The following is a 193,912-nucleotide window of genomic DNA, read 5'->3' as shown; positions in this document are numbered from 1 at the left end:
CAGTCAACCCGCTGAGGATGTGTGAGGTCTCTTCTCCTGCAGCCACGTCCAACCTTCCTTTAGGCGCATGCATCGGCGCCTCAGGTCTGGCAGGGTAACTGCCCGTCGTGAACGCGTCGTGTGCGACATTTCGGTTTCAACAGCCCGGTCGGATGCGCCGGGCAGGTCTTGTGAGCGCTTGGCTGCCCAGTAGAATTCTGCGGGGCGATCGCCCTGCAGCCAGAGCGCTCATGGCCACTCTAGCTTTCACTGCGCTGGGATGCGTAGCCGTGGGCCCTGAGGGGCGTTGTATGTCACACCCCGCCGGCCTGCGTGACGGAAAGCACGTGACAGTCGCAGCCCCGAAACACCCCGGGGAATGCGGAATGTGGCCCGTGGCAGGGACAATGGCTTGAAGCACACGCCCAAAGGGTGTTGGCTGTTAGTAATGGAAGTCACTTCAAAAGGAGGAAACGTGAGCGAGGCCGACGCCGCCACATCGGTAAATGTGGCGGAACGAATGGGTTTCAAAGATGGGGATCTGATTCAGGAGCGCGGCTACGACGACGACGTCGACTTCGACTTGCGTGATGACGTTGAAGATGTGACGGGCTCTGAGCTGCTGGATGAAGACGACCACGACGTAGTCGATGCCGTTGTCTTCTGGTGGCGGGATGGCGACGGTGATCTTGTAGATGCCCTCATGGATTCGCTCACCACGCTGAAGGAAGGCGGAGTTGTCTGGGTGCTGACCCCTAAGTCCGGCCGGGACAACTATGTTTCTCCGGCTGATATCCAGGATGCGGCTCCCACATCCGGGTTGCACCTCACCACCTCTGCCGGGGTTTCGAAAGACTGGAGCGCCACCCGACTGGTGCCGAAGAAGAACAAGTGACCGATGTCCGACTGGCGCCGGCTCCTGCGGTCGTTCCGCAGCCGGGCCAACCTGCGCCGGACTTTGAGCTCGTAAACCAGTTTGGCGAGCCTGTCCGCCTGTCGGATTACCGGGGCCGCAACGTAGTTGTGGTGTTCTACCCGTTCGCGTTCTCCGGGATCTGCACCGGTGAACTCTGTGAGATTCGCGACAATATTGCGGCGTTCGAGGATTCGAACGCGGTGGTACTTGCGGTCTCCGTGGACAGTAAATTCACTCTGCGCGCCTACGCGCAACAGGAAAGCTATGGCTTTGACCTGCTGGCCGATTTTTGGCCCCACGGTGCGGTAGCCAGGTCGTACGGGGTTTTCGACGACGTCAGCGGTATGGCTCTGCGGGGAACGTTCATCATCGACGCCGCGGGGATCATCCGGTTTGTCGTCGTCAATCCGCGTGGACAAGCGAGGGACTTGGCTGAATACCGCCTCGCGCTCACGGCGCTGGGTCAGCAGCCAGCATGAGTGACGGCCGGCCCGGCGTGGGCATGACTGGTTTTGCCAGCATGGCTCCTGCGCCGGCGGCGCAGCTTGATCCTGAGGAGCTTTTTTCCGTCAGGCAGGCTGTAGAGGCCATAGGTGAAAAGCGTCTGGCTGTGCTGACGGGCGCCGGGCTCAGCACCGATTCCGGTATTCCGGATTATCGAGGGCCAGGTTCTGCACCACGGAATCCGATGACCTTTCAGGAGTTCATCGGCAGCGAGGGCAACCGCAGGCGCTATTGGGCCCGGAACCATCTTGGGTGGTCCCACTTGAGGCATGCCGACCCCAACGCCGGACACGCCGCGGTCGCGCTGATGGAGCGCCGGGGCCTCCTGTCAGGCCTCATCACCCAGAACGTAGACAGGCTCCACGAGGACGCCGGCAGCGTCAACGTGGTGGATTTGCATGGGCGCTTTGACCAGGTGGTCTGCCTGGAGAACGGCCACACTTTCAGCAGGCGGCTCATTGCAGCGATCCTTGAGGAGATCAATCCGGGATTCCTTGAAGCCGCTTTGGAGTCCGGGCTGGTGGAAATGGCTCCGGATGCTGATGCAACGGTTGAGGATCCGGAGCTCATCACTTCATTCGTCATGGCTGTTTGTCCCAGGTGCGGAGGGACACTTAAGCCCGACTTCGTCTATTTCGGCGAGAACGTTCCTAAAGATCGCGTCGAGCGAGCCTACGCCATGGTTGATCAAGCGGAGGCACTGCTTGTAGCAGGCTCGTCGCTGACGGTGCAGAGCGGGCTGCGCTTCGTGCGCCACGCTGCCAAGGCTGAAAAGCCGGTAGTCATTATCAATCGGGGAACTACCCGGGGTGACACCTTTGCCACCCTGAAACTCGAGCTCGGAGTGAGCGGGGCCTTGGACTATTTGGCCCGGAACCTGCCGGATCTTCCGGGTGCGAAACCGCCGATTGGTGTTTCTCCCAATTGATCATGTAGAGTCATTGTTCGTTGGTTGAAGCGCTGAGGCACTGAAACTGCACCATGGGTCTTTAGCTCAGCTGGTAGAGCGCCACGTTTACACCGTGGATGTCATCGGTTCGATCCCGGTAGGACCCACCAAGTGAAACCCCGTCACTCCAAGCCTGTTGGCTGGCAGTGGCGGGGTTTTTTCGTGCAATGCCGCATGTTCTCCACAACCCTTTAATGTCAGGGTCCGCTCCTAGGGTTTCTTCCCATGGAGCACGTATATATCCGCAGCAGCACGCAGGGCACACCAGCGGTGGTCGTGAGGGGCAACCGGGAATGGCGGATGGTCGTAGAGCCTGTGCGTTGGTTTGAGCGCGTCCCATGGTGGGAGCAGTCACGGCGAATGCCGAGGGGGCAGGGCCGTGTGGATGTGGAGGTCTGGCAGGTCCAGGTTCGCTTGGGAAGCAATGCACGGTCCGGCATTGCTACATGGGAGCTAGTACGGGACGGGGCCGGAGGGGGATGGTGCCTCAGGGGCGAAGAAGTGGCCGCGGCTTAGGTTTTGCCGGGAAATGGATGAGCTCTCCACCGCGACTATTGGGGGATGCCGCGGTGGAGAGCTCGAAGATGAATATACAGCGAACTTTTGGGTTTGGAAAGCGGAGCCTGCCAAGCGGCCGGTACGTGTCGCAGGTCCAGTAGGCCCACGCCTCCGGGTGGCAGCAACGTGCCACTATGATGGGTAGTGTTCAGCTGAATGAACGCGATGGCAGTTCTGACGAAGGAGAATCATGGCCGATTCCCGCACCACCCGTTCCGAGGGGCTGGGCGCTTCGTCGCCTGCGCCTGCCGTGACCCGCGCAGCTGCGGTTCTTGAGGCACTGGCAGGATCTCCGTCGGGGCGGCTGACGCTCAGTGATCTTTCCCGCGAACTTGGCATCCCCAAATCGTCCACGTCCAATCTCTTGCTGGCGCTCGAGGAAGCGCGCCTTATTACCAGGCAGGGCGCGGACTTTGCCTTGGGGCGGAAGTTGGTGGAACTCGGTGCCGCCTACCTCAGCCGCCTCGACGAGGTGCAGGAGTTTTATAAGTATTGCGAGCAGGCGCCTACCCTCTCAGGCGAGACGGTGCGCATCGCCATGCTCGACGGCGACCACGTCATCTATCTGGCCCGCTATGAGGGTCATCCCGCGGTGAGGCTGACGTCCAATATCGGTGACAAGATGCCGGTCTCCCTTTGCAGTGTTGGCAAAGCCCTGCTGGCGCAGCTGCATGATCACGACATTGAGGCAATGTTCCCTGATGGCACGGAACTTCCGGTCATGACTGCCAACTCACTGCGCACGGCTGAGGAACTCAAGTCCCAGGTAGCTGCCATTCGGCAGCAGGGGTTCGCCTTTGAAGATGAGGAGTCAACGGTGGGTGTTGTCTGCCTCGCCGTGCCCGTACCTACCCATGGAGCCCACGGCCCCAGTTTGGGACTGTCGGTGACAGCACTGAAGGCCACCTACTCCGAGGAACAGGGCGCCTTGATGGTCAAGGAGCTCAAGGAGTTGGCGCGATCCCTCGGGAATCCCATGGGTTAGTCCCGTATTCCTCCGGAATGTTCTAAATAAATCTGATTACAACCTTGGCAGTGGGTTCAACAAGCTGTACGCTGTTCATCATAGTGATCTTGGCGGTGATGCCATCACTATCTCGCCGGGCCAACGGGGGCCTGGGGTGATTTTGAGGGAGTGCTTGTGATAACTCGTACTAATGCACGGCTCGCAGCTGATGCTGACGATGCTGTTGTTGAGCCGGAACAGCTGCGCAGGGCTACCTTGGCCAGCTCCGTCGGCTCAGCCTTGGAGTACTACGATTTCTACATCTATGGGTTGGCTTCCGCGCTGATCTTTGGCCCATTGTTCTTTTCGCCCCTTGGCCCTGAAGGCGCTCTGATCGCCTCCTTTGCCACGTATGGCGTTGGATTTGCGGCGCGCCCCTTTGGTGGGCTGATCTTCGGCTACATCGGCGACAGGTTTGGCCGCAAGATGGTCCTGATCCTGACCATTGCTTTGATGGGGACAGCAAGCTTCGCCATTGGGTTGCTTCCGACCTTCGAACAGGCCGGAATGCTCGGTGCGGTCCTGCTGGTGACCCTGCGGATCATCCAGGGCCTCGGCGCCGGCGCAGAGCAGGCCGGCGCTACCACGCTGATCTCCGAAGTAGCTCCGCGCCGTCGTCGTGGTTTCTTCGCATCATTGCCTTTCGTGGGCATCCAACTGGGTACCCTCCTCGGCGCGGGAACCTTTGCCTTGATAGCCATGGCTGACAAGGCCGTCCTGCAGGGCTGGCTGTGGCGTGTTCCGTTCCTGGCCAGCTTCATCCTGATCGCGGTGGCCATCTTCATTCGCCTCAAACTCAAGGAAACGCCTGCGTTCCAGGAGTTGGAGAAGCACAAGAATGTGGTCAAGAACCCGATCAGTGCGCTGTGGAAGCACTCCAAGAAGAATGTGCTCCTTGGCATCGGACTCCGGATGGGCGAAAACGGCAACTCGTCCATCTACTCGGCCCTGCTGGTGTCATTTATGAGCATGCCGGCAGGCGTGTTTGCCGGCAACAATTCGATAGGCCCCGTGGGCTTGCTGATCGCCGCAGGTTTCGCCGCGGTCTTGGTGGTGACGTTCGGCGCGCTGTCCGATAGGTTCGGCCGCGTTCCGGTGTACCGCTACGGCGCCTTGTTCCAAGCCATCATTGCGGTTCCTGCCTTCTACCTGGTCACCTTGGGCAACGTCACTCTGGTGTGGGTCGTCATGTCCGTGGGCATCGCCATCGGCGTCCAGTCGATGCTTGGCCCCCAGTGCCCGCTGCTGCCGGAACTGTTCGGCTCCCAGTACCGCTTTACCGGTGTGGCCATGAGCCGGGAAATCTCAGCCGTCCTGGCCGGCGGACTCGCGCCCCTGCTGGGTGCGCTCATGCTGGCGGCCACCAACCACTCGTGGTTGGTGCTGGCCATCTACTCCCTGGTCTTGGCGCTCATCTCCTTCGTAACCACCTTCTTCACCCCGGAGACGGCGGGCCGCGACCTCGTCAGCACCGAGGACGCCAAGTAGCATCCCGGCACCACAAGACCAGCGTGGCACCCTCCGAACGGAGGGTGCCACGCTGTTTTTGTGTAGGGAACCGGCGTTTGCCGCGCTATTCCTGTTCTGACCGGGTCGGCCTGAACACCCTGCCCGAAAGGGGAGAGGTGGCGAACCATCCCGTACCTTCACTGGGTGGGCAGGCTGCAAGGGCGCGGGTGATTCTGTCCTTTTCTGCGTTTGCCGCAGCAATAAGGGCACCGAACGCCGCAACTGCCTGCTGGTTAGGGGCTTTGGTGCCGCAAAACCGGTGCGGCCGGGCGTTTTCTTCGAAGGGCTTGAACTCGACTTCATAACCGTCGCCGAGTTCGTCCGCGACTCGCTGGGCCAGGCGATGACCTTCAGAGGTGTACCTGGCAGCCCTTTCCGCTGACTTCCAGGTGAAATCGCGTGTCAGGGACTCGTAGTAGAACTGTTCCCAGTCCCGGAGCTCATGCACCAGGCCTTGGGGCAACCCCGTGAGCGAGTAGTCGATGGGACCGTCAAGCCAGATCGCCGTATCCGCGTAGTCGGGGAACAGTCGTACGATAATGCGTTGCGGGCCTTCCGAAGCATTCATGTGGCGATGCTACTTCAAGGCAATGTCAAAGCAAGGGGCGCGGCCAGGGACAGTCCCTGGCCGCGCCCCTGCGAAGGCCAAGCGTTGAGAAGACGGCCTAGTAGAAGTGGACGGGGTCCACCAGGTGGGGCAGTTCGCCGCCGGCCAGGAAGGTGCGAAGGTTGCTGCAGAACCGTTCGGCGATGAGGCGGTTTTCCGCAGAGCTGAGGGCGGACGTGTGCGGGGACACCAGTACCCGGGGGTGGCTCCACAGGGGGCTGTCCTGGGGGAGCGGCTCCACAGCGAAGACATCCAGGCAAGCGTAGGAGACCTGACCGTTGTCGAGTGCTTCGAGCAGGGCTTCCTCGTCCACCACAGTGCCGCGGCCCACGTTGACGAAGACAGTGCCGGGTTTCATGGCGGCGAAAATGTCCCTGTTGAACAGCTTCTCCGTGTAAGGGGTACCGGGGAGGGTGTTCACGACGGCGTCCGCGTCGGCGAGCAACGCGGGTAGCCCGTCATTGCCGGTGACCTCCTCTATTCCGTCGATGGCTTCGACGTTGCGCTTGGTTCCGCTGACCTTCATGCCCAGGGCGCGTGCGATGCGTGCCGTCTCCATGCCGATCTCGCCGAGCCCGGCAATGACCACCTTGGAGCCGTTGGCCAACTTGGTGGGCGTGCGGAGTTCGGGCCAGAACTTGGCGGCTTGGTCTTGTGCCATCTCTGCGCTGCGCTTGAATCCGTTGAGGATGCCGAACGCGGAGAACTCTGCCAGGGGTAGCGCGTGGACGCCCGCGGAGGTGGTGACGCGGAATTTCTGCAGGGTCTCGGTGTCCAGGCCTGAGGCCTTGACCGCTCCGCCGGCGCCGGCGGCCATCGCGTGGATCCACTGCAGGTGGGGGTTGCCGGCAGCGATGCGTGCCAGCCCGGCGGGGCTTTCGTTGGGGAAGCCGTAGAGAACCTGCGCCCTGTTCAGCAGGGTCCAATAGCGCTCCTCCTGCTGGGGCGTCCGCTTGAAGTCGGGATCGCCTGCGTGATCGGCGGGGAACCGCTCCGGGGGCAGCAGCTCGGGTTCGTAGAGAACTGTTACGGAGGGATCTACAGCGCGGATCAGCTCTACGTGCTCAGCTTCGAGCGGTACAGCGATGGCGATGGTAAGTTCATCAGTCGTCATAGTGTTCATCATACTGAATGGAGGCTAGGATATTGAACAGTATTCCCCAAGATGACCACAAAGAAGTGAGGTGTTACCTTCCATGATCAAACAGCGAGTGGGCTTCGTGGGCCTGGGACTCATGGGCGCACCCATGGCCGCCAATATCGCCAACGCAGGGTGGACCGTCACCGCGTGGAACCGATCCGATGCCGCTTTTGAAGGCCTGCCCGGCGTCCGTCGCACAGCAAGCGTCGCGGGACTCCGTGACGAGGATGCCATCATCTTCATGCTCCCGGACCTGCCGTTCATCGAAGAAGCCGCCGCGGACCTGCTTGTCTCATGGCGGAACGACCCGCCGAAGCCCGGCACCGCCGTCGTCATCATGAGCAGTGTCTCGCCCACAGCCGTACAACAGTTCGGTAAGACGGTTCACGAGGCAAGCAGCGGCAACGCAGTGGTGATGGACGCGCCGGTCAGCGGCGGCACGGCCGGTGCGCAAAGCGGGACACTGGCCATCATGGTCGGAGCCACCGAATCCGAGTTCGAAACGCTGCAGCCACTGCTGGGCGCCATGGGAACCACCGTACGTCGGCTGGGACCATTGGGATCAGGGTCCCTCGCCAAGGCGTGCAACCAACTGATTGTCGGAACCACGACGGCGGCGCTCGCCGAAGCCGCCGAACTCGCCGAGCGCTCCGGTATGGAAGTGGGTGCCCTCTTCGACGTCCTGTCCGGCGGGCTGGCAGGAAGCCGCGTACTGGACAACGTGGGTCCGCGCCTTGCCGCCAAGGACTACGCACCCACCGGTCCGGCCAAGTTCATGCACAAGGACCTTGGCTTCGTGCTGACCAGCGCGGAAGCCGTTGGTTCCGCCGTTCCCATGGCTTCAGCCGCGATCGAACTGTACGCAGAGCTCAAACGCCAAGGCCTCGGCGACCAGGACCTCGCCGTGGTCCGTCAAACCATCGCAAACCTGAGCCGGGCGCACGCAGCCGCGGCGAACACCAACTGAACCGGCGCAACCAGAGAAGGAATGAAGAACAAACTATGAGTGGACTTTTTGATCTGACCGGGCGGGTTGCTTTGGTTACTGGTTCGAGCAGGGGGATAGGTAACGCCTTGGCCAGGGGCCTGGCCGATGCCGGGGCTACGGTGGTGCTTAATGGCATCAATCCGGAGCGGCTTGAGGCGGCACATCAGGCCATGGCGGCTGACTATCCGGCGGCCCGGGTGCACAGTCGGGCTTTCGACGTTACAGATGCCACGTCCGCTGCTGAGGGAGTTGCCTGGGTGGAGGAGAACGTTGGCCCGCTGGAGATCCTGGTGAACAATGCCGGGATCCAGCACCGCGTCCCGATGCTGGATCTGGACGTCAAGGACTGGGACCGGGTGATCACCACGGACCTGACCAGTGCGTTCCTGGTGGGCAGGGAAGCTGCACGGCACATGATCCCCAGGGGACAGGGGAAGATCATCAATATCTGCTCAGTCCAGACGGACCTTGCCCGTCCTACCATCGCACCGTACGTGGCGGCCAAGGGCGGCCTCAGGAACCTGACCCGCGCCATGACTGCTGAGTGGGCCGCGTCCGGTTTGCAGATCAACGGCATCGCGCCAGGGTATATCCATACGGAAATGACGCAGAACCTGGTGGATGATTCCGATTTCAACTCCTGGATCCTGGGCCGCACTCCGGCCCACCGGTGGGGGACAGTAGCCGATCTTGCCGGGCCCGTGGTGTGGCTCGCCTCCCAGGCGTCCAACTTCGTCAACGGCCAGACGATCTTCGTCGACGGTGGAATGACGGTGGTGGTCTGATGGGCATCACTCTTCCGGCTTCCGGCCCCGCTGTAGTGGCCCATGGAAAGGGCGACCTCCGGATCGAAGATATCCCGCTGACCGCACCGGATGCCGGGGAAGCGATCGTGGAGATTGCCTACGGTGGGATCTGCGGTTCAGATCTTCATTACTGGTTGCATGGTGCGGCAGGGGAGTCGATCCTCAAAGAGCCCATGGTCCTTGGGCACGAGATCGTGGGTGTGGTCCTCCAGCAGGCCGTAGATGGTTCCGGCCCTGGGGTGGGAACGCCGGTGGCCGTCCACCCCGCGACGCCCGCAGCCGGGGATGTCAGGTATCCCGAAGACCGGCCGAACCTCTCCCCGGGCTGCACGTACTTGGGCAGTGCTGCCCGGTATCCGCATACGGACGGTGCGTTCAGCCGTTACGCCAACCTGCCCTCCAGGATGCTTCGTCCGCTGCCGGAGGGCCTGGACCTTCGCACCGCTGCGCTTGTGGAACCGGCCAGTGTTGCCTGGCACGCCGTGGCCCGCGCGGGAGACGTCAAGGGCAAGACGGCCTTGGTGATCGGCAGCGGCCCGATCGGCGCCCTCGCCGTGGCCGTCCTCAAGCGAGCCGGCGCGGGAAGGATCGTAGCCGTCGACATGCATGACAAACCGTTGGAAATCGCCCGCGCTGTTGGCGCGGACGAGGTCCTCAAGGGCGATGAAGCGGAGGCCATAGCGGCAGTGGATGCCGACGTCGTTATTGAATCCTCGGGAAGCCACTACGGACTGGCCTCGGCCATCAAGGGAGCCACACGCGGCGGCAAGGTAGTGATGGTTGGCCTGCTGCCGTCAGGACCGCAACCGGTGTTCATCTCCCTGGCCATCACCCGCGAGTTGGAACTGCTCGGCTCGTTCCGCTTCAATGACGAAATCGACGACGTTATTACCGCTTTGGCCGACGGATCGCTGTTCGTGGACCCCGTGGTGACGCACGAATTCGACCTCGCCCACGGACTGGAAGCCTTCGAGGTAGCCAAGAACTCTGCCGAGTCCGGGAAGGTCCTGCTGAACTTCGGATAGGCGGCGGCTAGTTTTTGGACACAGGGACGAACACGCGGGGCTGGTCGCCCCAGCTGGGTGCCAGCTCCGCGATGGTCTGCCGCATGATCTTTGCTGCCGCTTCCCGCGCGAGGGAACCGTCTCCGGCGTCGATCGCGTGGGCGACATCCATGTGCCACTGCAACGCCTGCTTCTGTGGGTGTTCAGGCATGAGTCCGTGCACCGTCCGCCCGGTGAGAGTTTCGGTGACCTGGCCAATGAGGTTGGCGAACATCTCGTTGCCCGAGCCGGACAGCACCAAAGCGTGGAAACGGATGTCGAGGTCCAGGAACCTGGCCATATCGCCGGCGTCGCCCGCTTCCTTCATGGCCAAAGAAATGCCTACCAACTCCTGGCGGAGGCTTTCCGGTGCATTGCCTGCGGCAAGTTCCGCGGCAACGGGCTCGACGGCGGAACGCAGCTCTGCGAGCGATCGCAACTGGGCGCCACGCCCTTCGCCGGCCAGCCGCCAACGAATCACCAAGGGATCGAAAGGATTCCACCGGTGCGCAGGAAGGACCCGAATGCCCACCCGCTTGATGGTCTCCACGAGGCCCAGCGACTGCAGGACGCGCACGGCTTCCCGGACGACCGAGCGGGACACCTTGAGTTCGTCTTCCAAGTGCTCCGCCAACATCACATGTCCGGTTGGCAGGGCGCCACCGACAATCCGGGTTCCCAAATGCTCAACGGCGCGGTGGTGGAGGCTGGTTGACATAGAGGTAAGCATAGTGGCGCACGCGGCGCCCGCGTGCAGGACCCGGTGTCACAAGCGCGGTTGGATCCGGGCGCCCATCATAGACTGTTTATGACGCGGGGAGCTTCCACAACGTGGGCACCGCTTTCCCGCCCATGGTTTTAATACGTATGGTTTATTACAGCCCCTGGTTTTGAAATCGCTTCCTGCGTGCCCCCAGGGGGGTGCGGCAGGACTGTTTGTACACGAACGAATTGGAGTTTTGATGTCAGCACACATCGGTGTCACCGGCCTTGCGGTGATGGGCGCCAACCTGGCCCGCAACCTCGCCCGCAACGGCTTCACCGTGGCTCTCCACAACCGCTCCGTGGAAAAGACTGACGCCCTGCTCGAAAAGCACGGCACGGACGGCGACTTCATCCGCACCGAAACGCTGCAGGAACTCGTCGATTCCCTCGAAAAGCCCCGCCGCGTCCTCATCATGGTCAAGGCAGGCGCTCCCGTTGACAACGTGATCGAGCAGCTCGAACCGCTGCTCGAAGCCGGTGACATCATCATCGATGCCGGCAACTCGCACTACGAGGACACCCGCCGCCGCGAAGCCGCGCTGGCAAAGAAGGACCTCCACTTCGTCGGCGTCGGCGTATCCGGTGGCGAAGAAGGCGCCCTGAACGGCCCCTCGATCATGCCCGGCGGCTCCCGTGAGTCCTACGACGCCCTCGGCCCGCTGCTGGAAAAGATCTCCGCCAAGGTCGACGGCGAGCCCTGCTGCGCCTGGATCGGCACCGACGGCGCCGGCCACTTCGTCAAGATGGTCCACAACGGCATTGAATACGCCGACATGCAGGTCATCGGTGAAGCATTCGACCTCCTCCGCTCCGGTGCCGGTATCGAGCCCGCCGAGCAGTCCAAGATCTTCGCTGAATGGAACAAGGGCGATCTTTCCTCGTTCCTGATCGAAATTTCCGCTGAGGTCTTGGGACACGTTGACGCCAAGACGGGCAAGCCGTTCGTGGACGTCGTCGTCGATGCCGCGGGCCAGAAGGGCACGGGCCGCTGGACGGTCATCTCCGCCCTGGAACTCGGCTCCCCGGTCTCCGGCATCGCCGAGTCCGTCTTCGCCCGCGCACTGTCTTCCCAGACCGAGCAGCGCAAGCTTGGCCAGGAACTGCTCGCCGGCGAAGAAGCCTCGGTGGAAATCCCCGAGACCTTCGTCGAGGACGTCCGCCAGGCACTGTATGCCTCCAAGCTGGTCTCCTACGCCCAGGGCCTGGACATGCTGACCTCCTCAGCCAAGGAATACGGCTGGGACCTCAAGCTGGATGAGATCGCTTCGCTCTGGCGCGCAGGCTGCATCATCCGCGCAGAACTGCTCAAGGACATCACCAAGGCTTACGCAGCCGAAGAGAAGCCCGCCAACCTGCTGTTCGCGCCGGCCTTCACCAAGGCCATCGCCGAGGCCCTCCCGGCGTGGCGCCGGGTGGTAGCCACCGCAGTCCAGTTGGGCATCCCGGTACCGGTGTTCTCCTCCTCGCTGGCCTACTACGACGGCCTGCGCCGCAAGCGCGTTGCCGCTGCCCTGATCCAGGGCCAGCGCGACCTCTTCGGAGCACACACTTACGGCCGCGTGGACACCGAGGGTACGTTCCACACATTGTGGGGCGAAGACAAGTCCGAGATCTCGGCAGTCGACACCCACTAGCATCAACGTCCCGTCAGAGGCCGGTCCATCCCCGTTACGCTGGGGGAGGGCCGGCCTTTGCCGTACTTAAACAGCCTTTGACGTACGTGAACAGAAGGAGAACCGCCATGGCATCCCGGATTGCGATGGTCACCGGGGCCTCCACGGGAATTGGCTTTGACACCGCCATCGCCCTCAGGGCGGCCGGGTTCACGGTCTACGCCGGCGCGCGCCGCGTGGAGAAGATGGAGCCGCTTAAGGTCCATGGCATCACAGTCATGTCCCTGGATGTCACCTCGGAGGAATCCATGGCATCGGCGGTGGCTCTGGTGGAAGCAGCCCACGGGCACGTCGATGTCCTGGTCAACAATGCAGGCTATGGGTCCTACGGATCCCTCGAGGAAGTACCTATGGCCGAGGGCAGGCGTCAATTCGAGGTCAATGTCATGGGCCTGGCAAGGATGACCCAACTCGTTATCCCGGGAATGCGTGCCGCCGGCTCGGGCAGGATCATCAATGTCACGTCCATAGGTGGAAAGATCTACGAGCCACTGGGCGCCTGGTACCACGGAACCAAGTTCGCCGTCGAGGGCATGAGCGACTCCCTGCGCCTGGAACTGAAGCCCCACGGCATCGACGTGGTGATCATCGAACCGTCAGGGACCAACAGTGAATGGGGCACCATTGCGGGGGAGAGCCTGCTGGCTGCGTCCGGCGACGGACCTTATCAGGAGCAGGCTCATGTTGTGGCTGCCGCATTGGCGTCTACGTCAGGTGAGGGCCATGTGCTGTCGACTCCGGCCCGGGTTGTTGCCAACGCCATCGTTCGAGCCGCGACGGCAAAACGCCCCAGGACCCGATACCCGGTGGGTAGGGGAGCCTGGAGCGTCCTGTTGATGCGAAGGATTCTTCCGGACCGAGCGTTCGATGCTGTCTTCTGGAATTTCTACAGAAGACTTGCGGGCTAGATCCGGTATTCGATGTAATATTCTGCGGGATCCACGGCGGGCTTGGTTTCGGACCTCGCGTCGCGGTGCCGCCATGTGGCAGGGATGCCCGTAATGATGGATTCCGGAGGTGCGTCCTTGACCACCACGGCGTTGGCACCGATGGCGCTGCCGGCACCGATGGTGATGGGACCCAGGACTTTTGCGCCTGCACCGATAGTGACGCGGTCGCCGATGGTGGGGTGCCGCTTGACCTTGGCCAGTGAACGGCCGCCGAGTGTTACGCCGTGATAGATCATCACGTCCTCGCCGATTTCGGCGGTTTCCCCGATCACCACACCCATCCCGTGGTCGATGAAGAACCGGCGGCCTATGGTGGCACCGGGATGGATCTCGATGCCCGTCAGGAACCTGGCCAGCTGGGAAATCAGGCGCGCCGGAAAACGGAGCGCCGGATTCTGCCACAGCCGGTGCGTCACGCGGTGGGCCCAGATGGCGTGCAGACCGGAATATGCGAAAAAGTTCTCGAAAGAACCTCGAGCCGCCGGATCGTGTGACCGGGCGGCGTCGAGGTCTTCCTTAAGCCTTGCGAAGAAGCTCACAAAGACCTTTCTACAGGAAATGAAGGTTTGCAGGCGTTGTCTCAGCCGCGGATGTCGTCGAACAGCACAGTGGAGATGTAACGCTCTCCAAAGTCGCAGACAACGGCAACAATCAACTTGCCGGCGTTCTCAGGACGCTTGGCCAGCTCGAGGGCACCCCACACGATGGCACCGGAGGAGATGCCGCCGAGGATGCCTTCACGGGCGCCGAGTTCACGGGCAACGCGGACGGAATCTTCCAGCGTGGCGTCCAGGACTTCGTCGTAAACGTTGGTGTCCAGGATTTCCGGAACAAAGTTGGCACCGATTCCCTGGATTTTGTGGGGGCCCGGAGCGCCGCCGTTCAGGATCGCGGAGTCCTTGGGTTCGATCGCTACGATCTGCACGCCCGGCTTGCGTTCCTTGAGGACCTGTCCGACGCCGGTAATGGTGCCACCGGTGCCCACGCCTGCAACAAAGATATCCACTTCACCGTCGGTGTCTTCCCAGACTTCCTCGGCAGTGGTGGTGCGGTGGATCGCCGGGTTGGCCTCATTGGCGAACTGCTGCGCCCAAATGGAGTTCTCCGTGTTGGCGACGATTTCCTGGGCTTTCTCGACCGCGCCGCGCATGCCTTCGGATCCGGGCGTGAGGACGATTTCTGCACCGTAGGCGCGCAGCATGACGCGGCGCTCGGTGGACATGGTCTCCGGCATGGTCAGGATGACCTTGTAGCCGCGTGCAGCACCCACCAATGCCAGGGCGATCCCGGTGTTGCCGGAGGTACCTTCGACGATGGTTCCGCCGGGCTTCAAAGCGCCGGACTTCTCGGCAGCGTCAATGATGGCCACACCGATGCGGTCCTTGACGCTGTTGGCCGGGTTGTAGAACTCGAGCTTGACGGCAACCGTGGCGTCAAGGCCTTCGGTTAGCCGGTTCAAGCGGACCAGCGGAGTGCGGCCGACCAGCTGCGTGACGTCGTCGTAGATCCTTGCCATGAAAATTACGCCTATCTCTGAAGAGGGAATGCTGAGGTCAGCCTAACCAGCCGGATCGAAACACCGCTAAGCAGTAAGCCATGCAGAGTAATATTTCCGGGCCTTGGCCAGCTTCGGGTTAATAATCACCTGGCAGTATCCCTGGTAGGGGAATTTAGCGTAGTAATTCTGGTGGACTTCCTCGGCCTCGTGGAACTCGGGCAGGCGGCTGACCTCGGTCACAATGGGATCCGACCAAAGTCCCTGGGCGCGCTCGATGGCTTCCTCGAACAGCACTTTCTCTTCCGTGGTGGTGTAGAACATCGAAGACCTGTATTGGGTACCAACGTCGTAGCCTTGCCTGTTCAGCGTGGTGGGGTCATGCAGGGCGAAGAACATGTCCAGAATGACTTCCTCCGGGACTACGGTTTCGTCGAAGGTTACGGCCACTACTTCGGCATGGCCCGTAGTACCTGAGCAGACCTGGTAGTAGTCGGGATTGCGGACGTGGCCGCCCGTGTAGCCCGAAACAACCGAGCTGACACCGCGGGTTTTCTGGTAAACGGCGTCCAGGCACCAAAAGCAGCCACCGCCAAGTACGAAAGTTTTCATGTTCTCTTCAATGGATCGGAGGGCTTGATGATTCCCGCTTCACCTTACGGGAGAATTACGGCACCCGGCAGGTCTGCGGGTGGCGGAACTGCCTCATCCGTCGTGGAAGGGAAGAAGTAGGGAAGAATAAGAGCATGGAAGCAGTAAACACCGGCATTTCTGATGCGGATTCGGTCGATGATGACCAAACAGTTGAAGAGGACCAAACAGTTGACGCCGGCGGAGATCCCACGCTTGGCCAGGTGTTGCTTGCTGTCGAAGAACTCTGGCCCGAGTCACTGGCCGAGGACTGGGACGAAGTTGGCTTGGTGGTGGGCCGCCCCAACGTCCCCGTGACCAAGGTCCTCTTTGCCGTAGACCCCACGTTGGCTGTCATCGATGAAGCCATCGAGTGGGGCGCCGGGCTGCTGATCACCCACCACCCTTTGCTCCTCAAAGGGGTGAACTCCGTGGCCGCCACCTCCGCCAAGGGCCTGGCGGTCCACCGGTTGATCGAGGCCGGAACCGGACTCCTGACCGTCCACACCAACGGTGACTCCGCTGTCGGGGGAGTCTCCGACGTCCTGGCTGACGCCTTTGGACTGGAAAACGTGGAGCCGCTGACTCCCGCTGCCAACGGCTTGCCGGAAGAGGGCATCGGCCGTGTGGGTGACCTCCCGGAACTCATCACGCTCGGTGATTTCGCGGCGAGGGTCTTCGAAATGCTTCCGGCGGTGGCCGGCGGTGTCCGGGTTGCCGGCGACAAGGACGGACTGGTGCGGAGGGTTGCTGTCTGCGGTGGCGCCGGCGACAGCTTGTTTGATGCGGTTCGGGCCAGCCACGCGGACGTCTACGTGACCGCTGACATGCGCCACCACCCTGCCTCCGAAGCCCGTGAGGGTGCAAGCAATGGCCGACCATACCTGATCGACGTTTCACACTTTGCCAGCGAATGGCTGTGGCTGCCAGCCGCCGCCGAAGCGCTGGGCAACGTGCTCGCGGACCAGGGCTACGACGTCGAAATCCGTGTCAGCAGCACCAACAGCGATCCGTGGGACTTCATACTCACTCCCGGCGGGGACTAGAGTCTAGAAGGATACGGACAGCCTCAACAGAATGGGGCCAGTCCGGCCGGAACTGATCCCCAGGCCCGGCAGCGACAAGCGGAGGTAAGCGTGGCGAAAGCAGCACCGGCAGAACAATTGAAATTGCTTGAACTGCAGGGGCTGGATGCCAAGCTGAAGTCGCTGGCCGGCCGTCGGAGAGTCCTGGAGACGGATCCCCGGATCACGGACCTCACGGATGCGCTGAACGTGGCCAACGGCGAACTGGGGGCGGCCAAGGTTGCCGTCCATGACGCCGAGGCCGAACTTCGCCGGGCGGAAGCCGACGTGGAGCAAGTAGCCACCCGCATTGAACGCGACGAGACCCGGCTCAACAGCGGCACCGGGCTGTCCAAGGATCTGGTGGCGCTCCAAAGCGACATTGCCTCACTGAACAAGCGTCGCTCGGACCTTGAAGACGTGGAGCTCGAAATCCTGGAGCGCTTGGATACCTTGCGCGAGCGTCAGGCCGCCCAGCAGTCGATCGTTGATGACATCCAGGGATCATTCGGCAGCATCCGCGCTGAACTGGATGAAGCCATTGCCGAGATTGCCGCGGAAGAAACAGTGGTTCGGGGACAGCGGGCCGCATTCGCCGACACCCTGGACGCCGGATTGCAGGCCATTTATGAAAAGACCATCGCCAAGCGTGGCGTAGGCGCTGCCCGTTTGTTCCACGGCAAATCCGAAGGCTCGGGCATGATGCTCAGCCCGGGCGACCTCGCCGAGGTCAAGGCTGCGGCAGAGGACGATATTGTCTTCTGCCCGGACTCCGGGGTCATCCTGGTCCGTTCGGCCGACTGGAACTGACCGCGTCCTACCCTCTCCGGTCCGAACTCAGCTGGACAGGATGATGTTGAGCGCGTGGGGCTTCCGGGCTGAGCCCTCAACAAGTTCCGCCGTCCAGACTTCGCTGGCAGCCTTCAGGAGCTGACCCGGGGTTGAAGGCGCCTTGCCACGCCGGGTCAGCAAGTGTCGCGCCAGTTCGCCGCGTGTGTGCTTGGCGAAGTGGCTCACCACTGTGCGCTTGCCGTTTGCTTCGTTAAAAACGTTGACGTTGACGGTCTGCGCAGCCGGGGGAGCCCAAGCGGCGGCGTAGGTGCTGGAGCGGCAATCCACCAGGAGCTCGCCGTCGGCACGTGAGGCGAGTGCGGCGGTCAGTTGCGGCTTCCAGTAGGAGGCGAGGCGTCCGACGTCGGGCAGTGCCGTTCCCATGGACAGGCGGTAGGCGGGCACGTGGTCGCCAAAGCCGATGGCGCCCCAGAGGGCGGATACCACCAGGATGGAATCAGTGGCCTTGCGGCGCTGGGTTGGCGTCATGCTGTCATAGCCCAGGGCGTCGTAGAGCACCCCCGAATACACCTGGTGCGCAGGAGCAGCCGGCTCGGTATGGAGCCGGGTATTACGTTCGACGTCGTCCCGCAACGAGGCGCCGACGCCCAGCAGGGAAAGTGCGTCCTCGTGTGCGCTCACTGTGCCCAAAGCCTCGAACACTTTTGCCCTGTAAGGATTCAGCTCCGGAAAGCTCAGCGACTCCCACTCGATGACGGGACCTTTGGGGGCGGGGGTCTTGCCTTCGGAAGGCGGCAGCAGAATCAGCACCAGTCGATATTACCGCCGGACTTTGGCACGTCCGGACGCCGGTAGACTGGACAACGGATGGGTCGACCAGGCGGTCGCGCGTCACGAAAGTGGCTCGAGGAACGTCCGGGCTCCGTAGGGCAGGGTGGTGGGTAACGCCCACTCGGGGTAACCCGCAGGCCAGTGCCACAGAGAACAGACCGCCTGCGCTGCGTGATGATTTCATCGCGCAGCAGCAGGTAAGGGTGAAACGGTGGTGTAAGAGACCACCAGCTCCCTGGGTGACCGGGGAGGCTAGGTAAACCCCACCCGGAGCAAGGCCAGACAGGACACGCTTGAGGGCTGCTCGCCCGAGTGTCCGGGTAGGCTGCTGGAGGGCGTCGGCAACGGCGTTCGTAGATGGATGGCCGCCACTCCCTTTCCGGTAACGGAAGGGGATGACAGAACCCGGCGTATCGGTCGACCCATCCATTTATGACTGCCGCAAACAGCCGTGTGAGTGATTTCACGCCGCTGGGCGGCCTACGCCCCCTCCTTCCACCCTAGAATGGTTACTGAACGTAGATGTTCTGCCGCCGGGACTGCGTTCGCAGCCGGCGGATTTTTCTTTGCTCTCGTTCAAGGCGCTGTGGGTGGACCGAAGCCCGCCGGCGCATGTGCCGCAGGACTACTCCGGGCGGCCGCTGCCATCTGCATACGAGGACGTATGTGGTTGACCCAAGGAAGGTAGTTCTGTGAGCCAGACGTCAGATTCTTGTCTTGATAAGTGGATGGGCCGGGAGGCTCTCGCCGAGGCCATGATTCCGGTGATCGGCCGGCTGTACCGGGAAAACAACGTGGTCACCAGCATCCATGGCCGGAGCCTGATCAACAAGTCCACCATGAACATCCTCAAGGCACACCGCTTTGCCCGCCGGATGAGCAACCACGAGCTCCTGCTCGAAGAGACCGCGCCCCTGCTGAACGCCCTGTCGGAGCTGGAACTCGGCGCAGCAGCCATTGACATTGCACGTTTGACCGAGAAGTACCGGGCAGAAGGCAATGGCGCCTCCCTGGATGAGTACCTGCGTGCAGAGCTTGCTGAGATCGTGGGCAAGCGCGGCGCTGACGACCGCACCAGCACCGACGTCGTACTTTACGGCTTTGGCCGCATCGGCCGCCTCTTGGCCCGCATCCTCATTGAAAAGGCTGGTGGCGGCCACGGCCTGCGACTCCGCGCGATCGTAGTGCGCAAGGGTGCCGAGAACGATCTTGTGAAGCGCGCCAGCCTGCTGCGCCGCGACTCCGTTCACGGTTCCTTCGAAGGCACCATCCGCGTGGATGAGGAAGCCAACACCATCACCGCCAATGGCGTGCAGGTCCAGGTCATTTACTCGGACAACCCCGCCACGGTGGACTACACCGCTTACGGCATCAAGGACGCCCTGGTAGTAGACAACACGGGCCGCTGGCGCGATGCCGAAGGTCTCTCCCAGCACCTGCAGAGCAAGGGTGCTGCCCGCGTCCTGCTCACCGCACCCGGCAAGGGCGACCTCAAGAACATCGTCCACGGCATCAACCACCGGGACATCGCGGACGATGACAAGATCGTCACTGCCGCTTCCTGCACTACCAACGCCATCACCCCCGTGCTCAAGGCCATCAACGACAAGTTCGGCATCATCCATGGCCACGTGGAAACAGTGCACTCGTTCACCAACGACCAAAACCTGATCGACAACTTCCACAAGGGCGATCGCCGCGGACGTTCCGCTGCGCTGAACATGGTCATCACAGAAACCGGTGCCGCCAAGGCCGTGGCCAAGGCTCTCCCGGAACTTCAGGGCAAGCTGACAGGCAATGCCATCCGCGTTCCCACGCCCGATGTTTCCATGGCGATTCTTAACCTGAATCTGGAGAAGGGCACCACGCGGGACGAAGTGAATGACTTCCTCCGCGAAATGTCATTGCACTCGGATCTTCGGAAGCAGATCGATTACATCGATTCTCCCGATGTTGTCTCCACAGACTTCGTCGGCTCGCGCCGTGCAGGCATTGTCGACGGCCTGGCAACGATCTCCAACGACAAGAACCTCGTACTTTATGTTTGGTACGACAACGAGTTCGGCTACTCCTGCCAGGTTGTCCGCGTCATGGAGGAAATGGCCGGCGTCAACCCGCCGTCCTTCCCTGCCCGCGACGTCGTGGCTCCCATTGCCGTTCTTGAAGCGGCCGGCGCCTAGGACCTCTGAAGTATCCGCAGGTTTCCCGGCTGCGTCACTGGTATCAGCCGGGAAACCTGACCAAAATGGGTTCATGGAAAACGAATCAACCCTGGAACATGAAACCACGCTTGAACACGCGCTGGACGTAGCCCGCGCCAATCACAAGCAAGCCCAAAAACTCCTGGATCAGGCTGTCGCGGCCAACGCCTCCGGCGACGTCACGGACCAACGGGTGGAGCAACTGCGCGGACTCCTCGCGCTGGCAACCGAGGACCTCCAACGCGTGCTGCGCGAGCAGTAAAACAAGAGGTATCCGTCCTCACGGTGTGACTTCTCCTACACACTGTGGATACCGGCTCTTTCTGTCGGGGCCTTGTCCTACGCTCGTAGGACATGCTTGCCCCCACTGGACGGAGTCCCTTGAGTATCACCTGGTCTGCCTACAAACGCGCCCGACGCAGATCCCGACAAGCATGGACGATTCTCGCCTTGGCTGCCGCAACCATCGTGGCCGGGCTGTCCTGGTTTTTCACCACGGGCCAATTCACTGTGGCAGATCCATGGGTAGCGGGACCCAGCGAAGCGCCCGTTTACAACCCCCTCTGGATGAAGCCCGTTCGCGGCGCCGCACCGGTGGCTGCGGGGAAAGCCAACGACGCCCTGGAACGTCTGCCGGTCAAGGGCAGGGCCGCGAAGACAGACTATGACCGGGCCGCCTTCGGGCAGGCCTGGGCCGATGCCGACCGGAACGGGTGCGACACCCGGAACGATATCCTCCGGCGGGACCTCTCGGCCGTTGAGTTTACCGAAGGGTCCTCCTGCAAGGTCGCCGGCGGCACTTTTCACGAACCCTACACCGGCGCCCAAGTGACGTTCCGGCGGGGACAGGACACGAGCTCAGCCGTTCAAATCGATCACGTAGTAGCCTTGGCGGACGCCTGGCAAAAAGGGGCACAGCAGCTGACCGTCCAGCAGCGCCAGACGTTTGCCAATGATCCTTTGAACCTGATTGCCGCTGACGGACCGGCGAACGTCAAAAAAGGGGCGGGTGACGCTGCCACGTGGCTTCCGGCCAACAAGAACTTCCGCTGCCACTACGTCGCCCGACAAATATCCGTTAAGGCCGCTTACAAGCTCTGGGTGACCCAAGCTGAAAAGGACGCCATGAAGGGCGTCCTCGCCTCCTGCCCGGAGCAGCAGACCATCTACAACTCGAGGTGACCGTGCCCCAGTTGCCAGGTGCCGCCGTCGTCGATTCTCTCCAAGACCACACGCTGAAGTGACGTATCCCGGGGAAGCCGGTCCATGTCCTGGAGGCCACGCTGACGGAAAGTGAAATACACGGCATCGGTGGGGGCATCAGAGCAACGGTCCAGCGTAAAGCGCCGGGCAAAGGAGGCAATGTTGCTCTCAGGCAGGCGGTCCGCAAGATAGGGGTCCAGCATCCACGAATCACACGTGGCAACCGCTGCCGGTTTGTCCGGAAAGTACCGGGCGAAGAACAGGCGGGCCTCGGCCAAGCTGGCATCCACCAAGGCGGGGGAGAGCCCGCCATATTCGGGAATGTGGACGCCGAGCACCCAACGCTGGTCCGCCGTTGAGGTACCGGCTTGAGCGGTTTCCTCCGGGCTGCGGACCAGGTGGAACTGCAGACGGCCCAGCCTGAACAGGTTCCCGGCCATGTGCAGGGTCAGCCAGCCCCACGTATCGAGGCCGAACCGGCCATGGACCCGCCGGTTGATCCTGAGCTGCAGTCCCACGTCAGACAATGACGCCGCAGAGACATCCGGGCTGATGCCGAGCCGCAGGTGATAAGCGTGAACGGTGGGGGAGAAGCGGAGCAGTGCTTCGATCCAAACCGTTTCGACGGCGTGGTCTTCCTGGATGCTGTCCAGAGGAAAAGATCCCAGCCGCTCTTGCATCGTGGCCATGGCGCCCAGCACCCCCTCACCGGGCGGAGTTGCGAGAAGGGCGGCACATTCCTCCGCGTCGTCGCCGGTGATGTCCAGGAGTTCGAATAGCCCAGTGTGCGTGGTTAAGGCCATGGCTCAGTGTCCGAAAGGATCGGGATCGATGCCGGGCATCCACGTCAGGCCGGGCACGCCCCAGCCGTGCTTCTTCGCTTGCTTGAGGGCCTTCTTTGCGTACCTGTCCACCAGCCGGTTGACGTACAGCTTGCCGTCCAAATGGTCGAACTCGTGCTGCAGAATCCGGGCAAACCAGCCGGTCGCTTCAAAGTCCACGGGGTTGCCGTCTCCGTCGAAGCCCTCCACACGCGTCCATTCAGCACGCTGCAAAGGGTAGTACTCTCCGGGGAAGGACAAGCAACCCTCAACATCCTCGTCAGGATCCGGAAGAGCTCCCGAGACTTTGGAGAGCGTGAGCACCGGGTTGACCACCACGCCCTGCTCCGGAACGTCGTCATCGTTGGCGTACTTATAGACGAACAGGCGCTTGCCCACACCGATCTGCGGGGCAGCGAGGCCCACACCGTTGGCGGCGTCGTTGGTCTCGAACATATCCGCGATCAGTGCGCGGAGCTCGTCGTCGAAGACCTCCACTTCGCTGGCCCGGCGATGCAAAACAGGTTCGCCCCAAATGGTGACTGGCAGGACGGTCATGTCAGTTCTTCCTTTTGTTGATCGCTGAAGTCCGGAGCGGCGCAGGTCCGCTTCAGGGGTTAAAAGCAAAGGCCGCACCGGGTAACCGGTGCGGCTTTTGTGGAAACCGGCTCTGCAGCCAATCTCGGTGGGGTGAGCTACGGGGGTTGAACCCGCGACCTCCTGGACCACAACCAGGCGCTCTGCCAACTGAGCTAAGCCCACCATGTGCCTTTTGGGGCTGAACCGTTTGACCGGCTTTCCTTCAAGGCAACGACAAATAGCTTACCTGCTGTTTTGGGGTGCAAAGTCCACTTTTGCCGGTTTTGGCGAAAAAACCTTGAAAAATGGTCCAGATCACACTGATTCGGTGGATCCCAAGGTTTCCGCAGTGGCCATGACGTCCTTGGAGATGCGCTGTGCCGTGGCAGTGTCCGGTCCCGGGGCGGGCACGAAGACGGCCTGGCGGTAGTAGCGAAGCTCGTCGATGGAATCCTTGATGTCTCCGAGGGCGCGGTGCCCGCCGTGCTTGGCAGGTGACTGGAAGTAGGCGCGCGGGAACCAGCGGCGCGACAGCTCTTTGATGGTGCTGACATCGATCACGCGATAGTGGAGATGCTCCACGATGTTTGGCATGTCCCTGGCCAGGAACATGCGGTCGGTTCCCACGGAGTTGCCGCCCAAGGGCGCCTTGCGGGGGTCCGGAACCCACTTCTCGATGTATTCAAGAACCTGGGCTTCGGCCTCTGCCATGGTCTTTCCGTGGTGGAGTTCATCCAGGAGCTTGGAACGGGTATGCATGTCCCTGACGAAATCATTCATTTGTTCCAGGGCAGCATCATCGGGCCTGATGACGACGTCGACGCCGTCGCCGAGGATATTGAGCTCGGAATCCGTCACCAGCGCCGCGACCTCAATCAAGGCGTCGTTCTTCAGGTCCAGGCCGGTCATTTCGCAGTCGATCCAGACGATGCGTTCATTAGTAATAGGCACGCGCCCAGCCTATCCTTCAGCCGCTTCGAAGTGCTCTGATGGTACGATTTTTGAGCGCGGCAGTGTCTCTTTCTTCCTGCCGTGGAAAGCCCCGAAGACGCAGAATTTCTCCCGGATGTTCCGGGCGAACGATTGGATGACGACCACATGACGGTGCCAGTACCCGCCGCCCAGAAGGCAGGGACAGCAGCGCCGACGGCAGATGCTGCGGCCAGCGAGGTTGATAATGCCCGTTCGCCGCTGATCGCCGGTTTCATCGGCTCCATGTTCATGGTTTTCGGGTCCCTGGGCGTGGGCTGGCTTGCTCCGGTCTCCGAACTCCGGAGATTGCCGCTTTTCATCTGGATGCGCACCGAAGGTGTCGGTGTCGCCCTGTCGATTGTCCTGCTGGCCGTCGGCGGAATGCTGCTGGTCCGGGCATGGCTCCGATTGGGTCAACGTGTCCGGGTCTGGGGACTGGAAGCACGGAAGGCGACGCTTCAGGCGGTGGCTGCGTGGGGATTGCCCATGATGTTCACTGTTCCCCTCTTCAGCAGGGACGTTTACGCGTACATCGGTCAGGGACGCCTGATGGTCGAAGGCATCAATCCCTACGAAAATGGGATTTCCGCCCTGCCCAATTACTTCCAATTGGGCGCGGACAAGATGTGGACCGAAGCGCCGGTGCCGTACGGGCAATTGTTCCTGTGGATTGAGCAGTTCGTCGTCTGGGTGACCAACGTCCAACCCGAAGCAAGCATCATGCTCTTCCGGCTGGTGGCACTCGTGGGCATCGTCCTCTGCATCGTCTATGTGCCCAAGCTGGCTGAACTTCATGGGGTAAATCCGCACCGGGCGCTGTGGCTGACGGCCGCAAACCCGCTCTTCCTGACCAACTTCATTGCCAGCGTCCACAACGACGCCCTCATGATCGGCCTGGCCCTCGCGGGGCTCTATTACTGCGCTACACGCCGAGTGATCCTTGGCCTGGTGCTGATCACCCTTTCCATCTCCGTCAAGCCCATTACGGTGGTGTTCCTCCCCTTCATTGGGCTCTTGTGGGCAGGCAAGGGAGCTTCCTGGCCGCGGAAGTTCGTCTTCTGGTTCCTGACCGCCGGGCTGAGCTTCGGATTGCTGTACGCCATGAGCATGGTCAATGGCTTTGGATTCGGTTGGATCAATGGTCTGTCAGCTCCTGGCAGTGTCTGGATCTGGTACGCGCCCATCGGCCTGATTGGCTTGGTGGTGGCGTCCATTTTCAATGTCTTTGGACTGGACGGCTGGGGCATGGCCAAGTGGGTTTACGACGCCGGCAAGGTATTGATGGTGGGCGCCATCGCCTGGCAGGTCTTCCGTGGCGACTACGACCGCCTGATGCGCCGGCTCACCCTGGCATTTGCGGCTATTGTCATTTTGGCGCCGATGATCCAGTCCTGGTACGTGGTCTGGCTGATCCCGCTCTTTGCCGTGACCGGGATCCGCAATGACTGGCAGGTCAAGGCCGTCTATTTCGTGGTGTCGTTCTTTATGGTCTACGCGATCTCGGACCAACTGGATGTCTTCCCGTACCTTCAGAGCGAAGACCTGGGCCTGGCTCTGACCCTGGCCCGTAACGCAGCGGCCATCATCGCCTTGCTCTTCGCTGTGTACCTGATCTTCGTGGACCCGAAAACCAAGAGCCTGTTCCGCAAACACGACGAACCCGGACTCCGTCCGATCATCTAGGCCGCATCAGCTGGATGATAAAAGCCGTGTCCCCTCACGCAGGGACAAGGGACTCAGCGTTGATGCGTTATCTACGACGAAAGCACGGACCCATTCAGGATCTGACTTGCTGTATTCGCGCAGTGCCCAGCCAATGGCCTTGCGGATGAAAAACTCCTTGTCGTGCAGGTTGGGATCGATGACTGCCGCCAGCAAGCGGTGATCGGTCATGGACTTCGCCCCCAGTTGGGCGTTAATGGCAGCCCGGCGGATCCACATGTCGTCGTCCTTTGCCCAGCGAAGCAGCAGAGGGGTCATGGTTGACTTATGCGCAAGCAGCAGCGCGCAGATCCTGTGCGACACTCCATCCACAAGGTCCCACCATGCTCCTGTCCGAATAATTTCCTCGTACACGGGCAGCATGTCCAGGTCTTCCTTCACCATCCGCAGGCCCGTCAGGTCAATGGCTGCGTACCGCTCTTCGCGTGCCGTGGCATCGCGCCACAGCTGGACAACCGCGTGCCGCAGCTCGTCAGGGGATGCGACAGGAAATTCTCTTGCTGCCGCTGTGACGATGCTCCGCACCTCAGGAACCCTGACGCCGAGTGAGGGCATCTCCGACTTCATGTACTTCTGGGCACCGACCGCCCGTTCAGCGTCCCCCGACGAGCGCAGCGAAGATCGGATTGATTCCACTAGTTCCTTGGTCATGCGTCCACTGTAGGACCGATCCAGGGCCGCGGGTCTCCTGCCATTGATGAGATCCCTCCCAGGCATGGCCGGGGGGTCGTAGAGTGGGCAGAGCGGCAGCAGCTGGCCGCACAACCGGCCCCTGAGGGCACGCCCAGCAACGGAGGACCTTTGATGTCAATGCTGAAAACGCCCCAGCAGATAGCGTTGATGCGTGAGGCCGGCCGTGTGGTCGCCAACGCCCTGGCGGCCGTGAAGGACCACGCTGCTGTCGGCGTTTCCCTCAAGGAACTTGACGACGTCGCGGCGGCAGTGATGGCCGACGCCGGCGCAAGGCCTGCCTTCCTCGACTACCACCCCCGCTGGGCGGCAGTGCCGTTTCCCGGCGTGATTTGCGCCAGTGTCAACGACGCCGTGGTGCATGGTATCCCTAACGGCTATGCACTTGAAGACGGCGATCTCCTCAGCGTTGACTGCGGCGCCTTCCTGGAGGGTTGGTGCGGAGACGCTGCCATCAGCTTCATTGTGGGGGATGTCGATCCCCTCGACCAGGAACTCATCGACGCAACGGACGCCGCACTGGCGCGGGGGATAGAAGCAGCCCGGGTGGGCAACAAAATGGGTGATCTTGCCTACGCCATTGGTGGTGAAGCCAAACGGGCAGGTTACGGTCTGTTGGCCGATCACGGCGGACATGGCATCGGCCGGACCATGCACGCGGAACCTCCCGTTCCCAACATCGGGCGTCCGGGGCGCGGCATGAAGCTCGAGGAAGGCCTGGTTATCGCCATCGAGCCCATGTTGATCCAGGGAGGGAAAGACGACTACTACCACGATGAGGACGAGTGGACCCTGCGTTCGGCGAACGGACGAAGGGCAGCGCACAGCGAGCACACGGTCGCCATCACGGCGGATGGGCCGATGATCCTGACGCTGCCTTGATGGGAACACTGCATTGATTCCGTCGACGCCTTGGTTCAAAACCGCCTTTGAGTCAGAGCCGCCTTTGATTCAGACCCGTCCATGACTTTCAACCTGCGTGATCAAGCCCGGCCTCGTGATCAGGCCCGGCCTCCGGACGCCGCGTGGCCCCTGGTAAGCCGTACAACGGGCCGGCCCGGCACGGATTCGGAGACCGGGCTGAAACCGGCAGCCCGGAAAAGTGACAGAGTGCCGTGGTAAAGGTCCGATGACGTCGCCTTGGTCCTGAGCCGCGTGTCGACGGGGTAGGCCTCCAGGACCTCCGCGCCGTTGGTGAAGGCGTGGTTGACGGCTGCGGCCAGGAGCGCGGACGAAACCCCGGTGCGGCGATGACTTGGTGCCACGACGAAGCAGCTGATGGCCCACAGCGCGGTGTCATCCGTGGCGGCCGGTGTGTCTGCCCTCAGGACTGGGGACCGTTTCAGCCGCCCGTAGGCTGCCCGGGGCTCAACAGCACACCAACCAACTGGATCACCGTTCCTGAAGGCCATGACGCCCGGCGCCGGTTCGGCGCTGAAAGCTGACTTCAGCATTTCCTTTCGGTCATCCGCAGACGTGGTGTCCCATTCCTTGCCGGCAAGGGCGAACCACCGGCACCAGCACCGGGATGGTTCGCCCTTGGTCCCGAACAGCTCCTCAACAGCTGCCCAGGACGCAGGAGCAGTCTCTAGCCTGATTGCATCCTCGTGCTGTGCCATGGACCCAGAATAGGCCTCTCCGTCACGGCGGGAATTGCGGGGTTTGGGCGCCAGGGTCAACATTCATGCGCCGGCACCCACCAGCTCACCTGTTGAGGTGTTCACCATCAAGGGCCCGATTCCGTCGGGATCATCCATCCCGGCTGCTACTGACTCGTCCTCCGGAGGAGTTTGTTCAGCGTCCTCGGCCTCCCACCCGCCGCTGCTCCCGGGGCCACCGGGGGCCGAGTTGGACAGAGCCTCGTCCGACGGAGCAGTGTTTGCAACGGCTGAGCCTGCAGCGGTGGAGTCCGCTGGAGCAGTGGTGCCGTTCATGCGGGTGAAGTTGGCGGAGCCCCACATGAGGTCGTGCCCCACGGATTCGGCATCGATTTCCGCTACATGGTAGACGCGGCCTTCATGTTCCCATTGCCTCAACCGGAGCCTTCCCACGACCAGCACACGCTGCCCCTTTTTGACGCTGCACCCAACGTGTCCGGCAAGGTATCGGAACGATTGCACCGTGTACCAATTGGTGTTGCCGTCAACCCAAGTGTTGCTCGCCCGGTCGTAGCGGCGCTCTGTGGTTCCCAGACGGAACGATGCTGTAGCCGTTCCCCGTGTGGTCGTTGAACTCTTAACCTCCGAGGCCACGAAGCCCCGGACGGTGATGATGTCATTCATTGGTGGTCCTTCTGGATGTAGGAAGTGCCTGTCCGGCTCTTTCAGCTTCATCCAGTGAAGGCGTCGAAGGCAGTGCCGCGGGGGCCTATGTGCATAACCCCGGCGAATGGGCGCTTGTGGAGGAATGGAGGCCGCCGGTGACGAGATGGCGGGCTATCCGCCGATGGCACTGTAAACTCTTTGTGGCGCCAGCCGCCCATGGTGGTGACGGCGTCAGTGCGCCCCAGTAGCTCAGGGGATAGAGCAGCGGCCTTCTAATCCGCCGGTCGGGGGTTCGATTCCCTCCTGGGGCACCAACACATCCCCCTTGGACAAGCTTCCAAGGGGGATGTCCCTTTAGTGCCTCGCCTCAAGAAATTCTTTGAGGTTCCGGAGCACCAGCCCCCAGGTTTCCATGGACTGTGCCACTTCTTCCTCGCTGGAATTATTGCCCTGCGTGATGGTCACCGTTGTTCCGTCGCCGGCCGCAGACACGTCATATTCCACGGTGTGATAACTCGAAGGAATGTCGGGACGCCCTGAGGCAGGACTGTAGTGCGTGGTCTTCAGCAGCTTCGGGGGATCGAAGGCCAGTATGGTGCCTTTGTCCTCATATGCTGTGCCGTTGTACTCACCTGAGTACGTAATCGGGTCTCCTACCCGCCAGGTGGTGTTGACAGTGGTTCCCAGGAAATACTCCTTGATGCGGGAAGGGTCGGTCAGTGCCTCCCACACTGCTTCGGGCGGGCTGATGATGGTGATCGATGCAACGGCATCACGGGCCTTTCCGCTCATGGTGGTACTCTCCATTCCTCAGCCGGATTGCCAAAATCCCTTCACCCCGAACGCTACGCCGGTGAACACGCCACGTGAATGGCACAATGGCTAAGTGATGAGCAGGGGAACGGCGCCGACAGACGGCCAGTCGGCAAAGGCAGCAAAAATCCGCGGTGCAGCATTGTCGCTGGCAGTATCCGCAACGGTCATGATGACTGGCTGCACGGCATCTCCGGCGTCTACCGCCCAGCCGGGAACAACGCCCCCACCCTCCGCCACCGCACAGGCCACAGCCGCCGTCGATCCTGCCGTCGTTGCCACCTCGGCAACCGTCGAAACGACGTTGAAGAACCTCGTGGCCGGCAACCCCAAGCCGGACCAGGAAGCACTCCGCTCGGCCTTGGTCTCGGCCGGGATTCCGAAGGCCAACGTGGAGGTCTCGGTCAGCCGCACGCCCACGGGCCTTGACGTTGATGCCCTGGAGGCAGCGGCGTTGACCGGCGAGAGCTGCGTCATGGGACAAATCCGTGACGGTGGTGTCCTGGTGACCATACTGCCCGTGCTGGCTACAGGTAAGTGCTTCGTGGGAGACGCCCGCTAGCGACGCTTGGGGGCCGAATGTGAGTTAAGCACGCCGAGCCATTAGATTTAAGGGCATGGCGGAATTCATTTACACGATGACCAAGGCTCGCAAAGCCGTTGGCGACAAACTTATTCTGGACGATGTCAGCATGTCGTTCTACCCTGGCGCGAAGATCGGCGTCGTGGGACCGAACGGTGCTGGTAAGTCCACCATCCTGAAGATCATGGCCGGACTGGACACCCCTTCAAACGGCGAGGCCCGCCTGAGCCCCGGCTACACCGTGGGCATCCTCCTGCAGGAACCGCCGCTGAACGAGGAAAAGACCGTCTTGGGCAATGTCCAGGAAGGTGTGGGCGAGATCTACGGCAAGATCCAGCGTTTCAACGAGATCTCCGAAGAAATGGCCAACCCGGACGCGGATTACGAGACGCTCCTGGATGAAATGGGCAAGCTGCAGGAAGCCATTGACGCTGCCGACGCCTGGGACATCGATTCCCAGCTGGAACAGGCTATGGACGCCTTGCGTTGCCCGCCGGCTGATTCCGACGTCACTGTCCTCTCCGGTGGTGAGCGCCGCCGCGTGGCACTGTGCAAGCTTCTTCTCCAGAAACCTGACCTGCTGCTCCTCGACGAGCCCACCAACCACTTGGACGCCGAGAGCGTGCTGTGGCTCGAACAGCACCTCTCCCAGTACCCCGGCGCTGTCCTTGCCGTGACCCACGACCGTTACTTCCTGGACCATGTGGCCGAGTGGATCGCAGAAGTTGACCGCGGCCACCTCTACCCGTATGAGGGCAACTACTCCACCTACCTGGAGAAGAAGAAGGCCCGCCTGGAGGTCCAAGGCAAGAAGGACGCCAAGCTGTCCAAGCGCCTTACCGAGGAACTTGAGTGGGTGCGCTCCAACGCCAAGGGCCGCCAGACCAAGTCCAAGGCCCGTCTTGCCCGCTATGAGGAAATGGCTGCAGAAGCCGATCGCACCCGCAAGCTGGACTTCGAAGAGATCCAGATCCCGCCGGGACCGCGCCTGGGTTCCCTGGTCATCGAGGCCAAGAACCTGAAGAAGGGCTTCGACGACCGCGTCCTGATCGATGGCCTCTCCTTCTCGCTGCCCCGCAACGGCATCGTTGGCGTCATCGGACCCAACGGTGTGGGTAAGTCCACGCTGTTCAAGACGATTGTCGGCATGGAGCCCTTGGACGATGGTGAGCTCAAGATCGGCGAGTCCGTGAAGATCTCCTACGTGGACCAGTCCCGTGGCGGCATCGATCCCAACAAATCCCTCTGGGAAGTTGTCTCGGAGGGCCATGACTTCCTCCAGGTCGGTCATGTCGAAATGCCTTCGCGTGCCTACGTGTCGGCGTTCGGCTTCAAGGGCCCGGACCAGCAGAAGAAGGCCGGTGTCCTCTCCGGTGGTGAGCGCAACCGCCTCAACCTGGCATTGACGCTCAAGCAGGGTGGCAACTTGTTGCTGCTTGACGAACCTACCAACGACCTCGACGTCGAAACCCTGGGCAGCCTTGAAAACGCCCTTCTCGAATTCCCGGGTTGTGCAGTGGTGGTCTCGCACGATCGTTGGTTCCTCGACCGGGTAGCGACCCACATCCTCGCCTATGAAGGTGACGACGAGAACCCCTCCAAGTGGTACTGGTTCGAGGGCAACTTCGACTCCTACGAAGAGAACAAGGTGGAGCGCCTTGGCCCCGATGCTGCCAAGCCGCACCGTGTCACACACCGCCGCCTGACCCGCGACTAGGAATTCCAGGCACACACGCAGAAAGGCCGGTCCCGCAAGGGACCGGCCTTTCTGCTTTAACTCCTCGCCGCCACACAGCGACCCGAAAGCTTAAGGGATCCGCACCATACCCTCTTGGGCAACGGTGGCAACATGCAGCCCGTCACGGTTGAAGATACGGCCCGTGGCGAGTCCTCGCGCCCCTTGGGCGCTGGGGGACTCCTGGACGTAGAGCATCCACTCGTCCACCCGCACCGGACGGTGCCACCACATGGCGTGGTCGAGGCTGGCGACGCTCATTCCCGGAGTCATCCAGGCCAGGCCGTGTGCGCGGAGAATGGGCTCCAACAGCGTGTAGTCGCTGGCATAGGCCAGGGCGGCACGGTGCAGGTTGGGATCATCGGGCAACGGACCCATGGTTTTCATCCACACGGCGTTGCTTGCCACGTGCTGGGTGGGCGGGGACACGTAGAGGGCCGGATCAATGTGGCGGACGTCGAAAGGACGTTCGGATGACATATGCCGCGCCATCGGGTGGTCGAACTGCGACAACAACTCTGCGGTGCTGGGCAGGGACTCGGGGTCGGGGATGCCTTCGGGCATGGTCGCCTGGTGGTCCAGGCCGGTGTCCTCCACTTGGAATGACGCGATCATCGACAGGATCGGCACGCCGTCCTGGTACGCGTGAACGCGTCGGGCGGAGAACGAACGTCCGTCCCGCAGCCTTTCGACACCGAAAGTAATCGGCTTGTTGGCGTCCCCCGGCCGCAGGAAGTAGCCGTGCATGGAGTGTGCCACCCTGTCCGGTTCCACTGTTCGCATGCCGGCCATCATCGACTGCGCCAAAACCTGGCCACCAAAGACCCGGTGCCGTGGCTGCTTCTGCGATGGGCCCAGGAAGATGTCCTCGTTGGTCCGGGCTCCGTCAAAGTCACCAAGGTCCAGCAGGCCGATCAGCACATCCATGGGGTCTTCTGCGGGTGCTTCCACTTCAAGGCCAGCATTCGTCTCAGTCATGGTTCGACTTTAGACGCCGCCCCGACCCCTCTCAACCGGGGACATGCCGGTAGAGTCGATGATGTGACAGACGTCTTGACCCAGTCCTTCCGCTTCGCCGATCCCCGCGACCTCGCTGACTTGAAAACCTTTGTTACGCGGGCAAAGAGCATCGACGACGGCGCCATCCGCCTCCAGGCCGCGGGCAGTGTCCTCGCCGCGTACGTGTGTGTCCTGCGGCCGCGCATCCTGGGGGAGTCCACCCCCACCATCCTCGGCCTGCGGACCATGGCCCTCGCTGAGCCGGCCCAGGCCGATGTGACGGTGACGCTTGCCTCCGTTATGGACCGGTTGGCCCGCTCGGGTGCCGACGACGTGGAGCTGCCCATACCGCCGTCGACCGTTTCCGAGTCCTGGGCAGGCGTTGGTGCGCCGCGGTCCGGGTGGGAAGCGCAGGGATCAATACCCGACACCGACCTCAGGTTGGCGGCCGAGGCCGGCATCGCCGAAGTGGCCGGTGTCATTCCGGCTTTGGCAGGTGCTGCAGTGGTCAACAGTGCCAGGGCAGCAATATGGGGCCGTGAGCTTCCAGACGCGGGCAACCTTCCTGCCGGCGCGGCCTTCGCCGCTTTCGCCCTGGGTTTCCTGGGCGACGCCGAACAGAAGGTCTTCCGCAATGGCCGCTGGTTCCGCCTGAGCGGCCCCCGCGGCCATGTGCTGGTGCGCACGGGTGCAGGCCTGGGACTCGGCTTCTAGGGGTCAGGCGCCGGACGAAGGACTGTTGACCATGGTCAGGGCAGCCCGTTCCATGTAGTCCCACAAAGTGCCCTCATGCAGCGGGGAGAGCTCCAGGGAGTCCACGGCAGTGCGCATGTGGAACAGCCAGCGATCCTTGGCTTCAGGGGTTACCCGGAATGGCATGTGCCGCATGCGCAGCCGTGGATGGCCGCGTTCTTCGCCATAGGTGGTGGGGCCGCCCCAGTATTGTTCCAGGAACATCAGGAAGCGCCGTTTTGCCGGCCCCAGGTCCTCTTCGGGATACATGGGCCGAAGCAAAGGGTCCGTGGCAACGCCGTCGTAGAAGACATCGATGAGCTTAACGAAGGTCTCGTGACCGCCCACTGCAGCGTAAAAACTGTCCGTGTAAGCGGGCTGGCTGAAGGGATCATTCTGCATCAGCTGGCGTCGGGGGCCAGTTTGGGGTGCCGGGGGTTGCCCGCCTGCTGTGCTACTCATTGGACTTCTCCTCGGCTTTGGTGACGCGGGGTGCGCCTGCTGTGACGGGCGCAGCTGCTGCAGCGCCGGGCTCAATGGTGGCGTCCGGTGTTTCCAGCGGGACGTAGTCACCCTGCGAGCGGTTGCCCACGCGGAGGATTTCGCCGTTGCGCAGATACCAGATGGCTCCGTCTTCAGCTCGTACCCTGGTGATGCGCAGGCCCACGGATTCAACGGTACCAATCACTTCGCTGGTGACGATCACATCGCCGATCCCGTATTGGTCTTCGATGGTGATGAAGATTCCGGCAAGGAAATCACGAATCAGTTGCTGGGCGCCGAAGCCGATGGCGACACCCAGGATGCCCACGCTGGTCAGCAGGGGCGCGACGTCCACGTTCATGTATTTGAGGACGTAGATGATCACGATCACCACCACCACAACGCTCACCAGGCTCGTCAGCAGGGTGCCGATGGTCTCGGCGCGCTGTGAGCGGCGCTCGTGGTCCAGTGCGCGGATGGCTGGTTGCACCCACTTGAAGTGCGCTTTCTTAAAGAACGAACTTCCGGCGGAAACCCGCCGGGTGATGCGCAAAATGATGAACCGCGCCACGATCCACACACCCAGGCCCACGCCTACGGTGATGAGGATTGAAACGAGATCGATCTTTTCGGGTTCCAAAGTGACAATTTCTGCCAGGGGGATGGAGGTCAAGGGTGAATTTCTCCTTGTCGTCGGCCCGTGTTCGCCGGGCGCGGAACACTCTGTCCACCTACAACCCTAGCGCCGTAGCGTGACGGTATGCGCATCCTGGTCCTCGGCGGTACCGCCTTCCTGTCCGCAGAAACAGCCCGGCAGGCTGTTGCCGCCGGACATGACGTCACCTGCTTTGCCCGTGGCACCTCAACAACCCCGCCCGACGGCGCCACCTGGGTCAGGGGCGACCGCGCCTTGGGCGCGGCGGCCTATGCGGAACTCGACGGCGGATGGGACGCCGTGGTGGAGGTATCGCGGGATCCCGTGCAGGCAGGCGAGGCGTTGGACGTGCTGGGAGCAGCCGCCGCGCACTGGACGTTTGTGTCGAGTTGCTCTGTTTATGCAGACCATTCGATACCCGGCGCGGATGAGGGCGCGGAGATGCTGGAGCCGTTGCCGGCCGGACAGTCCGGTACCCCGGAGACCTACGGCGAATCCAAATCCGCCATTGAGCAGATGACGCTGGCTGCGGTGGGAGCGAAAGCGCATATCGTGCGGGCGGGACTCATCAGCGGCCCGGGGGACGGGACTGACAGGTACGGATACTGGCCTGCCCGATTCGCTGCCGACACTGACCCGGTGCTGGTTCCGGACACCCCGGATGACGCGACACAGATCATTGATGTCCGGGACCTTGCAGCGTGGATCCTGCAATCCGCAGGTAATGGACTGACGGGTACCTACAACGCGTTGGGCGAGGTCGTGCGGTTCGAGGACTACCTTGTCGAGGCCCAGCGGGCGGCCCGAACCGGAAGATGGGATGGGGTGGTGCAGGACGTTGTCCGGGCTGACGAAGAGTGGCTCCTTGAGCACGGCGTCGACTACTGGGCAGGACCGGACTCGCTGCCCCTGTGGCTGCCGGCGGACCATGACGGCTTCCAGGCACGGACAAACCGGGCGGCACGTGAGCGTGGAATGGTCCTGCGGCCGTGGCAGGAGACTCTGGCGGCCACCCTCGAGGATGAAAGGAGCCGGGGATTGGACAGGGAACGCAAGGCCGGTCTCAGCCGCGAAACCGAACAACGCCTCGTGGCACTGTGGCGGGCCCGGCAGCGTTAGCCGGCTGCCGGCGTCGTGCTTGGTTCGTGGAGGACGGGGAAGTTGACGCTGCGGGCGATGAAGCAGACCTGGTTGGCTTCATGGTGCAGTTGGGGCATCAACGCGGCGTGGCCGGGATCGGCAATGGTGACGTGGGGTTTGAGCGTGACGCTTTCGAATTGCCCGCTGCCGTCCCGGTTGAGCTTCATCAGTCCTTCTGCGCTGTCCTCATAGCCGGTGACCACCACTCCGTGTTTGACCGCCACGTGGAGAAAAGACAGCATGTGGCACTGCGAAAGGGCAGCGAGCAGCAGTTGCTCCGGGTTGTAGCGTGAACGGTCTCCATGGAAGGTGGGATCAGCGGAGCCCTGGAGGATGGGCAGACCCGGGATTTCTACGTCGTGGTCCCGTGAATATGCCCGGTAGCCGGCAGTGCCCTCACCCAGGTTTCCGGTCCAGCGGACGGTCAGCGCGTAGTGGTGTTCGTTGAGGCCCATGCGGACAGTCTAGCCAGCAAGCATCGACTGTCCGCAGGGACCCCGTCAGACGCCGGGCTTAGACGTCGGCAGCCCGTGCGCGGAGGGCGCGGGCTACGCCGTCGCGGTTCTCCAGCATCATCCGGCGAAGGGCGGCGCTGTCTTCAGGAAGCGCCGCCAGGAACTCGTCCGTGCGGTCCACCGTGGCCTGCGTCGTGAGCTGCGCCGGGTAGAGTCCCACCACAATCTGCTGCGCCAGGGCGTGAGTGCGCTCTTTGACGATTCCAGGCACGGCGTCAAAGTACTTATCGGCGTAGGGCTCCAGCAAAGCAGTGGTGGGGACCCGCATGAAGCCGGCAACAGCCGAGGCCTGCAGCGCGTTGGAGAGTTCTCCGGTATTAACGATCGCGTCCCACGCTGCGGCCTTGGCTTCGGCGGTGGGGATGGCTGCCTTCGCTTGGGCGGCCGCATTTTGACCGTTGGAGGTGTTGTCGCGGGCAAGTTCGGCGTCGATGCGTTCTTGGCCTTGGCGTCCACCGGCCACCAGTGCGGTCAGGAGCTCCCAGCGCATGTCCTGGTCCACGGTGAGGCCTTCCAGCGATTCGGTTCCGTCCAGCAGTGCCTGGATGCGGTCCAACTGGCCCCTGCTGCGCGCGAGCTGGGCAAAGGACTTGGCGAACTGCAGCTGGGCATCCGAGCCCGCTTCCACCGAGGATGCAAGCTCCCACAGCTTTTCTGCGGCTGCGATGGTGGCCTCGGCCTTGTGCTCGGCGGCCACGTAATAGGTCAGGGTGGTGGCCAGCTGGCGAAGTTGGACCAGAATGACCGAGGAATCCGTTTCATGGGCAATGTTGGCAAGGACCAGGCCCACGTAGCCGCGGGCAGGGGTTTCACCGTCGCGTGCGGCATCCCAGGCCGAACCCCACACCAGCGTGCGCGGCAGGCTGGCCGAGAAGTCCTTCAGGTGCGCCTTGGCGGTGGCCAGGGAATGCGGGTCCAGACGGACCTTGGCGTAAGCGAGGTCGTCGTCATTGAGCAGGATCAGGTCCGGACGTACCTTGCCAATCAAGGCAGGAACCTCCGTGCGGGAGCCATCGACGTCAAGCTCCTCCCGGTGGGTACGCTCCAGCTTGCCCTCACCGGAAAGCGAGTAGAAACCAACGGCGAGGCGGTGCGGACGGAGGGTTGGCTGTTCGTCAATGGCGGTCTGCAGGATCGCGAAGCCGGTGATGGACCCATCAGCGTCAACGGTCACCTCCGGAGCCAAGGTGTTGACGCCGGCAGTCTCAAGCCAGAGCTTGCCCCACACGTCCAGGTCGCGGCCGCTGGCGGCCTCAAGCTCCACCATGAGGTCGGCGAGCTCAGTGTTCTTCCAGGCGTGCTTGGCGAAGTAGGTGCGGACTCCGGCCATGAACTGCTCCGGACCCACCCAGGCCACCAACTGCCGGAGCACGGAAGCTCCCTTGGCATAGGTGATGCCATCGAAGTTGACCTCAACGTCCTCAAGGTTGTTGATTTCCGCGAAGATCGGGTGGGTGGTGGGCAGTTGGTCCTGCTTGTACGCCCATGACTTTTCGACTGAGGCGAAGGTGGTCCAGGCGCGGTCGAATTCCGTGTTTTCCACGGCGGCCAGGTGCGACATGTATTCGGCGAAGGACTCGTTGAGCCAGAGGTCGTTCCACCACCGCATGGTGACCAGGTCACCAAACCACATGTGGGCCAGCTCGTGCAGGACCGTGATGGCGCGCCTCTCGATCTGGGCGCCGGTGACCTTTCCGCGGAAGACGTAGCCTTCCAGGATGGTCACGGCTCCGGCGTTTTCCATGGCTCCGGCGTTGAACTCGGGGACAAACAGCTGATCGTATTTTTCAAACGGGTAGGGGCAGCCAAACTGGGCTTCGAAGAACTCGAATCCTTGACGGGTCAGGGTGAAGATGTTGTCCGCATCGAGATACTGCATGAGCGACTTGCGGGCAAAGACTCCCAGCGGCACCACACGTCCGTCGGCGCTGGTGACCTCGGACCGAACAGCCTGGTACGGTCCGGCGATCAATGCGGTGACGTACGAGGACAGGCGGGGAGTGGGCGCAAATTCCCACACGGACCGGGCGCTGCCGTCTTCCCCGGCAGGAGCTTCAACGGGAACCGGGGTGGGGGAGTTGGAGATGACATCCCAGTGCGACGGCGCTGTGACGCTGAAAGTGAAGGTTGCTTTCAGGTCGGGCTGCTCGAAGACGGCGAACATGCGCCGGGAGTCCGGAACCTCGAACTGCGTGTAGAGGTACACCTCGCCGTCCACGGGGTCAACGAAACGGTGCAGGCCCTCGCCCGTGTTCATGTAGGGGGCGTCTGCGACCACCACGAGCTCGTTGTCGGCGGCGAGGTTTGGGAGCTGGATGCGGATGCCGTCCGAGACCTCCGTCGGGTCCAGATCGGTTCCGTTCAAGGTCACGCTGTGAACGGCGTGGGTGATGGCATCTATGAAGGTGGTGGATCCCGGTGCCGCGGAGAACTTCACCACAGTGGTGGTGCCGAAGACCTCGGGGCCTTTGGTCAGGTCCAAAGTGACGTTGTACGACTCGACGTTGAGCAGTTGGGCGCGGATCGCAGCTTCGTCGCGCGTGAGGTTCAGGCCTGGCAAGTGGTGCCTCCGGAAGATTTTGGGATGCCCGGCCACTCGCGGCCGGACGCTGGTGTGAAGCCATTCTTTCACTCCACGGCGTGAAGGCAAGGAGGGAACACCACAGTGTCGCCCCACGGAGTAGCGTTGGATTATGGGATCGTTCCGGGACACTCTCGATTTCCGCGCACTGAGGTTTGCGGTCGCCTTTCCGTTGCTCCTCGCCGTCGGATTCGTAGTGTGCGCCCAGATGCTGCGCAACAACCTGCCCAACCCGGTTGCCGTCATGTGGAACGCCGACGGCGGCAGTTCGTTCGCGCCGTTCGGCGCCTACGTGGCGGGCGGCGCAGCCCTCATCATCTTCTGCGGATGGGCCGTGTTCCTCCAGGCGGTGTCCATTACCAGGCCTGTTGTCATGAGACGCGTCATGATGGGCCTGGGCCTGACGGTGAGCCTCTTCATCACTACGGTGGTGGCAGCCGGACTGGTGGGACAGTCCGGGCTGGGGGACGCGCGTGAATCCCATGTGGACCCGATCGTGTTGGCCATGGGCAGTGGCGCCGCGGTGGCCCTGGGCGTCGTCATGATGTTCGCCTTCAAGCCGGACCCGCGCTGGACCCGCGAGGATGACGTTGCCCTCCAGGAGGAACTGACCCTGCTCGAGGACCCGGACCTGGCCCGCGACACGCTTCGCTTGTGGGTACATGCCCGGAGCTCTGTCTTCATCATGATCATTGTTTCCGCGGGTTTCCCGGCGGCCTTGATTGCGGTCGCCGTCCCCTGGCTCGGCGCCTTGGTGGCCGTGGCTGCCCTGGTAGGAGCTGGCTTCCTGTTCGCCCGGGTGCGTGCGGACAGGGGAGGGCTGCAGGTGTTCGCCGGTGGCATCGTGCGCGTCCTGACCGTCCCCGCCGTCGAGATCGCCGGGGCAACTCCGGCGGACGTCAAAGCGGCTGATTATGGCGGGTGGGGCTGGCGGCACCACGACGACGCCACGGCGATGCTGGTCACCAGTGGGCCTGCCGTCGTCGTAAGGAAACTTAACGGGGGACGGGTGGCTCTCAGTGCCGGCTCCCAGGCCTCAGCTGACAAACTGGCGGGGATCCTCAACCGGGCGGCCCACCGTGCCCGGGATGACGGACAGTCTCAACAACCCCGGTAGCGGTACCCTAGGTAGCGCATCCCTCACCGCCGCGGCCGGCCAGACGCCGTCCCCGCGCGCCAGAAAGAACGGACTTCCTGTGACTACACCCCGCGTCCACATTGCTACTGACCACGCCGGCATGGAACTGAGTGCCCACCTGGTCAGCCACCTCACGGCCAAGGGCTACGAAGTGGTGGATCACGGACCCAAGGAGTACGACGCCCTGGACGACTACCCCTCTTTCTGCATCAACGCCGGCGTAGCTGTCGTAGCGGACCAGGAAGCCGGCGTTCACGCCTTGGGAATCGTCTTGGGTGGTTCGGGAAACGGTGAGCAAATTGCCGCCAACAAGGTCAAGGGTGTCCGCGCTGCGCTTGCCTGGAACCTTTCCACCGCAAAGCTGGCCCGGGAGCACAACGACGCCAACGTCGTCGCTGTTGGCGGCCGCCAGCACTCGGTTGAGGAAGCTACCGAGCTCATTGAAGCCTTCCTTGAGGAACCGTTCAGCAACGATGAACGCCATGTTCGCCGGATCGGAAAAATCGCGGTGTACGAAACCACCGGCGAAATCGTCGAGTAGTGCCCGAGGGGCATTCGGTCCATAGGCTGGCCCGCCAATTCCAGGATGTTTTTGGTGGCCGCCGCCTGGACGTTTCCAGCCCGCAGGGTCGGTTCACCCACGGCGCGCAGGTGTTGAGCGGGCACACCATGGTTGAGTCGATGGCCCACGGGAAGCAGTTGTTCCTCAGGTTCGACCACGATCTCTTCCTCCACGTCCACTTGGGCCTGTACGGGGCGTGGAACTTCGGCGGGGACAGTTCCTTCACCGGGGCCTCCAGTATCGGTGCGCCACGACGCATCGGTGAGCGGGAAACGGGGCCGGCCTCCGTTGAAACGGCCTCCCGTGAAAAGGATTACGCCGGCCCACCGGCGCCGGTGGGCGCTGTCCGTGTCCGCCTGGTCTCGGACCACGGCTGGGCCGACCTCCGCGGTGCCACGACGTGTGCCGCCATTACGTCGGCCGAAGTTGCCGTTGTCATGGAACGGCTGGGACCTGATCCGCTGCACAACCGCCCCGGCGACCGCGAAGAATTCATCCGCCGCCTGCGGCGCCGGAAAACGGCGGTGGCCCTCTTGCTGATGGATCAGTCCGTCTTGGCCGGCGTGGGCAATATTTATCGGGCGGAAGTGCTGTTCCGGCAAGCCGTCGATCCTTGGACGCCGGGCAGCACCATTGACGAGGAAACGGCTGGCCGGCTGTGGGACGACACAGTAGGGACCATGTCCGACGGCGTTCGTGACGGACGGATTGTTACGACACCCCCCACGCTGTGGTCGGGTGGCGCAGCAATAGCGCCCGACGCCGACGCCCACTTTGTCTACAAACGGGACGGCATGCCTTGCCGGGCCTGCGGGACGGCGGTGGGTATGACGGAAATCGGTGCGCGCAAGCTGTACTGGTGTCCGGGCTGCCAGGTGTAGCAGCAACAAAAAACGCCCCGATCCGAGGATCGGGGCGTTTTCCCTTGGAGGGGACGACGGGAATCGAACCCGCGTAATCAGTTTGGAAGACTGAGGCTTTACCATTAAGCTACGTCCCCAGGATGGATCTCCTTTTCAGGACATCTTCCCGGTGGCTGTTCAAGCCGGGTACAACTAAACCTAATTCCGGCGGCGGTGTCAAATGTGCATTCCTGGCTCGCTTGCCCGTAGACTGTCCTGTGCGTTCGGGGTGTAGCTCAGCTTGGCTAGAGCGCCTGCTTTGGGAGCAGGAAGTCGCAGGTTCAAATCCTGTCACCCCGACTCTGTGTTTGCGTCCGCCTCAGGGACGCGACAGAACCCCATACCCACAAAATCAGGAGTACTTAGACTGTGAAGAGCGCTGTCGAGAACCTCACCGCAACGCGGGTCAAGCTCAACGTTGAGGTTCCCTTTGAGGAACTGAAGCCGAGCATCGATGCAGCGTACAAGACCGTTGCTTCGCAGATCCAAGTTCCCGGATTCCGCAAGGGCAAAGTTCCCACCAAGCTGATCGACCAGCGCGTTGGCCGTGGCTACGTCCTGGAGACGGCCATCAACGATGGCCTCAACGGCTGGTACCAGGCTGCAGTTCAGGAAACGGGCGTTCGCCCCCTGAGCCGTCCCGAGGTTGAAATCACCGAGGTTCCTGACCCCACGTCCACCGATGGCGAGCTCAAGTTCCAGGTGGAGATCGATGTCCGCCCCGAGATCGAGCTGCCGGACTACGCCGGCATCAAGGTCGAGGTGGCCGCCGCTGAGTCCTCTGACGCTGACGTTGAGAAGTCCCTTGACGAACTGCGTGGCCGTTTCGGCACGCTGAAGTCCGTTGAGCGCCCCGCCAAGAACGACGACTTCCTCACCATCGACATCACCGCCACCATTGATGGCGAAGAGATCGATTCCGCTGCAGGCCTGTCCTACCAGGTTGGCGCCGGCACCATGCTTGAAGGCCTCGACGAAGCCGTGACCGGCCTCTCAGCCGACGAAGAAGCAATCTTCGACACCACGCTGGTGGGCGGTGACCACGCCGGCGAGTCCGCTCAGGTGAAGGTTGTTGTCAAGGCCGTCAAGGAGCGCGAGCTCCCCGAGGCCAACGATGACTTTGCTCAGCTTGCCTCGGAGTTCGACACCCTTGCCGAGCTCCGTGAGGACCTCGCCAAGCAGGCTTCCGACTCCAAGGTTGTCGAGCAGGGCGTTGAAGCACGCGACAAGGTCCTGGACAAGCTCGTTGAGCTCGTAGAGGTTCCGGTTCCGGATTCCGTGGTCGAAGAGCAGATCGAAGCGCACTTCAACCCGGAGAACGCCCACGGCGAAGGTGACCACGACACCGAGGAGCACCGCGCCGAGGTCAAGGCCAACACCGAGCGTGCGTTCCAGAACGAGATCATCCTTGACGCCATCGCGGACAAGGAAGAAGTGGACGTCAGCCAGAACGAGCTGATCGACTACATCGTCACCACCGCAAGCCAGTACGGCATGGACCCCAACCAGTTCGCTCAGATCATTGACCAGAGCGGCCAGGTTCCCATGATGGTTTCCGAGGTCCGCCGCCGCAAGGCGCTGGCAGTTGTGCTGGGCCAGGCAGAGGTTGTCGACTCCGAGGGCAACAAGGTTGACCTCACCGACTTCGTTCGCCCTGCCGGTGAAGCAGCAGCCGAAGAGGCCGCAGCTGTCGAGGCAACTGAGGAAGCCGACGCTGCAACAAGCGACGACCCCGCAGCAGTGAAGTTCTAGTCAACGACTTCGACCGGCCCCGGATCTTCTGATCCGGGGCCGGTTTGCTTTAAGGCTGAACATGGGCGCTGAACGCAGACGTGCGCCGTCAGCGAACAGCGCGATTCCGGCGAACAAATCACCACGGAAAACGGTTAGTGTCCAAGTAGTGAAGTTCAGTGAGGTCACTGGCACCAGCGAGAGGTAAGTACTTATGTCACAGCAATCAGAGGCTCCCCGGATGGCAACTGTCGATCCCGCAGCCCAGGACAACTACATCTACAACCGCCTGCTGAAAGAGCGCATTATTTGGCTCGGCTCTGAAGTCCGTGACGAGAATGCCAACGCCATCTGCTCCCAGCTCCTCCTCCTCTCGGCCGAAGACCCGGAGAAGGACATCTACCTGTACATCAACTCCCCGGGTGGGTCCGTGACGGCCGGCATGGCCATCTACGACACCATGCAGTTCATTCCGAACGACGTCGTCACCGTCGCAACGGGCTTGGCTGCCTCCATGGGCCAGTTCCTCCTGTCGTCCGGCACCAAGGGCAAGCGTTACGCCACGCCCAACGCCCGCATCCTGATGCACCAGCCCTCCGGCGGCATCGGCGGCACGGCCTCGGACATCAAGATCCAGGCTGAACTGATCCTGCACATGAAGAAGGTCATGGCCGAACTCACGGCTGAGCAGACCGGTCAGTCCGTAGAGACCATCCTCAAGGACAACGACCGCGACAAGTGGTTCACGGCCGCCGAGGCGTTGGAATATGGCTTCTTCGACAAGATCTCGGCACACGCCGGTTCTGTTGCCGGTGGTGGCGGCACGGCCAACCAGTCGGGCGCAGAGTCGAACTCCGAAAACTAACCGGCACCAAGAACCACTGAAACCCCAGGAGTAAAGAACATGAACTACAACTTCGGATGGTCTGCCGGCAATCTCCCGTCCAGCCGTTACGTCCTGCCCCAGTTCGAGGAGCGCACGCCCTACGGCTTCAAGCGCCAGGACCCGTACACCAAGCTGTTCGAGGACCGCATCATCTTCCTCGGTGTCCAGGTTGACGACGCCTCCGCCGACGACATCATGGCCCAGTTGCTGGTCCTTGAGTCAACGGACCCGGACCGCGACATCACCCTGTACATCAACTCGCCGGGTGGTTCGTTCACGGCCATGACGGCCATCTACGACACCATGCAGTACATCCGTCCGGAGATCCAGACGGTATGCCTGGGCCAGGCCGCCAGTGCAGCTGCAGTCCTGCTCGCTGCGGGCACCCCGGGCAAGCGGCTGGCGCTTCCGAACGCACGCGTCCTGATCCACCAGCCGGCTCTGTCCGGTGGCCAGGGTGGGCAGGCCTCCGACCTCGAGATCCAGGCTGCGGAAGTCATGCGCATGCGTACCTGGCTTGAGGACACGCTGGCACACCACTCCGGCCGCACGTCCGAGCAAGTCAACAACGACATCGAGCGTGACAAGATCCTTACGGCCGCTGATGCCTTGAGCTACGGCCTGATCGATCAGGTTCTTGACTCCCGGAAGATCAAGCCGCAGGCAATCACCCGGTAGCACACGGAATTCGAACGCCGGTGCGGTTCGCGAAATATGGACCGCACCGGCGTTCTGTTTCCACCCAAGCAGCACATTGTGACCTAGAGTGGATGTTGTCACGGTGGTGCCATCCGCGGCTTGGCCGCACACTTGAGTACGGCGCGGAGCCGCATCACCCGCATGCAACGAAGGGATTCCCACATGGCTCGGATTGGCGAGAGCACGGACCTGCTGAAGTGTTCTTTCTGCGGAAAGAGCCAAAAGCAGGTACGGAAGCTGATTGCCGGGCCCGGTGTCTACATCTGCGATGAGTGCATCGAGCTGTGCAACGAGATCATTGAAGAGGAACTCGCTGAAGTTTCCGATCTCGGCAGCTTCGAACTGCCCAAGCCCCGTGAGATTTTCGACTTCCTGCAGGAATACGTTATCGGCCAGGAACCGGCCAAGCGATCGCTGGCAGTGGCCGTTTACAACCACTACAAGCGGATCCAGGCCGGCCACGCGCCCAAGACAGGAAGCCTCGGCGAGGGGTCGCACCACGAGGATGTGGAGATCGCAAAGTCGAACATCCTCCTGATCGGCCCCACCGGTTGTGGCAAGACCTATCTCGCCCAGACCTTGGCCCGTCGCCTGAACGTTCCCTTTGCCGTAGCCGATGCGACAGCCCTGACGGAAGCCGGCTACGTCGGCGAGGATGTCGAGAACATCCTGCTCAAGCTCATCCAGGCCGCAGACTATGACGTCAAGAAGGCCGAGCAAGGCATTATCTACATCGATGAGATCGATAAGATCTCGCGTAAGAGTGAGAATCCATCCATCACCCGCGACGTATCCGGTGAAGGTGTGCAGCAGGCACTCTTGAAGATTCTTGAGGGAACCGTTGCATCCGTGCCTCCCCAGGGCGGACGCAAGCATCCGCATCAGGAATTCATCCAGATCGACACCACCAACGTGCTTTTCATCGTGGCCGGCGCTTTTGCCGGCCTTGAGGACATTATTGGTTCACGGTCGGGACGGAAAGGCATCGGCTTTGGTTCACCGCTGAACGAGGCCCGGGACAACGTGGACACCTACGGCGAAGTCATGCCGGAGGACCTTTTGAAGTTCGGCCTCATTCCGGAGTTCATCGGCCGGCTCCCGGTAATCACCACCGTCTCCAACCTGGACCGGCCCGCCCTCATCCAGATTCTGTCCACCCCGAAGAACGCACTGGTAAAGCAGTACCAGAAAATGTTCCAGCTGGACGGCGTGGACTTGCAGTTCGACGACGACGCCCTGGACTCCATCGCGGATCAAGCGCTGGAACGCGGCACTGGTGCCCGTGGGCTTCGGGCCATCATGGAAGAAGTCCTGCTGCCGGTCATGTTCGATCTCCCCAGCAGGGATGACATAGCCGCTGTGGTCATCACAGCTGATGTTGTGTTGAAGAAGGCCCAGCCCACCATGATCGCCCATGACGTGGTGGCCAAGCGTCGGAATAAGTCGGCCTAGCAGCCTGTTGGCCTAGACAAGGAGCGGTTCCGTTGAATCGCTCTGCCACGCCACGTTTCCCACCTTTTCCGAGGAGTTCCCTATGCCCGAAAAGTCCGCGCCCGAACAGACCGTCAACAAGGCCGATTTCTGGTTTGACCCCGTTTGCCCGTTCGCCTGGATCACGTCGCGCTGGATTGGCGAGGTGGAGGAAGTACGTGGCATCCAGACTGAATGGCATGTCATGAGCCTTTCCGTCCTCAACGAGGGCCGGGACCTTCCCGCCGATTACAGGGCGATGATGGATGACAGCTGGGGGCCTGTACGTGTGATCATCGCCGCCCAGGAACTTCACGGTGCCAACTACGTCAAGTCACTGTATGACGCCATGGGGGAGCAGATCCACCACGAGGGCAACAAGGACCGGGCCTCGGTCATCCAGAAGGCGCTTGCCGAAGTAGGCCTGCCGGCTGATCTGGCACGCTTCGCTGGCTCGGACGAGTACGATGCCAAACTTCGCTCAAGCCACGAGGCCGGGATTTCTTTGGTAGGACAGGACGTGGGAACTCCCGTCGTCGCCTTCAACGGAACTGCCTTCTTCGGTCCGGTACTGACCCGCATTCCCCGCGGCGAAGAAGCGGGGAAGATCTGGGATGCTACGGTGACCCTGGCCGGCTACCCGCACTTCTTCGAGTTGAAGCGCAGCCGCAGCGAAAGCCCGGAATTCAACTAGTTCCCGAACTCAAGAGGCTTCCCGGAATCACCCAGCGAGCTACTTGAGGAACCGCGATGTCCGCCGGTCAGCAAGGATCTTTCCGTTGGTCTGGCAGGTGGCACAGTATTGCAGGGAGGTGTCCGCAAAGGACACCTCCCTTACTTTGTCCCCGCACACCGGACAAGGAAGGCCGGTCCGGGCGTGCACCCGGAAGTTGCTGCGTTTGGTGTCCTTGAGTTCGCTGGATGGCTTGCCGGCGGCTGCGTTGACGGCTCCCACCAGAATCTCCTGCATGGCCTCGTAGAGCCTCGCCACGGTGGCCTGGTCCAGGGACTTGGCGCTGGCGAAAGGGGAGATTTTTGCTGCGTGCAGGATTTCGTCACTGTACGCGTTTCCAATGCCGGCAATGACGCCCTGACTCCGAAGCAATCCCTTGATCTGTTGGGAACTGGATCCAAGGATCGCCGCCAGCGCGTCAAGGTCGAAGTCGGGACTGAGGGGCTCTGGGCCCAGTGTGGCGATTCCCGGCACGTCGTGGGGATTCCGCACCACATAGATGGCCAGGCTCTTCTTGGTGCCGGCTTCCGTCAGGTCTACGCCGATGTGGGCTTCGTCGGCAGGGCGGTGCAGCAGGAGCCTCGCAGAGATGTTGCTTTTGCCCATCCGCAATCCGGCAGATGAAGGGTGCTCGGTATAGCGGACCCAGCCGGCCTTGGCCAGGTGGAAGACAAAGAACAGTCCATCAACATCAACGCACACGAATTTACCGATGCGTTGTACACCCTGAACGCTTCTGCCTTCGAGGACACTGTACGGAGGATCAGCAGTCTTCAGTGCCGAGAAGGAATTGATGCGGACATCGTTGAGCACGGCTCCGCGGAGTTGGGTGTCCAGATACATGCACAGGCCGTGCACTTCGGGAAGTTCCGGCATGGTCAATACTCTGCCACAAGTGGCCCTCGGAGCGCAGGAGAACTACAGGTTTGTAGTTCTTCCAGGGGTCTTGTGCATTGCTTTCAGCGGGACAACAATAGTTCTTACCCACTTCGAAAGAAGAGGGACACGGAAACCAAAGATTCAGTGATTGCAACCAACGCAGCCTTTGGCAAAGTTGGAAGCAGGCTACCAGTGATGAGGTAGGAAGACCTGAAATTCCTAGGATTCCGCCAGACTGTCAAGACATCACCAGACAGCCGAAAAGTCGAAGCCCCACCAACGGCAAAACGCTGATGGGGCTTCCCCTTTGCCCGAAATCAATCGGCGCAGTGACTTCCGGGACTACGGCTGGGAGGCGGAGGTCTCCTCGGCAGGTGCCAGGACAACATCGCTGACGGTCAGCTCGCCTTCACCGGACTGGAGCGTGATTTCCTGCGCGTTGGCGGCTGCCTTCAAGTCACCCAGGCCGACCTTCAGTTGGGCCACCAGAACCTCAGAGGCCGTGATGGAGGCAGAGAGCACTTCCGTGCGCTGCTTGACCTTTGCCTCGGACTTGGCCTTGCGGATGCCGCTCAGGGCTATGCCCACTGTGCCAAGCATGGTGGTGTCGCCGTCGGTGATTTCCAAGGCGGCGGGCCACTCTGCGCGGTGGACCGATCCTGCGCGCCACCAGCCCCAGACCTCTTCGGTAGCGAAGGGCAGGAACGGTGCGAAGAGACGCAGGAGCGAGTCCAGCGTTGTTGCCAGCGCAGCAAGGACGGAAGCCTGTTCGGTCTCCCCGGCGGCACCATAGGCGCGGTCCTTGATGAGCTCGACGTAGTCGTCCGTGAACTGCCAGAAGAATGACTCGGTGATCTGGAGTGCGCGGGCGTAGTCGTAGTTCTCAAACGCCTTGGTGGACTGGGCAACGACGTCGGACAGTTGCGCGAGCAGCGCACGGTCCAGCGGGTTGGTCAGCACCGAGAGATCGCTGGATACCACGGAGTTCTCGGTGGCACCAAGGTTCAGAACGAACTTGGAGGCGTTCAACAACTTGATGGCCAGGCGGCGGCCGATCTTCATCTGCGCAATTTCGTAGGCAGTGTCCGCGCCAAGCTTGGCCGAGGCGGCCCAGTAGCGGACGGCGTCGGAACCGTACTCGTTGAGGACATCCGTGGGAACTACAACGTTGCCCTTGGACTTGGACATCTTCTTGCGGTCCGGATCCAGGATCCAGCCGGAGATGGCCGCGTGCTTCCACGGGGCATTCTTCTGCAAGGCATCAGCGCGAACGGCCGAGGAGAACAGCCAAGTGCGGATGATGTCGTGGCCCTGCGGACGGAGGTCGAACGGGTAGACCTTGGAGAACAGGTCCTCGTCACGGCTCCAGCCGCCCACAATCTGCGGGGTGAGCGAGGACGTGGCCCAGGTATCCAGGACGTCGGCGTCACCTGTGAAGCCGTTGGCCTGGTCACGCTGCGCTTCCTCGAAGCCGGGAGCAGCGTCCGCAGCGGGATCCACGGGCAGCATGTCGTCCGACGGCAGGATGGGGTTGTCGTAATCCGGGTTGCCCTGGGCATCCAGCGGGTACCAGACGGGGATGGGTACACCAAAGAATCGCTGCCGGGATACCAGCCAGTCACCGTTCAGGCCGGCGATCCAGTTCTCGTAGCGGGAGCGCATGAAGGCCGGGTGGAAGGTGATTTCCTGGCCTCGGCCGATCAGGCGTTCGCGGCGTTCCTCATCGCGGCCACCGTTGCGGATGTACCACTGACGGGACGTGACAACCTCGAGGGGCTTGTCACCCTTTTCGAAGAAGTTCACCGGGTGGGTGATCTTCTTCGGTTCGCCGTCCAGCAGGTCCGCTGCCTTGAGCAGTTCAACTACGGCTTCCTTGGCGGAGAAAGCGGTCTTGCCGGCGATCGCAGCGTAGGCTTCCTTGCCGGCCTCGGTGGTGATCCATTCCGGGATGTCGGCAATGATGCGGCCGTCGCGGCCCATGATGGCACGCGTGGGCAGCTGCAGTTCGCGCCACCAGGTGACGTCGGTGAGGTCGCCGAAAGTACACACCATGGCAATGCCGGAGCCCTTATCCGCCTTGGCGAGGGGGTGGGCCTTGACCTCAAGCTCCACGTCGAACAGCGGGGACTTCACGGTCTTGCCGAACAGCGGCTGGTACCGTTCGTCGTCGGGGTTTGCCACCAGGGCCGCGCAGGCAGCCAGCAGTTCGGGGCGGGTGGTCTCGATGAAGATCTTTTCGCCGGCTTCAGTGAAGAAGGGGTAGCGGTAGTAGGCGCCGGCAACTTCGCGGTCCTCAAGTTCAGCCTGTGCAACAGCCGTGCGGAACGTCACATCCCAGAGCGTGGGAGCTTCGGCCATGTAGGCGTCGCCGGCAGATAGGTTCGCGAGGAAGGCGCGCTGGGAGACCGCACGCGAGGTGTCGTCAATGGTGCGGTACGTCAGGTCCCAGTCCACGGACAAGCCGAGGGTCTGGAACAGGTTCTCGAAGACTTTCTCGTCCTCAACGGCGAGTTCCTCGCACAGTTCGATGAAGTTCTGGCGCGAGACGACGTCGAAGTCGCGCTGGTTCTTGGCCGGCTGCGCGGGCGGTGTGTAGTCGGCCCGATAGGGGATGGCGGGATCGCAACGCACACCGTAGTAGTTCTGGACGCGGCGCTCGGTGGGCAACCCGTTGTCGTCCCACCCCATGGGGTAGAAGACATTCTTGCCGGTCATGCGCATGTAGCGGGCCTGGACGTCCGTCTGGGTGAAGGAGAACATGTGGCCCACGTGGAGCGAGCCGGACGCCGTGGGCGGGGGAGTGTCGATCGAGTAGACCTGCTCCCGGGTGGTGTCCGGGTTGAACTTGTAGGTTCCTTCATCCAGCCAGCGCTGCGTCAAGGCAGCCTCAAGGCCTTCCAGGGCCGGCTTGTCGGGAACGTTGATGGGGTTGGTGGCGGGCGTGTCTGTACCCTGCGTTGATTCAGCCATGGATCAATTGTTTCATGGCTGAATCAACGCAGGTTACAGTCCGCCGGGGGAGGACTGCGCACCCCCGGATAAGGTGGTGCCATGACTTTGGCAGCGCACAGCACCCCCTCAGGACAGAATTCCGGCACGAACAAGACGGCCGTGGTGACCGGTGCAAGCACCGGCATCGGTGAAGCCACCGTCAGGGCCCTGGCCTCCACGGGCTGGACGGTTTTCGCCGTGGCGCGCAGGGCCGACAGGCTCGAGGCCCTGGGTGCTGAAACCGGCGCTGTGCCGTTCCCGGCTGACATCACCAATGACGACGACGTCGCAGCCTTGCTGGAGGCCGTCACCACGGCCGGAGGTGCGGACACCCTCATCAACATCGCTGGTGGTGCACGCGGCGCGGACACCATCGCCAACGCCGATACGGAGGATTGGGAGTGGATGTACCAGGTCAACGTTTTGGGGACCATGAAGATCACCCGGGCGTTCCTGCCCATGTTGCGGGACAACGGCGAAGGTACGGTCCTGAACCTGACCTCCACTGCCGGGCTGTCTGCGTACGAGGGCGGTGGCGGCTACAACGCCGCCAAGTTTGCCCAGCACGCCATGACCAACGCATTGCGCCTGGAAGAGGTGGGCAACAACATCCGGGTGATCGAGGTGGCTCCAGGGCTGGTTTATACGGAGGAATTCGCACTGAACCGGCTGGGCGACAGAGACGCGGCCGCCAAGGTGTATGCCGGTGTGGACAAGCCGCTGACGGCCGGGGACGTGGCAGGCGTCGTGGCGTACTCAGTGTCGTTGCCGCACCACATCAACCTTGACCAGATCGTGATCCGTCCTGTTGCCCAGGCTGCCAATCACAAGCTGATCCGCAAGGAAAGTTAACCGGCAGGAATGCTGAGCGTTGCCATTATGGCGGCGTGGTCGGTGCCCGGAACGTGGAGGACCGCGTAGCCGCTGTTGCTGATCCGGGGTGAGGTGACCATGTGGTCGATGACGATGCCCGGCAGCGGCTGCCCCTCCATGGGCCATGTGGGCGAGAGCCGCCCACCGGAAGCTGTTCCGACGTCGACGAGCTTCGTGCCCGTCTGCTGACCTCCCAAGGCATCGTCGAGCAACGAACGGAACTCGGCGTGATCGTACGTTGAGTTGTAGTCACCCACCAACAGATGATTCCCGGGCCGGGAAGCCTGGCGGGCCAACTTGTCCAGATCACTGCGCCACTGCCCGATCCGCTCATCCACCGGCGGAAGGGTATGGACGTTGGTGAGGTTCAGCGCCGCCATCGAACCAGCGCTGGAATCCGTGACCTGGACCCGGGTCACGTCCATCCGGAACGGGGTGTCAGGCAGCAGCCCCACGGCCTCCAGCGGGAACACGGAGTACACCGCGCCCCCGGACGCGTCGTCGTTGGGGTGGCTGAGGAGATGTGGCAGTACAACCTCCAGGCCCGCTGCGCCCAGGGCGTCTTCAAGCCGTTGGGTGTGCTCCTGGATCGTCAGCAACTGGACACCATTCTCGCGGACCAGCCTCACGATGGCCGCCGCGTCCGCCTCGCCATACTCGGAGTTGAGGCTCATCACCTTCAGCGAAGCCGTGCCCGTCCCGGCTGGCAGTGCGACCGCTTTTCCGTTGTCCAGCGGGAACAGCCAGAACAGCTGCACCGCCAACAGCGCAGCCGTGGCGATGATGACCAACCACCGCCGCCCCACCACAGCAAGCACCAGGGCAAGCGCCGCGGGCAGCACCATCCACGGTGTGAAGGACAGCAACTGCACCACAAGGAGGGGCCATTCGGCAGGAATGGCACGGAAGATTGACAGCCCCGCCACCGGCAGCGATACCACCAGCGCCAGAACCGACCAGGCGATGGATGCGGACCGCCGGGGACGGCGGGTTTCCGGAACTGCAGGAGCGGGAAGCGTCATGGGGATGAGTCTATGTATCAGCGGCGCCCCCGGACTCCATCCTTGGGATGAACTCCGGGTAGAGGGAGGCACCACGCTGCCGCTAGACTTGGGGGACCAGCTTTGACCCGGCCATCACCGGTGAGCTTCCGGAAGAACAGCGCTGACCATCTGCAAAGGGGGCAGGCGCCCAGTAGAGCCGGACGGGTAAGCCCGTCACAGCAGTAATGAGAGGCCGGTGCCGGCAGCTATCCCTTACCCAGGGATGCCAAGGTTTCGGTAAGTGAGGTGGTACCGCGGTACCGGTGTAGCTGTGACTAACAACAGCAAACACCGACGCCGTCCTCGCATCCTGACAGTCAACCAGCTATCACAGGATATGAGATGACCCACTACCCCAAGGCCTCAGCGTCTTCGTCCGGCACGCATGGCGTGTCCGCTTCCGTGAAGTTCCCGGAGATCGAAGAACGCGTCCTCAAATACTGGGACGAAGACGGCACCTTCCAAGCCAGCATCGACCAACGTGATGCGGGTAAGGACGGCAGCAACGAGTTCGTCTTCTACGATGGCCCTCCCTTCGCCAACGGACTCCCGCACTACGGTCACCTCCTGACCGGCTACGCCAAGGACCTCGTAGGCCGCTACCAGACCCAGCGCGGCAAGCGGGTGGAGCGCCGCTTTGGCTGGGACACCCACGGACTACCCGCAGAGCTCGAAGCCATGAAGCAACTGGGCATGACGGACAAGACCCAGATCGAAGCCATGGGCATCGATAAATTCAACGACGCCTGCCGCGCCTCCGTGATGAAGTACGCCAACGAGTGGAAGGCCTACGTCACCCGCCAGGCCCGCTGGGTGGACTTCGACAACGACTACAAGACCCTCAACGTCGAATACATGGAGTCGGTGCTTTGGGCCTTCAAGCAGCTCCATGAAAAGGGCCTGACCTACAACGGTTACCGTGTCCTGCCCTACTGCTGGAAGGACGAGACACCCCTGTCCAACCACGAACTCCGCATGGACGACGACGTCTACAAGAACCGCCAGGACCAGACGGTCACGGTCACGTTCCCCATCAAGGCAGGCGACACCGGTCTCTCCAAGGACCTGGCAGGTGTGCAGGCCATCGCCTGGACCACCACGCCCTGGACGCTGCCCACCAACCTGGCGCTCGCCGTCGGGCCTGACATCTCTTACGCCGTTCTGCCCGCAGGACCCAACGGCGTGAAGGCGGCCTCCGCTGAAGCGCCGGTTACCGGCAGCTTCCTGCTCGCTGCTGACCTGGTGGGGTCCTATGCCAAGGATCTGGGGTACGGTGATGGTGCCGACGGCGTCGCTGCCGCAACTGCCGCCGTTGTCTCCACCCACACAGGCGCCGAGTTGGCAGGCCTTGAGTACGAGCCGCTGTGGTACGACTTTGCCGATGCTGAGAAGTACGGGACGCAGAATGCCTGGCGTTTCCTGGTGGCCGACTACGTCACCACCACCGACGGTACGGGCATCGTCCACCAGGCTCCGGCCTACGGTGAGGATGACCAGAAAGTCTGTGAAGACGCAGGCATCCCCGTGGTCCTCTCCGTAGACGAAGGAGCCAGGTTCCTGCCGCTGTTTGCCCACGGCGAGCTGGCATCCATCGTTGGCCTGCAGGTTTTCGATGCCAACAAGCCCATCACCCAGGTGCTCCGCGCCGACGGCCGCCTTGTTCGCCAGGCAAGCTACGAGCACAGCTATCCGCACTGCTGGCGCTGCCGGAACCCGCTGATCTACCGTGCCGTGTCCTCCTGGTACGTTGAGGTCACCAAATTCAAAGACCGCATGTCCGAGCTGAACCAGGAGATCAACTGGATCCCGGGCAACGTCAAGGACGGCCAGTTCGGCAAGTGGCTGGATAACGCCCGCGACTGGTCCATCAGCCGTAACCGGTATTGGGGTTCGCCCATCCCCGTTTGGCAGTCTGATGACCCTGAGTACCCACGCACCGATGTCTACGGTTCGCTGGAGGACCTGAAGGCCGACTTCGGCCGTCTCCCGGTCAACAACGAAGGCCAGGTGGACCTGCACCGTCCGTTCATCGATGAACTGACACGTCCGAACCCGGACGACCCCACAGGTCGATCCACCATGCGCCGTGTGGAAGACGTGTTGGACGTCTGGTTCGACTCCGGGTCCATGCCCTACGGACAGGTGCACTACCCGTTCCAGAACGAGGAGTGGTTCGACACCCACAACCCTGCGGACTTCATCGTGGAGTACATCGGACAGACGCGCGGCTGGTTCTATATGTTGCACATCCTGTCCACAGCACTGTTTGATCGCCCGGCATTCCGGAACGTGATCAGCCACGGCATCGTGCTGGGCTCCGACGGGCAGAAGATGTCCAAGAGCCTGCGCAACTACCCGGACGTGTCCGAGGTCCTGGACCGCGACGGTTCCGACGCCATGCGCTGGTTCCTCATGTCCAGCCCCATCCTTCGCGGGGGCAACCTTGTGGTTACCGAGCAGGGCATCCGCGACGGCGTCCGTCAGGTCATCCTGCCGCTGTGGAACGTCTATAGCTTCTTCACGCTGTACACCAACGCATCGAACGGCGGTTCCGGTTACGAAGCGAAGCTGCGCTATGAGGGCTACGCCGACACGCTGGACCAGTACCTCCTGGCCAACACCGGGGACCTGGTCCGCAACATCACTGCCAGCCTGGACAGCTACGACATCTCGGGTGCCTGCGATGAACTGCGCAGCTACCTTGACATGCTCACCAACTGGTACGTCCGCCGCAGCCGCCAGCGCTTCTTCGACGAGGATGTTGACGCCTTTGACGCGCTCTACACGGCTTTGGAAGCCGTGTGCCGGGTGTCGGCGTCGTTGTTGCCGCTGGTCTCCGAGGAGATCTGGCGTGGTCTCACAGGTGGCCGTTCCGTGCACCTGGCCTACTGGCCCGACGCGTCCTTGTTCCCTGCCAACGCTGGGCTGGTGGAGGCCATGGACCGCGTGCAGCAGATCTGCTCCACTGGTTCCAGCCTGCGCAAGGGAGCCAACCTGCGCGTCCGCCTGCCGCTGCAGGAACTGACTGTTGTGGCACCTGGTGCAGACGCGCTGGAAGGTTTTGCCGCCGTCGTCGCTGATGAACTGAACCTGCGTTCGGTCCGCCTGCTGGACGCGGCAACTGCCTCGCCTGAGGAATTCGGCATCGAACAGAAGCTTGTGGTCAACGCCCGGGCTGCCGGACCGCGCCTGGGCAAGAACGTCCAACAGGCCATCAAGGGCTCCAAGTCCGGCGATTGGTCTGTCAATGATGCCGGTGTTGTCGTTGCCGGTGGACTGCAGCTCGAGCCGCACGAATACACGCTGGAGACTGTGGTTGCGGAAGCGGCCGACGGCGGCAGCTCGGCAGTAGCGGTGCTTCCTGGCGGTGGATTCGTGGTCCTCAACACCGAGGTCACCCCGGAGCTTGCCGCAGAAGGGCTGGCCCGGGACATGGTCCGCGCCATCCAGCAGGCCCGCAAGGACGCTGGACTCAACGTGAGCGACCGCATCCGCACTTCTGTGGAGGCCGCACAGGACGTCGTAGACGCCCTGGAAGCCAATGCGGAGCTCGTCAAGACCGAAACGCTGACCCTTGAGCTGGAGGTTCTGCTGGCCGGCGTCGACGAACCGCAGGTCACGGTCACCAAGGCAGGAGCCCGACCATGACTGACGAATTCTCGGTAGAGAGCGTCTACGCCGAACTTCTGGGCCGTGCTCCGGAAAACAAGATGGAACCGCGCCTGGCTCCCTTGTTCCGTGCCATGGACGTGCTGGGGGAGCCGAACAAGGCGTACCCGATCATTCACATCACCGGCACCAACGGCAAAACGTCCACGGCCCGCATGATCGAGGCCGGACTGCGTGCCCACGGACTGAGCACGGGCCGCTATACCAGCCCGCACTTGTCAAAGGTCACCGAGCGCATCAGCGTCGACGGCGAGCCTGTGCCGGACGCGACGTTCGTGCGCATCTGGGACGAAATCCGCCCGTACTTGGAAATTGTGGACAGCGAGCTCGAGTCCGACAACGAGCCCCGCCTGACGTACTTTGAGTGCCTGACCATTCTTGGCTTTGCTGTGTTCGCGGACCAGCCGGTGGATGTTGCCGTCATGGAAGTCGGCTTGGGCGGCATCACCGATGCCACCAACGTTGGCGACGGTCAAGTCTCCGTCATCACGCCGATCTCTTTGGATCACACGGATCTCCTGGGCGACACCACGGAGGACATCGCTTATGAGAAGGCCGGCATCATCAAACCAGGCGGGTTCCTGGTCAGCGCCGTTCAGCCGGTGGATGCCGCGCAGGTCCTGTTGGAGAAAGCCCGCGAAGTGGATGTGCCGTTCCGATTCGAGGGCGTTGAATTTGGTGTTGAGTCCCGCGCAGTAGCCGTTGGCGGCCAGGTCCTGACCATCCAAGGCCTTGCCGGCCGATACGAGGACCTTCTGCTTCCGCTCCATGGCGCCCACCAGGCTGAAAATGCTGCTGTGGCCGTTGCTGCCTTGGAAGCATTTTTCGGCGGAGGTGAGAAGGAACTCGATGCAGAGGTGCTTAAGGAGGCGTTCGGCAACGTGACCTCGCCCGGGCGCTTGGAGGTTGTCCGCACGGCGCCTACCGTAGTGGTGGATGCTGCGCACAATCCCGACGGCATCCGCGTCTCGGCCGAGGCCATCCAGGAGGCCTTCAGCTTCAGCAAGCTCGTGGTGGTCGTGGGCGTCTTGCGCGAGAAGGACGCAGAGGAAATCCTGAAGACCCTGAGGGATTCCCTCGGTGGACTTGCCGGGGAATTCTGCTTCACGCAATCCAACTCGGCTCGTGCCGTTCCCGCAGCGGAACTGGCCGAACTCGCCGTCGACCTTGGCTTCGGCGAGGACAACATCCACATTGCGGAGAGGCTCGACGACGCCCTTGAATGGGCCGTGGAGCGTGCGGAATCCAACGACGACCTCGCTGGCGGCGTCCTGGTGACCGGCTCCATCACGGTGGTGGCCGAAGCCAGGATCCTGCTCGGAAAGGCGGGTGCCTGAGCATGGCAAAAATGACCAAGGCGCAGCGTGAATGGCGGCCGGGCATGCCCAAGAAGCGCCGCTCCACCAAAGTGATGTTCGCATCCACCGTGCTCCTCCTCGAAGCCTTCGTCGCGTTCTTCGGCACGCTGGCGGTCTTCGGATTGAGGCGCGGGGAAGTGGCCCCCGGCCTCATCCTGGGCGTGGGCATCGCCCTGAGCGTGGTGCTGGTTCTCGCCTGCGCTGTGCTGTCCAAGCCCTGGGGAATCGCCGTTGGCTGGGCGCTGCAGCTGGTGCTGATCCTGACGGGCTTCGCAGAGCCCACAATGTTCATTGTGGGCATCCTGTTCGCCATCTGCTGGTGGTATGGGATCAGGGCCGGCATGAGGATTGACCGTGAAGCAGCCCAGCGGGACCGTGAGCAGGCTCAATGGGATGCTGCCCACGGTGACGAAGCAGACCCTCAAACCCCGTAAACTGGCTGGGAAAACCACCGACCAACCACATTGGAGCAACTGTGAGCATTGAACGGACCCTCGTCCTGGTCAAGCCCGACGGCGTCGCCCGCAACCTGGGCGGAACCATCCTCGCCCGGATCGAAGCCAAGGGTTACACCCTGGCGGAGCTGAAGAAGGTCAACGCATCCCGCGAGCTGCTGGAGCAGCACTATGAGGAGCACGTGGGCAAGCCGTTCTACGAGCCGTTGGTTGAGTTCATGCTGAGCGGACCGGTCATCGCGGCGGTCTTCGAGGGCCACCGTGTCATTGAAGGCTTCCGCTCGCTGGCTGGAACCACGGATCCCACCACGGCGGCTCCGGGCACCATTCGTGGGGACTTCGGCCGCGACTGGGGCCTGGCAGTCCAGCAGAACCTCGTCCATGGGTCTGATTCCGTTGATTCAGCAGAGCGTGAGATCAAGATCTGGTTCGCAGGCTAGCCACGCCTCGCCGAAACTACAGAAAAGGCCAATGTTCATCACGAACATTGGCCTTTTCTGTCATCTCGCGAAGGGGTTTTCCTAAGCGGAGGACCCCACGAAGATGTGGATGAACGAGAAGAAGATGGTGGCGATGACGGCAACGTACAGGAGCGCCACGATGATCCAGCCGGACTCGCCCAGCAGCTTTGCCAGGGCCGGCGGCGCCTTGATGACTCCGTGGGTGACATTTCGGATGGTTACCCACACAAACAACGGGATCATGGCCGCCCACACCACCATGCAGAACGGGCAGAGCACGTGGATGGCGTAGAGGGCCTGGGACCATAGCCAGATAACGAAAGCGAAGCCAAGGGTAACGCCCGCCTGGAGCCCCAGCCAGTAGCCCCGGGAGAACTTAGCCCCCGCGAGAATGCCCATCGCCGTGGTGATGATGACGGCAAAGGCAACGATGCCGATGAACATGTTGGGGAACCCGAACACGGAACTCTGCGGCGTTTGCATGACCGCGCCGCAGGAAACCCAGGGATTCACATCGCAGACCGTCACGTGATTGGGGTCCTTGAGTACTTCAAGCTTCTCCAGTACCAATGCTCCCGACGCCACCCATCCGATCACGCCGGTGATCAGCAGCAGCAACGCAAAGGGTTTGTCGCGGGCAGTCCGGGGGAGTGTTTCCTGTTGTGGACCTGCCTGCGTGGACAAGTCCTCCACGGCATTGGTGGATTGATTGGCCAGGTTTCCCCTGGCTGTGCTCGGCATCGCGGATCTGGTCCTTTTCAACGTACGGTCCGGCCATGCCGGTATGGGCTCTTGGGAGGATTGTAACTCCGGAGGCTGGGCGGTGACCCCAAGCTTCTGGTTGGCGCCTGCTCCCTGAAGCTGCGACACAGCGGCCTACCGTGGGAAGGTGAACAGGTGTGAGAGAATGAACATGGCCGGAACCCGATCCACATTCGGAATCCGGTCCGGTGACTTTGTTCCCAAGACCGCCAGTATGAGCTGGGCATGCCTGGATCACGTGATCCTTGGTGGGCCCGCCATGACAATGGACGGCACCTGGTTGTGGCAACAGAACAACGGGTTTCAGAACAATGGCGCCGGCTTTCCAGGGCTGCCGCACCCCAATGATGGTGCGAACCGGAAAGCATAAACCGACTTCTGTCAACGCCTGCGGGTTTTGACAATATTTGCCCCACTGGGCGCCGGATGTGGCGGTGTCGCTGGGGCAGGAGTGTTGCCACATATGGATAATGACCAGGTTGTAGCCGTTAATAACGAGGCAGCTCCCGCGGAAACTGCGGAAGTGCCAAAGAAAGCCACCCGGACCCGGCGCAAGGCTGCGCCCAAAGTTGCAGCTGACGCAGAAACGCAGGCCGCAGAAGCGCCTGTCGTTGAATCGACGGAGGCTCCTGAAGCAACGGATGCCCCCGCTGCGCCGGTACGCCGTACCCGTTCGCGCAAGAAGGCAGAATCCGCTGAGCCCCTGCCCGGCTTGGGTGACGACGTCGCTGCCGCGCCGGAAGTGGCCGCAGTGACCCAGCCCGAAGCCATCGCCGTGCCTGCCCCCGAAAAGCCGGTCCGCCGTCGTCGTACTGCCAAGCCCAAGGTTGAAGCGGAGGCACCTGCCGCCGATGCAGCAACCGTTGCTGCGGAAGGCACAGTTGAAGCCACCGTGGAAACCACGACGCCGGACGCCGCCTCCCAGCAAGGGCCGCCTGCTGCTGAAGCAGCTACCGTTGATGCGGCTCCTGTTGAGGCCACCCCGGAAGAAGAGGAAGCCGCTGCAGGCTCCGGTTCGCTCTTCATGGAGCCCGTTTCCATCACGTCCATGATTTTCCAGGCTCCGGACCTCACCACTGTTCCCCGCGTCGCCGCGGTGGAGGAGAAGGAAGAGGAGCCCGAGGAAGAGGCCGAGGCCGGTGCCGAGGATGAACTGGAAGATGCCGGCAGTCGTCGCCGCCGTCGGAGCCGTGGCCGCCGCGGCCGTCGCGGAACCGAACGCGAAGAGAATGAAGCCGGAGAGGGCACCGAGTCCGAGGACGAGGAAACTCCCGCTGCCGAAGCCTCCGACGAAGGGGTGACCTCGCGCCGCCGCCGTCGCCGCCGCCGTGGCGACCAGGACCTTGAACTGACCGGCGGCTCGGACGACGACCCGCCCAACACAGTCACCCGCGTCCGTGCTCCCCGCCCGATCACGGAAACGGCCCCCTCCAATCGCGTTACCAGCGTCAAGGGCTCCACCAGGCTTGAAGCCAAAAAGCAGCGCCGCCGCGAATCCCGCGAAACCGGTCGCCGCCGCCAGGTCATCACCGAGGCCGAATTCCTGGCCCGCCGCGAATCAGTGGACCGCCAGATGATTGTCCGCCAGCGTGACGACAGAATTCAGATCGGCGTCCTGGAAGACGGCGTGCTGGCTGAGCACTTTGTCTCCAAGACCCAGCAGGACTCCCTGATCGGCAACGTCTACCTGGGCAAGGTCCAGAACGTCCTGCCGTCAATGGAAGCTGCCTTCGTGGACATCGGACGCGGACGCAACGCCGTGTTGTACGCCGGAGAAGTCAACTGGGACGCGGTCAACCTCGAGGGCCAGCCGCGCCGGATCGAGAACGCGCTGAAGTCCGGCGATTCCGTCCTGGTGCAGGTCACCAAGGACCCTGTAGGCCACAAGGGTGCCCGCCTCACCAGCCAGATCTCCCTGCCCGGCCGCTACTTGGTATACGTGCCCGGTGGTTCCATGACCGGCATTTCCCGCAAGCTGCCCGACGTTGAGCGCAACCGCCTCAAGCGCATCCTGAAGGACCGTTTGCCGGAAAACGCAGGCGTCATTGTCCGCACGGCTGCTGAAGGTGCGTCGGAAGAAGAACTGACGCACGACATCAACCGCCTGCGCGCCCAGTGGGAAGGCATCGAAGGTCAGGCCTCCTCCACCAAGGTCCTGGCTCCGGAACTGCTCTACGGCGAGCCGGACCTGACCATCAAGGTGGTCCGTGACGTCTTCAACGAGGACTTCTCCAAACTGATCGTTTCCGGCGACGACGCCTGGGACACCATCGAGGCCTACGTGACCTACGTTGCCCCCGACCTTGTGGGCCGCCTTGAGAAGTGGACCAAGGACCAGGACATCTTCGGTGCCTGGCGCATTGACGAGCAGATCCACAAGGCACTGGAACGCAAGGTCTTCCTGCCGTCCGGTGGCTCGTTGGTCATCGACCGCACCGAAGCCATGACCGTGGTGGACGTCAACACAGGTAAGTTCACCGGCAGCGGTGGAAACCTTGAGGAAACCGTCACTAAGAACAACCTCGAAGCTGCTGAGGAAGTTGTTCGCCAGCTTCGCCTGCGTGACATCGGCGGCATCATTGTCATCGACTTCATCGACATGGTCCTTGAGTCCAACCGCGACCTCGTCCTCCGCCGCATGGTTGAGTGCCTTGGCCGCGACCGCACCAAGCACCAAGTGGCCGAAGTGACGTCACTGGGCCTTGTCCAGATGACCCGTAAACGCATGGGTACCGGCCTCCTGGAGGTCTTCGGTGAGCAGTGCGAGCACTGTGCCGGCCGCGGCGTGGTCACCCACGACGAGCCCGTGGAGCACCGCCGTGCCAACGTTGTGGCTGCCGAGCACCACCGCCCGCACACTGAGACGCAGCAACCTGCTGCCCGAACGGAACGCAAGCGCCGTCGTGGGAAGGGTGGGGGACAGGCTGTCGCCGAGGCTCCCGCGCCGGTCCACACCACTGCTTCCGCTCCTGCTGCACCACCTGCTGCCACCGAGCCGCAGGATCCTGCCAAGCAGGCCAAGGCAGAGGCAACTCGGGCTGCACTGGCAACGATTGCTGCTGCGGCCCACGCTGCCCACTTGCACGATGACGAAGTTCACCGTGCGGAAGAGCAGGCACGGGCCGCCGGCCAGCAGCAGGCAGCTGCTGGGGCTGCAGCACAGGCCGGGGCCGGAGAACAGGCTGCCCCTGAACCAGACCGGGACGCATCGGTTCGGGACGCACGTTCCACTCCGGTTCTGCGATTCGGCGGCGAAGAGGTTGCCCTGCCATTCGGGGAACACCATGAGGAACCTCCGGCCGCCAAGCCGGCCATGAGCCTGGATCTCCTGGCCGAAGCGTTCTCCCACCTTGGTGCGGCACCCGAGGCACGGCCCGAAACCGTGGTTCCTTCCAAGGCAGCCGCTGCACCGGAAGCCGCCGTGGCGCGGCCTGTAGATGAGGGCCCTGAAGCTGCGTCGGCGTCGAAGTCACGCAGTGGGCGCCGCAACCGCAGTGCGAGCCGCGCCCAGGGCGCAGCCAACGAGACCAGCGTTGAGCACCACGAGGTAACAGCTACGGCAGCGCGTGGAACAGCTCACGAGGCCAAAGCACCGGCTGAGCCTGCCAAGAAGGTGGTATCCGAGGAACCCATCATCCTTGGGGTTGGCGTACCTGCTTCGGAGCTCTAGCATCTGATCCGCAAAGGCCCTGCAGTAACCGTCACCGGCGGGTACTGCAGGGCCCTTTGCTGTCCGCGATCAAGGGTCACATCCGGTCTTCTGCGTGGCGCAGTTCCCGAGCCGTGCTGCTTCCCGGCTACGCTGGTGGACTGACACGGGGTGCCGGGCATAGGGCCAGGCTGAGATCCAGACCCGTTGAACCTGTCCGGTTAGCACCGGCGAAGGGATGTCCCCATGACGTCATCGTCGTATTCTCCCGTGTACCCATTGGTATTTTCCGGCCGTGAAACGCCCCGCGTACTGAGCATCGCGGGCTCGGACCCCTCCGGCGGTGCCGGTATCCAGGCAGACCTTAAGAGCATTGCCGCGCTGGGCGGGTACGGCATGGCGGCGATCACCGCGTTGACGGCCCAAAATACGCTGGGTGTCAGCGCCGTCCACGTTCCTCCGGTGGAGTTCCTGCGGCAGCAATTGGAAGCGATCAGCTCGGACATCGCCATCGATGCCGTCAAGATCGGCATGCTGGGTGACGCAGCGGTCATCGATGAGGTCCGCGCCTGGCTCGAGGCGGTGCGTCCCGCCGTCGTGGTCCTTGACCCGGTGATGGTGGCCACCAGCGGTGACCGCCTCCTGCGAGGCTCTGCCGAGCAGGCCCTGGGCGCGCTCCTGCCCTTGGCGGACCTTATTACCCCGAACCTCCCGGAGCTCGCCATGCTGTTGGGGGAGCCTGAAGCTGCTGATTGGGAGTCGGCGTTGAACCAAGGCAAGCGGCTGGCAGCTGAGTGCGGCAACACGGTCCTGGTGAAGGGCGGACATTTGGCAGGGACGGAATGCCCGGACGCGTTGGTCAACACCAGCGGACTCCTGCGCCAGGACGTCATTGAGGTAGCAGGACCCCGCGTGGAAACGAAGAACAGCCACGGCACGGGCTGTTCGTTGTCGTCGGCTCTGGCCACTGTCCAGGCCCGCACGGGCGATTGGGAAACTTCCTTGCGCGAGGTCAAGCCGTGGTTGCTGAAGGCGCTGCTTCATTCGGACAGCCTCGATGTAGGCCAGGGAAGTGGGCCGGTCCACCATTTCCACCACCATAAGAGCCTGAGGCCGGGGGAATTTGCGGCGGCCCTGTGGAAGGAAGCCACTCCGGAGCTCGAGGCAATCTACAGGCTCAGCTTTATTGACGGCCTGCAATCGGGCGACCTCCCGGAAGCAGCGTTCAATTACTACCTTGCCCAGGACGCCATCTACCTCAACGGCTACTCCAGGGTCCTGGCGCGAGCGGGCGCCCTTGCACCCACTGAGGAGGAGCAGCTGTTCTGGGCCAGAGCGTCCCAACAGTGCCTGGAAGTCGAATCGGAACTGCACAGGAATTGGCTCAGCACCCGGGAGGCATCCTCGGTAACCGGGCCCGTCACCAAGTCCTATGTGGACCACTTGCTGGCATCAACGGCCACCGGCAGCTACTCAGTGGTGCTGGCGGCCATCCTGCCGTGCTACTGGCTCTACGCGGAGGTGGGCCAGCAGCTCCATGCATCCTTCGTGGACGCTGGATCCCCGGCAGCGCATCCCTATGCGGACTGGCTCAGGACCTACGCCGATGAAGAGTTTGCTGCAGCCACCAGGAATGCGATCAATTTCACGGACGCTGCTGCAGCGGCAGCTTCCGAGGGGGAGCGGGCAGCCATGGTGGAGGCTTTTGCCCAGTCCTGCCGCTATGAAACTGCGTTCTTTGACGCTCCGCGGCTTTTCGCCTGACGGGCTCTGTCCGGGCTTTTTAGTCCGGGTTGCCGGATCGCCACAGCGCGTCGCGGGTCAAATCACGTTAATCGCCCCAAACCCTGTAGGCTGTATGGGCACGGTGCAGGGAGAGTCCGTTACAACTGGTGACGCAAGTCACGTGGTAGCCTCCGGACCCGGCCTCATTTGCAGCTGAAGGTCAAACTAGCGTAATCTTGATCTTCGGTGCTTACGCCAACACTTGGGTTATGCCCCTTGGAATTGTTCAAGGGATGACTCGCGGACTTCGATCAGAAGTCCACGGCGTTGAGGCACAGCGCGAACCAAGCCTGATTTCGGTTCCAGGTTCCGCACGCAAATTTAGTTATAAACGTCGAGAGAAGTGAGTACCCAAGTGGTGTACGCGATTGTCCGCGCAGGCGGCCGCCAAGAAAAAGTTTCCGTTGGAGACTACGTAACGCTTAACCGCGTCCCCGGTGGAGCCGGCAGCACGCTTGAGCTGCCCGCCTTGCTCCTGGTTGACGGCGAGAAGGTCACCTCCGCAGCTGCGGAACTGGCCAACGTCAAGGTTACTGCTGAGATCCTCGAGGACCTCCGTGGTCCGAAGATCGTCATCCAGAAGTTCAAGAACAAGACCGGCTACCGGAAGCGTCAGGGTCACCGTCAGGAACTGACCAAGATCAAGATCACCAGCATCGCGTAACTTTCGTTACCCGCTGTTCAGGTTTTTCAGTTTCCCCAGAAATTTAGAGGCAGGCATTTCACATGGCACACAAAAAAGGCGCGAGTTCCACTCGCAACGGTCGTGACTCCAACGCACAGTACCTGGGCGTCAAGCGCTTCGGTGGTCAGGTAGTCTCCGCAGGCGAAATCATCGTTCGCCAGCGTGGCACGCACTTCCACCCGGGTGCAGGCGTAGGTCGCGGTGGCGACGACACACTGTTCGCCCTGCAGGCCGGCTCGGTTGAGTTTGGTACTCGCCGCGGTCGTCGCGTAGTGAACATCGTTGCTGCTGCAGCTGCAGAGTAACAACAAGTTCTGAACCGGTGGAGGGGGCCAAAACGGCCCGCTCCACCGTTCTTTTAACCGCATTACAATCGACTAGGGCGCCCCCGGCGCGCTGGTTTTTGCAATAACGCTGGCAACAGCAACAAACGCTGTAAGACAGCAACTGAGGAGATTCACGTGGCGAGCTTTGTAGACCGGGTAGTCCTGCACGTATCCGGCGGAACCGGCGGCCACGGCTGTGTCTCTGTAAAGCGGGAGAAGTTCAAGCCGCTCGGTGGCCCCGACGGCGGCAACGGCGGCAACGGTGGCGATGTCATCCTCCGGGTGTCCGCCCAGACCACCACCTTGCTGGACTACCACCATGCACCCCACCGCCACGCCACCAACGGTGGCCCGGGCATGGGCGACTGGCGCGGCGGCAAAAACGGCGAGACCCTGATTCTTCCGGTCCCTGACGGCACCGTCATTAAGACCAAGGACGGCGAAGTCCTGGCTGACCTCGTGGGCGAGGGGACTGAATACATTGCAGCTGCAGGCGGTCAAGGCGGCCTGGGCAACTCTTCCCTTTCCTCCCAGAAGCGCCGCGCACCCGGCTTCGCCCTGTTGGGCATCGAAGGCGAATCCAGCGACATCGTCCTGGAACTGAAGTCCATTGCCGACATCGCGCTGGTTGGGTTCCCGTCAGCCGGCAAGTCCAGCCTGATCGCAGCCATGTCTGCTGCCCGGCCGAAGATCGCCGATTACCCCTTCACCACACTCATCCCCAACCTTGGCGTGGTCCAGGCGGGAGAGGTCCGTTTCACCATTGCCGATGTCCCCGGTTTGATCGAGGGTGCCAGCGAAGGCAAGGGCCTTGGGCACAACTTCCTGCGCCACGTAGAGCGATGCGCGGCATTGGTGCACGTCCTCGACTGCGGAACCCTGGAGTCGGACCGGGATCCTCTGTCCGATCTCGCCATCATTGAGGCCGAGCTCGAGAAGTATGCGGTTGACATGAGCTACGCCGGTGTTGACGGCGAAGTTGTTCCCCTGAACGAGCGCCCCAAACTGGTCGTCCTGAACAAGGTTGACTTGCCCGACGGCAAGGACATGGCCGAGTTCGTCCGTCCGGACCTGGAATCGCGGGGTTACCGCGTCTTCGAAGTCTCGGCAACCAGCCACGAAGGCCTGCGCCAGCTCGGATTTGCCATGGCGGAGATCGTCAAGGCTGCGCGCGATGCCGTGGCAGTCGCACCTCCCAAGGTGGCGCCGCCCGTCCTTCGTCCCCGCGCGGTCAACGAGTCCGGTTTCAAGATCCGCCGCGAAGAAAAGAACCTCGAACCGCTGTTCCGCGTTCTGGGCGAAAAGCCTGTGCGCTGGGTCAAGCAGACCGACTTCACCAATGAGGAAGCCATTGGCTACCTTGCCGACCGCCTGGCCAAATTGGGCGTCGAAACTGAACTCTTCAAGGTTGGCGCCAAGCCCGGCGACACCGTGGTCATCGGTGAAGACGATGGCGTGGTGTTCGACTGGGAGCCCACCATGATGGCCGGTGCCGAGCTTTTGGCAACCCCCCGCGGTACGGACATCCGCGTTGCGGACATCGGCGACCGTCCTACGCGTTCGCAGAAGCGCGATGAGCAGATTGAGCGCCGCGAAGCCAAGGCAGCCGCACGAGCAGAGCTTGAAGCAGAACGCAAGGCCGGCATCTGGACTGAATCCGTCAGTGGCCGCCGCGCGCAGACCGTGAGGGAGAGCACCCTGGACGCCGGTGATGACGACTAGGACCGTCGACGTTCCGGCCACGGCCGACGGTCTGGAACGCCAGGCCCTCGCCACCGCCAAACGGATTGTGGTCAAGGTGGGGTCCTCTTCCTTGACCAGCATCAAGGGCGGTATTTCCGAGAAATCCCTTGCGGGACTAGTGGACGCCCTGGCCGAGAAGCGCAATGCCGGCACCGAGATCATTCTGGTCTCTTCGGGGGCCATCGCTGCAGGCCTGGCTCCTTTGGGTCTGGCCAAACGGCCCAAGGACCTGGCCACGCAGCAGGCTGCCGCGAGTGTGGGCCAGGGACTGCTCATGGCCCGTTACACCCAGGCGTTCAGTGCCCATGGCGTCACCGTCAGCCAAGTGCTGCTGACCGCGGATGACCTCATGCGCCGCACGCAGCACACCAACGCTTTCAGGGCGTTGGACCGTTTGCTCAACCTTGGCGTGGTGCCCGTGGTCAACGAGAACGACACCGTGGCCACGCACGAGATCCGCTTCGGCGACAACGACCGACTGGCCGCTTTGGTAGCTCACCTTGTCCGCGCGGATGCGCTGGTACTGCTGTCCGACGTCGATGCCCTTTATGACGGTCCGCCGTCCCAGGGTGCCAAGCGTATTCCGTTGGTTCAGGGTCCCCAGGACCTTGAGGACGTCACCATCGGCAAGGCCGGTAAGGCCGGCGTCGGAACCGGTGGAATGATGACCAAGGTGGAGGCGGCGTCGATAGCTGCCGGCTCCGGTATCCACGCTTTGGTAACGTCGACGGCCAACGCTGCGGCCGCCTTGGCGGGGGAGGACGTGGGAACCTGGTTCTCCGTCAATGGCAACCGCAAGCCGGTCCGCCTCCTGTGGCTGGCGCACCTGGCGACGGTTCAGGGACGCTTAATGCTCGACGACGGCGCGGTTAAAGCAGTGCGCGAACGGCACAGGTCTCTCCTTCCCGCGGGCATTTCTGAGGTCAGCGGAGATTTCGAAGCCGGCGATCCCGTGGAGATGGTGACCCATGACGGGACCGTGGTGGCGCGTGGGCTGGTGAACTACTCCTCGGAGGAACTTCCACGCATGCTGGGCCGGACTACCCAGGAGCTCGGGCAAGCGATGGGCCGGGGTTACGACCGCGAAGTTGTTCATGTTGATGATCTGGTGCTCTTGCGGACGCCGCGCTCATCTAAACTTGGAGCATGACTGAAGCGCTGACCCCTGATGCCCCTGTGATCTCCGACGTTTCCGGTGTTCCCGGACAAACGCCGGAGAACCCTGTGGCAGGCGGCGCTCCGCTCTCCGCGGAGGATGTCCAAGCCGCCGTTCATGCCATTGCCGACCGTTCCCGCAAGGCTTCCCGCCGCATGGGTCAGGCGAACCGTGCCTGGAAGGACCGTGCGCTCCGCGCCATCGGAACAGCCCTGGTGGAGAATCGGAAGCATGTTTTGGAGGCCAACGCCAAGGACGTTGCCGCAGGCCATGCCAATGGCACGTCCGCAGCACTCCTGGACCGCCTCACGCTGACTCCTGCCCGGATCGATGGCTTGGTTGCGGCCCTGGAGAATTTGGCGGGCCTGCCGGATCCCGTGGGCAACGTGGTCCGCGGACAGACGCTCCCCAACGGCCTTCGCCTGCGCCAGGTCAACGTACCCATGGGTGTTGTGGCCGCCATTTACGAGGCACGGCCGAACGTAACCGTGGATATCGCCGGCTTGGCCCTGAAGAGCGGCAATGCCGTGATTCTTCGTGGCGGGTCCGCAGCGGCGAACACCAATGAGGCCTTGGTTCGGATCCTTCGGGAAGCACTGGACTCGGTGGGCCTGCCGGCTGATGCTGTCCAGACCGTGGACCAGTACGGCCGTGAAGGTGCCAACGTGTTGATGCGTGCCCGCGGACGCGTGGATGTCCTCATTCCGCGGGGTGGGCGGGACCTTATCCAGACAGTGGTGACCAACTCTGCCGTGCCCGTTATTGAAACGGGTGAAGGCAACGTCCACATCTTCATCGACGAGTCCGCGAACGAAGAAATGGCCGTGGAAATTCTTCTCAATGCCAAAACGCAGCGTCCCAGCGTCTGCAACACCGTGGAGACCCTGCTGGTGCACTCGGGTGCGACGGTGCTTCCCGCTGTTGCCAAGGCATTGCGATCACAAGGGGTGACGCTCCATGTGGACGAGAGGATCGCCGCTGCCTTAGGCAAGGACGTCGAAACCGTTCCCGCTGACGACGACGATTGGGCCACCGAATACATGGACCTTGACCTCGCAGTGGCCATGGTGGACAGCCTGGATGAGGCCGTCAACCACATCCGTACGTGGACCACGGGACATACTGAAGCGATTCTTACCAACAACCTGGCCAACGCCGAGAAATTCATCGCAGAGATTGATTCCGCTGCTGTGATCGTCAACGCCTCCACGCGGTTTACCGACGGTGGCGAACTGGGCCTCGGCGCCGAAGTGGGTATTTCGACGCAGAAGCTGCACGCCCGGGGGCCCATGGGCCTCACGGAGCTGACCACCACCAAGTGGATCGTCCAGGGCGAAGGCCAAGTCCGCGGCTAGCAACGCGGTAACATAGAACAGAAGTCCGGAACGTCGGGAAGCCCCGCCGTGCAAAACATTTGAGAACCAACTAGGGGAGAAGATGCTGTTTCAGCAGATCGCCACGTCCATTGCCGCCCAAACTGAAGGCGGCGGCCACGAGGAACTTGCACCCCTGTGGGCAGAGCCGTGGGTCTTCGGCATCGTGATGTTCGCTTTCCTGCTTGTCCTCATGTTCATCACCCTCTCCTACACCAACCTGGGCAACCGCCACGAGGCTGTTGAAGAGCACGCTGACCCGCACCGCCAGCACCCGAACAAGCACACCCACGGGCAGGGCCACTAACATTATTGCCGCAACACCACGTGGGGAGTCGGGGCGTAGGCTTCGGCTGGGCGTGATGGGTGGAACGTTCGATCCAATCCATCATGGCCACCTTGTGGCTGCCAGTGAAGTAGCAGCCAAGTTCGGACTCGACGAAGTGGTTTTCGTGCCTACGGGACAGCCGTGGCAGAAGTCGCACAAGCTTGTCAGCGAGCCGGAGCATCGGTACTTGATGACAGTGATTGCCACCGCATCCAACCCGCGGTTCACTGTGAGCCGGGTGGACGTTGACCGTCCCGGCCCCACGTTCACCATAGACACCCTGCGTGACTTGCGGGCCCAGCGTCCTGACGCGGACCTGTTCTTCATCACCGGCGCGGATGCCCTGGCCCAGATCCTGTCCTGGAAAGATGTGGACGAGTTGTGGTCGTTGGCGCACTTCGTCGGGGTGACGCGTCCCGGACATGAACTGAACGACCTCGGACGGACTGATGACGTCAGTTTGCTCGAAGTTCCCGCCATGGCGATCTCCTCCACGGATTGCCGGATCCGCGTGGGCGCAGGCAACCCCGTCTGGTACTTGGTGCCGGACGGAGTTGTGCAATACATCGCTAAATATGGTCTGTACGCGCCCCAGCCCGTGGCAGGGGAACTGACGCCCGTACTGTCCGGATCAGACGACCAAGCACGTACTGAATGAGTTTTGAATGAGCAGCCAGGAACAGCGACCCATCCGCAGCAGGCGTGAGCTTCGCCGCGCCCGGGAAGAGCAGACGGACGCCACTGCGCAGCCAGAAGCCACTGCGCAGGCAGACGCCACCGCACAGGCAGACGCCCCAGCGGAGCCGAAGTCGCAGCCAGAAACTACCCCGGAGCCCAAAGCACCGGCAAAAGCCGACGTGAATTCCAAGACACCCGCCACTGTTGACGCTGCTGGTGCTGACCGTCCGGCTGCCCGTAACCGCCGTGCTGCTGATGGGCCGGTGGATGCCGTAGGAACCGCAGCGCAGGAGCGATCCTCCCAGGTCCGGGCACGCGACCGCGCAGCTCTGCGGACCATCAAGGAACTCGCGGACAAAGAAGAGCAGCTCTCCGGAGGTGGGCCTCCCACGCGGCGCCAGCTTCGACTTCAGCAGCTCCAAGCCGAAGTTGCCACGTCAATGAACCCGATCGTTCCGGCGCCGGGCTCCGCGCAGGAAGCGGCAAAGCCCGGGGTCGCCAAGTCCGGCACAGCAAAGTCCGAAGCTCCGAAGTCTGCGGAAGCAAAGCCCGCGGTCGCCAAGTCCGGCACAGCAAAACCCGAGGCCGCCAAAGCTGAGGCCGACCACGGAATCGCCAAGGACAAAAGCACGTCGGGGGGCCACGAAACTCCTGCTGACAAGACCACGCCCAAGATCAAGGCCCCGGAGGACGGCCCGGAATCCGGAATGTCTGTGGAGCAGGCGCTTGCTGTCCGTGAGTTGATCGCGGCGCAGGTCCAGAACCAGACGTCCAAGCTGGAGCACATTGCTGAGCAGGATCCGTTGGCTGTTGATCCAGCGGTCTTGGCGGAGCAGATTGCCTTGGCCGAACGTGCGGCCGTGTTGAATAAACGCGCTGCAGCCAAGCAGAAGCTTGCCGAGCAGAACAAGGCTGAGCAGAACAAGGTCGAGCAGGCAAAGTCTCCAGCGGCTACGTCAGGTCCTTCCACGGCCAACAACCTGGCCATGGTGACTCCTTTGGAGTTCGTCAAGGTTCCTGGTGTTGAGCGTCCGGTCATGAAGCGTCCCAGCACCACGTTCGTGCCGTTAATCACCTCGGCAGGGCCCACGCTGGATGACCCGTCCCAGGTCAAGAAGCCAGGTTCTCGGGGCCGCGCGGGAGTTCTTGCCCGAGCGGAAGCTGTTGCCAGGTCCGCCAGGAAGAAGCCGGTTGCGCCGGTGGAGCACAGCGAAGAGACGCAACGACCTCCCGTTTCCGCCAGTACGGCTTACGGACTTGATCCGTTGGACGTCAATACTGCAGGACTTGCCAGGGCGCAGCGCGGCAGGCTGCTGCAGTACGGTGTTTTGGCTCTGGGCCTTGTTGCGCTCATCGTCGGCATCATCATGATCACCAGCGGCTAGTTCCGCTTTATCTCGGCATACGCCAAACCAAGGCCACAGGCCACAACAAGGAGTCCCCGTGTCTGCACATGAACAATCCATCACCCTCGCCCGTCACGCCGCGCGTGCCGCGGCCGATAAGCTCGCCGAAGACATCGTTGCGCTGGACGTCAGCGAGCGGTTGGCGCTCACTGACATCTTCCTGATTGCTTCCGCTCCTACCGAGCGCCAAGTCAATGCAATCGTTGATGGCATTGAGGAAGAGCTGCTCAAGCAGGATCTTCGCCCCGTGCGTCGTGAGGGCCGCTCTGAAGGCCGTTGGGTTCTGCTGGATTACGCGGACATCGTGATCCATGTCCAGCACGCCGAAGACCGCGTGTTCTATGCACTGGAGCGTCTGTGGAAGGACTGCCCTGTGGTGGACCTGGAGCTCGGTGACGATGCCTCCGCCAAGGTTGTTTCCGCGGAGGACTCCGAGCACTAGGAACTCACGGCAACCGAATATGCCCGATTTGGAATTTTCGGAAACGCTGTTCTAAGATATTTGAGTTGCTTCGGCGCGGATGGCTGAAATGCTGAACGCGAAGCAGCAAGAATATGGGGCTGTGGCGCAGCTGGTAGCGCACCTGCATGGCATGCAGGGGGTCAGGGGTTCGAGTCCCCTCAGCTCCACCATCAAGGGTCCTGCTTTCGTCAAGGAAGCAGGACCCTTTCCTGTACCCGGAGACAATTGATCCGGCTGGCTGTGCCCGGGCTTACGCAGTTCGTCGCCGGCGACTCAAGGACTGTGTGTCTAGTTGCTTGTACCTGATGTCAAGGCCGGCAGCATGAAGTCCCACATCTGTTCGATCCTGGCCATGACGTCCTCCCGCGCAGTGAGGACTTCGGAGACCATCTGAACTCCGGTGAATGATGCAATCAAGAAGCGGGCGAAGGCGGCGGCATCCAGATCGGCGCGGACATCCCCCTCCGCCTGGGCGTGCGCCAGTAAGTGGTGGGCGGTGTTGATCCAGTCCTGATACGGGCCGGAGACGTCAGCTTGAAATGCAGAGGCCTCGAAAGTGAGCCGGATACCACCTTGGACAATCGGTTCATCCAGCAGTTGCTGCCCGAACATCCTGCAGAGTCCGATGATTTTCTCCAGCGCAGTGTCGTTGGAAGCGGCGATCTCCGAGCCCGCCGACTGGACCAGCGCGTGTTGCTCGGCGATGACCGCCAGGGCAAGCTCACGCTTGGACGTGAAGTGAAAATAGAGTGCGCCTTTGGTCACGCCCGCGCGCTTGGTGATGTCAGCCAGGCTGGCGTTTCCATACCCAATCTCCGCGAAGACACGGGCTGCGCCTTCAATGACTGCCAGTCGGGTGTCCTGCGCACGTTGCTGCATCGGTAGTGGCTGACCTTTCGAGCGATGTGGTGGGGCCGGATGATCTGTCACGGGATGCTGGCAGTGGCGCCTCTGGAACCCCACAACGCTATCACCGGGCAAAGGTGGGTCGCTCAATTAAACCGACTGGACGGTTTGGTTTCTGGAAGTATCGATCTTAGACTTCATGGGGGCGGGCTGGCCGACAGCGCGCTCCCAGGCAGCCGGTTTGGGGGAGGCGCGGCGGATTCGTCCAGCGCGCCTCGGCTGCCAGGTTCCATTGAGGAGCCGTAGCTGATAAGTCACGACTTGGGGTGACGCAGTTCACGTTCAGCCGATTTCGCTTCTCGATGGATTGTGGTTAGTATTGACGAGTTGCTTCGACGGGAAGAGAAAAACTTCGCCGGAAAATCAACAAATCCGGGGCTGTGGCGCAGCTGGTAGCGCACCTGCATGGCATGCAGGGGGTCAGGGGTTCGAGTCCCCTCAGCTCCACTTCGGAAAAAGACCCCGCTCATCTGAGCGGGGTCTTTTTGCATGTCCTGGAAGCTTGTCTCCTTTATGCAGGGGGGCGGGCGAACTCGGCGCCACTGACGAACTCCACACCTTGGAACGGTTCGTCGCCTACCACGTGAGCGTTGTGGCCCGGCGGGATCGTGTAGGAGTCGCCGGCAGCAATACTGATCTGGCCGCCGTCGTCGGTTTCAACGTCCAGCCTGCCGGAAACGCAGAATCCAACGTGGCTCAACTGGCAGGAGTCGGTGCCCACTACAGGTTTGATGCAGTCAGCCCAGGTCCACCCCGGCTCAAAGGTCATACGGCCGATTGTGTACTCTCCCACGGTGACGAGGTCCAGCACGGTCTTGTCCGGGCGGCGCGTCTCGTCGGGAGAGTTGTGGGACTTTACTTCAAGGTTCATGACAACATTGACACTCATGGCTTCTCGCAGGGGAGGGGGGAGCCGGATGATGGATGGTCCCGGTGCCTGGCTCCTTGGTCACCACGACGTGTGCCGGCCGCCTCTGTGATGGGCTTACCAAACTGACGGGACGACCAGGTGTTTACGTGCTGCACTCTCAGGTTCCTCCCAAGCACTGACAAAGTCGAGTCAAAAACGCAACGAAAGTGAGAACCTCCATCGTGACGGCATTGGAACTGGAAACCCTGTTTGGCTGCTTGAGCAGGTTCCCGGACGTCGAAGCGGACAATTTGCAGGCCTACGACGCCACTGACCGGATTTTGCTGGAAACAGCGGCAAAGATGGCGGGCCAGCACACCGACGTCGTCGTTGTTGGCGACCGCTACGGTGCCCTGACGCTGGGCGCGCTGGTGGGGCTCGGCGTCGGGCATGTCCGTGTTAACCAGGACCTTTTCACGGGGCGGCTCGCATTGGAGCGCAACGCAACTACGGCAGGTCTCGAGGGCCGTTTCACCCAGCATGGGCTAGGTCCGGAGTTGCTCGGCAACGCAGGGCTGGTACTTGTTCAATTGCCGAAGTCGCTGGCTGAGTTGGAGGAAATCGCCGACGCCGTTGCCCGGTTCGCAGCGCCGGATACGGTGGTGCTGGCAGGTGGCCGCGTCAAGCATATGTCCACCGGTATGAATTCAGTCCTGGAGAAGTACTTTTCCTCTGTCCAACCACAACTTGCCCGGCAGAAGTCCAGGGTGCTCATTGCCAGGGATCCCCAACCGGTTCCGGACGCGCCACCGTTCCCCGTTGTTGAGCCATTGCAGGAATTGGGAATCACGGTCTGTGCACATGGTGCCGTCTTCTCGGGAGCCCGCCTGGATATTGGGACGCGTTACCTGTTGACCTTCCTGGACCGGATGCCGGCTGCCCGGCGCGTGGTGGACCTGGGATGTGGAACGGGGATCCTGGCCACCATGTATGCACGGCGCCATGAGGAGGCGAATGTGGTGGCAACGGACCAATCCGCCGCTGCTGTTGCTTCGGCCCGGGGTACCGCGGAGGCCAACGGGGTGGGAAGCCGGGTCGCCGTCGTTCATGATGACGCGATGTCCACGCTTGAACCCGGCAGTGCTGACCTCATCCTGCTGAACCCGCCGTTCCATGTAGGCGCCAGCGTCCATGCAGGCGCTGCGCTGAAGATGTTCCAAGCCGCCGGACGGATGCTGGCGCCGGGTGGGGAGTTGTGGACCGTCTACAACAGTCACTTGCAGTATCGGGGTGCGCTGGAGCGGCTGATTGGGCCAACGTCGGAGGAAGGCCGTAACCCGAAGTTCACGGTGACACGCAGTATCAAATCCTGAGCGCACCGTCATCAAGGCACGGTCCGGGAAGCTGTCGCATACAATTCAGTGGCATCGTTACCAACCTCTGACTTCGTCGCCAGCGTGTGCTCGTATCTGTGGGGCTGTGGGTATCGTACGATGCAGACAGAGACTAAATTCGACGAAGTTTTTCCGAATGACGAGGGGCATCAGTGACTGAGATCCGGCAGCCGACACCGAGGCGCGGAACGAATCTACCCCGTATGGGGGACTTCAATCTGACTGTCATTCTGGAGGCGATCCGGCGGTCGACGCAGGGACTCAGCCGTGTGGAGCTGGCACAGATTGTTGGACTTTCCCCCCAAACCATTTCCAATATTTCGCGGCGGCTGCTGGATCAAAAGCTGATCGTCGAGGCCGGCAAGGAAGGATCGGGGCCGGGCAAGCCGCGGACCATCCTGCGGTTGAACCCGGCTGGGATGTATGCCGTTGGTGTCCATCTGGACCCCGCCGTTATCACTTTTGTGGTTCTTGACCTGTTGGGCGACGTCGTCCGGCATTCCCGGATGTCCACCCCTGGCGGGGACCCCGCCGGCGTGATCACCAGCATCGCCGCGCAGATCAAGGTTTTGGTCGAAGAGTCGGGCGTGGACGCATCCAAGATCGCTGGTCTTGGCGTTGCAGTCCCGGGACCCATTGACCTGGATGAAGGCTCTGTGGTGGACCCGCCCCTGCTGACCCGGTGGAACCGGGTGCGTATCCGTGAGGCCTTGAGTGAAGCCACCGGGCTGGAGACCCTGGTTGACAAGGACGTCACCAGCGCAGCTGTTGCTGAAACCTGGGCAGGCGGCGCGAGCGGCGCCGGCAGCTTTGTTTTCATGTACATGGGTACCGGCATCGGTTGCGGAATCGTGCTCAACGATGAAGTAGTCCGTGGAACCTCCGGCAACGCAGGCGAAATCGGCCACATCGTGGTTGACCCTTCCGGTCCGTTGTGTGATTGCGGACTGCACGGATGTGTTAAGTCCTCCTGCATCCCTCAGGTCCTGGTGGCCGAAGCTGAAGCAGCTGGTGTCTTGGACGGTCACCGTGAGGGGGCAGACGGTCCCGAAGTCCAGGAGCGGTTTGCGGCCCTGTGCGACCAAGCCGACACTGGGAACCAAAAAGCCATTGCCATTCTGGATAAGTCGGCCACCCTTGTGGCCCGTGCAGTGTCCGTGGTGACCAATACCCTGGATGTGGAGCGCGTGGTGTTTGGTGGTCCCTTCTGGGGCCGGATGTCGCCCTATTTCCTGGAGCGGGTTCCGGAGCTGTTGGACAGGAACAATGCTGCCCGCATGATCCATGACCTCGAAGTTGTAGGAACCGGAGTGGGTGAGGATGTCGGCGCAATCGGTGCCGCATGCCTCGTTTTGGAGCACATGCTGGCACCGCGGGCGCAGCGGCTCCTTCTGGAAGGCTGAACCAGCGCGACGTTTGACGGATTGGAGCACCATGGGCCGCCCAATGAAGTTAGCCGGCTTGAAGCACGTGGCGGCGAAGTTTGCCGCCATCGCTTCAGTCGCCGCCGTAGTTGTGGGAGCAAGCTCCTGTTCGCCGACGCCTGATGCGGCCGGGGACAAGACGCTGAAGATTGTTTATCAGAAAACGGATGCTTTTACTGCCCTCGACGCCGTCATGCAGGACGCCAAGAAGGAGTTCGAAGCCGCAAACTCCGGGGTTGCCGTTGAGCTTCAGCCCATCCAGGCCAATGATGACGACTACGGAACCAAGCTTGCCCTCGCGCAGCGTTCCGCGGACACGGCGCCGGATGTCTTCTACGAGGACACGTTCAAGGTCCGTTCGGACGTCGACGCCGGGTACCTCCTTAAGCTTGATGCCTACCTTGAGAAGTGGGATGACTGGTCCCTGTTCAACGAAGCCGCCAAAGCGGCCGGCCGGGCAGATGATGGCGGAATTTATGCGGTGCCGCTCGGTACGGACACCAGAGCCATTTGGTACAACAAGTCAGTCCTTCAAAAGGCGGGCATTTCCTTGCCATGGCAGCCTCAGACCTGGGATGACATCCTTACCACGGCCCGTGCCGTGAAGGCCTCCGACCCCAACGTGATCGCCTTCAACATGTACGCAGGCAAGGGGACTGGCGAAGGCACAGTCATGCAGGGCTTCTATGAGCTCCTCTACGGGACAGACAGCACGTTGTATGACGAGAACGCCAAGAAGTGGGTGGTCGGTTCCCAGGGGTTTACTGACTCGCTGGCGTTCTTGAAGACCCTCTACGACGAAAAACTCGCAGTGAGCCCGGCCGAGGCCTTGGATGCCAACGTCTGGAAGAAGGTCTTTGGCGAGTGGTTCCCGCAAGGCAAACTGGCGGCCACCGTGGAAGGTTCCTATACGCCGTCGTTCTGGCAAAAGGGCGGGGCCTACGAGTGGGCAGGGTATGAGCAGGACATGGGCGTCGCGATGTTCCCCACCAGGAATGGACAGGAGCCCGGAGGTGTCAGCATGTCCGGCGGCTGGACACTTGCGGTGGGTGCGAAGAGCAAGAACCCTGACCTTGCCTTCCAGTTCCTCACCACTGCACTGAACAAGAAGAACGCGTTGGCTTACGACATCAACAATTCGCAGATTGCCGTCCGGACCGATGTCGCCGCGGAAGCTGATTATTTGGCAGCCAACCCGTTCGTCAGGGATGTCTCAGACCTGGTGGCCGTGACGCATTACCGGCCCGCCACTGCTGACTATCCGAAGATTTCCACCGCCGTCCAAGTGGCTACGGAGTCAGTGATAACCGGCAAGCAAAGCCCCGAGGACGCCGCAGCAGAATACGATGCCACCGTCCGGAAGCTTGTGGGTGAGGACAAGGTCCTGGAGAAATGACCATCCGCCGCGTTCTGCGGCACCTTCCGGTAGTTCCGTCGATTCTCCTGCTCGTGCTTTTCCTCGTGGCCCCGGTGGCTTGGTCGTTTTACGCGTCGTTCACCAATGCTGCGTTGACGGGCAAAGCAGCGCAGGACCCGCAGTGGGTGGGCGTTGATAACTATGCCCGGATGTTCAGCGACGACTCGTTCCCGCTGTCGGCCTGGCTGACAGTGGTCTTTGTCGCGGCGTCTGCGGTGGTGGGTCAGAATGTGCTGGGCCTGCTGATTGCGCTGTTGATGACGCGTTCAGGCAAGGTGGTCTCTTCAATAGTGGGTACAGCAGTTGTTGCGGCCTGGGTGCTTCCGGAAATTGTGGCCGCGTTTGCCGCCTATGCCTACTTCAACCGGGACGGAACCCTGAACCAAGTGGTGGGCATCGTCGGTCTCCACGGCGTGGACTGGCTGTATTCGTTCCCCCTGGTGGCGATCATCCTGGCGAACACCTGGCGCGGCACCGCGTTCTCCATGCTGGTGTACCGGGCTGCTTTGGCGGACGTGCCACGGGACATTTCCGAGGCCGCGCTCATGGACGGCGCCCGGGGGTGGCAGAGGCTCACGTTCATTACCCTGCCGCTGATCCGGAGCAGTATCACCACCAACCTGATGTTGATTACCCTCCAGACACTGGCCGTTTTCACCCTCATCTGGGTGATGACGGCAGGCGGTCCGGCCAACGCCAGCACTACCTTGCCGGTCCTGGCGTACCAGGAGGCGTTCAAGTTTGGCGACATCGGCTATGGAACAGCGGTGGCCTCGGTCCTGATCCTGTTGGGCATGGTGTTCGGTGCCGTCTACGTTCGGCTCCTGAGGGAGCGGCGCCCGTGACCATTAGGGGACTGCGGGCGCAGGACAAGACAACACGTACGACGACGGGTGGCACCTCCCGTTCCAGGGCCCGGCTGGGTGCGGATATCGCCCTTGCCGTGATCGGAGTCTGCTTTGTGGCGCCTCTATTGTGGTTGCTGCTGGCCGCCGTCGATCCCCAGGCCGGATACCAGACCAAGGTGCCATCGGGGCCTTCGATCGCCAACTTCAGTGCGGTGCTGACTCCTGAGCTGTTGTTTCAGCCGTTGGCCAACAGCTTGTGGTTGTCTGCCGGTACGGCCGTGGTGAACCTTCTTGCTGCCGTGCTGGCCGCGTATCCGTTGTCCAGGTACCAGTCCCGGTTCAACAAGCCGTTCATGTACACGGTGCTGTTCGGCACCTCGTTGCCGGTCACGGCCATTATGGTGCCCGTGTATGGGCTGTTCGTCCAACTTCAATTGTTGGATTCCATGGCGGCCACCATTTTCTTCATGGCAACCACTACTTTGCCCATGGCGATTTGGATGACCAAGAACTTCATGGACTCGGTTCCCTTGGAAATGGAGGAGGCTGCCTGGATGGACGGGGCGTCAGCCATGACGGCGTTGCGCACCATTGTCCTGCCGCTGATGAGGCCGGGGCTCGGTGTGGTGTTTATCTTCGTCTTCATCCAGGCGTGGGGAAACTTCTTTGTGCCCTTCATCCTGTTGTTGTCACCGGGCAAGCAGCCGGCGGCGGTGTCGATCTTCAGTTTCTTCGGCCAGCACGGAGCAATCGCTTACGGCCAGTTGGCTGCTTTTTCCATCCTCTATTCGGTCCCGGTGCTCCTGCTCTACGCGCTGGTTTCCCGGGGCATGGGGAACTCTTTTGCCCTGTCTGGAGCCATGAAGGGGTAGCCGGCGCTCAGTCGATGTCCTCGATGATCTCGCCGTAGGGGATGGATTCGTCCAGGTGGGCTTGGTGGCCGGTGGGTCCCCGGTTGAAAGTGATCCGGACCCCGTGGCGTTCGTCGGCGGCTGATTGCAGGAGAACGGGCCGAACGGCGTCGATGACGTGCTGGTCCTGGGAGGCGAGGTACTTCTGATAGGCGGCTGGTAGCTGATGCATGGCAAAAGGATAGACCTCGAAGGGCTGCATGGGGAGGGGTCCCCATTGCGGCCCTGAACAGGGAGGGCTTGGATAGAGTGGCCCATGGAGGCGGAAGCATCCGGTGCCCGGCATCGGGTTCCGGAGCCTGCCGGGAGACAGACACGCCAGCGAGGGGACCACGAGTGCAACAGACCACAGCCACGGCCGGAATCGATGCACCGGACATAGCCCGTGCCCAACAACTCGTCGGCAGCATCATCCGGAGTTTTGAGAACAAAGTGGTGGGCCAGGCCAGGCTTCGTGAGACGTTGGTCATCGGGTTGTTGACGGGCGGCCATGTGCTGCTTGAAAGTGTGCCGGGCCTTGCCAAGACCACGGCGGCCCAGGCCATCGCGGAATCGGTCAGCGCAGAGTTCCGCCGGATCCAATGCACTCCGGACCTGTTGCCCAGCGACATCGCAGGCACGCAGATTTTCGATGCTGCCAAAGGAACATTCGTCACCCAGTTGGGCCCGGTCCATGCCAACATCGTGCTGCTGGATGAGATCAACAGATCCAGCGCGAAGACCCAGAGTGCCATGCTGGAGGCCATGCAGGAACGGCAGACGTCCATCGGTGGCGAGTCCTACCCTCTGCCGCAGCCGTTCCTGGTGCTGGCTACGCAGAACCCCATCGAGCAGGAAGGGACGTACCGGCTCCCCGAAGCCCAAATGGACCGCTTCATGCTCAAGGACGTCCTGGACTACCCGAGCCCGGCCGAGGAAGCAGAAGTCATCCGCCGGATTGACGCCGGTGTGTTCGATGCCGACCAGAAGCCGCCGGCTGCTGCCTCACTGGATGCCGTGGTCCAGGTCCAGGGCCTCGTGCGACGGGTCTACATTGACCCCGCCATCGTCAGGTACATCGTGGGCCTCGCCTACGTCACCCGCAATGCTTCCCAGTATCTGGAGCCCAAGCTCGCCAACCTTGTGGAGTTCGGCGCCAGTCCCAGGGCCAGCATTGCCTTCAGCCAGGCAGCCAGGGCCCTTGCCTTGCTCAATGGCCGTGACCACGTGATTCCCGAAGACGTCAAAAGCCTTGCCCACCGCATCCTGCGGCACCGCATCATTCTCGGGTTCGAGGCTGTGGTTGAAGGTGTCCCGGTGGAAACCGTCATTGATGCCGTCGTGGCATCTGTCCAGACACCGTAGCGGGGATTGCCAGTGCCCAGCCTGCTTCGGCGGGTGAAGTCGAAGATGTTCATCTTCGCCCACCGGAGAACTTTGACCCTGCTCGACGGCGAATACGGCTCCGTTTTCAAAGGCCGCAGCCTGGACTTTGATGAGCTGCGGGCCTATGTTCCCGGAGATGAAGTCAGGGACATTGATTGGAAAGCCACCGCACGGCACGGATCGCCCTTGGTCAAAAGGTATGTGGCAGTTCGCCGGCACTCGGTGCTGTTGCTCGTCGATACCGGCCGCACCATGGCTGCCGAGGCTTTGTCCGGTGAGTCCAAGAAGGACATCGCTGTGCAGGCAGCCGGAGTGCTGGGGTATCTGGCGTGTCGCCACGGTGACGACGTCGGCCTCCTGCACGGTAACGGGACCACAACCCGGTATGTACCGCCCCGCAGCGGCGAGGAGCACTTGGAACGCTTGCTGCAGGAGCTTGATGCGAGCGTCGGCCTGGACGGGCCTGCCAGTTCCCTCGCGGAGCAACTGGACTATGTCCTGAGATACCTGAAGGGACGCTTGCTGGTTGTTGCCGTCGCGGATGAGTTCATGCCCGATGCCCGTACTGAGGGCCTGATGCGCAGGCTTCGAGGCAGGCACGAAGTCCTTTGGCTTACCGTGCGGGACGCGAACCTCACACCGGTGGCAGACAAAGGTGCCACGAACAGTATGGATGTGGGCACGGGGCAGGGAATTCCTCTGCCGCTGGCCGCCGACAGCAAGATCCAGGCTGCCTATGAAGCTGCCATGGTGGAACGCGGCGAACACCGCAGCTCCATCTTCCGCCGGCTGGGCATAGCCGAGGAACAAACCTCAGGCAGCGCGGACCTCTTGCCTGCCGTCTTTGCACTTCTTGAGAAGCACCGTTCGGGTGCACCAACTGCCAGGGGTGCCGCTGGGGGTGGCAACCGTGCAGGATGATGCCGGCTTCTTCGCGCCGCTGCAGTATCAGCCACAATGGCTCTGGGCCGGCCTGCTGCTGGTCCTGGTGGTGGGTGCCTGGTACGCCTGGATCTTCCGTCCCGCCCGCCGGAGACCGCCAGCCGGACAAAGACCGCAACATCAGGACCTGGACGCCCTGCGCTCCGCGTGCCTGACGGCCATCAACGCCACAGCAGAAGACGCCGACGCCGGACGAATACCAGTGCGCGACGCCCATCAAAGACTCAGCTTCCTCGTGCGGGAGTTCGCCGGGACAGCCACAGGGCTGCCCGTCACGTCCATGACGCTGGACGACCTCCGCCGCCAAGGACTCGAGAACCTTGCTGAAGGAATCGCAGGCATCTACCCCAACGAATTCGCCCGTGTGCCCATCCACCCCGTGGGGCACTCAGCGGAGGCTGCACGCCAAGTGGTGATCGGATGGAACTGAGCTACTGGTGGATCCTTCCCCTGACCGCAGCAGCGGTGGCCATCAACGCCTGGCTGTACCGCCGTCGTCGTCCTCCACAGGCCCGGCCCATCGCGCACGGTGACCGCCTGACCGACCTGCCGGAGTACCAGCACGCACTACGCAGGTACCGCCTGCGGCTGATGGTGGCAGTCATTCTGGGTGCCGTATTCCTCGCCGCCACCGCCACAGCCGCCGCCAGGCCCATCCTGCGCACCACGGAACAACCGGAAATCCGGAACAGGGACATCGTGCTCTGCCTGGACGTGTCCGGATCCATGACCAGTACCGACGCCGCCATAGCCACCGTGTTCCAGGAACTCGCCAAGGAATTCGACGGCGAGAGGATCGGCATGGTCATCTTCGACAGCAGCAGCGTGCAACTCTTTCCCCTCACCGACGACTACGACTACGCCGCCGAACAGCTCGCCGAAGCGAAGGAAGCCTTGGACAGCGGGGCAGGATCCTTCTTCGACGGCACCTGGAACGGTGCGGGCTCCTCACTGATCGGCGACGGACTGGCGTCCTGCGTGCAGAGCTTTCCCGATGACACAGGCGCCGCCGATGCCCAGCGCTCGCGGTCCATGGTGCTGGCGACCGATAATTTCCTCTCCGGCGAGCCGATCTTCGGCCTGGAGGAAGCGGCAGCCCTGGCCGCCGACAAAAAAGTGAAAGTCTACGCACTGAACCCCAGCGACATGGACTACGGCAACCAACCTGATGAACCCGGTGCCCAACTCAGGGCTGCCGCTGAGCGCACCGAGGGCTCCTACTTCACCGTGGACAGCGCTGAGGCCGTGCCGGGCATCGTAGGGAAAGTGCAGGAGACAGAAGCCACCAGCTACCGTGCAGCTCCTCAGGCGGTGGCAGCCGATGCTCCCGCCTGGCCGCTCGGGATCGCCCTGGTTGCTGGAACGGGCATGCTGGTACTTGGCTGGAGGCTGGAACCATGACCTTCGCCCCGGTCATCCCGTGGCCCCTGCTGATCCTGGCCGTCGCCGCCGTGCTGGTGTTCACTGTGCTGGCATTGACGCGGAGGAGACCGTGGAAACCGGGCCAGCCTGGACGGAGCCAACCGCCACGGAACGCGAAGCCGGCAGCGTTGCGGAGTGCCGCCGTCGTGCTTCTGCTCCTGGCCATGCTCCGGCCGGGCTGGCCCGGTGGACAGGCCACCACCGCCACCGCGGAGATGGACGTCTTCTTCGTGGTGGACACCAGCACCAGCATGGCAGCCGAAGACTACAACGGCTCCAATACCCGTCTGGCAGGGGTCCAACGCGATGTCATGGCGATAGCCAAGGAGCTCGCCGGTGCCAAATTCTCCCTGATCACCTTCGACAACAAAGCCGCCGTCCGCATGCCCCTCACCCGTGACGCCACCGCGCTGCAGACTGCCATGACCACACTGCAACCCCAAAACGCCCGATACGCCAAGGGAAGCAGCGTCACCGGTGCAGCACAGCTACTCAAAGATCGGCTTGCTGCAGCCAAGGAGCAACACCCTGGCCGGCCCGCTTTGGTCTTCTACGCCGGCGATGGCGAAAACACCAGCGCCGAGCAGCCTCCGGCACTGGACGCCGCCAACGTAGCCGGGGGAGCAGTCCTCGGATACGGCACCCCTCAGGGCGGACGCATGAAGGAAACCCCGGATGCCGACGCCGGCTACCTCACGGACCGCAGCTCCGACACCGCGCAGGACGCCGTTTCACGCATCGACGAAGACCAACTCCGCACCATCGCCGACCAACTCCGCCTCCCCTACGCACACCGGACCGGGACAGAGCCGCCGTCGGACATGCTCGGCAAGGCCCAGCCAGGTGCGCTCACCATCAGCGACGCGGACACCCCCGGACGCATTGAGCTCTACTGGCTGCTCGCCCTGGCTGCCTTCCTGCTGGTACTCCACGAACCACTGCGCCACCTCGCCGCACTCCTGAACCTCCGCCCTGCAGCAGCAAAGGAGCGCACACCATGACCCACAATGCACGACGACGGCGACTCCGGCTTGCGCTGTGGTCCGCGCCACCGGCCTTGCTGGTGCTCGCAGTTGCCGCGAAACTCCTCAGCGTGGGCGTCTTGGGTGGTACAGCCGCGGAGTCCTACCTTGCCGGTCAGGAAAGTGAGGTGGCCCGGGCTGCTTCCTGGCTGCATGCAGTGAACTTCGTGGAGCCGCACAAGGCACCGTTCGCCTCCGGGGACGCCCAGGTGCTGGGGGGTGACTTCGCTGCTGCACGGGAAGACTTTGAGACCGCTTTGCGGCTTGGCCCCGGTGATGACGAGTGCAAAGTCCGGGTCAACCTTGTCCTGAGCATCGAGAAATTGGGGGACGCGGCAGGGGGCGGGGACGCTGCCGCCCGGCTGTTTACCGAAGGTCTTGCTGCCGCGGAGGCATCGCCGCCGCAATGCCGTGCTGACGGTCCCGCGAACACCGCGGGGGAGGGCGCCGCCCTTGCCGCCGCAGAGGACCGGCTCACGAACAAAATTGCCGAGGGAAATTCCCAAAGCGGCAAGGCGCAACAGCCTTCCGGCGAATCCCCGGCCACGCCGCCACAGGAACAGCTCAAAGAGTTGGAGGAGAGCGCGCAACGAGCCCAACGGGAACGCTCGGAGGGGCAGGAACGTGGAGAATATCTGCGGAGTCCTGACGATGGCCCGCGTGTGGACAGGCCGTGGTGAACCTTTCACCGGCCGCCGTCGTTCGCTGTTAAAGCTGTTTACGACTCCCAGAGGATTTCGTCGTCCACCACGCCGTCTTCGTCAGCCGCGACTACCAGGAGCTCGTCAGTGAAATGAGATCCGAGGGTGAAGTCCAGGACAAAATACCGTTCCGGCTGTCCGGGGTAGATGGCGACGTGGCCGAGCTTGAGGGCCTTCAGGAACACATCATTGGTCAGTTGGCCCTTGTCCCGGACGCCGAACACCGATTCCAGCTGCTCGTCCTTGAGCTGTGAGCTGTGGAAATGCAGGAACTGTTGGGGATTGGTGCCGTCCTGGTCAAGCTCGTCGGCAATCATTTCCCTGACTTGGTCCACCAGTTCGGGCAGGAAGCGCAGCCTGTAATCCACCTTGCGCATGGCGGCCTCATCGAAGTGGTCGTGCGCGGTGACATTGAGGTCCAGTTCCAGCTGGTTGCCGGCGAGTTCGTGTCTCGCGACGAAGCAATGTTCACGCCCGTGGTTGAGCTCGATCTCCCCAAAATGTTTGCTCGCTACCTTGCCCATGTGATCAATCTAACCCCATCAACCGGCGGGTTCCAGCACTTGGGGATATTTCACCTGCGCCGTTGCGGACCCTTGACAGGCGCGGTTTTCAGGGGGTGAAGTCCGCTCTTACCCGATGTCTCCCGGAGGGTGTCGGCCAGCAGTTGTGTGAACAACTGCACTTGCGCCGTCCGCTTTTCGTTAATGAGCAGGGCGAAGACATTACGCGCCAGCCGAATGTCCGGGACGTCAAGGACAACGACGCCGGATGGCCGGTTGCGGAGTGCCAGTTCGGGTACCAGCGAGGCACCCAGGCCGGCGGCGGTCATCTCCAGGCTGGCGTGGAAGTCGTCGCTGTAGGCCACCACCCGTGGGTGGAGGTTGCAGCTGGCGAACAGGCGCTCAATCACGAGGGCGTCGCTGGTTCCGGGGTGGTGGACGATCCATGGCATGTCGGACAGGTGAGCGGCTTCTATCTCGGCGTCCTCCCGGATTTTCCAGGACGCCGGCAGCACCACCCTGAAGTCGTCGTCCCCGATCCACTGCCGTTCCAGGGAGTGCGGCCAGGCCAGTCCGGACTGTCCCACTTGGTAGACCAGCGCCACATCCAGTTCGCCGCCGCTGCGCAGGCCCTGGATGGTTTGGGCGGGTTCCGCCACGGAGACGCGGAGCTCAATGCCCAGTCCGTTCCACCGATCGTTCCGGAGGATCTCCGGCAACACGTAGGTGGCAAGGCTGGGGAAGATGCCCAGCCTCAGTTCCTGCGGGGGGGAGTCGTTGTTTCGTGAAGCCGCAGCCATGAGGGCCTCGACGTCGGTCAGTACCTTCGATGCGTGCCGGGTCATGGTCACGGCAGCTTCCGTGGGAACAACGCTCCGGGCAGAGCGTTGGAAAAGCTCGACGCCGGTATCGCGTTCCAGCGCCGCCATCTGTTGGGAGACTGCCGAGGCTGTGTAGCCAAGCTGGGCGGCGGCAGCAGCAAAGGAACCCAAACGGGTTACCTCCATGAGCGTCCGGAGGTGGAGGAGATTGACCATCAGCAGATTTTAGCTGTTCGCCACGCCACATTTTCAAAGTGTCACGACACGCCGTATCCCGGCGACACGCTGGAGATTAAATGTGGCTAAGTAGTCCACAGGGTGTGGATGACATCTCTCAATTTGGCGGAATCACGGACATTTTGAGGGCCCTCGCCTGTGGACGAGCGGTGGATTGAATGACATACTTGTAATACATCATCTTGGGGTTCCAGTTCGACGCTTGCACTACATGTAGTATCGATTTACGGATTGAGCGGGAAACCAGCACAAGACAAAATCAGAGCGTGTTGGCTGTCACGGCAGCCCGCGGGCCGGTATCGGATTCAGTAGCTAGTTCCGGTTGAGCCCGCCAGATACGAAGAGCGACAGACTTCAACTAAGGGGACAGGGATCATGACCGTAACGGTTTACACGAAGCCGGCCTGTGTTCAGTGCAACGCAACCTACCGGGCACTCGACAAGAAGGGCATTGCCTACCAGAGTGTCGACATCTCCCAGGACGCCGAGGCCCTTGAGCGCCTCAAGGCACTGGGTTACATGCAGGCTCCGGTTGTCGTCACCGAGCAGGACCACTGGTCTGGTTTCCGCCCGGACAAGATCGAGGAACTGGCCCAGGCCGTTTCCTCCGTGGCCTAAGTTTCATTCAAACTTCGCCACCACAGCACACTAAGAATTCCTATGTAGTCGAGGTGACTCCCATGGCACCGCTGGCAGCGGCACCCGTACGCGATGCTGCGGAAGCTGTGACCACGAGGAGTCACCTCATCTACTTTTCCTCGACCTCCGAGAACACCAAACGATTCGTCCAGAAACTGGGTACGGATGCGGCACGCATCCCGCTCTACGCCCAGGATGCTCCGCTTCAGGCCCTCGAACCCTTCGTCCTTGTACTGCCCACGTACGGCGGAACCAACGGCGAGGGTTCGGTGCCGAAGCAAGTCATCAGATTTCTCAACGATCCCAGGAACAGGGAACTGATCCGCGGTGTTATCGGAGCAGGGAACACCAATTTCGCGGACAACTACTGCGCAGCGGGGGACATCATCTCCGTCAAGTGCAAGGTGCCGCATCTTTACAAATTTGAACTCATGGGGACGCCGGAAGACGTTCAGCGGGTCAACGAAGGGCTGGAAAAGTTTTGGACACAACTGTCGCAGAAACAGAAGTAACCGGGGGCGCTGTGGACACGGTCAAGAAGCCGCTGCCTGAGGCTTTCAAGGGCTTGGGTTATCACGAGCTCAACGCCATGCTGAACCTGTATGGCCCCAACGGCGAGATCCAGTTCGAAGCTGACCGTGAAGCTGCGCACCAGTACTTCCTGCAGCACGTGAACAACAACACGGTGTTCTTCCATGACCTGGAAGAGAAGCTCGATTACTTGGTGAAAAACCAGTACTACGAGCGCGAGACCCTCGACCAGTACACGATGAACTTCATCCGCGACCTCTTCAACCGCGCTTACAAGAAGAAGTTCCGCTTCGAGACCTTCCTCGGCGCCTTCAAGTTCTACACGTCCTACACGCTGAAGACCTTCGACGGCAAGCGTTTCCTGGAGCGCTACGAAGACCGCGTCTGCATGGTTGCCCTGCACCTGGCCCGCGGCGACGAAGATCTGGCCAACCGCCTCGTCGACGAGATCATCGACGGCCGCTTCCAGCCGGCTACCCCCACCTTCCTCAATGCCGGCAAGGCACAGCGCGGCGAGCTCGTCTCCTGCTTCCTGCTCCGCATCGAAGACAACATGGAGTCGATCGCCCGCGCCATCAACTCCGCGCTCCAGCTCTCCAAACGTGGCGGCGGTGTGGCACTCTCGCTCACCAACATCCGTGAACACGGCGCTCCGATCAAGCAGATCGAAAACCAGTCCTCCGGCGTCATCCCCGTGATGAAGCTCCTCGAAGACAGCTTCTCCTACGCCAACCAGCTCGGTGCCCGCCAGGGTGCAGGTGCCGTGTACCTGCACGCCCACCACCCGGACATCCACCGCTTCCTGGACACCAAGCGTGAGAACGCTGACGAGAAGATCCGTATCAAGACGCTCTCCTTGGGCGTTGTGGTTCCGGACATCACCTTCGAGCTCGCCAAGAAGAACGAGGACATGTACCTCTTCTCCCCGTATGACGTTGAAAAGGTCTATGGCGTTCCGTTCTCCGATATTTCGGTGACCGAGAAGTACTACGAGATGGTTGACGATTCCCGGATCAAGAAGACCAAGATCAGCGCCCGCGAATTCTTCCAGACCCTCGCGGAGATCCAGTTCGAGTCCGGCTACCCGTACATCATGTTCGAAGACACGGTGAACCGGGCCAACCCGATCGATGGCAGGATCACCATGAGCAACCTGTGCTCGGAGATCCTGCAGGTTTCCTCGCCGTCCATCTACGCCGAGGACCTCAGCTACGAAACCGTGGGTAAGGACATTTCCTGCAACCTTGGTTCCATGAACATCGCCAAGACCATGGATTCGCCGGACTTTGGCCGCTCCATTGAGACGTCCATCCGCGCCCTGAGCGCTGTGTCCGACATGTCCTACATCAACTCGGTGCCGTCCATCGCCCAGGGCAACGCCCAGAGCCACGCGATCGGCCTCGGACAGATGAACCTCCACGGTTACCTGGCCCGCGAGCACGTCCACTACGGTTCCGAAGAGGGCCTGGACTTCACCAACATCTACTTCTACACGGTGCTGTTCCACGCTCTGCGCGCTTCCAACCGTCTCGCTATTGAGACCGGCCAGACGTTCGGCGGCTTCGAGAAGTCCACCTATGCTTCCGGCGAGTTCTTCGACAAGTACACCGAGCAGGCATGGGTTCCGGAGACAGACCGCGTCAGCGAACTCTTCGCCGGCCACCACATCCCCACCCAGGATGACTGGCGCGAGCTGAAGGCTTCGGTCATGGAGCACGGCATCTACAACCAGAACCTCCAGGCCGTTCCGCCCACCGGTTCCATCAGCTACATCAACAACTCCACGTCTTCCATCCACCCTGTGGCCGCCAAGATCGAAATCCGCAAGGAAGGCAAGATCGGCCGCGTCTACTACCCGGCTCCGTACCTGACCAACGACAACCTGGAGTACTACCAGGATGCCTACGAAATCGGCTACGAGAAGATCATTGACACCTACGCAGCTGCCACGCAGCACGTGGACCAGGGCCTGTCCCTGACGCTGTTCTTCAAAGACACGGCCACCACACGCGACATCAACAAGGCGCAGATCTACGCATGGCGCAAGGGCATCAAGACCCTCTACTACATCCGTCTCCGCCAGATGGCCCTCGAAGGGACCGAGGTTGAGGGCTGCGTCAGCTGTGCGCTCTAGTCAATCTTCGTTGGTTGGCTAATCGCGGCCTTGGCCGCATTCAAAACTAAAGATTACGACGGCGGGCCACCACCCGCCGTCGTAGGCTTATCTCAAGAAAAACCATCGCTTAAAGGGGATGAAATGACCGAAAAGGTCAAGCTGCTGACACACGTCGAGGCCATCAACTGGAACAAGATCCAGGACGACAAGGACGTGGAAGTCTGGAACCGGTTGGTGAACAACTTCTGGCTCCCGGAGAAGGTGCCGTTGTCCAACGACGTCCAGTCGTGGCACACCCTGACGCCGGACGAGCAGCAGCTCACCATGCGCGTTTTCACCGGCCTCACGCTCTTGGACACGATCCAGGGCACGGTCGGCGCTGTTTCGCTGATCCCGGATGCCATTACCCCGCACGAAGAAGCTGTGTACACCAACATCGCTTTCATGGAGTCGGTGCACGCCAAGTCCTACTCGTCCATCTTCTCCACCCTGTGCTCCACCAAGGAGATTGACGACGCTTTCCGCTGGTCCCTCGAGAACGAGAACCTGCAGAAAAAGGCGCAGATCGTCATGGACTACTACCAGGGCGACGATCCCCTGAAGCGCAAGGTTGCCTCAACTCTGCTGGAGAGCTTCCTGTTCTACTCGGGCTTCTACCTGCCCATGTATTGGTCTTCGCGCGCCAAGCTCACGAACACGGCCGACCTCATCCGCCTCATCATCCGTGACGAGGCCGTGCACGGTTACTACATCGGCTACAAGTTCCAGAAGGGCCTGGAGAAGGTTTCCGAGGCCCGCAAGCAGGAAATCAAGGACTACACCTTCGAGCTCCTCTTCGAGCTGTACGAAAACGAAGTCCAGTACACGCACGACCTCTACGACGGAGTCGGCCTGGCCGAAGACGTCAAGAAGTTCCTGCACTACAACGCCAACAAGGCCCTCATGAACCTCGGCTACGAGGCCATGTTCCCGGCTTCCGTCACCGACGTGAACCCGGCCATCCTGTCGGCACTGTCCCCGAACGCCGACGAGAACCACGACTTCTTCTCCGGCTCGGGTTCCTCCTACGTGATTGGCAAGGCCGTCAACACGGAGGATGAGGACTGGGAGTTCTAGGCTTGTGTTTTATTGAGGGCGGGCAGCGAGCAATCGCTGCCCGCCCTTCTTGTGTCTGCTCACGTTCTGGAGGGTCGGTGTCCGGGTAGTGGTGGGGCTTTGGATTGGTAGGTGTGTCCGGTGGGTGTGCTGATGTTCAGGGTGTGGGTGTCTGCGGGCAGGGCTTCTGCGGACAGGGGTGTGGCGGTCCAGCCGGGGTTTTCTTGGTGTGGTTGCACGCTTCGCAGAGTCCTGCGCCGTTGTCCAGGGTGGTGGTTCCGCCTAAGTGCCAGGGCACGATGTGGTCGATGTGCCGGATGGGCGCGTCGCAGTACGGCGTCCGGCAGGTATGGTCCCGGGCTTGGATGAATCGCCGGTGTCGGTGTGGGAAGAGCCGGGCTTTGGAGTCCATTGCCAGCAGGTCCCCGCTCCCGGGTGCGATGTAGAGCCGCCGGAGCCAGACCGTGAAGTCCTGATCCTGCTTTGTCGCGGCGCGTGTCGCGACCTGGGTTCTGGGCTCTTGTGCGCCGATGAGGGTTCTGGCCCACTGCGCGGGGACGATGCCGTAGCCGTGGAGCCGGGCCGGTTCGGCATCGCCTTGGAACAGGGTCCGGTCCGTCATGACGAGTTGGAGTTCAACCCCGGCCACCGCGCCGGGTGTGCCGGTGAGGCGTTCGGCCAGGGTGTCGGCCATGACCTGGCCACGGCCCCGGGGATCCCCACTGGAACGGGCAGCATCAGCAGCACGGGTCAACGCCGCATAGGCGGCGACGCCCTGGCCCACCGGAAGCAGCGCGGTCAGATACGTCATGGTGTCCGGCGCCGGGCGCAGACTCACCATCCGCTCCGTCGCGGCATGACTGGCCCGCTGCGCCACCGAGCGCGGATCACGCCGGTACGCGGCCGCTTTCACGGCAGCGACCAAGGCCCGGTCACCGAAACCGTCGAAAGTCCCGGCATCAGCGGCGAGCTCGGCATCCACCGCGGCCCGGTCCTCCACCGACAAACACGCAGTCTCCTTCACCAGCAGCGTCGCGCGCCACTCGTTCAACTGGCCCGAGTTCAACGCCGCCAAGGTCCGCGGCATCTCCGTCACCAGGGCCTTGGTCAGGCCCAACAACCTCGAGCCCCGGTTGGGTGATTCCCGCCGTGCCAACGCCACCTGCGCACCGACACCCTTGCCACGCTCCGCTACGGGCATCCCGGCCTCGGCCTGCTCAGCCCGCTGCGCCAGATCAAACGCCACAGCAATCTGCGCCTGCAGGCCGGCGATGGCCGACTTCATTTCCTCCAACACCCGCAACTGACCAATCAAATCGCCTGTGATGGTCCCAGCCTGATCCACCCCTTGAGACAAAGCAGGACGAGGCACAGCAGACAACGCCGTCTTCGCTTGCCTTTCCCGGATCTGCTTCATACCTCAAACTCTCGCAGGAGGCACAGACATTATGAGAGGCTTCACCCGGGACAGGGTGAGTTCGGACTCCGCGGATGCTGCCCGGAACCGCGAGTGGACTATTTCGAGCGGCCCCAAGGACCTAACATCGCCCACGAACACGGCCATGGGACACACCAACCGGCAGGGGTCTGAACCGTCTCACCCTTGCCCGCGTCTTCTCATCAGGGGAGGATATTCCACATCGTCGGGAGGTTCGCCATGGTGCAGTTGGAGAAGTTCGAAAAGTACTTGATCGAAGAGTTCTACGATGACTTCCGTTCGGGGGACATGTCGCACAAAACATTCACCCGGCGGGTGGCATTCATCATGGGAAGCATGACCGCGGCTGCGGCGGCCATGACGTTGGTGGGCTGCACGCCGGAGGAGGTTCCAAGGACCACTGACCCAATGCCGACACCGTCGCCTACGTCGTCGGCCGCATCAGCGGGAGGCCCCGCCACCGCCGTTCCCAACGCCAAGAGCCCACTCTCTGTCCCGGAGGGTGCGGCAGGACTCACGACAGCAACAATCAGCTTCAATTCCGGTGGGACGGAGATCAGCGGCTACCTCGCACGACCCGAGGGCGGGCAGAAAGGTCCCGGCGTCCTGATCTGCCACGAAAACCGTGGGCTCACACCGCACATCCAGGACGTCGCCCGGCGCTTCGCCAAGGAAGGCTACGCAGCGTTGGCGCTGGACCTCCTCAGCCGGGAGGGTGGCACGGCGACTATGGATCCGGATGCTGTTCCCGGAGCGCTGACGCAGGCAGGGGCCCAGCGGCACGTGGGCGACTTCACAGCAGCCTTCGAGTATCTTAATGGCCAGGACTTCGTCGAGGGGGGCCGGATCGCCATGATCGGGTTCTGCTTCGGTGGCGGCATCACGTGGCAGGCGTCCACAGAAATAAGCGGGCTCAAGGCCACCTCGGCTTTCTATGGCCCTGCACCGGACCTTGCCAAGGTCCCCACCATCAAGCCGGCAGTCTTTGGCGTCTACGCTGAGAACGACGTACGCATCACCGGTGCCATGCCCCAACTACAGCAAGCCCTGGACGCCTCAAAGGTCAAGCACCAGCTCAAGGTCTACCCCGGAGTAGACCATGCGTTCCACAACGACACCGGTGAGCGCTACGTGGAAGCCCAAGCTACAGCAGCGTGGAACGATACCTTGGCGTGGTTCAGGGACAACGTTTAGGCCGCGGCACGCCAGACGTCACCCCTGCAACCTCGCGGCCTCACTCGCCAACTCGGCCTCCAAGGTCTCGATACTGGGCAAGCTTGCCACCAACTCGTCAGGCAACGAATCTGCAACGGAGGTTTTCCACTCCGCGATGCCCACGGGTGCGTTGAACCCACGCAGTGCGTACTCGGCCACCACGCTGTTCTTCTCCTTGCACAGCAGCAATCCGATGGTCGGTTTGTCGTCGCGATGCGCCATGAGGTCGTCCACCGCCGCCATGTACATTCCGAGCTGCCCCAGGAATCCGGGTTCGAATTTCACGGCCTTGAGTTCGATCACCATGTAGCAGCGCAGCTTCAGGTGGTAGAACAGCAGGTCCGCGAAGAACTCGTCCCCGGCGATCTCCAACCGGACCTGCTCGCCCACGAAGGCAAACCCCTGGCCCAGCTCCAACAGGAATTTCTCCACGTGTTTCACCAACTGCAGCTCCAGGTCCCGTTCGGTGTGCCGATCACTCATGGACAGAAAGTCAAAGACGTAGGGATCCTTGGTTGCCTGCTGGGCGAGATCCGAATCGGCTGGGATCATCGTGGAGGCAAAGTTGGTGATGGCCTGCCCCGATCGCTCGTGTAACCGAGTTGAAATCTGGTGGGTCAGCACGTTGCGGGACCAGCCGTGCTGGGCAGCCGCCGCTGCATACCAAAGGCGCGTGGCGGCGTCGTCGAGCTTTTCCAGCAGTGCGATCTGGTGGTACCAGGGCAATGTTGCAAGCGGTGCTTGCAACATTGGGAAGTCGGGCCAAGCCTGGGCGAAGCTCTTCATGTACCTCAGGTTTCTGGGGGAGAAGCCTTTCGCTTCCGGGAACCGGGTCCGGATGTCGGCAGACAAGCGGGTCACTACCTTGGCGCCCCAGCCCTGCGCGGATTCACGTTCGGCGAGCTGCCGGCCGATGCTCCAGTAGGAATTCAACAACTCGCTGTTGGCCGCTGCCATCGCCCGGGTCCTGCCAACGCGGACCTCTTGGGCCACAGTGTGAAGCAAAGTGGGGTACCAGTCGGGCATGGACGAAGCAGCCGGGACACCCGGAAATGATGCTTCGGTGGCGAGCTCTTGGGACGGCATGGTGCTCCTGTCGATTGCTGTTGTGACCACGCTAAGGCGAGGCACTGACAAAATAGTGGGGTGAGCGAAGCCGGTGAATTCATGGACCACACCCTGCAGATGGAATCCACGTGGGAGAAAGCTGCAGAGGCCAGTGAGCGTCTGGGCGGGGCACTGATGGTGTATGGCGCATCCGTGGGTGCCGTGCGGGGAACGGTGAGGGATACGCTCAAGCGGTACAAGAACCTGGACCATGACGACGTCACTGCCCTGAGCTCGGAGTTGTGGGCTGAACCTGTCTTTGAGCGGCGTCTCGCCGCAGTGGTCCTGCTGCAAACCAAAGCAGGCATCCTGGTCAACACTGACCTCACCCGGATCGAAGGTTTCATCAGGCAAGCCGGAACCCGGGAGTTGGTGGATCCCTTGGCCTCAGACGTTGTGAGGCCGCTGGTGGCACGACTGCAGGGACTCGCCAAGGAACGCGCCGAACGGGTCCTGGAGCGTTGGGCTGCTGATCCGGACCCCGGGCTTCGGCACGCTGCGGCTCTGGTGGCGGGCCCCGCCGCCCCTTGATAAGCACCAGCGACCCGCCTAGCGTTTCCCTCACTACATGCCATTGAAGTGAGAGGCAGGTTGATCGATGAAATCGCTCTGGTTGGACCGGGAAATGCGCTTCACTTCCGAGCAAATCCCCGAGGAAAAGCACTTCGACACCATAGTGGTGGGCGCCGGGCTCACCGGTATGGTGGCCGCCTTGCTGTTGTCCCGGTCAGGCCAACGCGTGGTGGTCTTCGAGGCCAGAACGCTGGGTGCCGTGACCACTGGCAACACCACCGGGAAACTCAGCCTCTTGCAAGGTGGCGTGTTGTCCGCCTTGCGTGGCCAGTACTCCCTGAAAGTGGTGCAGGCCTACGTTGAGGCAAACAAGTCCGGTCAGGCGTGGCTGACGCAGTACATGGAGCAGCAAGGTACCCCGTTTCAGCGCCGGACTGCCGTGACTTTCGCAACCACGAACGACGGCGGCCAGCGGCTCCGCAAGGAGGCTGCGGTTTCACGGGACGTGGGTTTGGACGTCCACTTCAGCCGTGATGCCGGCCTGCCGTTCCCAGTAGTGGAGGCGCTGGAGCTCGAAAACCAGGTCCAGATCAACCCCATGGATGTGCTGGAAACTCTCGCCAGGGACCTCCGCGGTCATGGCGGCATGATCGTCACGGACATGCAGGTGCAGAACGTAGGTTCGGAGCAGCCCTTGGAAGTCTCCACGGCCAAGGGCACCTTCACAGCGGACACCGTGGTGCTGGCTACAGGGACTCCGATCCTGGATCGTGGCCTGTACTTTGCCAAGCTTGAGCCCAACCGGTCCTATGCAGCAGCGCTGAAGGTACCGGGCGACGTTCCTCAGGGCATGTATCTGTCCATGGATTCACCCACCCGGTCCCAACGGACTCAACCCACTCCCGAGGGCGAATTGCTCCTGGTAGGCGGATATGGGCATTCGGGTGGCCGGGCCGCGTCGCCGAAGTCGCACCTGGATGACCTGCTCGGGTGGGCAACTCAGCACTACCCTGGCGCCGAGGTCACCCATACGTGGTCTGCCCAGGACTACCAGGCCACCAACCTGATGCCCTTCTTCGGCAAACTTCCCCGCGGCCACGGACGGATCTTCTTCGGCACGGGCTATAACAAATGGGGGATGAGCAACGGGGTGGCGGCAGCGTTATCCATCACCTCGGACATCCTGGGAGGCCAGTCCGACTGGGCCACCGTCATCCATCATCGCGTCACCTCGCCGAAAGGCGCGGCGCAGGCTGTCCGGCACAATGCGGACGTTGCCCGCCGGATGATCGAGGACAAAGCCAGGGTCCGGAAGAACCCGGACATCACTGATGAAACACGCCCGCCCGAGGGGACGGGCGTCGTCGGGCTTTACAAGGGTGAACCAGCCGCCGTGTCCACTGTGGAGGGGAAGGTCTGCAGAGTTTCTGCCACTTGCACGCATCTGGGCGGTCTCCTGAGCTGGAACGACGCCGAGAAGTCCTGGGATTGTCCGCTGCATGGCTCCCGGTTCACACCTGAGGGCAAGTGCTTGGAAGGGCCCGCAACCCGTCACCTGAAAGAGTCCGTCGGCAAGAAAGAGACCTAGCCCAGCCGGTCTACGCGCCTCTGGGCCTGGTCTGCAGCGCGTCGTTTTTGGGTCGCTTCCCTCACGGAACGTTTTTTCAGGGATTCCGCAGCCTCAGTGTCCCTGGTCAGGCCAATCAGTTCTGCTTCCAGGGACGACAAGCGCTTTTTGGCGTCCTCAATGTCGGCTTTGAGGCGTGTTCGGCGGGCTGAGAGTTCGTTGACGACATCCCAGGCTGAGGACGCCGTCGCTTCGGCCTCTTCGGCCTCCTGGTCTGCGGCATCGAACTCTTTTTGCGCTTCCTTCAACGCTGCCCGTTGCTTGGCGGCCCGGCGATCCGCCAACGACGTAGCCTCTTCTTCAGGTGGCTTCTTCCTGGGTGCCGCTTCTTTGGTCCGGGGCGGGGATGCCTTCTTTACCGTCGGCTTCGCGGCAACCTCGTTTCCGGGGTCAGCAAGGTCGCCGGGTGCGGCCGCAGCGACGGCACCCGCGAGGTCCACTTCCTCGAAGCCGCTGCCACTGAGCCCCCGCACCAGCCGGCCGGTGCCGACGGCAGCAGCCGCACCGGCGTCGGCCATGGCTGCCCTGAGCGTTTGTTCCACGTCGGCTGCAGCGGCTGCACTGAGGGGCGTCCCCAGTTCGGCGGCAAGGTCCTTTGCGGCGTGAACGGCCGACGTCAACTGTCCCTGCCGCTGTTGTCCCAGCTCACGAAACGCTTCTGCGTCTCCCGCCTCCTGCGCTGTTCTGAGACCAATGCCAAAACGCACGACGCCGTCAATCACCTCAGGTTTGTGGACGGACAGCATGTTGATGGCCCAGGCGCCGGCGGCAGGTTTGGGCAGGCCGGCAATCTCCTTGGCCAGGTCCTTGTCACCGTCATCCTTGGCTTTGAGGGCCAGGGCGGTTCGTTCCGTGGTGAAGTCACGGGGCGGTACGGCATACAGCTCCAGGGCGGCATCGCGGAGGTCCATGGACTCATCCTAGGGTTTACTCCACCCGGGCCAGCGGACCGAATCCTCAATGAGCCGCTGCTTAGGGTAGCCTAAGTCGAGTGGATCAGATCATGAGCTTGCCCTTCGGCGTCGCACTCGCGGCGCTCTTCGCGATTGTCATGATCCGGGTCAACGTCACGTACTGGATCGGCCGGGGTGCCGTGGCCGGTTTCGCCCACACCCGCTTCGGTAGATCCCTGGAGCGTCCCAAAGCAGCCCGAGCCCAAGTCCTCATCCAGCGGTGGGGGCCGTACGCCGTCGTACTTTCCTTCCTGACCATCGGCCTGCAGACGGCCATCAACCTCGCAGCGGGTGCTGCCCGCATGCCGCTTCGCAGATACCTGCCCGCAGCAATTGCCGGTTCGCTCATGTGGGCGTTGCTGTATGCCACCATTGGGCTGGCAGCCTTGGAGGCCTGGCTTGCTGTTGCGGCGGCGTCGCCCGTGGGAGCAGGGCTGGGGGTTGTTGCATTGGCCGCCGTCATCATCTGGGTGGTGGTGGTCCGCAGGCGTCGTTCTGCGGACAAATCTGCGGATACAGTGGTCTGAGTTCTACTCCTGGATCGGCGAAAGGCTCGGGTTGACTACTGCATTACCGGAACTGGCGGATGGCGATTTCTACTACGAGTCGTTGGGTCAGGGCCGTTACAGGTCCACCATCCATGCCCAAGGTGCGTGGAATCCGCATGAGCAACATATGGCCCCGGCGTCGGGCATCATGGCCGACGCCCTTACAAGGCATGAGCCCCGGGACGATGTCCGCTTGGCGCGGATCAGCTATGAAATCCTGGGGCTGATTCCCGGTGGCGAGTTCCAGGTCACCACCTCAACGCTGAGGCCGGGCCGGACCATCGAGCTCATCCAAGCCGAGCTCTCTGCTGGAGGCCGCGTAGCCATCCGTGCCGCCGCGTGGCGCATGGTGACCAGCGATACCAGCGCCGTGGCAGCAGTTGAGGACGAGCCCATGCCGGCCCCCGACGAATGCAAGCCGTGGGAGGGTGCAAGTGTGTGGCCTGGTGGCTACATCCGCTCCTTGGAAATGCGTTTGGCTGAGGGCCACCGGCCTGGATCAGGCAAGGTGTGGATCCGCACCTCGCATGCCCTGACAGACCACGACGACAGTTCGGATCTTGCACGGTTGATGGGTCTGGTGGATACCGCCAACGGCATAGCGGCCAGGGTCCCTCCCGGCGAAAACAGCTACATTTTTCCCAACGTTGACCTCCAGATCCACATGTACCGGGCGCCGTCCGGTGAGTGGTTGGGCCTGGACAACAGAGTCTCGTTCGGAGCCGACGGCATTGGCCTGACTTCCACAGTGCTCCACGACATCAACGGGCCGTTCGGCAGGGCCGAGCAAATCCTGACGTTGAGGAAGAGCTGATGCGGGCAGAAGCGACCACGGCGCAGCTCACTGCTTACCGTCAGCTGGAATCCATGGGTGCTGCACAAGACCTGGACTTTGCCTTGGAGCTGTTGCAGCGAGCCCGCAGCGGGCAGTTGGGCCCCTCGCTTCGCCTGTACCGTCCGCAGCCAACTGTGGCGTTCGGACAACGGGATGCGAACCTCCCTGGCTTTCCCGCAGCGGAGGAAGCCTGCAGGGAGCTGGGGTTCGAACCCCTGATCCGGAAAGCGGGCGGACGCGCGGCTGCCTATCACCAGGGGACGTTGGTCATTGACCACATTGAGCCACATCCGGACGCGATCGTGCGGGCGAAGGCCCGGTTTTCGGAGTTCGGTGAGTTGCTGGCCGGCGCGCTTCGCAGCGTTGGTGTCCACGCCGCCGTCGGCGAAATCCCTGGGGAATACTGCCCTGGTGAATTCAGCGTCCACGGCGAAGACCCTGACTTTCCCGCCCACAGCATCAAACTGATCGGCACTGCCCAGCGGGTAGTCTCCGGTGGCTGGCTCTTCAGCTCCGTCATTGTGGTGGAAAACTCAAAGCCTATCCGTGACGTCCTGACGGCCAGCTACGCCGCGTTGGGCCTTGACTGGGATCCCGCAACCGCCGGCGCCGCCAATGACCTGCTGCCGCACTTGGATGTCCAGACCGTGGAGGATGCCGTCATCGAGGCGTACCGCGGTTACGCGGACGTCGTCGACGGCGACTTCCGGAGCTTGGCGGGCTAGGGACGCAAGTCCCAGCCCGCCAGACCCCGGAGGCTGTCTCGCCTGCGTTAGTGCCCGCGGGCGATCCATTCGTCCAGGTGCGGCTTTTCTGCTCCGATGGTGGTGGAGTCGCCGTGCCCGGTGCGGACCACTGTCTCTTCGGGCAAGCTGAGCAGTTTGGTTCGGATGGACTCGATGATGGTGGGGAAGTCGCTGTACGAGCGTCCCGTAGCGCCGGGGCCGCCCTGGAAGAGTGTGTCTCCGCTGAAGAGCGACCCTTCGCTGGGCAAGTGGAACGAAACGGACCCCGGTGAGTGCCCGGGCGTGTGGATGGCCGTCAGCGTGGCTCCGGCAACGGTGAACTGGTCGCCGTCCGCAATTGCGGCATCGGGGTCAGCGTCCGGGAACACTGCCCGCCACAGCATCCAGTCGTCCTGGTGCAGGTGGATGGGTGCTTTGGCGAGCTCCGCGAATTCACCGGCCGAGCGGATGTGGTCGTCATGGCCGTGGGTCAACAGGATGGCTTTGACGGTGCGGCCGTTGACTGCCTGCAGGATGGCGGCAGGGTTGTGGGCGGGGTCGATGACGAGGCATTCGGAGTGGTCCCCGACAATCCAGACGTTGTTGTCGACGTCCCAGGTGCCGCCGTCGAGCGAGAACGTGCCTGACGTGACCACGTGGTCAATGGTGAGGGTGCTCACAGTTCAACCACCGATCGGAGTACGGCGCCGTGGTGCATTTTGTCGAATGCCTCTTCCACTTGGTCGATGGTGATGCGTTCGGTGACGAAGGCATCGAGGTCCAGCTTGCCCTGCTTGTAGAGGTCCACCAGCATGGGGAAGTCCCGGGAAGGAAGGCAGTCGCCGTACCAGGATGACTTGAGTGATCCGCCGCGGCCGAACACGTCCAGCAGCGGCAGTTCCAGGGTCATTTCCGGTGTGGGGACGCCTACCAGGACTACGGTTCCTGCGAGGTCGCGGGCGTAGAAGGCCTGCTTGTAGGTTTCGGGACGTCCGACGGCGTCAATCACCACGTCTGCGCCGAAGCCGCCTGTCAGGGCGCGGATTTCTTCGACGGGGTCGCCCGCGGAGGAATCCACGGTGTGGGTTGCGCCGAGGTCCTTGGCGCGCTGGAGCTTCTTTGCGTCGATGTCCACGGCGATGATGGTGGTGGCGCCTGCGAGCGCGGCACCGGCTATGGCTGCTACGCCCACTCCGCCGCAGCCAATGACGGCTACCGAGTCGCCGCGTTTGACGCCGCCGGTGTTCAGTGCCGCGCCCAAACCTGCCATGACGCCGCAGCCGAGCAGCCCGACGGCGGCGGCATCGGCGTCGGGGTCTACCTTGGTGCACTGACCGGCGGCGACCAGGGTTTTTTCAATGAACGCACCGATGCCCAAGGCAGGTGAGAGTTCCGTGCCGTCTTCGAGGGTCATTTTCTGGGTGGCATTGTGGGTGTTGAAGCAGTACTGGGCTTGCCCGCGGTTGCAGGCCCGGCAGTTGCCGCAGACTGCACGCCAGTTGAGGACCACGCGGTCGCCGGGGGCGACATCGGTGACGTCGGGGCCCACGGCGCTGACCACGCCGGTGGCTTCATGGCCGAGCAGGAACGGGAAGTCGTCGCTGATGCCACCGAGTTTGTAGTGGAGGTCGGTGTGGCAGACACCGCTGGTGAGGATGTCCACCAGGGCTTCGCCGGGACCGGGTTCGGGAACCAGGATGGTTTCCAGGGTTGCGGGTGCGCCTTTGGAGCGGACGACGACACCTTTGACTGTGTGGACCATGGAGATGTTTCCTTCGGGCTCGGGGAGGGGCCCTTAAATGCAGCAAGGCCCGCTACGGATTCCCAATCTGTCTATCACAGGTGGCAGACAGCGTGTGGATTGTTCCGTGCGGGCCCTGGGGCGGTTACGCGTGGAGCCAGCGGTTATGCGGCGACCAGGCGCTTCTCAACCTCGGAAGCGGAGGGGTTGGTTGCTGCGGTTCCGTCGGGGAAGAGGACGGTGGGGACGGTGCGGTTTCCTCCGTTAAGCTGCTCGACGAGTTCGGCAGTGCCATCCACTTCTTCAATGTTGATCTCGGTGTAGCCGATGCCCTTGGCGTCCAGCTGCTTCTTCAGTCGGTTGCAGTAACCGCACCAGGTAGTCGAGAACATGGTGATGGTGCCGGAGTCGGGAGTGAAGTCCACAGAGCTCTCCTCAGTAATGGTGGTTGCACGGATGATTCGTCGGTATCAACGGTAACCCGCCCCCTGATAATTCCCGTGCGGCCGCCTAACGGGTTACGTCACACGCGTGCGCTGGTGCGATGTGGGAGGAAAGGGCAGACTGTTGGCATGTGTGGACGTTATGTAATGGCCCGTGCGGTGGGGGATCTGCTCGCCGATTTCGGCGCTGAGCTAGAGAACGAGGTTGCCCTCGAAAAGTCGTGGAATGTAGCACCCACCGATGCTGTTCCGATCGTGTTGGAGAGGCTTGTCGATGACAACCTGAAGCGGCAGCTCCATGTTGCCAAGTGGGGCCTGGTGCCATCGTGGGCCAAGGATCCCAAGGGTGGCGCACGGTTGATCAATGCCCGCAGCGAGACCCTTTTGGAGAAACCTTCCTTCAAGAAGGCTGCTGTTGCCCGGCGTTGCGCAGTTCCGGCCGATGGCTACTACGAGTGGAAAAAGGGTGAGGGGAAGAACAAGCAGCCGTATTACGTCCACCCGGGAGATGGCGAGGGCCTGGTCTTTGCCGGTTTGTATGAGTGGTGGCGGGACCAGTCGGCGGCAGATGACGATCCCGGGCGCTGGCTGCTGTCCATGTCCATCCTGACGGCGGACACCCCTACGGCTGAATCTGCCCGGACACGACGCAGTGCTTCGGTATTTGACGAGCTCACGGCCCTCCACGACCGCGTGCCGCTGCCCATGGACACAGAGACTATGGAAGCCTGGCTGGATCCGCGGGAGAAGGACGCTGCGGGACTGGTGGACATGGTCCGTTCCAAGGCGCACGACGCTGCGTCCGGGTGGACGTTGGATCCTGTGGGCAGCGCCGTGGGGAACGTCCGCAATAACTCACCGGAGCTCATTGAGCCGGTGGAAGGACTCTTCTGAGCTCAGAGGGCTTCGTTCACCGGGACGCCGGATTGGAACTCCCGGCCGTCCGCTTCGCTGAATCCCGTCATCACATGGCCTTTGCTGAGCCCGTGGATGGCCGACATCGGGAAGTTTCCGGTGATGACGTTGCCGGAGTGCTCAACGCCCTTGATGTCGTAATTTTCCTCGGCGCTCAAGGAGTGGTTGAAGGAGTAGAACGAGATCGCCTCTCCGTTCATGAATTCGATGCCGAGCCTGCGTTGCGAGGAGTAGTCCTCACTGGCAGCAACAAGGCCCACGACGTAAGCGCCGGAGCCTGGTATGTTCCCATCGATTTCAAACCTTGCCACCAGGTTGTCGTCTGATGCCGTGATGTTGACCTGCTTCAGGAGTGCGTCATTGGTACTCATGCCACAATCCTGCTCTGTGGACCCGCTGCCGTCCACCCCTTGACTTTCATCCTTCCAACAGGCGCTGGATGTTCCGCGCCACCGATGCCCTGTCGATGTCCTGGCCTTTGCGGGCGGTCAGAAGGTGCATGGCAAGGCCGTCGCCGTAGTCGGCTACCGACTCGGCCCGCGCCCTGGCGTCCGGCACGTTCAGAAAGCCCAGGATGTGGGCCAGTCCGGCGAGCATCCGCTCGTGGCCGGCCGCTACGACCTCCGGCTGGTCCAGGGCGAAGGCGAACCTCGCCCGGGTGAGGTCGGCATTTTCCAGCGCCAGTCCCATGAGGGCGCCGGTGAGTTGTTCCGCCAAGGCCGCCACCGACGTCGGCGTCTCCCATCCGCCTTGCTGGAGGAGGAGCGTGTCCCGCTCTTCGACGCGGTCGACGGCGGCACTGACCAGAGCGGCGCGGTTGCGGAAATAGTTCGAGGTGGTTCCGACGGCCACGCCGGCTTGGGCATCGACAGCCCGATGGGTAAGTCCTTTGAGGCCTTTCGCCGCAACGACGGCGAGGGCGGCGTCGGCAAGTTCTGTTCGGCGGTCCGGCATGGCGAAAGTCTAGCCAACCCCTATCGCCACTACAAATGTAGTAGTACAGTGTGGCCATGGAAAAAGTGGACATTTTCGGCGGCGGAATCGCCGGCCTAGCGCTCGCAGGACGGCTGGACCCCGGCCGGTTCGATGTCACTGTGTACGAGCAACGGCCGGAACTGCCCACGGTAGGAACAACCTTGGCCATGTGGAGGGAAGCCCGGAACGCCCTGTCTGAACTGGGGATTTTGGGAGCCGCCCGGAGCAGGGGAGCCATCATCAAGACCGGAGCGCTCCGCAGCCCCTCAGGCGAACCCATGCTGTCCATGGAAGGGGATGGCCTCCTTGGGGTGTCACGGCCGGAACTGTTGAAGTTGTTGGATTCCGCCGTCCCGGAAACGGTCGAAAGGGTAGCCGGGCGAGTGGATCGGCTCCCGGGCAACGCATGGCTTACCGTGGGGGCGGATGGGGTCAACAGCATGGTTCGGCAGGCCTCCTGGGGATCGCGCAGCGCCGCCAAGCCCACGCCGTTCCTCGCCGTCCGTGGAGTCATTCCAGCAACTCCATCCGCAGAAGACATTGGCGAGTACTGGGGACGCGGAGAGATCTTTGGATTGGCGCCCGCCGTCAGCGGAACCAACTGGTACGCCTCCTTCCGTTCGGACCTCGGCCCGGAGAAAGTAGACGTCGCCCAGGCACTTGAACTGACACGGAACCGGTACGCCCGCTACTCGCCCGCAGTGGGAAAGGTTCTTTCCTTGGCAACGCCGGAAAACTCCCTGGCCCAACGGATTTGGACCACGCCACCCCTGGGGCGCTATGCGCGGGGCAACGTGGTGTTGCTCGGGGATGCGGCTCACGCCATGACCCCCAACCTGGGCCGTGGCGCCTGCGAAGCACTGATCGATGCCGTGACCTTGGGCAAGCTCCTCAACGAAATGCCTGTGGAAGCAGCGCTCGCCGCCTACGGCAGAAGGCGGATACTGCGAACCCAGCAACTTCGCCTGGCATCTTCAATGATGGGAAGCATAGCCCTCGCCCAAGGAATGCAGCCCTGGCGTGATGCCCTGCTGAAGCAGGCAGGCAAGCGGGTAGCACGGTCCAAGGAGAAGGCTGGAACTTCGAAGTAGGTTTTGCCCTGACCCCGGCGTAAACTGGATTTATTCGAACATACATTCGAATAGGGAATACGGTGCAACGAGGTGAGGATATGGGGCTGTTCAGCGAGTCCGTGGAGGTCGGCTGCACGGAAACAGGCCAGCCACGAACCGTCCACTGGAAAGGGACGCACTACTCCGTCTCCAATGAACCCGTCCGGTGGTACGAGCGACGCCAATGGTGGCTGGAAGAAAGCCGCGCACCGCTGGGAACCGGAGCAGGACTGGTGGACCACGAAATATGGCGCGTCCAACTCCAACCGGTTGAGACAGATGCCCCAGCCGCGAACACCATCACCCTTGACCTCGTCCGCCATGTCAGCAGCGGACGATGGCGGCTCCTGCGCATCCATGACGCTGCGCCGGCAAGGGCCGTAGAGCCTGAAGAAGCAGCGTGAACCCTTGAGCTTCACCCACCTGCACGTCTCCACGGCCTTCAGCGCTCACTATGGCGTCTCCTGGCCCGACGAACTAGCCCAAACAGCTGCAGCAGACGGCGCCACAGCTCTCGCCTGCACGGACCGCGACGGCCTGTACGGCACCATCAAACACCTCAAAGCATGCAAGGACGCCGGCATCGATCCCATCGTCGGGGTGGACCTGGCTGTATTCGACGACGACGGCGACCACCGCACCCAAGTCGCGGGCCGCGTCGTCGTCCTCGCCCACGGCAACAACAACGGCTCCGGCTACCGGGCACTATGCCGCCTCATCTCCGACGCCCACGCACGCACCTCAGGCAAAGCCGGGGGAACGATACCCGCCGCAATCACCCGCGGCGAGCTGGCTTCAAGGACACTGGACCCCCATACCCTCAAGCCCGTGCTGACAGTCATGATCGGGCCTGACTCAGATGTTGGACAGGCCATGGGAGGCCGAAAATACCTGAGGCCAAGAACGCTCTTCAAACAATGGATCGACGCCATGCCGCCCGGCACCATCGTCGCCGAAGTCGTCACCCACCTCAGCGCCCCGGGAGAACCACTCAGCACCTCACACGCCGTGCGCATGCTCAAGCTCGCACTCGAATACAACATCCCGGCCGTCCTCAGCAACGCCGTGCGCTACTGCGCCCAAGACGGCGCCGCCACCGCGGACGTCCTGGACTCAGCCCGCACCCTCAAATCCCTCCCCGAACTCTCGGCAGCGCCCATGCTCCAACCAACAGGCCAGGGCTGGCTGAAAAACGCACACCACATGCTCCAACTCGGCAAAGAAATCATGACCGCAGCCGGGCAAGGAAAAGCGGACCTCCACAAACTGCTCACCAACACCGAAGCGCTCGCCGACAAATGCCGCATCGACCCCATTTTGGACATGGGGTGGAAGAAGCCCGTGGTTCCCGAAGCCTCCATCATCGGCATCGACGCCGACCCCATGGTGGAACTCACCCAGCGCTGCCAGTCCGGCGTCACCAGAAGGTTCCCGGGCATCACAGGAGAAGCAGAAAGGCAGCTGCGCTCGCGGTTGGAGCATGAGCTCGGCATCATTGCCCGGCTGGGTTTTGCATCCTACTTCCTCACCGTTGCCGAGGTATCCAGGATGATCCTTGATATGGGCGTCAGGGTTGCCGCGAGGGGATCCGGTGCGTCCAGCCTGGTGAACTACCTGATCGATATCAGCCAGGTGGACCCGATCCGCCACGACCTCATTTTTGAACGATTCCTTTCCGGCCGCCGATCAACCCTCCCCGACATTGATTTGGACGTTGAAAGCGCAGAAAGGCACAACGTCTACCGGAAGATCTTTGACCGCTTCGGGGCAGAGCGTGTCACCCTCATGAGCATGCAAAACGGATACAGGGCACGGGGAGCCGTCCGGGACGCAGGCCTTGCACTGGGAATGGACGACGGCGAAATCGGTGAAATCGCCAAACAATTGTGGAGATTTTCAGCCCGCAAATTCCGTGAAGCACTGGTAGAGAAGCCGGAACTGCGCTCCTTTGCAGGCCGGGTGGAGCAAGGAGGTCTGGAAGAAAACCAGCAGCTGGATCTCCTGGTGGACCTTACTGAAAGGTTGGACCGTCTGCCCCGGCACATCTCCATGCATCCGTGTGGAGTGATTTTGGGGGATGCGACCCTCCTGGACCGCACCCCTGTGCAGCCCAGTGGGTTGGGATTGCCCATGAGCCAGTTCGACAAACACGACATGGATCCCATGGGAATGCTCAAGCTCGATGTCCTGGGTGTGCGAATGCAAAGTGCCATGGCTTTTGCTGTCCGGGAAGTCATCCGCCTTCATCCGTCCAAGGCTGAAGTAGTGGCCGCCGGACGGCATCAGGTAGGACCTGGAGGAACAGGTCCGGACTATATCGGCACCGATGGCAGGATCGATCTCAATGCAGTTCCCTTCGACGACGAACCCACCTATGAGCTGATCCGCAGCACCCACACACTGGGTTGTTTCCAGATTGAGTCCCCGGGGCAGCGGGAGCTCATTGGAAAGATGGCACCCCGGGAATTCAACGACCTCATCATTGACATCTCGCTCTTCAGGCCCGGGCCCATGAAATCAGATATGGTGCGGCCCTTCCTTGAGCACCGGCACGGGTTCGCTCCGGAGATCTATCCCCATGCGGACCTGAAACCGGTTCTGCAGGAAACCCACGGCGTTACCGTGTTCCATGAGCAGATCCTGAAGACCTTTGATGTCATGACCGGATGCGGACTGGCAAGGGCTGATGAATTCCGCAGGGCTCTGGGAGATGAAGAACATGAGCCGGGAGTGGAGAGCTACTTCCGCCGGGAAGCCATCAAGAATTACGCGCCCGAGGTGGTGGACAAGGTCTGGGGAACCCTTAAAGCCTTCGGCAGTTTTGGCTTTTGCAAAGCTCACGGTGCTGCCTTTGCCGTGCCCACCTACCAGTCGGCTTGGCTGAAGACCCATCATCCCGAGGCCTTCCTTGCAGGGTTGTGGGAACACGATCCCGGGATGTATCCCAAGCGCCTCCTGGTGGCCGAAGCGCGCAGGCTGGGCATCCCCATCCTGCCCTTGGACATCAACCGCAGCCATGCAGAATACCGGGTGGAAAAGATCCAGGAGGGTCCCCATCAAGGCAAACTTGGCATCCGCCTGAGCCTTACGGGAATTTATGGGCTGTCAGGGGCTGAGCTGAAAAGGATCGTGGCAGGCCAGCCCTACGATTCCCTGGCAGACCTGCGGGCCCGTGCGAGGGTGAGCAAGCCCAACATCAAGAGGCTTGCCCAACTTGGCGCTTTTGATGCCCTCCACAAAGACTCCGGCGGGAAAGCCAACCGGGCAGACCTTGTGCAACACCTGCAGGCACTCCAAAGCAGTCCCACTAAAAAAGCCACCGACGTCATTGAGGGCCAGCTGTCCTTTGCTTTGGGTGATGTTGAGCTGAGGAACCTGGCGCCTGAACTTCCCGAACCCTCCATGGTGGACAACGTCAGGGCAGAGCTTGACCTGATGGCCGTCGATGTCAGCGCGCACCTCATGGACAGCCACCGGCCTTTGTTGGACAAGCTGGGTGTCACTACCGCAGATAAGCTCCTCGGTCTCCGCAACGGTACTGAAGTGCTGGTGGCAGGGGTACGGATCGCAACCCAGACCCCGCCCATGCGTGGCGGCAGGCGCGTGGTCTTCATCAGCATCGATGACGGCACCGGTTGTGTGGATTCAGTCTTCTTCCATGAAGCCCAGGAAGAATCCGGACCCTTGCTGTTTGGGACCCGGTTGCTGCTGATCCGTGGAACCACCAGGCGGACTGGTCCCAAAGGCATCAGCCTCAGCGCCACCAAAGCCTGGGACCTGAGCCGGCCTGAAACATTGCCCTTTACCGAGCTCCTGCCTGCCGGAGGCGCTCCACCGGATGAATACACCCATCGAGGTGCCCTTCATGGCATCTCCAGGAACCTTGCCATCACCGGTCTGGGAAGCTGAACGGGCGGCTGCTTCTGGCCTCGGCGCGCTGCTTTGGCCGCCCCCGCGGAAGCAGATACGATTGACGGTGGCTGGCTGTGGTCCCCGTACGCCACAAGCTATGAAGCCTTAACCATGAATAGGAGACACCCGTGTCAGATGCCCAACAGATCACCCTCATCGTCGATGGCGAAGAGACCAAGGTGACGGAAGGGACTACCGGCGCGGAACTCTTCTTCGAGCGCCGCGACGTCGTTGTAGCCCGTGTCAATGGGGTCTTGAAGGACCTTGACCAGGTCCTCACCGAGGGCGCAGACGTCGAAGGCGTCACCATTGATTCCCCTGACGGACTCAACGTCCTCCGCCATTCCACAGCACACGTCATGGCGCAGGCAGTGCAGCAGTTGCGCCCCGACGCCAAGCTCGGCATCGGCCCGTACATCACTGACGGCTTCTACTTCGACTTCGATGTCGCTGAGCCGTTCACCCCCGAGGACCTGCGCACTCTGGAAAAGATGATGCAGAAGATCATCAACCAGAACCAGAAGTTCGCGCGCCGTGTGGTCACTGAAGAAGAAGCCCGCGAAGCGATGGCCAACGAGCCCTACAAATTGGAGCTCTTGGGTAAGAAGAACGACGCAACCGACGCCGCGGAAGGTGTCAACGTTGAGGTCGGCGCCGGCGACATCACCATTTACGACAATGTGGATCGCAAGAGTGGCGAGAGCATCTGGTGCGACCTTTGCCGCGGTCCCCACCTGCAGAACACCAAAATCATCTCCAACGCCTTCGCCCTGACCCGTTCTTCCGCTGCCTACTGGCTGGGCAACCAGAACAACCAGCAGCTTCAGCGCATCTACGGAACCGCCTGGCCCACCAAGGAAGCCCTCAAGGCTTATCAGGAGCGGATTGCCGAAGCCGAGCGACGCGACCACCGCAAACTTGGCGTGGAACTTGACCTCTTTTCCTTCCCCGACGAGCTGGGATCCGGTCTTCCGGTGTTCCACCCCAAGGGTGGCATCATCCGCAAGGCCATGGAGGACTACTCCCGCCAACGCCACGTGGATGCCGGCTACGAGTTCGTCTACACGCCGCACATCACCAAGGGACACCTTTACGAGGTCTCCGGGCACCTTGACTGGTACAAGGACGGCATGTTCCCGGCCATGCAGGTTGACGCCGAATTCAACGAAGACGGTACCGTTCGCAAGCCGGCCCAGGATTATTACCTGAAGCCGATGAACTGCCCCATGCACAACTTGATCTTCCGCTCCCGTGGCCGGTCCTACCGCGAACTTCCGCTGCGCCTGTTCGAATTCGGTTCGGTGTACCGCTACGAAAAGTCCGGCGTTGTGCACGGCCTGACGCGCGTGCGCGGCATGACACAGGACGACGCCCACATCTACTGCACCCGCGAGCAGATGAAGGACGAGCTCACCACTACGCTGAACTTCGTCCTGGGCCTCCTCAAGGACTACGGACTGGATGACTTCTACCTGGAGCTCTCTACCAAGAACGAAGAAAAGTTCGTTGGTGATGATGCTGCCTGGGAGGAAGCCACCCGCACTTTGTCCGAGGTTGCTGCTGCCTCCGGTCTGGAACTGGTGCCGGATCCGGGTGGAGCTGCCTTCTACGGCCCCAAGATCTCCGTCCAGGCGAAGGATGCCCTCGGCAGGACCTGGCAGATGTCCACCATCCAGCTGGACTTCAACCTGCCCGAACGTTTCGAGCTTGAGTACCAGGCTGCGGACGGCACCCGCCAGCGCCCGGTCATGATCCACCGCGCGCTGTTCGGATCCGTGGAACGCTTCATGGGCGTCCTCACCGAGCACTACGCCGGTGCTTTCCCGGCTTGGCTCGCTCCCGTCCAGGTGGTGGGCATCCCGGTGGCCGAGGCATTCAACGACTACATGTTCGACGTCGTGGGACAACTCAAGGCAGCCGGCATCCGGGCGGAAGTGGACATCTCCTCGGACCGCTTCCCCAAGAAGATCCGCACGGCCAGCAAGGACAAGATTCCCTTCGTCCTGATTGCCGGAGGCGAGGACGCAGAGGCTGGCGCAGTCTCGTTCCGCTTCCGTGACGGCAGCCAGGACAACGGCGTGCCAGTGGCCGAGGCGGTCCGCAGGATTGTGGACGCCGTCAAGAACCGCGAGAGCTGACGGAACGGACTCAGAAACGGTGCAGGAGAACACAGGCGCGGCAGCTGGGATTCCGGGCGACGCCGACGTAACCGATGACTTCGGACTGGCGGGCGTGCCGGATGCATTTCAGCGCCTGTGGACTCCGCACCGCATGGCCTACATCAAGGGCGGGCAGGATCAATTCAAGAACAAGGACGACTGCCCGTTCTGTGTAGGACCCACGCGTTCGGACGAGGAATCCTTGATCGTGTACCGGGGGAGGACCTGCTATGTGGTCCTCAACCTTTTCCCGTACAACCCTGGTCACCTGTTGATCTGTCCCTACCGCCACGTGCCCGACTACACGGACATCACCGTGGAAGAGACTGCCGAGTTCGCCGACCTCACACAGACCGCCATGCGGGTCTTGCGGAAGGTGTCCAACCCCAGTGGCTTCAACCTGGGCATGAACCAAGGCGTTACCGGCGGAGCGGGAATCGCCGCGCATCTGCACCAGCACGTGGTCCCGCGCTGGGGTGGAGATGGCAACTTCTTCCCGATCATCGCCCAGACCAAGGCCATCACACAGACATTGGATGAAGTCCGCAAGCTCGTGGCCGAAGCCTGGCCGGGGGAGTCGAATGCTCAATAGGCATGCGCGCGGCTTTTTCACCTCACTTTTCACACCACTTGCCCGTTGGCTCCTCAAGATCGGCGTTTCACCTGACGCGGTGACCATGGCAGGTACGGCCGGAGTAATACTGGGCGGCTTGGTGCTATATCCGCTCGGCCACCTGTGGTGGGGCTCTGTGGTGGTGGCGTTCTTCGCCTTCTCCGACGTTGTTGATGGCATCATGGCACGGCTCCAAGGCAGGAGCGGCGGCTGGGGCAACTTCCTGGATTCCACCCTGGACCGTTTGGCCGATGGCGCGATCTTCGCTGGCATCACCATCTGGTTCTTCACCCATGGCGAGGATCCCGCCATCGGAACTGCCGCCGTCGTCTGCCTTGTCCTTGGCATGGTTGTCTCTTATGCCAGGGCAAAAGCGGAATCACTGGGATACCAGGCAAGCGTGGGCATCGCCGAGCGGGCCGAGCGTTTGGCGTCCGTGCTGCTCATTACCGGCTTGACCGGATTGGGGCTTCCGCCTGTGGTGCTGTTCGGGACCCTGATCCTGTTGGCACTGGCCAGCGTGGTCACCATCATCCAGCGGATGTCCACCGTGCACCGGCAGGCCATGGCCGAGGCCGACGGAGCTGCTGCGGGCTAGCGGCTAACAATTGGACTGTCCGCAGGGAACTGGCATACGACCAGACTCGCCCCTTGCGGGTTGTGCACCTGTCCTACCACAGTGGCCTTTGTTGCCCGTCAAAGCGGTAATGAATGTACTCCCACCATGGAACGTGCGACTACTATTACTAGTACTTGGTCACCTTGACCTGAAAACCCGGTGTGCGCTGATTGCGGTCGTGTGGCTGCGCGTGCCTCCGGCAAAAAGGTCGTTTATCTACCCATAGGGGTTTTTGTGTCTACACCAGATGTAAGCAACGAAGCCGGTTCGTCCGCGAACAGCGTCACGGGCAGCAGCCGCGTCAAGCGGGGCATGGCTGAGATGCTCAAGGGCGGCGTCATCATGGACGTCGTTAACGTCGAGCAGGCCCGCATCGCTGAGGATGCCGGTGCCGTGGCTGTCATGGCGCTCGAGCGCGTTCCGGCCGATATCCGCGCCCAGGGCGGCGTGTCCCGCATGTCGGATCCGGACATGATCGATGCGATCATCGCTGCCGTGTCCATCCCGGTCATGGCCAAGGCCCGCATCGGCCACTTCGTCGAAGCCCAGATCCTGCAGTCCCTCGGCGTCGACTACATCGACGAGTCCGAGGTCCTGACCCCGGCCGACTACATCAACCACATCGACAAGTGGAACTTCACCGTTCCCTTCGTCTGTGGCGCCACCAACCTCGGTGAGGCCCTGCGCCGCATCAACGAGGGCGCGGCGATGATCCGTTCCAAGGGCGAGGCCGGCACCGGGGATGTTTCCAACGCCACCGGGCACATGCGTAAGATCCGTTCGGAGATCGCCAAGCTCGCCGCCCTTCCCGAGGACGAGCTCTACGTTGCGGCCAAGGAACTGCAGGCCCCGTATGAGCTGGTCAAGGAAGTTGCCGCCACCGGCAAGCTCCCCGTGGTGTTGTTCACCGCCGGTGGCATCGCCACTCCGGCTGATGCTGCGATGATGATGCAGCTCGGCGCGGACGGCGTGTTCGTTGGCTCGGGGATCTTCAAGTCCGGCAACCCGGCAGAGCGCGCGGCCGCCGTCGTGAAGGCCACCACGTTCCATGATGATCCCGACGTCATAGCCAAGGTCTCCCGCGGACTCGGCGAAGCCATGGTGGGCATCAACGTCGACGACATCCCCCAGCCCCACCGCCTCGCAGAGCGCGGCTGGTAAAAGTAAACCGTACGACGGCGGCCGGTCACCTTCCGAGGTGACCGGCCCCCGTCGTTTCTAATCCAGTCCCCTGCGCTTCAGGAGGGGCTCCAGTGCGGCGTCCCGGCCACGGAACGCGCGGAACGACTCCAGCGGGTCGCGGCTGTTTCCCCGTGAGAGGAGCTCGGATCGGAAGTGAGCGCCGTTCGCCCTTGTCAGACCGCCGTTCTCCTTGAACCATTCCACGGTGTCCGCATCCAGTACTTCGCTCCAAATGTAGGAGTAGTAGCCGGCCGCGTAGCCCGCGCCGGCAAAGATGTGCTGGAAGTAGCCCGTCCGGTACCGCGGCGGAATCAGCGGGTGGGCAACGCCGGCGCTGGCAAGGGCTGTGGCCTCGAAGGCCAGGACGTCCTCCGGAACGTCCGCTTCAGCCAGTACATGCCAGGCCAGGTCCAACAGGGCAGCTGCAAGATACTCCGTGGTGGCGAACCCTTCGCCCCACAGCAGTGAGGCATTGAGTTTGTCCACAGTGGCCTGGGGGAGGGGTTCCCCCGTGGAGTAATGACGGGCGTAATTGGACAGGACTTCGGGCCACATGATCCACATTTCGTTGACCTGCGACGGATACTCCACAAAGTCCCGGGGAACGGAGGTGCCGGAGAACCGCGGGTAGGTGACCTCGGAAAACAGCCCGTGCAGTGCATGTCCGAACTCATGGAAGACAGTGCGGACCTCGTCGAGGGTCAACAGCGTGGGCTCGCCGGGAGCAGGTTTGGTGATGTTGAGGTTGTTGATCACCACCGCCTTTGTTCCCAGCAGGCCGGACTGTTCCACCAACGAATTCATCCATGCGCCACCACGCTTCGAAGCACGGGTGTAGTAGTCGCCCAGGAACAGTCCGATTCCGTGGCCGTCCTCGTCGCGCACTTCCCAGATACGCACATCCGGGTGGTAGCCATCAAGATCGGACCGCTCATGGAAAGTGATGCCGTACAACTGGGTGGCAGCATGGAAGACGCCGCCGGAGAGGACGTTGTCCAAGCTGAAGTAGGGGCGCAGCGCTTGCTCGTCCACCTCAAACTTCTGCTTGCGGACCCGGGCGGAGTAGAAGGCCCAGTCCCACGGCTCCAGGTCATGCCCGGCGGAGGCGGCCAAGGCTTCGGCCTCGGACTGGGCGTTCCGAACGGCGGCAGGGGCCAACCGGCCAAGCATGGCCTCCACATCGCCGAAATTTGGCGCGGTCTGCTGGTCCACCACAAGCCCGGCATAGTTCGCAAAACCCAGGAGGCCGGCCTTCTCCGCGCGCAACCGGACAGTAGCTGACACGAGGTCCCGCACATCCAGGCCCCCACCGCTGGTGCCGCGTGCCAGGGACGCTTCATACAAACGACGCCGGATGGACCGGTTCTCCAGCGACGCGATGGCGGGCTGGTTGCTGGGCTGGATGAGCGTCAGCAGGTATTTGCCTTCGTGCCCGGCCGCTTTTGCCGCCTCAGCGGCCCCCGTGACATCTTCGGCAGGCAGCCCGGCCAGGTCTTCGGGGTCGTCGAGCAAGAGCGCCGCGGACTTCATCCCGTCCTTGACCCGCTGGCCGAACTCCGTTCCCAACCGCGAGAGTTCTGCGTTGACGTCCCGCAAGCGTTGTTGTCCAGCGGCATCAAGCTGGATGCCGGACTGCCGGAACTCCTTCAGGTATTCCTCCACCAGGCGGGAGGACTCGGGGTCGAGATCGGAGGCATCGATCGCGGCGAACCGTTCGTACAGGGCCCGGTTCATGTACACGGCGTCCTGGTGCGCCGAGAACTTGGGTGACAACTCTGTCTCCAGTGCCTTGATGTCATCAGAGGCATCGGCCGAAACCACGGTGAAAAATGCTGCAGCCGCCCTGTCCAGAAGGCGCCCGGAGCGTTCCATGGCCACGGCCGTATTCTGGAACGTTGCCGGTTCGGGATTGTCCGTAATGGCTTGAATTTCCTGCAGGTGCCCGGCCAAACCGGTGTCGACAGCCTCGGCGTAGTGCCCGGGGGTGAGGCCGGCGAACGCCGGAAGTCCATACGGCAGGGGGCTGGGGCTCAGGAGGGGTTAGTCATGAAGTGACTCTTTCACGTAAGAATCGTGTCCTCAAGGGCGGCACGCCCGGGCGTGCGGGTCTTCCGCCTTAGGATAAAAGTCATGGGGAACATCACATCTGCGGCACGACGGATCCGTCATTCACGAGCCATGATCGTGACGATCACAGCGGTGGCTGCATTGTCACTGGGCGCTTGTGGTGTCCTTGCCGAAAACGATGACCAGAACCGCAGCGCAGCGGCCTCTGCTCCCGCTTCGGAGTCGCCAACACCAACCCGCACTCCGGCGCCCAACCCGACTCCCGGCAAAGGGCCCGCCTGCCCTGAACTTCGTTGCACTTCCATCACCGTGACCGGGGACATGCTGGTCCATACCCAGTTGTGGCAACAGGCCAGGGCAGATGCCGCGGCAGCCGGCCTTCCCGGGTACACGTTCGTCCCCCTCCTTGAAGGGCAGCGACGCTATATCCGCAACAGCGACCTCGCCATCTGTCATCAGGAAACACCGGTGGCGACGCCAGAGGGGCCCTTCTCGGCCTATCCGTCCTTCAACGTTCCGCCGCAGATCATCACTGCGTCCAAGGACGTTGGCTACCAGGCGTGCACCACAGCGAGCAACCACACCATTGACCGCGGGACTGACGGGCTTCTGCGGACGCTCGATGCCCTGGACGCAGCCGGGCTCAAGCACACAGGCTCCTACCGTACCGAAGCGGAGTCCAAAGAGATCCTGATGCTCCAAACCGAGGCTGCCAAGGTGGCCGTCATCATCGGTACCTACGGCCATAACGGTCAGATTCCCGAGTACCCCTGGCTGGTGGACGAGCTTGATCCCGCAGCCATGATCGCCAAGGCCACGCAAGCCAAGACGTTGGGGGCGGACATCGTCCTGGGAGTGATGCACGCAGGCGACGAATATGCCAGCGAAGCAAACGCCCAGCAGCAGGATGTTGCGCACGCGTTGGTGGACAGCGGCCAGTTCACTATGATCTACGGGCACCACACCCACTCTGTGCTGCCGATAGAGAACTACAAGGGAACGTGGATTGTGTACGGACTGGGCAACGGTGTCACGGAGCTGTCGCCCTGGTACGTGCTCAACAACGAAGGTCTGCTGGTGAGGGCCCAGTTCAGCCAGAATGCCGCGGGCGCCTGGACCGCTTCAGACCTTGCCTGGGCGCCTTCGGTGATTGTCCGGGACCCCTACCGATGGTGTTCTGTGGCCAGCGATGCTCCACAGGGAGTCTGCGCGTCACCGGCAGCCGACGCGGCCACTTACCAACGGACCAAAGCTGTGGTGGAGTCCATGGGTGCAGCGACTGCAGGCGCGCACGAACTGCTGATTACCAAGGAGAAATAGCGCCTACCGCGGCCGGCGGGCGGCGTGTTCGCGCGCCAGTCGGGCGTAGTCGTCGTCGGGCGTTCCCGGTACAAAGGTGCCGTACTTGCGCTCGGCCGCCGTTCGGATGAGGAAATCGGCAATCGCCGGGTTCTTCGGCAGCAATGAACCATGCAGGTAACTGGCTACCACATTGTTGTAGCGCGCGCCTTCGTGCCCGTCCTTGCTGTTGTTTCCGGCACCTTTTGTGACGGTCCCAAGAGGTTCGACGCCGGGACCCAGAGTTGTCTGCCCGCTGTGGTTCTCGTAGCCCAGAATGTCTCCGAACTCGGTGGACTTCATGATCACGTTTCCAATGAGCCGCTCATCGGTGCCGTGGGTTTCGACGTCAAGGATGCCGATTCCGGGAATGACGGGCCCAGCACTGGTTTTGAAGAACTTGCCGAAAAGCTGGTAGAGACCGCAGATCACCAGCATGGGGGCACCGCCATCGGCCAGGTCCCGGAGGTGGTCTGCGCGTGCCTGGAGATCGTCCTGGATGACCACCTGTCCGCTGTCCTGTCCGCCTCCACCGACAACAATGTCTATGTCCTCGGGGAATTCGTCACCCACGTTGTATTCAAGCAACTCCGGTGTGTAGCCGTGCCACTTGATGCGCTGCTGGAGGACCAGGGCGTTGCCCCAGTCCCCGTAGATGTTCATCTCGCGGGGGTAGAGCTGAAGGACGCGGAGGGTCCCCTTGCTGGGCTGCGACGATTCGGGCTGTGCTTCCGAGGTCATGAGACCACCTCAACTATGGTGATTTTGGCGAGTTCGCGGCGGATCGCGAGCATGGAGGTGTAGGTGCAGAAAATCCGTTTGGGTTTGCCGCGGGAGCCGTTGATGAACGTGCGCAGAGCGGCGGTGATGTCCGGTTCCACCACGCCGAACGGCACGTCGTCGTACTGCAACCGCAGCGCCATGTCGTAGGCGCGGACGCCAGTGAGGACTTCCACGCCATCCTCGCGCAATGATTCGAACTCCACATCCCAGAGCCAGGACATGTCCCTGCCGTCAGCGTAGTTGTCGTTGATGGCGATCATGGTGGCGTACCCACCGGCAGGGAAGGACTTCAGCCCGAGCCGGAATCCACTGGGATTTTTCACGAGGACAAGTTCCAAGGGCTGGCCATCCACGGTGAGGCTTTCACCACGACCAAAGGCGGGAGCTACTTCGCCCAGTGCTTTGACCAGTTTGGGGGTATCGACGGGGCCGGTACCGAGGACAGCGCGCGCCAGCGACAAGGCGGCAGCTGCGTTGAAGATGTTGTAGACCCCCCGCAACTTCATTTCGGTACTGACGGTTTCGCCGTCGAACTCGAAATCGGCGTCCTGCGCGCCTACCCGGCGGAGCACGACGTCGGCGGCCGGCAACTCTACTGGCTCACCTGGTGCCGCGGCCACCGAAGTTCCGGACGGCGACGGGCCGGAGCCCGAGGTTCGCATTTCGTCGTCGTTCGGGAAAGTGCTGCGCAGGGATTCGTCGAGGCCGAAGTACCGAACGGCGGGGTGGTGAAGTGCGTCAACGTCATGAAGGATCTTCGCGATCCGGGCCACGCGGGGATCTTCACGGTTCAGGACCACGGTGTCCGTGGTTCTGGAGGCGATGTGCTCCAGTAAGCGGGCGGTTTTGTCGATTTCGCCGAAGCGGTCCAATTGGTCGCGGAGGACATTGAGCAGGAGGCTGAAACGGGGCTGGACCTTGTTGACGAAATGCACGGCATGCGCTTCGTCGAGTTCCAGGATGGCGATGTCGGCATCGAGCCGTCCGCGCCAGTCCACTTCGCCAAGGAGGGACGCGGCCACGCCACGGGTGAAGTTGCTGCCAGAGCGGTTGGTGAAGACTTTCAGGCCTTGGCTTTCGAGGAGCTCCACCACCATCTTTGTGGTGGTGGTCTTGCCGTTGGTGCCACTGACCACGGCCACGCCGTGGGGGAGTGAGGCCAGCGTTCGCTGCATGAAGCCGGGATCGATTTTCTCAACCACCAGGCCGGGAAAAGCTGATCCTCCGCCCCGAAGCCGGGACAGTGTGCGGACCAGCTTGCCGAGGGGGACGCTGAAGGAAAGCATGCTCTGTAATATATCCCAGTCAGGGCATGGAACCCGGACTGGGCGGAGTCGCCGGTGGCCGCAGAAGACGTCGCGGCAGGCGCAGCGCACTATGATGGATCAATGACCAACCCCCTTTCCGACGCTTCATCGCGCGTGGGTTCAGGACTCAGGATCGGCGTTCTGGCACTTCAGGGCGACTTCCGCGAGCATATCCACGCTGTGGAGGCCGCTGGAGCCACCGGCGTGGGTATCCGCCGGCCGTCCGAGCTGGACGATGTTGACGGCCTGATCATCCCCGGCGGCGAATCCACCAGCATCGACAAATTGTCGCGGATCTTCGAACTGCGTGATCCGATCCAAAAGCGCATTGCAGACGGCCTTCCCGTCTACGGCTCCTGCGCCGGAATGATCCTCCTGGCCGATGAGATCGCCGATCCCGCCAAGGATCTCAACGGAAATCCCCAGCAGACTTTCGGCGGCCTGGACATCACTGTGCGCCGGAACGCCTTTGGGCGCCAGCGTGAATCCTTCGAAACGGATCTCGATTTCAAGGGCCTGGACTTCAGCGCCGGGGAGTCCGGCGTGGATCCCGTCCACGCCGTCTTCATTCGTGGTCCCTGGGTGGAGCGTGTGGGTGCGGACGTTGAAATCCTGGCGCAGGTTGATCCGGACCACGCCAGCCACACGGCTGCTTTGCACGGAGTGGCTAGAATTGTTGCAGTGCGCTCCGGCCACCTGCTGGCCACCTCCTTCCACCCGGAAGTGACTGGGGAGAAGCGCGTGCATGAACTCTTTATTCGAATGATCAGAGGAGAAGCGTAAAGCATGTCAGGCCACTCCAAATGGGCGACCACCAAGCACAAAAAAGCCATCATTGACGGCCGGCGTGCAAAGTCGTTCGCGAAACTGATCAAGAACATCGAAGTTGCTGCCCGCATGGGCGGCCCGGACCTCGCCGGCAACCCCGGCCTGGAACTCGCCGTCACCAAGGCCAAGAAGACTTCGGTACCCAATGACAACATCGATCGCGCTATCAAGCGTGGCGCGGGCCTCACCGGCGAGGTAGTCGACTACACCGAAATCATGTACGAGGCCCGCGGCCCGCAGGGTTCGGCACTGCTGATCGAATGTCTGACAGACAACAAGAACCGGGCAGCTTCGGAAGTCCGCCTCGCCATTTCGCGCAACGGCGGCACCATTGCCGACCCCGGATCGGTCAGTTACCTCTTCGCCCGGAAGGGTGTTGTGGTCCTGCCGAAAAACGGCCTCAGCGAAGACGACATCCTGATGGCTGTCCTGGAAGCCGGAGCCGAAGAAGTGAAGGACAGCGGCGAGAACTGGGAAATCCATTCCGAGCCCTCTGACCTCCAAGCCATCCGCGACGCCCTCAAGGAAGCCGGCATCGACTACGAAACCGATGAAGCCGAATTTGTTCCATCCATGCAGGTGGAGCTCGATGTCGATGGTGCCAAGAAGTTCATGAAGCTTGTCGATGCCCTGGAAGATCTGGACGATGTCCAGAACGTTTACAGCAACGCGGACCTCAGCGAGGAAGTGCAGGCAGCCCTCGACGCCGAGTAGTCGGCCCGGCGCAGCACTTACTTTTTGTCACTCAGCAGGTTTACAGCCACCAGGAAGGCCCGGACTTGACTCTTCGCGTATTGGGAGTCGATCCGGGCCTCACCCGTTGCGGCATAGGCGTTGTGGACATAGAGCGGAGCCGCAGGGCCACCATGGTGGCCGTCGGCGTGGTGGGCACTTCTGCTGAGCTGACGCTGGATAAGCGTCTTCTTGTCATAGCCCAAGCCATTGATGAATGGCTGGACCTTCACAAGCCCGACGTCGTAGCCGTCGAACGTGTTTTTTCGCAGATGAACGTCAGCACGGTGATGGGTGTGGCACAGGCTTCGGGCGTGGTTATCGTGGCGGCCGCACGTCGCGGGATCCCCGTCGCGTTGCACACACCTTCGGAGGTCAAGGCGGCAGTTACCGGCAGCGGCACTGCCAACAAGGATGCGGTGACCAAGCTGGTGACCAAGATTTTGCGCCTGGATGCTCCGCCGAAGCCCGCTGATGCCGCGGACGCCCTTGCGCTTGCCCTGACGCACGCGTGGCGCGCAGGCAGTGGAATGGGCTCAGCCAGCGGCGCGAACGGTAAGGCTGGTCTCACGCCCGCCCAGAAAGCGTGGGCTGACGCGGAAGCAAAAGCGCGCCGCAAACGGTGATTGCCAGCTCCCCTTGCTAGGGTATTCGTAGATATGTTCGGATAGTCCGCTTCTGCCGCAATACTGAGAGCAGTATGACGGTGACGGAGCAGGCAGTATTTCAGGAGCCGGGTCTTGATCAGTTTTCTCCGTGGAACCGTAGCCCACGTTGGTTTGTCCACCGCTGTAATCGACCTCAACGGTGCGGGCATGAGTGTCTTCGCCACGCCGCAGACCTTGAGCCACCTCAAAACAGGGACTGAAGCCAAGCTCTTCACGTCCATGATCGTCCGCGAAGATTCGCTCACGCTCTTCGGATTCGCCGACGACGACGAACGTGAAGTATTCGACGTCCTGCTCAGTGTCAGCGGGGTAGGGCCGCGTTTGGCGTTGGCCGTCCTCGCCGTGCACGAACCGGAGGCCATCCGGGTGGCTGCGCACACCGGTGACAGCAAGACGTTCACCAAGGTGCCGGGAATCGGTCCCAAGGTAGCCGGCCGGATTGTCCTTGAACTGGCCGGAAAGTTGGTTCCCCACGGGACTGGTACCGGTACTGCTCCCGCAGTGGCCCCCAACGCCGAATGGAAGCCGCAGGTAGTCGCAGCCATGACCAGCCTGGGATGGTCCGAGAAGGACGCAAACGGCAGCATCGACAAAGCAATGGCCGACTCCCCGGAACTCGTGGATGCAGCGAACGTGGCCCAAATTCTCCGCGCCACCCTGCGGTGGCTGGGCCAGGACGGGGCACGTGCAGGCAATCGTGTAGGCAGCCGTGGCTGAGCAGTCACTCGTCAACGGGGGAGAGGAACCGGAAGAGCGGGTCATTGAGGCTGCACTCCGTCCCAAGAACCTGCATGATTTCGTCGGTCAGCACCGTGTCCGTAAGCAACTGGCACTGGTCCTCGAGGCGTCAAAGATGCGCGGCCGCAGTGCCGACCACGTTTTGATGTCCGGCCCTCCCGGCTTGGGCAAGACAACTCTGGCCATGATCATCGCGGCAGAAATGAACGCTCCATTGCGTATCAGCAGTGGTCCTGCCATCCAGCACGCCGGAGACCTCGCCGCCATCCTCTCCTCCTTGTCCGAAGGGGAGGTCCTGTTCCTGGACGAAATCCACAGGATGTCCCGGCCTGCAGAGGAAATGCTCTACATGGCCATGGAGGACTTCCGGGTGGACATTGTGGTGGGCAAGGGAGCCGGCGCTACGGCCATACCCTTGGAGCTGCCGCCGTTCACCCTGGTTGGAGCCACTACCCGTGCCGGCCTCCTGCCGGGTCCGTTGCGTGACCGCTTCGGCTTCACAGGCCACCTCGAGTTCTACTCGGTTGGCGAACTGGAGCTTGTCCTCCGACGATCTGCCGGCCTGCTGGACCTGAAGGTGAACTCGGCCGGGTTCACCGAGATCGCGGGCAGGTCGCGTGGTACGCCACGCATTGCAAACCGCCTCCTTCGCCGTGTCCGTGACTGGGCCCTGGTCCATGGCATTGACCAGATTGACGCCCGGTCAGCTTCGGCTGCTTTGGACATGTATGAAGTGGATGCGCGGGGGCTGGACCGGCTGGACCGTTCCGTGCTGGAAGCGCTCATCACCAAGTTCAATGGCGGTCCTGTGGGATTGTCCACCCTGGCGATCGCGGTGGGAGAGGAACCGGAAACGGTGGAGACCGTGGCCGAGCCGTTCCTGGTGCGTGAAGGACTGTTGGGACGCACGCCGCGGGGCCGTATTGCCATGGCGTCTGCGTGGACGCACCTAGGTTACGCCGTTCCGGCCGGAGTCTTCGGCCAGGAAGCCCTGGCACTGTTCGGCGAGGACGAAAACCACGCCGAAAGCGTAGATACCATCGGTTAACACGCCCTGTTCAGCTTTTCCCTCTAGACTGGTATGACGCTCGGCACGTTCGAGTCCTTGATCCATGCAACCGCCTCGCGGATCTGCCAGGGACGTTGCCGTGGACCAAAACGTAAGTACAGAACGGAACTTCCCTGTGGATCCAATGACCATATTGCTGTTCGTCATGCTTGGACTCTTTGTCTTCATGATGTTCCGCCGCAACAAGAAGACCCAGCAGCAGCAGGCTGAGATGCAGTCCAAGTTTGCTCCGGGCGTCGACGTCATGACCAGCTTCGGTCTCTTTGGCCGCATCGTCTCCATCGACGAAGCCGAGAACAAGGTCGTCATCGAACTTTCCCCGGGTAACCAGGCCACGGTTCACCGCCAGGCCGTCACCAAGGTCGTCGAGGCGCCCGCCGAGGAAGCCCCGGTTGTGCCGGACGACGCTTCTTCCCTGACTACCGCAGATGCTGAAGCTCCTGCCGCAGTTGAGACGCCCGAAGAAACCATTGCGCGCCTCAACAAAGAGGACAAGAAGGACAACTAGGATCGTCAGGCGCGGCACCCCCGCGCCAGGCAACTTCTACGGCAGCTGAGAGCCGCCGGCAGACGCTCACCAGCGTTGGCCGGCGGCTGTCCGGCGATAACAGGAAGATCGATAATGGCACGGACCGGCCCCAAAAATTCAGCCCGCAGGGTGCTGACCTGGCTTGGAGCAATATTCGTTGTACTCACCGCTGTCCTGGGTGGCGGAGTTTTGACTGGCAACGCCAGTTGGGCCCCCAAGCTTGCCTTGGACCTCGAGGGCGGTACCCAGATGATCCTGGCGCCCAGGGTTGAAGGATCCAGCGAGATCAACGAAGAGCAGCTCAACCAGGCAGTCGCCATCATCCGTCAGCGAGTTGATGGCTCGGGCGTTGCTGAAGCAGAAATCAGCACCCAGTCCGGCCGCAATGTGGTGGTCAGTCTCCCGGGCACACCCTCCAAGGAAACCCGCGACCTGATCCAGGCTTCGGCCGACATGAACTTCCGGCCTGTCATCACCTATGGCGATCCCGCTGCAGTTCCCGTGGAATCGCGCACACCGGATGACCAGCTGAACAAGCCGACGGCGGAGCCGGCCAATGCCAGCGATGCCAATTGGATCACCCCGGAAATCCAGAAGGAATTCGAAGCCCTCGACTGCGTCAATCCTTCGACTGAAAGGCGTGAACGCTCCGATCCGGCCAAGCCCCTTGTGACCTGCGAAGCTGCCACGGCCACGACGCCCGCCATCAAGTACATCCTTGGACCCGTAGAAGTCCGGGGCCAGGACATCAGCGACTCCACCTTCTCCCAGGTGCAGGGCGCCCAGGGTTCGGTCACCAACTCCTGGGGCGTGAACATCGTCTTCAACGGGGATGCCACAGAGAAGTTCAAGGCCGTCACCGAGCGGCTGAACCAGTATTACGTGGCTGCACAAGCCCAAGGATCCGACGATCCCAAGTCCCAGTTCGCCATTGTCCTGGACGACAAAGTCATTTCCGCGCCGCGTTCCCTGGCAGTGATCACTGACGGACGCCCTCAGATCACAGGCAATTTCACGCAGGCTACCGCCAAGGCGCTGTCCGATCAGCTCCGCTACGGCGCCCTGCCCATCAGCTTCGAGATTCAGTCACAGGAGCAGATTTCGGCCACCCTGGGTGGCGACCAGCTTCGGCTCGGGTTGCTGGCAGGCATGATCGGTCTGGCGCTGGTGGTTGTCTACTCACTCTTCCAATACCGGGCCCTTGGCCTTGTCACCATCGCCTCCCTGGTGGTGGCAGGTGTCTTGACCTATCTCGCCATCGCGATCCTCGGTTGGACTGAAAATTATCGACTCTCCCTTGCTGGTGTGGCTGGTTTGATCGTGGCCATCGGACAGACTGCTGACTCGTTCATCGTCTACTTCGAGCGCATCCGCGATGAACTGCGCGAAGGCCGTGGACTGGTTTCCGCCGTCGAAAACGGCTGGAAGCGGGCCAAGCGAACCGTCCTTGCGTCCAAGGCCGTTAACCTCCTTGCAGCCCTGGTGCTTTACTTCGTGGCTGTCGGAAACGTGCGTGGCTTCGCCTTCACTTTGGGACTGACAGCCCTTGCCGACCTCTTGGTGGTCTTCATGTTTACGCACCCCATGCTGCAGGTCCTGGCGCGCACCAAGTTCTTCGGGGAAGGCCACCGTTTCTCGGGCCTCTCCCCGGACCGTCTTGGCGCAGTTCCCTTATATCGTGGCGCGGGCCGGCTTCGGACACCCGATGAGAAGCCCACGCCTGTTCGTGCGCGCAACACCGGCGCAGTGGCTGAGGCCGAGCGTCGCATGACCATCGCCGAACGGCGCCTTGCCGAGAAGGGCCAGCTGACCGGTTCCTCCAAGGCAACCAAGGAGGAGAAGTAATGACTACGAGCTTCGCAACCTTCGGCCATGAGCTGTACACGGGCAAGCGCTCGTACAACTTCGTTAATTCGAAGAAGATCTGGTTCATCATCGCGGCCGTCGCGGTGGCCCTGTCCATCCTCATTCCAGTGGCCAAGGGCGGATTTAACCTTGGCATCGAATTCAGGGGCGGCTCGGAGTTCACCGTCTCCAACGTGAGCACCACGGATGCCAGCCTCGGCGAAAAGGCTGTGCACGACGTCGTACCCGGCGCCATTCCCCGGGTGGCAAATGTCGCGGGCAACACCATGCGGATCCAAACGGACCAGCTGACCGATGACGAGACCAACCGCATCAAGGATGGCCTCACCAGCGCGTACGGCGTCACCGAAAATGAGGTGACGTCCAACTTCGTCGGTCCCACCTGGGGGCAGGATGTCACCAGGCAGGCACTCATCGGCCTGGTGGTCTTCGTTGGTTTGGCTGCCATCCTGATGGCGCTGTACTTCAGAACCTGGAAAATGTCGTTGTCGGCCCTCGTGGGCATGCTTGTCACGATGTTCACCACAGCGGGTGTCTACGCCCTGAGCGACTTCGAGGTCACGCCGTCGGCCATCATCGGCTTCCTGACGGTCCTGAGCTACTCGCTCTATGACACCGTGGTGGTCTTCGACAAGATTCGCGAGAACACTGCCGACATTTCCACCTCCACCCGCCGTACGTTCGGTGAAGAGGTCAACCTGGCCGTCAACCAAACCCTGGTCCGCTCCATCAACACCATGATGGTGGCCGTGCTCCCGGTCGCAGCCATCCTCTTCATCGGTGCCGGACTGCTTGGCGCGGGCACGCTGCGCGACCTCTCGCTGGCGTTGTTCGTCGGGATCCTCATCGGTACGGCAGCCACCATCTTCATCGCTGCGCCCCTTTACGCCTGGCTGCGCCAAGGTGAACCGGAGCTCGTGAAGCAGGCCAAGAAGGTAGCCCACCGCCGGGCCGACGCCACCGTATAGGCCCGTCGCAACACCTCTGTTTGACCAAAGAGCCGGTCCCCGCACTTATGCAGGGACCGGCTCTTTGACTTGCCCGTCCTGTGCGTCATGTGCTGCCCATTTGCAGAAGCATTCACCTGCGGGAATAGACTTAGAGAATTATTCGGTTGTGAGGGGTACTTCTGTGGAAGAACGTGCGACGTCGGCACCACCGGCGGGCGGGGAAGACGGCCACAATGCTGTGGCGGTTCCAGCAACAAGCATGGCTGGACGGACTGCGGGAGCTGTTCCGGTGGACACCCCTGGCGCGCGTCCCACCTTCCCGGGGCGGCGGGAGCGTACACGTTCCCGGCTGGCCCGTCTGACCGGCCGTGGCGTGGCTCCATACTCGCCGATCCTCGAACCCTTGCTGCGGACGGTGCGGGCCAACAACCCCAAAGAAGACTTTGACCTGATCCAGCGGGCCTTCACAGTTGCAGAGCGGAGCCACCAAGGCCAGAAACGCAAGAGTGGTGATCCCTACATCACCCATCCGGTGGCCGTGGCCACCATCCTGGCTGAACTCGGCATGACAGGCACCACGCTGGCGGCGGCGTTGCTTCACGACACCGTGGAGGACACTCCCTACACGCTCGCTGACCTCACACGGGATTTTGGTCCCGAGGTTGCCATGCTGGTGGACGGCGTAACCAAGCTGGACAAGGTCAGCTTTGGTGAAGCCGCACAATCCGAGACCGTCCGCAAGATGGTTGTGGCCATGGCCAAGGACATCCGCGTCCTGATGATCAAGTTGGCTGACCGCCTGCACAACGCCCGTACGTGGCGCTTCGTCTCCGCTGAGTCCTCCTCCCGCAAGGCTCGTGAAACGCTGGAGATCTTTGCCCCGCTGGCTCACCGACTGGGCATGAACACCATCAAGTGGGAGCTCGAAGACCTGTCCTTCGCTGCCCTGTACCCCAAGGTGTACGAGGAAATCGTGCGCATGGTGGGAGACCGTACGCCGGAGCGCGAGAAGAGCCTCAGCGTCATCCGCAACCAGATCGCAGACGATCTGCGCACGGCCAGGATCAAGGCGACCATCACTGGGCGTCCCAAGCACTATTACTCCATTTACCAGAAGATGATCGTCCGGGATAAGGACTTCGACGACATCAACGACCTCATGGGCGTGCGTGTCCTGGTGGACTCGGTCAGGGACTGTTACGCAGCGCTGGGTACCCTGCATTCGCGATGGAACCCCCTTCCGGGGCGGTTCAAGGATTACATCGCCATGCCCAAGTTCAACATGTACCAATCGCTGCACACCACGGTGATCGGCCCGGGCGGCAAGCCCGTGGAGATTCAGATCCGTACCCACGAGATGCACCGCCGGGCCGAGTACGGTGTGGCAGCGCACTGGAAGTACAAGGACCAGCCCAACCGTACGGCGCAAGGCCCGGGCAGCCCTCGCGACGGCGACATGGGCTGGTTGAGGTCCCTGGTGGACTGGCAGCAGGAAACGTCAGACCCCGGCGAGTTCCTGGACTCCCTGCGGTATGAGATCAATGCACGCGAAGTGTTCGTCTTCACCCCCAAGGGTGAGGTCATGGCTCTGCCTGCGGGATCAACTCCCGTCGATTTTGCCTACGCCGTCCATACAGAGGTGGGTCACAGGACCATCGGGGCCCGCGTCAACGGCAAGCTGGTCCCGCTCAACAGTGAGCTGAACCATGGCGACTGGGTGGAGATTTTCACCTCCAAGGCCGAAGGAGCCGGTCCCAGCCAGGACTGGCAACACTTCGTCAAGTCGGCACGTGCACGCAACAAGATCCGCCAGTGGTTCACCAAAGAACGCCGCGAAGAAGCAATCGATCGCGGCAAGGACATGCTGACCCGGGCCATGCGGAAGCAGAACCTTCCGCTGCAGCGCCTGATGACGCACGACGCCTTGTCTGCGGTGGCCGAGGACTTCCACTACGTTGATATCTCCGGGCTCTACGCAGGTGTCGGTGATGGGCACACCTCCGCCCAGTCCGTGATGGAAAAACTCGTCGAGCACTTGGGAGGCCACGAGACTCCGGATGAAGATCTCGAAGAAGTCAGCATTCCAACGCAGGTCGCCAAGTCCAAATTCTCAGACTCCGGAGTCATCGTCCGCGGTGTGGGCGACGTTTGGGTCAAACTGGCCCGTTGCTGCACGCCCGTTCCGCCGGACCCCATTCTGGGATTCGTCACCCGAGGCTCTGGCGTCTCCGTCCACCGAACGGATTGCACCAATGTTTCCGGGCTCCGGGACCAGCCGGACAGAATCGTTGAAGTGGAATGGGCCCCCACACAGTCGAGCGTCTTCCTGGTGGAAATCCAAGTGGAGGCCCTGGACCGTAAGTCGCTGTTGTCCGACGTGACGCGGATTCTGTCCGAGAACCACGTGAACATCCTCGCTGCGTCGGTCCATACCTCCAGCGACAGGGTAGCGATCTCGAAGTTCGCGTTCGAAATGGGTGACCCCAAGTATTTGCACCACGTCCTGAATGCCGTCCGCCGCATTGATGGTGTCTTTGACGTCTACCGCACCACGGGCAACAGGCGGCGCACCTAGTCGGCTGCAAGGTGCGACAACGTGGCCAGCGCGCGCCGCTTGTGGGGAACGCGGGGTGCTGCCTCCACAGCCAGCGTGAGGAGTCGCAAGCGGATGCCCAGGTCCTCCTTGGCCAGGAGGCGCCTTAGGGCCGGGAGGGCGCGGTCGCTTTCCACGTGCAAGGCGATGTCCGCTGCGGTGCGGAGCGGGCTGCTCACCAGCATCCCGCCCAGGCTTACTACGTCCATCTGGCCCAGCCTTACCTCGTGGAGGCTGCAGGCGGTGCTTCCGCGCAGACTTGAAATACGGTGCTTCGCATCCACCAGGAGTGACAGGTGCTCCGGAGGGTTCGCGCAGCCGTAGATCCACGCGGCCGTGAGGCGGCCGGCGACTACTTTGGTCCGGATCCGTTCCGGAACTGTGAGGGCTGCTGCACGGGCCCGGAGGCGATGGGTGATTGCGGTGCCCGGCGAAGCATAACTCTTCCCGTAGAGCGGCAGCAGGATGCCGTCGAAGGCCATGCTCTGGAGTTCGTTCCATGTAAAGATCCGGTTGGGGGAGTACAGCTCTGGGATGACCGGCTCCGATAAGTGCGGGGCGGCGACAGCGGGGTCCATCCACTGATCATTCCGTGCAGCCACCCAACCAGTACAGGCTCCGTCCCGGTTATGTGGATAACCGGGACGGAGCCTGCAGTACTGCCAAGCCTGGAGTGCTAGGCGAGATCGCTTGCAGAACGCTGAATCTGGTCCAGCCACGCCTGGCGGGCCTCCAAAGCCTCGCGAGCGGCCTTGATGCGGCGCTGGTCGCCTGCCTTCTCCGCCTTTTCAAGGTCATCCTTGAGACCGGCGATGGCAGCTTCGAGTTGGGAGAGGGCGCTGTTGGTGCGTGCCTTGGTCTCCGGGTTGCTCCGGCGCCACTTCTCTTCTTCGGCTTCCTTGACGGCGTCTTCGACCTTGCGGAGTCCGGCCTCGATGCGTCCCATATCCCCGCGCGGAACCTTACCGGCATCTTCCCAGCGGTCCCGGATGGACTGGAGGGCCTTCTTGGTTGCGTTGAGGTCGTTGATGGGGAGCAGAGCCTGCGCTTCGGCTACGAGCTGCTCCTTGACCACCAGGTTGGCGGTGTACTCCTGGTCGATTTGGTCGTTGGCTGCCTGGCGGTTGCTGAAGAAGACGTCCTGGGCGGCGCGGAACCGGCCCCACAGTGCGTCGTCATCCTTGCGGCTCGCCCGAGGGGTGGCCTTCCACTGGTCCATCAGCCTGCGGTATTCACCGGCGGCAAATCCCCAATCTGTGGAAGAGGAGAGGGCTTCGGCCTCCGCGATCAGCGCTTCCTTGGCAGACTTTGCCGCTGAATTGTTGCTGTCCAGTTGCGAGAAGTAGGCGCGGCGGTGACGATCAAAGACAGTGCGGGCCGAACGGAACCGCTTCCACAGTGCGTCCTCGTTGCTTCGACCCAGACGTACGCCGCTCTTCTGCGCCGCCTTCCAGGTTTCAAACAACTCGTTCATGCGTGCGCTGGAGGTCTTCCATTGGATCTGGGCAGGATCCTGTCCGGCAATGGATTCGGCTTCGGCAACGATTGCTTCACGAGCAGCGAGTTCACTGGCACGCACAGCATCGTGTGCTGCCTTCTCTGACTTTTCCAGCTCCACGACCTGAGCGGACAGGGCATCCAGGCGTGCCTCAGCAGACCGGATGTCGCCCACCATGGTGCGCTCTGCGAGTTGCTCGCGGAGATGGGTGACAGTTTTTTGCATGTCCGTGGCCGGAGCTTTTGATTCCACACGGTGTTCCAGCAGGACAACCTGGGCAACGATGTCGTCGAACTTCCGGGCGAAGTAGCCCAGGGCTTCGTCGGTGCTGACACCCGGGTACTGGCCAACGGCGATCTCTTCGCCATCCAACGTCAGGAACACGTGGCCATCACCTTCAGCGCGGCCCCACTTGGCTGCCTCGGCAAGAGACGCGGCGGACACGGCCGGGGCAGCGGGAACGACGGCGGCAGGGGCCTTGGGGCGGGCCGCAAACGCTGCAGGTGTTGGCGCTGCGGACGGGGCCGGTCGCGGTGCGGCCGGCTCGCTTGCGGCAGCTTCGGCCTCGGGCGTCGCTGCAGGTGCCGGCTTGTCCTCGGCTGGGGCCTCGGTCTCGGCTGCGGCCTGGGTCTCGGCTGGGGCCTCGGTCCCGGCGGCTGCCACAGTCTCTGCCGCTGCCTCATCAACATGCGTTGGTTCTTGTGCAGCTGCCGGGGCGACGGCGGTTTCTGCAGTGCCGGGGCTGGTCGCCTCGACTGCTTCTTCTTCGTTGGCCACTACTGCTGTTTCGTCGGATTTCTGACTGTCTGTCACCGCTAAAAGTCTTTCGCTTGGAGGGACTGCTAAGGTAATGCACCCCGGGCCGGGCCCGGAGCTGGTTACTTCAGAGAAAACGAGTCTATCGTGACAGGTGCCACAGGGGCGCCGTCACTGGTGCTTTCGCCGGTTTTCAGGCCTGCGGCGGCGATGTTGGTGACCACGTCCAACCCGCTGGTTACCTTGCCCACTATGGTGTATCCACCTGCCGTATCAGCCGGAATGGTGGTGTCCTTATAGACGATGAAGAACTGGTGGCCGTTGCCGTAGGCGTTGTTCCCGCTGCGGGCCACCGCAATTGTTCCCGCGGGGTACTTGTTGTCTGCGGGCGTGTTTTCGAGCGGACCCCATCGGTAGTCGGGGTCGTCCGCGCCGTCGTCGGACGTGGCGCCGCACTGAAGCAGCCCGAAGGTTTCCGAGGTCGTCAGGCGGTGGCAGAACTTCCCGTTGTAGTAGCTGGCATCGCTCAACGACTTGAGGACTGCGGCGGCCTGCGGTGCCGCAGTGCCGTTCAGTTCGATGCCAAGCACGCCGGTGTTCAGCGCCAGCTCGCCGGTGAAGGTCTTACCCGCTGCGGTATCAGGGCTGGGAACGTCCGGACTGTTGGACGCAACGGCAGAGGGAGAAGCGGACGGAGAACTCAGGCCCGCCTCTGCAGCAGTGAACTCAGCCTCGGTGGGGTTGGAGCTGAAGGCAGTCAGTTGCAGCACGACGGCGAGGATCACTGCCGCTGCACCCGCGCCGATGGCGATGGTGTTGTCGCGTTTGCGCCGCTTGCCCTGTTCCTGCCGCAGGGCACGCTTGGCTTCCATCTGCTTGATGCGCCGTTTCGCTTCGCGGTCATCCCGCGACCTTGTTGCCAAGAGTCCTCCTGATTTTGTGCACTTTACGGGGCCGCCGACAGGAACCCGGGCATGCTGCATTAGATGTGCACGCGCGGAAAGCATAAACTGGCTGCCGCACATAGTTTATGCATGACCGGCTGGACGCCCGCCCTGTAAACGCCGTACGGGCGTTTTAAAGCTGTGGGTCCTGTACCAGCGTCAGCTTTCTTCGAGGAGACATTTCCACCATGGCACGTACCGCCTCCCTGTCCGGATTCCCCGAGTGGCTTCCCCAGGAGCGGTTGGTGGAGCTCCATGTGCTGGATACGCTCCGTAAGACGTTTGAGTTGCACGGGTTTTCGTCCATCGAGACCAGGGCAGTGGAAACAGTGGGGCAGCTGCTCCGCAAAGGCGAGATCGACAAAGAGGTTTACGGCCTGAGCCGTCTCCAGTATGACGAGGGTGAGGCAGCGAAGTCGGATAAGGCGGATCCCAACGCCTTGGCATTGCACTTCGACCTGACTGTTCCCTTCGCGCGCTACGTGGTGGAGAACGCCGGGTACCTGGCGTTCCCCTTCCGCCGCTACCAAATCCAGAAGGTGTGGCGTGGCGAGCGGCCGCAGGAAGGCCGCGCCCGTGAGTTCACCCAGGCGGACATCGATGTGGTGGGCGACGGCGAGCTTCCGTTCCGCTACGACGTCGAGATTGCCCTGGTCATCGCCGAGGCACTGAGCGCATTGCCGATTCCGGATTTCCGGCTCCGGATCAACAACCGGAAGCTGGCCGAGGGCTTCTATCGCGGCATCGGCCTGACGGACACTGCCGGGGTCCTGCGCAGTATCGACAAACTGGAAAAGATCGGCGCCGCGAAGGTTGCCGAGCTGTTGAAGAGTGAGCTCGGTGCCACGGACGAGCAAGCCGGACTGGCCCTGAAACTGGCGAGTATCCGTACTGAAGACACCTCCTTCGTCCAGCAGGTGCGCGCCTTGGGCGTCACCGATGAGCTCCTGGAGGAAGGGCTTAACGAGCTGGAGCAGGTCATCCAGGCGGCCGTTCAGCGTGCTCCGGGCAAGGTGGTTGCCGATTTGAGCATCGCCCGCGGCTTGGATTACTACACCGGAACTGTGGTGGAAACCGTGTTGGTGGGCCACGAGCAGCTCGGTTCCATTTGCTCCGGTGGCCGCTACGATGCCCTGGCCAGCAAGGGCAACCGCAAGTTCCCCGGCGTCGGCCTTTCCATCGGTGTGACGCGCCTCGTTTCGCGCATCCTTAGCCAGGAACTGGCGACGGCCTCGCGCTCGGTCCCCACAGCGGTCCTGGTTGCGTTGAACACGGACGACAGCTGGTCTGCGGCGCAGGATATCGCGGCACAGTTGCGGGGGAGGGGCATCGCGACCGAAGTTGCTGCGAAGGCCGAGAAATTCGGCAAGCAGATCAAGTTCGCCGACCGGCGCGGTATCCCGTTCGTGTGGTTTACCGACGACGACGGGAAGCACCAGGTCAAAGACATCCGTACCGGCGAGCAGGTTGACGCCGACCCCGCAGAATGGACGCCGTCGGAAGAGGACTTGCACGTCCGCGTCACCACCGCCTGATACAGGCATCGCTTGTTCCGCCGTTTGGCGGGAGCCGCGGCCGGGGCGGGTAAACTCGGATGGGACTGCCATTGCTGCGGTCCCTATAAATTTCATGCTGAAAGGAATGCTGTGCTGCGCACACATGACCTCGGATCACTTCGCTCCGAGCACATTGGACAAACCGTTACCCTGGCCGGCTGGGTGGGCCGCCGCCGTGATCACGGTGGCGTTGCATTCGTTGACCTGCGTGACGCGTCCGGTGTCGCCCAGGTGGTAGTCCGTGAGGAAGAGGTCTTCCATGGCCTGCGGAACGAGTACGTCCTGCAGGTGACGGGTACCGTCAACAAGCGTCCCGAAGGCAACGAAAACCCGGCTCTGGCGACGGGTGACATCGAGGTGATCGCTGACAAGGTGGTCATCCTCAACACCTCCGAGCCGCTTCCGTTCCAGATCGACGAACACGTCGAAGTCGGCGAGGAAGCACGCCTCAAGCACCGTTACCTGGACCTGCGCCGTCCCGGCCCCGCCCGCAACATGCGCCTGCGTTCGGAGGCCAACCGTGTGGCCCGCGAACTGCTGCACCAGCGCGGCTACGTCGAAATCGAGACGCCCACGCTGACGCGTTCGACGCCGGAAGGCGCCCGCGACTTCGTTGTCCCGGCACGCCTGGCGCCCGGTTCCTGGTATGCCCTGCCGCAGTCGCCGCAGCTTTTCAAGCAGCTGCTCCAGGTGGGCGGCTTTGAGAAGTACTACCAGATTGCCCGTTGCTACCGCGACGAGGACTTCCGTGCGGACCGCCAGCCGGAGTTCACCCAGCTGGACATCGAAGCCAGCTTCGTGGATCAGGACGATGTCATTGAGCTTGGCGAGGCAATCGTCAAGACCCTGTGGCAGCTCATCGACGTCGAGATCCCCACTCCGATCCGCCGCATGACGTATCTGGATGCCATGGCCAAGTACGGCTCGGACAAGCCGGACCTGCGCTTCGGTGTGGAACTGACAGAGCTGACGGACTTCTTCAAGGACACCAACTTCGGTGTGTTCAAGGCACCCTACGTCGGTGCAGTGGTCATGCCCGGCGGAGCTTCGCAGCCACGCCGTACGCTGGACGGCTGGCAGGAATTCGCCAAGCAGCGCGGACATAAGGGCCTTGCCTACGTTCTCTTCAAGGAGGACGGCGAGCTCGCCGGCCCCGTTGCCAAGAACCTCACGGAAGAAGAGCGTGCCGGACTGGCCGACGCCGTGGGTGCCAAGCCGGGCGACTGCATCTTCTTCGCCGCCGGTGAGAAGTCAGCGGCACGCGCCCTGCTCGGTGCTGCCCGCGTTGAAATCGGTCACCGTACCGGCTTGATCGACCCCAACGACTGGGCGTTTGTCTGGATCGTGGACGCTCCCATGTTCGAGCCCGCCGCCGCGGCCGTCGCTTCCGGTGACGTAGCTGTGGGTGGTGGCCAGTGGACGGCCGTGCACCACGCGTTCACCTCGCCCAAGCCGGAGTTCCTGGACACCTTCGATCAGGACCCGGAATCAGCACTTTCATACGCCTATGACATCGTCTGCAATGGCAACGAGATCGGTGGCGGTTCCATCCGTATCCACCAGCGCGAAGTGCAGGAAAGGGTCTTCCAGCTCATGGGGCTGGACAAGGAAGACGCCGAAACCAAGTTCGGCTTCCTGCTGGAGGGCTTCAAGTACGGCGCCCCTCCGCATGGCGGAATGGCCCTCGGCTGGGACCGCGTTGTGGCCTTGCTCGCCGGTGTGGAGTCCATCCGCGATGTTATTGCGTTCCCGAAGTCGGGCAACGGCTATGACCCCCTGACCGCCGCTCCTGCACCGATCACCCCGCAGCAGCGCAAGGAGGCAGGCGTCGACTTCAAGCCGGAGGCCAAGTCGGAACCCAAACCCGCAGCCACGCCGGAAACCACGAACGAATAGACGGTCACCAAAGGCCCTCCACCCCGGTGGAGGGCCTTTGGTGTTTCCACCGAAGACTCCCTCAACGAAAGGTGCTGCTGGATGCTGGAGCAAGCATTCCTGGAAACTCTCATGGACAAGGCCTGGCCGGCCCTTGAGCGCGAAGACCTTGGTGGCGATGGCACAGCGAAGTGGGTGCTCCGTGCTTCGAACGGGGTGACGCAGCGGGCAAATTCCGTGTGGCCGGCCAACCCGGCAGAGAGTGCGGACAGTCATGTAGTGGCCACGGGCCTTGAGTCTGCCGCTGACCTTGAGCGATCCATCAGCGCTGCCTCGGAGTGGTATAGGCGCCGCCGCCTGCCGTTGATTTTCCAAGTGTTCGATGACTCCCGCAGTGCTGCCCTCAATGATGTCCTGGACCGCCGGCGCTTCACCCGGCAGTCCGAAACGAAGATCATGCTCCGCGGCCTGGACGGTTTGCCGCCCCGCCCGCCGAAGATGGAGATGCTCGAACTGCCTTCCGAGGAATGGCTCCGTCTCTGGTGGTCCGTTGATGGCCGCGGTGGTGAGGCCGAATTGTCGGTCGCTCACAGGATCCTCACCGCCTGTCCGGCGCTGTACGCCTTGGTGAGGGACGACGACGGCGTCCCCGCCGCCGTCGGACGCCTCGCCCTGGTTGATGGCTGGGGCGGTATTTACGGGATGGCGACCTCTGCCGGGCACCGCCGGCGCGGATACGCGGCCCAAGTGTTGGCGGCGTTGCTGCATGCCGGCGCTGTGCGGGATCTCAAGGGGGTGTGGCTTTTGGTCACGGCCGCCAACCACGGGGCACAGTCGTTGTACACCCAGGCGGGATTCATGGACCACGGCAGCTACCTGTACCGGCAGGCACCCCTGAAGCGTGCCCTCAGCGGCTGCTAACCCGCCGGCGTCGGATCAGTCACCGTGATCCGAATGGAGCAGGCGTCTGCTGCCGCTTTCTGCAGAGCCGCGGATTTGATCTCCTGGATGTCCAAGAACGCCAGCCGTGCGCGCCCTGTGAACGCTTTGAGGGCGGGCTGCGCAAGGACCTGATCCACCAATGCCCTGTCTCCGCCGGGAACGATGTATTCCATCCGGTGCCCCGTGAAGATCCTGGCCGCATGTTCCGCCGTGGACCTGGCGTCGATGAAGCGGTTGCCACTCTTAGAGGCGAGGACGGTGGTACCGCTGGCCGAGGCCACAGCGTAACCGCCGCGCCGGACCAGCACCAGGCCCAGCCCCCGTTCCTGGGTGGCCAACGAGGCAAGGCGGTGTATTTCGCTGCCGCCACGGCCGGGGCGTCCGTCCGATGGCCATGGCGCCCTCAGCAGCGCGGTGGCTCCGTCGGCTGCGCGCAGGAGGAGGCCGCCGTCGTCGAGGTCTTCCACCACAGGACCGTGGCCGGCTGCGAACCGTTCCACCCAACCCTGCAACCTGGCGGCGGACACCATGGCGGTCCGGATGGCCTGCTGGCGCGGGGCTGATGCTCGGCGGTCCATGGTGGATGTCTCCTTTGGTGGAACTATGAGTAGCCTATCCATGTGGAAGATCTCTTTGGTGCCGGTGCAGTCAACGACGACGAGTCGGAGGATCTGCCTGCTACGCCGGATTCCCTCCGGGGGCCGTCCGACGCTCACTGGATGGCGTCACAGCGCAGCCCACTGGCTGTGAGGATGCGCCCACGCACGCTGGATGATGTCGTGGGACAGCAGCACCTGCTGGGACAAGGCTCCCCGCTCCGGCAGTTGGCAGCCGGGGCTGAGGCTGCCGGTCCTGCCGGACCGAGCTCTGTGATCCTCTGGGGGCCACCGGGAACGGGCAAAACCACGTTGGCGCACGTGATCGCGCGGGGTCCCGGACGGAAGTTCGTGGAATTGTCTGCGATCACCGCGGGTGTCAAGGATGTCCGGCGTGTCATGGATGAGGCGCTGACGGCCCGCGATCTCTATAAGAAAACCACCGTCCTCTTCCTGGACGAGATCCATCGTTTCAACAAGGCCCAGCAGGATGCCCTGCTGCCGGGTGTTGAAAACCGCTGGGTGGTGCTGGTCGCCGCCACCACGGAAAACCCATCATTCTCGGTGGTGTCGCCCCTGTTGTCGAGGTCGCTGCTGCTGACGCTGAAGCCGCTCACCGATGACGACATTGCGGGACTGCTGCAAAAGGCGGTCGCCGAAGCCCGCGGCCTGGCCGGACGCGTGGAACTCAGCCCCGAGGCGCTGGATCACCTGGTTCGCCTTTCCGGGGGAGATGCCCGCAGGGCATTGACCGCACTGGAAGCTGCTGCCGGGGTCGCATTCGGTGACAGAACCGCTGTCGGACCCGCCGCGCCGGACGGTTCCGATGCCGTGCTGGAGGAGGAGAGCGGCGCTGAAGAAGCCGGTGGCGCAGCATCAATCAACGACGACGGCGAGCCGGGACTCGCCAACGACGGTGCCCCTGACGCTGCGGTGCTGGTGGAACTGCGCCATACCGAGCGTGCCTTGGACGTGGCCGCGGTGCGCTATGACCGTGCCGGGGACCAGCACTACGACGTCGCCAGCGCCTTTATCAAGTCCATCCGCGGCTCGGATGTGGATGCCGCGTTGCACTACCTGGCACGCATGCTGGAAGCAGGCGAGGATCCACGGTTCGTTGCACGACGGATCGTGATCTCTGCCGCGGAGGACATTGGAATGGCCGATCCCACAGCGTTGCAGACCGCAGTCGCAGCGGCGCAGGCAGTGCAACTGATCGGCATGCCGGAGGGGCGGATCGTGCTGGCCGAAGCTGTGGTCCACCTGGCCACCGCGCCCAAGTCAAACGCCGCGTACATGGGTTTGAACAAGGCCGTGGCAGATGTCCGTGCCGGGTTTGGCGGCGGCATCCCCATGCACCTGCGTGATGCCCACTATCCGGGCGCGAAGCAGCTGGGCCATGGGAAGAGTTACAAGTACGCCCATGACGAACCGCACGGTGTGGCAACCCAGCAGTACCCGCCCGATGATTTGGTAGGTAAGGACTACTACCAGCCCACCAATAACGGAGCCGAACGGGACATCGCCGCCAGGCTGGAACGGCTCCGCAAAATAGTGCGGGGGGACTAGGCAGTGGAGCCCTTTCCGCCGGACAGTACGCAGGGCGTCAACCACTTTGTGCATGGTAGGATTGATCCTTGTCTGGCATGGCCTGACGCATAATCCCACTGAAGATTCCGTCTACAGTGCTGTGCGCCCGGGCTAGTAGCAAGAGGCAGCGGTTGGCCGATGCTCTCCCTGATGGAGGCCAGTAACACTGACACACCGCAGTAATTGGAAGGACACAAGTGGCTAACAACACTCGTGCTCGCCGCACCGCACGCCTTTCGCGTGCACTCGGCATCGCTCTGACCCCCAAGGCCGCCAAGTACATGGAGCGCCGCCCGTACGGCCCCGGTGAGCATGGCCGTGCCCGCAAGAAGCAGGACTCCGACTACGCCGTACGTCTGCGCGAAAAGCAGCGTCTGCGCGCCCAGTACGGCATCCGCGAAGCCCAGATGACCCGTGCCTTCGAAGAAGCACGCCGCACCAAGGGCCTGACCGGTGAAAACCTGGTTGAGCTGCTCGAAATGCGTCTGGACGCCCTCGTGCTCCGTGCAGGCTTCGCCCGCACCATCGCACAGGCCCGCCAGCTGGTTGTGCACCGCCACATCATGGTTGACGGCATCCGCGTGGACCGCCCGTCCTTCCGCGTTGGCGAAGGCCAGCTCATCCACGTTCACAGCCGCTCCGAGGTCATGCCCCCGTTCCAGGTGGCAGCTGCAGGCGCACACGTTCTGAACAACGTGCCGGCATACTTGGACGTCAAGATCGACGCCCTGCAGGCACGCCTGGTTCGTCGCCCCAAGCGCTCTGAGGTCCCCGTGATCTGCGAAGAGCAGCTCGTCGTCGAATTCTACGCTCGCTAATTCCAGCAGCGCATACAAAGAAGCCCGTGGCACATGCCGCGGGCTTCTTTGTATGTAAGAGACCGGTCCAAAGTGGGTAAGGTACTGGGGAGGCCTTGTCCAAAGCCGTTCAGCGGCTGGTGCAGGGCAGTGCAACAACCCTAGGAGAAGAGTTCTATGTCTGGTGGCGACATCGCCGGCCTCATCGCAGCAGGAGTCTTCGCGCTCCTCGTGTTGTTGTTGGCTGTGCCAATCTTGAAGCTTGGTGGCGTTTTTGACGAGGTCCGGACCTCCATCCGGTCCATCAGCGACGGTGCTACGCCTTTGATGGATGAAGTGACCGCTACGGTGTCCACCACCAACCAGCAGCTGAAGAAGGTTGACGGCATCGCCTCCAACGTCTCCGACGCCTCGGCCAACATCTCCGCGTTGTCCTCGCTGGTGGCTGCCACAGTGGGTTCTCCCTTGATCAAGGTGGCAGCGTTCAGCTACGGCGTGCGCTCGGCGTTCGCCGGACGACGCGCCCCTTCCTCCGGCCGCCGCAGCCGCTGAACCGCATAGCCGCCGAACTACAAGGGAGAACGGAAACCATGAAAAGAATTGTGTGGATGGGCATCGGCGTCGCCATCGGCGTCATTGCCTTCCGAAAGATCACCGAGGCCCAGGCGAACATCGGTCCAGATGGCTTGAACCGTGCCGTGGGCCGGATGGCTGATGGCTTGTTCGATTTCGCCGACGCGGTCCGGACGGGCATGCACCAGCGGGAAGAGGACCTTCGGGCGGCGTTGGGGATTGACGACGCCGGAGCTGGCCGCCGCTAGCCGAGCGGTTCGCTCCCACGCCCGCAACAGGGCAGAATGGAAAACTGCGGAACGGCACCAGCCGGTACCGCGCACATTACGTGCAGTGGATTGAGAAGGGTAAGTAATCAGCTAATGAAGTCGCAGGAGATCACCAAACGCTGGGTGGACTTTTTTGTCAGCAAGGGCCACACCGCCGTTCCCTCCGCGTCGCTCGTTTCCAGCGACCCGTCCCTTCTCTTCACTGTGGCCGGAATGGTGCCGTTCATTCCGTACCTGACTGCGCGCGAAGAGCCCCCGTACAGCCGTGCCACGAGCGTCCAGAAGTGCATCCGCACCGGAGACATCGAGGAAGTGGGAAAGACGGCCCGCCACGGGACGTTCTTCCAGATGTGCGGCAACTTCTCCTTTGGCGACTACTTCAAGGAAGACGCCATCAAGTTCGCTTTCGAGCTGCTCACCACAAGTGTTGACGACGGCGGTTACGGACTTCCCGCCGAGCGCCTCTGGGTGACCGTCTACGAAGAAGACGACGAAGCCAAGGAACTGTGGCTCAAGAACACAGGTATCCCCGCTGAACGCATCCAGCGCATGGGCAAGGCCGACAACTACTGGTCCACCGGCCAGCCGGGCCCCGCCGGCCCCTGCTCGGAGATCTACTACGACCGCGGCCCCGCCTACGGCATCGAAGGCGGCCCGCTGGCCGATGAGACCCGGTACATCGAGATCTGGAACCTCGTGTTCATGCAGTACCAGATCGAGAATGTCCGTTCCAAGGTGGACTTCGACATCGCCGGAGAGCTCCCGCAGAAGAACATCGACACCGGCCTGGGCATGGAGCGTCTCGCGATGATCCTCCAGGGCGTCGAGAACATGTACGAAACCGACCAGGTCCGCCCGGTCATCGACAAAGCTGCTGCACTGTCCGGCCGCGAGTACACCTCGGCCGAGTCGCCGGAGGACCCGCACCACACGGACGACGTCCGTATGCGCGTCGTTGGCGACCACATTCGTTCCGCACTGATGCTGATTGCTGATGGTGTTTCGCCGTCCAACGAAGGCCGTGGCTACGTGCTGCGCCGCCTCATTCGACGCGCAGTCCGCGCCATGCGGCTGCTCGGCGTCGAAAAGGCCTGCCTGCCGGACCTTCTTCCCGCCTCCCGTGACGCCATGAAAGGCGTCTACCCGGTGGTGGAGACGGATTTCGCCAGGATCAGCCGCATTGCCTACGCCGAAGAAAAGGCGTTCCTGCGCACCATTGCTTCGGGTACGGCCCGCCTTGAGGATGCCGTGGCCGAATCGAAGGCTGCAGGTGTTCCGCTTTCCGGCGCCGACGCGTTCGCCCTGCACGACACCTATGGCTTCCCGATCGACCTGACGCTGGAAATGGCAGAAGAGGCCGGCCTCAAGGTTGATGAGGCAGGCTTCCGCTCGCTCATGCTCGAGCAGCGCCAACGTGCACAGGCTGATGCCAAGGGCAAGAAGGGCGGACACGCGGACCTCAGCGCCTACCAGGATCTCCTGGGCAAGGGCGAGACCGTCTTCACGGGCTATGACGAACTTGAGGGCGAATCCACGGTTCGCGGGATCGTCAGCGGAGGACGGCCGGTGGGGCATGCCTCCACCGGCGACGAAATTGAGTTGGTCCTCAATGAAACCCCGTTCTATGCCGAAGCCGGTGGCCAGTCCGCTGACACCGGCCTCATCACCGGCGATGGCTTCGTGGTGGAGGTCCTGGACGTTCAGCGGCCCATCAAGGGCTTGAGCGTGCACAAGGCGATTGTCCGCGAAGGCGAGATTGCCTCGGACGCGTTGGTGCGCGCCGCCGTCGACCGCGAACGTCGCCACGCAGCCGAGCAGGCCCACACCGGCACGCACATTGTGCACGCCGCCCTGCATCAGATCCTCGGCCCGGAAGCTACCCAGCGCGGTTCGTACAACAAAGCCGGCTACCTGCGTTTCGACTTCGCCTGGGGCGAGGGTCTGAGCACTGCCACGCGGTCCGAGATCGAAGAGGTCTCCAACATCGCCATCCGGAACAATTTCCGGGTAGACACCAAGGTGATGGGGCTCGCTGATGCCAAGGCCCTGGGTGCCATGGCATTGTTCGGCGAAAACTACGGGAGCGAAGTGCGCGTCGTGGAGATCGACGGCGCCTGGTCCCGCGAGCTGTGTGGTGGCACGCACGTGTCCAACACCTCCCTTATCGGCAGCCTTTCGCTGCTGGGCGAACAGTCGGTTGGCTCGGGAAACCGCCGCGTGGAAGCCTTCGTTGGCCTGGACGCATTCCGTCATCTGGCCGCCGAGCGAGCCTTGGTGACTGAGCTCACAGAACTCCTCAAGGTTCCCTCCGGGCAACTCGCCGACCGGATTTCCAGCACGCTGAGCAAGCTGAAGGCAACGGAGAAGGAACTCGACCGCCTTCGCAAGGAGCAGCTGGCCGCGGCTGCCGCCAATCTGGTGGGCACCGCAAAGGACGCTGCGGGTGTGAGGGTTGTAGCGCACGACGCCGGTCAGGTTGGCGGTGCCGACGATCTCCGGAACCTTGCCCTGGACCTCCGCAGCCGCCTCGGCTCGGACGCTGCCACGGTGGCCGTTGCAGGCGTCAGCAATGACCGCCCGGTGATCCTCATTGCCACCAATGAAGCCGCCCGTGAAGCCGGCGTGAAGGCCGGTGCGCTGGTTCGCCTTGCTGCCGGCATCCTTGGCGGTGGCGGTGGCGGCAAGGACGACGTCGCCCAAGGCGGCGGCGCCGACGCTGGGAAGGTCTCTGAGGCCCTCACAGCGGTGGTGGATGCGATAGCCAAGCGCTGACGGTGGCTTCAAGTACTAACGGTGACGTCTACCCCCGGGGCATCAAGCTGGGGGTAGACGTCGGTACCGTCCGTGTGGGAGTGTCCATCTGCGATCCCGACGGAATCCTGGCCACACCCTTCAAGACCCTTGCACGCGATACCAAGAAGAACTCCGACGTCCGCGTGGTGGTCAAGCACGCCGCTGAGCTGCTTGCCGTGCAAATATTCGTGGGCCTTCCCCGCACCATGAAGGGGGAGGAACGTGCCTCTGCGGACATGGCCACAGCGTACGCCGAACTCATCGCCGGCGAGCTGCTGCGGGCCGGTTTGGACATCCCTGTGAGCCTTGTTGACGAGCGGCTTTCGACCGTGACGGCACACCGCAACCTGCACCAAGCTGGCATGAGCAGCAGGAACCACCGTAAAGTGGTTGATCAGGTTGCCGCTGCTGGAATACTGCAGCACGCAATCGACATGCAAAAAGCCAGAGGAACGGACGTTGGCCGCCGAGTGCAGGCACCGGCGCAATCCGATAAGCCCAGCAGTGCCCCAACGCTGCGGGCTGCCTCCGGCAGTGAACCCGATTCTTCTACGAGGGGACTGCAACTGTGAGCCCGGTCAACAACGACCCCTCCAGCGGTACCGCCGGTGGCGGCATGCCGCTGACCCGCAAAGAGCTGCGGGCGCGGGAACGATTCCTCGCCACGCAGAACCATAACGTCGTACCCGTTCCCGAAGCGACACCAGGGGAAGCCGCTGCATCCGCAGAGGGTGAGCCTGAGTTGCCCCGTCCTGTTCCCGCAGTGACCCCCGCGCCTGTTGCGCCCCCTGTGCCTGTCGCTCCACCCGTTCCCGTGTCAAAGCCAACGACTCCGCCCGTTCCCGCCGCGCAACCGGTGTCTTCAGCACCGATTCCTGCCGACGGGCCCACCCGGACGTCCAACGACGAATCGCCGTCCGTTGAGACTCCAGTGGAGGCACACCCTGTTGAACCGGAGCATGATGCAGAGGCGGATGCGACCCTCCCTCATGACGATGAACACGTCGATCCTGACCACGTGCACGAGTTCATCGAGCACGATGACCACCACGCGTTCGAAGCCCACCACGATCTTCATGATGGGCACCACGTCGACGAACTTCATCACGACGAACTTCACGATGAGCACCACCACGACGAGCACCACCACGACCTCATCGCGCCCCTCGAGCAGACAGCCTCCACCAAGGCCGCGGTCAAGAAGGCCCGCCGCCGTCGTCGTGTCCTGGCCCTTCTGATCACGCTGGGTGTCTTCGTTGCCGCCATCGCCATCGGGGCCCAGTTCCTCAAGCCTTTGTTGGGCATGGACAGAGTGACTGACTACCCGGGCCCCGGTACGGGATCGATCACTATCACTGTGGCAGAAGGCTCCGGCCCCAAGATCGTTGCCAACACACTCGTGGAGAACAAGGTGGTGGCTGACGCCGATGCCTTCGTCAAGGAGTTCCTCAGCGACGGCGGTGAATTGTCCCCGGGCGAGTTCACCTTCCGGACCGAGATGAAGAATTCCGACGCCGTAAATGTCCTGGTCAACAAGGACGCGTCCAAGGTGATGTACTTCGCCCTCAGCGCAGGCCTTCGCATCAATGAGTCGCTGGAAGCCATTTCCAAGGGCTCGGGTATCTCCATGCAGGAACTCAACGCGCTCAACCAGGCCCCGGCACAGTTCGGCATTCCGTCCAAGGCCAAGAACCTGGAAGGCTTCCTTGCCCCGGGGGAGTACCGCTTTCCGCTCGGCACGCCTGCCAAGGACATCATCCAGAAGCTGGCCACCACCACGCTGGATGAGCTCAAGTCCCAGGGAATCACGGAACCGGGCAAGCAGTATGACGCTGTGACCATCGCCAGCATTGTGCAGGCTGAAGGCGGTCAAGCGGACTATGGCAACGTGGCCGGCGCGATCTACAACAGGCTCAAGCCAAACAATGTCGAAACCAGCGGCCTGATCCAGTCCGATGCCACGGTGACCTACGGACTCGGCAAGAAATCCTTCCATCTCACGGAGGAAGAGAAGGCCGATAAGTCCAATACGTACAACACGTACGCCAATGTTGGGTTGCCGGCCGGACCCATCGGCTCGCCGGGCAAGACTGCCATTGATGCGGCGGCCAAACCCACCCAGAACGACTACATGTACTGGGTCACCATCAACCTGGACAGCAAAGAGACCAAGTTCTCCAAGACGCTGGCTGAGCACAATACTTATGTAGAGCAGTACAACGCGTGGTGCCAGGCCAACCCGGGACGGTGTGTGTGAGTCGTCGTGCCGCAGTCCTGGGGCATCCGATCTCGCATTCGAAGTCCCCGGCCCTGCACACTGCGGCCTACGCAAAACTGGGCGTGGACATCGAATACTCCGCAATCGACGTCACCGTGGACAGCCTGCCGGCCTTCATGGGATCTCTCTTCGGCGATGACTCCTGGTGCGGGCTCTCCGTGACCATGCCCTTGAAGTCGGCCATGGTTACGGAAGTGGACGAGGTCCGCGGTGCGGGCGCCCAGCTGGGTGTCATCAACACCGTGGTGTTTGAACATGACGGCGGGGCGGTGCGCCGGGTTGGTTACAACACCGATGTCGCCGGGATCGTCGAAGCTGTCCGGTATGCCGGGGTTGCCTCCACGCCCCACGCTGCCATCCTTGGTGGCGGCGGTACCTCCGCTGCTGCCGTTGCTGCTGTCAAAGAACTTGGTGGCAGTCACGTCGATGTTTTCGTCCGGGACGCAGGACGTGCCGGTGACGCGGAAGCCGCTGCTGCCGCCGTCGGAATTTCCCTTCGTGTCAGGCCGTTGAGTGAAGCAGCCAGCGCTGTGGCAGGCAACGACCTGGTGATCTCCACCTTCCCGCCGCACGCCGCCGACTCCTTGGCTGATGAGTTGGCGACACTTCCTGGAACAGGGGCCGGTGTCCTGCTGGACGTTGCCTACGAACCCTGGCCCAGCCGCCTTGCCGAGGTGTGGCACGGCCACGGAGGTGCCGTTGTCCCGGGACTTGAGATGCTGATGTACCAGGCGGCCGAGCAGATCAGGCGCTTCAGCGGCTGTGACGTGGATGCCGCCGTCATAGATGTGATGTGCGACTCAGTCGGGCTTCCCCGGCGAGTGTTCTAGAAGCCTTACATGGCAGGATTGGTTATATGTTGCGTTGGTTGACTGCCGGTGAATCCCATGGTCCGGCCCTGATCGGAATTGTTGAAGGCGTGCCCGCCGGTGTTGAACTCACCAGCGCGCAGATCCGTGATGCCTTGGCGCGTCGACGCCTGGGCTATGGACGTGGTGCCCGCATGAAGTTCGAGCAAGACGAGGTCACCATCATGGGTGGCGTCCGTCATGGCCTGACCCAGGGCGGCCCCGTAGCCATCCAGGTGGGCAATACCGAGTGGCCCAAGTGGGAGCAGATCATGTCTGCTGACCCCGTGGATCCCGAGGTCCTTGCCGACCAAGCCCGCAACGCACCCCTGACCCGGCCGCGTCCGGGCCACGCAGATTTCACGGGCATGCAGAAATACGGTTTCGACGAAGCCCGTCCTGTGCTTGAACGCGCCAGTGCCCGGGAAACAGCCACCCGCGTGGCTCTTGGCACCGTTGCCGCGCAGTTCCTCAAGCAGCTGGGCGTGGAATTGGTGAGCCACACTGTTTCCATTGCCAGCGTGACTGTTCCCGAGGGCCGCCCCTTGCCGCTGCCCCAGGATGTCCTGGCGCTCGACGCCGACCCCCTGCGCTGCTTTGACCGTCAGACCTCCGACGCCATGGTCGCTGAAGTGGACGCTGCCCACAAGGAAGGCGAAACCCTTGGCGGCGTCGTCGAGGTCCTGGCGTACGGACTTCCGCCGGGACTGGGCAGCTACGTGCACTGGGACCGCCGCCTTGACTCCCGCCTTGCTGCTGCGCTGATGGGCATCCAGGCCATCAAGGGCGTGGAAGTCGGTGACGGTTTCCTTACTGCTGCGCGCCGTGGTTCCGCTGCCCACGATGAAATCCTGAAGGACGCTGACGGAAAGATCGTTCGGCAGACAAACCGCGCTGGCGGCATAGAGGGTGGCATGAGCATAGGCGAGGTTTTGCGCGTGCGTGCTGCCATGAAGCCGATCGCCACCGTTCCCCGGGCCTTGCGCACCATCGATGTCAGCACAGGCGAACCTGCCAAAGCCCACCACCAGCGGTCAGACGTCTGTGCGGTGCCAGCGGCGGGTGTGGTCGCCGAAGCAATGGTTGCTCTGGTCCTGGCCGAGGCTGTCGCCGAGAAATTCGGCGGCGACTCCGTGGCTGAAACCCAGCGCAACCTGCAGAGCTACCTCGACAGCATCCCGGCCACCCTGGACTCGGTCGGCCGGTAGTGGTTCGCCCGATCCTGGACGACCTCACAGGCCGTCCCGTTGTGCTGGTGGGCCCAATGGCTGTTGGCAAGTCGGCCATTGGCCAGCAGTTGGCCCAACAGTTGGGGCTCGCGTTCGTGGACACCGACGCTGTGGTGGTCTCTGCCCACGGCAGTATCGCGGATATTTTTGCGGGGCGCGGAGAACATGCCTTCCGTGAAATCGAAGCCCGGGCAGTGGCGAAGTCCATCGAGAATGCCAAGGTTCAGCCCGCCATTATTTCCCTGGGCGGGGGAGCGGTCCTGGACTCCGGAACCCAGCAAGTCCTGGGGGAGTGCACCGTGGTTTACCTCGAGTGTGACGCGGAGACAGTCGCCGACCGGATTGCGCGGAACACGGGCCGGCCATTGCTGAAAGGTGATGCGATGACGCGATGGGAAGCCTTGTTCGCTACGAGGCGTCCTGTCTATGAGCGTCTCGCGGACATCGTCATGGACGTCCGATCAGGATCCGTGGCGGAAATCGGCCTCCGGTTGGAGGAGCGGCTGCGCCAGTATGCAGCCTTGAAAGAGGAAGTTGAAAAGTGAGCAACGAAGCAACTGTCATCAAGGTGACTGGCCAGTCCGCCAATGAAAGCTACGACGTCGTAGTGGGGCGCGGCCTCTTGGAGACCCTTCCCGAAAAGCTTGGGGAGCGTGTCCGGCGCGTTCTGGTCATTCATCCCCGGGCCCTCCGCTTGACGGGAGACACGGTCCGCGACGAGCTGGAAACAGCCGGTTTCACCGCGCTGACCGCAGAAATCCCTGATGCAGAAGAGGGTAAGCACATCCAGGTTGCCGCTTTCTGCTGGCAGGTGCTGGGCCAAAACGACTTCACCCGCTCTGACGCCATCGTGGCGGTGGGCGGCGGCGCTGTGACGGACCTCGCCGGCTTCGTGGCAGCCACGTGGCTTCGTGGCGTCAAGGTCATCCACATGCCCACCAGCCTGCTGGGCATGGTGGATGCTTCAGTGGGCGGAAAGACCGGCATCAACACTGCCGAGGGCAAGAACCTTGTGGGATCCTTCCACCCGCCGGCTGCCGTATTGGCAGACCTCGATACACTTCAGACGCTGCCCAAAAACGAGCTCATCTCCGGCATGGCCGAGGTCATCAAGTGCGGGTTCATTGCTGATCCCGCCATCCTGGACCTGATCGAGAAGAACACGGACGCAGTGATGGACCCGGCCTCGGACGTTGTCCGCGAACTCATCGAGCGGGCCATCACCGTTAAGGCAGATGTGGTGTCGCAGGACCTCAAGGAATCCGGCCTCCGCGAAATCCTGAACTACGGCCACACCCTGGGGCACGCCATTGAATTGGTGGAGCGCTACTCCTGGCGCCACGGCGCCGCTGTCGCAGTGGGCATGATGTTCGCTGCAGAGTTGTCGCGCAGCGTGGGGCGGTTGTCGGATGCCGACGCAGACCGTCACCGCACCATCCTCGAAAGCCTGGGACTGCCCATCACCTACCGGCGCGACCGCTGGCAGGGTTTGCTGGATGGCATGCGCAGGGACAAGAAGTCACGTGGCGACCTTCTGCGGTTTGTCGTCCTTGATGGTGTTGCCAAGCCAGGCATCCTGGAAGTTCCTGATACCTCCCTCCTGTTTGCGGCCTACCAGGAGATCGCATCATGAGTGTTGCCGTGCGGGAAGGCGTCAGCGACTGGCCAACAGCCGGATTCCCGGGTGTCCGGACGAATCCCGACACCCTCCTGCCCGTCATTGTCAACGAGGAAGTCATGGAGACGGCACTTGCGGCCTCTGAGGATCCCGCTGACCGCATCATGGCCTTGTTGCTTGAAAACCAGCCAAACGAGGCAGCCGAACTGTTGGCCGAAGCCCGCTACAAGGATCCGGAGTCGTTCCGACTGAGGATTTTCGAAGCGGAAGTCCACCGCGCCACCAACCGTCTGGACCGCGCCATACAGTTGTTCCGCCACCTTTTGCAGGACGTCCAAGGCAGCTCGAAGGAAGCGATCGTCCACCAGTACCTGGGACGGGCTTATTTCGTCAGCGGCAACGCCCTGGCAGCATCCGAGGAATTCGCCAAGGCCTTGGACCTTCGCGTCGCGATGGCCGCTGATGCCGCGTTGATCTACTCCTCGGCAGTCGCCCTCCAGAGGGCCCGGAATGTGCTGGAACTGGCTTCCTGACGCACGTGGTGACACGCCCCGCAAGCCCTCGGCGTATTTGCCGGTAGAATAGTTCTTGGATTTTTGATAAATACGCGCTGGCGGGCCGATTGGCACGCCTGCTTGGCATAGATAGCTGGCAGCTAGAACCAGTGCGATAACCAGAGGATACGAGTGGCAACCACAAACGACATCAAGAACGGGACCGTACTGAAGCTCGAGGGCCAGCTCTGGAACATCATCGAGTTCCAGCACGTCAAGCCGGGCAAGGGCGGCGCCTTTGTCCGCACCAAGATGCGCAACGTCATGTCCGGCAAGGTGGTCGACAAGACCTTCAACGCCGGCCTGAAGATCGAAACCGCTACGGTTGACCGCCGCGACTACCAGTACCTGTACCAGGATGGCGAAGACTTCGTTTTCATGGATACCCAGGACTTCGACCAGATCACCGTCTCCGGCGCAACTGTTGGCGACGCCACCAACTTCATGCTCGAAAACCAGATGGTCAACATTGCCATCCATGAGGGCACCCCGCTGTACATTGAACTGCCCCCGAGCGTTGTGCTCGAAATCACCTACACGGAGCCGGGCCTCCAGGGTGACCGCTCCTCGGCAGGCACCAAACCGGCCACCGTTGAAACCGGTTACGAGATCCAGGTTCCGCTGTTCGTCGAGCAGGGCACCAAGGTCAAGGTCGACACCCGCGATGGCAGCTACTTGGGCCGGGTCAACGACTAGTGAGCGCACGCGGTAAAGCCCGTAGCAGGGCTCTTGAAGTACTTTTCGAGGCGGAGCAGCGCTCCGTCTCGGCTTTCGACGCCATGACGGCGCGCCGGGAGAAGACTGACTTGGTCATCAACCCCTACACCGTGGAAATCGTCGAGGGCGTTGTCTCCATGCAGGCAACCATCGATGAGTTCCTGGCGACGTATGCCCAGGGCTGGACGCTGGAGCGGATGCCGTCCGTGGACCGTATCATTCTGCGGATCGGCGCGTGGGAACTTCTCTACAATGACGAGGTTCCCGATGGGGTGGCTGTCAGCGAAGCCGTGGCCCTCGCCAAGACGATGTCTACGGACGAGTCCCCGGCGTTCATCAATGGACTCCTCGGCCGGCTCCAGAAACTTAAGCCATCACTCCTCGCTTAAGTTCACGGACGGCCTGAATTCAAAGGACCCGCTTCACAGGAAACTGTGGGAGCGGGTCCTTTTTTGCCGCTATTGGAGAACTGCAGCCCGCAGGCCGGGGATGCTGCGGAGATGCTCCAACTCGTCCTGCTGGTGAACGTGGACGTCCCGCCCGCTGAGTATCCTCTGCCTGGTGAACGCCAAGGCGGTGGCTCCCTTGATGAAGGATTTCATCTGGTTCGCACGGCCGCGCGAGGATGCCCAGCGCACTGCTTGCCGCCGGCCGCGTGAAGTGGCAAGCATGTCCACCTCGGCCGGGGTGAACCAGCCGGCCCGGGCATACTCAAGGAGGCGTTGGCGCGTTAGTTTACCCTCAGCGACCCGTAGCAGGATGATGCCCGCTGCTGCCACCAGGAAGATGGGGACCTGGACCACGAAGTACTCCACCAGGAAGTTCTGACCCATGCTGTTCCAGCGGTTGTGCAGGAACATCGCGGGCAGCAAACCTATGAAGAATCCCAGGACGGCATAGCCGCTGTGCCACCTGCGCGCAGCGAAGCCCATGATCAGGCCGGTGGTGCCGGTGAACACAGCGTGGGCGAAGGGCGACATGACGCCGCGGAGGATGAAGATACGGACCAAGTCCGTCCCGGGATCAGTGGAGGAGGCAATTTCGCGTCCAAAGTAGAGGATGTTCTCCGTGAAGGCGAAGCCGGCGGCAATGGTGAAGGCGAACACCACTCCGTCCACGGGTCCGTCAAAGTACTTCCGTGCGGCCAGGATCAGGACCAACAAACCCAGGGACTTGGTGAATTCCTCGACGATGGGTGCCTGGACAGTTGCCATGAAATAGGTGAAAGCTTCTTCGCTGCTGGTGGGCGCGGCCAAGGCAAAAAGGGGCTGGATCAGCAGGGTGCCGGCGATGGACACTGCCGCACCCCAGGTGAAGGCGAACCACAGCAGCCTTTTTGGTTCCGGCTCCCAGCGATCTATGAGTCGTACAGTCAGCAGCACCACGGACAGCGGAATCAATGACGCAATGAAGCCGATCACGAAGCCTGTCACACCCGTGTTGCCCAGCAGGAACGGCAGCACCAACACCAAGCTGGCGAGAGCAAGGACCCCACCAACAATGACCAAGGGGAGTGTGCCCAACGACCGGCGGCTGCGTGGTGCCTGTGGTGTGGCCCAGGTTTGCCGGGGGAGCGAGGCTGGATTCCCTGGAGCCGGTTGGTAGTTTCCCGGCTGCACCCGTCCGATCCACGTGGGGTTGGCGCCAGGTTCCAGGTACGGTCGCGGATAGGGTTGTCCGCCGGGTTGGCCGTGGTGGTTCGAGGTCATGGGCAAGAGCCTATTCCACAGCACGCAGTGTGAGCTTAAACTCACGCCTGGGTTGGCCAGGCGGTGAGGTGCCAAAGGGCCGCTGTGGTAGTTTTGAAAAGCAAATATTCCTTTTTTAATTCCGTCCCGTGAGGCGGGGAAAGGGGAGACGAGCGATGACTGAAGTCACTTCAGCGCACGTGCCGTCGCGGGTTGTTCTCAACCAGGCTGACATTGATCGTGCGCTCACTCGTATCGCCCACGAGATCCTCGAAGCCAATAAAGGCTCCCAGGACCTGGTCCTGTTAGGCATTCCCAGCCGCGGCTATCCCTTGGCCGTACGGCTCGCCCAAAAGATCGCTGCTGCCGACCCCTCGGTCAACGCCGAAACGATTGTCGGCCAATTGGATGTCACCATGTTCCGTGACGATCTCTCCCACCAGCCCACGCGGCCCCCGCGCCACACGCGCCTTCCGTTGTCAGGGATCGACAACAAAGTGGTTGTCTTGATCGACGACGTCCTGTACTCGGGCCGAACCATCCGTGCTGCACTGGACGCACTGGTGGACCTTGGCCGCCCCCGGATTGTCCGCTTGGCCGTTCTGGTTGACCGGGGCCACCGGGAGCTTCCCATCCGCGCAGACCACGTGGGAAAGAACCTGCCTACCTCCTCTTCTGAAAAGGTCCGTGTCCATCTCGAGGAAATCGACTCCGTGAACGGCGTGCCCGTCAACGAGGTAGTTATCGAGGCCGGCAAGTGAAGCACCTCCTTTCCACCGAGAACCTGAGCGCCTTCGATGCCATCCGAATCCTTGACACGGCAGAAGAGATGTCCGCCGTCGGCGAGCGTGAAGTGAAGAAGTTGCCGGCGTTGCGCGGCCGGACAGTGGTGAACCTCTTCTTTGAAGACTCCACCCGCACCCGCATCTCCTTCGAGGCTGCCGCGAAGCGACTCTCTGCCGACGTCATCAACTTTGCTGCCAAGGGATCTTCGGTGTCCAAGGGGGAGTCCCTCAAGGACACGGCACAGACCCTGGCCGCCATGGGCGCGGATGCCGTGGTCATCCGGCACTGGGCGTCCGGCGCCCCGCACCGGCTTGCTGCGACAGACTGGATCGACGCTGCCGTCATCAACGCCGGCGACGGCACCCACGAGCACCCGACACAGGCGCTCCTGGATGCGTTCACCATGCGCCGGCACTGGTCCAAGGTCAATGGCAGCGAATCCACCGGTGCTGACCTCAAAGGCATGCGCGTAGCGATCGCAGGCGATGTCCTGCACTCCCGCGTTGCCCGGTCCAACGTCTGGTTGTTGAAGACCCTCGGCGCCGAAGTCACGCTGGTGGCGCCACCCACGCTGCTGCCCATCGGCGTCGAGCACTGGCCGTGCAACGTCAGTTACAACCTGGACGAAACGCTGGAAGCCGGCATTGACGCCATGATGATGCTGCGCGTCCAGGGTGAGCGCATGAACGCATCGTTCTTCCCCTCAACCCGGGAGTACTCGCGTCGCTGGGGTTTTGACGACGCCAGGCTTCGGGCGCTGGATGACCTCGGCATGAAGGACACCATCATCATGCACCCCGGTCCCATGAACCGGGGCTTGGAAATTTCCTCCGCCGCTGCGGATTCGCCGCGTTCCACCGTGCTTGCCCAAGTGCGCAACGGTGTCTCGGTCCGCATGGCCGCCCTCTACCTGCTGCTCTCCGGAGACTCCCGCGAAGCCGCCCACACATCAAGCCAGCCCAGCAAGGAGACCAACTGATGGCCGAGAACACCTACCTGATTCGTGGGGCCGCCATCCTCGGCGGCGAAGCTGAAGACCTGCTGATCCGCGATGGCATGATCGCAGCACGCGGCAAGGACCTTGCCGCTGACGGCGCCACGGTGATTGACGCCGCGGGCCTCATCGCCTTGCCCGGCATGGTTGACGTGCACACCCACTTGCGCGAACCCGGCCGCGAAGACGCCGAAACGGTGGAAACCGGTACCCGCGCCGCTGCCTTGGGCGGTTTCACTGCCGTCCACGCGATGGCCAACAGCAACCCGGTGGCAGACACTGCGGGCGTCGTGGAGCAGGTCCACAGCCTGGGCCGCGCGTCAGGTTGGGTGGACGTGCGTCCCGTAGGAGCAGTCACTGTGGGTCTGGCCGGCGAACAGCTCGCCGAGCTTGGGGCCATGGCCGATTCCCGGGCCCAGGTCCGCATGTTCTCCGACGACGGTATCTGCGTCCATGATCCCGTCTTGATGCGCCGCGCCCTGGAGTACGTAAAAGCGTTCGATGGCGTGGTGGCCCAGCACGCGCAGGAACCGCGCCTTACCGCCGGGGCACAAATGAACGAAGGCACCGTCTCAGCAGTCCTCGGGCTGACCGGTTGGCCGGCCGTTGCCGAAGAGAGCATCATCGCCCGCGATGTCCTGCTGGCCCAGCATGTTGGTTCCCGCCTCCACGTCTGCCACGTCTCCACTGCGGGATCCGTGGACATCGTGCGCTGGGCCAAGGCGCGGGGAATCAACGTCACTGCCGAGGTCACCCCGCACCACCTCCTCCTTACCGATGAACTGGTCCGCAGCTATGACCCCGTCTACAAGGTCAACCCGCCGCTGCGTACCGATGCCGACGTGCAGGCTTTGCGTGAAGGCCTGGCAGACGGCACCATCGACGTCGTGGGCACCGACCACGCCCCGCATCCCAGCGAACACAAGGAATGTGAGTGGGCGCAGGCCGCAATGGGCATGACCGGACTGGAGACAGCATTGTCGGTGGTCCAGGAGACCATGATCGAGACTGGCCTGATGTCCTGGGCCGACTTCGCACGGGTGACGTCCTTCACTCCGGCGGTCATCGGCCGCGTCGCTGACCAAGGCCGCCCGCTGGAGGTCGGCGAGCCGGCCAACGTCATCCTGGTGGACCCGGCTGCGCGATGGACCGTCGACCCCCATAAAATGGCAACCATGGGCCGCAATTCACCGTTCAAGGGCAAGGAGCTGCCCGGATCCGTGGTGGCGACCTTCTTCAAAGGCCATCCCACGGTCCTCGACGGCAAGCTCAACACGCCGTACCGGTACCCGGAAGTCAGCAGCAATTAATGGATAACCAGACACTGACCGTGCTGATCACGGTGCCGTTGATCGTCGTCGTCCTGGCGATGATCTGGCTGGGGTGGCGGAACAGGCTGAGGCGACAAGCCGACGTCGAACGCCTTCCCGCGGTCCCCGAGCAGCTGACGCCGGCCACCGTCGTCGCAGATGGCCAGTATGTAGCCACCACCACGGCGGGCGACTGGCTGGACCGGATCGCGGTTCAGGGCCTGGGTATCCGGACCAACGCGGAACTGAGCATTCACGCCGAAGGCGTGCTGTTCGACCGCTCTGGTGCCGCCCCGGTCTTCATCCCCCGCTCCGCACTGGCGGACAGCCGTGAGTCCAGCGGTATGGCAGGGAAGTTCGTCGAAAAAGACGGGCTCCTGGTCATCAGCTGGAAACTCGGCGGCCGGGAACTGGATACCGGATTCCGGTCCAGGCTCGCAGCCGACAAGCAACTCCTCCTCGAAGCCCTCCAGGAATTGATCTCCGCAGCCCCTCAGGCAGATGCCGATAGTGGAAAGTAATAAAGTGACGGATAGTAAAGCAGCCACCACACCCACCCCCTCAGCAGCAGTGCTGGTGCTCGAAGACGGCCGCATGTTCCGCGGCCGCAGCTATGGCGCGCAGGGAACTGCGCTCGGTGAAGCGGTGTTCGCCACCGGCATGACCGGTTACCAGGAGACCATCACCGACCCCTCCTACGCGCGCCAGCTGGTAGTCCAGACTGCGCCGCACATCGGTAACACCGGCGTCAACAGCGAAGACGCTGAGTCCCGCCGAATCTGGGTGGCAGGCTACGTCGTACGCGACGCCGCACGCCGTCCCTCCAACTGGCGTTCGGAACGAAGCCTCGATGACGAACTGGTGGAGCAGGGCATCGTTGGCATCCAAGGCGTAGACACACGTGCCATCACCCGCCACCTCCGCGAGCACAAAACCATGCGCGCCGGCATCTTCTCCGGCGAGGCTGCCCAGGCCACCGACAAGGAACTGTTGGACGCCGTCCTGGCCAGTGCACCCATGGAAGGCGCCGCCTTGGCGGAGGAAGTCTCCATCGATGAGGCCTACGTCGTGGAACCCAAGGATCACGGCTGGGAAGGCGAGCCCCGGTTCTCCATCGCCGCTGTGGACCTCGGCATCAAGGCCATGACCCCGGTGCGTTTCGCCGAGCGCGGTGTCCGCGTCCACGTGCTGCCGGCCACCTCCACGCTGGAGGACGTCAACGCAGTCAACCCTGACGGCTTCTTCATGTCCAACGGTCCAGGTGACCCCGCTACCGCTGAGCACCAGGTATCCCTGCTGCGCTCGGTGCTGGATGAGAAGCTGCCGTACTTCGGTATCTGCTTCGGCAACCAGATCCTGGGCCGCGCCCTGGGCTTTGGCACCTACAAACTCCGCTACGGCCACCGTGGCATCAACCAGCCCGTCATGGACCGTCGCACCGGCAAGGTGGAAATTACCTCGCAAAACCACGGCTTTGCCGTTGATGCTCCGATGAACGGTGCCACGGTCGCCCCTGAAGAGCGTTACGGCCGGGTTGAAGTCAGCCACGTGTCGTTGAACGACGACGTCGTTGAAGGACTCGCCTGCCTCGACATCCCCGCGTTCTCGGTCCAGTACCACCCCGAGGCTGCAGCGGGCCCGCACGATGCCGCCTACCTCTTTGACCGTTTCATCGACCTCATGACCGACACCAAGTCCAAGGCTAAAGCCGCCACGTCCACCGACTCCAAGACTGAGGACAAGAAGTAATGCCCAAGCGTACAGATCTCAAGAGTGTCCTCGTCATTGGTTCCGGCCCGATCGTCATCGGCCAGGCTGCCGAGTTCGACTACTCCGGTACCCAGGCCTTGCGGGTCCTCAAAGAGGAAGGCCTCCGCGTCATCCTGGTGAACTCCAACCCGGCCACCATCATGACGGACCCCGAGTTCGCTGATGCCACCTACGTGGAACCCATCACGCCTGAGGTGGTGGAGAAGATCATCGCCAAGGAGCGTCCGGACGCCATCCTGCCCACCCTTGGTGGCCAGACTGCCCTGAACACCGCCATTGCGTTGGACAAGAACGGTGTCCTGGAGAAGTACAACGTGGAACTCATTGGTGCGAACATTGCCGCCATTGAGCTCGGCGAAGACCGTGAGAAGTTCAAGGGTGTGGTGGAGCGTTGTGGCGCAGAGTCCGCCCGCAGCCACATAATCCACACCATGGACGAGGCCTTCGCTGCTGCCGAGGACCTCGGCTACCCCATGGTGGTCCGGCCTTCCTTCACCATGGGTGGCCTTGGTTCAGGTCTGGCCTACAACGAGGACGACCTCCGCCGCATCGTCGGCCAGGGCCTCCAGTACAGCCCCACCACGGAGGTATTGCTTGAAGAGAGCATCCTCGGTTGGAAGGAATACGAGCTTGAGATGATGCGCGACAAGAACGACAACGTCGTTGTTGTGTGTTCCATCGAGAACTTCGATCCCGTGGGCGTCCACACCGGCGACTCCATCACCGTTGCTCCCGCCCTGACGCTGACCGACCGTGAATACCAGAAGCTGCGCGACGTCTCCATTGCTGTCATCCGTGAAGTTGGCGTGGACACCGGTGGTTGCAACATCCAGTTCGCCATCGACCCCGCTACGGGCCGTGTAGTGGTCATCGAGATGAACCCGCGCGTCTCGCGTTCGTCCGCACTGGCATCCAAGGCCACCGGCTTCGCCATCGCCAAGATCGCCACCAAGCTGTCCCTCGGCTACACGCTGGATGAGATCCCCAACGACATCACCCAGAAGACCCCGGCCTCCTTCGAGCCGACCCTGGACTATGTAGTGGTCAAGGTCCCGCGTTTCGCTTTCGAGAAATTCCCGGCAGCCGACAACACGCTGACCACCACCATGAAGTCCGTCGGTGAAGCAATGGCCATGGGCCGCAACTTCACCGAGGCACTGCAGAAGGCCCTCCGCTCCCTGGAGCAGAAGGGCTCTCAGCTGGACTTCAGCTCCGTGCCGGAGTACGAAGTGGCTGAGCTGATCGAGAAGGCCAAGCGTCCCACCACGGACCGCCTGCACCAGGTGCAGCGCGCGCTCCTCGGCGGGGCCAGCGTCGAGGACGTCTTCGAAGCAACCAAGATCGACCCTTGGTTCCTTGACCAGCTGCAGCTGCTCAATGAGACGGCCCAGGAGATCCGCAAAGCCGGTGTGCTGACGGAGGAAATGCTGCGCAACGCCAAGCGCCACGGTTTCTCCGACGAGCAAATCGGTGCCCTGACGCACAACAACGAGGCCGTGGTCCGCGGAGTCCGTCAGGCTTTGGGTATCCGTCCGGTCTACAAGACGGTGGACACCTGCGCCGCGGAGTTCGCCGCCTACACCCCTTACCACTACTCTTCCTACGACGAAGAGGACGAGGTAGGCCTGCACGCCAAGCCGTCCGTCATCATCCTCGGCTCGGGTCCCAACCGCATCGGCCAGGGCATCGAGTTCGACTACTCCTGCGTGCACGCTTCCATGGCACTGCGCAAGGCCGGCTACGAGACCGTCATGGTCAACTGCAACCCTGAGACTGTGTCCACGGACTACGACGTCTCCACGCGCCTCTACTTTGAACCGCTGACCCTTGAGGACGTCCTGGAGGTCATCGCGGCCGAGGAACGCACCGGCGGCGTCATGGGCGTCTTCGTGCAGCTCGGTGGCCAGACCCCGCTGAAGCTGGCACAGCAGCTCGCCGACGCCGGCGTGCCCATCCTGGGTACTTCGCCGGAAGCAATCGACCTCGCCGAACACCGTGGTGCTTTCGCCCGCGTGCTGGACGAAGCCGGACTGACCTCCCCGAAGAACGGCACCGCCGTGTCCTTCGAGGACGCCAAGAAGATCGCCGACGAAATCGGCTACCCCGTGCTGGTACGTCCGTCGTACGTCCTGGGCGGCCGCGGCATGGAAATCGTCTATGACGAAGCCAACCTCTCGCGCTACATCGCCAACGCTACGGAAATCACCCCGGACCACCCGGTGCTGATCGACCGCTTCCTCGAGGACGCCGTCGAAATCGACGTCGACGCACTCTTCGACGGCACTGACATGTACCTTGGCGGCATCATGGAACACATCGAAGAAGCCGGCATCCATTCCGGTGACTCCGCGTGCGTCCTGCCCCCGATCACCCTGGGCAACAACGTGATCGAGCGTGTACGCACCGCTACCCGCGCCATCGCGGAGGGTGTGGGCGTTCGCGGCCTCATCAACATCCAGTTCGCCCTGGCCTCGGACGTCCTGTACGTCCTTGAAGCCAACCCGCGCGCCTCCCGCACGGTTCCGTTTGTCTCCAAGGCAACGGGCGTGCAGATGGCCAAGGCCGCAGCCCTGATCGGTACCGGTGTCACCATCAACCAACTCCGCGGCGCCTACAAGATGCTGCCGGAGACCGGCGATGGGTCCACGCTGCCCTTGGACGCCCCGGTTGCCGTCAAGGAAGCCGTGCTTCCGTTCAGCCGCTTCCGCACCCCTGAAGGCAAGGTAGTTGACTCCCTGCTCGGCCCGGAAATGCGCTCCACGGGTGAAGTCATGGGCATCGACAAGCACTTCGATACCGCTTTCGCCAAGAGCCAGGCTGCCGCGAACAACGCGCTGCCCACCGAAGGCAAGATCTTCGTTTCGGTGGCCAACCGTGACAAGCGTTCGGTGATCATGGGCGTCAAGCGCCTCTCGGACCTCGGTTTCGAGATTGTTTCCACCGGTGGAACGGCCGACGTCCTGCGCCGCAACGGCATCCAGGCGACTCCTGTGCGCAAGGTGGCCGAGGGCAGCAGCGCCGAAGGTGAAGGCACCATCGCGGACCTCGTGATCGCCGGTGAAATCGACATGGTCTTCAACACGCCGTCCGGCGGCGAAGCACGCAGCGACGGCTACGAACTCCGTGCCGCCGCCACGTCCATCGGCATTCCCTGCATCACCACCGTCGCAGAATTCAACGCAGCGGTGCAGGCCATCGAGGCTCTGCGCACCTACGAGTGGTCCGTGACCAGCCTGCAGGAGCACGCGGCCAACCTGGCAGCAGCAGTGGAAGCAGCCAATGCCTGAGTCTGCTGCACCACGGCAAGAGCAGCAGCCGGCCCGGGAGTCCTTTGGCTCCCGGCTGGCTGCGGCCATGGCCGCGCGCGGTCCGCTCTGCGTCGGGATCGATCCCCACCCGCAGCTCTTGGCTGAATGGGGATTGAACGACGACGTCGCCGGATTGGAACGCTTCTCCCTGACGGTGGTGGAAGCGGTGGCTTCCCTCGCTGCCGCGGTCAAGCCGCAGGTGGCGCTCTACGAGCGTCACGGCTCCGCCGGCATGGCCGTCCTGGAGCGCACGCTTGCCGCTTCCTCGGAAGCAGGCGTGCTCAGCATTGCCGACGCCAAGCGTGGGGACATTGGGTCCACCATGGCGGCGTATGCCGACGCATGGTTGCGTGATGGTTCGTCCTTGGCCGCTGACTCAGTGACCCTCAGCCCGTACCTTGGCTTTGAATCACTGCGTCCGGCGCTGGAGCTGGCTGCACAGTACGGCAGGGGAGTGTTCGTGCTTGCTTTGACGTCGAACCCTGAAGGGAAGTCGGTCCAGCACGTTGGCGGAAGCGATTCGGTGGCCCGCAGGATTGTGGCCGCCGCTGCAGCCGAGAACCAGCGGTACCAGGGCACTCTTGGTTCCGTGGGTTTGGTTGTGGGCGCCACGATTGGCTCGGCGCTTGAGGATCTGGACATCGATCTGGGCCCGGTCCGCGGCGCTGTCCTCGCCCCGGGGCTCGGCGCCCAGGGAGCTACCCCTGCAGACCTTCGTGCGACGTTTGGTGCTGCCTATCCCTCGGTCCTGGCTACCTCCAGCCGGGGCATCCTGGCCGCAGGTCCCTCGGTGGCAGGCCTTCGTGCCGCAACCGAAGAGACGTTGGCCGGGCTTCGCCAGGAGTAAGTTGCCTGGCCTCATTGCGCAACAGCGCCCCTGCCGGTAGGTTCAGGATCAGTCCGCGTGATCTGGATCACAATCGCGATCTGACAGGGGTTTGGCAGTGGGCCTTAAAGAGCTGACACCACAGGAGCGTTCCGATGCGCTGGAGAAGGCCGCCAAGGCGAGGGCAGTCCGTGCCGCCGCCAAGGAACGGCTCAAGCGCGGCGAGGTGAGTATTGCAGAGCTGATCTCGTCCGGGACCACGGACGAGGCTATTGCGCGCATGCGCGTGGTGGAACTCCTGGAGGCCCTGCCGGGCATTGGCCCCGTCAGGGCGGCCGGGATCATGGCGGAGATAGGCATCGCCGGATCCCGGCGCATCAGGGGCCTGGGAATTCACCAGGCCCGGGCGCTGGTAGATTTTATGGATACCCAGCAAAGCGTTTGACGCATCTCCCCGAAGGAATCCGTGAGCAAGAAACCCGGACTGACTGTCCTTGCAGGCCCCACTGCCGTTGGCAAGGGAACCGTATCCACCTACATCAGGGACAACTATCCGGAGGTCTGGCTCTCGGTCTCGGCAACCACCCGGGCCGCGCGTCCGGGTGAACAGGATGGCGTTCACTACTTCTTCAAGTCCGCCGAGGAGTTTGACTCCTTGGTGGCGGACGGTGAATTGCTGGAGTGGGCTGTGGTGCATGGACAGAACCGCTACGGGACGCTCCGCAGCACTGTCAACGCTGCCATCGCCGAAGGGAAGTCCGTCCTTCTGGAGATTGACCTGCAAGGCGCACGCCAGGTCAAGGAGGCTGTTCCGGACGCGAATTTTGTGTTCCTGGCGCCGCCCACGTGGGACGAAATGGTCCGCCGCCTGGTGGGTCGCGGCACGGAAACTCCCGAGGAACAGCAGCGCAGGCTGGAAACCGCTAAACTGGAACTTGCTGCTGAACCGGAGTTTGACCACACCGTCATCAATGACGACGTTCGCCGGGCAGCGGACGAGCTTGTTTCACTCATGGGGCTTACCCCGCATCAGCGCTAAGCGCTTGCATTTGTTGGCCCGCTAAAATTTGGAGAATTCGTGTCCACGAACCTTGAAGGCATCATCAACCCGCCGATCGATTCGCTGCTTGAGGCTGCTGATTCCAAGTACGGCCTGGTCATCTTCGGCGCCAAGCGTGCCCGCCAGATCAACGCCTACTACGCCCAGCTCCACGAGGGCCTGTTTGAGTACGTTGGCCCGCTGGTTGACACCAAGCTGAACGAGAAGTCGCTGTCCATCGCCCTGCGCGAGATCAACGAAGGCCTTTTGGTTTCCACGCCGATCGAGCCTGCAGAATAAGTACAGACTGCCTGTTGACGGAGGTCACGTGCGCATAGTCCTCGGAGTCGGGGGAGGGATTGCAGCCTACAAGGTTGCATCGCTCCTCCGGCTTTTTACTGAAGCCGGCCACAAGGTCACGGTCATCCCCACGGAAGCGGCCACACGGTTTGTTGGCGTCGCTACGTGGGAGGCCCTTTCGGGCAACCCCGTGAGCAACAGCGTCTTCGACGACGTCGAGAAGGTCAACCATGTGCGTTTGGGCCATGAAGCTGACCTGATCGTGGTTGCGCCCGCCACGGCGGACCTCCTTGCCAAGGCTGCAACAGGACAAGCGGGCGACCTCCTCACCAATACGCTGCTCATGGCCCACGGGCCGGTGCTCTTCGCTCCGGCCATGCACACGGAGATGTGGCAGCACGCAGCAACCCAGGCGAACGTAGAGACGTTGCGCGGCCGCGGCGTGACAGTGCTCGAGCCAGCCTCCGGCCGCCTCACCGGATCTGATTCGGGCCCTGGCCGCTTGCCGGAGCCGGAGGCGATTTTCACGGCCGCCATGGCTTTGGCTGAGGTGGCGGACGGCGCCAAGGCTACGCCCGCCGCGGAGCAGCCGCTGGCAGGCCGGATCGTGACGATCTCGGCCGGTGGCACCAGGGAGGCTCTGGACCCGGTCCGCTTCCTGGGCAACCGCTCGTCCGGCAAGCAGGGTGCTGCCCTGGCTGCCGCAGCTCTGGCTGCCGGGGCTGCCGTACGGTTCCTGGCCGCGCACATGGACGTCGAGCCGCCTGCCGGCGTCGAGCTTGTCCGCGTTGAGTCGGCGTTGGAACTGCGCGAGGCCGCGCTTAAAGCGGCAGTGGATTCCGACGTCGTCATCATGGCCGCCGCCGTGGCGGATTTCCGTCCGGCCGAGGTCTCGGACACCAAGATCAAGAAGGTCGACGGCGAGGATGCGCCAGTGGTGCGGTTGATCCGCAACCCTGACATCCTGCATGAGCTCGTGGAACGCCGCAACGCCGAGGGCGGCCGGCAACTGATTGTCGGTTTCGCTGCCGAAACAGGCGACGCCCAAGGTGACGTCCTGGAACATGCAACGGCCAAGCTCAAGCGCAAGGGCTGCGACCTCCTGGTAGTTAATCAGGTGGGCATTGGCCGCGTGTTCGGCCAGGACGACAATTCCGTGGTGATTCTCTCCGGTCACGGAGCCGAACCGCAGTCGGCCGCCGGCTCCAAGGCCGATGTCGCCGCTGCAGTGGTTGATCGTGTGGGCGCTGAGCTCACAAGGGTCTTCCCGGCGTTGTAACTGAGCCCACACCCGAATTCTTAGCATAGGGACACAGGGCAGATGCCGCCGTCCCGCAACCCAGTAAGGTGGTCGAGTGACTTTACCGCTGCACCATGAACACCATGGCACCCCGTCCAAGCTCCGGCTCTTCACTTCCGAGTCGGTCACCGAAGGGCACCCGGACAAGATCTGCGACCAAATCAGCGACGCCATCCTGGACGCGCTGCTGGCCGCTGATCCCGAGTCCCGCGTGGCCGTTGAAACCATGGCCACCACCGGCCTGGTGCACGTGGCTGGTGAGGTCACTACTGACGCCTACGTAGAGATCCCGCAGATTGTCCGTGAGACCATCCTCGGCATTGGATACGACTCTTCCGCCAACGGCTTCGACGGAGCCCGTTGTGGCGTCTCGGTGTCCATCGGCCAGCAGTCCAACGACATCGCCGGCGGAGTGTTCAACTCCCTTGAGGCCCGCGAGGGCCGCCAGGAGGACGACTACGATCTCCAGGGCGCAGGCGACCAAGGCATCATGTTCGGCTACGCCAGCGATGAGACGGCCTCGTACATGCCCACGCCCATCTGGCTTGCCCACCGCTTGTCCGAACGGCTCACCGAAGTCCGCAAGAACGGCGAATTGGCCTACCTCCGCCCTGACGGCAAGACGCAGGTCACCGTAGGTTACGACGGCGACCGCCCGGTTTCCGTTGAAACAGTGGTGATCTCCAGCCAGCACGCCGAGGAAGCAAGCCTCGAGCAGCTCCGGGCCGATCTCGCCAGCTACGTGATCGACCCCGTCCTCGCGGCGTCAAGCCTGGACCTCTCGCGCACGGCCAACATCCTGAACCCGGCCGGTGCCTTCGTCATCGGCGGCCCGGTAGGCGATGCTGGCCTCACCGGACGCAAGATCATTGTGGACACCTACGGTGGGTTCTCCCGACACGGCGGTGGCGCCTTCTCCGGCAAGGACCCATCCAAGGTTGATCGTTCAGCTGCCTACGCCATGCGGTGGGTTGCCAAGAACGTGGTGGCCGCCGGACTTGCCAAGCGCGCCGAAATCCAGATTGCCTACGCCATTGGCCAGGCCCGCCCCGTCGGAACCTACGTTGAAACCTTCGGCACCGAGACCGTGGACCCGGCCCGTATCAGCGAAGCCATCGACGAACTCTTTGACCTGCGTCCGCGGGCCATCATCGATGCCTTGGACCTCAAGCGGCCCATATACGCCAAGACGGCAGCCCACGGCCACTTCGGCCGGGACGAGCCTGACTTCACGTGGGAACGGCTTGATCGGGTGGCGGACCTGAAGGAATACTTCAACGCCTGATCCCACTGACGGTTGGCTTGAACCAGTCGTGTCATTCCGGACGTTGCTGTTTTGTCAGTGGCCCATGATTGGCTGGTGCCAGAGAGATGCCCGCAGCGGGTCAATCCCGCTGCGGGCATTCCAGGTTAAGAATGCGTGGTTGTTTTCCGCCGAGAGTTGGAGGTGAAGTGCATGGCAGGACACGAGGCCCAGCCGTCGTTGCTTCAACCCTCGCTGCTGCAGGGTTTTCCGGATCGTCCGCCGGTCAATGGTCCACCCCTTGCTCCTGGGAATCCCGTGGCGCGGGTGGTGCTCGAATCGTCCCTGCCGCACTTGGACCGGCCCTTCGACTACAGCGTTCCAGCCGATCTGGCCGAGGTCGCTGTGCCCGGCGTCCGGGTGAAGGTCAAGTTCAATGGTCAGGAACTCAACGGCTACGTCATTGAGCGGCGTGCAGACTCCGATGCTGCGGCGCCGCTCAGTCTCCTGCACAAAGTGGTGTCACCGGTTGCTGTCCTGACCCCGGAGGTCACGGAATTGGCCGGCACCGTCGCAGCCAGGTACGCCGGAACGTTGAGCGATGTCCTGAGGACCGCCGTGCCGCCAAGGGTTGCCAAAGTGGAGAAGGAACTGCTGGCGGGAGAACTGGATTCCGGCGTCGAGCTCAAACCGTTGACGGATGCCCACGCCTGGGGTTTGTACTCCAACGGGGCAGCGTATCTGCAGCATCTTGCCAGCGGCGGTTCGCCGAAGGCTGTCCTCACCGCCCTTCAGGGGTTTGGTCCCAGCGGCTGGCCCGCCCTGGTCGCTTCAGCTGTTGCCACGGTCAGGTCCTCGGGACGCGGCGCCGTGGTGGTGGTGCCCGACTACCGCGATCTTGAACAACTCGAGGATGCGCTGGCCAAGGTTCTGCCCTCCACTGACATTGCGCGGCTGACCGCAGATGACGGCCAGACACCCCGCTACAGAAGCTTTCTGCGCCTGCTCAGCGGCGCCGCCGGAGTGGCCATCGGTACCCGATCCGCGGCCTATGCACCCATTCGGGATCTGGGCCTGGTGGTGTGCTGGGATGACGGCGACGATCTCCACATCGACCAACGGGCCCCCTACGCGCACACCCGGGAGGTTCTGCTGCTCCGCGCTGAGCAGGAGAATGCAGCGTGCCTCATGGCCTCCCACAGCCGCAGTACAGAACTCCAGCGCCTCGTTGAGATGCAGTGGGCGGTAGCGATTGAAGCACCACGAACCGTCGTCCGATCCACGGTTCCGCGTGTCCTGAATACCGCTGACAGTTTTGAGCAGGAACGTGACCCTCTGGCGCGGATCGCCCGTTTGCCCGGTGCGGCCTGGCGTGCGGCCAAGGACGGACTGGAACGTGGCCCGGTCCTGGTCCAGGTTGCACGGGCCGGTTATGCTCCCTCGCTGGTCTGTGAGACCTGCCGGGAACTGGCTCGCTGCAACACCTGCCAAGGCCCTTTGGCGGTATCCAGTGGCACTGCCACACCTGCATGCCGTTGGTGCTCCACGCCGGCTCCCCAATGGCGTTGCACGCATTGCAGTGGAACCCGGCTGCGCAGGGGAGCCACGGGTGTCATGCGGACAGCCGAGGAACTGGGGCGGGCGTTCCCGGGCAAAGCCGTGGTGACGTCCTCCGGCGAGCACATCAAGGCAAGTGTGCCGGACTCACCTGCGCTGGTCGTGGCCACTGTGGGAGCCGAGCCGGTAGCGCACAACGGCTATGCTGCGGCCCTGCTGCTGGATGGCAACTCGCTGCTCCGGCGGGAGAACCTGCGGGCGGGGGAGGATACTGTTCGCCGATGGTTCAATGCTGCCTCCCTCGTGAAGCCGGCAAGCCAAGGCGGGCTCGTGGTGATTACCGCGGACGATACCGCCGCCACAGGGGCACTGTTGCGGTGGGATGCGTCGGGGTACGCGTCACGTGAGCTGGCCCTGCGGAAGGAACTTCAGCTACCCCCGGCTGTCAGGGTGGCCTCAGTAACCGGGACCAGGGCTGACGTCGGTCATTTCGCGGATGCTTTTGAAGCCACGGCCACGTCAGCCTCGGGCACCAAACTCCGCAGGGCCGGTCCTGCCCCTGTGCAACTGTACTCAGGGGCCTCCCCACGCCCTGAAAACGAGGCCGATGGTGACGTCCGGACGTTGTATTTCATTCCCTATGGCGACGCTGCGGAGGCAACCCGTGCCCTCCGGGCAGTGAAGGCCGCCAGCGCCGCCAAGCGCACGTCAGGTCCGGTGCAGCTTCGCCTGGATGGTGTGGACGTCCTCTAAGGCAGGAGACTAGGACCCGCGCTTCCGCAGGGAAACCACTTCTTCAGCTGCGGCGAGCAGTTGCCGAGCCGATTCGTCCCAGTTGAATTCCGACGCCCGCTCTACGGACCTGCGGGAGCGCTGCTGCCACAGCTCGTCGTTGCCCAGGCCGGTCACAGCATCTGCGAATTCCGAGGGCGACTCCGGGCTGACGTAGCTGACAGCGTCGCCGCCCACCTCGCGGAAGATGGGGATGTCGCTGGCGATCACAGGAGTACCCAACGCCATCGCTTCTACCAAGGGCAGGCCGTATCCCTCCGCACGGGAAAGGCTGATCAGCGCAGTTGCCCTCACCAAGAGGTCGTCGTACTCGGCGTCGGTGACGCCGTTGTGGAACTGTACTTTGGCTCCGGCGGGAACCAATGCCTCCAGTTCAGCCTTTCGCTGCGGTGTGATCCGGCTGAGCAGGTGCAGGGTGAAATCGGGCAAGCCGGCCATCCCGCGGATCATGGTTTCTACGTTCTTATAAGGCATGAACGAGCCCATATAGAGCAGTGTCTTGTCCGCGCCTGTTGCAGGGTCCCGGGGTATTTGTCCGGGTTGGGGGGCATTTCCCACAATCCGCACCGGCCGTTTGGTAAGCGCGTACTTGGCCATGAGGGCTTCCGTGGTACGGCTGATCGTGGCAACAATGTCCGCCCGGTTCAGCAGGAGCCGCTGGGGCCAGAAGGCCTTGTGGTACAGCCTCCAGAGCACACGGACCGGTGGCGGGAGGAATCCCGGGGGAGTCGGGTGTTCGTAGTAAATGAGGTCATGGAGGGTGAGCACAAGTCCGTACCGCCGCCCAAAGGTTCCCATGGTTTGCATGGGACAGACCACAACATCAGCATTCAGGGGGTTGACCTTGCGGGCCACGAACAGCTCCAGCGGCGACAGCGGACTGTTGACCATGACGTAGGGTACATCCGGCAATAGTGCCAGTTGGCGCTTGTCGCTGATCAGCATGGTGACATCCGCGATCTTGGATGTGGCCGCTATGAGGCTTGAACCATAGCGGCTGATGCCATCGTGGTGGTCCGTTCTGGTAAAGCGGGCGTCGATGACAATTTTCACGCGGGATGTTCCTCCAGGAAGCTGCGAATGGCTGCGGCCGCCGTCACCGGCGTTTCGTAGTGGATCAGATGTCCGACGCCGGGAATGACTTCCAGCGTTGCGTCAGGAAGGCGCTCCATGAGTTTGTGCTGGTTGGGGAGTGTGGCGATTTCGTCTTTTTCCCCCGCCACCAGGAGGACGGGGAGGCGGAGCTTTTCGGCGACGTCGGCGACGTTTCCGGAAACCGACGCCTTGAAGGATTCCAGCAGGCTTTTCCTGTCGGCGAAGGCACTGAAGTAGGCGTCGTGCTGGCCGTGGATAAAGCGGCGTAGGTCCTTGTCCTTGGTTTTGGCCATGGTGATGCTCATGATCCGGACAATTGCACGGTTGCGAAGCACCGCCAACCCCAGGCGGCGGGGGAGCTTCGCCGATACTTGGTAGTACAGCACAGCCAGCTTGGTCATGATCCCCTTAGGGCCTTCCAAAGCCGGTGCTGCAATGGGATTGACCAAAATCAAGGGGTAGATGGTGCCGGGATGCGTGGCGGCAAAGTGGCTGGCAACGATTGATCCAAAGGAATGGCCCAGCAGCACAGTCCTGGGCCCAAGCTCCAGCGCGGACATGAAGCTGGAGATGAACTTTCCGTAGTGTTCAACGCTGTGTTCACCATTCACGAACGGCTCTGAGCTTCCGAAGGCCGGCAGGTCCGGCATGATGATCCGCATTTCCGGGAGTTGGTCGGCCACCCGGAGCAACCCGTGGTGGTCCCCCCGGAATCCGTGGATTACCAGGATGGTACGGGTCTTGGGGGAGACGGTGACCGGTTCGTAGGTCCAATACGCCACGTTGCTGCCGTCAACATCAACGTCCGAAGCTGCAGTCCGCCCTGGAAGGGCTTCGCTGAAGAACTTGCCAGGGGCCTGCGTTCCTTCGGGGGAGTTCGCGGTGTCCACTTTTTCCATGCAGCTGTTCCTAATTCACGTTGTCCGGGTGCGACCCGGTTCGATGGTGCCGCTCAAGCCCTGCGATGCCGTCCATGTCGGTGGCGTCGAGGTCGAAATCGAAAACGGCGAAGTTCTCTTTGATACGGCCTGCAGAGCTTGCTTTCGGGATGACCAGGTTCCCCAACTGAAGATGCCAGCGGAGAATAACCTGCGCCGGAGTCCTGCCGTACTTCTCGGCCAGCCGGATGATGGCCGGATCTGCCAGTACCTGCCCTCTGCCCAGTGGGCTCCACGCCTCAGTGCGTATACCAAGTTGTTCGTGCAAGGTGCGCAGCCTGGTCTGCTGCAACCAGGGGTGCAGTTCTATTTGGTTGACGGCCGGGACTACTTCCGCCTTCTGCATCAAATCCTCAAGGTGGCCGGGCTGGAAGTTGGATACACCGATAGCCCGGATTTTGCCTTCCCTGTACAAGGTCTCCATGGCTTTCCACGTCTCCACCAACAGTCCTCGTCCGGGACAGGGCCAGTGAATAAGGTAAAGATCCACGTAGTCGAGGCCAAGGTTTGCCATGGAGGCGTCGAAAGCGCGGAGCGTGGCATCGTATCCATGGTCATCGTTCCAGACCTTCGTGGTCACAAACAGGTCCTCGCGGGCCAAAGCATGGACCGACTCGCCCGACCCGCCGGTAGCCCTGTTGGCTTCCGCGGCATCTCCTACAGCGCCGCCCAACGCCCGGCCAAGTCCCAGTTCGTTGCCATACATTGCGGCCGTATCAAAACGGCGGTAGCCCTCACCCAACGCCGTGGACACCAGGGCTTCAGCGTCGTGCGGGGGAACTTTGTAGAGTCCAAAACCCAGGCGTTCCATTTGTACGCCATTGTTCAATGTCTGCCGGGCAGGGGATCTCATAGCAAAGACTCTACCCATTCCTTGCACGAATGATTCAGGAGTGGCCATTGAAACTGACAAGTCGCCGGGCCGAGGCTTCATCCAAAATCAGGTCCGTGGCCAGTCCAGCGGCCAGAGCCCCTTGGAGCCCGTTGATTTTAGATGCGCCCGAGACCACGCAAATCCGGCGCCGTACCTGCCTCAATTGTTCATGGCTGGGACCCGTGGACCTTGCATTGAGGGTGATGCCGTTCGAGGAACCGTCACTCCTGAAGAAGACGGTGGCGACGTCGCCCACCACGTCATCTGCCGCCAGCATGGTGAGGTCGTGTTCATCGAGGTAGCCGCCGGCATACACATGGCTGGGATAGTCCGAATCCACTGAGCCGACGCCGAAGATGGCGATGCTCATGCGTGCCTGCAGATCAAGGATGCGTTGAACGCTGCGCTCATTCCACATGGCCGTCTTGGTGGATGCATGATCAAAGAAAGCCGGAACAGGGAACTGTTCAACCCTTGCGCCGTAGGCGCTGCCGAAGCGGCGCATGATGTCGCTGGCGTACGTGATGCCGGTGGTTTGCATGTTCCCGGCACCGTTCAGTTGGACCACGATGCTGTCATGGGTGACCTTGCGGGTGAGGTGACGGCTGACGGCGCTGAGGGTGGCGCCCCAGGCAACGCCGATGATGGCATTCGAATCAACCAACGGCCCAATGGTGCGGGCCGCCTGCATGGCTACGCGGTCCAGGGTCTCCGCCTCGTTGAGCGTGTCCAACACGGGAACCACGTGTACGTCCACCCCGTACTGGTTCCGGATCTGGCTTTCCAGTTCGGGGCCGGTGTCAAAAGGGCTCCTGATCTGGACCTGGACCAAGCCGGTTTCGCGTGCCGAGGACAGCAGCCGGGACACCGTGGACCGGGAAGTTCTCAGCTCCCGGGCGATTGCGTCCATGGTCAGGTCTTGGAGGTAATACATCTGTGCAGCCCGGAGCGCATCCGAGTGACGTGATCGTGCCATCTCATTTCCTTCCTGCACGTTTGTGCAAATAGCTTGACTCCATTTTCCACCTTCGCAAGATTAGTGGTGAACGGTGCAGCAGCGAGTGGCGCGGCGCACGAACCAAGCCCAAGGGAGCAGTTTTGGGACACAACAGTTTTTCCGGTACCTCACAGCACACACAGCGCGACTCCGTCGTTGCACTGCAGGAGCGGCCCTCGGCCAAGGTACTTATCATCGGCGGCGGCATCAACGGCGTCGGAACGTTCCGCGACCTGGCCCTGCAGGGTGTGGATGTGGCACTTGTTGAACGCGGCGACTACTGCCAAGGTGCCAGTGGTGCTTCCTCGCACATGATCCACGGCGGCATCCGCTACCTCGAAAACGGCGAGTTCCGCCTCGTCCAGGAATCCGTGGTTGAGCGTAACCGGCTCCTGCGCATTGCACCGCACTACGTCAAGCCGCTGCAGACCACCATCCCCATCTTCAGCACCTTCTCCGGAATCCTCTCCGCACCCATGCGTTTCCTCACGCACAAGCAGGGCAAGCCCAAGGAACGCGGCGCATTCCTCATCAAGGTTGGCCTGAGCATGTACGACTTCTTCTCCCGTGACGGCGGAAGCGTGCCCCGCCACCAGTTCCGTGGAAGGACCCGGGCCCTGGCCGAGCTTCCCAAGCTGCACTCGGGGATCAAGTACGCGGCAACCTACTTCGATGCCTCGGTGCACAACCCCGAACGCCTGACCCTCGATGTCCTCCAGGATGGCGAGAAGGCAGGCCTTGGCGGCGGACTTCCCGGTGGAAGCGCCCGCGCCAGCAACTACGTCTCACTGGTTTCCATGGGCGCGGACGGGGTTCTCCTCCGCGATGAACTGACCGGAAAGGAGTTCGAATTCCAGGCGGACGTCATCGTCAACACCACTGGCGCCTGGGTGGATCTCACCAACCAGGCCATGGGTGCCGTCAGCAAGTACATGGGCGGAACGAAGGGCTCCCACATCGTCCTTGACCACCCGGAACTTCTTGCCGCCTGCAACGGCAGGGAAATCTTCTTCGAACACACCGACGGCCGCATCGTCCTCATCTACCCGATGGGCGACCGCGTCCTGGTAGGTACCACCGACGTCGACGCGGACATGTCCCAAGACGCCGTGTGCACGGAAGAAGAGATCGACTACTTCTTCGACCTGGTAGGTCATGTGTTCCCCACCATCAAAGTGGAGCGGGAGCAGATCGTCTACAGCTTCGCCGGCGTCCGTCCGTTGCCCCGCCACGACGAAACCCAGCCGGGCTTCGTCTCCAGGGACTACCGGATCGAGCGCAGCGTCCGCACAGGCGATGGTGCGGTAGCCACGCCAGGCGGTAAGGCCGCCGTCGTACTCAGCTTGGTAGGCGGCAAGTGGACAACGTTCCGCGCACTGGCCGAGCACATGACCAACGACGTCCTGCGTGAACTCGGCATGGAACGCAAAGTCTCGACGGCGAAGCTCGCCATCGGCGGCGGTGCCGGCTTCCCTGCCACTGAACAGGGCGAACAGGAATGGATCAAGAAGCACATGGGTCCGGGCCTGGACGCTGACCGGGTTGCCGGCCTGCTGACCAGGTACGGTACGCGGGCTGACGCGGTGATCGCGTACCTCCATGCGGGGCATGACCAGCCGTTGCGGTCCACGCGTGAACTCAGCGTCCGTGAGTTGGCATTCATGGCCGAGCATGAGCAGATCGGGCACCTGGTGGATGTCCTCATCCGCAGGACGTCCCTGGCGTTCCGTGGCTTGGTCACCGGCGAGCTGCTGAATGAGATTGCCGCCGCTTTGGCCGAACCGCTCGGGTGGGATGCTGCTGCCCGTGAAGCAGAAATCCGCCACGCCCAGGAAGTACTGCAGCGGTTCCACAAGGTTGACGTGCACAGTCTCGTAGCCTGAGCCCAAGCAGCGGAAAAAGCTTGACCGTCCCAACGTGCGGCAGGGGCGGAATGGGGTAGGTGGGCCCGACAGGGGACCACCACACCGGGACGGTTCCGGAGATCGGAACAGTCCCAAACGGCCTCTTCACCCGCGAGGGGGCTGATAACAGAAAAATGAGGAGTCAAAGATGTCTCTTGGAATTGTTTTCCTTTCCGAAGTATTCGGAACCATGATGCTGACCCTGTTGGGTTGCGGCGTCGTGGCAAACGTTGCGCTCAAAGGCACCAAGGGCAACAACGCTGGATTCTTGATGGTGACGTGGGGCTGGGGCATTGCGGTCTTCGCGGGCGTTTTCGTGGCTGCAAAGTCCGGTGCGCACCTGAACCCGGCCGTGACGTTGGGCCTGCTGGTCAATCAGAAAGCAGAATACGCCCCCGGCGTTCCCGTGGATTTCGCGTCCACCCTGACCTACTTCGGCGCTGAGCTGCTGGGCGCCTTCCTGGGCGCGGTTGTCTGCTGGCTCGCTTACAAGCAGCACTTCGATGAAGAACCCCTGGCAGCCAACAAGCTGGGTACTTTCTCCACCGGTCCCGCCATCCGTTCCACCCCGTGGAACCTCGTCACAGAGATCATCGGCACGTTCGTCCTGGTCTTCGTCATCCTGACGTTCGGCGGCACCCCCTCGGGACTCGGCCCGCTGGCCGTGGCACTGCTCGTTGTGGGTATCGGCGTTTCCCTCGGTGGCCCCACCGGTTACGCCATCAACCCTGCGCGTGACCTCGGCCCCCGCATCGCCCACGCCCTCCTCCCCATCAAGGGCAAGGGCAGCAGCGACTGGGCTTACTCCTGGATTCCCGTTGTTGGACCGCTGGTTGGCGGCGCACTTGCCGGCATCGTGGCCCTCTGGGTGCCCGACATCATGCCTGCGATCGCCGGCTGATCCTGTCCGTACTCCACCGCACACACCCTCAATCATTACTGAGTAACCACAACACCGAGACAAGGACGTCACCATGAATCAATACGTCATCGCCATTGATCAAGGCACCACCAGCTCCCGCGCCATCGTGTTCGACCACTCCGGCAACATCGTTTCCACCGGCCAGATGGAACACGAGCAGATCTTCCCGCAGGCTGGCTGGGTTGAGCACAACCCCGCCGAAATCTGGAACAACACCCGGGAAGTCATTGCCTCCGCCCTGTCCAAGGCGAACCTGACGCGGCACGACATCGCCGCCGTCGGAATCACCAACCAGCGTGAAACTGCTGTCGTTTGGGACAAGAACACCGGTGAGGCTGTCTATAACGCCATTGTCTGGCAGGACACCCGAACCCAGCCGATCGTGGACCAGTTGGCCCAGGATGGCGGGCTCGAACGCTTCAAGCAGAAGGTGGGCCTGCCATTGGCCACCTACTTCTCCGGTACCAAGATCAAGTGGATCCTGGACAACGTCGACGGCGCCCGCGAACGTGCGGAAGCCGGCGACCTCCTGTTCGGCAACACCGACGCCTGGGTTCTGTGGAATCTGACCGGCGGTGTGGACGGCGGCGTCCACGTCACCGACGTCACCAACGCCTCCCGCACCCTCTTCATGGACCTCGAGACGCTCCAATGGGACCAGGAAATCCTGGACGTCTTTGGCGTTCCGTCCTCCATGATGCCGGCCATCAAGTCCTCCTCCGAGGTCTACGGCCAGGTCCACACCTCGCAGCTCCTTCGCGAAACTCCGGTGGCAGGCATTCTGGGCGACCAGCAGGCCGCTACCTTCGGCCAGGCAGCCTTCCAGGCCGGAGAAGCAAAAAACACCTACGGCACAGGCTGCTTCCTGATCTTCAACACTGGCGAGGAAATTGTTCACTCCAAGAACGGCCTCCTCACCACGCTGGGATATAAGCTGGGCGACGCCAAACCGCACTACGCCCTGGAAGGTTCCATTGCGGTCACCGGTTCCTTGATCCAGTGGCTCCGCGACAACCTGGGCATGATCAGTTCCGCTCCCGAAGTTGAGGAGTTGGCTGCGGGTGTCAAGGACAACGGTGGCGTCTACATCGTCCCCGCCTTCTCCGGCCTGTTCGCACCGTACTGGCGCGCGGACGCCCGTGGCGCCATCGTCGGCCTGACCCGTTTCGCCAACAAGGGTCACATCGCCCGCGCCGCGCTGGAAGCAACTGCCTTCCAGACCCGCGAGGTGCTGGACGCCGTCAACGCGGACTCGGGTGTTCCGCTCACCGAGCTGAAGGTCGACGGCGGCATGGTCGCCAACGAGGCTCTCATGCAGTTCCAGGCAGACATCCTGGGCGTACCGGTGGTCCGTCCCAAGGTGGTGGAAACCACTGCACTCGGTGCCGCCTACGCAGCGGGCCTGGCTGTCGGATTCTGGAAGGACCTGGGCGAGCTCAGCGCCAACTGGAACGAAGACAAGCGCTGGGAACCGCAACTGCCGGCAGAAGAGCAGGAGCGTCAGTTGCGGCTTTGGAAGAAGGCTGTCACCAAATCCATGGATTGGGTCGACGAGGACGTTAAGTAAGACCAGCGACAAGACGCCTTAGCTGTTATGGGGGCCCCGCCCGCTACGCGGACGCCCGAAGCCGCTCCCGGGCCCCCATAACAGCACGGCGTCATTGAGCCGGTCTTCTGTAAGCCAAGCGCTGCGCCGCCAACCATGATTTGTCGGTGAGTGGATGGATGAACGTGCGCTATTGTAGATCTATGCGTGCGATCCTTCTGCTTAGCTAGCCGCCCGGCTTTTATTAGCCGTGCGGCCGCCCCTCCATTGTTGAGGGGCTTTTGTGTGTCCGGGGCTATCCGGGACCGCAGCAGGAGGCAAAACCGCCATCGAAGAACAGAAGAGGGCAGCAGTGAGCGTTCAGCCGGAGACAGAGACCGGAACAGCACAGACAGCCGCAGCTGAAGCGCCTGAAGAGGGCGTCTACAGCTTCGCTGCGATGGAAGCCAAGTGGCCGCAGGTCTGGGAAGACCTCAAAGTCTTCACGCCTGTCGACGACGGTTCGCGGGAACGCCGCTACGTGCTGGACATGTTCCCCTACCCTTCCGGCGACCTCCACATGGGCCACGCCGAAGCATTCGCGATGGGCGACGTGGTGGCGCGCTACCTGCGCCAGAAGGGCTTCGACGTCCTGCACCCCATTGGTTGGGACTCTTTCGGCCTCCCTGCTGAGAACGCTGCGATCAAGCGCAATGCGCACCCCAGCGAGTGGACCTACGCGAACATCGACACCCAGGCGGCGTCGTTCAAGCGGTATGCCATCTCCGCCGACTGGTCCAGGCGCATTCACACCTCGGATCCCGAGTATTACCGGTGGACCCAGTGGCTGTTCAAGCGTTTCTACGAGCGTGGCCTGGCCTACCGCAAGGATTCGCCGGTCAACTGGTGCCCCAAGGACCTCACCGTCCTGGCGAACGAACAGGTTGTCAACGGCGCCTGTGAACGCTGCGGCACGCCCGTCACCAAGAAGTCGCTGAATCAGTGGTACTTCAAGATCACCGACTACGCAGACCGCTTGCTCGAAGACATGGACCAGCTGCAAGGCCACTGGCCCGAGCGTGTTCTGGCCATGCAACGGAACTGGATCGGCCGCTCTGAAGGCGCGCACGTGCGATTCGTCATCGAAGCGACCGAAGAGCGTGCCGAGCGCGAAGTCACAGTGTTCACCACGCGTCCGGACACTCTCTATGGCGCAACCTTCTTCGTTGTGGCAGCGGATGCACATCTGGCACTGGACCTGGTGACTCCGGAACAACACGACGAACTCATGGCGTACCGCGAAAAGGTCAAGGCGCTCTCCGAAATTGAGCGCCAGTCCACCGAACGCGAGAAGACCGGCGTCTTCACCGGCCGTTACGCCATCAACCCGCTCAACGGCGAGAAACTCCCGGTATGGGCCGCTGACTACGTGCTGGCCGACTACGGCACGGGTGCCATCATGGCCGTGCCTGCGCATGACCAGCGCGACCTCGACTTCGCCAAGGCCTTCAACCTGCCCGTCCGGGCAGTGTTGGAAACAGGCGCTGAAGACCCCGCAGAGACTGGCGTGGCCACTGCCGGCGAAGGCACACTGAAGAACTCCGGTGACCTGGATGGCTTGTCCAAGTCCGACGGAATTCCGGCCGCGATCGAGATCCTCGAGAAGCTCGGTACCGGCGAGAAATTCGTCAACTTCCGGCTGCGTGACTGGTTGCTGAGCCGCCAGCGTTTCTGGGGTACGCCCATCCCCATCATCCACTGCGGCGAATGCGGCGAAGTGCCCGTCCCCGATGACCAGTTGCCCGTCAGGTTGCCCGATAACCTGCGCGGTGAGGCGTTGTCGCCGAAGGGAACCTCCCCGTTGGCCGCCGCCGTCGAGTGGGTCAACGTGGAGTGCCCCAATTGTGGCCGGGCCGCCCAGCGCGACACCGACACCATGGACACCTTTGTGGACTCGTCCTGGTACTTCCTGCGCTTCGTGTCCCCGGACTACACCGAAGGTCCTTTCGATCCCGAAAAGATCAATAACTGGATGCCCGTGGGCCAGTACGTTGGTGGCGTGGAGCACGCTATCCTGCACCTGCTCTACGCGCGCTTCTTCACCAAGGTCATCAAGGACATCGGCCTGATCGAAGCCAACGAACCGTTCTCGGCACTGCTCAACCAGGGCCAGGTGCTCAACGGCGGTAAAGCCATGAGCAAGTCCCTCGGCAACGGCGTGGACCTCGGCGAGCAGTTGGACAAATTCGGCGTCGACGCCGTACGTCTCACCATGGTCTTTGCCTCCCCACCGGAAGACGACGTCGACTGGGCGGACGTTTCGCCGTCGGGGTCTGCCAAGTTCCTGGCCCGGGCCTGGCGGCTTGGCCAGGACGTCAGCAGCGAGCCGGGCGTGGATCCGGCTAATGGCGACCGCGCCCTGCGCACTGTCACGCACAAGACCATCGCCGATGCCGCGGGCCTGTTGGACAACAACAAGTTCAACGTTGTGGTTGCCCGCCTGATGGAGTTGGTGAACGCGACCCGCAAGACCATTGATTCTGGTGCGGGTGCCGCAGATCCCGCCGTACGCGAAGCGGTGGAAGCCGTTGCGGTCATCCTGAGCCTCTTCGCTCCGTACACAGCCGAGGACTTGTGGAACACGCTGGGCCACCCTGCCTCGGTAGCGAATGCAGGCTGGCCGAAGCACGACGAAGCATTGCTGGTGCAGGACACCGTCACCGCTGTGGTTCAGGTCCAGGGCAAGGTTCGCGATCGCTTGGAAGTCTCGCCGGACATCACTGAGGACGCTTTGCGTGAACTCGCGCTGGCCTCGGAAAACGTCCAGCGTGCCATGGACGGTCGCGGCATCCGCACCGTGATCGTGCGGGCACCTAAACTGGTGAACATCGTCCCCGCCTAGCAGGGACCGTGCGGCCGCCGGCACTGTGCCGGCGGCCGGCCATCATCTTTGGAGGTTGCGTGCCTGAGCGAGAACCACCCGCATGGATATGGCTCAAGGAAAGAGTGGCGCGCCTCAGGCAGCCCACGGCTCCGGTTCCAGCAGGTGACGTGCCGCTGGCGGCCGTCGTCAAGACAGCCGTCGTCACTGATTCGGCGGCCGCGCTTCCCACGGACTGGGTCTCGGCCTTCACCGCCGACGGACGGCTTGCAGTTGTTCCCATGCCGGTCATGGTGGGGAACGAAATTTACGGCGAAGGCGAAGACGACATCACCCAAACGTTGTCGCTGGCCCTGGCCTCGGGTGCCTCGGTGAAAACGTCCCGGCCCTCACCCGGGCAATTTGAGCAGGCCTACCTCGCGGCTCAGCGTCGCGGTTTCGAGTCAGTGGTGTCCATCCACATTTCGTCCGAGCTCTCCGGAACCGCCGATGCTGCCCGCCTGGCTGCAGCCCGCGTCAGCATTCCCGTGGAAGTGGTGGACTCCCGCACGGTGGGCATGGCGCAGGGCATGGGGGTCCAAAGTGCGGTGGTAGCCGCAGCCGATGGGCAAGAGGCTGCAGAAGTCCGCGGTTTTGCCGAGCGGCGCATGGAGCGCACCAAGGTCTACTTCTACGTGCCCAGCCTTGAACAGCTACGCCGTGGCGGGCGCATCGGTGCCGCAGCATCGCTGTTGGGTACAGTCCTGGCTATCAAGCCCATCCTGGCGGTCGACGGCGGCAAGATCGTTCCGCTGGAAAAGGTCCGGTCCGCCGTACGCGCCGTGGCTCGCTTGGAGGAGATCGTTGCAGCGGATGTTGCTTCCCGCCCGGTCGGACAGCAACGCTTGGCAGTTCACCACTTCGGCAACCAGATGGAGGCCGAAGCCCTGGCCGCCCGGCTGAACGAGAAGTGTCCGGACTGCCCGCCGCCCCAAATCAGTGCCTTGCCTGCCGTTCTGGCGGCTCATGCCGGCTTGGGCGTTCTGGCAGTCATTGTGGGGGAAAGCAGCACGCCAACGGACTGATCATCCGGCCCTTTATCCACATAGCCCATCTGAAGCGGACTGGCCCCGCGGCGCCGGCAATAGGCTCAGTTCATGCCACGCTGGAACCGGGATGCGTCCCCAGATGCCGCGGCGCAGGCAGCACGGCAGCGCTTTACCTCCCGTATGGCCGGAGACACCCGGACACCTCCACTGCTGGAGTTACCGGACAACTATCCCTCCGATCCAGTGGGCGAGGAGGGAGAGCCTGGTGAGTTCGTGCACGGATCCCGGCTTCGATGGAGGGCCCCGTGGCGCGTAGCGATACTCCTGGCCTTAGTAGGGGCAGGCCTCATCGCGTGGCATTTATGGCAGTCATCCCTGGGCCAGCCAACATCAGAACCGTTGGATCCGTCCACGTCTGTTGGCCCCGTTGCTCCGGATTCGTCAGAATCGCCGCGGCCAGCGGGGTCGGAGGCTCAAGGGAGCCTGCTTGTTCATGTAGCGGGGGCCGTGCAGAAGCCCGGTGTCGTTTCGTTGCCGCTCGGTAGTCGCGTCTTTCAAGCCATTGATGCGGCAGGAGGTGCAGCGCCAAACGCTGAACTCGGCGGGCTGAACCTTGCCGAGGTGCTCAGCGATGGAGCCAAGGTGGTCGTTCCAGTAGCGGGGGAGGCCCCGCAAGCCGCCCCGTCTGCGCCTGCCGGCAGTACTGGCACTGGCAGTTCCAGCGGCGGGGCCGCGAAGGTCAACATCAACACTGCCACCTTGGAGGAGTTGGGGACGCTGCCCAGGGTGGGGCCAGTGACCGCCCAGCGAATTCTGGACTGGCGGAAAGAGCACGGACCGTTCGCATCGGTGGACGAACTGGATGCCATTGACGGGATTGGGCCCAAGCTCATGGAGTCCCTCAAAGACCTTGTGACGGTGCAGGGTGGCTGAGTCCGTCGGAGGTCCGGAATCAGGAAAACGCATAGACCTGAGGCTCGTGCCTGTGGCGGTGGTGACGTGGTCTGCAGCGCTGGCAGGTGGCTTCGTTGATGGGGTCTGGTCCGCTGTGTTGGCGGTCGTACTGGGCTTGTTTGGCGGGGTGTTCCTCATTATGGGGCATCGCCAAAGGCCGTCCGGGGTACTGCCCAGAACAATGTTCGCGACTTTCGCCCTCGCTTGTGTCCTGGGGGCCGCTGTTGCGGTTCAATGCGCTGTCATCGCCGGCAACCGTGAGAACGGACCACTGGCCCCGGCGATGGCCGCCGATGAGGGGGTCGTCGTCCACATACTCATCACGGGCAGCCCAGCAGCGGCACCCTCACCCGGGCATTCAAGTGACAACAGGTGGGTAGTGGATGCGAGCCTGATTGGCCTCACGTCCAAGGGAAACGTGGTGCGTGGAACTGCCGACCTCGTGGTGACGGGCGGTGCTGCCTGGCAGAATGTGCGGGCGGGGCAGAGCGTCAGAACAACCGGAACGCTGAAACAGGTGCGGGAGGGGCAACCGGAGTCTGCGCTCCTGAGCGCTTCCTCGGACCCCGTTGTTACCGGCTCTGGTTTCGATATCCGACAAACAGCGGCCGACGTGCGGAAAGGGTTTGTCACCGCTGCCCGCTGGTTGCCTCCGGACGCATCCGGGCTGCTCCCTGGAATGGTGACAGGCGACACCAGTGCACTGCCGGAAAGCTTGGAAACGGCAATGAAGACCACTGGAATGACACACTTGACGGCCGTCTCGGGGGCCAATTGCAGCCTCATTCTAGGTGGCTTCATTTTATTGGCACGGTGCTTCCGGTGGGCGCGCCCGGCAGCTGGGGCTTTTGCTGCGTGTGGCCTGTTGGCGTTTGTCATCATGGTGGGGCCGGATCCAAGCGTCTTACGGGCGGCAGTAATGGGGACAGTGGGGCTGGCTGCCCTGACGGGTGGGCTGCGTGGACGGTCCTTGTCCTTCCTCTGCCTCGCCACAACCATCCTGCTGCTGCTGGACCCGGCCATGGCGGCCAACGTGGGATTTCTCCTCTCGGTTCTGGCGACGCTTGGAATTGTGCTGCTTGCGGCGCGCATTGCGTCATGGATCCCTGCCCGGGTGCCACGGTGGTTGGCTGCCGGGGTTGCCGTGCCGTTGTCTGCGCAGCTGCTGTGTGGTCCGGTGATCGTGGCACTTCAGCCACAGTTCACGACGTTCGCGCTTATTGCCAACGTGGCGGCGGGTCCTTTGGTGGCTCCGGTGACTATTTTTGGGACGATCGCCGTGCCTCTGGCCACAGCTCTGCCCTGGCTCGCGGTGGTGCCCATCGCCGTTGCGGGGATCTGCGCTGGATTGGTTGCGGGAGTGGCACGGTTTTTTTCCGGATTACCAGGAGCTGCTCTGGCGTGGGCCGAGGGGCCGGTTGGAATAGGGGCCATGGTGCTCTCCTCGGTGGTGACACTCCTGGCCGTATGGATGGCGCTGCACCCGGCGCGTGTGAGGCGACACGTCATGAGACTGCATGGCGCCATGATGGTGCTCCTCGATCGCTGGTTGGCGCCCCGGGACCGAGGGCTATCGAGGGCGGCGCCGCAAGGGTTCATGCATTCGCGTCGGAGAGGGGCCTCGTGGAGGCTGCTACGGAGCAACAGGGCCCAGCAACTACACTGCCGCCGCTGTCCTGAGCCGGGTCGGGCCGGAACCGACTGTGGCTCTACTTCGGGGTGTCAATCGCGCTGAGTACAGTACTGAATCTCCCCCAGCCTTGTTGGGCATCACTCGCTCACTGAACGCCACCCACTACCAAACATGGCAGACTTGAACCCTGCAACGAAACGTCCGGAAGGAACCACCAGTGGCTGCTGCCCAAAACACCCGGGCCAAGAGCGTCGCGGCGAACACTGTCAGTTGGCGGGATGCGGCACCGGCCGCCGTCGTCCTGATCATGGGACCGGAAGAGTACCTTGGTATCCGGGCAATGGACGGCATCCGTAGCCACGTGCGAAGCACTACCCCTGACGTCGAGCTCAGCCGGCTGAACGCGGGCTCCTACGAGTCCGGTTCGTTGGCGATGACGGTCACGCCATCCCTCTTCGGTGAGGGCAAGCTCATTGAGGTCGAGGGCCTCGAGGCCATGAATGATGCTTTTCTGGCCGATGGACTGGCCTACCTCCAGCATCCGGACCAGGACGTTGTGCTTGTCTTACGTCATGCCGGGGGAGTTCGTGGCAAGAAGCTGCTCGATGCCGTGAAGTCCGCCGGCTGGCCCGTCATTGATTGCCAACCGTTGAAGAAGGACTCTGACAAGACCGCGTTTGTCGTCTCCGAATTCAGGGCCGGTGGGCGCCGCATTGAGGGCGACGCTGTTCAGGCACTGGTGAACGCAGTTGGCGCGAACCTTTCCGAACTTGCAGCAGCGTGCAACCAACTCATCGCTGATGCCACTACTGCCGTGACGGCGGAAACCGTGGAACGCTACTACGGCGGCCGGGTCGAAGCTACGGCGTTCAAAGTGGCGGATGCTGCGATGGCTGGTAATGGGCCGGTCGCACTTTCCACGTTGAGGCATGCCCTGGCCACTGGGGTGGATCCGGTTCCCCTGGTTGCGGCGCTGGCGGCCAAGCTGCGGACGTTGGCCAAAGTTGCCGGGGCCAATGGTTCTCCAGCCACCATTGCCAAGAATCTGGGAATGCAGCCGTGGCTTGTTGAGCAGGCGCAGCGGGATGTCCGGCGATGGACTCCCGAGGGCCTGATCCGTTCCATCCAGGTCATCGCAGAAGCTGACGCGCAGGTGAAGGGTGAGTCGCGGGACCCTGTTTACGCTGTGGAGCACGCGGTGACTGTCATTGCCATGTCAGCCAGTCGACGCTGAAGCCAGCAGGCAGCGGCCTTGCCGCCGCCCATACCGCCGCTTAAACCCAAAGGCCGGCACCCGTTGGGTGCCGGCCTTTTGATCAGCTCAGTCGAACTGGAAAAACCTTAGAGTGCGTTGACCTTCTTGGAGATCGCCGACTTGCGGTTTGCAGCGTTGTTCTTGTGAATAACGCCCTTGCTGACAGCCTTGTCCAGCTTACGGCTGGCAGCAACAAGTGCAGTTCCAGCAGCATCCTTGTCAGCAGACTCAACGGCGGTGGCAACGGCGCGGATGGCCGTCTTCAGCTCCGACTTGACTGCGTTGTTACGCAGGCGAGCCTTCTCGTTGGTGAGGATGCGCTTCTTCTGGGACTTGATATTAGCCACGTATGAACTCTCTTTTTAATGCGGAAATGGTCTAGAGGGTTTTCAGGTTGGCCATCGACTGAGCGGCGTGGGGATGCCTATGGCAGCCAACCATGTGTGGCCGTCGACCTGCACGGACACACAGCTATAAAGGATAGCAGAAAGTCGGGGCTCTTACAGAACTGGGCTCTCGTCCGGCTATTGCCGTGCTTGGAGGGCGCGGGCTACCTCCCGGAATTTCGACTTTCCCAGGATGGCGCCTTCGCGCCGGATCGCACCAGGATCAAGCCGGATAATCCGAACAACGTTGATTTCGCTGGGCCTGCCTTGCCGATCCCAGGAACCGGTTCCTATATCAACGAACTCGTCAGCCCGCGCACCATTGTCATGGTCTTTGGATGTCAACATGAGGCCCAAAAGCCACTCGCGGTCCCGGCCCACCAAGAGTACCGGCCGGTCCTTACCTTGTGTGTGGTCTTCTTCGTAGGGGACCCAGCTCCAGACAATCTCGCCGGGATCAGGCTGGCCATCGGGCTTGGGGGAGTAGCTGACCTTGATCGAACCGCGAAAGTCGCCCGGGTAAGCACCTGGTTGACGTACGACGTCGGGCCGCCGGGTTTGCGTCCTGCGGTCACCTGCCGGGGTGGCTGCCTTGGTGCCGTTGCCACCAAGGGCTTTGAATGATCGCAGGATGAGTTTGCCCAAAGGGCGCAAGTCGAAAGCCATGTGACAACGCTACAGCTGCGTGGAGTTGACACCTGAGGGGCAATGTACGGCGAAGCGCCGGTTCATGGGAGACTAGAGGATCAGATGCGCGGCGTGTTCCGGCTGGCCTATGCCCGGTTCCAGGAATTGCCGTGCGAGTGTCGACAGTAAGGATCCGCGTGTCTCCCATGGCCCGCACCGCACCGGTGCCCGCCGCAACAGATCCGGCCATCATCCGGAACTTCTGCATCATTGCCCACATCGACCACGGTAAATCCACCTTGGCCGACCGCATGCTGCAGTACACCGGCGTCGTCAGCAAACGCGACATGAAAGCCCAGTATCTGGACCGCATGGATATCGAACGTGAGCGCGGCATCACCATCAAGTCCCAGGCTGTCCGCATGCCGTGGGAACTTGATGGCAACAGCTACGCACTGAACATGATCGATACTCCCGGCCACGTCGACTTCACCTATGAGGTTTCCCGCTCGCTTGCCGCTTGTGAAGGCGCTGTGCTGCTGGTTGATGCGGCCCAGGGCATTGAGGCACAAACCCTTGCCAACCTGTACCTGGCAATGGAAAACAACCTCACCATCATTCCTGTGCTGAACAAGATCGACCTCCCGGCCGCCCAGCCTGAGAAGTATGCGGCAGAGCTTGCCAACCTCATTGGCGGCGACCCCGAGGACGTCCTCAAGGTCTCCGGTAAAACCGGTGTGGGTGTTGAGGCTCTGCTGGACAAAATTGTCCGCGACCTTCCTGCGCCCGTTGGCGATCCCAATGCGCCGGCACGCGCCATGATTTTCGACTCCGTCTATGACACGTACCGCGGCGTGGTTACCTACGTCCGCGTGGTGGACGGCATGCTCCACCCCCGCGAACGCATCCAGATGATGTCCACCCGTGCAACGCACGAGCTCCTGGAGATTGGTGTCAGCTCTCCGGAGCCCACTCCTTCCAAGGGCTTGGGCGTCGGCGAGGTGGGGTACCTGATCACCGGCGTGAAGGACGTTCGTCAGTCGAAGGTTGGCGATACTGTCACCAACCTGGCCAAGCCTGCCTCGGAGTCGCTCAGCGGCTACGCCGACGCCAAGCCGATGGTCTTCTCCGGTCTCTACCCGCTGGACGGAACGGACTACCCTGTCCTCCGCGACGCCCTCGAAAAGCTGATGCTTAACGATGCCGCTCTGGTTTACGAGCCCGAGACGTCCGCAGCACTGGGCTTCGGATTCCGCGTCGGGTTCCTCGGTTTGCTGCACCTGGAAATTACCCGTGAGCGCCTCGAACGTGAGTACAACCTGGACCTGATCTCGACGGCTCCCAACGTAGAGTACGAGGTGACACTGGAGGACAAGAAGGTCATCCACGTCACGAACCCCAGCGAGTACCCCACGGGCAAGATCTCCGAGGTCCGCGAGCCCATGGTTTCCGCCACCATCCTGGCTCCCAACGAGTTTGTTGGATCCATCATGGAACTGTGCCAGAGCCGCCGTGGCCAAATGCGCGGTATGGACTACCTCTCCGAGGACCGCGTGGAGCTCCGTTACTGGATCCCTTTGGCGGAAATTGTGTTCGACTTCTTCGACCTCCTGAAGTCCAAAACCCGTGGCTACGCTTCGCTGGATTGGAAAGCAGACGGCGAGCAGGTTGCTGACCTCGTCAAGGTGGACATCCTGCTGCAGGGTGAACAAGTGGATGCCTTCAGTGCCATCACCCACCGCGACAAGGCCTACGCCTACGGCGTGATGATGACCGGCAAGCTCCGTGAGCTCATCCCGAGGCAGCAGTTCGAGGTGCCCATCCAGGCAGCCATCGGATCGCGCATCATTGCCCGTGAGAGCATCCGGGCCATCCGCAAGGACGTTCTTGCCAAGTGCTACGGGGGTGACATCACCCGTAAGCGCAAACTGCTGGAAAAGCAGAAGGAAGGCAAGAAGCGCATGAAGATGGTGGGTCGCGTGGAGGTTCCCCAGGAAGCATTCATCGCAGCCCTGACCACCGACGAGTCCAAGGACAAGGCCAAGAAGTAAATGCCCAGCGTCCTACCTTTGGGCGATCCGGCACCTGCGGACGGAGTACTTCCCCCGCAGGTGCTGGACGGCGTGGAGCACCGTAACTTCGGGCTCTACGTCCATATCCCGTTTTGTGCCGTTCGGTGCGGCTACTGTGACTTCAATACCTACACGGCGACCGAGCTTGGCGGCGGGGCCTCCCAGGATGCCTACGCCACAACCGCGGTGTCCGAGCTCGACTTTGCGGCGCTGGCATTGGATGCCTCCGGGCTGCCCCGACGGCGCATGAGTACAGTCTTCTTTGGAGGCGGTACGCCCACGCTCCTCCCCGCGGAAGACCTGGCACGAATCCTGCGGGCCGCCGTGGACCACTGGGGACTTGAGCCCGGCGCCGAGGTCACCACCGAAGCCAATCCCGATTCCGTCACCCCCGAGTCCCTGAAAGTGCTGGCTGACGCCGGATTCACCAGGGTTTCCTTCGGCATGCAATCGGCCGTCCCGCACGTTCTGAAGGTCTTGGACCGCACCCACACCCCCAGTCGAGTGCCGCTTGTGGTCCAGTGGGCCCGTGAGGCCGGACTCGCGGTGAGCCTGGACCTCATTTACGGTACGCCGGGGGAGTCCATGGCGGACTGGCGGTTATCCCTTGAGACAGCACTGTCCTACGAGCCCGATCACATCAGCGCCTACGCATTGATCGTGGAAGATGGCACCAAGCTGGCGGCCCAGATCCGCCGCGGTGAAGTGCCCGGAATTGACGACGACGATCACGCGGCCAAATACGAATTGGCCGATTCGTTGATCTCCGAAGCTGGTTTGAACTGGTACGAGGTCAGCAACTGGTCCCGGACATCCGATCAAGCGTGCCGGCACAATCTGGCCTACTGGCGGGGCGATGACTGGTGGGGCGTCGGCCCCGGTGCGCACTCCCACGTAGGAGGTGTCCGGTGGTGGAACGTCAAGCACCCCACAGCGTACGCAGGACGGTTGGGCGCAGGAAGCTCACCGGCGGCGGGCCGGGAAACCCTGGACGCCGAAACCCGGGAAGTCGAGCGCATCATGCTGGAAGCACGGCTCGGTACAGGCCTTGAAGTGGATGCTTTGGACGCGGTTGGCCGCCATGCAATGGCAGGGCTGATCGCCGACCAACTGGTTGATCCTGCGCAGGCGTTCAAAGGCCGGCTGATCCTTACGCTGAAGGGCCGGCTGCTGGCTGACGCCGTAGTCCGGAGGATTCTCCCCGACTAACCACACGTCCGCTTGAAAAGCGGGGGGAGGTTTACTTGATCCAGCGCAGGTTGAGCTTGTAGCGGTGCGGCTGGCCGTGGTTGACGCGGATTCCGGCCGAGACGGAGAAGCATGTCAGTGCTACCCAGATGCCAGTGGCGATCACGGCAAAGACGTTGCCTACTACCGGCAGCAGAACCAGGATGTTGGCCAGAACCGCAGCGATGGTGGGAGGCAGCGTAAAGTTCAGTGCTTCCTTGGATTCCTGTGCCGTGAAAGGTCCGCGGTCACGGAAGATCAAGTAGATCAGGAGTGATGGCAGGCATCCCAGAATGCCGCCAAAGTGTGCCAAGGTAGCCCACTGCCTGTCCTCGCTGGCGGTCAGTGGCAGCGCATTTGCAGGCGCGCCATGGTACTGGGGCTGGCCTGCGGCGCTGCCCGGTTCTTCAGGAGCGTTCTCTGCCACGGTGTGTTCCCTTTGCTGTAAAGATGGTGCGGTGTTGCTGTCCCAGAATACCGGCCCAGGCAGGCTTCCCGGGACAAGCGCCACGATGACACGTCAGTTGCTGCTGCTTTGAGGGCAATGGTCAGGGAACTGTGAGGAAATCGATGACTTCCTCCACGCGGCCCAGCAGCGAAGCTTCGAGGTCGGCGTAGCTGCGAACCGCTCCGAGAAGCCGTTGCCAGCCCAGTCCTATGTCCTCCGCGGTCTCGTGGGGCCACCCGAAGGCGGTGAGAATCCCGGTCTTCCAGTCGGTGCCGCGGGGCACGGACGGCCAAGCCTCAATTCCCAGGACTTTGGGCCTGATGGCCTGCCAGACATCGATATAGGGGTGTCCGACGATCAGGACATTTCCCGCGGCTCCAGGCACAGTCATGGCATCAGCTGCGATGCGGGACTCTTTGGAGCCGGCCACGAGGTGGTCCACCAGGATGCCGAGGCGCCGGCCGGGACCGGGGTTGAAGGCGGATATTACCGACTTGAGGTCATCGACTCCGTGCAGGGGCTCCACCACAATGCCCTCGACGCGGAGATCGTCGCCCCAGACTTTCTCGACGAGTTCGGCGTCGTGTTTTCCTTCCACCCAAATGCGGCTGGCTTTGGCCACCTGGGCGCGTTGTCCTTGAACCTTCACCGAACCTGATGCCGTGCGCCCCGCCTGAACGGCCGGCGTCGGTTGCCGTGGGGCCGGGGGCATCAACCGGATGGGCTGCCCCTCGAGCAGGAAGCCAAATCCGAGTTGGAACGACTTCGTCTTCCCCCGTCTGTCCTCAAGGGACACAATGTGCATGCCGCCGGTTTTCTCGACCCGGGTGACTTCGCCCACCCAGCCTGACTGGACGTCTTCGAGGACCATCCCGCGTTGGACGGCAACCTCCGGCAGTTGCCGTTTGGCCGGAGCTGACAGATCCTGCGGACCCCACGTGTCGAAAGCCAAGGAGTTCCTACCTTTGTGCTGGGTTGTATAGTGCAGTGCTGATTTGCGCTGGGTTGGGACGGGAAAGTTCAATGCTAGCAACGGGGTGGCTCATACTAGACTGGTTAGCACTTGGGCATGTTGAGTGCTAAGTGGACCCGGTCCCAGAGACCACGGCAGTCGTCAGGAGGTGGAGCAATGAGTGAGCCGCGCAAGTTGGAAGTGCTGCGTGCCATCGTTGAAGATTACGTGCATTCTCGGGAGCCTGTTGGATCGAAGGCCCTTGTTGAACGGCACCATCTCGGTGTTTCAAGCGCCACCATCCGTAACGACATGGCCGTTTTGGAAGAAGAAGGCCTCATTGCAGCGCCGCACACCAGTGCCGGTCGTATTCCCACCGACAAGGGCTATCGCCTGTTCGTCGATCGCATCTCCCAGGTCAAGCCCCTTTCGGCCGCCGAGCGGCGGGCCATCCATTCGTTGCTTGAAGGCCCTGATGATGTCGACGACATCCTGGAGCGCACCGTAAGGCTCCTGTCGCAACTGACCAACCAGGTCGCCGTCGTGCAGTATCCACACTCGAACCGCGCTCTGGTACGGCACGTTGAGTTCGTCCTGTTGGCGCCACAACAGGTTTTGGTGGTGCTGATTGCCGATACCGGCAGCGTCGGCCAGAAGGTCATCGATGCTGGTTCGGACGTGGGCGACGACGCTTTGATGCGACTGAGATCCCGCTTCCTGGGCAGCATCGCAGGGACACAACTGGCCCTGTTGCCGCAGGTGCTTCCATCGGTGATTGCCCTGTGCCCGCCGGAGCTTCGGGGACTGGCCCACACATTGGCCAACGGGCTGCAGGCCCTGAGTGACAACAGCCGCGAAGAACGCATCCTCATGGCCGGTACGGCCAACCTCGCCAGGTCCAACGTGGACTTCCCCTTGAGCATTGGCCCGGTGCTGGAAGCTCTTGAGGAACAAGTTGTCATGCTCCGGTTGTTATCAGACATGGGGGATGACCCCCGTGGCGTCACCGTGAGTATCGGCCGGGAAAATCCCTACGACGGATTGGCAGAAGCTTCCGTTGTCGCCACCGGGTACGGCTCCGGCGCCAAGGTGGGGATTCTGGGGCCAACCCGCATGGATTATCCAACGACCATGGCCGCAGTCCGGGCCGTGGCCCGTTACCTTTCACGCATTCTTGGCGGCTGAAGGCCGTCCCGAAGAAACATCCGCAGTACAACAAGGAAGAGATACCGACTTTGAGCAGCCACTATGACGTTTTGGGAGTCTCGCCGGAAGCCACCGGGGAAGAGATCAAAAAGGCGTACCGCAAGTTGGCGCGGAAACTCCACCCGGACGTAAACCCAGGTGAGGATGTCGCGGAACAGTTCAAGGCCGTGACCCATGCTTATGAGGTCCTGTCCGATCCCCAGAAGCGCCGCGTCTACGATGCCACCGGCAACGAGAATGGAACGGACAACGGGTTTGGTGGCGGATATTCCGGCCAGGGCTTCGCGTTCCAGGACATTTTCGATACGTTCTTTGGTGGTGGCGGCGGTCATGGTGGGCCGGCCTCCCGTGTGCGACGCGGCCAGGACGCACTCATCAGCGTCCGCATCGACCTTAAGGACGCCGTTTTCGGTGTCAACAAGAAGCTTGAAGTGGACACGGCCGTGACCTGCCCCACCTGTGACGGCAGCTGCTGCCGCCCGGGCACCCATCCGGAACGTTGTGACATCTGTGGTGGCAGTGGCCAGGTCCAGCGGGCTGTCCGCTCCATCCTCGGCCAAGTTATGACTGCCGCCCCTTGCGGTTCCTGTGAGGGCTTCGGCACGGTCATCAAGGACCCCTGCAATGAGTGCAACGGCCAAGGCCGCATCCGCAGCCGCCGTTCGCTGACCATCAAGGTTCCTGCCGGTGTTGCCACCGGTACTCGCATCCAGTTGTCCGGCCAGGGTGAAGCAGGGCCCGCAGGCGGCCCGTCCGGCGACCTCTACGTGGAGATCCGTGTCAACAACGATTCCATGTTCATACGCGAAGGCGACGACCTCCACGCCACCCTCAGCGTGCCCATGACGGCCGCGGCGCTGGGTACGGAGTTGCAGCTGGATACCTTCGACGGCGCACAGGACATTGACGTGAAGGCCGGAACCCAGTCAGGCGAGATCATCACCCTCCGGGGCCTGGGTGTCACGCACCTGCGTGGTTACGGCCGCGGCGACCTCAAGGTACACCTCCACGTTGAAACGCCGAGCAAGCTGGATCCGGCGCAGGAAGAATTGTTGCAGCAGCTCGCCAAGCTTCGCGGGGAGCAGTTCACCGAAGGAAAGCTCGTGGCCAGCGGCGGGATGTTCGCCAAGCTTCGGGACAAGCTCGGTAACCTGTAGCGGTGAGCAACCCCGTTTTCTTCACCTCGGCCGGCAGCCTTGGCGATGTCGGCGCCGGCGGTACCTTCGTGCTGGAAGGTCCGGAAGCGCGGCACGCGGTTACGGTCAAGCGACTTGTGGTGGGAGAGCCAGTCGACATAGCCGATGGGGCCGGCGCGCGGTTGACCGGCACGGTCGCCGAGGCCGGGCCCGCGGGCCTGATTGTCACTGCCTCCGACGTTGTCTTTGAAGACCTGCCGGACGTCCGCTTGGTGCTGGTCCAGGCCCTGGCCAAGGGCGACCGTGACGAACTTGCCATCGAGACAGCCACGGAACTCGGAATTGATGCTGTGCTTCCGTGGCAGTCGGAGCGTTCCATTGTTCGATGGAAGGGCGATCGCGCCGCAAAGGCCCACGCCAAGTGGGAGTCCGTGGTCACCGCTGCCGCCAAGCAGGCCCGGCGGGCGTGGATTCCTGAGGTGAGGTCCATGGTGGACACTGGGTCCTTGGCGAACGCTGTTGCCCAGGCTGACCTTGCCATCATCCTGCATGAAGACGCGAAGAATCCCTTGCGGACCGTCCTTGAGGAGTTGGCGGCAACCAACGCCAGCGCTCCCCGCGAGGTGCTGCTGATTGTGGGCCCCGAAGGCGGGATCTCACCCCGCGAAGTAACGCGGCTTAGTGATGCCGGCGCCGTAACGGCACTCTTGGGGCACCATGTCTTGAGGTCCTCGACGGCGGGACCGGCCGCCGTCGTTCTTGCCAGCGACATCCTGGGACGCTGGTAGGAGCGGCCTTGGGCCGCATCCGGCCCCGGGCAGCTACCCGACCCTGAACAGGCGGGTGTCGGTGCTGGTCGCGATGGCGTTGCCCGCGTTGTCTACTTGGGAGACGCGTACCTCGTACTGGCCGGCTTTCAACGTGGCGCCAAAGGTGAACAGGCCATACTGCCCGGGTTCGCCGGTGGCTTGCGTTTGGCCCGTGAGAAGGCTGGCCTTTTCGCCCTTGCCGTTGTCCTGCAGGACCTGCCAGGCGATGGGCTTGGAGCTGTCAGTGCTTCGACCGTTGAACTTGACCAGTCCGGTGGGCAGGGTGGTGTCTTCCTGCGGATCGATGATCCAGAGCGGGGCAACCAGGGAAGCGTCGCGCGTCATTGGTTCCCCC

Annotated in this window: 179 protein-coding genes, 7 tRNA genes, 1 other RNA gene, 1 pseudogene and 1 riboswitch (1 of these 189 running past the window's edge); of the genes and pseudogenes, 133 read left to right on the top strand and 55 right to left on the bottom strand. The window is 62.5% G+C overall.

Annotated elements, in window-relative coordinates; all coding sequences use genetic code 11:
- The first annotated feature begins 454 nt into the window (after nucleotides 1-454).
- The 6 genes from RQH14_RS09800 to RQH14_RS09770 all read left to right on the top strand — a co-directional run bounded on the left by RQH14_RS09800 (nucleotide 455) and on the right by RQH14_RS09770 (nucleotide 5,400).
- A complete protein-coding gene (locus RQH14_RS09800) occupies nucleotides 455-874 on the top strand; it encodes a DUF3052 domain-containing protein (RefSeq protein ID WP_089595414.1) in 420 nt (139 codons plus the stop codon).
- The gene (locus RQH14_RS09795; RefSeq protein ID WP_311213065.1) at nucleotides 871-1,374 is read left to right on the top strand and encodes a peroxiredoxin; all 504 of its coding nucleotides are present in this window, start codon (nucleotides 871-873) and stop codon (nucleotides 1,372-1,374) included. Before RQH14_RS09800 ends, RQH14_RS09795 begins: the two co-directional genes overlap by 4 nt.
- Nucleotides 1,371-2,327, top strand: coding sequence for an NAD-dependent protein deacetylase (locus RQH14_RS09790; RefSeq protein ID WP_311213064.1), 957 nt, complete (start codon nucleotides 1,371-1,373; stop codon nucleotides 2,325-2,327). Before RQH14_RS09795 ends, RQH14_RS09790 begins: the two co-directional genes overlap by 4 nt.
- 55 nt (nucleotides 2,328-2,382) lie before the next feature.
- Nucleotides 2,383-2,458 (top strand) — tRNA-Val (locus tag RQH14_RS09785).
- A 638-nt stretch (nucleotides 2,459-3,096) separates the two neighbouring features.
- Nucleotides 3,097-3,891 carry an IclR family transcriptional regulator gene (locus tag RQH14_RS09775; RefSeq protein ID WP_311213062.1) on the top strand — a complete coding sequence of 265 codons (795 nt, stop codon included), beginning with the start codon at nucleotides 3,097-3,099 and terminating at the stop codon, nucleotides 3,889-3,891.
- 150 nt (nucleotides 3,892-4,041) lie between these two features.
- Entirely contained in the window at nucleotides 4,042-5,400 is a 1,359-nt protein-coding gene (locus RQH14_RS09770) for an MFS transporter (protein ID WP_311213061.1), read from the top strand.
- Between the two features lie 85 nt (nucleotides 5,401-5,485).
- On the opposite strand, the gene RQH14_RS09765 is transcribed toward RQH14_RS09770, so the two are convergent.
- Nucleotides 5,486-5,989 carry a hypothetical protein gene (locus RQH14_RS09765; protein ID WP_311213060.1) on the bottom strand — a complete coding sequence of 168 codons (504 nt, stop codon included), beginning with the start codon at nucleotides 5,987-5,989 and terminating at the stop codon, nucleotides 5,486-5,488.
- Between the two features lie 97 nt (nucleotides 5,990-6,086).
- Nucleotides 6,087-7,154: a D-2-hydroxyacid dehydrogenase gene (locus RQH14_RS09760; protein WP_311213059.1), complete on the bottom strand. Its 1,068-nt coding sequence runs from the start codon at nucleotides 7,152-7,154 to the stop codon at nucleotides 6,087-6,089.
- Nucleotides 7,155-7,224: 70 nt separating this feature from the next.
- On the opposite strand from RQH14_RS09760, the gene RQH14_RS09755 reads away from it, so the two are divergent.
- From RQH14_RS09755 to RQH14_RS09745, 3 genes are read left to right on the top strand one after another with little or no spacing between them, the layout of a single operon-like run.
- The gene (locus RQH14_RS09755) at nucleotides 7,225-8,136 is read left to right on the top strand and encodes an NAD(P)-dependent oxidoreductase (protein ID WP_311213058.1); all 912 of its coding nucleotides are present in this window, start codon (nucleotides 7,225-7,227) and stop codon (nucleotides 8,134-8,136) included.
- Between the two features lie 35 nt (nucleotides 8,137-8,171).
- A complete protein-coding gene (locus tag RQH14_RS09750) occupies nucleotides 8,172-8,942 on the top strand; it encodes an SDR family oxidoreductase (protein WP_311213057.1) in 771 nt (256 codons plus the stop codon).
- Nucleotides 8,942-9,988, top strand: a complete 1,047-nt coding sequence (locus RQH14_RS09745) for an L-idonate 5-dehydrogenase (RefSeq protein ID WP_311213056.1) — start codon at nucleotides 8,942-8,944, stop codon at nucleotides 9,986-9,988. Before RQH14_RS09750 ends, RQH14_RS09745 begins: the two co-directional genes overlap by 1 nt.
- Nucleotides 9,989-9,995: 7 nt before the next feature.
- Here RQH14_RS09745 and RQH14_RS09740 read toward each other — a convergent pair whose 3' ends face one another.
- Nucleotides 9,996-10,724 carry an FCD domain-containing protein gene (locus tag RQH14_RS09740; protein WP_311213055.1) on the bottom strand — a complete coding sequence of 243 codons (729 nt, stop codon included), beginning with the start codon at nucleotides 10,722-10,724 and terminating at the stop codon, nucleotides 9,996-9,998.
- A gap of 244 nt (nucleotides 10,725-10,968) precedes the next feature.
- Here RQH14_RS09740 and gndA point away from each other — a divergent pair, with 244 nt between their 5' ends.
- Together gndA and RQH14_RS09730 are read left to right on the top strand one after the other, a co-directional pair.
- A complete protein-coding gene (gene gndA / locus RQH14_RS09735; protein ID WP_311213054.1) occupies nucleotides 10,969-12,405 on the top strand; it encodes an NADP-dependent phosphogluconate dehydrogenase in 1,437 nt (478 codons plus the stop codon).
- Between the two features lie 107 nt (nucleotides 12,406-12,512).
- Nucleotides 12,513-13,352, top strand: coding sequence for an oxidoreductase (locus RQH14_RS09730; RefSeq protein ID WP_311213053.1), 840 nt, complete (start codon nucleotides 12,513-12,515; stop codon nucleotides 13,350-13,352).
- Here the strand turns inward: RQH14_RS09730 and epsC are convergent.
- The 3 genes from epsC to msrA all read right to left on the bottom strand — a co-directional run bounded on the left by epsC (nucleotide 13,349) and on the right by msrA (nucleotide 15,501).
- Nucleotides 13,349-13,933 carry a serine O-acetyltransferase EpsC gene (epsC, locus tag RQH14_RS09725; protein ID WP_011775089.1) on the bottom strand — a complete coding sequence of 195 codons (585 nt, stop codon included), beginning with the start codon at nucleotides 13,931-13,933 and terminating at the stop codon, nucleotides 13,349-13,351. The two genes, RQH14_RS09730 and epsC, sit on opposite strands and share 4 nt — an antisense overlap.
- 41 nt (nucleotides 13,934-13,974) lie before the next feature.
- On the bottom strand, nucleotides 13,975-14,910 hold the full coding sequence (gene cysK, locus RQH14_RS09720; RefSeq protein ID WP_017200618.1) for a cysteine synthase A: 936 nt from the start codon (nucleotides 14,908-14,910) through the stop codon (nucleotides 13,975-13,977).
- Between the two features lie 66 nt (nucleotides 14,911-14,976).
- Nucleotides 14,977-15,501 carry a peptide-methionine (S)-S-oxide reductase MsrA gene (gene msrA, locus RQH14_RS09715; RefSeq protein ID WP_311213052.1) on the bottom strand — a complete coding sequence of 175 codons (525 nt, stop codon included), beginning with the start codon at nucleotides 15,499-15,501 and terminating at the stop codon, nucleotides 14,977-14,979.
- Nucleotides 15,502-15,635: 134 nt separating this feature from the next.
- On the opposite strand from msrA, the gene RQH14_RS09710 reads away from it, so the two are divergent.
- Together RQH14_RS09710 and RQH14_RS09705 are read left to right on the top strand one after the other, a co-directional pair.
- A complete protein-coding gene (locus RQH14_RS09710; RefSeq protein ID WP_311213051.1) occupies nucleotides 15,636-16,565 on the top strand; it encodes a Nif3-like dinuclear metal center hexameric protein in 930 nt (309 codons plus the stop codon).
- A gap of 90 nt (nucleotides 16,566-16,655) precedes the next feature.
- Nucleotides 16,656-17,393, top strand: coding sequence for a C4-type zinc ribbon domain-containing protein (locus RQH14_RS09705; RefSeq protein ID WP_311213050.1), 738 nt, complete (start codon nucleotides 16,656-16,658; stop codon nucleotides 17,391-17,393).
- 27 nt (nucleotides 17,394-17,420) lie between these two features.
- Here the strand turns inward: RQH14_RS09705 and RQH14_RS09700 are convergent, their stop codons facing one another.
- Nucleotides 17,421-18,185 (bottom strand): peroxide stress protein YaaA, encoded by a 765-nt coding sequence (locus RQH14_RS09700; RefSeq protein WP_311213049.1) that lies wholly within the window; start codon nucleotides 18,183-18,185, stop codon nucleotides 17,421-17,423.
- Nucleotides 18,186-18,243: 58 nt separating this feature from the next.
- Between RQH14_RS09700 and rnpB the strand changes: the two genes are divergently transcribed.
- From rnpB to RQH14_RS09680, 4 genes are all read left to right on the top strand, one after another.
- An RNA gene (gene rnpB, locus RQH14_RS09695) (RNase P RNA component class A) lies at nucleotides 18,244-18,635 on the top strand.
- Between the two features lie 263 nt (nucleotides 18,636-18,898).
- Nucleotides 18,899-20,386: a glyceraldehyde-3-phosphate dehydrogenase gene (locus tag RQH14_RS09690; protein ID WP_311213048.1), complete on the top strand. Its 1,488-nt coding sequence runs from the start codon at nucleotides 18,899-18,901 to the stop codon at nucleotides 20,384-20,386.
- 73 nt (nucleotides 20,387-20,459) lie between these two features.
- The gene (locus RQH14_RS09685; RefSeq protein ID WP_311213047.1) at nucleotides 20,460-20,669 is read left to right on the top strand and encodes a hypothetical protein; all 210 of its coding nucleotides are present in this window, start codon (nucleotides 20,460-20,462) and stop codon (nucleotides 20,667-20,669) included.
- Between the two features lie 119 nt (nucleotides 20,670-20,788).
- Nucleotides 20,789-21,589, top strand: a complete 801-nt coding sequence (locus RQH14_RS09680) for an HNH endonuclease family protein (RefSeq protein WP_311213046.1) — start codon at nucleotides 20,789-20,791, stop codon at nucleotides 21,587-21,589.
- Here the strand turns inward: RQH14_RS09680 and RQH14_RS09675 are convergent.
- From RQH14_RS09675 to orn, 4 genes are all read right to left on the bottom strand, one after another.
- Complete coding sequence (locus RQH14_RS09675) at nucleotides 21,574-22,413, bottom strand: acyltransferase domain-containing protein (protein WP_311213045.1); 840 nt, start codon at nucleotides 22,411-22,413, stop codon at nucleotides 21,574-21,576. The two genes, RQH14_RS09680 and RQH14_RS09675, sit on opposite strands and share 16 nt — an antisense overlap.
- A gap of 3 nt (nucleotides 22,414-22,416) precedes the next feature.
- Entirely contained in the window at nucleotides 22,417-22,989 is a 573-nt protein-coding gene (def, locus tag RQH14_RS09670; protein WP_311213044.1) for a peptide deformylase, read from the bottom strand.
- Nucleotides 22,990-23,117: 128 nt separating this feature from the next.
- A tRNA-His gene (locus tag RQH14_RS09665) sits at nucleotides 23,118-23,193 on the bottom strand.
- Between the two features lie 132 nt (nucleotides 23,194-23,325).
- Entirely contained in the window at nucleotides 23,326-23,961 is a 636-nt protein-coding gene (orn, locus tag RQH14_RS09660; RefSeq protein WP_311213043.1) for an oligoribonuclease, read from the bottom strand.
- Nucleotides 23,962-24,108: 147 nt separating this feature from the next.
- Between orn and mptB the strand changes: the two genes are divergently transcribed.
- Nucleotides 24,109-25,665 carry a polyprenol phosphomannose-dependent alpha 1,6 mannosyltransferase MptB gene (gene mptB / locus RQH14_RS09655; RefSeq protein ID WP_311213042.1) on the top strand — a complete coding sequence of 519 codons (1,557 nt, stop codon included), beginning with the start codon at nucleotides 24,109-24,111 and terminating at the stop codon, nucleotides 25,663-25,665.
- A 6-nt stretch (nucleotides 25,666-25,671) separates the two neighbouring features.
- On the opposite strand, the gene RQH14_RS09650 is transcribed toward mptB, so the two are convergent.
- Nucleotides 25,672-26,355 carry a DNA alkylation repair protein gene (locus tag RQH14_RS09650; RefSeq protein ID WP_311213041.1) on the bottom strand — a complete coding sequence of 228 codons (684 nt, stop codon included), beginning with the start codon at nucleotides 26,353-26,355 and terminating at the stop codon, nucleotides 25,672-25,674.
- Nucleotides 26,356-26,508: 153 nt separating this feature from the next.
- Between RQH14_RS09650 and map the strand changes: the two genes are divergently transcribed.
- Nucleotides 26,509-27,276 carry a type I methionyl aminopeptidase gene (gene map / locus RQH14_RS09645; RefSeq protein ID WP_311213040.1) on the top strand — a complete coding sequence of 256 codons (768 nt, stop codon included), beginning with the start codon at nucleotides 26,509-26,511 and terminating at the stop codon, nucleotides 27,274-27,276.
- Nucleotides 27,277-27,395: 119 nt separating this feature from the next.
- Here map and RQH14_RS09640 read toward each other — a convergent pair whose 3' ends face one another.
- Together RQH14_RS09640 and RQH14_RS09635 are read right to left on the bottom strand one after the other, a co-directional pair.
- Nucleotides 27,396-28,013 carry a GNAT family N-acetyltransferase gene (locus RQH14_RS09640; RefSeq protein ID WP_311213039.1) on the bottom strand — a complete coding sequence of 206 codons (618 nt, stop codon included), beginning with the start codon at nucleotides 28,011-28,013 and terminating at the stop codon, nucleotides 27,396-27,398.
- A 63-nt stretch (nucleotides 28,014-28,076) separates the two neighbouring features.
- On the bottom strand, nucleotides 28,077-28,676 hold the full coding sequence (locus RQH14_RS09635; protein ID WP_311213038.1) for a single-stranded DNA-binding protein: 600 nt from the start codon (nucleotides 28,674-28,676) through the stop codon (nucleotides 28,077-28,079).
- 220 nt (nucleotides 28,677-28,896) lie between these two features.
- On the opposite strand from RQH14_RS09635, the gene RQH14_RS09630 reads away from it, so the two are divergent.
- Nucleotides 28,897-28,972 (top strand) — tRNA-Arg (locus tag RQH14_RS09630).
- Between the two features lie 40 nt (nucleotides 28,973-29,012).
- Here RQH14_RS09630 and RQH14_RS09625 read toward each other — a convergent pair.
- Nucleotides 29,013-29,450 carry an SRPBCC domain-containing protein gene (locus tag RQH14_RS09625; protein WP_311213037.1) on the bottom strand — a complete coding sequence of 146 codons (438 nt, stop codon included), beginning with the start codon at nucleotides 29,448-29,450 and terminating at the stop codon, nucleotides 29,013-29,015.
- Nucleotides 29,451-29,547: 97 nt separating this feature from the next.
- Here RQH14_RS09625 and RQH14_RS09620 point away from each other — a divergent pair, with 97 nt between their 5' ends.
- Both RQH14_RS09620 and ettA read left to right on the top strand, forming a co-directional pair.
- Nucleotides 29,548-30,033, top strand: a complete 486-nt coding sequence (locus RQH14_RS09620; protein WP_311213036.1) for a DUF6993 domain-containing protein — start codon at nucleotides 29,548-29,550, stop codon at nucleotides 30,031-30,033.
- 55 nt (nucleotides 30,034-30,088) lie between these two features.
- Entirely contained in the window at nucleotides 30,089-31,771 is a 1,683-nt protein-coding gene (gene ettA, locus RQH14_RS09615; protein ID WP_105693031.1) for an energy-dependent translational throttle protein EttA, read from the top strand.
- A gap of 90 nt (nucleotides 31,772-31,861) precedes the next feature.
- On the opposite strand, the gene RQH14_RS09610 is transcribed toward ettA, so the two are convergent.
- Nucleotides 31,862-32,767, bottom strand: coding sequence for an acyl-CoA thioesterase II (locus RQH14_RS09610; protein ID WP_311213035.1), 906 nt, complete (start codon nucleotides 32,765-32,767; stop codon nucleotides 31,862-31,864).
- Between the two features lie 63 nt (nucleotides 32,768-32,830).
- On the opposite strand from RQH14_RS09610, the gene RQH14_RS09605 reads away from it, so the two are divergent.
- Nucleotides 32,831-33,502 (top strand): hypothetical protein, encoded by a 672-nt coding sequence (locus RQH14_RS09605; protein WP_311213034.1) that lies wholly within the window; start codon nucleotides 32,831-32,833, stop codon nucleotides 33,500-33,502.
- 3 nt (nucleotides 33,503-33,505) lie between these two features.
- On the opposite strand, the gene RQH14_RS09600 is transcribed toward RQH14_RS09605, so the two are convergent.
- Nucleotides 33,506-33,982: a globin gene (locus RQH14_RS09600; RefSeq protein ID WP_278251928.1), complete on the bottom strand. Its 477-nt coding sequence runs from the start codon at nucleotides 33,980-33,982 to the stop codon at nucleotides 33,506-33,508.
- Entirely contained in the window at nucleotides 33,975-34,676 is a 702-nt protein-coding gene (locus tag RQH14_RS09595; RefSeq protein WP_311213033.1) for a mechanosensitive ion channel domain-containing protein, read from the bottom strand. The genes RQH14_RS09600 and RQH14_RS09595 overlap by 8 nt, the downstream gene beginning before the upstream one ends.
- A gap of 87 nt (nucleotides 34,677-34,763) precedes the next feature.
- Between RQH14_RS09595 and RQH14_RS09590 the strand changes: the two genes are divergently transcribed.
- Nucleotides 34,764-35,777: an NAD-dependent epimerase/dehydratase family protein gene (locus tag RQH14_RS09590; protein WP_311213032.1), complete on the top strand. Its 1,014-nt coding sequence runs from the start codon at nucleotides 34,764-34,766 to the stop codon at nucleotides 35,775-35,777.
- Here the strand turns inward: RQH14_RS09590 and RQH14_RS09585 are convergent.
- Entirely contained in the window at nucleotides 35,774-36,253 is a 480-nt protein-coding gene (locus RQH14_RS09585) for an OsmC family protein (RefSeq protein WP_311213031.1), read from the bottom strand. The two genes, RQH14_RS09590 and RQH14_RS09585, sit on opposite strands and share 4 nt — an antisense overlap.
- A gap of 58 nt (nucleotides 36,254-36,311) precedes the next feature.
- The gene (gene pepN / locus RQH14_RS09580) at nucleotides 36,312-38,873 is read right to left on the bottom strand and encodes an aminopeptidase N (RefSeq protein WP_311213030.1); all 2,562 of its coding nucleotides are present in this window, start codon (nucleotides 38,871-38,873) and stop codon (nucleotides 36,312-36,314) included.
- A gap of 133 nt (nucleotides 38,874-39,006) precedes the next feature.
- Here pepN and RQH14_RS09575 point away from each other — a divergent pair, with 133 nt between their 5' ends.
- From RQH14_RS09575 to RQH14_RS09565, 3 genes are all read left to right on the top strand, one after another.
- Nucleotides 39,007-40,011 (top strand): hypothetical protein, encoded by a 1,005-nt coding sequence (locus tag RQH14_RS09575; RefSeq protein WP_311213029.1) that lies wholly within the window; start codon nucleotides 39,007-39,009, stop codon nucleotides 40,009-40,011.
- A gap of 79 nt (nucleotides 40,012-40,090) precedes the next feature.
- Entirely contained in the window at nucleotides 40,091-40,573 is a 483-nt protein-coding gene (locus RQH14_RS09570; protein WP_089595313.1) for a ribose-5-phosphate isomerase, read from the top strand.
- Nucleotides 40,573-41,475, top strand: a complete 903-nt coding sequence (locus RQH14_RS09565; RefSeq protein ID WP_311213028.1) for a DNA-formamidopyrimidine glycosylase family protein — start codon at nucleotides 40,573-40,575, stop codon at nucleotides 41,473-41,475. Before RQH14_RS09570 ends, RQH14_RS09565 begins: the two co-directional genes overlap by 1 nt.
- Before the next feature lie 45 nt (nucleotides 41,476-41,520).
- Here the strand turns inward: RQH14_RS09565 and RQH14_RS09560 are convergent.
- Nucleotides 41,521-41,594, bottom strand: a tRNA-Gly gene (locus RQH14_RS09560).
- A 127-nt stretch (nucleotides 41,595-41,721) separates the two neighbouring features.
- On the opposite strand from RQH14_RS09560, the gene RQH14_RS09555 reads away from it, so the two are divergent.
- From RQH14_RS09555 to RQH14_RS09530, 6 genes are all read left to right on the top strand, one after another.
- A tRNA-Pro gene (locus RQH14_RS09555) sits at nucleotides 41,722-41,796 on the top strand.
- Between the two features lie 69 nt (nucleotides 41,797-41,865).
- On the top strand, nucleotides 41,866-43,248 hold the full coding sequence (tig, locus tag RQH14_RS09550) for a trigger factor (RefSeq protein ID WP_311213027.1): 1,383 nt from the start codon (nucleotides 41,866-41,868) through the stop codon (nucleotides 43,246-43,248).
- Nucleotides 43,249-43,468: 220 nt separating this feature from the next.
- A complete protein-coding gene (locus RQH14_RS09545) occupies nucleotides 43,469-44,092 on the top strand; it encodes an ATP-dependent Clp protease proteolytic subunit (protein WP_026542390.1) in 624 nt (207 codons plus the stop codon).
- A 39-nt stretch (nucleotides 44,093-44,131) separates the two neighbouring features.
- Nucleotides 44,132-44,791, top strand: a complete 660-nt coding sequence (locus tag RQH14_RS09540) for an ATP-dependent Clp protease proteolytic subunit (RefSeq protein WP_024816918.1) — start codon at nucleotides 44,132-44,134, stop codon at nucleotides 44,789-44,791.
- Nucleotides 44,792-44,974: 183 nt separating this feature from the next.
- Nucleotides 44,975-46,264 (top strand): ATP-dependent Clp protease ATP-binding subunit ClpX, encoded by a 1,290-nt coding sequence (gene clpX / locus RQH14_RS09535; protein ID WP_311213026.1) that lies wholly within the window; start codon nucleotides 44,975-44,977, stop codon nucleotides 46,262-46,264.
- An 82-nt stretch (nucleotides 46,265-46,346) separates the two neighbouring features.
- Complete coding sequence (locus RQH14_RS09530; protein WP_311213025.1) at nucleotides 46,347-46,976, top strand: DsbA family protein; 630 nt, start codon at nucleotides 46,347-46,349, stop codon at nucleotides 46,974-46,976.
- Between the two features lie 39 nt (nucleotides 46,977-47,015).
- Here RQH14_RS09530 and RQH14_RS09525 read toward each other — a convergent pair whose 3' ends face one another.
- Nucleotides 47,016-47,891 (bottom strand): DNA-formamidopyrimidine glycosylase family protein, encoded by an 876-nt coding sequence (locus RQH14_RS09525; RefSeq protein ID WP_311213024.1) that lies wholly within the window; start codon nucleotides 47,889-47,891, stop codon nucleotides 47,016-47,018.
- 345 nt (nucleotides 47,892-48,236) lie between these two features.
- Nucleotides 48,237-50,864, bottom strand: a complete 2,628-nt coding sequence (valS, locus tag RQH14_RS09520) for a valine--tRNA ligase (RefSeq protein WP_311213023.1) — start codon at nucleotides 50,862-50,864, stop codon at nucleotides 48,237-48,239.
- 81 nt (nucleotides 50,865-50,945) lie between these two features.
- Between valS and RQH14_RS09515 the strand changes: the two genes are divergently transcribed.
- Entirely contained in the window at nucleotides 50,946-51,737 is a 792-nt protein-coding gene (locus RQH14_RS09515; protein ID WP_311213022.1) for an SDR family oxidoreductase, read from the top strand.
- Here the strand turns inward: RQH14_RS09515 and RQH14_RS09510 are convergent.
- A complete protein-coding gene (locus tag RQH14_RS09510; protein WP_311213021.1) occupies nucleotides 51,734-52,780 on the bottom strand; it encodes an endonuclease/exonuclease/phosphatase family protein in 1,047 nt (348 codons plus the stop codon). The genes RQH14_RS09515 and RQH14_RS09510 overlap by 4 nt on opposite strands.
- Before the next feature lie 363 nt (nucleotides 52,781-53,143).
- Here RQH14_RS09510 and ileS point away from each other — a divergent pair, with 363 nt between their 5' ends.
- Genes ileS through ndk form a run of 4 tightly spaced genes read left to right on the top strand, consistent with a single transcriptional unit; the run spans nucleotide 53,144 to nucleotide 58,723 of the window.
- The gene (ileS, locus tag RQH14_RS09505) at nucleotides 53,144-56,449 is read left to right on the top strand and encodes an isoleucine--tRNA ligase (protein WP_311213020.1); all 3,306 of its coding nucleotides are present in this window, start codon (nucleotides 53,144-53,146) and stop codon (nucleotides 56,447-56,449) included.
- Nucleotides 56,446-57,807 carry a folylpolyglutamate synthase/dihydrofolate synthase family protein gene (locus RQH14_RS09500; RefSeq protein WP_311213019.1) on the top strand — a complete coding sequence of 454 codons (1,362 nt, stop codon included), beginning with the start codon at nucleotides 56,446-56,448 and terminating at the stop codon, nucleotides 57,805-57,807. Before ileS ends, RQH14_RS09500 begins: the two co-directional genes overlap by 4 nt.
- Before the next feature lie 2 nt (nucleotides 57,808-57,809).
- A complete protein-coding gene (locus RQH14_RS09495) occupies nucleotides 57,810-58,262 on the top strand; it encodes a DUF4233 domain-containing protein (protein ID WP_311213018.1) in 453 nt (150 codons plus the stop codon).
- Between the two features lie 41 nt (nucleotides 58,263-58,303).
- The gene (ndk, locus tag RQH14_RS09490; protein WP_089595301.1) at nucleotides 58,304-58,723 is read left to right on the top strand and encodes a nucleoside-diphosphate kinase; all 420 of its coding nucleotides are present in this window, start codon (nucleotides 58,304-58,306) and stop codon (nucleotides 58,721-58,723) included.
- Nucleotides 58,724-58,804: 81 nt separating this feature from the next.
- On the opposite strand, the gene RQH14_RS09485 is transcribed toward ndk, so the two are convergent.
- Nucleotides 58,805-59,485: a vitamin K epoxide reductase family protein gene (locus RQH14_RS09485; RefSeq protein ID WP_311213017.1), complete on the bottom strand. Its 681-nt coding sequence runs from the start codon at nucleotides 59,483-59,485 to the stop codon at nucleotides 58,805-58,807.
- A gap of 484 nt (nucleotides 59,486-59,969) precedes the next feature.
- On the opposite strand from RQH14_RS09485, the gene RQH14_RS09480 reads away from it, so the two are divergent.
- From RQH14_RS09480 to RQH14_RS09425, 12 genes are all read left to right on the top strand, one after another.
- Nucleotides 59,970-63,176, top strand: coding sequence for an Rne/Rng family ribonuclease (locus RQH14_RS09480; RefSeq protein ID WP_311213016.1), 3,207 nt, complete (start codon nucleotides 59,970-59,972; stop codon nucleotides 63,174-63,176).
- 136 nt (nucleotides 63,177-63,312) lie between these two features.
- Nucleotides 63,313-63,411, top strand: a riboswitch (TPP riboswitch).
- Nucleotides 63,402-64,919 (top strand): bifunctional hydroxymethylpyrimidine kinase/phosphomethylpyrimidine kinase, encoded by a 1,518-nt coding sequence (gene thiD / locus RQH14_RS09475; RefSeq protein WP_311213015.1) that lies wholly within the window; start codon nucleotides 63,402-63,404, stop codon nucleotides 64,917-64,919. (Overlaps the previous riboswitch by 10 nt.)
- A gap of 376 nt (nucleotides 64,920-65,295) precedes the next feature.
- Complete coding sequence (rplU, locus tag RQH14_RS09470; RefSeq protein WP_024816904.1) at nucleotides 65,296-65,604, top strand: 50S ribosomal protein L21; 309 nt, start codon at nucleotides 65,296-65,298, stop codon at nucleotides 65,602-65,604.
- 62 nt (nucleotides 65,605-65,666) lie between these two features.
- Nucleotides 65,667-65,930, top strand: coding sequence for a 50S ribosomal protein L27 (rpmA, locus tag RQH14_RS09465; RefSeq protein ID WP_024816903.1), 264 nt, complete (start codon nucleotides 65,667-65,669; stop codon nucleotides 65,928-65,930).
- 156 nt (nucleotides 65,931-66,086) lie between these two features.
- The gene (gene obgE, locus RQH14_RS09460) at nucleotides 66,087-67,673 is read left to right on the top strand and encodes a GTPase ObgE (RefSeq protein ID WP_311213014.1); all 1,587 of its coding nucleotides are present in this window, start codon (nucleotides 66,087-66,089) and stop codon (nucleotides 67,671-67,673) included.
- Nucleotides 67,663-68,844 carry a glutamate 5-kinase gene (gene proB / locus RQH14_RS09455; RefSeq protein WP_311213013.1) on the top strand — a complete coding sequence of 394 codons (1,182 nt, stop codon included), beginning with the start codon at nucleotides 67,663-67,665 and terminating at the stop codon, nucleotides 68,842-68,844. Before obgE ends, proB begins: the two co-directional genes overlap by 11 nt.
- A complete protein-coding gene (locus tag RQH14_RS09450) occupies nucleotides 68,841-70,205 on the top strand; it encodes a glutamate-5-semialdehyde dehydrogenase (RefSeq protein ID WP_311213012.1) in 1,365 nt (454 codons plus the stop codon). The genes proB and RQH14_RS09450 overlap by 4 nt, the downstream gene beginning before the upstream one ends.
- An 82-nt stretch (nucleotides 70,206-70,287) precedes the next feature.
- Nucleotides 70,288-70,530: a hypothetical protein gene (locus RQH14_RS09445; RefSeq protein WP_311213011.1), complete on the top strand. Its 243-nt coding sequence runs from the start codon at nucleotides 70,288-70,290 to the stop codon at nucleotides 70,528-70,530.
- Nucleotides 70,531-70,585: 55 nt separating this feature from the next.
- Nucleotides 70,586-71,209 carry a nicotinate-nucleotide adenylyltransferase gene (nadD, locus tag RQH14_RS09440; RefSeq protein ID WP_216659717.1) on the top strand — a complete coding sequence of 208 codons (624 nt, stop codon included), beginning with the start codon at nucleotides 70,586-70,588 and terminating at the stop codon, nucleotides 71,207-71,209.
- 7 nt (nucleotides 71,210-71,216) lie between these two features.
- Entirely contained in the window at nucleotides 71,217-72,614 is a 1,398-nt protein-coding gene (locus RQH14_RS09435) for a hypothetical protein (RefSeq protein ID WP_311213010.1), read from the top strand.
- Nucleotides 72,615-72,672: 58 nt separating this feature from the next.
- Nucleotides 72,673-73,077 carry a ribosome silencing factor gene (gene rsfS, locus RQH14_RS09430; RefSeq protein WP_311213009.1) on the top strand — a complete coding sequence of 135 codons (405 nt, stop codon included), beginning with the start codon at nucleotides 72,673-72,675 and terminating at the stop codon, nucleotides 73,075-73,077.
- A gap of 115 nt (nucleotides 73,078-73,192) precedes the next feature.
- Nucleotides 73,193-73,268: transfer RNA gene (locus tag RQH14_RS09425), tRNA-Ala, on the top strand.
- Between the two features lie 118 nt (nucleotides 73,269-73,386).
- On the opposite strand, the gene RQH14_RS09420 is transcribed toward RQH14_RS09425, so the two are convergent.
- Nucleotides 73,387-73,977 (bottom strand): ScbR family autoregulator-binding transcription factor, encoded by a 591-nt coding sequence (locus RQH14_RS09420; RefSeq protein WP_311213008.1) that lies wholly within the window; start codon nucleotides 73,975-73,977, stop codon nucleotides 73,387-73,389.
- A 401-nt stretch (nucleotides 73,978-74,378) separates the two neighbouring features.
- On the opposite strand from RQH14_RS09420, the gene RQH14_RS09415 reads away from it, so the two are divergent.
- Nucleotides 74,379-74,451: transfer RNA gene (locus tag RQH14_RS09415), tRNA-Ala, on the top strand.
- A 64-nt stretch (nucleotides 74,452-74,515) separates the two neighbouring features.
- On the opposite strand, the gene RQH14_RS09410 is transcribed toward RQH14_RS09415, so the two are convergent.
- A complete protein-coding gene (locus RQH14_RS09410; protein WP_311213007.1) occupies nucleotides 74,516-74,893 on the bottom strand; it encodes a cupin domain-containing protein in 378 nt (125 codons plus the stop codon).
- Nucleotides 74,894-75,081: 188 nt separating this feature from the next.
- On the opposite strand from RQH14_RS09410, the gene RQH14_RS09405 reads away from it, so the two are divergent.
- The 5 genes from RQH14_RS09405 to RQH14_RS09385 all read left to right on the top strand — a co-directional run bounded on the left by RQH14_RS09405 (nucleotide 75,082) and on the right by RQH14_RS09385 (nucleotide 80,809).
- A complete protein-coding gene (locus tag RQH14_RS09405) occupies nucleotides 75,082-76,227 on the top strand; it encodes a methyltransferase (RefSeq protein ID WP_311213006.1) in 1,146 nt (381 codons plus the stop codon).
- 224 nt (nucleotides 76,228-76,451) lie between these two features.
- Nucleotides 76,452-77,651 carry an ROK family protein gene (locus RQH14_RS09400; RefSeq protein ID WP_311213005.1) on the top strand — a complete coding sequence of 400 codons (1,200 nt, stop codon included), beginning with the start codon at nucleotides 76,452-76,454 and terminating at the stop codon, nucleotides 77,649-77,651.
- 43 nt (nucleotides 77,652-77,694) lie between these two features.
- The gene (locus tag RQH14_RS09395) at nucleotides 77,695-79,068 is read left to right on the top strand and encodes an extracellular solute-binding protein (RefSeq protein WP_311213004.1); all 1,374 of its coding nucleotides are present in this window, start codon (nucleotides 77,695-77,697) and stop codon (nucleotides 79,066-79,068) included.
- Nucleotides 79,065-79,934: a sugar ABC transporter permease gene (locus RQH14_RS09390; RefSeq protein ID WP_311213003.1), complete on the top strand. Its 870-nt coding sequence runs from the start codon at nucleotides 79,065-79,067 to the stop codon at nucleotides 79,932-79,934. Before RQH14_RS09395 ends, RQH14_RS09390 begins: the two co-directional genes overlap by 4 nt.
- Before the next feature lie 2 nt (nucleotides 79,935-79,936).
- Nucleotides 79,937-80,809, top strand: a complete 873-nt coding sequence (locus tag RQH14_RS09385; RefSeq protein WP_396136290.1) for a carbohydrate ABC transporter permease — start codon at nucleotides 79,937-79,939, stop codon at nucleotides 80,807-80,809.
- 7 nt (nucleotides 80,810-80,816) lie between these two features.
- Here RQH14_RS09385 and RQH14_RS09380 read toward each other — a convergent pair whose 3' ends face one another.
- Nucleotides 80,817-81,020, bottom strand: a complete 204-nt coding sequence (locus tag RQH14_RS09380; protein ID WP_311213002.1) for a hypothetical protein — start codon at nucleotides 81,018-81,020, stop codon at nucleotides 80,817-80,819.
- 164 nt (nucleotides 81,021-81,184) lie between these two features.
- Here RQH14_RS09380 and RQH14_RS09375 point away from each other — a divergent pair, with 164 nt between their 5' ends.
- Genes RQH14_RS09375 through RQH14_RS09350 form a run of 6 tightly spaced genes read left to right on the top strand, consistent with a single transcriptional unit; the run spans nucleotide 81,185 to nucleotide 86,279 of the window.
- Nucleotides 81,185-82,192, top strand: coding sequence for a MoxR family ATPase (locus tag RQH14_RS09375; RefSeq protein WP_311213001.1), 1,008 nt, complete (start codon nucleotides 81,185-81,187; stop codon nucleotides 82,190-82,192).
- 12 nt (nucleotides 82,193-82,204) lie between these two features.
- Nucleotides 82,205-83,134 carry a DUF58 domain-containing protein gene (locus tag RQH14_RS09370; protein ID WP_311213000.1) on the top strand — a complete coding sequence of 310 codons (930 nt, stop codon included), beginning with the start codon at nucleotides 82,205-82,207 and terminating at the stop codon, nucleotides 83,132-83,134.
- The gene (locus RQH14_RS09365; RefSeq protein ID WP_311212999.1) at nucleotides 83,124-83,585 is read left to right on the top strand and encodes a hypothetical protein; all 462 of its coding nucleotides are present in this window, start codon (nucleotides 83,124-83,126) and stop codon (nucleotides 83,583-83,585) included. Before RQH14_RS09370 ends, RQH14_RS09365 begins: the two co-directional genes overlap by 11 nt.
- Complete coding sequence (locus tag RQH14_RS09360) at nucleotides 83,576-84,556, top strand: vWA domain-containing protein (RefSeq protein WP_311212998.1); 981 nt, start codon at nucleotides 83,576-83,578, stop codon at nucleotides 84,554-84,556. The genes RQH14_RS09365 and RQH14_RS09360 overlap by 10 nt, the downstream gene beginning before the upstream one ends.
- The gene (locus RQH14_RS09355) at nucleotides 84,553-85,578 is read left to right on the top strand and encodes a VWA domain-containing protein (protein ID WP_311212997.1); all 1,026 of its coding nucleotides are present in this window, start codon (nucleotides 84,553-84,555) and stop codon (nucleotides 85,576-85,578) included. Before RQH14_RS09360 ends, RQH14_RS09355 begins: the two co-directional genes overlap by 4 nt.
- A complete protein-coding gene (locus tag RQH14_RS09350; protein ID WP_311212996.1) occupies nucleotides 85,575-86,279 on the top strand; it encodes a hypothetical protein in 705 nt (234 codons plus the stop codon). Before RQH14_RS09355 ends, RQH14_RS09350 begins: the two co-directional genes overlap by 4 nt.
- A 38-nt stretch (nucleotides 86,280-86,317) precedes the next feature.
- Here the strand turns inward: RQH14_RS09350 and RQH14_RS09345 are convergent, their stop codons facing one another.
- Together RQH14_RS09345 and RQH14_RS09340 are read right to left on the bottom strand one after the other, a co-directional pair.
- Nucleotides 86,318-86,824, bottom strand: coding sequence for a DUF2004 domain-containing protein (locus RQH14_RS09345; protein ID WP_311212995.1), 507 nt, complete (start codon nucleotides 86,822-86,824; stop codon nucleotides 86,318-86,320).
- A 50-nt stretch (nucleotides 86,825-86,874) separates the two neighbouring features.
- Nucleotides 86,875-87,840 (bottom strand): LysR family transcriptional regulator, encoded by a 966-nt coding sequence (locus RQH14_RS09340; RefSeq protein ID WP_311212994.1) that lies wholly within the window; start codon nucleotides 87,838-87,840, stop codon nucleotides 86,875-86,877.
- 396 nt (nucleotides 87,841-88,236) lie between these two features.
- Here RQH14_RS09340 and nrdH point away from each other — a divergent pair, with 396 nt between their 5' ends.
- The 4 genes from nrdH to nrdF all read left to right on the top strand — a co-directional run bounded on the left by nrdH (nucleotide 88,237) and on the right by nrdF (nucleotide 92,263).
- On the top strand, nucleotides 88,237-88,479 hold the full coding sequence (gene nrdH / locus RQH14_RS09335) for a glutaredoxin-like protein NrdH (RefSeq protein ID WP_011775022.1): 243 nt from the start codon (nucleotides 88,237-88,239) through the stop codon (nucleotides 88,477-88,479).
- Nucleotides 88,480-88,541: 62 nt separating this feature from the next.
- Entirely contained in the window at nucleotides 88,542-89,012 is a 471-nt protein-coding gene (nrdI, locus tag RQH14_RS09330) for a class Ib ribonucleoside-diphosphate reductase assembly flavoprotein NrdI (protein WP_311212993.1), read from the top strand.
- Nucleotides 89,013-89,023: 11 nt separating this feature from the next.
- Nucleotides 89,024-91,165 (top strand): class 1b ribonucleoside-diphosphate reductase subunit alpha, encoded by a 2,142-nt coding sequence (gene nrdE / locus RQH14_RS09325; protein ID WP_311213073.1) that lies wholly within the window; start codon nucleotides 89,024-89,026, stop codon nucleotides 91,163-91,165.
- Nucleotides 91,166-91,288: 123 nt separating this feature from the next.
- Nucleotides 91,289-92,263, top strand: a complete 975-nt coding sequence (gene nrdF, locus RQH14_RS09320; protein WP_011775019.1) for a class 1b ribonucleoside-diphosphate reductase subunit beta — start codon at nucleotides 91,289-91,291, stop codon at nucleotides 92,261-92,263.
- Between the two features lie 59 nt (nucleotides 92,264-92,322).
- Here nrdF and RQH14_RS09315 read toward each other — a convergent pair.
- A pseudogene (locus RQH14_RS09315) lies at nucleotides 92,323-93,659 on the bottom strand (HNH endonuclease).
- 240 nt (nucleotides 93,660-93,899) lie between these two features.
- Between RQH14_RS09315 and RQH14_RS09310 the strand changes: the two are divergent.
- Nucleotides 93,900-94,874 carry a dienelactone hydrolase family protein gene (locus RQH14_RS09310; RefSeq protein WP_311212992.1) on the top strand — a complete coding sequence of 325 codons (975 nt, stop codon included), beginning with the start codon at nucleotides 93,900-93,902 and terminating at the stop codon, nucleotides 94,872-94,874.
- An 18-nt stretch (nucleotides 94,875-94,892) separates the two neighbouring features.
- On the opposite strand, the gene RQH14_RS09305 is transcribed toward RQH14_RS09310, so the two are convergent.
- Nucleotides 94,893-95,981, bottom strand: coding sequence for a PDDEXK nuclease domain-containing protein (locus RQH14_RS09305; protein ID WP_311212991.1), 1,089 nt, complete (start codon nucleotides 95,979-95,981; stop codon nucleotides 94,893-94,895).
- A 60-nt stretch (nucleotides 95,982-96,041) separates the two neighbouring features.
- On the opposite strand from RQH14_RS09305, the gene RQH14_RS09300 reads away from it, so the two are divergent.
- Nucleotides 96,042-96,533, top strand: a complete 492-nt coding sequence (locus RQH14_RS09300; protein ID WP_311212990.1) for a DNA alkylation repair protein — start codon at nucleotides 96,042-96,044, stop codon at nucleotides 96,531-96,533.
- Between the two features lie 67 nt (nucleotides 96,534-96,600).
- A complete protein-coding gene (locus RQH14_RS09295) occupies nucleotides 96,601-98,103 on the top strand; it encodes an FAD-dependent oxidoreductase (RefSeq protein ID WP_311212989.1) in 1,503 nt (500 codons plus the stop codon).
- Here the strand turns inward: RQH14_RS09295 and RQH14_RS09290 are convergent.
- Nucleotides 98,100-99,053, bottom strand: a complete 954-nt coding sequence (locus tag RQH14_RS09290; RefSeq protein ID WP_311212988.1) for a hypothetical protein — start codon at nucleotides 99,051-99,053, stop codon at nucleotides 98,100-98,102. The two genes, RQH14_RS09295 and RQH14_RS09290, sit on opposite strands and share 4 nt — an antisense overlap.
- 80 nt (nucleotides 99,054-99,133) lie before the next feature.
- Between RQH14_RS09290 and RQH14_RS09285 the strand changes: the two genes are divergently transcribed.
- From RQH14_RS09285 to RQH14_RS09275, 3 genes are read left to right on the top strand one after another with little or no spacing between them, the layout of a single operon-like run.
- Complete coding sequence (locus RQH14_RS09285) at nucleotides 99,134-99,622, top strand: VTT domain-containing protein (RefSeq protein ID WP_311212987.1); 489 nt, start codon at nucleotides 99,134-99,136, stop codon at nucleotides 99,620-99,622.
- A gap of 31 nt (nucleotides 99,623-99,653) precedes the next feature.
- Complete coding sequence (locus tag RQH14_RS09280) at nucleotides 99,654-100,457, top strand: thioesterase family protein (RefSeq protein ID WP_311212986.1); 804 nt, start codon at nucleotides 99,654-99,656, stop codon at nucleotides 100,455-100,457.
- Nucleotides 100,457-101,203, top strand: a complete 747-nt coding sequence (locus RQH14_RS09275) for a lipoyl protein ligase domain-containing protein (protein WP_311212985.1) — start codon at nucleotides 100,457-100,459, stop codon at nucleotides 101,201-101,203. Before RQH14_RS09280 ends, RQH14_RS09275 begins: the two co-directional genes overlap by 1 nt.
- A 47-nt stretch (nucleotides 101,204-101,250) precedes the next feature.
- On the opposite strand, the gene RQH14_RS09270 is transcribed toward RQH14_RS09275, so the two are convergent.
- The 3 genes from RQH14_RS09270 to RQH14_RS09260 all read right to left on the bottom strand — a co-directional run bounded on the left by RQH14_RS09270 (nucleotide 101,251) and on the right by RQH14_RS09260 (nucleotide 103,369).
- The gene (locus RQH14_RS09270) at nucleotides 101,251-101,883 is read right to left on the bottom strand and encodes an MBL fold metallo-hydrolase (RefSeq protein WP_311212984.1); all 633 of its coding nucleotides are present in this window, start codon (nucleotides 101,881-101,883) and stop codon (nucleotides 101,251-101,253) included.
- On the bottom strand, nucleotides 101,880-102,965 hold the full coding sequence (locus RQH14_RS09265; RefSeq protein ID WP_311212983.1) for an S-(hydroxymethyl)mycothiol dehydrogenase: 1,086 nt from the start codon (nucleotides 102,963-102,965) through the stop codon (nucleotides 101,880-101,882). The genes RQH14_RS09270 and RQH14_RS09265 overlap by 4 nt, the downstream gene beginning before the upstream one ends.
- Before the next feature lie 143 nt (nucleotides 102,966-103,108).
- On the bottom strand, nucleotides 103,109-103,369 hold the full coding sequence (locus RQH14_RS09260) for a mycoredoxin (protein WP_024816868.1): 261 nt from the start codon (nucleotides 103,367-103,369) through the stop codon (nucleotides 103,109-103,111).
- Between the two features lie 147 nt (nucleotides 103,370-103,516).
- Here RQH14_RS09260 and RQH14_RS09255 point away from each other — a divergent pair, with 147 nt between their 5' ends.
- Nucleotides 103,517-104,281: an SOS response-associated peptidase gene (locus tag RQH14_RS09255; protein ID WP_311212982.1), complete on the top strand. Its 765-nt coding sequence runs from the start codon at nucleotides 103,517-103,519 to the stop codon at nucleotides 104,279-104,281.
- Between the two features lie 2 nt (nucleotides 104,282-104,283).
- Here RQH14_RS09255 and RQH14_RS09250 read toward each other — a convergent pair whose 3' ends face one another.
- A complete protein-coding gene (locus tag RQH14_RS09250; protein WP_311212981.1) occupies nucleotides 104,284-104,673 on the bottom strand; it encodes a hypothetical protein in 390 nt (129 codons plus the stop codon).
- 46 nt (nucleotides 104,674-104,719) lie between these two features.
- Nucleotides 104,720-105,256, bottom strand: a complete 537-nt coding sequence (locus tag RQH14_RS09245) for a TetR family transcriptional regulator (RefSeq protein WP_311212980.1) — start codon at nucleotides 105,254-105,256, stop codon at nucleotides 104,720-104,722.
- Between the two features lie 50 nt (nucleotides 105,257-105,306).
- Between RQH14_RS09245 and RQH14_RS09240 the strand changes: the two genes are divergently transcribed.
- The 7 genes from RQH14_RS09240 to pdxS all read left to right on the top strand — a co-directional run bounded on the left by RQH14_RS09240 (nucleotide 105,307) and on the right by pdxS (nucleotide 114,853).
- On the top strand, nucleotides 105,307-106,368 hold the full coding sequence (locus tag RQH14_RS09240; protein WP_311212979.1) for an FAD-dependent monooxygenase: 1,062 nt from the start codon (nucleotides 105,307-105,309) through the stop codon (nucleotides 106,366-106,368).
- 80 nt (nucleotides 106,369-106,448) lie between these two features.
- Complete coding sequence (locus tag RQH14_RS09235; protein ID WP_311212978.1) at nucleotides 106,449-106,793, top strand: DUF6504 family protein; 345 nt, start codon at nucleotides 106,449-106,451, stop codon at nucleotides 106,791-106,793.
- Nucleotides 106,794-106,797: 4 nt separating this feature from the next.
- Complete coding sequence (locus RQH14_RS09230) at nucleotides 106,798-110,298, top strand: DNA polymerase III subunit alpha (RefSeq protein WP_311212977.1); 3,501 nt, start codon at nucleotides 106,798-106,800, stop codon at nucleotides 110,296-110,298.
- Between the two features lie 131 nt (nucleotides 110,299-110,429).
- Entirely contained in the window at nucleotides 110,430-112,439 is a 2,010-nt protein-coding gene (gene thrS, locus RQH14_RS09225) for a threonine--tRNA ligase (RefSeq protein WP_311212976.1), read from the top strand.
- Between the two features lie 19 nt (nucleotides 112,440-112,458).
- Nucleotides 112,459-113,052 carry an HIT domain-containing protein gene (locus RQH14_RS09220; RefSeq protein ID WP_311212975.1) on the top strand — a complete coding sequence of 198 codons (594 nt, stop codon included), beginning with the start codon at nucleotides 112,459-112,461 and terminating at the stop codon, nucleotides 113,050-113,052.
- Complete coding sequence (gene pgsA, locus RQH14_RS09215; RefSeq protein ID WP_311212974.1) at nucleotides 113,042-113,671, top strand: phosphatidylinositol phosphate synthase; 630 nt, start codon at nucleotides 113,042-113,044, stop codon at nucleotides 113,669-113,671. Before RQH14_RS09220 ends, pgsA begins: the two co-directional genes overlap by 11 nt.
- A 255-nt stretch (nucleotides 113,672-113,926) precedes the next feature.
- A complete protein-coding gene (gene pdxS / locus RQH14_RS09210; protein WP_311212973.1) occupies nucleotides 113,927-114,853 on the top strand; it encodes a pyridoxal 5'-phosphate synthase lyase subunit PdxS in 927 nt (308 codons plus the stop codon).
- 57 nt (nucleotides 114,854-114,910) lie between these two features.
- Here pdxS and RQH14_RS09205 read toward each other — a convergent pair whose 3' ends face one another.
- Nucleotides 114,911-116,746, bottom strand: coding sequence for a M3 family metallopeptidase (locus RQH14_RS09205; RefSeq protein ID WP_311213072.1), 1,836 nt, complete (start codon nucleotides 116,744-116,746; stop codon nucleotides 114,911-114,913).
- A 258-nt stretch (nucleotides 116,747-117,004) separates the two neighbouring features.
- On the opposite strand from RQH14_RS09205, the gene RQH14_RS09200 reads away from it, so the two are divergent.
- Nucleotides 117,005-118,261 carry a CapA family protein gene (locus RQH14_RS09200; RefSeq protein WP_311212972.1) on the top strand — a complete coding sequence of 419 codons (1,257 nt, stop codon included), beginning with the start codon at nucleotides 117,005-117,007 and terminating at the stop codon, nucleotides 118,259-118,261.
- A gap of 3 nt (nucleotides 118,262-118,264) precedes the next feature.
- Here the strand turns inward: RQH14_RS09200 and RQH14_RS09195 are convergent, their stop codons facing one another.
- Nucleotides 118,265-119,020, bottom strand: coding sequence for a glutamine amidotransferase (locus tag RQH14_RS09195; protein ID WP_311212971.1), 756 nt, complete (start codon nucleotides 119,018-119,020; stop codon nucleotides 118,265-118,267).
- Entirely contained in the window at nucleotides 119,017-120,348 is a 1,332-nt protein-coding gene (locus tag RQH14_RS09190; protein ID WP_311212970.1) for a MurT ligase domain-containing protein, read from the bottom strand. Before RQH14_RS09190 ends, RQH14_RS09195 begins: the two co-directional genes overlap by 4 nt.
- Nucleotides 120,349-120,450: 102 nt before the next feature.
- On the opposite strand from RQH14_RS09190, the gene pdxT reads away from it, so the two are divergent.
- The 9 genes from pdxT to RQH14_RS09145 all read left to right on the top strand — a co-directional run bounded on the left by pdxT (nucleotide 120,451) and on the right by RQH14_RS09145 (nucleotide 130,324).
- Nucleotides 120,451-121,152, top strand: coding sequence for a pyridoxal 5'-phosphate synthase glutaminase subunit PdxT (gene pdxT / locus RQH14_RS09185; protein WP_311212969.1), 702 nt, complete (start codon nucleotides 120,451-120,453; stop codon nucleotides 121,150-121,152).
- Between the two features lie 3 nt (nucleotides 121,153-121,155).
- Complete coding sequence (locus RQH14_RS09180) at nucleotides 121,156-121,911, top strand: YebC/PmpR family DNA-binding transcriptional regulator (RefSeq protein WP_017197527.1); 756 nt, start codon at nucleotides 121,156-121,158, stop codon at nucleotides 121,909-121,911.
- A 65-nt stretch (nucleotides 121,912-121,976) separates the two neighbouring features.
- The gene (gene ruvC / locus RQH14_RS09175; RefSeq protein WP_311212968.1) at nucleotides 121,977-122,555 is read left to right on the top strand and encodes a crossover junction endodeoxyribonuclease RuvC; all 579 of its coding nucleotides are present in this window, start codon (nucleotides 121,977-121,979) and stop codon (nucleotides 122,553-122,555) included.
- A 114-nt stretch (nucleotides 122,556-122,669) separates the two neighbouring features.
- Nucleotides 122,670-123,314: a Holliday junction branch migration protein RuvA gene (ruvA, locus tag RQH14_RS09170; RefSeq protein WP_311212967.1), complete on the top strand. Its 645-nt coding sequence runs from the start codon at nucleotides 122,670-122,672 to the stop codon at nucleotides 123,312-123,314.
- Nucleotides 123,307-124,383, top strand: coding sequence for a Holliday junction branch migration DNA helicase RuvB (gene ruvB / locus RQH14_RS09165; protein WP_311212966.1), 1,077 nt, complete (start codon nucleotides 123,307-123,309; stop codon nucleotides 124,381-124,383). Before ruvA ends, ruvB begins: the two co-directional genes overlap by 8 nt.
- Before the next feature lie 145 nt (nucleotides 124,384-124,528).
- Nucleotides 124,529-124,912 (top strand): preprotein translocase subunit YajC, encoded by a 384-nt coding sequence (gene yajC / locus RQH14_RS09160; RefSeq protein WP_311213071.1) that lies wholly within the window; start codon nucleotides 124,529-124,531, stop codon nucleotides 124,910-124,912.
- A 114-nt stretch (nucleotides 124,913-125,026) separates the two neighbouring features.
- Nucleotides 125,027-126,778: a protein translocase subunit SecD gene (secD, locus tag RQH14_RS09155; RefSeq protein WP_311212965.1), complete on the top strand. Its 1,752-nt coding sequence runs from the start codon at nucleotides 125,027-125,029 to the stop codon at nucleotides 126,776-126,778.
- A complete protein-coding gene (secF, locus tag RQH14_RS09150) occupies nucleotides 126,778-127,767 on the top strand; it encodes a protein translocase subunit SecF (protein WP_311212964.1) in 990 nt (329 codons plus the stop codon). Before secD ends, secF begins: the two co-directional genes overlap by 1 nt.
- A gap of 163 nt (nucleotides 127,768-127,930) precedes the next feature.
- The gene (locus RQH14_RS09145; protein ID WP_311212963.1) at nucleotides 127,931-130,324 is read left to right on the top strand and encodes a bifunctional (p)ppGpp synthetase/guanosine-3',5'-bis(diphosphate) 3'-pyrophosphohydrolase; all 2,394 of its coding nucleotides are present in this window, start codon (nucleotides 127,931-127,933) and stop codon (nucleotides 130,322-130,324) included.
- On the opposite strand, the gene RQH14_RS09140 is transcribed toward RQH14_RS09145, so the two are convergent.
- The 3 genes from RQH14_RS09140 to RQH14_RS09130 form a co-directional block, all read right to left on the bottom strand.
- Entirely contained in the window at nucleotides 130,321-130,920 is a 600-nt protein-coding gene (locus tag RQH14_RS09140; RefSeq protein ID WP_311212962.1) for a hypothetical protein, read from the bottom strand. The two genes, RQH14_RS09145 and RQH14_RS09140, sit on opposite strands and share 4 nt — an antisense overlap.
- 98 nt (nucleotides 130,921-131,018) lie before the next feature.
- Nucleotides 131,019-132,653, bottom strand: coding sequence for a DUF349 domain-containing protein (locus tag RQH14_RS09135; RefSeq protein WP_311212961.1), 1,635 nt, complete (start codon nucleotides 132,651-132,653; stop codon nucleotides 131,019-131,021).
- A gap of 65 nt (nucleotides 132,654-132,718) precedes the next feature.
- Nucleotides 132,719-133,519: a peptidylprolyl isomerase gene (locus tag RQH14_RS09130; protein WP_311212960.1), complete on the bottom strand. Its 801-nt coding sequence runs from the start codon at nucleotides 133,517-133,519 to the stop codon at nucleotides 132,719-132,721.
- Nucleotides 133,520-133,728: 209 nt separating this feature from the next.
- Between RQH14_RS09130 and hisS the strand changes: the two genes are divergently transcribed.
- The 3 genes from hisS to RQH14_RS09115 all read left to right on the top strand — a co-directional run bounded on the left by hisS (nucleotide 133,729) and on the right by RQH14_RS09115 (nucleotide 137,892).
- Nucleotides 133,729-135,075, top strand: coding sequence for a histidine--tRNA ligase (gene hisS, locus RQH14_RS09125; RefSeq protein WP_311212959.1), 1,347 nt, complete (start codon nucleotides 133,729-133,731; stop codon nucleotides 135,073-135,075).
- Between the two features lie 111 nt (nucleotides 135,076-135,186).
- A complete protein-coding gene (gene aspS, locus RQH14_RS09120; protein WP_311212958.1) occupies nucleotides 135,187-136,992 on the top strand; it encodes an aspartate--tRNA ligase in 1,806 nt (601 codons plus the stop codon).
- Nucleotides 136,993-137,073: 81 nt separating this feature from the next.
- Nucleotides 137,074-137,892, top strand: a complete 819-nt coding sequence (locus tag RQH14_RS09115) for a GNAT family N-acetyltransferase (RefSeq protein ID WP_311212957.1) — start codon at nucleotides 137,074-137,076, stop codon at nucleotides 137,890-137,892.
- On the opposite strand, the gene RQH14_RS09110 is transcribed toward RQH14_RS09115, so the two are convergent.
- Nucleotides 137,889-138,491, bottom strand: coding sequence for a Vms1/Ankzf1 family peptidyl-tRNA hydrolase (locus RQH14_RS09110; protein WP_311212956.1), 603 nt, complete (start codon nucleotides 138,489-138,491; stop codon nucleotides 137,889-137,891). The two genes, RQH14_RS09115 and RQH14_RS09110, sit on opposite strands and share 4 nt — an antisense overlap.
- Before the next feature lie 42 nt (nucleotides 138,492-138,533).
- Here RQH14_RS09110 and RQH14_RS09105 point away from each other — a divergent pair, with 42 nt between their 5' ends.
- From RQH14_RS09105 to nusB, 14 genes are all read left to right on the top strand, one after another.
- Nucleotides 138,534-140,078: a replication-associated recombination protein A gene (locus RQH14_RS09105; RefSeq protein WP_311212955.1), complete on the top strand. Its 1,545-nt coding sequence runs from the start codon at nucleotides 138,534-138,536 to the stop codon at nucleotides 140,076-140,078.
- A gap of 218 nt (nucleotides 140,079-140,296) precedes the next feature.
- Nucleotides 140,297-140,917, top strand: coding sequence for a 30S ribosomal protein S4 (rpsD, locus tag RQH14_RS09100; protein WP_011774968.1), 621 nt, complete (start codon nucleotides 140,297-140,299; stop codon nucleotides 140,915-140,917).
- Nucleotides 140,918-141,073: 156 nt separating this feature from the next.
- Nucleotides 141,074-141,448: a DUF948 domain-containing protein gene (locus RQH14_RS09095; RefSeq protein WP_026540818.1), complete on the top strand. Its 375-nt coding sequence runs from the start codon at nucleotides 141,074-141,076 to the stop codon at nucleotides 141,446-141,448.
- A gap of 38 nt (nucleotides 141,449-141,486) precedes the next feature.
- Nucleotides 141,487-141,717, top strand: a complete 231-nt coding sequence (locus tag RQH14_RS09090; protein ID WP_026540817.1) for a hypothetical protein — start codon at nucleotides 141,487-141,489, stop codon at nucleotides 141,715-141,717.
- Nucleotides 141,718-141,831: 114 nt separating this feature from the next.
- Entirely contained in the window at nucleotides 141,832-144,510 is a 2,679-nt protein-coding gene (gene alaS, locus RQH14_RS09085; protein ID WP_311212954.1) for an alanine--tRNA ligase, read from the top strand.
- Nucleotides 144,511-144,512: 2 nt separating this feature from the next.
- Nucleotides 144,513-145,103, top strand: a complete 591-nt coding sequence (ruvX, locus tag RQH14_RS09080) for a Holliday junction resolvase RuvX (RefSeq protein ID WP_311212953.1) — start codon at nucleotides 144,513-144,515, stop codon at nucleotides 145,101-145,103.
- Entirely contained in the window at nucleotides 145,100-146,788 is a 1,689-nt protein-coding gene (gene mltG / locus RQH14_RS09075; RefSeq protein ID WP_311212952.1) for an endolytic transglycosylase MltG, read from the top strand. Before ruvX ends, mltG begins: the two co-directional genes overlap by 4 nt.
- Complete coding sequence (locus RQH14_RS09070; protein ID WP_311212951.1) at nucleotides 146,785-147,639, top strand: shikimate dehydrogenase; 855 nt, start codon at nucleotides 146,785-146,787, stop codon at nucleotides 147,637-147,639. Before mltG ends, RQH14_RS09070 begins: the two co-directional genes overlap by 4 nt.
- A gap of 26 nt (nucleotides 147,640-147,665) precedes the next feature.
- Nucleotides 147,666-148,865, top strand: coding sequence for a chorismate synthase (gene aroC / locus RQH14_RS09065; RefSeq protein WP_311212950.1), 1,200 nt, complete (start codon nucleotides 147,666-147,668; stop codon nucleotides 148,863-148,865).
- Between the two features lie 11 nt (nucleotides 148,866-148,876).
- Complete coding sequence (locus RQH14_RS09060; protein ID WP_396136291.1) at nucleotides 148,877-149,431, top strand: shikimate kinase; 555 nt, start codon at nucleotides 148,877-148,879, stop codon at nucleotides 149,429-149,431.
- Nucleotides 149,428-150,519 (top strand): 3-dehydroquinate synthase, encoded by a 1,092-nt coding sequence (aroB, locus tag RQH14_RS09055; protein WP_311212948.1) that lies wholly within the window; start codon nucleotides 149,428-149,430, stop codon nucleotides 150,517-150,519. Before RQH14_RS09060 ends, aroB begins: the two co-directional genes overlap by 4 nt.
- A complete protein-coding gene (locus tag RQH14_RS09050) occupies nucleotides 150,516-151,037 on the top strand; it encodes a tetratricopeptide repeat protein (protein WP_311212947.1) in 522 nt (173 codons plus the stop codon). Before aroB ends, RQH14_RS09050 begins: the two co-directional genes overlap by 4 nt.
- 153 nt (nucleotides 151,038-151,190) lie before the next feature.
- Entirely contained in the window at nucleotides 151,191-151,754 is a 564-nt protein-coding gene (efp, locus tag RQH14_RS09045) for an elongation factor P (RefSeq protein WP_089595230.1), read from the top strand.
- Nucleotides 151,754-152,164, top strand: a complete 411-nt coding sequence (gene nusB / locus RQH14_RS09040; RefSeq protein ID WP_089595229.1) for a transcription antitermination factor NusB — start codon at nucleotides 151,754-151,756, stop codon at nucleotides 152,162-152,164. Before efp ends, nusB begins: the two co-directional genes overlap by 1 nt.
- A gap of 69 nt (nucleotides 152,165-152,233) precedes the next feature.
- On the opposite strand, the gene RQH14_RS09035 is transcribed toward nusB, so the two are convergent.
- Nucleotides 152,234-153,529, bottom strand: coding sequence for a PrsW family intramembrane metalloprotease (locus tag RQH14_RS09035; protein ID WP_311212946.1), 1,296 nt, complete (start codon nucleotides 153,527-153,529; stop codon nucleotides 152,234-152,236).
- Between the two features lie 110 nt (nucleotides 153,530-153,639).
- Between RQH14_RS09035 and pyrR the strand changes: the two genes are divergently transcribed.
- The 13 genes from pyrR (at nucleotide 153,640) to RQH14_RS08970 (ending at nucleotide 168,649) form a co-directional block, all read left to right on the top strand.
- On the top strand, nucleotides 153,640-154,224 hold the full coding sequence (pyrR, locus tag RQH14_RS09030) for a bifunctional pyr operon transcriptional regulator/uracil phosphoribosyltransferase PyrR (protein ID WP_311212945.1): 585 nt from the start codon (nucleotides 153,640-153,642) through the stop codon (nucleotides 154,222-154,224).
- Nucleotides 154,221-155,228 (top strand): aspartate carbamoyltransferase catalytic subunit, encoded by a 1,008-nt coding sequence (locus RQH14_RS09025; protein ID WP_311212944.1) that lies wholly within the window; start codon nucleotides 154,221-154,223, stop codon nucleotides 155,226-155,228. Before pyrR ends, RQH14_RS09025 begins: the two co-directional genes overlap by 4 nt.
- Entirely contained in the window at nucleotides 155,228-156,553 is a 1,326-nt protein-coding gene (locus tag RQH14_RS09020) for a dihydroorotase (RefSeq protein ID WP_311212943.1), read from the top strand. The genes RQH14_RS09025 and RQH14_RS09020 overlap by 1 nt, the downstream gene beginning before the upstream one ends.
- Complete coding sequence (locus RQH14_RS09015; protein ID WP_311212942.1) at nucleotides 156,553-157,074, top strand: hypothetical protein; 522 nt, start codon at nucleotides 156,553-156,555, stop codon at nucleotides 157,072-157,074. Before RQH14_RS09020 ends, RQH14_RS09015 begins: the two co-directional genes overlap by 1 nt.
- Nucleotides 157,055-158,302 (top strand): glutamine-hydrolyzing carbamoyl-phosphate synthase small subunit, encoded by a 1,248-nt coding sequence (gene carA / locus RQH14_RS09010; RefSeq protein ID WP_311212941.1) that lies wholly within the window; start codon nucleotides 157,055-157,057, stop codon nucleotides 158,300-158,302. Before RQH14_RS09015 ends, carA begins: the two co-directional genes overlap by 20 nt.
- Nucleotides 158,302-161,610: a carbamoyl-phosphate synthase large subunit gene (gene carB, locus RQH14_RS09005; protein ID WP_311212940.1), complete on the top strand. Its 3,309-nt coding sequence runs from the start codon at nucleotides 158,302-158,304 to the stop codon at nucleotides 161,608-161,610. The genes carA and carB overlap by 1 nt, the downstream gene beginning before the upstream one ends.
- Nucleotides 161,603-162,478 (top strand): orotidine-5'-phosphate decarboxylase, encoded by an 876-nt coding sequence (pyrF, locus tag RQH14_RS09000; RefSeq protein WP_311212939.1) that lies wholly within the window; start codon nucleotides 161,603-161,605, stop codon nucleotides 162,476-162,478. The genes carB and pyrF overlap by 8 nt, the downstream gene beginning before the upstream one ends.
- 97 nt (nucleotides 162,479-162,575) lie before the next feature.
- Nucleotides 162,576-162,902: an integration host factor, actinobacterial type gene (gene mihF, locus RQH14_RS08995; RefSeq protein WP_024816819.1), complete on the top strand. Its 327-nt coding sequence runs from the start codon at nucleotides 162,576-162,578 to the stop codon at nucleotides 162,900-162,902.
- Between the two features lie 21 nt (nucleotides 162,903-162,923).
- Nucleotides 162,924-163,496, top strand: coding sequence for a guanylate kinase (gene gmk / locus RQH14_RS08990; RefSeq protein ID WP_026540798.1), 573 nt, complete (start codon nucleotides 162,924-162,926; stop codon nucleotides 163,494-163,496).
- 39 nt (nucleotides 163,497-163,535) lie between these two features.
- Complete coding sequence (rpoZ, locus tag RQH14_RS08985) at nucleotides 163,536-163,796, top strand: DNA-directed RNA polymerase subunit omega (RefSeq protein ID WP_017197559.1); 261 nt, start codon at nucleotides 163,536-163,538, stop codon at nucleotides 163,794-163,796.
- 28 nt (nucleotides 163,797-163,824) lie between these two features.
- Nucleotides 163,825-165,075 (top strand): bifunctional phosphopantothenoylcysteine decarboxylase/phosphopantothenate--cysteine ligase CoaBC, encoded by a 1,251-nt coding sequence (gene coaBC / locus RQH14_RS08980; RefSeq protein WP_311212938.1) that lies wholly within the window; start codon nucleotides 163,825-163,827, stop codon nucleotides 165,073-165,075.
- Between the two features lie 76 nt (nucleotides 165,076-165,151).
- Nucleotides 165,152-166,381, top strand: coding sequence for a methionine adenosyltransferase (gene metK, locus RQH14_RS08975; protein WP_311212937.1), 1,230 nt, complete (start codon nucleotides 165,152-165,154; stop codon nucleotides 166,379-166,381).
- 171 nt (nucleotides 166,382-166,552) lie between these two features.
- A complete protein-coding gene (locus tag RQH14_RS08970) occupies nucleotides 166,553-168,649 on the top strand; it encodes a primosomal protein N' (RefSeq protein WP_311212936.1) in 2,097 nt (698 codons plus the stop codon).
- 9 nt (nucleotides 168,650-168,658) lie between these two features.
- Here RQH14_RS08970 and RQH14_RS08965 read toward each other — a convergent pair whose 3' ends face one another.
- From RQH14_RS08965 to RQH14_RS08950, 4 genes are read right to left on the bottom strand one after another with little or no spacing between them, the layout of a single operon-like run.
- On the bottom strand, nucleotides 168,659-169,741 hold the full coding sequence (locus RQH14_RS08965) for a glycosyltransferase family 1 protein (RefSeq protein WP_311212935.1): 1,083 nt from the start codon (nucleotides 169,739-169,741) through the stop codon (nucleotides 168,659-168,661).
- A complete protein-coding gene (locus RQH14_RS08960) occupies nucleotides 169,738-170,682 on the bottom strand; it encodes an alpha/beta hydrolase (RefSeq protein WP_311212934.1) in 945 nt (314 codons plus the stop codon). Before RQH14_RS08960 ends, RQH14_RS08965 begins: the two co-directional genes overlap by 4 nt.
- Nucleotides 170,683-170,692: 10 nt before the next feature.
- Complete coding sequence (locus tag RQH14_RS08955) at nucleotides 170,693-171,574, bottom strand: aldo/keto reductase (RefSeq protein ID WP_311212933.1); 882 nt, start codon at nucleotides 171,572-171,574, stop codon at nucleotides 170,693-170,695.
- Nucleotides 171,575-171,608: 34 nt separating this feature from the next.
- Nucleotides 171,609-172,571 carry a sugar-binding domain-containing protein gene (locus RQH14_RS08950; RefSeq protein ID WP_311212932.1) on the bottom strand — a complete coding sequence of 321 codons (963 nt, stop codon included), beginning with the start codon at nucleotides 172,569-172,571 and terminating at the stop codon, nucleotides 171,609-171,611.
- Nucleotides 172,572-172,693: 122 nt separating this feature from the next.
- On the opposite strand from RQH14_RS08950, the gene RQH14_RS08945 reads away from it, so the two are divergent.
- From RQH14_RS08945 to holA, 8 genes are all read left to right on the top strand, one after another.
- The gene (locus tag RQH14_RS08945) at nucleotides 172,694-174,475 is read left to right on the top strand and encodes a glycerol-3-phosphate dehydrogenase/oxidase (protein WP_311212931.1); all 1,782 of its coding nucleotides are present in this window, start codon (nucleotides 172,694-172,696) and stop codon (nucleotides 174,473-174,475) included.
- A 169-nt stretch (nucleotides 174,476-174,644) separates the two neighbouring features.
- On the top strand, nucleotides 174,645-175,397 hold the full coding sequence (locus RQH14_RS08940; protein WP_311212930.1) for an MIP/aquaporin family protein: 753 nt from the start codon (nucleotides 174,645-174,647) through the stop codon (nucleotides 175,395-175,397).
- Between the two features lie 73 nt (nucleotides 175,398-175,470).
- Complete coding sequence (gene glpK / locus RQH14_RS08935; protein ID WP_311212929.1) at nucleotides 175,471-176,985, top strand: glycerol kinase GlpK; 1,515 nt, start codon at nucleotides 175,471-175,473, stop codon at nucleotides 176,983-176,985.
- A 331-nt stretch (nucleotides 176,986-177,316) separates the two neighbouring features.
- Nucleotides 177,317-179,845, top strand: a complete 2,529-nt coding sequence (leuS, locus tag RQH14_RS08930) for a leucine--tRNA ligase (protein ID WP_311212928.1) — start codon at nucleotides 177,317-177,319, stop codon at nucleotides 179,843-179,845.
- A gap of 8 nt (nucleotides 179,846-179,853) precedes the next feature.
- A complete protein-coding gene (locus RQH14_RS08925; protein WP_311212927.1) occupies nucleotides 179,854-180,888 on the top strand; it encodes a DegV family protein in 1,035 nt (344 codons plus the stop codon).
- Between the two features lie 363 nt (nucleotides 180,889-181,251).
- The gene (locus tag RQH14_RS08920; RefSeq protein ID WP_311213070.1) at nucleotides 181,252-181,785 is read left to right on the top strand and encodes a helix-hairpin-helix domain-containing protein; all 534 of its coding nucleotides are present in this window, start codon (nucleotides 181,252-181,254) and stop codon (nucleotides 181,783-181,785) included.
- The gene (locus RQH14_RS08915; RefSeq protein ID WP_311212926.1) at nucleotides 181,778-183,541 is read left to right on the top strand and encodes a ComEC/Rec2 family competence protein; all 1,764 of its coding nucleotides are present in this window, start codon (nucleotides 181,778-181,780) and stop codon (nucleotides 183,539-183,541) included. Before RQH14_RS08920 ends, RQH14_RS08915 begins: the two co-directional genes overlap by 8 nt.
- Before the next feature lie 115 nt (nucleotides 183,542-183,656).
- A complete protein-coding gene (gene holA, locus RQH14_RS08910) occupies nucleotides 183,657-184,673 on the top strand; it encodes a DNA polymerase III subunit delta (RefSeq protein ID WP_311212925.1) in 1,017 nt (338 codons plus the stop codon).
- A gap of 107 nt (nucleotides 184,674-184,780) precedes the next feature.
- Here the strand turns inward: holA and rpsT are convergent, their stop codons facing one another.
- Both rpsT and RQH14_RS08900 read right to left on the bottom strand, forming a co-directional pair.
- Nucleotides 184,781-185,041 carry a 30S ribosomal protein S20 gene (gene rpsT, locus RQH14_RS08905; RefSeq protein WP_231342946.1) on the bottom strand — a complete coding sequence of 87 codons (261 nt, stop codon included), beginning with the start codon at nucleotides 185,039-185,041 and terminating at the stop codon, nucleotides 184,781-184,783.
- A gap of 177 nt (nucleotides 185,042-185,218) precedes the next feature.
- On the bottom strand, nucleotides 185,219-185,746 hold the full coding sequence (locus RQH14_RS08900) for a type II toxin-antitoxin system PemK/MazF family toxin (protein WP_311212924.1): 528 nt from the start codon (nucleotides 185,744-185,746) through the stop codon (nucleotides 185,219-185,221).
- A 158-nt stretch (nucleotides 185,747-185,904) separates the two neighbouring features.
- Here RQH14_RS08900 and lepA point away from each other — a divergent pair, with 158 nt between their 5' ends.
- Nucleotides 185,905-187,758, top strand: coding sequence for a translation elongation factor 4 (gene lepA, locus RQH14_RS08895; RefSeq protein ID WP_024816799.1), 1,854 nt, complete (start codon nucleotides 185,905-185,907; stop codon nucleotides 187,756-187,758).
- Nucleotides 187,759-188,988 carry a radical SAM family heme chaperone HemW gene (gene hemW / locus RQH14_RS08890; RefSeq protein WP_311212923.1) on the top strand — a complete coding sequence of 410 codons (1,230 nt, stop codon included), beginning with the start codon at nucleotides 187,759-187,761 and terminating at the stop codon, nucleotides 188,986-188,988. It begins immediately after the preceding gene.
- A gap of 31 nt (nucleotides 188,989-189,019) precedes the next feature.
- Here hemW and RQH14_RS08885 read toward each other — a convergent pair whose 3' ends face one another.
- Nucleotides 189,020-189,433: a DUF4870 domain-containing protein gene (locus RQH14_RS08885; protein ID WP_311212922.1), complete on the bottom strand. Its 414-nt coding sequence runs from the start codon at nucleotides 189,431-189,433 to the stop codon at nucleotides 189,020-189,022.
- A gap of 121 nt (nucleotides 189,434-189,554) precedes the next feature.
- Nucleotides 189,555-190,406: a DUF3097 domain-containing protein gene (locus RQH14_RS08880; protein ID WP_311212921.1), complete on the bottom strand. Its 852-nt coding sequence runs from the start codon at nucleotides 190,404-190,406 to the stop codon at nucleotides 189,555-189,557.
- Nucleotides 190,407-190,583: 177 nt separating this feature from the next.
- Between RQH14_RS08880 and hrcA the strand changes: the two genes are divergently transcribed.
- Genes hrcA through RQH14_RS08865 form a run of 3 tightly spaced genes read left to right on the top strand, consistent with a single transcriptional unit; the run spans nucleotide 190,584 to nucleotide 193,536 of the window.
- Nucleotides 190,584-191,591, top strand: a complete 1,008-nt coding sequence (gene hrcA, locus RQH14_RS08875; protein ID WP_311212920.1) for a heat-inducible transcriptional repressor HrcA — start codon at nucleotides 190,584-190,586, stop codon at nucleotides 191,589-191,591.
- Between the two features lie 50 nt (nucleotides 191,592-191,641).
- Nucleotides 191,642-192,769 (top strand): molecular chaperone DnaJ, encoded by a 1,128-nt coding sequence (dnaJ, locus tag RQH14_RS08870; protein ID WP_311212919.1) that lies wholly within the window; start codon nucleotides 191,642-191,644, stop codon nucleotides 192,767-192,769.
- Nucleotides 192,770-192,771: 2 nt separating this feature from the next.
- Complete coding sequence (locus tag RQH14_RS08865) at nucleotides 192,772-193,536, top strand: 16S rRNA (uracil(1498)-N(3))-methyltransferase (protein ID WP_311212918.1); 765 nt, start codon at nucleotides 192,772-192,774, stop codon at nucleotides 193,534-193,536.
- A gap of 33 nt (nucleotides 193,537-193,569) precedes the next feature.
- Here RQH14_RS08865 and RQH14_RS08860 read toward each other — a convergent pair whose 3' ends face one another.
- Nucleotides 193,570-193,912: the final stretch of a GerMN domain-containing protein gene (locus tag RQH14_RS08860; RefSeq protein ID WP_311213069.1), read on the bottom strand. The gene runs 530 nt beyond the window's last position; the window shows 343 of its 873 coding nt (coding positions 531-873); its start codon lies beyond the right edge, outside the window; its stop codon occupies nucleotides 193,570-193,572.

The organism is Arthrobacter sp. WCS2018Hpa-7 (assembly GCF_031843805.1).
Lineage (GTDB): Bacteria > Actinomycetota > Actinomycetes > Actinomycetales > Micrococcaceae > Arthrobacter.
This window is presented reverse-complemented; position numbering and strand designations above follow the sequence as displayed.

Bases quoted from the DNA above. Each gene is read 5' to 3' on its own strand.
- RQH14_RS09790 (WP_311213064.1), top strand. From the start codon at position 1,371: ATGAGTGACGGCCGGCCCGGCGTGGGCATGACTGGTTTTGCCAGCATG.
- RQH14_RS09775 (WP_311213062.1), top strand. From the start codon at position 3,097: ATGGCCGATTCCCGCACCACCCGTTCCGAGGGGCTGGGCGCTTCGTCG.
- RQH14_RS09765 (WP_311213060.1), bottom strand. From the start codon at position 5,989: ATGAATGCTTCGGAAGGCCCGCAACGCATTATCGTACGACTGTTCCCC.
- RQH14_RS09760 (WP_311213059.1), bottom strand. From the start codon at position 7,154: ATGATGAACACTATGACGACTGATGAACTTACCATCGCCATCGCTGTA.
- RQH14_RS09755 (WP_311213058.1), top strand. From the start codon at position 7,225: ATGATCAAACAGCGAGTGGGCTTCGTGGGCCTGGGACTCATGGGCGCA.
- RQH14_RS09750 (WP_311213057.1), top strand. From the start codon at position 8,172: ATGAGTGGACTTTTTGATCTGACCGGGCGGGTTGCTTTGGTTACTGGT.
- RQH14_RS09745 (WP_311213056.1), top strand. From the start codon at position 8,942: ATGGGCATCACTCTTCCGGCTTCCGGCCCCGCTGTAGTGGCCCATGGA.
- RQH14_RS09740 (WP_311213055.1), bottom strand. From the start codon at position 10,724: ATGTCAACCAGCCTCCACCACCGCGCCGTTGAGCATTTGGGAACCCGG.
- gndA (WP_311213054.1), top strand. From the start codon at position 10,969: ATGTCAGCACACATCGGTGTCACCGGCCTTGCGGTGATGGGCGCCAAC.
- RQH14_RS09730 (WP_311213053.1), top strand. From the start codon at position 12,513: ATGGCATCCCGGATTGCGATGGTCACCGGGGCCTCCACGGGAATTGGC.
- cysK (WP_017200618.1), bottom strand. From the start codon at position 14,910: ATGGCAAGGATCTACGACGACGTCACGCAGCTGGTCGGCCGCACTCCG.
- msrA (WP_311213052.1), bottom strand. From the start codon at position 15,501: ATGAAAACTTTCGTACTTGGCGGTGGCTGCTTTTGGTGCCTGGACGCC.
- RQH14_RS09710 (WP_311213051.1), top strand. From the start codon at position 15,636: ATGGAAGCAGTAAACACCGGCATTTCTGATGCGGATTCGGTCGATGAT.
- RQH14_RS09685 (WP_311213047.1), top strand. From the start codon at position 20,460: ATGGAAAACGAATCAACCCTGGAACATGAAACCACGCTTGAACACGCG.
- RQH14_RS09675 (WP_311213045.1), bottom strand. From the start codon at position 22,413: ATGGCCTTAACCACGCACACTGGGCTATTCGAACTCCTGGACATCACC.
- def (WP_311213044.1), bottom strand. From the start codon at position 22,989: ATGACCGTCCTGCCAGTCACCATTTGGGGCGAACCTGTTTTGCATCGC.
- mptB (WP_311213042.1), top strand. From the start codon at position 24,109: ATGACGGTGCCAGTACCCGCCGCCCAGAAGGCAGGGACAGCAGCGCCG.
- RQH14_RS09650 (WP_311213041.1), bottom strand. From the start codon at position 26,355: ATGACCAAGGAACTAGTGGAATCAATCCGATCTTCGCTGCGCTCGTCG.
- map (WP_311213040.1), top strand. From the start codon at position 26,509: ATGTCAATGCTGAAAACGCCCCAGCAGATAGCGTTGATGCGTGAGGCC.
- RQH14_RS09640 (WP_311213039.1), bottom strand. From the start codon at position 28,013: ATGGCACAGCACGAGGATGCAATCAGGCTAGAGACTGCTCCTGCGTCC.
- RQH14_RS09635 (WP_311213038.1), bottom strand. From the start codon at position 28,676: ATGAATGACATCATCACCGTCCGGGGCTTCGTGGCCTCGGAGGTTAAG.
- RQH14_RS09625 (WP_311213037.1), bottom strand. From the start codon at position 29,450: ATGAGCGGAAAGGCCCGTGATGCCGTTGCATCGATCACCATCATCAGC.
- RQH14_RS09620 (WP_311213036.1), top strand. From the start codon at position 29,548: ATGAGCAGGGGAACGGCGCCGACAGACGGCCAGTCGGCAAAGGCAGCA.
- ettA (WP_105693031.1), top strand. From the start codon at position 30,089: ATGGCGGAATTCATTTACACGATGACCAAGGCTCGCAAAGCCGTTGGC.
- RQH14_RS09610 (WP_311213035.1), bottom strand. From the start codon at position 32,767: ATGACTGAGACGAATGCTGGCCTTGAAGTGGAAGCACCCGCAGAAGAC.
- RQH14_RS09600 (WP_278251928.1), bottom strand. From the start codon at position 33,982: ATGAGTAGCACAGCAGGCGGGCAACCCCCGGCACCCCAAACTGGCCCC.
- RQH14_RS09590 (WP_311213032.1), top strand. From the start codon at position 34,764: ATGCGCATCCTGGTCCTCGGCGGTACCGCCTTCCTGTCCGCAGAAACA.
- RQH14_RS09585 (WP_311213031.1), bottom strand. From the start codon at position 36,253: ATGGGCCTCAACGAACACCACTACGCGCTGACCGTCCGCTGGACCGGA.
- RQH14_RS09575 (WP_311213029.1), top strand. From the start codon at position 39,007: ATGGGATCGTTCCGGGACACTCTCGATTTCCGCGCACTGAGGTTTGCG.
- RQH14_RS09545 (WP_026542390.1), top strand. From the start codon at position 43,469: ATGGCAACTGTCGATCCCGCAGCCCAGGACAACTACATCTACAACCGC.
- RQH14_RS09540 (WP_024816918.1), top strand. From the start codon at position 44,132: ATGAACTACAACTTCGGATGGTCTGCCGGCAATCTCCCGTCCAGCCGT.
- clpX (WP_311213026.1), top strand. From the start codon at position 44,975: ATGGCTCGGATTGGCGAGAGCACGGACCTGCTGAAGTGTTCTTTCTGC.
- RQH14_RS09530 (WP_311213025.1), top strand. From the start codon at position 46,347: ATGCCCGAAAAGTCCGCGCCCGAACAGACCGTCAACAAGGCCGATTTC.
- RQH14_RS09525 (WP_311213024.1), bottom strand. From the start codon at position 47,891: ATGCCGGAACTTCCCGAAGTGCACGGCCTGTGCATGTATCTGGACACC.
- valS (WP_311213023.1), bottom strand. From the start codon at position 50,864: ATGGCTGAATCAACGCAGGGTACAGACACGCCCGCCACCAACCCCATC.
- RQH14_RS09515 (WP_311213022.1), top strand. From the start codon at position 50,946: ATGACTTTGGCAGCGCACAGCACCCCCTCAGGACAGAATTCCGGCACG.
- RQH14_RS09510 (WP_311213021.1), bottom strand. From the start codon at position 52,780: ATGACGCTTCCCGCTCCTGCAGTTCCGGAAACCCGCCGTCCCCGGCGG.
- ileS (WP_311213020.1), top strand. From the start codon at position 53,144: ATGACCCACTACCCCAAGGCCTCAGCGTCTTCGTCCGGCACGCATGGC.
- RQH14_RS09500 (WP_311213019.1), top strand. From the start codon at position 56,446: ATGACTGACGAATTCTCGGTAGAGAGCGTCTACGCCGAACTTCTGGGC.
- RQH14_RS09495 (WP_311213018.1), top strand. From the start codon at position 57,810: ATGGCAAAAATGACCAAGGCGCAGCGTGAATGGCGGCCGGGCATGCCC.
- RQH14_RS09485 (WP_311213017.1), bottom strand. From the start codon at position 59,485: ATGCCGAGCACAGCCAGGGGAAACCTGGCCAATCAATCCACCAATGCC.
- RQH14_RS09480 (WP_311213016.1), top strand. From the start codon at position 59,970: ATGGATAATGACCAGGTTGTAGCCGTTAATAACGAGGCAGCTCCCGCG.
- thiD (WP_311213015.1), top strand. From the start codon at position 63,402: ATGACGTCATCGTCGTATTCTCCCGTGTACCCATTGGTATTTTCCGGC.
- rpmA (WP_024816903.1), top strand. From the start codon at position 65,667: ATGGCACACAAAAAAGGCGCGAGTTCCACTCGCAACGGTCGTGACTCC.
- proB (WP_311213013.1), top strand. From the start codon at position 67,663: ATGACGACTAGGACCGTCGACGTTCCGGCCACGGCCGACGGTCTGGAA.
- RQH14_RS09450 (WP_311213012.1), top strand. From the start codon at position 68,841: ATGACTGAAGCGCTGACCCCTGATGCCCCTGTGATCTCCGACGTTTCC.
- RQH14_RS09445 (WP_311213011.1), top strand. From the start codon at position 70,288: ATGCTGTTTCAGCAGATCGCCACGTCCATTGCCGCCCAAACTGAAGGC.
- nadD (WP_216659717.1), top strand. From the start codon at position 70,586: ATGGGTGGAACGTTCGATCCAATCCATCATGGCCACCTTGTGGCTGCC.
- RQH14_RS09435 (WP_311213010.1), top strand. From the start codon at position 71,217: ATGAGCAGCCAGGAACAGCGACCCATCCGCAGCAGGCGTGAGCTTCGC.
- RQH14_RS09420 (WP_311213008.1), bottom strand. From the start codon at position 73,977: ATGCAGCAACGTGCGCAGGACACCCGACTGGCAGTCATTGAAGGCGCA.
- RQH14_RS09410 (WP_311213007.1), bottom strand. From the start codon at position 74,893: ATGAGTGTCAATGTTGTCATGAACCTTGAAGTAAAGTCCCACAACTCT.
- RQH14_RS09400 (WP_311213005.1), top strand. From the start codon at position 76,452: ATGGGGGACTTCAATCTGACTGTCATTCTGGAGGCGATCCGGCGGTCG.
- RQH14_RS09395 (WP_311213004.1), top strand. From the start codon at position 77,695: ATGAAGTTAGCCGGCTTGAAGCACGTGGCGGCGAAGTTTGCCGCCATC.
- RQH14_RS09390 (WP_311213003.1), top strand. From the start codon at position 79,065: ATGACCATCCGCCGCGTTCTGCGGCACCTTCCGGTAGTTCCGTCGATT.
- RQH14_RS09380 (WP_311213002.1), bottom strand. From the start codon at position 81,020: ATGCATCAGCTACCAGCCGCCTATCAGAAGTACCTCGCCTCCCAGGAC.
- RQH14_RS09360 (WP_311212998.1), top strand. From the start codon at position 83,576: ATGGAACTGAGCTACTGGTGGATCCTTCCCCTGACCGCAGCAGCGGTG.
- RQH14_RS09355 (WP_311212997.1), top strand. From the start codon at position 84,553: ATGACCTTCGCCCCGGTCATCCCGTGGCCCCTGCTGATCCTGGCCGTC.
- RQH14_RS09350 (WP_311212996.1), top strand. From the start codon at position 85,575: ATGACCCACAATGCACGACGACGGCGACTCCGGCTTGCGCTGTGGTCC.
- RQH14_RS09345 (WP_311212995.1), bottom strand. From the start codon at position 86,824: ATGGGCAAGGTAGCGAGCAAACATTTTGGGGAGATCGAGCTCAACCAC.
- RQH14_RS09340 (WP_311212994.1), bottom strand. From the start codon at position 87,840: ATGGTCAATCTCCTCCACCTCCGGACGCTCATGGAGGTAACCCGTTTG.
- nrdH (WP_011775022.1), top strand. From the start codon at position 88,237: ATGACCGTAACGGTTTACACGAAGCCGGCCTGTGTTCAGTGCAACGCA.
- nrdI (WP_311212993.1), top strand. From the start codon at position 88,542: ATGGCACCGCTGGCAGCGGCACCCGTACGCGATGCTGCGGAAGCTGTG.
- nrdF (WP_011775019.1), top strand. From the start codon at position 91,289: ATGACCGAAAAGGTCAAGCTGCTGACACACGTCGAGGCCATCAACTGG.
- RQH14_RS09310 (WP_311212992.1), top strand. From the start codon at position 93,900: ATGGTGCAGTTGGAGAAGTTCGAAAAGTACTTGATCGAAGAGTTCTAC.
- RQH14_RS09305 (WP_311212991.1), bottom strand. From the start codon at position 95,981: ATGCCGTCCCAAGAGCTCGCCACCGAAGCATCATTTCCGGGTGTCCCG.
- RQH14_RS09295 (WP_311212989.1), top strand. From the start codon at position 96,601: ATGAAATCGCTCTGGTTGGACCGGGAAATGCGCTTCACTTCCGAGCAA.
- RQH14_RS09290 (WP_311212988.1), bottom strand. From the start codon at position 99,053: ATGGACCTCCGCGATGCCGCCCTGGAGCTGTATGCCGTACCGCCCCGT.
- RQH14_RS09275 (WP_311212985.1), top strand. From the start codon at position 100,457: ATGCGGGCAGAAGCGACCACGGCGCAGCTCACTGCTTACCGTCAGCTG.
- RQH14_RS09265 (WP_311212983.1), bottom strand. From the start codon at position 102,965: ATGGTCCACACAGTCAAAGGTGTCGTCGTCCGCTCCAAAGGCGCACCC.
- RQH14_RS09255 (WP_311212982.1), top strand. From the start codon at position 103,517: ATGTGTGGACGTTATGTAATGGCCCGTGCGGTGGGGGATCTGCTCGCC.
- RQH14_RS09250 (WP_311212981.1), bottom strand. From the start codon at position 104,673: ATGAGTACCAATGACGCACTCCTGAAGCAGGTCAACATCACGGCATCA.
- RQH14_RS09245 (WP_311212980.1), bottom strand. From the start codon at position 105,256: ATGCCGGACCGCCGAACAGAACTTGCCGACGCCGCCCTCGCCGTCGTT.
- RQH14_RS09235 (WP_311212978.1), top strand. From the start codon at position 106,449: ATGGGGCTGTTCAGCGAGTCCGTGGAGGTCGGCTGCACGGAAACAGGC.
- pgsA (WP_311212974.1), top strand. From the start codon at position 113,042: ATGCTCAATAGGCATGCGCGCGGCTTTTTCACCTCACTTTTCACACCA.
- RQH14_RS09205 (WP_311213072.1), bottom strand. From the start codon at position 116,746: ATGGAACGCTCCGGGCGCCTTCTGGACAGGGCGGCTGCAGCATTTTTC.
- RQH14_RS09200 (WP_311212972.1), top strand. From the start codon at position 117,005: ATGGGGAACATCACATCTGCGGCACGACGGATCCGTCATTCACGAGCC.
- RQH14_RS09195 (WP_311212971.1), bottom strand. From the start codon at position 119,020: ATGACCTCGGAAGCACAGCCCGAATCGTCGCAGCCCAGCAAGGGGACC.
- RQH14_RS09190 (WP_311212970.1), bottom strand. From the start codon at position 120,348: ATGCTTTCCTTCAGCGTCCCCCTCGGCAAGCTGGTCCGCACACTGTCC.
- pdxT (WP_311212969.1), top strand. From the start codon at position 120,451: ATGACCAACCCCCTTTCCGACGCTTCATCGCGCGTGGGTTCAGGACTC.
- RQH14_RS09180 (WP_017197527.1), top strand. From the start codon at position 121,156: ATGTCAGGCCACTCCAAATGGGCGACCACCAAGCACAAAAAAGCCATC.
- yajC (WP_311213071.1), top strand. From the start codon at position 124,529: ATGACCATATTGCTGTTCGTCATGCTTGGACTCTTTGTCTTCATGATG.
- secD (WP_311212965.1), top strand. From the start codon at position 125,027: ATGGCACGGACCGGCCCCAAAAATTCAGCCCGCAGGGTGCTGACCTGG.
- secF (WP_311212964.1), top strand. From the start codon at position 126,778: ATGACTACGAGCTTCGCAACCTTCGGCCATGAGCTGTACACGGGCAAG.
- RQH14_RS09140 (WP_311212962.1), bottom strand. From the start codon at position 130,920: ATGGACCCCGCTGTCGCCGCCCCGCACTTATCGGAGCCGGTCATCCCA.
- hisS (WP_311212959.1), top strand. From the start codon at position 133,729: ATGGCACGTACCGCCTCCCTGTCCGGATTCCCCGAGTGGCTTCCCCAG.
- RQH14_RS09115 (WP_311212957.1), top strand. From the start codon at position 137,074: ATGCTGGAGCAAGCATTCCTGGAAACTCTCATGGACAAGGCCTGGCCG.
- RQH14_RS09110 (WP_311212956.1), bottom strand. From the start codon at position 138,491: ATGGACCGCCGAGCATCAGCCCCGCGCCAGCAGGCCATCCGGACCGCC.
- RQH14_RS09095 (WP_026540818.1), top strand. From the start codon at position 141,074: ATGTCTGGTGGCGACATCGCCGGCCTCATCGCAGCAGGAGTCTTCGCG.
- RQH14_RS09090 (WP_026540817.1), top strand. From the start codon at position 141,487: ATGAAAAGAATTGTGTGGATGGGCATCGGCGTCGCCATCGGCGTCATT.
- alaS (WP_311212954.1), top strand. From the start codon at position 141,832: ATGAAGTCGCAGGAGATCACCAAACGCTGGGTGGACTTTTTTGTCAGC.
- aroC (WP_311212950.1), top strand. From the start codon at position 147,666: ATGTTGCGTTGGTTGACTGCCGGTGAATCCCATGGTCCGGCCCTGATC.
- RQH14_RS09050 (WP_311212947.1), top strand. From the start codon at position 150,516: ATGAGTGTTGCCGTGCGGGAAGGCGTCAGCGACTGGCCAACAGCCGGA.
- pyrR (WP_311212945.1), top strand. From the start codon at position 153,640: ATGACTGAAGTCACTTCAGCGCACGTGCCGTCGCGGGTTGTTCTCAAC.
- RQH14_RS09020 (WP_311212943.1), top strand. From the start codon at position 155,228: ATGGCCGAGAACACCTACCTGATTCGTGGGGCCGCCATCCTCGGCGGC.
- RQH14_RS09015 (WP_311212942.1), top strand. From the start codon at position 156,553: ATGGATAACCAGACACTGACCGTGCTGATCACGGTGCCGTTGATCGTC.
- carA (WP_311212941.1), top strand. From the start codon at position 157,055: ATGCCGATAGTGGAAAGTAATAAAGTGACGGATAGTAAAGCAGCCACC.
- carB (WP_311212940.1), top strand. From the start codon at position 158,302: ATGCCCAAGCGTACAGATCTCAAGAGTGTCCTCGTCATTGGTTCCGGC.
- pyrF (WP_311212939.1), top strand. From the start codon at position 161,603: ATGCCTGAGTCTGCTGCACCACGGCAAGAGCAGCAGCCGGCCCGGGAG.
- RQH14_RS08970 (WP_311212936.1), top strand. From the start codon at position 166,553: ATGGCAGGACACGAGGCCCAGCCGTCGTTGCTTCAACCCTCGCTGCTG.
- RQH14_RS08960 (WP_311212934.1), bottom strand. From the start codon at position 170,682: ATGGAAAAAGTGGACACCGCGAACTCCCCCGAAGGAACGCAGGCCCCT.
- RQH14_RS08955 (WP_311212933.1), bottom strand. From the start codon at position 171,574: ATGAGATCCCCTGCCCGGCAGACATTGAACAATGGCGTACAAATGGAA.
- RQH14_RS08950 (WP_311212932.1), bottom strand. From the start codon at position 172,571: ATGGCACGATCACGTCACTCGGATGCGCTCCGGGCTGCACAGATGTAT.
- RQH14_RS08940 (WP_311212930.1), top strand. From the start codon at position 174,645: ATGTCTCTTGGAATTGTTTTCCTTTCCGAAGTATTCGGAACCATGATG.
- glpK (WP_311212929.1), top strand. From the start codon at position 175,471: ATGAATCAATACGTCATCGCCATTGATCAAGGCACCACCAGCTCCCGC.
- RQH14_RS08900 (WP_311212924.1), bottom strand. From the start codon at position 185,746: ATGGCTTTCGACTTGCGCCCTTTGGGCAAACTCATCCTGCGATCATTC.
- hemW (WP_311212923.1), top strand. From the start codon at position 187,759: ATGCCCAGCGTCCTACCTTTGGGCGATCCGGCACCTGCGGACGGAGTA.
- hrcA (WP_311212920.1), top strand. From the start codon at position 190,584: ATGAGTGAGCCGCGCAAGTTGGAAGTGCTGCGTGCCATCGTTGAAGAT.